The sequence below is a fragment of the Chlamydia felis Fe/C-56 genome, from assembly GCF_000009945.1.
Taxonomy (GTDB): domain Bacteria; phylum Chlamydiota; class Chlamydiia; order Chlamydiales; family Chlamydiaceae; genus Chlamydia; species Chlamydia felis.
Window position 1 is genome coordinate 1 of the sequence record NC_007899.1, and the last position, 230,686, is coordinate 230,686.

The following is a 230,686-nucleotide window of genomic DNA, read 5'->3' on the forward strand; positions in this document are numbered from 1 at the left end:
GGGTGTGGAAAGTGTTCAAAACTCATTTTACAGAGGAAAAATAGAGTGGTTAATCTGTTTAAAACTTTGTTAAAACATTGTTCGGTTTGTAAATAAATCAAGATTTTGCATGTTTGTGAACACAAGATCAACCATTTTTCAACAGGATTTTTCAGCAAAAACGTTTTTGTTTTTTCTAATTCATATGGCAGTCTTTTTAATTTTTGAGGTTTTTCATGTTGAGCAGAGATGAAGAGTTTTCTTCAGAACAAAAGAAGAGTTTGTCTCATTTCGTTACCAACCTAGAAACAAACATTTTTGCTTTGAAGAATCTCCCAGAAGTTGTGAAAGGGGCCTTATTTTCCAAATACTCTAGGTCTACGTTAGGTTTACGGTCCTTGCTTTTAAAAGAGTTCTTGAAAGGCGAAGGAGGAGACTTCTTAGACGATTCCGTTGTGGATTTCGAAGCTGGGATACATAAGGCTGCTGATTTTTACAGAAGAGTGCTGGATGGTTTTGGAGATGATTCTATAGGAGAGTTGGGTGGAGCCCACCTTGCTATGGAAAGCGTTTCCATGCTCGCAGCAAAAATATTGGAAGACGCTCGTATTGGCGGATCTCCTTTAGAAAAATCTTCTAGGTACGTTTATTTTGATCAAAAGGTAAAAGGGGAGTATTTATACTACCGCGATCCTATTTTAATGACCTCGGCCTTTAAAGACGTGTTTTTGGGCACATGTGATTTCCTATTCGATACGTATACTGACTTGATTCCTAAAGTGCGTTCGTATTTTGAAAAGATTTACCCAAAGGATGCGGAGGTTTCACAATCTGCTTATGCCATTTCTTTAAGAGCGAAAGTTCTCGATTGCTTACGAGGTCTTCTTCCTGCAGCAACGCTTACGAATTTAGGATTTTTTGGTAATGGAAGGTTTTGGCAAACATTGTTACACAAACTTCAAGGCCATAATCTTACAGAGATCAGACATATCGGAGAGAACTCTTTAACCGAGCTCATGAAAATCATTCCTTCTTTTGTCAGTCGCGCAGAATCCCATCATCACCATCATCAAGCTATGTTAAACTATAGGCAGACTCTTAGAGAGCAATTAACAAGTTTAGCAGAGAAATTTAGTAAAAGCTCCTCGCCTTCTAAACAAACGGGGGCACGTTTGGTTTACGGGGATCCCGAGGGTATTTATAAAGTTGCTGCAGGATTTCTTTTTCCATACTCGGAGCATACCTATGAAGAGCTTATCAATATCTGTCGCTCTATGCCTCGAGAAGATCTTATTCGTGTTTTAGAAGCAGGATCTTCATCCAGAGAAAACCGTCGTCATAAATCACCAAGAGGATTGGAGTGTTTAGAATTCGGATTTGATATTACAGCCGATTTCGGAGCTTATAGAGATCTTCAAAGACATAGAATACTGACTCAGGAGCGCCAGTTGCTCACCACAAATCTTGGATACCATATTCCTGAGCAATTATTAGATACACCTATGGAAAAAGATTTTCGAGAAGCTATGGAAAAAGCTGAGGAGGCTTATAACCAAATCTCCTTAGAATTTCCTGAAGAAGCTCAATATGTCGTTCCTTTAGCCTACAATATACGCTGGTTTTTCCATATCAACGGAAGAGCCTTACAATGGCTTTGTGAACTACGATCTCAAGTTCAGGGACACGAAAATTACAGAAAAATAGCGATAGACATGGCTAAAGAGGTAATTAGATTCGACCCTGTGTATGAAATATTTTTTAAATTTGTAGATTATTCCGAATGTGATTTGGGTAGACTCAAACAAGAATCCCGAAAAAGATCTGCCTAGGTATTTTTTAAATATAATCTTTGCGTTTACAGGAACCTTAGAGGTTGGTATTTTATTGCTTTCCAAGACGAAGGTCATAAAATGAAAAACCTCATCGATAACAACTTAGTCAGATTTAAAAATATTTCCAAAACTAAGCAAGGGATTTTTGTGAACTTCAAGGTTAAGGGAGAGAAAGGAGGAGCTTCTTTCACAGCATCTATAGCAGTCGATATAGAATCCGCAGACGTATCTTCAGGGGACTCTTTAGAAACTATTATAGAAAGATGTGCTCAAATAGGAGTTGCTGAATTTAAGAAATGTGAATTTCAATTCGAAGGAATAACCTGTTTGTAAGAGTTTATTTTTCCTGGGTGTAGCGCAGCCTGGTAGCGCACTTGCATGGGGTGCAAGGGGGCGGAGGTTCAAATCCTCTCACCCAGATTTTGTGTGTTTCTTTATTTTTTAATAATTTCGAATGCTCATATATTCTATAAGCATTTCTAATTCTGAAGAATCTTTCAAGCCGTGGTGTTTAAGATAGTTTAATAAGCTAATGCTCTTATCTATCGACGAATTCAATAACTCTGTGGCTGCATCTAAACCAAACAATAGAGCATAGTTCAAACCGACATCTTGATCATCTTGATGTATATCTAAAATGTCATCTTTCATTTGAAAAAGAAGACCAAAGGTTTTAGAAAATTCCAGAATTTGCGGAACACATAGAGGATCACCACCTCCAAATAACCATCCAGAAGCGCAGGCTATTTCAAAAAGAGCACCGGTTTTTTTATTGATGATAGATTGGACATATTCAGGACCTTCATTTTTAAAGAACATGTCCTCATACTGCCCCCCTAAAACACCATTAACTCCAAAGTTTTTATCCGTGATTTCTGAAATTGTATCGTAGGCAAAATCTACTTCTCGGGGATCTACACCCTGAGATTTGAGTTTTTTAGCATTTGAACGAATGCGAGAATAAGCCGCAGGAATTAATGCGTAAGACGCTAGTAATGCGGAAGCTTCATCAAAGGCTTTGTGTACCGTGGGGCGCCCTCGACGCTCGTCGTCATCGTCCATACAGGGAAGATCATCAGCGATTAACGTAGACGTATGTATGAACTCTATAGCTAAAGCAGAGTCTAAAACATCTCTATTCATGCCAAGACCCTTAGAAAACATACAAACTAACATGGGGCGAATGCGTTTACCACCGCTTGTTAAAGCATATTCTACAGGGGCGCGTATAGACACTCCCTTAGAGCCAAAATCTTCTAAAGAGTGTTTTATGGCCTCGTCTATCATCGCTCGGTAAGTTTCGAATATATCCATAACAGTACTAACTTTTCCTTATAATCTAGATTACTTTTCCGGGATGAATTGTTGTAAGAGCAGGAATACTGCGCCCAGGATTAATCACCGTGTTGCATCCTACAGAAGCTTTTTTACCAAGAAAAGCTCCTACTTTTCTTAATTGGGTATCTACCTTACCTTCTTCGCTATTTACAGTGATATTTTTCCCGTCAAGACGAAAATTTGCACAACGAACACCAGCGCCGAGATTAACTTCAGAGCTTAAAACGGAGTTTCCAACATAAGCAAAATGACCTGCTTTAGCATGATGACCAAAATAGGAATTTTTTACTTCACTACAATGCCCTATAACACATCCGGTGCCGGTAATGACGCCACCTCGTAGATAAGCTCCGTGACGTATTTCAGTTTGAGGGCCTATAATGCAGGGCCCAACAATATAAGCTCCAGATTCAACGTAAGCCCCTTCGGATATTTCTATGCTTTCTATATTTTTTAAAAAAGCTCCGGATTCTACGGTACCATGAATCCCCGAGAATGTATGAGAGGATAATTTTTTATCTATTAATGCTAAAATATCCCAAGTATAATACGCTTCTGTAATAAGTTCTGGAAAGGGGAAGTCTTCGGGGGAAAATAAAACAGATGCGAATATCATGACATGCCATAGCTTTTTGAGGTATTGTCTAGTTATGGCAATTTAGTGACAAGGAGTAATCAAAAGCGGTTGTTTAAGATTGGGTAGATGAGGGTTCATTATCCGAGGATTGCATTAGATTATCATTTTCTGAAAATAAATAGCCCACACCACGAATTGTAGAAATTTTAGACCCGTAAGGCCCAAGTTTTTTTCTTAAAGAAGCAATATGAACATCTACATTTCTTGCTATAATTTCCTTGGTATTTCCTTTTATTTCCTCAAGCAAGTGTTTTCTCAAACACAGCATACCGCGATTCATGAGAAGTTTTTTTAATATCCCAGCTTCCGAAGGAGTTAAGTGAACGGTCCCTTGAGGGGAATCTATAGAAAGATTTAAAAGATGGAATGTTCGATCACCAAAAGAGATGGATTCGGGAATCGCATGTTCGAAATGATGATGACGTAAAAAGGCACGAATAACAGCATCAATAACTTTAACTGTTATAGGACGAAGCAAATAACCACTCGCTCCATTATTCAGAACTTTTACAATAGCCTCTTCTTCAAATGCATCAAATAATACAACTAAATCCGTTTCAAATGGAATTTTATTAGAAAACGTAACTTCGGGGAGAAGCAAGTATTCGCAGAAAATTAAATCTGCTTCAGACTCATCTGTGAGAGCTGAAGAAATAACGATTTTATATTCTACAGTCTGAGCAAACTCTTTTAGTTGCAAAGATATATTACTGTCTTCTGTAACAAATAATATAATTTTATCCGTAAGCATGAGCTAACAAGGTGAGCTATGTTATTTGCACAAGTAATATAAAATCTTTTATTTTTCAAAGGTCCTTTACAATTTTTTAATTTTTTTCTGGTCAAAAATAATTTTACCTAAAGACAACTCAACACATATAATTTAACTTTAACAAGTTAAAAAACAATTAAAAACAAGCGGTTTTTAACAAAGCCGGTAGGGGCTCCGAATGGTTCGCTATATAGTGTTTTGCCTATTTTTTCTCTCATGTTTCGCTGCGGGAGGAGGCCTGTATTTTATATGTTCCTTGCACAACTCTTCTGGAACATTGTCAGAAAGCTCAAAAGTAGCTGTTTTATGGGGAGATGAACAAAAAGAATTCGTAGAGTCTTTTCTAAACCGTTTTCTTCCAAATCAACAGCGCCAAGGTCTTCTTTGTTTCCAAGGTTTCGTTTTGCAAAAGCAGAAGAATGTGAGTCAGTCTGAGAAAGTTTTTTCTAAAATTTATGATGAAATAGAGAATGCTCAGACCTCTTTAAAAGAAGAGTTGATCGGCGGACGCATTCTTAATGCCTTTTTCTTAGATAATATAGAACAAATGGAGTTTTTACTCGGTTCTTTGCGTCAGCAAAATGCAAAATCTTTCTATCTTCCTTTGTTTGAGTTTCTTTTGAACTATAAGCAAAAACATTTTGATAAGGCTTTACAAGATTTATCGGTGTGGAAAAATCAGATAAAAGTCTCAGAAACCTCTTTGTTGGATTTAAACATTCAACAACTGTGTTCTGACTTTTTGTTAGATAATATAGAAGCACACAGTTTGATAGAATTAGGAGAGTTTTCTGAAGGAAGAGCTATTCTCAATCATATTATTGAACGGTTATTAAAAAGAGAGAGTAACTGGGACTCTGAAGCTTATGATTCCGCTGTTTTAATGCTCAGCAGAAGCTACTTTTTAGAGCTCAAACAGTCTCATTCCTGTAAGATTTATCCCGATTATTACGAGATGATTCTTTTCTATAAGAAGAAAGTTCATGCTGTAGATCAAAAACCCTATGAAAAACTCATTCCTCAAGATGAATTGTTTTCAATGCTCATGGAACACGTTTTCATTGTTCCTGAAGAGCGTATAGATCCCTTAATGCAGATCATTAAAAATTGGGGACGTTTTTATGAATCTCCTAACTACGACTTAGTGGTTCGACCTTTAATAAATAAGTTTTTCTCAGCTCCTAACCAGGTAGCGAATCTCTGTAATTTCATAGCACGTTCTGAAATAGAGCCTCTGAAAAAAAGATTAATCGATGCTTTTGGGGATATTTTATCTGAGAATGTGCAGAAGGTACAAACCGCTAGGGCGAAACAAACTCTTTCTCTGTTAAGCATTTTGGATTCAAGTTTAAGTATGAGCGAGAAATTGATTATTAGTCCTGCCTCTCTTCAGGATATGATTTCTCTTGATGATATCGACAACACTAACTTGAAAAAGTATCTTAATCTCTGGGGGTCGATACAATCGTATGATGTAGATAGACAACAGCTTGTGCATTATATGATGAATGGGGTTAAGCACTTATGGGAGCAAGGGTCTTGTGATGATAAAGCTTTGAACTTGCTTCGTCTCATTTTACAATTTACCGACTATGACATAGAGTGTGAAAACATTGTTTGCTTATTTATTAAGCAAGTATACAAGCAGGTGTTGTCAGGACATTCTATGGATCGTTTATTGAAATTAGAAGATTTCATCACTGATGTGGGGCTGACCCCGATAACAGTGCGCGAAGAAGAAATTGCCAACTTTTTAGCAGACGCTGAATTTTTATATGCTCAGGGGGAGTACCATAAATGTTATTCGTATAGTTTGTGGCTTACAAAAATAGCCCCGTCGTATTTAACCTATCGTTTATTAGGCTTATGTCTTTTAGAAAATAAATGTTACAAAGAAGCTTGGGATTATTTGCATTCTCTACCTCAAAATAAGCGTGTGTATGATTCTAAAGTTCAGAAGGCTCTAGTTTTGTGCCAAAAACATCTACCCAAAGATCTCATGGCAGGTTATAAAAGAGAGTAAAATGCATAGAATAGCTATGTCTTATTAAACCTTGATGTTTTCTCACCTTCTTGAAGATGTTGTCCGACAACAAATTGTTCTGCCTCTAGACCTAGCTTTCGCCAGGAAGCATATCTCTTCCGAATCAAAAAAAGCCTTTGCGTTTTTGGCTCTTTCTTCTGCTCTTTGGCGCTGCGGGTATCCCTTTCTTACTATAGAAAAAGATCGCTTGTTTCCCTCGGTATCAGGCATTTCTGAAAATCTTTTTTACGAGTGTTTTCAGGATCTTCCCGAGGATGTTTTCTCGTCTTTATTTGTTATAGAGAACAATAAAATTTTCTTACGATCTTTGTATTTAGTTCGTGAAAAGCTTTTTAAAAAGCTATCATTATTGTCCCAAGCTTCTTCTCGATACAATATCCCCGCAACAAATCTCCCGAATCTATCTTCTGAGCAAAATGTCGTTTTTCAAAAGGCTTTGAATAGCTGTTTTTCTTTAATCTGTGGCGGTCCTGGAACAGGAAAGACTTTTTTAGCGACACAGATGATTCTCGCGCTAATTAAGCAAAATCCTAAAATTCGTATTGCTATAGTTTCTCCAACAGGAAAAGCAACATCTCATATTCGTCACATACTTTCTAAATACAATGTGTCAGAGGAGAACGTCACGATCCAAACTATACATAGGTTTTTGCAAGAGTATGTCTATCGTCAATGCAGTTCAGTAGATCTATTACTAGTTGATGAAGGCTCGATGGTGACGTTTAATTTGTTGCATAGTTTGGTAAATACGCTGTCAGGAGAGAATAGGAATGGGAAAATTATCGCTGATAATTTAATTATTTTAGGAGACGAAAATCAGCTGCCTCCTATAGGTGTTGGTGCTGGAAACCCTCTTCAAGATTTAATATTGCGTTTTCCTGAAAGAGCTTTGCATCTTAGGGTATCTCACCGAGCTAAAACCGATTGTGTGCAAAAATTTTCCAAGGCTATATTGGAAAAACAAACAATTCCCTTTACACCGTTACCCCCTTTGTATTCAGCAGTATCTATGATTAAAGAGGAATTTATAAAAACTCCTTCATCTCAAACACGATTATGTGTTTTAACCCCTATGCGTCACGGTCTTTGGGGGTATCTACATCTCAACAATCTTATTTTTAATGAAATACAAAAAACTCATTCTGATCTACCAATTCCTATCATGATCACAGAACGTTATGAAGCTTGGGATCTATTTAATGGGGATACGGGATTCTTCAGCCCAAAAACACAAAGGCTGTATTTTCCTCACAATCGTTCTATAGATGCTAAGGAGTTTTCCTATTATACCTACAACTATGCCATGTCGGTGCATAAGAGTCAGGGGAGTGAATATGATGATGTAATTGTTATCATCCCTAAAGGATGTGAAATTTTCGACGTATCGATTCTCTACACAGCGATTACGCGCGCCAAACATAACGTGTCTGTATGGGCAGATGGAGAGACTTTGAATAGGATCATAAAAAAACCCCACAAGTATACTTATGGGGTAAAATAAACAGCTTCTTTTTGCAAGATTTCTTAGCCGATGAAACCTTGAACAAAATTGAGTACTGAAGATATCAACCAGAAAATACCGATGACAAGCAAGGCGTGAGGTCCAAGTAAGGCTGGAGCAAAAGAGAAGAGTAAGCCAAGGATATCACTGACTAAATCAATCGCATTACAGACTAGGGAGAGAATTTTCTCTCTAAGTGTTTGACGTCGCTCTTCTATGGCTTCGCAGGAAGTCTCGCCCTCATTATTTCCTGAACGTACGTTATCTATGATAGAAAGAACATCATCGGCAGCACCGCAAGCAGAACTAATTGCTGATAAGCTGGTAGAAACACCGCCCAAACCTTTTGCGTGTTTCCCGAGGTTCATAAGATTTAGATTTCCTCCAGCAAAGCAAACGCAGCTTGTTGCTTTTGATGCAAGACGAGTAACTTTACTTGCAATAGAAAGGGGAGATTTTAGAATTCGACATGGAACCAGTACGGTTTCTCCGTTTTCATTTTTTACGGATTTAACGCCAATTTTGAAATTACCAGATGCAGAATCGACTTCATAAAACATGGCACCTGTTGCACATAAAGAGACCAAGGCTAATGTATCCAAGCAACTGTTTATTCCTGAAGCAGTTCCGCAAGCAGACTCTAAAGAGGAAAGTTTTTGAAGAGTGCTTGAATTTTCTGGCCCTACAGACAACTTGGCAAGCATAACAGAAGAACCGACAGTACCGATCATGTCTCTTAACAAGCCCATGCTAGAATGAAAACCTTTAGCTTCTTTCCGAATTTTGTTACCGCACACCTGAAACATGCGACTAGAAAAGATCGTAGACGATAGAGGAGAAGTTCTAACAAGGGTAGAAGCGGTCATTACTTACCTACTTATGATTATGATTAAATTTTTATACTTTTGCGTTAGCTCTTAATGTTGCGCGAGCTTTAATTCGAGCTGCTTTGTTGCTTTTAAAAACACCCCTTTTCACAGCTTTGTCAGCAACGCTATAAACTAACTGTAAACCAGAAGAGATGCTTGTTTGATCGCCAGCTTTTAAAGCCGCTTCAAACTTTTTCATCATAGTTTTTGCTTTTGACTTAAAACTTTGATTGATCAAATTGCGTTTTTGCGCGGTTAAAATACGCTTTTCTGCAGAAGGTCGCTTTTTAGGACCACCTTTCTTAGTTGTTTTCTTGGGTGCCATTATTACTCCAAAAATAAGGCTTTTTCAGGGCAAAAGAGTAAATTTATCTTAACATTCAGGCTTGTGCTTGAAGGTTATAATATACTGTCTTGCAGTAGGGTCAGGATTGTAAAAGAACGGAAAATAAAAAGGAATAAAAACAGGGAAAAATGACCGGTATTTTATGGAAGAGATAAATAAACTTTTATGCGAACATAAAAAAAATAGAATTAATCGAGTGGTTTTTTCTAAAAAGAGTTTGATGGGCAAAGCGGGCTTTTGCGAGTTAATGACACAAGGATTTGAATTTTTATGTCGTTTGTGAAAAAATTTTTTCACCCAATTTCTCGGTGCTACAACTATTTTTTTCCTGTAGCGGTGTTTCTCCTTCCCCTTGTTTTCCTACCTTTTTTCTCCCCTTCTCAGAAAAAATATGGCTATTTCATTTTTTCAATAATTTCTTCTGTTGGATGGTTTTTTTCTATTGGTCTCAGAGAGAAGCAGTTGAAGATGGCCGCAGGTCATTTGTTGCAGGCTAAAATCCGTAAAATTGTTGAGAAGGATGAGGGGTTAAGAAAAATTTGTGAGTCGGTTGAGGAGCGTCAAAATGAAAGTCGACAGTTAAGGTCTCAGAATCAAAAACTGCTCAATCAATTGCTTCAGGTTCGTAGCGTTTTTATGAAAAGCAAATCTGATACCCAGCGCTTAGAGGGTTTGGTTGCTCATTTAAGGGAGGAGAATCAGTGTCTACAATTACAATTAGATGCGCTAACTCAAGAATGCCGAGAAAAGGAAGAGCAAAGTCAGCAGTTGAATCGAGAGCTTGCCGAAGCTTTAGCTTATCAGCAGGTGCTTAATGAAGAGTACCAGGCAACTTTTACAGAACAACATAACATGCTGGACATGCGACAAGTTTATATCGGAAAACTCGAGTCAAAAGTGCAAGACTTGATGTGTGAGATTCGTAATTTATTGCAGCTTGAATCGAGTATGGTAGAAAGTTTGCCTAGACAGGCTACAACAAACTCTCAAGAATTGCCGAAACAACTTCTTTCGGAATTAAAGAAAATAGCTTTTAAAGTGGAAAACGCGGAAGCGGCTTCTTCTTTGACAACCTCCCGTTATATAAGATCAGAATCTTCTGTGCACAACTACTCGTTAGAGTGTCGTCAGTTATTTGACAATCTGAGAGAAGAAAACCTTGGAATGCTCTTTGTTTATTCCTCCCAATCACAGAGGGCGGTTTTTGCAAACTCTTTATTTAAAACTTGGACTGGGTATGGGGTGGAAGATTTTTTACATGCTGACGGGGATCTTGTTGTGTCTGGATTGTCTCAATGGGAAACGGATCTTCGTTTGCATGATCGACAAGAGCGATCGGGGAAAATAATAATCAAAACAAAAACCCATGGTCAAATTCCTTTTTACTACTGCTTAACTGTTTTAAATAAAGGTCCTCTGCATAATCATGTGCTTGGCGTTCTTTACCCGGCGCGCGTAGATGCTCTTCGTGGATAGGCCTATCATCTACAATGCATATTAAAAATCCCTAGATTTCCTATCTTTCTTTGGCTAAACTGTTACCCAAAGGCTAGGGCCCTATTATTTTGTTGCAACCCAATAATTACATGCTCATGAATACACAAAATGGCCAGGCTACGGAAGCGGCTCATGAAGAAGAAGCTCAGAAAAAGTTAGAGGAACTTGTTTCTCTAGCTAAGGATCAAGGCTTTATCACTTACGAGGAGATCAACGAGATCCTTCCAATGTCATTCGACACACCTGAACAAATTGATCAGGTGCTGATTTTTCTTGCGGGAATGGATATCCAAGTCTTGAATCAGGCTGATGTTGAACGACAAAAAGAAAGAAAAAAAGAGGCCAAAGAGTTAGAGGGGTTAGCCAGGCGCACAGAGGGAACACCAGACGATCCTGTGCGCATGTACCTAAAAGAAATGGGAACAGTTCCTCTTTTAACTAGAGAGGAAGAAGTTGAGATTTCTAAGAGAATAGAGAAGGCCCAAGTTCAGATCGAACGTATTATTTTACGTTTTCGTTATTCCTCGAAAGAGGCGATTTCTATCGCGCAGTATCTGATTAATGGTAAAGAGCGTTTTGATAAAATTATTTCAGAAAAAGAAGTTGAAGACAAAGCGCATTTCATAAAATTGCTCCCTAAATTGATAACTTTGCTTAAAGAAGAGGACGCGTATTTAGAGTCTCTGCTTTTAGCTTTAAAGCAAAATAATTTGTCTAAACAAGAGGCTGCAAAGTTAAGCGATGATTTAGAAAAGTGTCGTATCCGTACGCAAGCATATCTGCGTTGTCTCCATTGTCGTCACAATGTTACCGAAGATTTTGGTGAGGTTGTCTTTAAGGCATACGATTCTTTCCTACAATTAGAGCAGCAAATTAATGATTTGAAGGTTCGGGCGGAAAGGAATAAGTTTGCTGCGGCAAAATTAGATGCGGCTAAGCGTAGATTATACAAGAGAGAGGTTGCTGCGGGAAGAACTCTAGAGGAGTTCAAAAAAGACGTGCGTATGTTGCAACGGTGGATGGACAAGAGCCAAGAGGCCAAAAAAGAAATGGTTGAGTCCAACCTCCGTTTAGTGATTTCTATAGCTAAAAAATATACCAACCGAGGGTTGTCTTTCTTAGATTTGATTCAGGAGGGCAATATGGGTTTGATGAAGGCTGTAGAAAAATTTGAATATCGCAGAGGATATAAATTTTCTACCTATGCCACCTGGTGGATCCGGCAAGCGGTTACTCGGGCCATTGCGGATCAGGCACGAACTATTCGTATTCCAGTACACATGATTGAAACCATAAACAAGGTTCTTCGTGGTGCAAAAAAATTAATGATGGAAACAGGTAAAGAGCCTACTCCAGAAGAGTTGGCGGAGGAATTAGGTTTAACTCCTGATCGGGTGCGGGAAATTTATAAAATTGCCCAACATCCAATCTCTTTACAGGCAGAAGTTGGTGAAGGAGGAGAAAGCTCCTTCGGAGACTTCCTAGAAGATACCGGAGTGGAGTCTCCAGCAGAGGCCACCGGCTATTCTATGCTGAAAGATAAGATGAAAGAGGTTTTAAAAACCCTTACAGATCGTGAGCGCTTTGTTTTGATTCATCGTTTTGGTCTTTTAGATGGAAAGCCTAAAACTCTTGAGGAGGTTGGTTCAGCGTTTAACGTGACTCGAGAGCGTATTCGTCAGATTGAAGCTAAGGCTTTAAGGAAGATGCGACATCCGATTCGTTCCAAACAGCTGCGAGCCTTCCTTGATCTTTTGGAAGAGGAAAAAACGGGCTCTGGTAAAGCAAAAAATATCAGAGGCAAGTAACTAAACTTATTTTATAACTTTTAGGTGTTACCGCAGAACAGTATCAGTTAATTATACAAGATTTTCGTGTGTGGGTGCGTCTTGGAAGCACTCCAGAAGAGCGTTGTTTAAAGCAGCCTGTTTTAGTTTCTATAGTTCTTTCTTTTATAGAAGAGCCCTCAGTTTGTGTTTCTGATGATCTTAGTGACGCATGCTGCTATGTTGAGATAACTTCTTTAATAGAAGAAATTGCTTCCAGTCAACCTTGTGCTTTAGTGGAGCATTTGTCTAAGCTTTTAATGGATGCTTTAGAAACAAGGTTACAGGACAAGGTGTCTAAAATAGATTTAGAGGTGCGTAAAGAGCGTCCTCTTGTTCCAAACTTGTTAAAGCCCATTTGCTTTAGGATAAGTAGGAAAATCTCGCCATGACAACACTCCACTCTGTTTGTTTGTCCCTGGGATCTAATCTGGGGAATCGCTTTGAAAATTTTCGCAAGGCATATTCTTTATTAAAAGAATTAAATATAGAAGATTTGCAAAGTTCTGTGATTTTGGAGACAAAGGCCTTATTGTTGCCGGGTTCTCCGAAAGAATGGGATTTACCTTTTTTTAATTCTGTACTTATTGGGAAAACAACACTCTCCCCTCAAGAGTTATTGTTGGGGATAAAACAAATAGAGCGCAGGCTTGGTAGAGATCTTGATGCCCCGGTTTGGTCTCCTCGAGTGTTGGATATTGACATTCTCTTATATGGGGATGAAATTTGCCAACAGGACCATATAACTATTCCTCACAAGAGAATTTTAGAAAGGCCTTTTCTACTTTCTCTTTTAGCGTCGCTTTGCCCTACTAGAAAACTTTATCAACCGGGTTCTGAGTGCCATTTAAAAACTTTTGGAGAAATCTCTCATCTTATTCCATGTCCCCAAGAGATGATTCTCAACAGTTTTTCTCCAAGCACTTTATTGATGGGGATAGTTAATGTTACTGATAACTCTATTTCAGATGGGGGACTGTATCTTGATCCAGAGAAAGCGGTTGCTCATGCTGAACAATTATTAGCTAAAGGTGCCTCTGTTATAGATTTCGGAGCTCAAGCGACCAATCCTAAGGTAAAACATCTTCTGGATGTAGATCAAGAATGGAAACGACTAGAGCCTGTCTTAAATCTTCTTGCTGACAAATGGTCAGGACGTAATCAGTATCCTGATATTTCATTAGATACATTTTATCCTGAAATTATTCGGAGAGCTTTAGAAGTTTATCCTATTCGATGGATTAATGACGTCTCGGGTGGTTCGAAGGAGATGGCAAAGATCGCTAGAGATGCGAATTTACGACTGGTTATCAATCATTCTTGTTCTCTTCCGCCGTGTCCAAATAAGACCCTGGAGCTTTCTACTTGTGCTGCTGAGCAATTGTTTAGTTGGGGAGAAAAACAGATAGAAGCCTTTACGGCTTTAGGATTAAACCTGGATCAAATTATTTTTGATCCAGGCATAGGCTTTGGGACAAGTCCAATACAAGCATTGCATGTATTACACAGGATGAAAAAGTTTCGTGGGCTTGGTTGTGCTACGCTAGTAGGACACTCAAGGAAATCTTGTTTCTCGCTTTTAGGCAAGCATGATGCTAAAGATCGTGACTGGGAAACGGTTAGCCTATCGGTTTTGTTGCAACAGCAAGGGGTGAATTTCTTGCGAGTTCATGATGTTGAAGCCAACCAAAGGGTGTTATCTGCCGCAGCATGGCCTGGAGTTTATGTGTAAAATACTTGGTATTGTAGCTTGTAGTCCTAGTGGGGTGATTGGAAACCAAGGAAAGTTGCCTTGGAGCTATTCTAAGGACATTGAATTTTTCGCAAAAACGATAGAAAACAAGCCCTTAGTTATGGGGAGAAAAACCTGGGAGGGTCTTCCTGAAAAATATACGAAGGGCCGTCAGATTTTCGTGTTTTCTAGAAGTTTTTATGACAATGCCGAGGGAGTTATTTGGGTGTCTTCGTTAGAGGAGTTTTTTAGTTTAGAACTTCCACCCTCCGTCTTTCTCATAGGTGGTGGGGACTTGTTTTCTTTGTTTTTAGAAAATCAACTTCTGACAGGTTGTTTTGTAACTCACATTCATCGATGTTATGATGGTGATGCTTTCTTTCCCCTGTCTTTATTGGTGGGGTGGAACAAGACTATTTTAGATGAACAAGAGGATTTGACGTTTTGTTATTATGAAAGTCTCGCCGATAGTCACACGTAGAGTTCATGTTTGTGATAATCTTTATGAAATTTTAGAAGAAGCTCTTCCTCCTTTAGCCGAGAATTCTATCATTGCTTTATCTTCTAAGGTTTTAAGTCTTTGTGAAGGGGCTGTTGTTGATGTCAGAACCGTAACAAAGGAAGAGCTGATTAAGCAAGAATCTGATGCGTATATTTATTCAGAGCTTCATGATTTATATTTAACCAAGAAGCAGGGTGTTTTGATACCCTCTGCGGGGATTGACGAGTCCAATGCTGACGGTCATTATGTGTTGTATCCCCGGGATTTATTAGCTTCTACAAATGCTTTAGGAGCCTGGTTAAAGGACGTATATCACTTAAAGAATCTTGGAGTCATTATTGTAGATAGTCATACAACACCTATGCGTCGCGGTGTTTTGGGATTAGGACTATGTTGGTATGGATTTTCTCCTCTATATAGTTATGTGGGCAAACCAGACTGTTTCGGCCGGCCCTTACGTATGACGCAAATTAATCTTTTAGATGCTCTATCAGTCTCTGCTGTTCTTTGCATGGGCGAGGGAGGGGAACATACTCCTTTAGCACTTATAGAAGAGGCGCCTAAAATAACTTTTCATTCTTCACCAACACTGCAATCGGATTTATCGTTGTTAGGTATAGATGAAGCTGAAGATTTATACGGTCCTATATTGAGTTCTATAGCATGGGAGTCTACACAGTTTTAACTTTTTGGAGGCGTTAATGAAACCCGATTTAGATTTGTTAGATAAAAACATCCAAGAAAAACACATGTTAAACCATCCTTTCTATATGAAATGGTCTAGGGGGGAATTAACGAAAGAACAGTTACAGACCTATGCTAAGGATTACTATCTCCATATCAAAGCTTTTCCTCGTTATCTTTCATCTCTTCATAGTCGCTGTGACAATTTAGAAGCTCGTAAATTGCTTCTTGATAATCTTATGGATGAAGAAACAGGTCACCCTAATCATATAGATCTTTGGAAAAACTTTGCGTATGCTTTAGGTGTTACTGAAGAAGAACTAGAAAATCATATTCCTAGTGCAGCAGCTCAGAAGAAGGTTGATACATTTTTACGTTGGTGTACTGGAGATTCTTTGTCTGCGGGTATTTCTGCTTTATACACCTATGAAAGCCAAATCCCTGCAGTTGCGGAGACAAAAATTTCTGGATTAAAACAATATTTCGGTTTTACTGCTCCCGAGGATTATGAGTATTTCACAGTACATCAAGATGTAGACGTGAGACATTCTCGTGAGGAAAGAGAACTAATACAGGCGTTGCAGAATAACGATGGTAATAAGGTTTTACAAGCTTCTAAAGAAGTATGTGATGCTTTATATGACTTTTTAGATTCTTTCTTAGATGAAGAGAATTCTTGTTCAGAGACTGTTACTTCGTGTTGCTGTAAGTGTCGTCATTGATTTGGATTTTTCTCCTTCTCTTTGTACAACTAAGAGAAGGAGAATCTAGAAATTTAATTAAACCACAGGTTGTATGGATTGCTCTTCTTTTTTCTCCTCTACAACTGTTGCTTTGGGTACAGAAGTTACGTCTAAGATACGCTTTTCTAACTCGTCAAATAATTTCTTGTTTTTCTTAAGTTCTTCTCGAACGGCTTCTCTTCCTTGTCCTAACTTACGATCTTGGTAGTTGAACCAAGAACCCTTTTTCTCTACGATATTGTGCTCTACAGCAAGATCTAGGATACATCCTGCAGAAGAAATACCCTCGTTAAATAAAATATCAAATTCTGCTGTTCTGAATGGGGGTGCTAATTTATTTTTAGCAACTTTGACTTTGATGCGGTTGCCAAGATCAAAACTTTCATTACCTTTGATGGCTCCTATACGACGGATATCAATACGTATTGATGAGTAGAATTTTAAGGCTCGTCCACCTGTTGTTGTTTCAGGATTACCGAAGCTGACGCCTATCTTTTCACGAATTTGGTTAATGAATATCGCGCAGGTTTGGCTACGTGCTAATGTTGCTGTAAGCTTGCGCAAAGCCTGAGACATCATACGTGCTTGTAGGCCTACATGCACATCACCGATATCGCCTTCGAGTTCACTTTTAGGAACCAAAGCAGCTACGGAGTCAATAACGATAACATCAACAGCTCCCGATCTTGCCAATAGCTCAGCAATGCTTAGAGCATCTTCCCCACAATCAGGCTGAGAGATCATAAGATCATTGATATTCGCACCTATAAGAGAAGCATAGCCTGGATCTAAAGCATGTTCCGCATCGATATAAGCAGCAACGCCTCCCATCTTTTGAGCATTGGCAACGATGTGGGTAGCTAATGTAGTTTTTCCTGAAGATTCAGGACCAAAGATCTCAACGATACGTCCTTTTGGAACACCCCCAATACCTAAAGCTAAATCTAAAGATAAGGCTCCTGTTTTTATAGTTGAGATTTCATGAGTGGCCGAGTGTTTCCCTAGACTCATGATAGATCCAGAGCCAAATTGTTTTTCGATATAGGCAATAGCTGCCTCTAGTGCTTTTTTACGATCAGGTACATTCATTTATAGGTGCTCCTTTTTTCCACACTTTCTATGCAATAGTCCTTGTGTTGGGGACTTTGAGAGAAGAATGGGTAAGCTTCTTCTCGTAATTAGCTAAGAGATGTCAGAGTGGTGATTTTTGATGATAGATGTATGCTTGGCTTTTCTTTTGATTTTTATGGATAACCCAATTTTTTACACCAGTCAAGATAGAAAGCAGTTGTAAATGTAGCATTTTCTGTTTTTATAAAGTTCGTCGTAATACGGATAAAAGATACTTAGTTATTCACCTTGACAGGGGAATGCCATCATACACACAGATTGTGTTATTGACAATTCACTGATTTAATAGTGGAAGTGAGAAGCTATTAGTAATGAAGAATTAAGTATCTGCAAAGGTGTTTGAGAACACATTCTTTAAGGGTAAGGGCATGTTAGGCTAAAAATACTTGGGATAGGGGAATGTCATGAGGTTCTCTAGGAAGAACCCGGATTTTTTGTTCTTTAAATCCCACACCTATGGTGATGGGGTGCGGATTTTTTTCTAACCAACGATCATAACAACCTCCTCCATAACCAAGACGATAGAGATCATCATCAAAGGCTAAAGCAGGAATAAGAACATGGGTAATTTCTTTTGAGGAGATGGGCTTTAGGTTGAACTCAGAAAGATATAGGGGGTGTGTGATCTTGAACAGGACTTCTAAAGAAGGCACTTGGATAGGAGTCAGTTCGTGATTATTGACTTGCGGTAGGGCTAAAGAGAACTTTTGGACAAGAATTTGGTTGGCTAAATCTATGTTAATTTCTGACCGAAAGGGGATGAAGGAAAGTACGAAACTTTCCTGTGGAAAATCAGAAACAAAAGAAGCAACTGCTTGAGCGGCCTGCGATAGCCGGGGTTCTTGTATGGATTGCCGTAGAGAAGAAAAGAGCTTACGTTGCTTCTTTTTTTCGGCAATTATAGTCATATCCATATCTAATTAATCAGGGGTTTACCGTCTTGATAAGGGATCTTTTTGGTAATTGTTCCCGAAGATGTGAAGAATACAGCTGTTCCACAACCTTTGTCTATCTTAGAGTAAGGATGTCGCTCTCCTGGACGGAAATACTCTCCTTTTATAAGTAGCTCATTGTCGTATTCTTCGGTAGCCATGATCTGCCCCTCAGGATAATACAAAGTTAGCAGTCCTGATTTTTTATTGTTTATTAGTTCCTTACAACTTTCCAAAGAACCGTTTGGATACCAAGTTTTTACTGGCCCCTGTAAAATGCCGTGGTTCCAAGTTAAAAGAAGCTTAGATTTTCCTGTGTCAGGGTAAAAAAATAGTTCCTCACCATGTTTTACTCCGTCAACTAGGGCATATGTTTGAAGAATTTGTTCTCCAAGACTATCAAACACAGTAACTTTTCCACGGGCTTCTCCACGCACGAATATTCGAGTTTCTACAATAGAGTGTTTCCCATAGATGGCTTGAGTTCCATTGCCATTGATGATTTCAGAGAATACTTGGTGTGTTTGCGGATCTACATAATAGCCTTTTAATAATAATCCTTTATCATACTCCTCTTCAGAAAGCACAATATTAGAACGTTCTTCATAGCGTATGGATATTCCATGTTTTTCACCGTCTAAATACGAGAGCTTTTTCAGTAAAAAGCCTTCTGGTGTGTAGGTTAAGAAATCACCATGAGCTCGTCCTTTATGATAAGAACATTCTTTCCATGTCTGACCGTTGGGGTGGTAGTAGTACGAAGTTCCCTGAAGTAAACCTTTATCATAGTTGATGGCTGCTTCCAATAATCCCTCATCACTATGTGCGAGTGTTGTTCCGTGGAATAGCCATCCGGATTCTGCGGAAGGGTGAAGATCTGCTATTCCTCCTATAACCTCCGCTTGAATTTTAATTTTCCCATTGCTGTGCCATTCTCGATAACGCCCGCAAGCACGATTATTCACACATTCAAGATATTGTTTTAGCTGACCGTTAGGATGGTATGTTGTCAAACAAGAGACATTCTCGCCTCGTGTGTTTTTATACATACGCATAACTTTTTGATAGGGCTGGGGAGACAGGAAATCCACCCTAGCATACTTCTTTAGCTTCTCTTTAGAGCAAACTGTTTCTGACAAGCCATTCCTATCAATGATATTGATTCCTGTTAAAGTCAGCTTCTCATAAGTTCCGGCTGCGTAACCAGGAGTTGTAAAGAAGAAACATAGAAGGAATAAGCTTAAAATTTTTCTTATAACCATCGACTTATAGCCTCAGCATTTATGGACCACACCTGATTATTTAATGGCGTAGTCAGTTTTGTCATTTCCCAATGAGTGAAGAAAGCCAAAGGTGCGCAGGGATTAGTAGCGTCGAGTAAGTAAAAGAGTTCTTCAAGATTATCGTTGTCAGCTTCTATAGGATTTTCCAGATGTAGAGATACGAGATCTTCGGAAACCTGTCCAAAGGACCATACCACCTGGTTGTTGGCTGAAAGAAAAATTTGTTTTCTACAGCTAACCTCTTTACTCTGAGAAATCAGGGAATTTTCTTTGAGAGAAGCTAACAGATCTTGTTCTTTCCCCAATAAACGAATGCTCTTACTTGCCTGAAGGAATTTTTGTGATTGGATGTTTTCGTGTTGTTGTTTGAGGATTTCATTCTTTTTCCTAATTAGATCTGCTTGGTTTTTCATCACTTTTAGGGTAAGAATATGCGAGTGTAGGGCTTCCCAGCGTTTTGTTGTTTGGACGTGTTTGTAAACGATGCCGGCAATAGGAAGACAACTAACCAAACTTAAAGCGATAAGAGAGCAAACTAAAGACCATTTTTTCATGGGAGCTCCTGGGAAACCATAGTAAATTGTAACTCAAAAGTGTGTCCGCTACATGTTTTGCGAACATTAGAAAGAGAGGGATGTAGGGATATTTTTCGGAGAAACTCAGATGCTTCTTCAGGATTTCCTTCACCCCTAACGGTAATATTGGCTTTGTAAGGTAGGGAGGGGTTTTGTTGAGAAGGAAATGAAATCAGGGAATAACGAAAATATGAAAGTTTCACAGATGTCGTGTTCTGCGCTAGAGAGGAGAGAAATAGCATTGTTTCTTTGCTTGTCGGAATTGTAGGTAGATAAGGGTATTCGGGACGCGTGCTCGAAGATATTTCGTTGAGAAGGGCTTCTTCTGTGGCGCGAAGAGATTTAGGCTTTGTGGGGGTTTCTGGACAGACTAGAGCGAAATGTTCCCGCACTCGGTGAGAAAGAGAGGCTAGTTTTACAGTAGAGCCTATACCTACAATTACTGAGGATAGCAAAGCGAGTTTCCCTATGACATATGCCGAGCGTTTAAACCAATGTTTTAGAGATTCTGTGGTATTAAAAATAGGGTTGTAGGGAAACACGAGAGTCCCTTTAGAGGCTCCGTGATATGCCGTAGTAATAGCGTCACCATAGTTCGCCCATTCTTCTTCTTCTAAACCAAAAGTCATTGTTTGGCAGGTAATCAATGGTAGAGAAAGTTTTTGTTCTAAAGATTTTTTTAGCGTTTCGGGAAGTCGCACCGTGTGAATAGCCGTTAGCTCTACGGAAGGGAACACTTCCCTTACGTAATCCAACGTGGATAAAATATGCTCACAGTCTGTCATCGAGGAGTTACAGAACGAACGGGAGACGAAAACCGACCCGTTTAGAACAAAAAGACATGTAGTTTCAGAAGAACCCGTGTAAACTAAGAAATAAACGGGAAGAGCCTTTAAAGGTGTTTGTTGAACCAGGGAAAAGATGTCTGCGGGCTGGCAAGACACTGTATCTGGAAATATACGTACTTTGTGTAGGAGTGTTACTTCGCGTTCTACTGTGGCTTTAGGGGTTATCCATAAAGTTACTGGGGTTTCCCCTTTCTCATTCCTTTTTCCAAGACTAGGAGCGACAACTAAAGAGTTCCATGGGAAGGCTGCATTAGTTTCTAAATCTGTTAAAGCTATTTTTAAAATATTTTTTTTATTTTTTAATGAAGAAAGCGAGCTTCTAATTAAACTATCGGTTCCTCTTAAAGAAAAGGTGATTGGCGTTGTCAAATATTTTTTTGGAGGCTGCCATGTTTGATCTTCGAAGATCTGCTCACAGTGGGAAACTATCCATCCTTTACATGTTTTCTGCAAAATTGCTATTTTAATAGTATTGTTTGCGTCTTGGGTTACCCCAATGTGGTATATGGGTAGTTTAAAATCCATAGTACGGTGTTCTTAAAAAATAAAGGTAACCATTTTAAAGAATAAATGGCTGTTTTTCAAGAAAAACACATATTAATTGTTTATAAAGGGAAAAGAAATGGTATCTTATTTTTTGAAAGCGGCTATTAATGTTTATAGTTTTTTAATTTTGGTGTATATTCTTGCCTCTTGGGTTCCTGAATGCCACAATGCAAAATGGTACCAGTATGTATATAAGTGCGTAGAGCCTTATCTGGCTTTGTTTAGAAAATTTATTCCTCGTATTGGTTTCATCGATATTAGCCCTTTGATTGCTCTACTTTGCTTAGAGGCTGTTCCTTTTATTGTGATACGAACCCTGAGGTTTGTTATTCTTAATATTTTTCAGTCTCCATGGCTTCTTCAATACATATAGGAAATATTTTACTAAAATCCCCTATTGTTTACGCACCCCTAGCGGGTTTTTCAGATTATCCCTATCGGAGAATGTCTTCGCTTTACGGTCTTCCAGCTTTAATGTTTTGTGAGATGGTGAAGATCGAGGGCTTGCACTATTCTCCTTCGCGTACCCTCAAACTTCTAGAATATTCTGAATCCATGCGTCCTATAGGAGGACAGCTTTGTGGTAGCAAACCTGAGATGGCTGGAGAAGCCGCTAAGGTATTAGAAGGATTGGGTTTTGATTTAATAGACTTAAACTGCGGTTGCCCTACAGATAGAATTACTAAAGATGGTAGTGGGTCAGGCCTATTAAAGACTCCAGAGCTTATTGGAAAAGTTTTGGAAAAGATTATCGGGTCTGTATCCATTCCTGTTACTGTAAAAATACGTTCAGGGTGGGACGGAAATAACATTAATGTGGAAGAAACAGTGCGCATTATTAAAGAGGCGGGAGCGAGTGCTGTTTTTGTACATGGAAGGACTCGTGCTCAGGGATATGTTGGTCCTAGTAATCTTGAATACATAGCACGAGCAAAAGCCGCGGCGGGGAAGGATTTTCCTGTATTTGGCAATGGGGATGTGTTTTCTCCAGAAGCCGCTAAGCTAATGTTAGACTCTACGGGATGTGATGGAGTCCTTGTTGCTCGTGGTACTATGGGGGCCCCTTGGATAGCGCGCCAAATTGAAGATTATCTTACGACAGGGACGTATCAGAAAATGCCCTTCTCTACGAGAAAACAAGCTTTTCTCCAGCACTTACATTGGGTAGAGGAGTACTATCAAAGTGAAGCAAAGTTTCTTTGTGAAACAAGAAAACTTTGCGGACATTATCTCATATCCGCTGCTAAAGTAAGATTTCTTCGTTCAGCTTTATCTAAAGCTACGTCTGTGCAAGCAGTTTATCAGCTTATCGAGGCTTATGAAGAATCCGATGATGAGCCTAGGGATCAACCAGACTTAAACAAGTGCTGATTTAGTAGTTTGGGCAGTTGGAACATATCCACGGGTTCTGGGCCAATAACCCCTCGGAATTTATCGTCAGGAATTAACATCTTTTTATTTTCGGGGGACTGGAGATTATGGTCCTTGATATATTTCCAGATTTTCTTAGTCGCTTCCCCCCGTGCTACCGGCTCGTTACCGATCATTTGAGCAAGTTGAGGAGAGGGGATAAGTAGAGATCCTGCTTTAGGAGTTTTGGTTGTTTCCTTAGCACTTTTCTTTTTCTTTGCTGTTGTTTTCGTAGTTTTGCTACTTGCTTTCGTTGTGGATTTTTTCTTACTTGTAGTTTTCTTTTCGTAAGGGGTCTTCTGCGTTCCTGTATACTTTGTTATAACAGCATCGATAGTATTGCCGATCACACTGCAATCGGGATACTCTGAGCAAGAATAGAACGTTTTATTGTAACGGGAGCGCTTTTTAAAGATTTTTCCAGAGCAACCAATTGCTGGGCAAGGAATCGGCTCTTCTGTTTCTACTTCTTCTCCTTTCTTATGGAGGGAAATTGTGCCGCGACATTTAGGATAGTTTAGGCATCCCAAAAATGTACCGAAACGTCCATGGCGGACCTTCATTTCCCCTCCACAAACAGGACAAGGACTATCCCATGGAGTCTCAACAGCATAGTCGTCTTTATTAAAAGCGAGCTCTTCTTCAGAAGTTTTAAAATCGCATTCAGGATATTCTGAGCATCCATAAAAATAGCGATTTTTTGCCCAGATTTTTACAAGTTTTCCTTTATGGCATGCTGAACAATCGATGTCAGTCACAACACGGGGTATAACAGCTTCTTTTTCTGCAGTAGTTACTACGGGAAGAAACTGATCCCAGAACTCTTTAAGAAGCAATTTCCAGGATTTTTTATTGTCAGCTATAAGTTCTAGCTCATCTTCCATAAGAGCTGTAAAACCTATATCCATAATTCGAGGAAAATTTGTCTCAAGGAACTGTGAAATGATTTTTCCTAGTTCTGTAGGGCGTAGGCGCTGGTTTTCCTTAATTGTATACTCACGACTTTGAATTTTATTCATAATCGTTGCGTATGTAGAAGGACGGCCAATACCAGATTTTTCCAGTTCTTTTACTAAAGAGGCCTCTGTAAATCTCGGAAGAGGTTTTGTGAAGGCTTGTTCTGCAGAAACCTTTTCCTTATCTAAAATATCTTGAGCGTGTAGCTGAGGAAGAGAGGGGTTTTCTTCTTCGGCTACATCATCGTCTATTTTTTCTTCGTATACGGCAAGGAAACCTTTAAATTTCAGCAAAGATCCAGAAGCACGTAGGTCTATTTTCACATTTGTGGAAATCGTCATAGCTAACGTATCATAAATCGCAGGATTCATCTGTGAGGCTACGAAACGTTTCCAAATGAGAGAATAGAGCATATGCTGATCGTTAGTCAGTTTTCCCTGGAGTTTATCTGGAGATAAATGAATATCTGTAGGACGAATTGCTTCATGGGCATCCTGAGTCATCTTTTTTGATGTATAAAGATTAGGAGTTTTTGGAAGATACTCTTGTCCAAACGTATCTTGTATATAATCCCTAACATTATTTAATGCCTCAGGGTCTATACGTACGGAATCAGTACGCATGTATGTAATTAATCCTGTTGCATCTTCGTTATCTAATTCAACGCCTTCATATAATGTTTGAGCAACCGACATTGTCTTTGAAGAAGAAAATCTGAAATGGCGGCTCGCCTCCTGTTGCAAAGTCGAGGTAATAAAGGGTGGTGCAGCATTACGTCGTTTTTCTTTAGCTTCTACGCGAGTCACCCTGTAAGAAGCGTCTTCTAAAAGCTCAGCATAATGTTGGGCTTTAGCTTCGGAGTTAATTAACAGAATTTCATCTTCTGTTTTCCCTTTAGGGAGTTCCTTTTCCCATTTCTTCCCATCCGCAGAATATAGATGCGCCCAAAATGTTTTTGAGGTTTTGGGATCTTGGAGAAAAACGCGAATATTCCAGTATTCAGTGGGAACGAAGGCTTCTATGGCTTTTTCGCGATCTACAACAAGCTTTAGCGCAACAGATTGCACACGTCCGGCGGATATTCCCGATCGCTGCTGAAGTTTGCGACTTAGAATAGGGGAGATCTTATATCCCACAATACGGTCCAATAGGCGGCGGGCTTGTTGGGCATTTACTAAAGCCATATCGATTTCTCGAGGATGCTTTAGAGCTTCATTAACAGCGCCTTTGGTAATTGCATTAAAGGAAACCCTTTGAATCTGTGTATTTTTGGGAAGCTGATTCGCAATATGCCAGGCTATAGCTTCTCCTTCTCTATCGGGGTCAGGAGATAGATAGACAACGTCACAACTGGAAGCTAATTTGCAAATTTGATTGATAACTTCTTGTTTGTCAGGAAGAATTTGATAATCTGGTTCGAAATCATGCTCGATATCGATACCGAACGTCTTAGCAGGAAGATCAACAACATGTCCTAGTGATGAAGCAAAAATAAAACCTTTCCCTAAGAGCTTTTGCAAGGTTTTTATTTTAGCGGGAGATTCCACTACGATTAAGGATTTTTTCATTAATATTAAATGGCGAGCTCCGCATTGTATTCGGAGTAAAAACGCCTCTCCTTTTTTATTGTTTTTGTTCCCTATCTAAAAAAACCCTCATGCAAGCATCTATTATTTATTGCAAGCTTTCACTACGAACGTGAATGACAGCTCAATGTAATAGCGGGCAAGCTGGAACTTTTGACAATAATCTCCTTACATGAAGAGTAAATCTTCAAAATAAAGAAGGGTTAAAAATAGGTAGTTTTGTTTTTCTCCTAGAGGAAAATACCGTTTATTATTGAGAATTTTCTCATCTCTATAATTTCTACGATCTGCAGAGTTCATTCTCAACATGCAACGTGTTAAGAGCACAACACCCTAATTTTTTCACAGAGATTTAGCCAGAGGCCCTGGCACATCCTAATGGTTATTCAGTATGAGGTAGATTCTTTTCAAGGGAATAATGTAATACTTAAGGAATGTAGCTCTGCAAGAAAACTTTAATAAGAATCTTTCTTGTTTTTGAATTTTGGAAAGATAAGACACAAATCTTACATCTGATAGAGTTTTTATTAAGAAAATCTCCTGATATTGGATTTGACGCCATTTTTGATTTTAACTGTAGGCAAGCAGTATTTCTAATCTTAGCAACATGGAACTAGAACGTGGAAAAGTTAGAGTCTTTACTTCCTCCAAAATCTTTAGAAAATGACCTGCTTGATTTAAATAAACAAGGGATCATCGCTGGACCCGAAGAACTAAAACCCCCTTTTCTATATCGAGCTCAAGACATTCTGGATAACGCTCCAGATTCTCCTACCGATTTTCCTGCGCGATTGCAGGAGATTTTTGATATCAACCCCACACATTTAGAAGTCATCTATTCTAATGAAGGTATGGATGTTTGGGAGGCGGGATGCACGTGGATATCCAATAATCAAGTAACCATACAATTGCGCAAACCACTGAGAAAAGCAGCGCGTTGGTTTTATATGTATTCTAAGGAAGAGATACTTTCCCACGAAGCCGTTCACGCTGCTCGTATGAAATTCTATGAGCCGATGTTTGAAGAGGTGTTAGCTTATCAGACCTCTCCAAAAGTTTGGAGACGCTTTTTAGGACCGCTATTTCGTTCTCCTGGAGAAAGCTATTGCCTGTTCTTTTTCGTTCTTTCTGGTCTGGGGTTGACCTTATGGTCACCACTAGCGGGTCTTGGTTGCATTCTTGCTACTCCTGCGTATTTCGGAACGAGATTATTGATCGTGCAAAGTTATTTCCGTAGAGCAAAGAAAAAAATTCGTAAAATGCTTGGGGTGCCACCTTTATGGGTGATGCTAAGACTTACGGATGCCGAAATCCGTATGTTTGCTACGCAACCTATTCCTGTTCTTGAAAAATATGCTAGAGAGCAAAAGTTAGAAAGTGTTCGCTGGCAACAAATCTACATTGCCTACTTCACTTAATATTGAAATGTAAAACCGCTTTACATTCGGGAACATGTTTTCCTTTTATGGGCAGGGAGAATCTTTAATTGTGCTCGGTATTTTGCTACTGTACGACGGGCGCATTGGATTCCATGTTTTGAAATGCGTTCGCTAATATCCGAATCTGATAATGGGGTTGTTTCTGATGTTATCCATTGATGAATCCATTGCAGAATTGTTTCTTTAGAATGGGAATCATCACTGGCGGCGCGAGGGAAAAGCAGCTTCATTGGAATAATCCCGATAGGAGCTGCTAACTTTTTATTTTCTATGGCACGAAATATCGTAGATTCATGATACGATAGATCTTCGGAAAGCTGTTTTACAGATAGAGGTTTGGGAGAAGATGTCTTGCCAAGAAGGAAGCCTTCTTGATGCGGGAGGATTTTCTCAATGATAGAAAATAAAGTCTGTTCGCGTTTTCTTAAGTTTTTGATGAGCCATTTAGCAGAAAGAATTTGTTGGGTGAGGTTTTTTTTCTCTTCTCTGGGCAGCTGTTCGTAAATATGAAAGACTTCGCTGTTAAGTTTTATAGGGGGTAGACCTCTGGAGCTAATTTGAATTTCCCAACCCTGTTGTTTTTTAGTGACATAAACATCGGGAAGAGCGGGCTGAGTGCTAGATAAAGATGCGTAGCCTTCTGCAGGACACCAAGGTATAGTCGCTAAGGCATTTTTAAGCGCTTGTTTTAGATCGGCAGGCGTGCAGCGACATTTCTTTGCTATGCGTAGAAAGTTACAGTTAATCAAAAGAGCATAGTGTTCTTTGATAATCTTATAAGCAAGCTGGTGTGACGAACCTTCTAAATGTAATAGCCAATAGTCTTGTAGAGAGGGGGAGGCGATCCCTAAAGGATGAAAATGTTGAATTGTTTGCCAAACTACATGGATAGAATCTAAAGGAACTTCTAGTTGTAAAGACAAGTCTTCAGGAGGAGAAAGAAGCAGTCCTTGATCTGATAAGTTTCCTATAATGTGCTGAGCAATAAGCAAATCTTCAGCATGATCAAACGTTTGCTGTACTTGAGTAAGAAGATGGGAAAATAAGGATTCTGGACGGGAATACGAGGCGTCTACGGAAGATAACGGAGAACATGCCGACCATTCTTCCTCTTCTAGAGATGAAAGGTCAAAAAAAGGATTATGAATGATTTGTTGAAGTACGTAAGAGGAGAGCTCTGTAATTGGTGATTGCAACATTTGCAGTCCCTGCTGCATACGCAGCGAGGGAAGGTAGTTTAAAGAAAGCTTTTGATGTTGCTGAAACATACCTAATGTACTTGAATCAAGTAATCTCTAGGGATTTCCTTAAGAAAACGGCTCGGTTTCATGACACGAACTGTGCCCCAAAGAAAACGAGTTTGCGCTGCAGTTAAATAAAGGAGATCTTGGGCTCTAGTGATTCCTACGTAGCACAGGCGTCGTTCTTCTTCAAGATTTTCATAATTTCCTTTAGAGTTTGCATGCGGGAAGAGATTTTCTTCTAATCCTACAACAAAGGCTATACGAAATTCTAACCCCTTACCATTATGAATCGTCATGAGATTCACGCGATCTGCAATGAGTTCTGTTTCGTCCGTAGAACTTTTTAAAGCCAGGTCATCTAAGAAGCTTTCTAAAGTTCCCTCTGTATTTTGTTGTTCCCATTCGAAAGTTTTTGATGCAAGTTCATCGAGGTTGCTTTTTCGATCTTCGAAAGTATCGGGATCTTCTTTTAGTACTTGAAGGTATCCAGTGATTCTTATTGTAGCGATAACAAACTCATTAAGAGGAAGTGTATAAGCACGTTCAAGTTGTTGGAAAATGCTTAGATAACTCCAAAGACCTTCTTGTTGCTTCTTAGATAGCTTTACAGAATGAGTTTCTAAAGCATTTCTACATGCTTCTAAAATAGGTAAATTATTTGTAAGGGCATAGTCAATCAAAGAAGAAATTGCCGAAGGACCTAAACCTCGCTTGGGGAGATTTACTGTTCTATCGAAGGCAACGACATCACATTTGGCTGTAAACATTCTTAGAAATGCTAGGATATCTTGAATTTCCTTACGTTTGTAAAACGAGAGTCCCCCGAGGATCTCATAAGGAATGCGTCTGCGTAACAAGGCGTCTTCAAAAGTTCGAGATTGGAAGTTTGTTCTATAAAAGATACAAAAGTCTCTTAAAGGGATGTTAGATCTTTTATGAAGACGGTAAATTTCACTTGCGACAAACTCAGCTTCGTCTTTATCCGTTTTTCCTAAGAATACTCGAATTTTTTCTCCAGGGCCTTTCACACTGCGTAGATTTTTCTTTAATCTCGATGCGTTATTTTGAATTAAGGCATTAGCAGCATTAAGAATGTTCCCATAGCTACGATAGTTTTCTTCTAGACGTAGGACACGAGCTTGGGGATAATCTTGTTCAAAGTTTAAAATGTTATGGATATTCGCCCCTCGCCAAGAATAAATAGATTGGTCGGGATCTCCTACTGCAAATATATTTTGATGCTTTCCTGCTATTGTCTGAGCCATCATATACTGTGCATGGTTGGTATCTTGATACTCATCAATAAGAAGGGCTTTCCATAATTCGCTATATTCCTTTTTGACTTCAGGGAAATCTTTAAATAGCTTTACTGTGAGGAATAAAAGATCGTCAAAATCTAAGGCATTAGTTTCTTTTAAGCGTTGTTGGTATTCTTTATAAATAGAAACCACAGGGTCAACATACTCCTCGGGATCTAAGTCTTCAGGGTAGAGCAAGCGGTTTTTTGCTTGAGATATATGATATTGTATGGAACTACTTAGAGTTTTTTTTAGATTAAATTTTTGTAAACATTGCTTGAGAAGTTTATCAGTATCGCTTTGATCATAAATAATGAAATTATTTTCCCTATTTAAAGCTTGTATAGAGCGTCGTAGAATAAACACGCCCAAGCTGTGGAAGGTGCACACCATGGGAATGTCCGCACCAGAAACTTGAGGGCATTGATGTAAAATACGTTCTTTAAGTTCTTTAGCGGCCTTGTTTGTAAAGGTGACAGCAAGAATTTCTCGAGGGGCAATGCCTTCTTTAATTAAATGAAGAATGCGACATGTGACCACGCGAGTTTTCCCAGCTCCAGCTCCTGCTAGAACGAGAACAGGACTTAGAGGAGCGGTAACTGCAGCAATTTGTGCTTCGTTTAATTCTAAAGTAAGCATAGTGGTATCCTAATTTATAGCTTCCGACTGAAAAAAATCAGGATCCCCGAAGCTAAAATAATCTAAGAAGGTTAATATACTTCTATTTTCAAACAATAAAAGTGGGTGGTTTATGCAAAACGCCTTTACTATAGACCAGCTTCCTTTGTCTTGGCAAGAGCAGCTTGAAAATGAATGGTCTCAGCCTTACATGCATAAGCTTAGGGAATTTTTACAAACCGAGTATTCTCGGACAACAGTTTATCCCGCAAAAGACAATATCTTTACTGCATTAAAAAGCACACCTTTTGATGCTGTGCGTGTTGTTGTTCTCGGTCAGGATCCCTATCCTGGAGAAGGACAAGCTCACGGACTAAGCTTTAGCGTGCCTCATGGTGTACGCTTACCCCCATCTCTAATGAATATTTTTCGTGAATTGCAAACAGATTTAGGAATAAAAAATACGACGGGATGTTTGCAGCCTTGGGCAGATCAAGGTGTCTTATTATTAAATACTGTATTGACTGTACGTGCGGGAGCTCCTTTTTCTCATGCTGGTCAAGGATGGGAGCGGTTTACCGATGCTATTGTTACCAAACTTATAGAAAATCGATCACACGTGATTTTTGTCTTATGGGGGAATGCTGCAAGAAAAAAATGTGACTTACTGTTCCGTTCTACTCATAAACATGCCATTTTAGCAGCTGCTCATCCTTCTCCTTTAGCAGCGCACCGCGGCTTTTTTGGTTGTTCTCACTTTTCAAAAATTAACTACCTGCTTAAAAAGCTGGAAAGGCCCATGATTAATTGGAAGCTCCCATGAGTGAAAGTATTCAAACTGTTTCTTTTAATAAAACTCACCGACTTACAGCGAAATCTACAGTGAGTTTAGAAATGCCCGTAGCAACGCAGAAGCTTCAAGGTAAAGAAGGCATGCCTGCTGCGGCAAGTTTAGAAGCAGATTTTTTAAGAGCAGAAGCCATACTCGCGGAAATGCGTGAAATTCGCGGCTGCTTAGAACATTCGTTAGAAACTCTAGTTCCTAGAGACTAGATGTTTTTCCAACAGGTCTTGTAAATAAGGAGTGAGCTTTTGCAAAGCCTTTGCTCTATGCGAGACCTGGTTTTTTACATCTTCAGAGAGTTCTGCAAAAGTTTGCTTGTAATCATATTTTAAAAATAGTGAATCGTAGCCAAACCCAGAGGATCCTTTTTCGTGATTGCTAATATAGCCTTCGCAAATTCCTCGAGACTTAAAAAATTTGCCTTCTGGAGAAGCAAGAACTACACAACATTCAAAATACGCAGAACGGTCTACAATGCTTTCTAGGGATTGCATCTCTTGCAAAAGTTTTTTTCTGTGGTCTTTATCACAAGCATCTTCGCCAGCAAAAGTGGCTGAAAATTTACCGGGCAGACCATTTAATGCAGGAACCATAAGCATGGTGTCATCAGCGATTACCCAAGAATTTAGTTCTTTTGCTGCATGTAAACCTTTTGCCAGGGCATTGTCTTCAGGGAGACTGCCGATTTCTTTAGGGGCGTAGTAGTCAGGGAAGTCGGCTAACGAGAAAATATCGAAACTTCCTAACTGTTTTAAAAAAGTCTTAGTTTCTCGTATTTTGTACCCGTGGGAGCTAGCAATGACTATCTTCATTAGGTTTCTCCTTAGCAAAAGGGAAAGAGCGAATAACAAAAAATTTTGTCTCGTTTGAAATTACACTAGCAATTTTGTCGAGAGGGGGTTTCTTTCTTGATTATACTACAAAATAATCGAAATAGTCGCACCTACACAACTATTAGCAAGGTTGCATAAAGATATCTTTTTTGCTAGCACTACTTAACCAACATACAAACTATCAGAATGTTATTTTTGATGGGTAGATCAGTGTTATGAGAGTTATACGCTCGTTTTTAATTTTATTATGTTTGTTTCCTTATCTAGGATTCGCTCACGTATCTGTGGGGTTAGATCGTATTTTCAGTGAAGAGTCTTATCTTTCTTGGATTCGTGGTAAAAAGGTCACATTAATTTCTCATAATGCAGCTATTAATCATGAGGGAAAGGATGCCCTCTCTGTTTTTCAAGAACATAACGACGTATGTTTTTTGAATACTCTTTGTACTTTAGAACATGGGTATTATGGTACGGCTCCTGCTGAAACCCCCGGATTTGCTCCCGCCATTCCGGGAGGGCGTGCGGTATCCTTATACGGAGTTAAAGACATTCCTGAGAACGCTGTCCAGGGGAGTGATGTTTTAGTATACGATGTGCAAGATATTGGAGTACGTTCCTATACTTTTGTTGTTTCATTACTACATCTTGTTCGTGCTGCACAAAAGTATAAAAAAACCCTCATCATATTAGATCGTCCTAATCCTATGGGAGGCAAAATCATTGATGGCCCCATGCCGACGTCTCAAACGGATTATGTACCAGAAATTCCTTATTGCTATGGCATGACTCCCGGAGAATTAGCGCTTTTTTATAAAGCAAAATACGCGCCATATGCCCAGGTTTTAGTTGTGCCTATGCGGGGCTGGAAACGCTCCATGACTTTTTCTCAAACAGGATTAAGGTGGGTTCCTACAAGCCCGCAGATTCCCGATGCACAAACTACTTTTTTTTATGCCACAACAGGAATTATAGGAGCTCTATCTATATCCAGTATTGGTATAGGGTATACTCTTCCTTTTAGAGTAATTGGAGCTCCTTGGATGAATGGACATCTTGTTGCAAAAAAGTTAAATGAAGCCCGGTTGCCTGGGATCATCTTCTATCCTTTTTGTTACGAGCCTTTTTTTGGTAAGTATAAAATGGAATTATGTTCGGGTGTTTTACTTATGCTAGAAAAACCAGAGGCGTTTCTTCCAGTGGAAACACAATGTACAATTTTGGGGATTCTAAAAACTCTATATCCTAAACAGGTAGAGAACGCATTCAATGCTTTGGACAAAATTCCTTTGCGAAGAACTTCTATATATCGTTGTCTAGGAGAAGAGAAGTTTCTTCATATTTGCCAAAATGAGCAGTATATTATCTGGCCGTTAAAAAAATTGTGCCTCGATGGAAGAACAAAATTTCAAAATATACGCAAGCCTTTCTTAATATCTGATTATTGCGACGAAGAGTAATTTTTTCTCAAGATTCGACTGTTTGACAGGAATTTTTGATGTTTCTATAAGCGACCTTGTAGGGGCGCCTTATCCCCGGAGTCCGGGAGAGACATTTAAAAACGTGTCTAAAATATTTAAGAATCGATTAGAAGGACTTAGCGCATTAAATCGAGGCGTGAGAGCTTTAGCTAAGGCCGTTACCACAACTTTAGGGCCTCAAGGCTCCCATGTTGTTATCAAAAAAGATCACTCCCCTCCCTATGTTACAAAACATGGTGCTTCAATAGCTAAGGAGATCTCTTTAGCAGATGCTTTTGAAAATACTGGTTTAAAATTTGCCGGTGAAGTTGCTTTACAAACAGACTTGCAGGTAGGAGACGGATCTACCACAGCTGTGATATTGACAGATGCTTTATTCTCTTCGGGGCTCAAAGGTGTTGCTGTTGGATTGGATCCCTTAGAGATAAAACAGGGAATTCATCTTGCCGGAGAAATGTTAGATAAAGAGCTTACTAAGCTTGCGGTTAAAAGGAAGCCAGCTGAAGACTCTTTTCATATAGCCACTACCTCAGCCAACAATGACCCGGCTATTGGCAAAATTATATCCGATGCCATAGCAGCTGTTGGTGTGGAGGGCGTATTCTCTATAAAATTGGGAACGGGAGAAGAAACCACTCTAGAGGCTTCGTCTCATGTAGGGTTTAATTCAGGATACTTATCTCCGTACTTCGTAACGCATCCAGAGACTATGGAAGTCATCTATGAGGATGCTTCTATTTTATTGTGTAATCAGAAACTATCCTGTTTGAATCAATCGTTTATTCATTTTTTAGACCAAACTTTTCAGACGAGTCGAGCTCCTCTAATTATTATTGCTGAGGATTTTGATCCTCAGCTTCTATCTATATTAATAGTGAACAAACTTAGGGCAAATCTTCCCGTATGTGCGATAAAAGCCCCAGGATTCGGTGAACGGCGTAGAGAGATTTTAGAAGACATCGCTATTTTAACAGGAGCCACTCTTGTTGGTGATCTGTTGGGACTTTCCTTAGATGAGAGTAATTTAGATGCTCTTGGGCACGTAGGGAAAATTATCATAGGGCAGGACACAACTGTTTTATCCGAAGGGAAAGGCGATCGGGAAAGCATAGATCGTCGTATCGATTACTTGCGGCAGGCAATTATTCATAGTTCGTCTGAGATGGATACTCAGGACTTGGAAAGGCGCTTGGCGAGGTTTGTCGGAGGAATGGCTCAAATATACATAGGAGCTTCATCAGAAAGAGAATTTAAAGAGAAGAAAGCTCGCTTAGAAGGTGTTTTAAAAGCGACTAGAGCCGCATTTAAAGAAGGTTGTCTCCCAGGGGGAGGCTCTGCTTTAGCTCGCGTAGTGTCTATTGTAAAAATCCCCGATCAACTACCTAAGGGGGTAATGTTTGGCTGTAAGTGCATGCTTCAATCTGCAGAAGCACCTCTTAGAGTTATAGCAACAAATTGTGGAAAAGCTCCTGAAAGTGTGGTAGATACGGTTCTGTCACATGCAGATCCTTGTTTTGGATATAATTGTATTACCGATACTTTTGAAAATTTAATTGCTTCGGGAGTGTGTGACGCGCTCTCAGTGATTAAATTTATTTTGAAACGTTCGATTTCCATTGCTTGCTTATTGTTGACCAGTTCATTTGTTATCGTAGAATCTTCTGAAGGCACGCAAGACTCTCAACACCCAGATTCCCCTCTTTCCGATGATTGTTAACATCAAATAATTTTTGCATGGTGTTAAAAACAGTTTTATCTTTTCATCTTAGAACGATCTTTTTTTCATAAGATAGGGAGAAAAACTTGATCATTTGGTCTGACTTGACTACACTTTTCATCGAAAGAGCTGTGCACCAGTAGCTCAGTGGATAGAGTACCTGGCTACGAACCAGGTGGTCAGAGGTTCAAGTCCTCTCTGGTGCGATGCATAATCATAAAAATAGGGTGGTAATGGGATCGCTTTTCGTTGGGAAAACTGCCCCAGATTTTTCTGCACAAGCAGTAGTTGATGGTGAAGTAAAGAATATTTCCTTGAAAGATTATCGTGGTAAATACGTTATTCTTTTCTTTTATCCTAAAGATTTTACATATGTTTGTCCTACCGAGCTTCATGCTTTTCAACATTCTTTAGAAGAATTCGAATCCCGCGGCGCACAAATTTTGGGGTGCTCCGTTGACGATCTTGATACCCACAAGCGTTGGTTAGAAACTGATAAAAAAGCTGGTGGAGTTAAAGGTATTACCTATCCTCTAATTTCTGACACAACTCAGGAGCTTTCTAAACTCTATAGTGTTTTAGACTTACAGTCTGGATTATCATTCCGTGGATCATTTCTGATCGATAAAGATGGGATAATTAGACATATGGTAATAAACGATCTTCCTTTAGGTCGTTCTATAGATGAAGAGCTTCGTGTATTAGACGCGTTAATTTTCTTCGAGAATCATGGATTAGTATGTCCTGCAAATTGGCAGCAAGGACAGAAAGCTATGGCTCCCAATGAAGAAGGTTTGAAAGAGTACTTCGGAACTATCGATTAGAAAGCTTTGTTAAAAGTTAGTAAATCATAGAGATCTTGTTCGAAGAACAGAAGGAAACTTTTGTATTTTCGGCAGAGAGATTTAGAGGCCTCTATAATGTGTTGGTCCCCAACGCCGGGAAGGCCCATCGCAATGATATTTTTTAAAGTCGTTTGAGTATTTAGGAAGTGTAGCCCAAAAAAGTAACTATCTACGCAATAACCCTCTTCCTTTACTCTAAAGTAAAGCACATCGTATTTATACATTAATGCTTGTATGGCCAAAGCTATTCCCGACTTTGATGTTGCGGATCCTCCTCCTAAATGGTCATAAAGATCTGCTGTACTACGACATAAATAAGCAGTATCGTAGCTTCCTTTTTCTGCTTCACCAAATAAAGCAATAGTCTGTTTCATTGAATTATAGATAAATCAAGCTTTATCGCTGATCCTACAAAAGATTTTGTTTATTATCTATAGCGAGAAATAAATATTAGTTACGGAAAATACAGACGATTATTTCTTATGCTCTGGCAAACAAAGCTTTTGATTGGCGTAAATAACATCAGAATTTAGTTTATTAAGTTTTTTTAATTCCGCGACCGGGATTTTATATTTCGTAGCAATTTTCCCTAAGGTTTCTCCAGGTTGTACAACATGGATATGAGAAGGAACCTCATTAGAAAGATCGGTATAAGTTTCTGGAGAAGAGCCGTCAACAAGAGCAAGAAGAGAACGTCGTAAAAGACGAATGTCTTGAGAAAGTGTTTTATGGTGTTGCTGTACTTCTTGAAGTTTGTTTTGCAGCGTAGATTGGATATCTTTTACAGAAGCGGTAAGAACTGAAACTGTTTTTGCTAGGGTTTTGTATTCGATTTCTAATTGTTGGATTTGTTTTGTAAGAGCGTCCGGTTTTGTAGACGACAGTTTTTGTATTTTACTATCCTGCTCATCTATACGATCAGCTAACATCTGGATGTCCGCTTCATGACATAACAATTTTGCAGAAGCGTCTTCTACTTCTGCAAGCACTGCTTGTAGGGACGGAGACTTTCCGGCTTCCGCAGGAAGTACCGCTCCTAGACAAAACCATAATCCGCAATAGAACAAATATTTACAATTAACGTGCATGGACTTTGAATTCTGTACGACGATTTTGTTGCCAGGCAAGCTCATTATGACCTGAGTTTATTGGCTGCTCTTTTCCGTAAGATATCGTAAATAAACGTTCTGGAGAAATTCCTTGTTTAATTAGATGTTGCTTAACAGCATTAGCGCGGCGTGCTCCTAAGGCTAAATTATAAGCAGCAGCTCCGCGTTCGTCAGTATGACCTTCTATATAGAGCGTTGTTTTTGGAGATTTTTGCATCTGACGAACAAGGCTAGATAAAATAGCAAGGTTTTCTTCGCCTTTAATGGTATAACTGTCAGTTGCAAATGTGATATTCCGGAAGGAAACCGATTGGCTACTTGTTTGGTATAACTGCTCTTCTTTAGAATCATAGGAATCAGCAAAATTTTGATTCATCTCTTCATCAGTATAAAGAGGAACAAAAGCAAAGTTTTGTTTTTTTCTTTTGGGACGTTGACAGTCTTGGCAAGTAATATCCCAATCACCGCAAGGATAAGAGCATGAAGGCAGGGCGAAAAGGGCGAGTAAAAAACAACCCAATACGCTTAAATATTTCTTTTTCATAAGATTCTCTTTATTGGTTATTAGGGAATCCTCCCCAGGAAGGGAAACGTTTTTCCCCCAATCCTATAACAATTTTGTTAGTTTTTTGGGTAATCAGACTTAATAAATAAAGCTCTGATTCTCCTGAATTTCCCGCGCTATAAACAAGGTGATGACTATCAATAGCCCATGAAGGCCCTTCCTTATCTATAGGAGTTGTTGTTAGTTGGTAATCTTTTCCTGTGGAAAGGTCGTATAGGCAAATTTGCCGAACACCCTTAATTACAGAGCAAAAGGCTATTTTTTTACCATCCGGAGACCATGAAGGGCAACTGCTATTTCTATATTTTTTGGTTAGTAGACGTGGAGTTTGGATTTCAGGATCTACTTGAATGATGTATAGGCGTGGTCTGCCGTCTTTATTAGAAACAAAAACTAATTTAGAACCATCGGGACTAAAAGAGGGGTTGCCCTGTGTTCCAAAAGATTCATTCAAAACTCTGCGAGGTTTGCCCATAGCTCCTTGGGATGGCGAAAAACCCTGAAGGAATAAATCAGGATTCCCGTAAGCATCCGAGATAAAAGCTAACTGTTTTTTCCTCGGAGAAAAGACCGGCATAAACTGATTCCCTTGTAAATTGAGAACTTTTTTTCCTGAGGTATTCTCTAAAGAACCTAGAAAAATTTTGGGAATGCCAAATTTGTAAGAAACATAGAAGTAGGGGTTATTGCTGCCTATGTTCAGCCAGTTTGGAGTAATGGATAAGGAATTTTCTTGCGTAAGGGCTCGTAAATTCTCCCCGTCATAATCTACCGACCAAAGCTCTCCCTGTTTTAATTCGCCATCATGAGGATTCTTACTTAATGAGAAAACTATTTTTCCAGAACTAATTCCAGGAACTCTGGTAAGGGCGTAGTGGATCTTATCTGCTACCTCATGTATTTTTTGTCGGTTGATAGCGATGTCTTCCGTAAGCACTAAAGAATGAAAAGGTCGAGGGTTGTGAGTGCCTCGGGATAGGGTAAATACAAGTTCAGGATAGTGAGAAGAAATAACAATACTAAACGGTGCGGATATTTCTCCGGATTTAACAAGAAGGGGTTGAAGACGATCTCCGAGAGCTAGATCCTTGACGAAGATACTGCATAATGAGCGTAGGTATTTTGTCTGTTTTGCATCATTAGGACCGATATTCAGCTCTACATGAATAGGTAAAAGGGTGTTTTCCGAGCGTACGGAAACTTCTAAATCTTTAGCATAGAGGGAAACCATTCCAAAAATTAGGAAGGTACTGACAAATAAACGTCGTAACATTCCAATAGCCCCTACTGTGTTAAGACTCATTACTCAGGAGTTTAATATGAAAAACGATATTTTTCGAGATTTTGTATTTGTCCAAGAATTTTTTAAAGGGAATTTCATAGATACGCATGAGAATTAATTGCTTTTCTGCTTCGCTAATTTCAGATAATAAAACGCAATCATGGATAGTCCCTTGAGGAGTTAAGATTAGCTTTACTCTTACTTCCCTGGAAAAAGGCAGCACAATATATTCACGGAGTAATTGGCATAGTTCTTCTTCTTGAGTCATTGCTAAAGATGAGTGTACGGTAAGTTCTCTGCTTTTAGGAAGAGATAGGTCGGCAAGCTGCGCATTGCTATCGTCAAGATGTTGCGAGAGCGTTTTTGTAAGATTTGCAATGGCCTTAAGCTTTGCCTTTCTTTCAAGGGTATTTTTTTGGACCATTTTATCTTCTGTTTGAGGTTTTGGCGCAGGCTTTTCTTTTTCTACCGTCTTAGGAATCGGAATTTTTTTAACGCTATCCAGCTTTTTCTTTTCTATAGGTGTTTTAGAAGTCTGCTTTTGATCGAGTTTTTCAACAGTAGTTTGTTTGGTTAAGATTGTTTGTGCTGGTGTGGGAGGTTTTGGCTGCGTTGTTACATGAGGGGGATCTCTGAAAGTAACGAGTTTTTCTTTGAAAGGAAGTAGTTTGGGTTGTTTTTTTTGCGTTGGAGAGCACACAAGGAGAATGAGACAGGCTCCGTGGAAAATCGTTGCAAAGAGAATATAGGGGAGCGTTTTTTTCATAATTAGCTTTTTAAAGCTATATGGAGTTCGTGAAATCCAGCCGATTCTATAGTTGTTTTTACTTCTTGGTACAATTTAAAAGGTGTCTCCCCATCTTGCAATAACAAAGGCACCCTATTTGGGTGCTGCTGATGTAAAAGAGAGAGTTGTGTTTTTAACTCTCCTAAAGAGAGAGCTCGATCATTGAGAGTGATCGTACGGTCTGCGAAAACTTTGATTATTGTTTGGGGTTCATTGTTTTCCCCAAGAACCTTATGATTTTCTGCCCCAGGGGCTAATGCTATAGAGTCTAGTCTTATTAAAGGCATAGCAATCATAAACGCCATTAAAATAACAAAGACAATATCAATTAATGGAGTGAGATTGACGCTAGGGTCTTCTTCAGTATCTTCAACGATAATACGTTTCATAAATTTGTCTGACGATACTTAACTTCTATGGAATTTAGCAGCAAATATGCTGTCTGCTCGATTTCTAAAATTAATCGAGAAGAATGAGCCTTGAGGTAGTTAAACCCTATCAAAGATGGAATAGCAACAAATAAACCTACAATTGTGGTCCCCAATGCTGTTGCAAGTCCTTCCATCATCGCCGTTCCGCCAGCATGCCCTGTGCTAATATGCGAAAAAGCTACCAAAATACCCCAAACAGTCCCTAAAAGACCTAAAAAAGGCGCTAAACTGATAGTCGTGGCGGGAATAAAGTTATTCTCGTGCATAATTGCGCGGTATTTGGGCATAATCGCTCCCAAGAGAGTCTCTAGAGATTGTATGTCTTCCATAGACAATACCGGGCCGTGGTCTGGAGCTTGTTGACGATTCTTATCGAGAAGTTCTAAAGCTCCCCTCTTAATAGTAAAATAAAGGTCAGCAAAAGGATTTAATTCCGGATGAATTTCCAGAGACAAGGGGGCGTGACGATTTTTTATTAAGAAATCCTTAAGAGACTTGCCTGATTTTAGAAATTTTTTTTGAATGGCAAGCTTTTGATGTAGTACTGTCCAAGTGCATAGGGAAAGGATCAGTAAGCTGAAGAATATCCCCTTGCCGAAAAGATCGGCTTCTCTGTAGGCCTGGATAATGGGATTATGGGAGAGTTGCAGCATAGAGTATAAAATTCTTTACATAGTGGGGGGATCGTACAAAAGACGATCCTATCAAAATTCTGCTATAGAGCCAAGTGGGTTTTGTTAAAGAGATTTACGAAATCGGTTGTAAAAATAAAACTATAAATAATGTATAATTATCTACCTGATTTAGAAATAATTGGAGTTGTTTTGAATAAAATCAAAAAGCATTTTCAAACTATACTAGTGGCTTTTCTATTTTCTTTACCTGCCTTTACTGAGTGTGGTCAGAAATTGCATGCCGCGGAGCCCGTAGTGGAACAGGTTGCACCGGGAGCCACTCTAATTTCTGAGGGGACCCATATTCCCAAGGGTGAGGTGTTTAGAGTGGGGGTTCGGGTATCCGCTCTTAAGGGAAGCCATATTTACTGGAAAAACCCTGGGGAAGAGGGTAGCCCGCTAAGAATTCATTGGAATTTACCCAAGGGATTCGTTGTTGAGGAGGAACACTGGCCTTCTCCAAAGGTTTTCGAAGAAGACGGCACAACATTCTTCGGTTATGACGATAACGCTCTTATTGTTGCCGATATTCGTGCTCCGAAAAACGGAGATGATCGAGAATCTGTTGTATTAAAGGTTCACGTTGAGTGGTTGGCTTGTGGGGAAAGTTGCGTACCCGGAAATGCCGATTTGGAACTAGCTCTTCCGTATCGTGATGGTGCGGCTACTCTATATCCTGAAAAATCTGCAGAGTTTGCTCAAACGCTACAGGCTCAACCTCGTCTGTTGAAAGATGATCGTGCGATTACTTTAGGGCGCAGTCAGGAAGGCGAGATTATTTTAAATATTACTGGCCAGCAAAACCGTGCAGAGAAAGCCTGGTTTATCTCAGAGAAAGCTGACAAAATTTTTGCATATTCAGAAGAAGCTATAAAAGAGGCTTCCGGGACGGCCTGGAAACTGAAAGTAAAAACTCTAGCGGGAGTTCAGAAGAATCAGGAATTACAGGGAGTTCTATTACTTACAGATAGCGCCGGTCACGAGGTTGAATCTTTTGCAGTTCGTGGTCAAATTAATGATTCTGGAGAATCGGCTTCCGATTTGTGGAATTACATAACGATTGTAGCTATGGCGTTCCTCGGGGGACTTCTTCTTAATATTATGCCCTGTGTTCTACCTTTAGTTACTCTAAAGGTGTATGGATTAATAAAATCGGCAGGAGAGCATCGTTCCTCTGTAATTATCAATGGACTGTGCTTTACTTTAGGAGTCGTCGGTTGTTTCTGGGGATTGGCTGGAGTTGCTTTTCTCTTAAAAATGTTAGGACATAACATTGGATGGGGTTTCCAACTTCAAGAACCAATGTTTGTGGCGACATTGATCATCGTATTCTTCCTGTTTGCTTTAAGCTCTTTAGGTTTATTTGAAACAGGCGCAATGTTTGCGAACTTAGGTGCGAAACTACGCCCTACAGGTTCTGGAGATTCTAGGAATAAAGCTGTGGGAGCTGTGTTTAACGGGGTATTGGCTACGTTAGTAACTACTCCATGTACGGGACCGTTTTTGGGTTCTATTTTGGGGCTCGTAATGTCATTGTCGTTTATCAAGCAGTTGACGATATTTACATCCATTGGTTTGGGAATGGCATCGCCATATCTTGTGTTTTCTGTATTTCCTAAGATGCTTTCAGTTCTTCCTAAACCCGGAAGCTGGATGAGCACATTTAAACAGCTTACTGGATTTATGTTATTAGGAACGGTAACTTGGTTAGCGTGGATCTTTGGTTCAGAAACAAGCACTACAGCGCTGATCATCCTTCTTGCGGGATTGTGGCTTGCAGGTATAGGCGCTTGGATTTTAGGGAAATGGGGTTCTCCGGTTTCTCCGAAGAAACAAAGAATGGTTGTTTCAGCGTTGTTTTTCGGATGTATAACAGGTGCCCTGTCTTTAAGTTTTGTTGCCTCCAGGCATTTCTCTGGAGAGGGAGAAACCGTTGTTATTCAAGAAAACAATGCTTGGCAACCGTTTTCCGCAACCAAACTTGCTCAGTTGCGTAAAGAAGGCCATGCGGTGTTTGTGAACTTCACAGCTAAGTGGTGTTTGACATGCCAGATGAATAAACCTGTGTTGTACGCAAGTGCGGTACAGGAGATGTTTAAAGAACACGGGGTAGTGACCCTAGAGGCTGATTGGACCCGCAAGGATCCGGGTATTACTGAGGAGCTGGCACGTTTAGGACGAGCAAGTGTTCCCTCCTATGTCTATTATCCTGCGGATCAGTCTGATCCTATAGTACTTCCTGAGAAGATTACGCAATCAGTTCTTGAGAGCATGGTTTTCTCAAAAAACTAATTTTACATAGATAACTCGTCTTATTTTTGGGGTGTATTTGTATAAATACACCCCTTTTTTGTCCCTTTGTATTAAGAAAAACTTCCCTCGAAGTCGATTCTTTTGAAGATATTTCATGAAGAAATGTATGATCATGGATTTTCTTATCCAAATTTAAAAGGAGAAGATCCATGAATTTAGCAGATGCTCATGTTCATCTTTCGGACGATGCCTTTGTTGAGGATGCTAATGATGTGATTCAACGTGCAAAAAATGCGGGAATTTCTCTCCTTGTGAATGTCACTACAACTATTAACGAGCTAAATAAGTCTTTTGCTTATGCCGAAAGATTCTCAGATTTGCGTTTTTGTCATGTTGCGGGAACGCCTCCGCAAGATGCTCATATAGACATAGAAGAGCATTTTCACTATTTCCAAGGTTTTGCTCAGGCTGGGAAATTATCCGCTATTGGCGAGGTTGGCCTGGATTATTGTTTTGCTGAAGATGATATGGCGAAAGATCGCCAGAAAGAAGTCCTAAAGAGGTATTTATCCTTAGCTCTAGAATATGAGCTCCCCCTTGTTGTGCACTGTAGAGGTGCTTTCGAGGATTTTTTCCATATGATAGATCAATATTATCATCATGACAAGCGTTCTTGCCCCGGCATGTTGCATTGTTTTACAGGATCTTTAGAGGAAGCTCGGGAACTTCTTTCTCGAGGATGGTTCATCTCTATTAGCGGGATCGTTACGTTTAAAAATGCTCAGGATCTACGTTCTGTAGTTTCTCAGATTCCTTTAGAGCATTTGTTGATAGAAACTGATGCTCCTTTTCTTTCTCCTACTCCTTATCGAGGAAAGAAAAATGAACCCGCTTATATTACACATACGATAGAAGCTATTGCTGATATTCATGGTATGGACCCTCATGAACTTGCAGATATAGCCTGTAGCAATGTTGTGCGTTTTTTAGAGGGGCATAAAAAAGGGTAGCCTGTCTTTGATTGTCTAGTAAAAATCACTTCACATAATTCTGATGAAGCTTTTATGGTCTCTAGAAAAAGGGTTTGTGAAATAAAGGCTTACGATGAATGAAAGGGAAACATGTTCTGAACTATCTCAGAAGCCATGGAAGTACTACACTAGCTTTGCTTTACGTTGTGTTCATTCTTTAGCAGGAGTTGCATTTACGTTGTTTCTCTGCGAGCATATATTTACTAATATGCTTGCTTCTTCTTATTTTAAAGAGGGAGGGGGATTTGTTCGTTTGGTGAGCAGGTTTCATCAGATTCCTGGTCTTCAGATCATAGAAATCGTTTTTTTAGCCTTACCTTTTATTTTTCATGCTATCATAGGAATTGCTTATCTCTTCCAGTCAAAATGTAACTCGGGAGTTTTTGATGGCAGCAAGCCTTCGTTAAATTATGCGAGAAACATTGCTTATACCTGGCAGAGAAGAACAGCATGGATTTTACTTTTTGGGATTGTTTTTCACGTTGTTCAGTTTCGTTTTCTTCGTTATCCCTTTCATGTAGAGCTGCATGGGCAGACTTATTATGCTGTGGATATCAATGCCGCTCGATATACAGCGATAGTTCGTGGTACTAAGGGATTTTTCACTATAAATTTCTCGGCTCCACAAACAGCAACGATCCGTTTAGATAAAGAGGATTTTGAAGGCGACGCTATTTCTAAAATATCAGAAAACAAAGAATATCTTCTTACATCTAATGTAGGGACTGCTTTTCTTTATATTGTTCGGGATTCTTTAGGATCCCTATGGATGGCGATTTTCTATACTTTATTAGTGATCGCCGCAGCATTTCATGGATTTAATGGTTTCTGGACATTTTGTTCCCGGTGGGGAGTTGTGATCTCTTTACGTTCTCAAGCTCTTTTACGTAATTTGTGTTATTGTGCCATGGTTGTAGTTGCGGCCATGGGCATTAGTGTGATCTGGAATTTGTATAGCGTGGCATAAGAGTATGGAAGCACAGGGTTGTAGGGTTATTGTCGTTGGCGGAGGGTTAGCAGGATTATCAGCAGCCATGAAGTTGGCAGATTATGGTATCGTTGTTGATCTAGTATCGTTGACAAAAGTGAAAAGGTCTCACTCTGTATGTGCGCAGGGGGGAATAAATGCCGCTCTTAATCTTAAGCATGAAGAAGAAGATTCTCCCTATATACATGCCTATGACACAATAAAAGGTGGGGATTTCCTAGCAGATCAGCCGCCGGTGTTAGAAATGTGTTTGGCAGCTCCGAGGATTATCCGCATGTTAGATAATTTCGGTTGTCCTTTCAACCGCACCCCAAATGGAAATTTGGATGTGCGTAGGTTTGGAGGAACTCTATACCATCGCACGGTATTTTGCGGGGCTTCTACAGGTCAACAACTTATGTATACCCTAGATGAACAAGTGCGGCGTCGAGAAAGTCAGGAACGTGTTAATAAATTTGAAAATCATGAATTTGTAAGATTAATTACCAATAGTTCAGGAAGAACTTGTGGGATTGTGATGATGAATCTATTCAACAATCGTTTAGAAGTTCTTAAAGGGGATGCTGTGATCTTTGCTACAGGTGGTCCCGGAGTGATTTTTAAAATGTCTACGAACTCGACATTTTGCACAGGAGCTGCCAATGGACGATTGTTCCTTCAGGGAATGACCTATGCCAATCCGGAATTCATACAAATTCATCCTACAGCTATACCTGGTATTGATAAACTGCGGCTAATATCCGAGTCTGTGCGTGGAGAGGGAGGACGCGTTTGGGTTCCTGGAGATTCTTCCAAGACAATTACATTTCCTGACGGCTCTCAACGCCCTTGTGGGAAAACAGGAGAACCCTGGTATTTCCTAGAAGAGATGTATCCTGCCTATGGGAATTTAGTCAGTCGTGATGTGGGAGCTCGTGCTATTTTACAGGTGTGTGAAGCTGGATTAGGAATAGATGGACGCATGGAAGTCTTCTTAGATGTCACCCACTTACCGGCTGCCACACGACATAAATTAGAAGTTGTTCTTGATATTTATCGAAAATTTACTGGGGAAGATCCTGACAAGGAACCAATGAGAATTTTCCCCGCTGTGCACTATTCTATGGGCGGGGCTTGGGTAGATTGGCCCGCAGCAGATGATCCCGATCGTGATAGTCGATACCGCCAGATGACAAATATCCCGGGATGTTTCAATTGCGGGGAATCAGATTTCCAATATCACGGAGCAAATCGTTTGGGAGCGAATTCTTTATTATCCTGTCTATATGCTGGATTAGTTGCTGGAGAAGAGGCTGCTCGTTTTATTACAGCTTTTGGCTCCTGTCCAACAACATCTACGGATTTTTCGGATGCTCTTCAACAAGAGAAGGAGGTCAATGCTCTTTTACTTTCTAGAAGTGGAGGAGAAAATATCTTCGCATTGCATGAGGATATTGCCAAAGTTATGGTAAGAAACGTCACTGTAAAACGGAACAACAAAGATCTGAAGTCAACTTTAGAACAATTAAAAGAGTTCAGAGAGAGACTTCAAAAGGTTTCTGTGCATGATTCTTCACAATTTGCTAATAAGACTTTCCATTTTGTACGTCAGATGGGCCCGATGATAGAATTAGCCTTAGCAATTACAAAGGGAGCTTTATTGCGAGATGAGTTTCGTGGTTCTCATTTTAAAGAGGAATTTCCTAAGCGTGATGATGTGCATTGGTTAAAAACAACATTAGCTTCTTATGCTCCTGAGGAGCCTGAAATTACTTATAAGCCTGTAGATACACGTCACGTGCAGCCTTCACTGCGAGATTACACAAAATCTTCGACAGCAAAAATCGAACTTACCAATGTTCCTGAACTTATTCATCTGCCCATATAAATAGAGAGAGGACTATGGATATTCCTGAAACTTTTATATTGAAAATTTACCGAGGAACTCCGGGAAAACAATATTGGGAAAGTTTTGAATTGGCCTTACATCCAGGAGAGAATGTAATCAGTGCTCTTATGGAAATAGAAAAACGTCCAGTAAATACTCTAGGGGAAACAGTAAATCCCGTTGTCTGGGAACAGGGATGTTTGGAAGAGGTCTGCGGTTCTTGCTCATTATTAGTAAACGGAGTGCCTCGTCAGGCATGTACAGCACTTATTGAAGAGTATATTAAAAAGACAGGATCACGTGAGATTATTTTAGCCCCACTAACGAAATTCCCTTTAATTCGAGATCTCATTGTTGATCGATCGATCATGTTCGATAACTTACAAAAGATTCAAGGATGGGTAGCTGCCGATACTGACGGGGAGAACAACGGCGTGAAGGTGTCGCAAGAGGAGCAAGAGCTTATGTATGCCTTGTCTATGTGTATGACGTGCGGGTGCTGCACGGAAGCCTGTCCCCAAATTAATGAGCATAATGATTTTATAGGTCCTGTAGCTATTGCTCAATCGCGTTTGTTTAATACCTATCCTGGGGATAAACAGTCTAAAAAACGCTTACTCACGCTCATGGGCAACAAAGGTATAGAAGGTTGTGGTCAAGCACATAATTGCGAGCGCGTATGTCCTAAAAAACTTCCCTTAACAGAAAGTATTTCTGCAATGGGAAGAGATGTGGCCAAATACTCTTTAAAGTCTTTATTCCGTTCGATTTTCAAAAGAAAGAAAAAAGAGCGAGAGGAAGATTAGAAGAAGCCCTTGGGCATGCGGCTGCGGTATCCTGGAGGAGGTGGCATGCCATAGTCTATAGGGTTGGCGTAGAGAGTCCAGGGTTGAGACACAGATAGCAATTTCTCCATATTTTCTAAGGGATAACCTTGTAGGCCCGCATAATTAAATTGCCAAAGATCGATTTCTTTAGAGCCTGGATGAAGAATGAATCCGAAGTAGCTATATGCCCAATTACTGTCACCAAAAAGTAAAGGTGCAGGATAAGCAAGACGATGATGTCGCATTGCTGTTGCTAGTCTTAGAAAGACATCTTCCTCAAAATATAATCGCTGATAACTTTCCATCATCAAGCCTTTGAAGAGATGACGAATTTCCCCAGAAGATAAAAGGGAGAAATTAGGGATGAATTGTTCTATGAGCTTGCTGAATTTTTCATAGGTAATTCGCGAGGAGATTCCTAAATAAGAGCTTATTTTATCTAGGACCTCAGGAAGTTGTTGATCTGAGGTATAGGGAATATCTTGAACCATCTGATGAGCTAAACGCCGCTGGTATAAAGCCAATAGGCTTTCTGTTTTTGGCAAGGCGTCTTTTAGAAATCTTGAAGCTTTTTCATAGAGTTCTGGAAGTAGTAGGGAATAGTCGGAGCAAAAATCATGAAAATCGTAAGCAAGATTCTGAAGACTATATTTTGCACAGAATCTTTCTATAAATGTGAAGATCCCCTGTTGATCTAGTACCGTATCTTCTAGAAAATCCTGATGGTTTTTTACCCAAACATCTCGTAACCAGGTATAGCTGTACCAATCATTGCTCCACGCTTCGCGGAATAGGGGAGATCCTGCAATTACGGAAAATACATGCGTGGGAGACGAGGCAATTAGGGAGTGGGAGCCATCTTCTAAATAGCTTTTTATTGCTGAAGGAAGGTCTTTCAATGCGTCTGAGAAAAATGCTGCAAGTTCATGGGCATTTTCAGGATGTTTCTCAACATGAGTAAGTTCTTCGGGATTTTCAAAGTAATCTTGCAATAGGGTCTCTACTGTTCCTCCGGAAACATATACCCAGGGCGTGTGGGAAATCTTGTCTAAATTGTTAAGGACGGATGGAGGAACAGGAAGATCGTAGGCCTGAAGAATGCGCGTTATCGCAGCCTCTTGGAAAGAATTCTTATGAATGAAAGAGATAATCCGATGGATAAGAGCAGACACCTCTTTTTCTAATCCCAAAACGCCATGTTTTTCGAGCAGATCTCCTTCGGTTGAAGAAAAAAACTCGGATAAAAAACCAATAAATTCGTTAATCGAATAGATGGAAGACCACGTGTTGGGATGACTTCTTCCGTGGGTAAATAGGATGCGAAACCCCGCAGGAGAGTCGGCATAAAGATGAGAGAATTCTTGGATGAAGGCGTCGTAGGAACTGCGGAAATACTGAGGTATAATTTTTGTATAAAAAGAAAGTAAAAAATTCGGCAGAGAGAAGAGTTTTTTCGCTTTTTCTTGAGCAGCATCCCAATCCTGTAGAGCTTTGTTTAGCTCTTGGCGAAAGCGGATATGGTCCATAACCAGGATCTTATTATCCTGATCATTTAAGGGATTTCTCATGCGGCTTTCGATGTATTCCAGCTGAGCACGTGCTTCTTGATATGTCTGTTCGCATTGTTCTATGAGATTGCGAGATTTGTCGATATATTCTTCTACAAAAGTTTGGATGATGAAGGCTAGGCTATTGGGATCATTAGGGTTCCATCCTAGGGCAATGCGGAGGCGATTTAGTGTAGAAGCATCGTTAGCATCAGCAAGAGAAGCTAGTGTATATTCCCAAGACTTTAGTAGAAGATTTTGCGTATCTCTAATAAAAGCAAATTTCGCTTGTTCATAAGCACTAAGAAAGCTGTAGATTCTTTGCATTTGGGAAAGCTTGTGAGAGTGCTCAATAGAGAAAAAAACTTGTTCCTTACTGTAGAACCCTTCTTGAAATAGGGTGGATCGTACAGAGCTTTCCGTAATTTGATAATGATGTAATAGAGTACTTCGAATTATCTCATTAGCAGTTATAGAGTCGTCTATATGTTGGAGTTTATTAAGGAGATATTCATGGGCAAGGACTTGCTGCACGCGCACTTGGGGATCATCTAAAGTATCTACAACACCTGCAGCAGCGAATGCTCTTTGTAGACCCGGAGATGCAGAAAGTTTTGCAATAGGATCAGGATAGAGGTCTAATATTCTTAAAGGCTTGAATAGCTCCCCAATACACCCCGATAAGTTCATGGGTACGGAGATTTCTCTAGTGCCTATGATTCTTGTAAGTTTCCCAGAAGAAAGAAGATCATCGATATCTTTGATGAACAACTCAGGATATTCTTGATGAATCACAATAGCAAAGGCTGAAGCAAAGCAAGATCCAACGTCTTGACGTAGATAACTAAACATTGCTGCAAGTGCTGCTTGACGCACGTGAATAGGAGTTAAGGTTGTGTCGGGAGGTAGGGCTAGGGTATTGCGGATAAGATCTTGGATGCCTTTATAGGAAGGGACAAAAAGTTTTTTTATTCTCTCTCGAATCTCTGGGACTTGTTTGATCGCTTGAAGCATCTTTAAGAGATGTTCTCTGGATTTAGTTTCGTTATGTCTGTGAGGACCTAGAGGGTAGAGACATTTTGATAAATGTTCGGTAGCTTGTACAACTTTTGCTATATCGATTTCTCCAGTATCCGTTAGGATGTAACGTGCAGCATTTCTTGCTATAGTAAGGTTTTTAGCAGCTAAAGGAGACTGTAGAGATGTGGTTTGGTAAGCTTGAAATAGGGTGTCATTTTCTGAGCAAAAGATCTCTTCTAATTCATTGTGCTTTTGCTTAAGAACTAGCGAATCAAAAACAAAAAAATCTAGACGAGACATAAGAAATGCAGAGAATTTTTTGGGCTTTTTCTATTTCTTATCACGAATTCCAGGTTTCTGTCAGCAAGCGATTCCCCGAAGGAAATCTCAAGAAAAGTTCGTGTTAGGAAATAAGAATGATTATAGCTTATAGGATGAGAAAGATGGAAAACTTGGGGGAATAAAAGGCAACAAATTCTTTCTAGGGACGCGTATTAAAAAGTTTTCCTATTTTTGTAAAAAAAGACGGTAAAAGATAACATGTTTCGGTTTAATTTTTAAACTAATGAGTATTAGGCATGATTATACAGGAACAGCTCACTAAATTCTGTCCGTCGGTAGTGCACTTTGTACAAACCCATCAATTGAAATTATCACAAGTGAATAAATGCTTTTTCTGTGTTGTGCTTGTAGGTATAGTATTGATTTTCATTGGTTTGGCGGCAACCTCGCCAATTTTCGTGACCATCATCTCTGGTGTAACCCTTTTATGTGTTTCTATTTTTGTAGTTTTAGCGTTACTACTGCGGTTGGGACAGGGGTCAACATTGCTTCAAGAACCTGGAAGTGAGAGCATCACTATCGAAAACCTCCATTTAACTGAACGATAGAAAACTTAAAGTCCCATCTATTTGTGTTTGTGTTTCTTTGTTCAGCATTTCTGTAAGAGTTTCTATAAAGTTTTCTGAATTTAAAGGTGCTAAGGGATCTTTAATCAGTTCTTCAATAGGTAACCGCATGAGATAATCCGTAAGTTCATGATTCCCTGTGATGCACACAAGGATATCTCCGGGTTGTATCTTCTGTGTTATAGGGGGTGTAAGGCGCGAGAACGTTTCTTGTCTTTTTAAAAAAGCTACGGGAGGGGTTTCTCCTACGGATAGAAGGGATAGAGAAGTTTCTTCCGAACAGTAACGAATAAACGTCATGGAGACTGTGGCCTCGTCTCCTTCTGTGGTTTTCCTAAAAGTTTCGAAGGTATCTGAGCTGATTTTCTCTAGAGAAGAGGAGAGGTTGGCGTAGGCAAGGAATAAGCTTCGTGCAGATAGAGCATAAAGATAGGACGGGAGCCCTATGTCTCCTGCGAGACCGACAACACCTAGTAAATTTTGTTCGGGATCAGAGACCTCCCATCCATAAAAGTGCCCTGAGAGTTGAATCCCTTGGAGATGTTTTGAGATAAAAGAGACGTTAGGAAATTCTGGGAAGGGAGGACTGAGTAATGTTTGTTGTAAGGAAGCAAGAATAGCAAGTTCTTTTTGTAATTTGACTCCAGAAGCAAGTTCGATTTCAGCTTTTTCTTTTGAGTTCAGAAGTAAGAGTAGTGTGCAGTTAAAGATATTCCCTAATTCATTAATTTCATAACCATAGGGTTGGGGTTCGTAGCGTATGTTATGATTCCCCCTCCATGCAGCCTCCATGCATGTTGTAAGTTCTTGAATCGGCTGATTTAGTCGTTTATTAATTTTCGTGAGAACCCATCCCATTAAGCTAAAAGCTAATGAATAAAAGAAGATCACATTTAAGGGGAGGCGGATAGCCTTGGTAATGAGCCAGGAAAGTGGAATAAGGGATAAAGTATAGGTCCCTTGGATAGGAAGCTTGTTTAAAATGATCCCTAGATAGCGTTTGTTTTTTATTTTTACGCTTATAAGATTTTGTTCTCTGAGAATTTTCGGAGCTACTTCAACGAGATTTGCAGATTTTCTTGGGGTGGTTTTAGGAAGATCTGCGATATCTACAGAGAATACCTCCGAAGAGAATTTAGGATTTGAAGCAAAGAGAACCTCTCCGTATTTATTTAATAGGCAGAGATCTTCGTCTTTTAATTGCAGGGATTTAAATAGGTCTCTTTGTAAAAATTCCATAGGATAAAAACTAACGAGCAACCCCGCGCTTGTGGGGGAGTTCCATACTTCAATATCTTCGGTAATGACTAGATAATATTGAGGAAAGCTTGTTGTTTCCGGGGAGATTGTAATGATACATGCTTTCCCTGAAGACATGCTGAGCTTCTTTTTGATCTCAGGATGATTTTTTAAATAATGAATAAAGGGATCATGGGAATTTTTTGTTTTTATATTTCCATCCCTTAAGGGGATGAGACAAAGCGAAAAGTCCGTGTTGGACAGAGCAACCATTTCGTTGTAAGCCTGAGAATAGAAATCTTCGGCTGATGATGAGTAGGCTTTAAGAGCGAGAGTATTAGCCAAGCGTTTAAGGAAAATTTTATGAATAGTAAGCTTCTTTTCAAATTCTAAGCTAAAATTTGTAGCTCGGGTATGAAGGTTTTCTACAAGGTTGTTTTTTGTTGCTGAGAAAGAAAATAGCGATAGGACAACCAGATTCAAAATCAAAGGAATCGGAATTACCAAAAAAAGGAACAGCAAAATGCGTTTGGTAAAAGTTTGTTTCATGAGTCCGAGATTTTAAGAATCAGCAAAGTAATGTCATCGTATTGATGGCAATTTCCTACGAAAGTTTTCACAGATAACATTAAAGAATGCATAGCATCTTCTGCGCTTTTCCCCACCAAAGTTTTTATAACGTTTTTTAAACGTTCCTCACCAAACATTTCAAAATGTTTGTTGTGAGCTTCTGTGATTCCATCCGAATATAAGACAATCAAAGATCCTGGAGCTGGTTGGAAACTGGCCGTAGGGATATCAGGAATATGGGGAAGAAAACCTAGAGCCATCCCAGGGTGATATAGACAAGAAACCTCACCATTAGGAGATAGATAGCATGCAGGATTGTGGCCGCAGGAATAAAACTCTATAATCCCTGTTTTGTAATTGTAGCTGTAGACACATAGGGTGACAAACATCCCTGAATCGGCAGTATTTTTGTAAAATAGAGATGAGGTTTGTTCGATAGCATCTTTTATAGAAGGGGTTTGTGATAAGAATGTGCGTAGCATGTTCTTAAGAAATAGAGAGTAGCCACAAGCTTGTACGCCTTTACCAGAAGCGTCAGCAACTATTAAAAATAACTTGGCATTGTCTCCCTCACCGACAGTAAAGGCATCGAAGAAATCTCCTCCTACGGTAATAGCTGGAATATAAACTTTCGCTAATTCTGTATGCGGGTAACTTGCAAGCGTGTTGGGAAGAAGCCTTTGTTGGGCTTGCTCTCCAAGGCGTAGAGCATTTTGGGCGCTTTCTTTTATTTCATAATTTTTCTCAGCTAGGCTTTGTTGTTGGTCAAGGCTTTGCGTCATGGCATTAAAAATATGTCCCAACCTGTTCACTTCAAATCCTAGGGAATCATCTACATAAGGATCTCTGATATTTTCTCTTGTTTGTATGATGACTGTAGCAAGTTTGCGGATGGGTAGCGAGAGCCTTTTAGCAACAAGATAGGCAATAAAGCTTCCTAGTACAACACATGAAAAATAAGCAAAATATATGAGCATGCGTTTCCATAGTGTAGAAAAAAGCTCAGCTTTTACTCCGTAGGAAAGAATGCTCAGGTCCATATTAGGAACGTTATCGAGGTAGCACCACACTTCTTGTTTCCCATTTTTAAAAGAGAAAAAGTTTGGCTCTATGGATAAAGGAGATAGATGAATTGCCTTTAGAGACACCTCTTTTGGACAGGTGCTTTCATCTAGAAAAGTGTCGCAAAATTGCATTTCAGTAATATGCGGGTAGATCGCTCGAAGATCTAAGTCTGGATCCGAGGCTTTTAAAATGATCCCATCTTTGGATAAAAGAGCTGTTTTTACCGTGAAGTAAGCCTGGGTATTTACCAGAATATCTTCTAGGAACTTTTCTGCATTATGAGTTGTGTAGAGCATTCCTAAAAGCTTGTGAGTATCAGTATCAAAAATATTTGCTTGCATCACAGAGTATACTTCATGATTTTCTGCAGACTGCTTAAATGTTGCAGAAAATGGGATGTTGTTTGGGATATTTATTTTATTTTGGTAATTTTCCCCAAGATGCTGAGGTTGACTAGAAGCAACAACGATTTTCTCTCCGTTGGGCTGTAGCTTAATTAAAGAGATCTCGTCATATGTTGAGCTAAACATTCTTTGCATTTCATTGCTAAGCTCAACATCAGGGACTGAGGGGATCCCTTCATCAAGGTCTAAGACTTCTGAAAATAACGCTAAAACGTCGGCATTTAAAGGGACTAGTTGCATGAGAGTATCTGCTTTAAATGCGGCATTTTCTTTAAATGCTACGGCAACAGATGATACCGTAGTGCGGTATTGTCTGATATTGAGTAGAGCGATATTAATCCCTAAAGGAATTAATATTGCAGCTACGCATGCTAGCCATAAACGATAGCCTATCGTTTTTGTAAAAGGAATCATCTACATTAAATTCGTAGTTATCGAGGACGTTGTAAATCTCAGCGATCTATCAGATGTCTTCTTTATTGCGTCTTTTCTTCATTATTTAGGTATATAGAAAATTTTGCTTAAGCAGACATCTACTATTTAACATGTGAGTGGAGTTTTTATATCCTGAAGTTGGTGCTAAAACACAAAAACAAGACTGTTAACTGGGAAGCTTTGTATAGGGAAAAAGATAATCGCTTTCTAGGAGTAACTAGAAAGCGATATAAAAGCGACTCTATTCTCCAGAAAATGGATTTGAGTCTTTAAATAGACCTACGGGGCCGAGTTCTTCTTCTATTGCCATAAGTCTGTTGTACTTGGCAATTCGTTCTGAACGCGATAGCGATCCCGTTTTAATTTGTCCAGTATTGAAAGCTACGGCAAGATCTGCAATTGTCGTGTCCTCGGTCTCTCCAGATCTATGGGATAGGATTGTCGTGTACCCTTGATTGTGGGCAAGTTGTATAGCCTCAGAGGTTTCTGTTAATGTTCCGATTTGATTTGGCTTAATTAATACGGCGTTTGCACGACCCTTGCTGATCCCTTCTGCAATTAATTCTGGATTGGTAACAAAGAGGTCATCTCCTACGATTTGGATAGCGTCTCCAAGTTCTGCTGTGAGCAAATCCCAACCGTCAAAATCTTCTTCAGCAAGACCATCTTCTATGGAATCAATAGGATAACGGTCGCAAAGATCTGCAAGTATTTCTACTTGTTCTTGATAGCTCTTACCCTCGTAAGTTTTTGTTTTGGTATCATAGAAAGAAGATGCTGCGCAATCAAGAGCTAGTGAAATTTCTTTCCCCGGTTGGAAACCAGATTTTTCAATAGCTAATACAAGAAGATCTAAAGCTTCAGAGTTGGATTTGAGTTGAGGAGCAAATCCTCCCTCATCTCCCACTCCCGTAGCGAGGTTCTTATCGTTGAGGAGTTTTTTCAGAGTGTGAAAAACATCTGCTCCCATACGTACCGCCTCTTTTATTGATGTTGCTCCGATAGGACGAATCATAAATTCTTGGAATTGTAGTCCATTATTGGCATGCATACCTCCGTTAATGAGGTTCATCATTGGGCAGGGGAGAACGTGAGAGAAACATCCACCTACATAACGGTAAAAAGGCTGGCCTAATGTTGCTGCCGCTGCTTTTGCTGCTGCTAAAGAAATCCCTAAAATCGCATTAGCGCCGAGTTTCTCTTTATTTGGGGTTCCATCGGCTTCTACCATGATAGAATCGATAAGAATTTGATCGAATATGTTGACTCCTTGTACAACAGGGAGGAGAACTTCTTTTACGTTATTTAAAGCCTGTAAGACGCCTTTCCCTTGATATCGAGAAGTATCGTGATCTCGAAGTTCTAAAGCTTCTTTTATTCCTGTAGAGGCTCCCGAAGGTACACAAGCTTCTCCAAAAGTGCCTGCGTCTGTAATTACTTTAACATATAGTGTTGGATATCCTCTGGAATCTAAAATTTCTCTAGCTTGGATATCTGAAATAGCAACTTCTAACATGAGTCTTCAATCTCTTTTGTCAAGGGGTTGGATACTAGCTCCCCAGGATCAGCTTAACACGATAAATAGACTGATCGTATTATCAAATAAGGTTCCTCACAGAGAGAGCTTAAAGGCAATATTAGGTTCTGATTTTACAAAAAGCAAGTAGATTTGAGTAATGTTTATGAGAGATAAAGAAGTTGTTCTTTAGCAGCTTTCATTTTATCTCGATATTTTGCAGCTTCATCAAATCGAAATTCATGAGCTGCTTGCTGCATGAGATTTTCGTATTTTTTTATCAGTTTTTCTAATTCTTTTGTAGATAAGGGCATCTTCAGATTGTCTTGAGTTTCCTGTTTCCTTCCTTGAGGAATAGGGTTAGCAAGAATCGCTTTGATGATAGGTTGCGGAGTGATATTGTGCGCTTTATTATACTCTAGCTGTATTTTTCGACGACGTTCTGTTTCTTTTAAGGTTTGTTCTATAGATTGTGTTTTTTGATCTGCGTAGAAAATCACTTTCCCTTCTACGTTTCTAGCTGCTCTTCCACAAAACTGTATTAAGGAAGATGTGCTACGCAAAAAGCCTTCTTTATCCGCATCAAGAATAGCGACTAAGGACACTTCGGGAAGATCCAATCCTTCGCGAAGTAGGTTTACGCCTATAAGTACATCGATATTTCCTAAACGTAAATCCGTAAGAATTCGCGTGCGTTCTGCAGTTTCTATGCCCGAATGTAAATAAGCGGCTGCAATATCTAATTCTGACAAGAAAGCTGCGATATCCTCAGCGAGTTTTTTAGTGATAGAGATGACTAGAATCTTTTCTTGCGATTTAGATAAGCGTTTGCGGATTTCTTCAAGGAGATCATCTACCTGTCCCGTTGCAGGTCGGATTTCTGGGATAGGATCAGGAATACCTGTAGGCCGAATAATTTGTTCTACAACATGTCCGCGACTTTCGTTTAACTCCATCTCTCCTGGGGTTGCGGATACATAAATTACGTTATGGAAATATTTTCTAGCTTCTTCGTAAGTCAGAGGACGGTTATCATAAGCTGAGGGGAGACGAAAACCGTACTCTACCAATGACTGCTTTCTAGATAGATCTCCACGATACATAGCGCGCATTTGTGGTAGTGTTTGGTGAGACTCATCTATGACTAATAAAAAATCCTCGGGGAAATAATCTAAAAGGCATGCTGGAGGTGATCCTGGAGGCGTTTTTGTAAAGTGTCGGGAATAGTTTTCTATTCCTTTACAAAATCCTGTCTCTTTGATCATTTCGATATCATGAATCGTTCTCTGGAATAGTCTATCTTGTTCTATTGGGCGGTCGTGGAAGAATAACATGCGTTCTTCTAGTTCTTCTCGTATAGAACGGATTGCTTGTTCACGAACAGCTTCTGGTGTGACGTAGTGTGATCCTGGATATATAATGACTGAGGCTACCGATTCCAAAGGCATCATGGTTAGGGGATCGTTGTATTCTATAGAAGTTAGTGTATCGTTAAAAAATGCTAAGCGAATAGCGCGGTCGCTTTCATAAGCGGGGAAAATGTCTATAACACTACCGCGTTCCCGGAATGTCGCGCGTTGCGCTACAGGAGAAGCTTGATAATTCATTTTTACAAGCTGAGAAGTAAGCAATGAACGCGGGTATTCCTTCTCTATTTCTAACTCTAAAGCCATAGAGGCATAGTTGTCTGGAGAACCAATACCGTAAATACAGGATACAGAAGACACGATTAACGTATCTCTACGTTCTAAAATAGATCGCGTGGCAGATAAACGTAATTTATCGATTTCACTATTGATTAAGAGGCTTTTTTCTATGTAGGTATCATTACGAGCAATGTAGGCTTCAGGTTGATAGTAATCGTAGTAAGAGATGAAATACTCAACCGCATTGTTGGGGAAGAACTCTTTGAATTCTTGATACAGCTGAGCCGCTAGAGTTTTATTATGCGCCAATACCAATGTAGGACGATTGATATTGGCCACAACATTCGCAATAGTAAATGTTTTCCCAGATCCTGTGGTGCCCAAAAGCACTTGGAACTGAGCTTGATTACGCACACCCTGAGTAAGCTTAGCGATGGCTGCTGGCTGATCGCCACAAGGAGCAAAATCAGCTCGTAATTCAAAAGTCATAGGCGTATGTGTTTTATGGCAACATGCGAGAACGCCATTTTTGGCTTAGCCTTAAGGTGTCATGTACTTCTGCCATAGTTTCTTTGGCTATAGCGCGCATTTTTTCTGTCCCCAGTTGTAAAGCTTCATGAAGAACTTGAGGTTTTGCTAATAACTCTGCGCGTTTTTCTCTAAAAGGTTTTAAGAAAAGGATAAGCTCCTCAGCGAGGCGCGCCTTTACTTCAATGTCTTTTATACACCCTTGACGGTAACGCGTTTTAAATTCTTCAACTTCTTCTTTATTAGGGTTGAAAATATCGTGGTAGATAAATAGGGGATTTCCTTCAACTTTTCCTGGTGTCGTGGCGTGAATCCGGTTTGGATCGGTATACATTCTTTTGACTTTATCTTGGATTATCTCCGCATCATCAGAAAGGTATATCGCATTATTTGCAGATTTGCTCATTTTTCCTTGGCCATCAATACCTACTAGAGAAGTGAGATCTCCTTGTAGAGTTTCTGGTTCCGGAAAGATCTCCCCGTATAGACGATTGAAATTGCGGGCAATATCACGCGTGAGCTCTACATGAGCTTCATTATCTTTTCCTACAGGAACCAGTTGAGCTTTGGCAAGAAGAATATCCGCACTTTGTAATACGGGATAACCTACTAATCCTAGAGACAAGCCCCCCTCTTCTATAGAGGCATTTTTTGCCATTTCCTTAAGGCTAGGGAGCCCCATAATTCGATTAACCGAAATTAGCATGGAAAACAGCAGATGAAGCTCATAAATTTCGGGGATGGCCGACTGTAAGTAAATGGCAGATTTACTTGGATCTATCCCCACACTCAACCAGTCCGCAAGAACTTCGTAAATGTGATTATCCACGTCAAGAACTTGTTCTTTACGTACCCTGGTTGTAAGAGTGTGAAGATCCGCAACGATGAAAAAACATTCGTAAGCAGGGTTATTCTGTAAATCCAAACGATTTTTAATAGAGCCGACCCAGTGTCCTAAATGTAGTTTCCCCGTTGGTCGGTCGCCGGTAAGCACGCGCTTTTTGTTATTCATAATGTTTTTATTTTACTGACAAGATTTCTCAAGTTCTTCGAAATGATTCTTTAAGGATATTATATCTTCCTGAATTTCTCGGAGATTTTTCTCGCCTATAGGATTTTTTTGTGCTTCCAAAAGTCTTGCTAGTAAGTGACGAATCAAATGGCAAGTGTTTTGAACATCTGTCATTAATAGGAATTCTTGACCGTCTACTCTAGATAAACGATTTAAAAATACGCAGCGCTCTTGTTGAGAGAGCATGTCTGATGTAATGAAATTAATGAACTCACCACGCTCGTGAACATCCTTAGCAACGCGAATAAGCATCATGAATTCAGTAATTAAACTTTTGGATGCTTGTTTTTGTTCAGCGGGAAGATCGTGGATAAGTTTGCCGTTGATGAGCATTTCAAAAAAGAAATTCGCGATTTCTTGTTGGCCATTAGAGCAGTTAAAAACAACATTTTGAAACTCTCGGAATGTGGTGTAGCCAATAGCTGTGGCGAAAATTCTTTTTAAATTTCCTTCAAGAATAAGAAAAACATTGTCTTCTAGTTCTAGTGTTTTTGATTGTGCTGCCATATTTAGACCTTTGTATTTGGAATGAAATTACTTTTAACTTTTTGAAGCTTTTTTATCAATTTTTCAAGGGCAGCATGATCCTCTGGAGATAATTCTGAGCACTTTTTTAGTAATTGCGAGCCTTTAGAAAGAAAGGCAAGTGCTTGTTTTGCTAGGCATGTCTGACGACGATCGGTAGAAATTAAAGGAAATTCTCTTCTGATAATATCTAAGATCTCTCCTTTGCTTTCTCCACGGTAATTACGGATAATAGCTTCTTTTTTTTCTTGAGGCCCTTGTCGAGAAGCTAACGTATAGATCGCCTGTCTTGGCATTTTTTCTGCTTCTATTTTCAAGGGCTCAGGAAGAGTGGAAAATAGCTCGTAATATACGAGGAAATTATAGGGGGTTTGACGGTTGCCGTAGGTAATTAGCAGCCAGGCTGAAAATGCACCCTCACGGTAGGTTTTTAATAGATCCCGCACTTTTTTTATACGTTCACCATGTAAAAGCACGGCTTGGTGGTGGATTTGTTTAATTTGCGCGGATAGGTGACAGAGATTTTTGAAATCTTCCTCAGAAATCTGTTCGTCAAACGTATAGTGTTGTAAAAGCTGACGGAACTTTTCTTCTTCGTTTAGGGATAATTTTACATCGGAAAATCTGCTTAAGAAAGGGGAGAGCTCTCCTTCCATACGCTTTCGTGTTAGCGTTTCCATTTTATCTTGGGTATTTTTCTTGAAACGGTTTTCTAACAACGTTTTTAAATTTCCCATAGGATTACATATCCCTTAGTAAAATTAACAATTCTTTGGTTAGATTAAGGTAATCCTCAGAAGCTCTTGCTGAAGGTGCTGTAGAAAATACGGGTTTCCCGTGAATGGCGGCTTCAGAAATCGTAATGTCTCTACGAATCTTTGTATTTAATAGCCTTCCAGGGAATGTTTTGTGAATCAGATCAGCAAAAGCCGCGTTGTTCTTTCCGCGACAGTTCCAGAAAGAGAGGGCAACCCCTAGAACACTCAGTGGATGGCGAGAAGAGATACCTTGAATAAATGATGAGAGTCTTTCCAGACCTTTAACACTGTAAAATTCAGGAGTGGCGCAAATTAAAGCATATTGTGCAGCAATTAATGCGGACTCTGTAAGCCAGCATAGCGATGGGGGCGTGTCGATAATTACATAATCGTAATTATTTTCTACGGAGGCCAAAATATGTTTTAGCCGTTCATGAGAATAACGATCTGCGGCTAAATTCCCTGAAACTTCGACGCGCTCTAACCAAGTGTCTGCGGGAATTAAGTCTAATCCAGTGTCTTTGATGGGACGAATAACCTCATGAATATTTTTTTCTCCCTGAAGAACAACAGCTAAGCTATCGTAACAATCAGGATCAAGACCCAGGCCCGAAGTAAGATTTGCTTGAGCATCAAAATCAATGAGAAGTACTCGAGCATTATGATATTGTGCTAAAGCCGCTCCTAAATGCAGGGTTGTTGATGTTTTTGCTGTTCCACCTTTGAAGCTATTGACAGCGATGGTTTTCATTGGAGATGTTTGTCCTTGGATCCGGGGTTCTACAATAGTGGAGTTAAACTCAAAGAGTTCTTTTCTTCAAGTATAGTATTTATGAATGTATCTATTGTCATGTTATTTAACACTCGGTTATCTCGGGTGCGTACGGCTAAAGTATTTTCCTCTATTTCTCGGTCTCCCAAGGTAACCATATAGTTTACTTGCATATTTTGCGCGTTGCGGATTTTTTTACTTACGGATTCATTAGAGTCGTCCACAGTAACTACAAAGCCTAATTGCTGCCACGCTGTAGCGAGTTCTTGAGCTCGAGGTTGATGTCGGTCTGCTACAGTGATCAATCGTACATGTTCAGGGCTTAGCCATAGAGGGAATCTACCTTTGAAATGTTCTATAAGAATTCCTAAAAACCTTTCAATAGAACCAAACAAAGCTCGGTGTAACATAATAGGAGTGCTTTTTTCTCCTTGAGCATTGGTATATTCCAATTCGAAGCGTTCGGGTAAGAACATATCTAATTGAATGGTTCCACATTGCCACGTACGCTGGATAGCATCCTTCACATGAATATCAATTTTCGGTCCGTAAAAAGCTCCGTCTCCAGGGTTGATAACGAAAGGAGTATTGGAATTTATAAGAGCTCGCTCTAAGGCTGCTGTGGCTAAATCCCATAGTTCATCGCTTCCGATGGTTGCTTTTTCTGGTCGTGTGGATAGCTCTAGATGATACTCTAGTCCGAATGTGGAATATAGTTCAGAGACTAAATTTAAAATATTTAGGGTTTCCTCTTCTACTTGCTCTGGAGTAAGAAATACGTGGGCATCATCCTGGTGAAACGCGCGTACTCGCATAAGCCCCGAAAGAGCTCCAGAGATTTCATAACGATGCACGTGGCCAATTTCTGCGATTCTTAGAGGAAATTCCTTATAACTATGTAGACGCGTCTTATAATATAACATGCATCCAGGACAGTTCATGGGCTTAATTGCATAGTCTTCTTCGTCTATCTTTAGAGTATACATATTTTCTTTGTAGTTGCTCCAATGACCGGAAACTTCCCAAAGACTACGATTCACAAGCTGAGGCGTGAGGATTTCCTTATAACCTGCAAGTTGGTGCAAACGTTTCCAATATCCTATTAATGCATCCCAAATGATCATGCCGCGAGGATGGAAGAAGGGCATTCCTGCGGAACACTCCTGCTGGGAAAACAAATCGAGTTTTGTTCCTAAAACACGGTGATCGCGCTTTTTAGCTTCTTCTAGTTGATGTAGATGTTCTTTTAGTTCTTTTGTTGTAGGGAAAGATACTCCATAGATTCTTACTAAAGATTCACGAGAAGGATCTCCTCTCCAATATGCTGCTGATGTGCGTAGGAGTTTAAAAGCTTTTACAGGAGCTGTTGAAGGAAGATGAGGACCTCGACAAAGATCCATGAATTCCCCTTGAGAGTAGCAGGTAATATTTTCGTCTTCTGGGAATTCTTGAATGAGCTCTACTTTAAATGGGTTGCTTGCAAATTCTTGTAAAGCTTCCTGTTTATCATTAAATGTTTTTTTAGATATCTCGAATCGCTCTTTAGCTATTTGCTCCACCATGTTTTCAATAGCGGGGAAGTCGTCTTCGCTAATGGAAAGATTGGCAAAATCATAGTAAAATCCTAGATCTATAACGGGACCTATTGTGGGAATAGCTTGGGGCCATAAGCGTAGTACAGCTTGGGCTAGCATATGGGCAGAGGTGTGTAGAAAAATCTCTCGTCCTTCAGGATCTGTGAAGGTGACAAATTTTAAAACGTCTCCTTCGCTTAGGGTTGTGGATAGATCTTTAATTTGATCATTTATGACAACGCCAGCAAAGTAATGAGAATTTTTTATTTTGCTCGCGAAATCAGCAGCAGTAGAGCCTGTTGGTAATTCAAAAGTTTCGTTGTCGCAAATTACGCGGATCATTTTCTTTCCATCGAGAGTTTTTCTAAGTCTGTTATTGTAACGTTTTTCCGGATCAAAGCAAGGGAGTTTTCTTAAAAATGTTTAGGATTCACAGAGAGGGGTAAAGGTTTTTTTAAGATGAGTTGATGGTAAAAGTATATTTGAGTTGGAGCCAAAATTTTATTCTTTTACAATAAGAGCTTTTCTATCCCAAATATCAATTCCTCATGTCTATTTTTTTAGTATTTTTTACTGCATTTATTTGGTCTTCGTCTTTTTCTTTTAGCAAATTAGCTATGGAAGCGTCAGCTCCTCTATTTGTTACAGGGAGCCGTATGTTGATTGCCGGTTTAGTTTTTGCGGGGATAGTGTTGTGGAAAAAAGGGTCTTTGAAATTACCGAAGAATGTATATTTCCCGGTTTTTGTTTTATCCATAGTTGGATACTACCTAACAAATGTTTGTGAATTCCTAGGTCTGCAAAACTTATCTTCTTCAAAAGCCTGCTTTATCTACGGACTTTCGCCATTCATTTCCGCTTTGTTTTCCTATATTCAGCTACGAGAAACAGTAACCCTAAAAAAAATAGGGGGGCTAGGCTTGGGGCTTTTTGGCTACCTCTCTTATCTATTCTTTGGTGGCGGGGAGGTTGAGGCAAAAGCATGGAGTTGGCAATTGGGATTTCCCGAGATCTTACTATTGCTTGCGACTTGTTTTTCTGCTTACGGATGGACATTATTAAGAAAAATAGAAAAAAACTCTTCTTTATCGGTAATGGCGATAAATGCCTATGCTATGCTTATTTCTGGAGTTTTGTCTTTGGGGCATTCTCTAGCTGTTGAAACATGGAATCCCGTTCCCGTAAGTAATAAGGTTTTGTTTATTCAGGCTATTTTCTGCCTCGTATTATTCTCAAATCTTATTAGCTACCACCTCTACGCAAAACTATTGAGAAAATTCTCTTCAACTTTTCTTTCTTTTTGCAATCTAGTTATGCCTTTATTTTCGACATTCTATGGTTGGCTTCTGTTGGGGGAGAGCTTATCGGGATCCTTACTTCTTGCTGTTGTGTTTATGATCATAGGCTGTCGCCTAGTTTATCATGAAGAATTTCGCCAAGGCTACATTGTTTCTTAATGTATAGCAGCTTTACATAAAAAAAGCCCAACACAACTAGTGTTGGGACCTTCTTAGCTTTTAACGGTCTCGAGACAAATTAACTAAAGATTGCCGAGGTTGTTTGTGTTTGCGAATCGGCAATATTTTGTAGGGTTTGTAAAGCAGAGTTGAAACTTTGTTGAGACTGTTCTTGAAGCTGCTGAGCTTGTCCTGCATACTGACTCTGAATGGAGGTCATTTGTTTTAATTCTTCAGCGTGGGCTTCAGCCATACCTGCCTGTCTTTGGTGGTGAGCGATTTCTGCGCCCATAACACCGCCAACAATCCCGTCAATACCCGCAGTAAGGGCGTGAACCATTTGAGACATCTGCATAGATGTGGAAAGGGCTCTACCAGCAAAGGCTGCTGCGCGTCCTCCTTGAGTTTTTACAACATTCATACCTCGAGAAATCTTGTCTTTCCATCCGGGAGTGTTTAACACTTTTCCAAATAGCCCGCTGCTTTTTCCTGCGGATCCTGCAGCTCCTGCAGCAACTTTTGCGGCCCCCGCAGCCATATCATCGGCTAGACCTGCGGCGGCTTTAGCTGCGCCTGTTGCTGCCGAAGAAGCTGCGCCTGTTGCTGTCTTAGTGGCTGTAGTAGCTGCATCTGAAACCATTTTAGAAGCTTGAGAGGTGGCGGAACTAGCTGCAGACCCGGCAGCACCTGCGGTTTCTTTCGCAAAAGCTGCAGATTTTACTCCCCCTAAGCTTTTTGCTGCAGAAAGAAGACCTCCTCCAACGGAAACAGCGAAACCTACAATGTTTACAATACCAGAAATTAAGCTTTGTTTAGCTTGTGTTTCTGTCGCAGCGGCTTGGTGATTGGCCTGGGTTCTAATAGCATTCCCTATTTCTGGCGCCATTGCCACCTGATTTTGAATGGCCTGGTTTTGTTGTTGGAACTGTGAAGACCAGGATTTTGCACTAGCTTGGGCGAGTAAAGTCATAATCAGTCCCAATAAGGCAAGAGTTCCCATGCCTTTTTTAAGCACAACACCGTTAACTTCCTTATGCTCAGGGACGGGAAGTTGGGGAAGTTCATAATTGTTTTGTTGAAGGCCTTTAGGTCCTTTCACAGCTTGAGCTGTAGCAGTGCTCGATGCGCTAGATACCGAAGTAGAGGAAGAGGCTTTTCCAGATTTATCTGTTTTGGAGCTTTTCGATGTTTGAGAGGTTGATTCTTTTTTAGAGGTCCCCTGAGATTGTGTCTCTTGGATCAGATCCTCGAAACTTGCAGCAACTTCTCCCTGAGCACCCGTAGCGTGTCCAGTTTTGCTTTGCCCTTGAGCCTTTGAGGCTGCCTCACTGGCATTTTGCGCAAGCTGAGCAGCTAATGAAGGATCGGTATTATTATTTCCGCTAACTCCTGATGTCATAGCAAAAAACCTCTTAATAAATAATTTTTATACTGCTGATGCTAAGCCCGAGCTGATGGCTTGGAAGGCTTTAGCAATTTGAGCACCTAATTTAGTTGCTTGTTGCTGCATTTCACTTGCACTGTCTGTTTGCTTTGCTGCAATTTTACTTGCTTGTTGCCAAAATAGGGTGAACATCTTCATCATTTCTGATTGAGCTGTTAGGGCCCCCGTTTTTTTCTGAATGTCGGCAAGTTCGGATTGCATGTTAGATAGCTGAATATCGCCTATACCTTTAACTAGGGCGGGCACAGCGACAACAACGCCCATCCCAGCTGTTACCCATTTGCTTCCTAGGGTGTTGATTACTTTAGAAAGTTTTGGGAATGATTTAGCAAGCGCTTTTTGTCCTGTCTGGAAAATTTTAGACAGGTTTTTCGATAAGGTCTTTACAGCAGCTTTAATAGCCTGTTTGATAATTTGTTTGATCCCCTGTTTTAGGGCAGATTTAACAGCTTGCATAATGGCCTGTTTAATAGCCTGGACAATAACTGTTTTGATCGCTTGCATTACGGCCTGTACAGTAACTTGTGTAGCCACAGTTGTTGCTACGGATGTTGCAGCAGCCACACCTGCTGTGGCTCCTGCCGTTGCGGCGGCGGCAGCTGCTGTAGCTCCAGCGGCTGCGGTTCCTATAAGACCTAGGCCGCAGGTAAATAGTGAAGCAACAATAGAGACCACGGTGATGGTTACCGAAACCGCTATCATCACAGTATTCACCGTATTGAGAGTTGAGTTGCTATCTGCTTTCTTCTGAATCTCTTGCAATTTTTGGTATTCTTCGCGCTCAGAGTCGATCTTCAAGCCTTGGGATTCCAAGGACAGACGGTTCATAGTTGAAGCTTGAGCTTGGGTGCTTTGATAATCAGAGAGAGCTGAAGCTGTAGCCTCCCCAAGAGCTGCGATAGCTTTGGCTAGGGCCATGCTAATTTCCATAACTTCCTGTCTGGGCGTTAGAGATGGTTTAGGAAGATCGGGGGTTTCCAAAGCTCGTACAGCAGTGTTTGATTTCCCGTTAACGGCCGCAGAAACTAGTTGTTGGATTTCTTGTAAATGAGAAGAATCTACTGAGGACAAGGAGGAGATGGAGCTCTCCAATGTCTTATTGGTTTCTTCTATTGCAGTTTGTAAATTTGCAGCTTGGAACGTGGCTACGCCGGCAGTCTGAGTGCCAGCAGCAGCTTCTGCGGATTCAGCCTCTTGTCCTGCGGCAATTCCTTGACCTGCCATGATGTTTTCTGAATTTTGTGCTTCAGAAACGGCTCCGGATTTTTCTTTGCCCTGAGTTCCAGCAATGCTAGAATCACTTTGCATTTCAGCATTTTTCCCCTGACGGGTTTGCTGAATTTGCTTAGTTTCATTGCCAGCAAGTTTATCCGGATTAGGTACAGCTTGAGGTGTGGAAGCTAATACCTGAGCCAAAATATTTTTCTGGTTGGTATTGTCTGGACCTGAGGTAGAAAGAGACATGTTCTATTTTACCCTACGTTATCTAATTTTATTGAAAAACTACTGTTTGTCAGAGATGTGCTTGTTTACCGTTTCGGATAGATTCTTCAAACCATGAAGAACGGAAGCCAAATCCTTAGCAAACTTCGCATCTTCCTTAGGATTGGTAAATAATCCCTCGGTTAGGCTCTCGATAGGTAAGGAATCCAAAGTGCCATTTAAAGCAGCCATCATTTGTGCTAATTGTTTTGAATCTTGAATTCCAGAAAACGTTTGAGCTAAAGGTAAATCTTCATAAATAGAGGAAACTAAATTCTCTAAATTTGAAATTGCCTGTTCTTGTTTATCTGTTTCGTTTGTGAATAATACGGGAGCAGTTTCAGCTCGTTTTGCAGAAGGCTTTTTGGAAGCAGTTTTGTGTGTTTTTCTAACTTTTTTGTTCATAATGGAGTTCTCCTAACCCTAAATTAACGTTTCCCGCCGGATTTCTTTTTCCCCGAAGTTTTGGACTTAGTCGTGGTAGCTTTTTTCTTGTTTGGACTTGTTTCTTTGATCATGTCTTTGAGAGAGTCCTTCATAATATTGCAGCGTTCTTTCAAAATTTTGAATTCAGGTTTGTCCGCGCAAATATCGATAGTAATATCTAAGAAATCTCTGGATTCTTCAGCCTGATCGATCTTCATCAAGCTGTCGGCTATGTAATAAGGGGGGATGGGGTTTTGAGGCTCCGCATCAAAAGCTAGGAAGAAGCCAAAGGCCGCTTCATTGTACATTTTGAGCTGATGATAACATGAGCTTAAGCCTAAAATATACTTGTAGCACTGAGGTTTAGAAGCTGTAAGGATTTGGAAAAGACCAATAGCTTCGTTATACTTCCCTTGGGAATAGAAACTGTAGGCAATTGTATAAATCTCTTCTAATAATACGTCAGATAAACCTAGGATTTGCTGAAGGGTTAATCCATTGTTAAGCCCTTGTAAGATATCCATTAAGGCTTTCTTGGTTTCTTCTTCTGTGGGGGTTGGGTATTTCTGTTCTAAATCATTAGCCTTAGCTTTTTTTTGTGCAGCAAGCTCAGCGAGTCGGCTACGTGTTTTTTTATTAAACGAGGCTGATGGCTTTTTAGAATTATTGGAAGTAGGCTTGCTCATTGAATATAATTCCTAAAATTAAAATTATTTAATTCATAATTAAATTTTAAAATTAATTAATTTGAAAAAACAAGTTGTTAATTGGGCGTAATTCCACAATTTACAATTAATTATTTGGTAAGTTGTTCTTTTCCTTGGCTTTACGTATTATAAAAATTACGTGTCTTGACATTAGTGTTTAGGTATTTTACTTTTTGCTCTCGCAAGATCCTTTATTAGAATTTGCTATGCCTTCCAGACCCCTCATTCAACTGCTCGATACAACTACGATTAATCAGATAGCTGCAGGAGAAGTTATTGAGAACTCCATATCTGTTGTTAAGGAGTTGGTAGAGAATGCCTTAGATGCTGGAGCTGATGAGATAGAGGTGGAAACCCTTGGAGGAGGACAGGGCCTTATTGTTGTAAAAGACAATGGTTGTGGAATGAGTGCTGAGGATGTCACCCTGGCTCTTAAGCGTCATGCCACCTCAAAGATTGGGGAATTTTCTGATATTTTCTCATTATCTAGTTTTGGTTTCCGAGGGGAAGCTTTGCCCGCAATAGCTTCGATTTCTAAAATGGAAATCCTTTCCTGTCCCAGAATAGGTGAAGGTTCTAGGACAATCATTCACGGTGGGGAAATCATTGCATCAGAGGCCAAGCCGCGCCAGCTAGGGACAACAATTTCCATAGATTCTTTATTTTACAATGTCCCGGTTCGTCGAGGCTTTCAAAAGAGTCCCCAAGCAGATCGGATAGCTATGAGAAAGCTATTAGAGAATAGGATTTTATCTATAGAGGGGGTAGGCTGGTCGTGGGTAAGTGAACGGCAACAGGAGTTTCATATACTCAAGCACCGGGGATTTGCCGAGCGTGTTGGCTTCGTTATGGGTGAAGGATTCATGCAGGAAGCTTTAAGAGTGGATAGTGGTGAAAGACCCGTTTGTGTTAGAGGATTTCTAGGCTCCCCGGGTTTTCATCGCCCAACACGTTCAGGACAGCGGGTTTTTATTAACGATCGTCCTGTAGATTCGGTATTTATCTCAAAGCAAATACGGGAAGCCTATTCCATGCTATTACCTCCGCAAAGGCATCCCGTTTTCGTTTTAAAACTCTATCTTCCCCCAGAGTGGTGTGATTTCAATGTGCATCCCCAGAAAACGGAAGTGAGAATACTTAAGGAAGAATTCGTTGGGGAATTTCTTTCAGAGTCCATAGGAGAGGTCTTGGCACGCCCTCAAGAATCTTCTGTTTCTGAAAAAACAATATTTTCTTTGCCGGCCCTGCGCTTTTTTGATGAACACCTTGCAGAAAGATCTTCGGTAGAGCCTTTGGAGTCTATTTCATTACCGGAATTATCAATACCGCCCAAGGTGCCCCTTCCTTTTCTTGATAAGGGACAGGATATCCCAACTACGGATGGGCAAATGCAGATTGATTGGGGAGTATCTCAAGAGGTTCGGTTTTTAACTTCTTTAGGGAAAATTGTTCTTGCAGAGGACTCAGAAGGTGTTCATGCTATTTTCACCGAAGCTGCTCGGAAACATTTATTTTATCTCGCATTGACGGAGAATCAACAATACAACTATAAAAGTCAGTCTTTTTTGGTCCCTTTATGTTTAGAGGTTACTCCCCAAGAAGGGATTTTTCTTTCGTCTCATGTCGAGGATTTTAAACAGCTAGGGATAGAACTTTCTCAAATGGGTCCTTGTATATTCGCTATAGACAGTGCTCCGACATTTATAGGTGAAGAAGAACTGAAATCATGGATTCTTTTCTTGGCTGCAGAAAGTCACGCAAAGGTGGATAGAAAAGCTGTGGCTCTTTTGATCAAAGAGACTTTAACGCAGACAGTGTTTTGTAAGACTTTACGGCCTTTCGATATCTCTTGGCTTTCCTTGCTCTGGCAAATAGGTAAACCGGAAAAAGCCTTTGACGGCACTCAAATACGTCGGTTAGTTTTAGACGAGGATTTTATTAAGGAGTAAATTATGTTCCAGGATCGCATTGCAAGAGCGCAAGCAGCTCTAGCAGATTATGGTATAGACGGGTTTATTGTAGAAAGAAGTGAGGATCTTGCGTACTTTCTTAATGATAAAGTGACTACAGGAACGCTTCTCATAGGTAAAGATGAGGTTGTGTTTTTTGTTTATCGTATGGATAAAGATCTCTATGCAGATCTTCAAGGCCCCTCCCTTGTGTTTTGTGATAGAAATATTGCAGAATTTCTTCTTCCTTATCTTAAAACAACCACATATCAAACTATAGGATTTGATAGCCTCCACACTTCGTACCATAGATATCAAGAAAGAGAAAATGCGGTGTGTTCTTGGGTGCCTACTACCCTATTTACAGAGAAGCTGCGTAGTGTAAAATCTGCAGATGAAATAGAGAAAATGCGTCAGGCGGCGATTTTAGGCTCCGAGGGGTATGATCATGTTCTTTCCATACTGCAAGAGGGCATAACAGAACAAGAAGTTGTACGTCTCCTGCGCGTGTTTTGGGCAAAAGCTGGCGCCGAAGGTCCCTCTTTTTCACCCATTATTGCTTTCGGTCATCATTCCGCTTTCCCTCATGCGGTTCCTACAAACAGGGCCCTACGTAAGGGAGATATCGTGCTTATTGATATAGGGGTCCTGTACCACGGCTACTGCTCAGATATGACACGCACGGTGGCTTGGGGGCGTCCAGATTCGCTCCTTGTTGAGAGCTATCCTGCGGTGGTAGAAGCTCAGCGAGCTGCTATGAAGCTTTGTTGTGCAGGGGCTGCATGTCTAGATATTCATGAAGAGGCTGCTCGAGTCCTTAGGGGCTACGATCTCGAACAATATTTTTGTCATGGTGTTGGCCACGGTGTGGGAAGAAATATCCATGAATACCCCCAACTTTCTCCAAAATCTGGTTCAGCCACTCTAGAGACGGGAATGACAGTAACTGTCGAGCCCGGAGTTTATTTCCCCGGAGTCGGAGGCATACGTATCGAGGATACAGTATTGATAGATGGGAATAAAAATTTTAGTTTAACAGATCGTCCGGTGTCTTCAGATTTAGTTTTCTTATAAAAGCACTCTCTCTTTGTTTAATTATTTTTAATGTTAAACATAGTTGCTTTTGTTTGTATAAATTGATTTTTTTTCTCTAATCGGTTATCTTATAACTTTATTTTTGGCTTGTTTCTAGTATGCACCAGCTTTTTTCGATAGGCTACAGTCTGATAAGTATCGCTGCTCTGCTCTGGATGGTGTGTGGAGCTCCAAACCGCTTGGAAAATCTTTATGATGTGTCTTTGAAGTTTGACGGGGCATCTGAGAAACCAAAGATATTCCCCCAAATAGGGGACCTCTCTTCGGGGGTCTGGTCTCTGGATTTTCCAGAGCTGAGGGAAAGATTGCCGGATCTGAGACAGGAAATCGTGTTTTTAGGAAGCAATAAGCGCCCCGATGCCTTGGGGGGGAAGTTTTTTCTAGAGCTGGCCACTTCGAAAGATTCATGCGTTGCTAGTGCTAATGAAAAGATATATTTACAAGTTGCCCCGTCCCCTAATGGGGGAATTTTCACCTTTAGTCCTAAGGGGAAGCCCACGGATTTATGGTTAGAGTGTCGTCCTTTGAGCGTGGATAACCGCATAGAGATAAAGGTGCGTTTGATAGGCGTGAACGGGGAAATAGTTACTTCTCCTAAGGATAGGGAGACTCTATTTTTAAATGCCCCCTCTAAGGGATTAGAGTCCTGGGAAATTGGTGGGGTTCGTGTAGACGCGAGTTTCCCTGTTAAGCAAAAGATTCGTCGCATAGGTGGCGACAAGTTTCTTCTGATGCACGGAGGGGCTGATTATGCGGATAAGGCGGCTAAAGAACGTGTAGACTTTGTTTCTTTATCGAATGAGAACTACAGTCGTTACCTTGCTGTTGGCGATATTTTGCTTTGGGATGGAAACTGTTGGCAGACGTGTGGGGAATTTCGGGGAGAGAGTTCACAGGCGCCCCTTCTAGAAGTTAAGAAAATAGACGAGAAGGTAATGGTGATAGAGCTCTGGAATGTTGGAGGAACTTCTCATCAGTCTATGAGTTTAGTGAAAACCATGAGCTCTCTTATAGAGATTGCGGAGATCGTTAAGGAATTTGAGTTTGTTGGGATGCGCTCCTGGTCCCGCCCCATAGTGCAAGTTGGGGGGCAGAGAATGATTCTTTCCCCCGATGATTGGGTAGTATACACAGGAAAGACATGGGAAAAGATTGCTCGCAAAGAACAATTGGAAGATTACCTGTCGGGGAAAATTCAGGGGCCGTTATTGGTTTTTGATAAAATAGAAAAAGAATCTAGAGAGTTTGTTGTGCGCGCGCATGTTTTTAATGCACAAAGGACTCTAGTAGAGGCTGTGACACTGCCTTTGAAACAGGGTTTTGATTCTGGATCCGCTGCCGCTAAAGAAGAGGCACATCCAGGGAGACCGCTGCTTGCTGGTAGTGAGGGAACCAATAGTGGGGGATCATAAATGCGTTTTTTGCGTCATCCTTTAGTTTATTTCTTTGGGTTGTCAAGTTTAGCGTGTTGCACGCCAGGACAGGCCTTAACTATTTCAGAAAAAGCCGCCTCCTTGGAAAACTCCAAAGAGTTTATAGACAGTTCTCCAGGCCTAGCCTCGTTTAATGCAGATATGAAGGAATATAACCTTCAGCTAAAGAGTTTATATGAAGAGGCCGCAGCTTTGCGTGAGGCGGGATGCGAAGATGAGGCTCGATGGAAGCTGCTTTTAAGTAAGCTAACGGATGTCAAAAAGCAAATCAAACGCATGGAGGATCTTTGGGCTGCAGAGATCCGTGAAAGAGGAGAGAACCCTGATGAGTATGCCCTATGGCACCATCCTGAGACTACAATCTATAATCTGGTTTCAGATTATGGTGAGGACAACGTCATTTATTTGGTGCCCCAAGATATCGGTTCAATAAAAGTTTCCGCATTATCAAAGTTCACGGTTCCCAAAGAGGGGTTTGAAGAATGCTTGTTGCAGTTGCTGTCGCGTCTTGGCATTGGCATGCGACAGGTAAGTCCTTGGATTAAAGAGCTCTATACTACTCATAAAGAAGGTTGCGGTGTTGCAGGCGTTTTTTCTTCTAGGAAGGATTTAGATTTACTTCCACCATCCTCTTATATTGGCTATGTGTTAAATTCGAAAAACATTGATGTACGAGCAGATCAACATATCTTAAGAAAATTCGCGAATCTCGATACCACGCATATCGATTTATTTGGCGGGAAATTATGGGTGTTTGGTTCTGTCGGAGAGATCAGCGAACTTCTGAAAATTTACGACTTTATTCAAGAAGATAGTGTCCGTCAGGAGTATCGTGTCGTCCCTTTAACAAAGATAGAAGCTTCTGAAATGATCTCTATTCTTAAGGCGGCATTTCGAGAAGATGTAACTAAAGAGGGTGATGAGGAGGGACTAGGTCTTAAAGTTGTTCCCCTTCAGAATCAGGGGCGTTCTTTATTTTTAAGTGGCACCGCAGCTTTAGTGCGTCAGGCTGTAGATTTGATTAAAGATCTTGAAGAGGGAATAGAGAATCCCACGGACAAAACTGTCTTCTGGTATAGTGTAAAACACTCAGACCCACAAGAATTGGCAGTTTTGTTGTCGCAAGTGCATGATGTCTTTGCTGGTAAAGATGGAGGGGGGGTGCCCTCTTCTTCTGCGGAATCTATGTTAAGAGATGCGGCCTCTACGATACACATTGACACTTCCTCAGTAGGAGCTACAAAGGAAGGATCTGTAAAATACGGGAATTTCATAGCAGATTCTAAAACAGGAACTTTGATCATGGTTGTGGAAAAAGAAGCCCTGCCTAGGATCAAAATGTTGTTAAAAAAACTCGACGTTCCTAAAAAGATGGTGCGTATAGAGGTTCTTCTATTTGAAAGAAAGCTTTCTAGCCAGCGTCAAGCAGGGTTAAATCTTTTGCGACTCGGAGAAGAAGTCTGTAAGAAAACCTCCTCCGCAGTTTCTTGGACAAGCTCCGGGATTTTAGAATTTTTATTTAAGGGCAGCACAGGATCTTCGTTAGTTCCGAGTTATGATCTTGCCTATCAATTTTTAATGGCTCAGGAAGATGTTCGTATTAATGCAAGTCCTTCTGTTGTTACCATGAACCAAACTCCTGCAAGAATTGCTATTGTAGAGGAGATGTCGATAGCTGTTTCCGCAGATAAGGAAAAGGCTCAGTATAACCGTGCGCAGTACGGTATTATGATCAAAATGCTCCCCGTGATCAATGTGGGGGAGGAAGATGGGAAAAGCTACATTACCCTAGAGACGGATATTACCTTCGATACTACAGGGAAAAATACGAATGAACGTCCTGATGTTACTCGACGTAATATTACTAATAAAGTGCGTATTCCTGATGGAGAAACGGTAATTATTGGAGGGTTGCGCTGTAAGCACGCCTCAGATTCTCAAGATGGGATTCCTTTTCTCGGAGAAATTCCCGGAATTGGGAAGTTATTCGGCATGAATTCTACCTCTGATAGTCAAACGGAGATGTTTGTATTTATCACTCCGAAAATTCTAGATAATCCCGCTGAGAAAAAAGAGCGCCAAGAAGAGGCAATTCTTTCTTCACGACCCGGAGAAAATGCTGAATTCCGTAAAGCACTATGTGCTGGTGAAGAGGCTGCAAAGGCTGCTCATAAAAAATTAGAACTAATTTCCGCTATAGAGCTACCAGCGTCTCAAGTAGAGGGGCTCGAGTATGATGGGCGGTAAGGCTTTACTATCCCAAGAGCTTCTTAATGCTCTGCCCTATAGCTTTCTAAAAAAGCACTGCTTATTGCCGTTAGAAGAGCGAGAAGACAGTGTAACCATGGCTTATGCACGGGCTTCCTCGCTTATAGCCAAAGATGAAGTGCAGTTACTTATAAAGAAGCCTGTGTTTTTTGTTCTCAAAGATGAAGCGGATATCCTACACCGTTTGCAAAAGATCTACTCTAATTTAGAGGGTAAAGCCTCTGATATGCTGTTAAGTATGAAAGATGGGAGTGCTTCTCAGACAAATGAAGAAGAAGATCTTTTAGAAAGCACAGATTCTGTCCCCGTCGTCCGTTTTCTAAATCTTATCTTAAAAGAAGCTATAGAAGAGCGTACTTCGGATATTCATTTCGAACCTTTAGAGGACTCTTTGCGTATACGTTATCGTATAGATGGGGTTCTTCACGATCGCCTTTCACCACCTGCTCATCTGCGCTCTGCGTTAATCACCAGGATTAAAGTTTTAGCAAAGATGGACATTGCGGAACATCGTCTTCCTCAAGACGGGAGAATAAAAATCCAAATAGGTGGTCAGGAAATAGATATGCGTGTAAGCACTGTTCCTGTGATCTACGGAGAACGTGTTGTTCTAAGGATTTTAGATAAGCGTAATGTAATTTTAGATATCTCCGGATTACACATGCCTGAAGATATCGAACAATCATTTAAAGAAGTGGTTTCTGTTCCTGAAGGCATATTATTAGTAACTGGACCAACAGGAAGTGGGAAAACTACAACACTCTATAGTGTTATTCAGCATCTTTCAGGGCCTTTTGCCAATATTATGACAATAGAAGACCCTCCTGAATACAAATTGCCAGGAATTGCCCAGATTGCTGTGAAGCCAAAAATTGGTCTGTCATTTGCTTGTGGTTTAAGGCACCTGCTCCGTCAGGACCCCGATGTTCTTATGGTTGGAGAAATCCGGGATCAAGAAACAGCAGAAATTGCCATACAGGCAGCGTTAACGGGGCACCTCGTTGTTAGTACTCTTCACACTAATGACGCGATTTCTGCGATTCCTCGTCTGTTAGATATGGGGGTAGAGCCTTATCTATTATCAGCAACAATCATTGGTGTTGTTGCTCAAAGATTGGTTAGGAAAATCTGTCGTCACTGTAAAGAGCAATGCGCAGCAAATATTCAAGAAAGAGTATTTTTACAGTCTATAGGTCGCGATCCGGATGCGCCGTTGTTTTTTGGGAAGGGATGTTCGCATTGTTTCCGTTCCGGATATAAGGGGCGTCAGGGGATTTATGAATTCCTGCATCCCGACACGGCTTTGCGTTCGGAGATCGCTATGCATAAACCTTATCATGCATTGCGAGAACATGCCGAGCAGAAGGGTTTTCAGCCACTACTACATCACGGTGTTTCTCTAGCTTTGTCTGGAGAGACAACACTTGCAGAAGTGTTTCGTGTTACGAAACGGTATGACTAGGGAGGGAGGATATGCCACGATATCGTTATACCTACCTCAATGCAAAAGAGCAGCGTAAACAAGACTGGTTAGACGCGATACATCTTCAAGAAGCAAAAGAGAAGCTTGCTCAGCAGGGCGTTCAGCTTTTATCCATTCGCGAGGTAGCACCTCGTCGTGTGCGAGTAAAAAATAATGAGTTAATTGTTTTCTCAAAACAGATGCTTCTTCTTCTCCGCTCAGGGCTTCCTTTATACGAAAGCTTGTCCTCACTTCGCGATCAATATCAAGGACAAGCAATGTCAGGACTACTGACAGCGTTTATGGAAAACCTGCGCTCTGGGGGAGCGTTGTCACAGGCAATGGCGGCCTATCCCGATATTTTCGATAATTTTTATCGCAGCGCTATTCTTGCAGGAGAAAGTGTGGGGAACCTAGAAGGATGTTTGCAAAACATCATTGTGGTCTTAGAAGAACGTGAGCAAATGTCTAAGAAACTTACGGCAGCTCTTAGCTATCCGATAGTTTTATTAGTGTTTTCCCTAGCCGTAGTTCTCTTTTTCCTTACAGGAGTGATTCCCTCTTTGAAGGAAACCTTCGAGAATATGGAGCCCAATACCCTTACCTCTATAGTATTTAGTCTTAGTGATTTTGTCTGTAAGTACAAATATCTGCTTTTTGGAATTTTAGTTTCGGGCATTACGAGTATAGTCATTACACGACGTAAACTGTTTTGGAAGAAATGGTTTGAGAAGATCCTTTTTTCGCTTCCCGGGGCGAGGAATTTCTTCATCAAATTAGGATTTAGTCGGTTTTGCTCCGTCGTTTCTGCAATTCTTCGTGGTGGAGGAACCCTAATAGAAGGACTAGAGTTGGGCTGTGGAGCGGTTCCTTATGACACGCTGCGAGAAGATATGAAGCAAATGATTCACGCGGTTGTTGAAGGAAGTTCTTTAAGTAAGGAACTAGCGAAAAGGCCGTGGGTGCCTAAATTAGCCTTGGGAATGGTTTCTTTAGGAGAAGAATCCGGAGAGCTTTCTGAAGTGCTGGGTCACGTTGCACATATTTATAATGAAGATACCCAAAAAACACTAACCTGGATAACCTCGTGGTGCCAACCGGTTATCCTTGTGTTTCTTGGAGGAATTATAGGGATTATTATGTTGGCAATACTTATCCCACTAACAAGTAATATTCAAATTTTATAGAACACATGGGTCAAAAAATTATGAAAAAACAAAGACGTAAACAATCCATCACACTCATCGAAATGATGGTTGTTATCACATTGATCGGTATTGTTGGTGGAGCCCTAGCTTTTAACATGCGCGGTAGTATTCAGAAGGGGAAAGTCTTCCAGTCAGAGCAAAATTGCGCCAAAGTTTACGACATCTTAATGATGGAGTATGCCTCTGGAGGAGCTTCCCTAAGAGAGATCGTAGACCAGAAAGAGTCCGTTCTTGATGGAGCTGCGTGGTGTAAAGATGGGAAGAAATTATTAAAAGATGCTTGGGGAGAAGATATCGTTGTGAAGGTCAATGATAAAGGTGACGATCTGATTGTATTTTCACAGCGCGCCCTGGGTACAAACAGTAAGCGTGGGTAAGGACTACGATGTTGCTGCGTAAAAAGAAATCTAAGCGGAGTTTTCTGCTTATAGAGGTTTTGATGTCACTATCATTGGTATGTCTAGTGCTGATGCCTTGCCTTCGTTTTTACTGCGGTGTTCGTAGATCTATCGAAGAGGATATTATCAATCTACAGTTGCCCGCTGTGATTGATAACTGTTTTTTTGCGGTTGAAGACAGTATGCGAGAGCAAATGCTCAAAGGGAACTTCCCCACATCAGGAACCGGAGAGCTCTCTTCTGTTGTTTACACGAGTCAGGGAAATGGGATTCGTGTTCCCTATGTATATTCTATAGATATTCGTAAGGGAATGCGTGTGGAAGCTAACATTGTAAAAGCCTGCTTTGCTGATGTTGCCATTGAGATTTTCCCTAATCAAAAATACACAACATCCGTGCAAAGAAGCTTATGCGTAATAATCTAAAATCCCTAAGGAAAAGGCCTTTCCTACTTGTGGAATTGCTAGTGTCTATAACCTTGTTTGCTCTGCTTTTTAGTGTTTTAGGGTTTTGGCAACGATATATGTTTTGCTCTAGCAAGCATAATGAGAGGTCGTACAAGACCTTCCTACAGGAGAACTACGCCTATAAGAAATTGCGAACGGTATTTCGAGCAACCTCTCAAATTGAAGATGTTCCAGGATTCCTATGCTCCATGGTTTTTGATCGTGGAGTTTACCGAGACCCCGAGCTTGCCGGAGAAGTTGCCGGCTCCCTATACTATCATAGGGATCTGGGAAGATTAGAATTACAAATACGCAGTTTGCGAAATCAGAGTAAGGTAGAAACTTTGCTACTGCTAGATAATGTCCATCGAGTGGATGTCGTTCCTCAGAGGGTCGGTGGCTGCCAAAACAGTGAGGATTCGAGGCTCCCCGAGAGAGTAATGATGATAATTCACCGTCATTTTCCTAAGGATGGGGAGCGCGTGCTGACATATCAGTTTGCTTTGGGGAAATAGCTATGCAAACCTATATTTTTACTTTATTATTTTTAGCCTCCCTGGTTTCTATGGTGTCGTTTGACGCTGTAAATGCGAGAAAACGGTGCGTCTGCTCTCGTATTATTGAAAGCCGAGAAAATCTCTTTTCCGCACAACGCTCTGCTTGCGCTGAAGTAGAGTATCAAGAAAAGTCAAAAAAGATCTCCGCTACGGAGAAGATTTCTAGAGATAAGGAAGTGTCTTCTCCGAAAAAAACAGCTAAAGTGGCTACTAAGAAGAAACGAAAGTATCGCCTTCTTAAAGTTCCTTTTTCACGACCACCGAATAACTCGCGGTTTAATCTTCATGCTCTTATGCAAGAGTCCCCCGAGGAATATTCCGATCCCGCATCTTGGCATGCGATATTTATACGTTTGTTAAGGCGTGTTTATGTGGATACCGGATGTGTTCCTCCAGGTTCAGAATACGCTGTTACCGAAGCTTTATTAAGTAAAAGAAGGGAGATCCTAGAAGGAGGGAAAAAGTTTGGCCCCGATGTTATCGAAACTCTTACTTTGCCATCTCGAGAAGCCGAGCTTCTTTATACCATGCTACGTGGGTCTAAGAATACCCAATCCTTATTAAATTTCCTTCACTATGAAGAAAAACCCCAAGGGTTGATTAAGTTAAATCTCATATTTGCTGATCCTTTACTTCTAGAAGCTGTGGTAGATCATCCCTCAGCATATCGAGAGATTGAAGCCCTGCGTGGAGGAATCTGGGAGAGCGTAAAACGACAGGAGCAGTCTATTCAAGAGCACGGGGAAGCCGCAGCCTTGGAGCTATTTAAAACTCGAACTGATTTTCGTATGGAATTGCGAGATAAAACCCAGATTCTCCTCTCGCAATATGACCTGCTCTCCCTACTTAATAAAAAGGTATTTGATTTCACATTGGGGAGCGCTGGAGATTATATTTATCTCATTGATCCAGAAACAGGATCTGTTTCTCGATGTCGTTGTTCTCCAAAGAGTAGTAAATTATAGTTAAAAATTTCTTATTTATCTTTAAATATTTTTTTTGATAATTGTGTATTAGATGCATTTTTAAATAAAAAAAGATTTTTTAAAGGTATGGCCATGGCAGATGAGACACCGAAAGAAAACTCTTCTTCAAAAGAGTCGTCCTCTCAGTTTGAGTCTTTGAAGCGTAAGGTGAAGGGTTTGCACGCCAATCCTAAAGTAGGAAGAATGAAGAGGTTCTTTTCTCATCACGCTCGCGAAGCCATTAGCGGGGCCCTGGTATTAATTGGTATTGTGACCGATTTTGTATCTTGGGCTGGAGGCTTATTTGTCGCTTGCGGTATGGTCCTAGGTTTTTATCCTGAGATTCGTGGGGTTTTGAAAAATCTTCAAAGTTATTATGCAAAGAATGGTCCTGCGAAAAACGCTCTTCTGTGTGCCTTATTATTGTTCTTCTTCTTGAATGTCTTTCCCTTTACGCTATCGTTTTTAGTTTTATGCTTGATCCTTGTTTTGCTAGGCGATAACAAAGACGGTAAACGCGACGATTCTCAAAAGTCTCTATAAGTTTTTTAGGGTTTTAACGAAAAAGGCTGCCATGTTTCAGGCAGCCTTTTTTCTTCTCTGCGAATGATTGTTCTAAGAACGTTAAAGAACTTTGGGGCTAGATCCTAGAAGCATGATCGGGGTTTCCTTGAACCACGCTAGAGTGAAATAGTCTATTTGCTTAACGATGAACCACCAAGCAAGAGTGATGAATAATAGACCCATGAAAGCTTTCAATGCAGAAAGGAGATAGATAACCTGCACTTGTGGAGCCATTCTGTTAATAATTCCTAGGAATAAGTCGGACATGAGCATGGCTACAGCAGCTGGGGCGCTAAGCTGGATAGTCATGACAAGACATAGCTGACACATTTTTATTAAGGCGATCCAAACGGGAGCATCTAGAGACATCATTTCTGCTGGGAGGAATTTATGAATAGGAATGACCTCTAGAGTCTGTAGTAAGATCGTTAAGACAATCCTATGTCCCCCAGACAGCCAGAAAGCTATAGTGACAAAATAATGATAGAAGATCCCGTGAGGGGAAGTTTGCTCAATAGAAATTAACGAGGTCGCGCCTTCTAATCCTTGAATACCTTGCTGGTTAGTAATAAAAGATCCTGCAGATTGCGCAGCATAAAAGGGGAAGGCAAGAATAAATCCTATGAGTGTGCCTATGCAGAGCTCTTTTATAATGAGGAAATAAAAAATATCATCGTCAAGATAATTTGCGATATGGGTACTCATCAACACTTTAGGAAAGATAATCGCTACCCAGGAAAGAGCAATGCCAATTTTAATGGGTGCTGGGAATAGTTTTCCTCCTAGGAAAGGAACAATAGCAAATATGGGAAGCAATCGAGATAACAGAAGCAAGAAGACACTCCATACATAGGCAGGAGGCTTTTGCAAGATATAATCAAGATATGTAGAACCAAAAACAGAAACAAGCTCTGGTAAAGAGATTGCCATAGCTGTTTATTTCCATTTGTAAAAGTTTTGGAAGATCTGAGAGGCAAAACGGAAAATCATATTGCTTAGCCATCCTCCAGAAATTATTAGGGTGCCAAAAATTACAACTAATTTAATAGCAAAGGCAAAAGTTTGCTCTTGGATTTGCGTTGCGGCTTGGAAAATTGCGACCACAATACCAACAATAGAAGCTAGGATAATCGGAGGTGCAGAAATAATCAAAATCAGTAACAGCGACTGATAAGAATACTCAAAGAGCACGGATTTAAAGCTTGCGGCGAGAGCGATCACGGCATATCCCTATTTAAAGCTAATCATGAGACCTTGAAGTAATAACGTCCAACCATCCACCATCACAACAAGTAGCAATTTTAAAGGTAGCGAAATAGATAACGGGGAAAGCATCATCATTTGCATAGCTACTAAAACGTTTGCTGTAACTAAATCGATCACAAAAAATGGTAGATAAATGAGAACGCCAATTTCAAAAGCGTTTTTAATCTGCCCCATAATAAAAGCAGGAACAATAATCACGAAATCCGAAACAGTCAAATGCTCCCGGATCTCAGGAGGAAATGTTTTTTGAGAAATCTTATAGAAACTTTGGATCTGAGATTTTGGCGTATTGCGTATTAAAAATGATCGCAAAGGCTCTTTAGATTTATTCAACGCCACGAAAACAGTTTCTGCTCCTTCTGCTGAGAATAAATCTCTAGGGATAGCATTTCCTTGTATTTCTTTCCTGGCGTCGTTGTACATAGCAACTCCCGTAGGAAACATCACATAAATAGAAAGAATCAACGCTATACCATTGAGGACCTGGCTGGGAGGTGTTTGCTGAACACCTAAGGCGTTCCTTAACAGCACAAGGGTGATGATAATTTTTAAATATGAAGTTAGCAACATCACTAGGAAGGGTGATAATGCTAAGAAAATTAGAATAATTGCCTGAGTTGTTAAATCAGGATAAGTATCCGAAAAGCTTCCTGCAGAAAGGTTCTCTTGGGGGAGAACATCATCAGCAGTTACCCGTTCTCGAAATGATGGTTGAGGATGGGTTTTCTTTATCTCTGGTTGAGGAGGAACTACCGACAATTCTGTAGATTTAGAAACATCACAACGAGAGGGGCAAGAGGAATCGTAAAATCCGTTATCTGCAAGACACCACGGTGCGCTCAAGATAAACATACAAAGGAAAGTACGAAAAATGAAACGCATGATGTCAAATACCTTTATTCTTGCTTGTCCTGAGTATTATTTACAGGCGCTTGTTGCTTAGGTTGAGGTTCATCTACAGGATTTTGTTGTTTTAGTATAGTAGAGAACGCTTTTTCTAAAGCAGCTAATAGCACGTCCAATTGAGCATTTACAATACCAGCTTCTGTTTCTATAACACAACCCCCTTGGGTAACATCAGCTTTAGGGGCGATAATTAATGAATCTGCATACTCGACGATTTTTTTTAGTTCAGGACGGTTTTGCTCCACAATTGGAAGGTCTTTAGGGTTTACGTAAATAATAATCTTTTTATGTTGAGTAAGCTCTTTTAATGCTTTTGCTATGATAGAGACTATCGCTTCAGGATGGATTTCCAACTCTTTACCGAGAATCTTTTTTACGCTAGCAATAGCTAAGGGAACAAGGGCTTCCTTAACTTTATTACGAAGATCATGAGCTTCTTTTGCTAAATAGGCAAGCTGAGAACTCCATTGTTCGCTGCCTTCTTTGAAGCCTTGCTCTTTAGCTTCTTTACGGAGCTCTTCACATTCTTCTTTGGTTTCGTTAGTGTAAGACTCGCTATCTTCTTTTGTTTTTTCTAAGAGTTCTTTAGCGTCAAGCAGAGCAGAAAAAGCCTCAGGAGCAAGGATTTTTTTATTCGGTGCGACTTCATCATGTTTAAAAATTAAACTAAAAAACTTCATCTATTTGACAGCGTAGAAAACCCCGGGATTTTGTTAAGTTTGGGGAGGAAACGCTGCTCCCTCTTGTTGTTGTTTTAATTCCTTATTATTAAAGCTCGACTCATACGCAAGGAGAAAAGACAAAGTCTCTCCATTTGTTTATTCATGCTTTGAGTTTTTGGAGATCTTATTGTACTAAGATCTTAACGCATAATTCTAACTGGCTCTTAAAATAGTCACTATGGGGATGTTCGTAGGATTTTCGTAGAGCTTGTTCAAAAATATATCCCCGACCAATATCCAATCTACGCAGAAAATACCAAAGAAAAGAGGCATCTTCTTTTGCCAATGCTGTAGCAAGGAATTGTAGTCCTTGTTTGTGAATAAAATTACGGAAGTCATTGTCACAATCCCAAGAAGCTAAAAAATCTATGGTTTCGAGATGCTTCATGGGGTGCGATTGGCAGTAAGAGAGAAACAGCTGTTCTGTAGGAGAAAGAATCTTGTGAACACGATCAATAATCACCCTATCAACAATGTTTCTTAGTTCTTTTGCTACAGCAAACAATCCCAAGCAATTAATCAAAGTCATTTTCGTTGTGCCGGAATAGTATAGCATAGCATTGAATGGAGATGGGGGCAGAAATATCTCTTCGGTAATTCCTGGAGGACGAATTTTTTTGCTCAACATATCTAATAAATAGAAAGCTCCGAAATTAGAGCAGCGTTGTTGCGCAACGGGAATCCCTGGAAGTAAGGGTATGAGTTCTTGAACTAAAGAATCCGGAAGCCAGGAGAGTAACTGGCTTTGTATGACCTCTGGAAAATCTTTAATGGCTACACTAATCCACGAAGGATGAATAGTTGCTAACCAGCACATAGTAAAGGATAACGAACTTAGGGGAATATCCTCGTGATGTGTAGGCGAGACTAGAAGACCCTCTGGCAAAAAATCTGCAAGATCATCCTCTTTGGAATACTTCATTAAGATGTTTAACGTTCCAAAAGTATTGGCAGTCACTAGACATCCTCATTCTCTTCGTTTCCTTCCGGTGCCTCTGGTGCATTGTCTTTAGGACCTTCTGTTTCCTCTTGCTTAGGTTGAGCTTGTCCTTCTTTTTTCTCTCCAGCACCTTCTTCAGGTTTCTTAGCTTCTAAGGCAGTTTTAGAATAGGGAGAAGGATCGAAGAAACCTTTAGCTCCACCTAAGGAAAGAATCAATGTATGTGTTTTCCAAATTACCCAAAGTAGTCCGCAAGAGATAACGAATAGGGTAAGTATTAAGAAGTAAAAGATTAAACGGAATTTACCCAATGAAGATTTCGCTAAGATAATTCCCCATACGGAGACGTAGTCGATTTCATCCGATAATCCCCAAGGACCATTAATAGTAATGTCACTATAAGAGGCGCGGTCACTAATAACAGAAACGTTCTCTGTAGAAAGGCCTGGAACAGCGCTAGCAACTAACCGTTTAATTTTAGAAACCATAATGCTGTTAGGGTTATCTAAAACTCCACGATGTTTAATATAGACGGAGGCTGTTAAAGGAAGGTTTTCTTCTGCTTCTGTTGTGAAAGAAATCTGTACGCTAGCGTCTACGATTCCATCCATTTTTCTAATGGTAGAGGCCATCTGCTCAGAAAGACCTTCTTGATAGCGGATCTTTTCTTGCATTTCTGAAGGAACCAGACCTTGCTTAGCGAATAGATCTAAGAGGCTTGTTCCCTTCATGCGAGGAAGACCAGCCTGATTTAAAATTGCTAAAGCTTCGGTAATTTGCGCGGCGGGAACAGCAATGTCCCAGAGTTGCTCGGTAGAGCCTCCGCCTGTAGAAGCTGCCGCTTGGGGTTGCTTTTGCGCTGCGACACCCTTACTAACAAGAAGAACCACAATCTCATTAGCTTCTCTTCCTGGAAGCCCATGAACGATTAGCGATCTACTGTCACAGCTTGTGCAGCAGAATAAGGTCATTACAAAGAATAAGCACCAAGAAATAGAACGACGATACATAACCCACGCATACCTTTTTACTCACCATAACAAAAGGGGGGATTAGTGCCAATCGTGAACATTAAACAATAAATATGTTTTTGATTTCTATCAACATGAGAAGGCAAAAACTCTTTTCTGTAACGTTATAGTTATATAAGTTTAGATCTAAAAAGTTGTTTAGACACAAAACAGCTTTTGAAAAAACATAGCTAAAAATGAAAACTAACGCGGTACTTTTGCTATCTCAGATTGTTTGTCTTGTAGATTGTGAAGAACCATATCAGCATTGAAGCTAGAGCGAACAAAAGGTCCTGCATAAACAAAAAGACCTAAAGATTCTCCAACGGAACGATAGTAATCAAAAGTCTCAGGAGTGACATAGTTTTTTACAGGAATATGTAATCTTGAGGGGCGTAGGTATTGTCCTATTGTGACAATGCGTACTCCGTGGTCTGCAAGATCTTTTAATGTTTGTTTTACCTCGCTTTCTTGCTCTCCGAGTCCGACCATGATCCCAGATTTGATTTTAAGATTGGGGAGATATACAGCTGCCTGCTCTAACATAAATAACGATCTACGATATGTCGCCTTATGGCGCACTACGGGAGTAAGCCGTTCAACAGTTTCTACGTTATGATTATAGATAGTTAATCCTGAATCCAAAAGAACATGCAAAGCATCGACGTTCCCTTGAAAGTCTGAAGCTAGCACTTCTATAGTAGATTCAGGGAGTTCTTGATGTAAGGTGTGAATAATACGTGCTAAATAACTCGCCCCGCCATCTTCTAAATCATCCCGAGCTACCATAGTTAAAACAATGTGCTTAAGCTGAAGAGCTTTTGCAGATTCTGCAATTTTTTGAGGCTCTTCAGGATCGGGAGGTAGAGGGTTTTTGGAAAAGTCAATATTACAGAAACCACAACGTCGTGAGCACGTATCTCCTAACGCTAGATATGTTGCTGTTTTTCTTGACCAGCAGTGTGTGCGGTTAGGGCAGAGAGCTTCTTCGCATACCGTCGCTAAGCCTGTACGTTTTAAAGTTGCATCCGTATGAGTAAAGACTGAGCCTCTTGGTAAAACCTGCCTCAACCATTGGGGAAGACGCTCAGAGAAACGTTTGCCTTGTTGTGGTTTTTGTTTTTCGGCGGGGGCTTCATTCATAGTCTTAGAGGAGGTAGGTGTAGGGGGTGATTTGTTGCTAATAACGCTCCTTCTGCCCAAACCTCAGCAAGAGTTGGATGCGCGTGTATTGTTTCATAGATACAAGGTAGGGTCAGCTCATTGCGTACGGCTAATGTCATTTCTGCAATTAATGATGCGGCATGCGGACCTACAACATAAGCGCCAAGAATCTGTTGGGTTGTTTCGTGACTAATAATCGCTGCGAAACCATCGGCTTCTGCCATAGCAACTGCTTTCCCAATAGCCTTGAAAGGAAACTTCGTGAGTTTTGCAGGAATACCTTGCTGTTGAGCTGCTTCTAAGGAAAGACCTACCGTAGCGACTTCTGGGAAGGTAAAGATGACTGCAGGAACAGCAGAATAGTCCATAACCTCATTATGACCGGCCGCATTTCTTCCCGCAATAATCCCTTGATGAGAGGCCACATGAGCGAGTAACCATTTTCCGGTAATATCTCCAATAGCAAAGATATTAGTAACGTTAGTTCTCATAGTTTCATCTACGGGGATAATACCACGTTCATTGCGAATAACTCCGGCGTTGTCTAAACCAATATCTGTAGTATTGAATTGACGCCCAATAGCAACAAGAGCGTAGTCGTATTCTTCAATTTGTTCATTTACGGAAATTCTCACACGATCACCAAGATCTTCAAGTTGTCCAATAGAAGCTTTGGTAACTATGCGAATTCCTTGATGTGAAAATTTGTCCAACATGGTTTTGGAAATATCAGAATTATTCATAGAAAGAATCTGATCTGCGACTTCTATTATGGTGATTTCCACTCCTAAAGTGTTAAAAAGAGAAGCAAATTCACAACCGATAACCCCGCCGCCGATAATAACGAGTTTTTTGGGAAGCTCAGAAAGATTTAAGATGCCTGTTGAGCATAAAATGCGGGAAGAAAAAGGTGCTCCAGGGAAAGGACGAGATTCTGAGCCTGTGGCTATGATAATCTGTTTTGCTTTGATCACTGTAGTATCTTGGCCTTTAACCCTTACTTCTGTGGATGAAATTAAAGATCCTTGACCATTGAACACTGTGATTTTATTGCTACGTATAAGACCTTCTAATCCTTGACGTATGCCATTGACAACTGTGTTTTTTCTTTGGACCATTGCAGGGTAGTCTACAGAATAACCATCAACATTTATTCCGAATTGTTTGGCATGTTTAATTTGGGAAACAATCCCAGATCCTACTAACAGGGCTTTAGAGGGAATGCAGCCACGATTTAAACATGTGCCTCCGGCTTGTTGTTCTTCGATAAGAGCCGTCTTTAATCCTTGTTGTGCTGAAGTAATCGCTGCAACATAACCGCCAGGTCCAGCACCAATAACAACACAGTCAAAATCTGTACTCATATTTTATTCCTAATTCTCGTAAGTATCGAAATTTAAAAGTCCTTAAGAAGGTCTTGTTTAAGACGCTAGGTCGTAATATTATTTTATGAGGAATTTTTTGCTTATTCTAGATCTAAAGATTAATTTTCAGCATTGATTTTTTCCTAATAGAAATTATAATTTAAGTTATGTACTGTAATTATCCATAGTGTGTACAAATCAACATATAAGGAACGTTCTGTTTCTTTGTATTAAATTCCGAATAGGGAAGGTAGGTTATCATGCCATTTGCTAAGGAAGCAGAGATGCAGCGCACATGTTGGAAGTGTGAGGGTAGCGTATCTATGCATATGCCCCAGTGTCCTTATTGCAGTGCATTTCTTCAAGATCCTCCGGGAGCTTCAGGTGGATTCTCTTCATGTCATATTTCTTTCCCAGAAGGCTCTGCAAAGGGAGAATCGGAGGATCTTTTTGCTGTTTCTTCAGAAGATTGGGAAGCTGTTCTTAGTGATCAAAATACTTTCCAAAAGCCGACGGAACAATCTGAAACTGATTGGAATTGGTTACAACATTGGCCGCTCATCGCCTTATTTTTAGGTGCAGGGTTTTTAGCCTTTGCTTTGATTATTCTTCTATTTGCTACAGACTCTGGATTAACCTTGTCATGGCCTAAAAACCGTGCCTATCTCTACGGGGTTTTAGGCGCTGTATTTGCTTATCGGGGCTATTTGAAGCTTGCGCAATGATATTTTCTCTAGTACTTTCTAATTAAATAAGAGGCTCTTCACTAGCATCTGAGATACTATCTATCGTATCCTCTACGCCATTGCGCTCATCTTTATATGATAGAATGGTAATCAAATCCTCCCTATTCAACATATGGAGAATATTGGAATCTTGAGTAGAGATGACCTTATCTAACAGACGGATTTTCTTTTCAATGAGATAGTGAATGCGTTCTTCTAACGTATCCTCAGTCATGAGCTTATAGATAAATACGGTGTTTTTCTGCCCTATTCTATGAACACGATCCAAAGCTTGATTTTCTTTGGCGGGGTTCCACCAGCGGTCGTACATAATTACGACGTTACCCGCGGTAAGATTAATACCCGTTCCGGCAGCTAATAAAGAACCGACAAATACACGACATTCGGGATCAGTAGTGAAGTATTCTATTTCTTCTTTTCTATTCAGAGATTTCCCTTGAATAGAAGCATATTTTACGCCGATCTCTTCCAGATACAACATGATAATGCGAATCATATGAATATATTGCGAAAAGACAACGACTTTACAGCCCGATGCTAGAGAATCATGAAGAAGTCGTACGAAGGCTTCCCATTTTCCTGACTCATGCTCTCGGTATTTATCAGGATTTTTAAAGAAGATCGCCGGGTGGTTGCAGATTTGTTTTAAGTGATTCAATAGGGCAAATACATGGAGGTAATTGACCGTTTGTTCTTCTGGAGATTCCAATTGTTGAATCTGTGCTTTCTCTCTTTTTAATGTGGAAAGGCAGAGCTTTTTCTGTTCAGGAGATAGCGTACAAGGAATTATCGATTCTACTTTTTCAGGAAGTTCTGGAAGGACGAGTTTTTTCGTTCTTCTTAAGATGAAAGGTCGCGTTAATTTTAGTAGGAGATCTTGAGATGGAATAATCTCATCATCAGCTTCTGCTGCATTCTTTTTCGTAAAGAGCTTCTTAAATAAGGCATCAGAAGGAAGATAGTTGGGGAGAATAATGTCTAAGAGGCCTTTAAATTCAAGAAGGTTATTTTCTATAGGAGTTCCTGTTAATCCCAACTTCATTTGGGAATCTAATCGGCACAGAATCTTATGAATTTGGCTATTTTTATTTTTTGCCATATGAATTTCATCGAACACAGTTACCGAAAATGAAAGTTTGTAAAACTTCGCGTAATTTTGTCTTAGGGTTCCATATGAGGTGATGATCACATCAGCAGGGGGTAGGTGTTCTGGTTTGTTGGGACCGTGGAATGAAAAAATACTTACCGTGGGTAAATGCGTCGCTAATGTGTGTTCCCAATGAGGCAGCACGCTTGTTGGGCAGACAACAAGAAACTTAGGGCGTTCTGTAGGTTCTGCAGATTGAAAGACAATATCCAATAATGCTGTAGCTTGGTGGGTTTTCCCTAATCCCATCTCATCGCAAAGAAGCCCGGATAGACGGTGGTTGTATAAAAACCATAACCATAACAAACCGCTATTTTGGTATGGACGTAGCTTATGATCCGTAGAGAATAGACTTTGCGGAATCGGAGGGAGACACGCAGCTTTAAGTTGAGAAAAGAACGCAAGATCAGATGCACTTGCGTTAATGTTTTTATGCGTAGATAGCGGGGCTAAAGCGTCTAACTTAAAAATATCTGTAACTGTAGCAATTACAGTATTTTCAGGAATCTGACATTTTTGAGCAGAGATAAATTGTTTTAAGAATTGAAATAGGCAATGTTGGAAATTTAAAAATCCAGCTTTTGTAAAGGCGAAAGCTTTTTTATTTTTTAAAGCTTGTAGCACCACTCCCAAAGGTATAGAACCAATATTGGTCTTGAGTTCTAGATGTAAGTGTAAGGGTGATGAAGGATGGGGGCGTGTTATGGATAAGATAACGAGCTCAAAAGTTTCTGGGGTGCGAAGCTGCGAATCTGCGAATACAAGTTTATCGTTTTGGAAATTTTGATGAATGAAATCAGGAACTTGTTCCGGAAGAACCTTCTTAGGGAGAGAACATAATGATTGCAAAGGTGTGGGGAGCAGGTTAAATCCAAGATTTTCTCGGTAAAGGAAAACGCCAAATAACCGACAGTTTTCCTCTTCAAGACCTTGAAACACAGGTTTTAGATATAATCCTGAGCCCTTAGATTCTTTGTGTACTTCAAAGAAGAGATTTTTTAGCGGTGGTGTAGGAGCAAAGAAGTTGGGGATTGTTCTTAAAACTACCTCGTGCTTCATGATAAAGCTAGGAATTTGATCCGCATCTACAATCAAACCGTCTTGAATTTCTAGATTGGCTTTTCTTTGCAAGAAAAATCCTTGCCCGGAGTAATATATCCAGGGGCCGTAGTGAATGTCTATAGCTGCAGGATCTCCAGTGTTATAATGGAATAACAAAACACCCTGTTGTGTAATGTTATATGTTAATTGTCCTTCGGGGACCTGATCGGTAAAGACCTCAAATCCAGGCTCTCGAATTAAAAAGCCTTTGGTATTTAAAAAATCCTCAACTTGATCAACTTTAATAGTAAATGAGATTTGAGGAGAGAGAAGCCCTTCTACAGTAAACAATCCCCTTTCAGGAACATAGCAAAAATCGGGATAGATTAATTCTCCATTCTCTAAATCTCCAGGAGTGTCTAGGTATGCTGAAAAAGATATAGAAGAGTCCCTGAGAAAATGAATAGAATAACGAATCGGGCGTTTTTCAGCATCGTAGTGAAGAAGAGAAAGTATTTGTTTCTTTAGTTCTGCGGGAAGTAAAGAAATTATGTGTAGAGAAACGGAAGTTTCTTCTGCAGGAAGAATAACCTGCTGTGTCCCGGCTATATAGCCAACAGAACCAATTTGAGTTACAGGTTGATTTTTCAGATCCTGTTTTACAGGCTCCATTGTGAAGTATATTTTAGATTCTTCTGGAGCAACACGTACTGCTGTGACAGAAAAATCACCATAATTCCCTGGAAGAGATGTTTGCGAGAAATTAATTTTGGGGAATAGGTCTTCTAAAGTAGAAAAATCTAAAATCTCTCCTTTTAAAGAGATCCCTTCCCACTGCATTGAAAATTGAGTGGGGAATCCTTGGCTATTTTCAATAAGATCTAAGCGAGCTCCATCTTCAGAGAAGAAGAAAAAGCGTTTTGCTATGCGATATAAAGCAGATTGTAGAAAGGTTTTTTCTGTATAGATTGTCGGCTCTGGAGTTTGATGGACGATGGGCAGCCATTCTGTAAAGGATGCCGGAGATAAAGCAGCAATCTCTACTGTTGCGCAAGAGGTCGTTATAGAATAGTGTTTATCGCCATCAGCATGCAGATGGGCTCTTTCCATGAATAACTTATAGAATAGAGCGTACCAGAAAGAACTATTAAATTTGTGATGAAGAGGTAGCCATCCGTGAGCATCGTAGGCTGAGAAAAACGCGGTCATTAAATGAACACAGCAATCCCCATCCGGACAACTACATGAGGCGAAAGTTAGGTTGTCCGCGTCGCTAAATTTTAGCGTACTGACCCAGTTTCCCTCAGGAGAATCTTCATCGGGAAGGCGGATGTTATAACAATCTCCAGAAAAATCTAAAACGATGTCTTGGCGGTTCGCAGCGAGATAATCCATCGCTGTTTGACGAAAGCCAGCTAAAGCGTTTAAAACCATAACGTTATGCTAGTTAGCAAATGCAAGCATTAGCTCAACTCACCAATCGCAAAACGATTGTAAGGGAGAGGGTTAAATAAAACAAAGCTTGGACGTGTCGGAAGTTCCACAACTTATGAGCGATACTTCCGCAAGTCAAAGCGATTAATGCAGGATAACTTAGCTGTAGTAGAGGCAATAGAAGGAGGCTGATATTTTCAAAGTTTAAAATAGAAATTAGGTATGAGGGTATCAGAGTGAAAATTACTGCATTAGAGTACGTCATTCTTTTCGATGAGATGATGCGGGCTAAGAAGTCGGCAACAATCCCAACTAAAGCAATCTCTGTTGTTAAGCAAGCAACAAATACACACATACCGGTCAATAAACTATTTTGTCCAAGAGCAATAGCAGAAATTCTTCCTAGAATTTGTCCTTTACTTGCAGTAGCTAACAAACCGGCGTGCCGAGAGGCACATAGGGCGAATCCTAAATAAATTAACCCAAGAAGTAGCGCAGCTAAAGCAAAAGCTAAACCTAAAGTGCGTTTGTCTTTTTTATTAATTTTTTGAAAGTTTAAAGGCGTTTCATCATTCGCATCTCCATTTTCTATCATTTGTTGTATAGAAATTAATACAATGGAGCAGAAGAAGAACGCTGCAAGAAGGTCCATAGTATTGAAGCCTTCCTTAATTCCTGCCAACCACGCTTGTTGAGGACCCGCAGATTCTATGAAGCTAGGATTTGCGGGAATGGTTAATCCCTTGAAGATTAGCCAAACAAGAGAAACTAACATAATGGGGAAAAATACAGATCCCAACCACTGGATAAGTTTGCTAAGTTTACAAGCAAATAGATAAATTAAAGCACAACAAATCAGGCTGAAAACAGGCAAAGTGGGCAGTAACACTGTTTTTGAATTCGATAGGGATGCTAAAGTCGCATGTGATACAGCAATAGCTCTAGGTATCCCCCCAAAGGGCCCTATCAAACATAAAATTGCTATAATGAAAATCATTCCGGGGACTTTTCCAATAGAGGAAAAAAAGCTCTTATAATTCCCAGAATATAATAGCATACTAAACAGGCCTAATAGGGGAACGCAAACCGCGGTTAACATCATACCGAAGCAGGCAAACCAGGGATGAGAGTGGTAATGATAACCTAGGGCTAAGGGGAATACTATGTTGCCAGCTCCAAAGAACATGGCAAAAATAGACCCTCCAATCGACCAAACAGAGAGCTCTTGTTTAGAGCTAGCCCTATTAGAAGTATTTCTATTCATTATATTAAAAATTGCGATATCGAAGTAGTAAGTAGCTGCCCAGTCTAAAAGATTTCTCCGTTAGAAAGCAAAGTAAATTTCATTCTTGATATATACAGGGAGGGAGGTTTACGAGGAACTGTTTCTATTGGGAAGCGTTCAAGTCTTTATTTCTAAAGAATTTTAATTTATTTTTTACGATGTTTTTGCAGATAGGCGCATATTTTGCATTTATTTACACTGTGGTGAAGAGCTGGGCAATATTTTCTGGCGTAATAGATGAGTTGTAAGTGAAGTTTTGAGGAATTGGCATCTCCAAAAAACAGAACAAGATCTTTTTCGGCCGCCGAAGGACTGCGCTTATTCGAAATTCCCCAACGTTGGGACAGTCTTAAGATATGCGTATCCACAGGGAAGGTCGGCATCTTATAAATAATTCCAAGGAAAACCGAGGCGGTTTTCCTCCCTATCCCGGGAAGTTCGGTTAATAAATCTAAGGAAGCCGGAGGTTCCCCATGATATCTTTCCAAAAGGATCTTTGACAAATTATGTAAATATTCAGACTTCCTTTCTCCAAGACCGCAGGGAGAAATGATGGAATATAATTTCTTTAAAGGAAGTTGCGCTAAAGCCTGGGCATCAGGAGCAATGGCAAACAGTTTCGGTGTTACGGAATTTACAGCTTTATCCGTGGAGTTCCCTGAAAGCAGGACAGCGATAAGCAGCTGAAACGGGGTTTCCCATCCTGTTAAAGAGGGTTTGGGGTCTGGAAAAAGATCGTTTAAGGTCGAAAGAATAAAATTTTTAACATCAGTTTTATTTTCCAATGCAAAACCTACTAAAAATTTCTCCCAATATCGTTTCGTTGATTTCGGATCCAGAAAGGTTCCCTGTGGTTTGTAGTGCTTGTCTGAGTTCTAGAGCTACAAGTTCAGGAGGAAGTTGAGATAGCAGACCTTCTTTAGCTGATAGCAAGTACGTGCGAATTTGCTGGAGTATTGTATGATGGCGGGCAGAAACAAGAAAGACTTTTGAGTTTTTCCCCAACTGTTGTTTCTGTATCCATTTTTGGATAAATTGTTTGAGTTCTAAAATTCCATCCCCGGTTTTTGCTGAGATGGCTAATTGAGGCAAAGATGTGTCGATACGTGGGGGTGATGCAAGATCGGATTTATTCCAAAGAAGGAGAGAGGGTTTTTGAAATAAAATTTCTGGAAGGGGTGGAGGGGGTTGTGTAGCATCCATGACCCAGAGGATGCCCTCCGCTTGTTTCATAGCGGAAATAGCTCGTTCTATACCTTCTTGTTCTACGGGATTATCCGTTTCTCGTTGTCCCGCAGAGTCTATAAGACGGATGCGTTTTCCTTGTAGCGTCCAGCTTTCTTCTAATATGTCTCTTGTTGTTCCCGGAATATCGGTAACAATTGCACGATTTCTATTGGTCAATGCGTTTAGAAGAGAAGATTTCCCCGCATTAGGATGCCCAGCAAGAACTATGCTTGTTCCTTGGGCAAGCCTTTGTCCTTCGTCGAAACTTGAGATTAAATCCTCAATGATAACTAAAGCTTCATTTAATCTTTTTTCAGGGACCTCCATATCGGGTTGCTCTTCTTCTGGGAAATCCGCTAGAACTTCAATAAATGCCAAAGATTCGATAATTAACGAAGAAATTTTCTGTACCCTTTGGGAAAAATGACCCTGAAAGTGATTTTGAGCAATGTGGAAAGCATCCAAGTTATCCGCGGCAATAAGGTTTTGAATCGCTTCTGCTTGGATAAGATCTATTTTCCCATTTAGAAAAGCTCGTTGAGAAAATTCTCCCGGAAGTGCAGGACGGGCTCCCTCAGATACCAAGGCTTCTAGGATTTGAGAACAGGAAAAATATCCCCCATGACATTGTAGCTCGACAACATCTTCTCCAGTAAAGGATCGTGGGGCTCGCATAATTAATAAAAGCACCTGATCTATCTGTCGTCCGTGATGGCTTGCTGTTCCTAGATGGGCTGTATGAGAAGCAAAAGAGGGGACGGGTCCGGAAAATATTTTATCTGTAATTTGAATGGCTTCGGGCCCCGATACACGGACAATCGCGATACTTCCTTCTCCTGGAGGTGTGGCTATGGCAGCGATGGTATCATTTTTAATCATGAAAAACGGATGAAAATAGAACAAACTTGGGAGTTAGGATAGCAGGTTACCCATTAAAGATGTATGTAGGTTTTTTAACGATTTCTATTTAATTAGTTTGGAATATTATTTAATAACTTTTTATAGTCGCCGGTTTAGATCTTACAGATCGAGGACAAGTGAAGAAACTGCAATACATTGACCGCTTAACTAATCAAAGGGTGACGGAAGCCGTCTGTTACGAAAAAACTATGACGTTGCTATATACCTCGAGGTTAGGAAAATGGCTGTCCACTCTATTAGCTAAGACTCCAATTCTGTCGCGTATCTATGGTTGGATTCAAAAACGTTCTTGGACACGTAGAAAAATTCCTGGGTTTGTAAAGAGAAATCATATTTGCGTGCAAGAATTCAAAAAATCTCTTTCCGAGTTTTCCTCTTTCAATGATTTTTTTACCAGAGAGCTGCGTCCCGAGGCCCGGCCTATTGCTCAGGGTGATAATATTTGTGTTGCTCCTGTTGATGGTGCGTATCTTATTTACCCAAATATTGCCGAGTTCGGAGAGTTTGTTGTTAAATCTAAACATTTCTCTCTTTCAAAACTTTTAGGCGATGCCTCGCTCGTTGAAAAGTATGCTTCCGGTAGCGTGGTTTTTGCCCGCCTAGCTCTTTTTGACTATCATCGTTTTCATTTCCCTGTGGATTGCTGGGCAGGACCAACTCGTAACGTCAACGGGTATTTATTTTCTGTGCATCCGATGGCCTTGAAAGATAATTTTAATATTTTTTGTGAAAATAAACGTACCCTAACCGAACTTAAAACCGAGGCATTCGGAGATGTGTTGTACTTGGAGGTCGGGGCATTAAATGTTGGCTCTATTATTCAAACCTACGCACCAGAAAAAAGATATTCTAAGGGGGATGAAAAAGGTTTTTTTGAAATTGGGGGGTCCACGGTTATCATACTATTTCAACCGGGGACGATCAAGTTTGACGCGGACCTGCTAAGGAATTCGCGAATGGGATTAGAAACACGTTGCCTTATGGGGCAATCTTTAGGGCGCTCTTTGGGAGAATAAAATTAAAGACTTTAAAGGTTTTTTTTTGTATTGCAAGGAGAGAGAAAAGTGAATTTTGGCGAATTATGTGGCTAGTCATCCCATGGGCTTTAGTTGCAGGATTGACAACAGCTTTAGTTTTTAAAGTCTATTGTCGCATTTCCAGTTTCCGTCGTTATGCGGCACAGGTAATTCGAGAAGTTCATTTGAGCATGGAACTGAAAGAATGGTCTGTTGCTGAACAGAAGCTCTTGCCCATCCTCAAAAAACGTTGCTACCGCCATCAGTGTTTGTTTGACTACATGCGCATTCTTCGAGGCCTGAATCGTTTTGATGAGGTAGAAAAGCTATTGGCCGAAGCACGAAAGTTAAATTTACGTGGGCCTCAATTTTTGTTAGAGATAGCTTATAAAGCTTATCGTTACGGTGCGTATAAAGAATCTTGCCAAGCCTTTTCTTTGATTCCAAAAGACAGATTTGAAGAACAAGATGCTGCAAAATATGCTTCGGCTTTAGTTCACGTGGGGCATTTGGATGCCGCTTGTAGTATTATAGAACCTTGGATTTCTCCTCTATCACATCAAGAAACCTATATTACTGTCGGAGATATTTATTTCGCATCTAAGCGGTACCAAGATGCTATAGAGTTTTATAATCGTGCTTATGCTTTGGGCCCATGCCCTGTAAAAGTTATCTATAATTTAGCTCATTCTTCTCGTATTTGTAGTAACTATTTAGAAGCCGGAAAGCTATTTCGAAAATTGTTGTCAGAACCCAATTATAGAGAGGAATCTTTATTCAATATTGGTTTGTGTGAACAAAAACAGGGACGATCTAGAAAAGCTTTGCTTATTTATCAAAGTAGTGACTTGTGGTCTCGAGGAGACGCCTTGTTAATGAAGCATGCAGCTTTGGCAGCTATGGACCAAAGCGATCATCATTTAGCGGAATACTGCTGGAATTTAGCTTTTCAATGTAGTGCCTATGCTGAAGATTGGCAATGTGGGGTAAGCTATGGATTTAGTTTATGTTGTTTGAAGAAGTATTCCGATGCTGAGAAGATCTATCTTAAAGTTGTTCAAAAATACCCAGATTGTCCTGCGGCGTGCAAAGCTTTAGCTTGGTTGTCAGGAGTTGGATATGCTTCGATAGTCACAGCAGAAGCTGGCCTAGAGTATGCGAAAAAAGCTCTCCAGTTCAAGCATTCTCCAGAAATTTTAGAATTGTTGAGTGCTTGTGAAGCTCGCTCGGGGAACTTTGATGCTGCTTATGAAATACAGGCGTTTTTATCAGCTCATGATATTTCTTTGGAGCAGAAGAGGCGACGTTCACAAATTATGCGTAATTTACGTAGAAAGTTGCCTTTGAATCCTCAGCATATTGTGGAAGTAGATACTCTGCTTGCCGCTTAAATTCTTTTTTTATTTCCTTGTCTTTATGACAAAAGTTTTTTGTCCCCTATTCGGGAGAAGTAAGCATATAAGAGAGGGAACTTTTGTTCCTTTTATTCACCATAATCGAGTATGGTATTGACAGATGAGTTTTCGTAGGAATTAATAGATTATTTTCCAAGCAATTATATTGAATTAAGCGACGTATGTTAGATTTTCTTAAACGTTTCTTTGGATCTTCTCAAGAGCGTACCTTAAAAAAATTTCAGAAACTTGTGGACAAGGTAAACCTCTATGATGAGATGCTTGCTCCTTTATCCGATGAGGAATTGCGTAATAAAACAGGAGAATTGAAAAAGCGCTATCAGGAAGGTGAATCTCTAGATGATATGCTTCCTGAGGCCTACGCTGTTGTTAAAAATGTCTGTAGGCGTTTAACAGGAACCCCTGTCGAAGTATCGGGTTATCATCAGAACTGGGATATGGTTCCCTACGATGTGCAGGTCCTTGGCGCTATAGCTATGCACAAGGGATTTATTACAGAGATGCAGACTGGGGAAGGAAAAACCCTTACAGCAGTCATGCCTCTGTATTTGAATGCTTTAACAGGCAAGCCTGTTCATTTGGTCACTGTTAACGACTATCTCGCTCAAAGAGACTGTGAGTGGGTCGGTTCTATATTGCGTTGGTTAGGTCTAACTACCGGAGTGTTGATCTCTGGATCTCCTTTAGAAAAACGAAAAGAAATCTATCGTTGCGATGTTGTTTACGGCACCGCATCAGAGTTTGGTTTTGATTATCTCAGAGACAACTCTATAGCAACTTCTGTAGATGAGCAGGTTGGCAGAGGTTTTTATTTTGCTATCATTGATGAAGTGGATTCGATCTTAATTGATGAAGCAAGAACTCCTTTAATTATTTCTGGACCTGGAGAAAAACATAATCCTGTTTATTTTGAGCTTAAAGATAAGGTTGCTGAATTAGTTCAATTGCAAAGGGAGCTTTGTAACCAGCTAGCTCTAGAGGCCAGACGGGGATTAGAACATTTCTTAGATATGGATATCCTGCCTAAGGATAAAAAAGTTATCGAAGGTATCTCTGAATTTTGCCGTAGTTTGTGGTTGGTGAGTAAGGGAATGCCTTTAAATCGTGTTCTGCGAAGAGTGCGCGAACACCCAGATTTACGAGCAATGATTGATAAGTGGGATACTTATTATCACGCTGAGCAAAATAAAGAAGAAAGTATTGAGAAGCTGTCGCAACTTTATATCATTGTTGATGAGCACAATAATGATTTTGAATTGACAGATCGCGGCATGCAACAGTGGGTTGAAAAGGCCGGAGGCTCTGCCGAAGATTTCGTTATGATAGATATGGGACATGAATATGCTCTCATAGATAGTGATGAATCCCTCTCTCCAACAGATAAAATTAATAGAAAAATCGCTGTTTCAGAAGAAGATACTCAAAGAAAAGCTCGTGCTCATGGTTTGCGACAGCTATTAAGAGCACATCTTCTTATGGAACGTGATGTGGATTATATTGTTCGTAATGATCAAATTGTGATTATTGATGAACATACTGGTCGACCACAACCCGGACGTCGTTTCTCTGAAGGCTTACATCAGGCAATAGAATCTAAAGAACATGTGACTATACGCAAAGAATCTCAAACTTTTGCCACCATAACTCTACAGAATTTCTTCCGTCTTTACGAAAAGCTTGCAGGTATGACGGGAACGGCAATTACTGAATCCAAAGAATTTAAAGAAATTTATAATCTATATGTTTTGCAGGTTCCCACGTTTAAAACGTGTTTACGTATAGATCATAACGATGAATTTTATATGACAGAGCGTGAGAAGTATCACGCAATTGTTAATGAAATTGCCCGTATACACAAAGACGGTAATCCTATTCTCATAGGGACGGAGTCTGTTGAGGTTTCTGAGAAGCTTTCTCGTATTTTGAAGCAAAATCGCATAGAGCATACAGTTTTGAATGCGAAAAATCACGCTCAAGAAGCAGAGATTATAGCAGCAGCAGGAAAACTTGGAGCTGTTACTGTAGCTACAAATATGGCTGGTCGTGGTACGGATATTAAGCTGGATGAAGAAGCTGTAGTTGTTGGCGGTCTTCATGTTATCGGTACAAGTCGACATCAGTCACGACGTATTGATAGGCAGTTGCGAGGACGTTGTGCACGTTTAGGAGATCCTGGTGCTGCGAAGTTTTTCCTATCTTTTGAAGACCGTTTGATGCGTCTATTCGCATCCCCGAAATTAAATGCTTTGATTCGGCATTTCCGTCCTCCTGAAGGAGAAGCCATGTCGGATCCTATGTTCAACAAGCTGATAGAAACAGCTCAGAAGCGAGTGGAAGCAAGGAACTATACGATCCGAAAGCATACTCTTGAGTATGACGATGTTATGAATAAGCAAAGACAAACTATTTATGCTTTTCGGAACGAAGTTCTACGCTCCGAAGATATTTTTGCTCTAGCTAAGGAATCAATAAATCACGTTGCGTTAATGATCGCTTCGTTAATTATGAGTCGCGAGCATCCTGCAGGGCATTCTCTTCCTATTTTAGAGGAATGGATGAACTACTCATTCCCTCTACAATTAAATATTGAAGAATTGAGAAGGCTTCCTTCGCTAGATGCAATTGCTGAAAAAGTGGCTGATGAGCTTACAGGAGCTTTCCAGAATAAGTTTTCTTCTATGGTGGAGGAAATCACCGCGGCAGCTGGAAATGATGTGGATGCTAACGGCATTTGTAAGGATATTATACGCTCAGTAATGATTATGCATATTGATGAACAATGGAAAATTCATCTTGTGGATATGGATTTATTGCGTAGTGAAGTTGGCTTGCGTACTGTCGGGCAGAAAGATCCTCTTCTTGAATTTAAGCACGAATCGTTCTTATTATTTGAGAGTCTTATTCGGGATATTCGTATTGCCATTGTAAAGCATTTATTCCGTCTGGAATTAACAATGACTAGAGAGCAACGCCCTCAAAATGTGATTCCCGTTGTTGCAACATCTTTCCAAAATGACGAAAACTTTGGTCCTATGGAATTAACAATTATAAGTGATTCTGACGACGAATAAAAAGTACTTATAGGGCTGGGCTAGCTTCCAGCCTTTCCCTTTTTAATTTATTATTTTAAATAAACGTGGACCACTCAGACCAAGAATGTGAATCGTGGTGACGTATCCAAAATGTTCTGTGATTATCCCCAATCAGAAACTGTACACGATGGTCACGGTTGCGAGTTGCCATGCAAATGATAATGTTATTTAACGATTCAGAACGTTCTGGGAAGTCTTTTGGAGCGTTTTCAAATACTTCTACATTTGTAGTAAGAAGGAAATCAGATTCTAGTAAAGAGTTAAAATCGTAGATTTTGCTTTCTATAGTTTTAGGAGGGATATTAAACCATAATTCCCACTTGCCGTTTAAGCAACTACGTGTATAGGCGTGGTTGTCATCACTAATATAGAATTGGCGTATAACGCCTTTAAGGATGGATTCGCCAAGAACTATAAGGAGATCCCCATTCTCTTTCTCCTCTTCAATATAAACTCCAGTTTCTTGGTATTTATCCAAGGAGAAAGCTTCTTCTGATTGGTAAAGAAGCTCATCAATGGAGTTCTGGTAGTAAGCTTCTGATGCATCATAATGATCGTGGTTCATGGTTAAAGTCTCCAAGAAATAATTAATTTGTTATTATTATTTTTTAATAATAATATTTTGTTTTTTAAACAAATTAATTTGTTCTTTTCGCCTTTTCTTTAATTTCTAAATCAAAAGGTATTCCATATAAATTAAACGATGTTTTTAAAGTGTTTTTTAAATAACATTCGTAATGTTTTGTTAGTAATGATTTTGCATTAATAAATAACAAGAATTGGAAAGGAGTAGCCGTTTTATGAATAGCGTAGTAAATGCGCAATCTTCTTCCGTTAATTACCTGAGGATGGTGTTTTTGTAGTGCTGAGGCTAGGGTTTTATTCACAACGGGAGTAGGAACTTTTCTCGATACTGTTTCATGGAGTTCGTCAATAGATGAGAAAATATGGCGTAAATTACGTTTTTTTGCCGCAGATATGCAAAGAATCCTAGATTGCCCGATGTAAACATCTGTAGAGCGTAAGTCACGAATATAGTGTTCCATACGCACGCCCTTAATCAGATCCCATTTGTTAGCAAGAATAATGTGCGGCTTCTTATGTTTAGAAATCAAAGAAAGGATTCGTTTATCGTAAGAAGACAAGCAATGCGTAGCGTCAATGACTAATAAACAAATATCCGCACGGGCTATAGCTTTTTCTGTTCTTGAAGAGGAAATCCATTCTATAGAGTTTTTTACGCTTTTCATTTTTCTCAGACCAGCCGTGTCTATAAATAGATACGAACGGTCGTTATGAGAATACAAAATATCCACATTGTCGCGAGTTGTTCCGGGGATATTATCGATAATGCAACGCTCTTCATTTAATAGGCCGTTAATAATTGAGGACTTTCCCACATTAGGGCGACCAATAAGCGCAATTTTTAAAGGCTTGTCCGATGCTGGAGGTTTTGAGAAAAGGATTTCTTCTTCTTCGTAATCCGATAGGGATTCTTCAGGAGATAGAATTTCATGCGAAGAAATTTGTGCTTCTTCTTCGATTTCTTCTACAGGTTCTTCTGCAATCTCGGGAATGTTGGCAAGAGTTTTAATCTTTTGTAAAAGCCTATCAATATGTTTATCATGACTTGCTGATACCGTAAGAATTTCAGAAATTCCTATTTTATATAACTCATGAACATGATGTTCATCTTTTAAAGTATCCGCTTTATTGGCGACAAGAATCAAAGGTTTTTTTAAAGGAAGAAGCTGTTTTGCAATGGCCGCGTCCTGTTCTGTAATTCCGCAGCGGATATCAATGACAAGAAGCAAAATGTCTGCCTCACCCGCACCTGCTAGTGCTTGCTTATAGATGTGCTTTTGGAAGTGGTCTTCGGAATCTTTATCTACTCCTCCAGTATCAATTACTTGCACAGGGACACTCCATCCGCGAATCTCTCCATAGAGGCGATCTCGGGTAGTCCCTTCTTGGGAGTTGACAATAGCCAAAGACTGTTTGCACATGCGATTGAAAAGAGAAGATTTCCCGACGTTGGGTCTTCCTAAAATAGCAATTCGTAGCATGGTAAGCTCAATTAATCTCAGTTTTGAATAATTACAAAGAAAATGATAAAAGCTAAAAAATTAAATCTAAAGAAATAAAATCGATCGAGTGTTTAAGGGAAAAGTTTATTTTACGATAAATCTTACTTCCAGAAGCCTTGTTCCTTCAGGAGTGATAAAATTTTTTCTTTGTCAAGGCACTCATTTTCTATAGAAAGTGTTTCAGCTTCCCTTAACAGATCCCCGAGTAATCGTCCCGGAGCAATGCCTCTAGAAATAAGGTCTGGAGCAGAAACTAGAGGGGATGAGGTTTTGATTCTTTCTATAAATTGTTCTAAACGAGTTTCTAATTCTTGAACGCGAGCTATGAAGTGTTGCTGCGTAGAAGGATCTTTTTGAGTCGCTGAAAATAGAGATAGAAATAAACTTGCTGTTGGTGAGGCTAAAAAATGAGCCCAAAACACACGATTATTATTAATGTTTTGAAATTGTGGAAGAGCTTGATACCACAGCTGTACTAGCTTCAAATCTTTATTTGAAACTCGAAGGCGAGTAAAAGCTACGCAAGCAGCTTCTTCGCTAACGCCTTGAAATAGGGGAAGTAGGAAGCAGATTTCGGGGAAATCTAGGGGGTTGAGTTTTTTTGCAAACTCGATATTTACGAGCAGAAGGCTTGGAGGCACATCGCGAAGCTCTGGGAAAATTACCGTAATAATTTTAAGTTTTATCAATAGGTATAGGGCTTCATAAGGACGTTGTTTTAGCATTTTCCTTAGTTCTTGCCAGATTCTTTCTGGAGATACAGAATTTACTAGGGTAGGAGCTTCTCTAACAATAGCACGTTCTGTAGCGGGGTCCAAAGTAAAGCCCAATGAAGAACTAAAACGTATAGCTCTTAGTATACGGAGCTTATCTTCAGAGAAACGCAATTTAGGATGGCCGATAGCACGCACCACACGCTTTTCAATATCTCTTCTTCCTTCAACAAGATCAAAGATCTTTTCTTCGAAGGGATCGTAATACATCCCATTTATTGTAAAATCACGACGCAGAGCGTCTTCTTTCATTGATGAGAATACAACACGTTCGGGGTGACGTCCATCCTCATAATTTTCGTCACTACGGAATGTGGCAACTTCAAATAAACGACTATCTTCTTTAACAACGATAATACCGAAGGCAGCACCTAATGCTAAAGTATCGGGGAAAATAGTAGAGACGATGACAGGAGGAGCGTTAGTAGCAATGTCAATCTCCTCAATAGGTTTCCCCATGAGCATATCACGCACGCAACCACCAACAAAGTATGCTTGATAGCCTGCATTGCGCAACTTCTGGAGAATTTTTTTTGCAGTTTCTAGGGCGATCGTTGTCATTACATCCCTAACTAAAGAAGAAGAGAAATTTAAGCTATAGCTTCTGGAGCTCTTCTAATAATCACCGGAGCTTTATTTTCTAAGATCGTGTCTTCTTGAATCCTTATAGCTTCTACAGTAGGATCGGAAGGAACTTCGAACATCAGATCTCTGAGTAAGTTTTCCAAGATCATTCCTAAAGCTCTAGCGCCAGTTTTTGCTAGCTTAGCTTTTTTCGCTATAGCATATAGGGCCTCTTTTTCGAATATCAACTTCACATTTTCTTCTGAAAATAGCTCGATGTATTGTTTTATAATTGCATTTGTTGGCTCAGTAAGAATCGCAACAAGCTCATCTAAAGACAGTTCTTCGCAGTTCACGATACAATTGAATCGACCTACAAATTCAGGAATCATACCAAAAGCAATGAGATCTTCTGTTTCCACTTTAGTAAGTAGGTGATCGCGATCTTTTTGAGAGAAATCTCCTAGATCGTCAGAAAAGCCAATGGTCGTTTTGCCCAAACGTTTAGCGATAATTTTATCCAAATTAACGAAAGCTCCGCCAACAATGAAAAGAATATTTTCAGTATTTACACGGATATATTCTTGATTAGGATGCTTGCGTCCTCCCTTGGGAGGAACATTAGCTGTTGTGCCTTCTATAATTTTTAATAGGGCCTGTTGAACGCCTTCTCCTGAAACATCGCGAGTAATTGAAACATTTGCTGTAGTTCTGCCAATTTTATCGATTTCATCGATGTAAATAATCCCACGCTCTGCTCTGGCAACGTCATAATCAGCAGCTTGTAATAGCCTTAGAACAATGTTTTCTACATCTTCACCAACGTAGCCAGCTTCTGTAAGAGTTGTGGCATCCGCGATTGTAAATGGAACATCTAAGATTTTTGCTAAGGTTTTAGCAATAAGTGTTTTTCCTGATCCTGTAGGACCTAAGAGTAAAACATTAGATTTTCCATAGCTTACGTGTTTATTGTTTAATAAAGCTCGTATGCGTTTGTAATGATTGTATACTGCAACAGCTATAGTTTTCTTGGCTCTTTCTTGACCTACAACGTACTGGTCGATATGTTTTTTGATCTCTTTCGGAGTAAGAACTTGAAGATCTGGATGCTGAGGTGCAGCTTCTGTGGATGCCCCTGATGTCGGTGTAGATGTAGGTTTTTTATCTAAAATCCCTGAGCATAATTTAATGCAGTAATCACAAATATAAACAGAGGGACCTGCTATAAGTTTTTCTACATCTTTTTCAGAACGCCCACAAAAAGAGCAAATGGTGAGATTTTTTTTGTTCATAACGACTCTCTAGGAGATGGTATCCTTATCTTTCGTGTCTTTTGCTGAAGAGACCACTTTATCAATTAAACCATAAGAGATAGCGTCCTCGGCTCCCATAAAGAAATCTCTTTCGGAATCTTCTATGATTTTTTCTACAGGTTGACCTGTACACTCGGAAAGAATGTTTGCAAGATGCTTTTTCAACGTTAAAATTTCTGCAGCTTGCAGTTGGATGTCTGCGGAAGTTCCTATAATTCCTCCAGAAGGCTGGTGAATCATCATTCGACTATGAGGTAATGCATAACGCTTACCTTTAGTTCCCGCAGAAAGTAACAGAGCCCCCATAGAAGCTGCTTGACCTATGCAATAGGTATTCACATCACAACCTAAGAAACGAATAGTATCATAGATAGCTAATCCTGCTGTGATGTATCCTCCTGGGGAGTTAATGAAAACTTTAATGTCCTTTTGAGGATCTTCTGACATAAGGAAAAGTAATTGGGCTATGACAGTGTTAGCGAGGGGTTCTGTAATTTCTTGGCCAATCATTACAATGCGATCTTTTAAAAGACGCGAGTAAATATCCATGGCACGCTCGCCACGACCTGTATCCTCGACCACATAAGGCACCAATGTCATTTGCATTTCCTCTCAAAATAGTTTCTTTCTCGCATATACATACAAGATGCGCAAAAGCAATTCCAACAATACACATAATCCGTTTTTTATGCTGTTTTGCTAGGAAACAAGCCTACGCATTAAAATGTTGAATTCTATGTTTAAGACTTTCTTGGGTCAAGTGTTTTCCTCTAACCGAATTATGCAGAGGGCGCTGTTGCTAATTCCTTTGCTTTAGATAGAACTCTTTCTATAGCTTTATGGTAAGTTAGGCGGTCGCGAGCTGCCATCACGAGTTCTTGCAAAGCTTCATTAGAGATATCTCGAGGAGGCTGCATACCATAGCGCTCTCTAGAACATACATCCATCATATATTGAAGCTCTTCACGGCTGATCACAAGTTTTTCTTCGGTGAAAATCTTGTTGGCCAAGAAATATAATTTTAAAGTTTTTTTAGCTTCTGCTTCTGCTTCTTGGAGTAGATCTGATTTTTTATCTTCTAGTTCTGCATCTGAACAATATTGAATCAAACGAGCGTTGAGGAGCTTTTCTCTTGTTAGCATAGCTAAACGGTCTTCGAACATAGATGTTGGAAGATCAAAATCGACAATGCTTGCCAAAGCATTTTCTGCCTCAGAAAAACGTTGGTGGTGGTGTTTATCTTTTGCTTGATTTTCTAATTGAACACGTAGCTTTTTCTTTAGATCTTCTAAAGATTCGGCTTGTAGCTGACGAGCTTTTTCGTCATCGAGCTCTGGAGCAACTACTTCAATAACCGCATTTACAGTGAATGTTAAAACATCACCGTTTAAAAATGACTGGATGTCTGGAGATGTAATAATTTCAGTTACGCGATGTCCAGAAGAAATGCCTAAAAACTTTTCTTTGAAAGAATCGGTCATTTCTTCTTCGCAAAGTTTGAAGTATTTGTTTTCAAAGATTGCGATAGGGGTGCCCTCTTCATTTTGTTTAGATACATGAAGAGATAAAGATATGAAATCTCCTTCTTGAGAAGGACGTGTTACGGGAGTTTTTGTTGCAAAGAAATAGGAAATATTTAGCAAACCTTTTTCCATTTCTTCGTTGGTAATGTCCTTTATAGGAGCTTCTTCTGGTAAAGCTAATTTGCCCCAGGAAATATCAGAAATTACGGGAAAAGCTTCGTAAGTAAAATCTACTTGACCGCCTTCATTTAAATCCGCTTTGGCTACTGATGTAGATTTGATGGCTTGTGGAGATAAGGGTCTGCGATCTCCTACAGAGGATAAAGCTTGGTAAGTTGACTGAATTAATAATTGATTTAATTCTCTTGAGACTTGACTAGGATAGCGAGAAATAATGATATCATCAGGAGCTTTACCTTTGCGGAATCCAGGAAGAACCACATCTTTTTTTATCTTTTTTATGGCTTGTTTATGAAGCTTGTCTAAGAGTTGTGGTGTGGTTTTTACTTCTGCGGAAACAACGCACCCAGGCTGTTCTTCTATATTAACAGAAAATTGCTCGTTAGAAAAATTTCGCGACACAAGACTACCTTTTGAAGCTTTTCTGGAAGGAAAAGCGGGTGATGAGGCTTGAACTCACGACCTTCACGTTGGCAACGTGGCGCTCTACCACTGAGCTACACCCGCAAGAAAAGTGATATTCTAGATATTTGATGAGTTTTTATCAATGACTAGTCAATTACAAGAGTACTAGTTAATGCAAAAACAGGGTCTAAAATACAAGAGAAAATGGGTGGTAAAATTTTTCATTGATTTAGCGTGGGTAAACAGGTACAAGTAAGCTGATTCAATCAGAACTCCATAATTTAGAGGAGAAATGCTCAATTTTCGCAAATTACGCAGGGATTTTACAGCTAACATTTTGCAAGATGGCAAGGAACTTTTTGATCAAGGAGCTGTGATTAATGCGAAAATCCTGTCTATGAACGGAGAGTCAGTGTGTATAGGAGCACAGATTCGAGGCTTGTATGACAACGTATATGAATGTGAAATAGAAGTCGATCGATCGAAATCCGATACTATAGATTCTAACTGTGACTGCTCTTATAACTACGATTGCCAGCATATAGTGGCGCTACTATTTTATTTGGAGAAGTACTTTAATGAAATGGTAGTGGCTTATTCCCAAGAGGCTAATCTAGAGACAAATCAAGAGATAAATGAGGAAGTTAAAAAAGAACTTCAGGAAACTTTTGTTGTTGCTGCAAGTAGGGAAGAAGAGAGAAAAGATCGCGAGCATCAAAAAGAGATCTTAAGTGAATATATTCACGCGGCTAATGTATTAAGTGCAAATCCATTTTTCCTCCCTCAGGAGTATTTAGAAAAGAACTCTGCGGAACTTGCCGTTTTATTTGTTTCTTCAAGTGATGAGGTGTTCCGCCCAAATCAGCATGTTGAATTTCAATTGGTTTTACGTCTTCCAGGACGTTCTAAGCCATTTTATATTTCAAATATTAAAACTTTCCTTGAAGGAGTTTTGTATCAAGAGCCGATTATTCTTAATGGACGTCGTTTCTTTTTCACAATGCAATCCTTTAATGCTTCAGATCGCAAGCTTATAGATTTACTCATTCGTTACGTTCGTTATGCTAATCAAGCCCCTGAAGAGAAGTTATTAAAATCAGCTTATTTGACGCCCACATCTCTGGGGGTAATTTTAGCTAAGATGCATGAACATCAAATGGCTGATCGAGGGGGAGGACAATCTGGAGAAAAAGAAAGTTTTTCTGGGATGTTCTGTGGGAATCTTGAAGAACCCTTATACTGGTCGGTTTCTCCGGCTAAGATGAAGTTTGATTTAGATTTCTTTGACACTCCCTACAAAGCAGTGTTAATGACACCTTTAATTCTTGTAGATGATGAAACTCTTCAGCCTGAGCAAGCGATTCTTTTAGAGTCTAATGTCCCTGGGATTATTCATAAAAATGTTTATCATCATTTTGCGCTTCAAATTCGACGTGCGCATTTACGCTCTTTCTCAAGATTGCGAGACATTACTATTCCAGAAGCATTGTTCGGTTCTTTCTTAGAAAATGCTCTTCCTGTGTTTAAGGAGTACGCAGAAGTTTCCAATGTCGAAGTTCTAAATTCCTTTGTCACGCTTCCCTATGTTGAGGATATTCATGGCGAATGTAACATCAGTTATTTAGATGGGGAATTAGAGGCGAAGTTGTATTTCATCTACGATTCTCTAAAGATTCCGGCTGCTGCGTTTTCTTTGAAATATCAAGATGTTCGTGCTTTTATTCGTGAGGATGGAATTTTAGCTAGGAACCTTGTTGAAGAGCGTAAGATTATAGAAGAGGTCTTCTCTGGTTTTATTTATGACGAGCGTGATGGGGCTTTTCATGTAAAAAGTGAGAAGAAGATCGTAGAGTTTATGACAGAGACAATTCCCAATAACCAGCACAGGATTACTTTTAACTGTCCTGAGACTCTTTCGGATCAGTTTATTTATGATGAAACAGTCTTTGATCTTTCCTTTAGAGAGGGGACTGAAATCAATACCTATGAAGCGGAGCTTAAAGTTAATGGGTTATTGAAAGGAATTAGCTTAGACTTGCTATGGGATTGCATAAGTGCCAAAAAACGTTTCTTGGAGTTGCCTAAGAAAGGACGCGTCAAAACCTCTCGAAGAGGTAGGTCTGCGGGTTCTGCAAAGCTTCCGTGTATTTTAGTTTTAGATTTAGAAAAAATCTCTCCAGTCATTCAAATCTTTAATGAAATAGGCTTTAAAGTTTTGGATGATTTTGTAGAAAAGTGTCCTTTATGGAGTTTGACGGGTATTTCTCCCGAGCTTTTCAAAGGGTTGCCGGTGAATTTCACAATGACGGACAAACTGGCTGAAATACAAAAGCAAATTCGTGGAGAGGTTGATTTTGCTTTCCAAGATGTTCCTAAACAGATTCAGGCAACATTGCGTAGTTACCAAACAGAAGGAATTCATTGGTTAGAGCGTCTTAGAAAAATGCACCTTAATGGTATTCTTGCTGATGACATGGGGCTTGGAAAGACTTTACAAGCCATTATTGCAATTACACAAAGCAAATTGGAGAAGGGGAAAGGTTGTTCTTTGATAGTCTGCCCTACGTCTTTGGTGTATAACTGGAAAGAAGAATTTCGTAAGTTCAATCCAGAATTTAAGACTATGATTGTTGATGGGGTGCCTTCGTATAGACGTAGGCAGCTTGCAGATTTATCGGATTATGATGTTGCTATCACATCTTACAACCTATTGCAAAAGGATATCGATATTTATAAGGATTTTGTCTTTGACTACGTAGTTTTAGACGAAGCTCATCATATTAAGAACCGAACGACTCGTAATGCGAAATCTGTAAAAATGATTCGTTCGGGGCACAGGTTAATCTTAACAGGTACTCCAATAGAAAATTCTTTAGAAGAATTATGGAGTTTGTTCGATTTCTTGATGCCAGGTTTATTGAGTAGTTACGATCGATTTGTTGGTAAATACATTCGCACAGGCAATTATATGGGCAATAAGACCGATAATATGATTGCTTTGAAGAAGAAGGTTGCTCCTTTTATTCTTCGTCGTATGAAAGAGGATGTGTTAGAAGATTTGCCTCCTGTTTCAGAAATTCTGTATCATTGTCACCTTACAGAGTCTCAGAGAGAGCTTTACCATTCCTACGCTGCTTCAGCTAAGAAAGAGCTTTCTCGTTTGGTTAAACAAGAAGGGTTTGATCGTATACATATTCATGTTCTTGCAACGCTTACGCGTTTAAAGCAAATTTGTTGTCATCCAGCGATTTTTGCAAAAGATGTTCCTGAGCCGGGTGATTCTGCAAAGTATGACTTGCTTATGGATCTTCTTTCCTCTCTTGTGGAAACAGGACATAAGACAGTTCTCTTTAGTCAGTACACTAAGATGTTAAGCATCATTAAAAAGGACTTAGAGGCTTCTGGGGTTCGCTTTGTTTATTTAGATGGTTCCACCAAGAACAGATTAGAGCTTGTTAACCAGTTTAACGAGGATCCAGGATTATTGGTCTTCTTAATTTCGTTAAAAGCTGGAGGCACTGGTTTGAATCTTGTTGGTGCGGATACAGTGATTCACTACGATATGTGGTGGAACCCTGCTGTAGAAAATCAGGCTACGGATCGGGTGCATCGTATAGGACAGAATCGCTCAGTGTCTTCGTATAAGCTAGTTACGTTAAACACCATCGAGGAAAAAATTCTAACTCTCCAAAATAGGAAAAAGAGCCTTGTAAAGAAAGTGATCAACTCTGATGATGAAGTCGTTTCCAAGTTGACTTGGGAAGAAGTGTTAGAATTGCTACAGATATGATGCTATGAGCCCACATCGAAGCTTATTTAAAATAAAAAATCTTTCCAATCGATTGTACAACAAGACTTTAGGCCGTTTTGATAAAGTTTTCAACTTTTTTTCTGGCAATATTGGTATCGATCTAGGAACCGCGAACACCTTGGTGTATGTTCGTGGTCGGGGTATTGTGCTTAGTGAGCCCTCTGTAGTTGCTGTGGATGCTCAAACACACGCAGTCCTTGCTGTTGGTCATAAAGCTAAGGCTATGTTGGGGAAAACCCCACGTAAGATTATGGCTGTCCGTCCTATGAAAGACGGAGTGATAGCGGATTTCGAGATAGCTGAGGGAATGTTAAAAGCGTTGATCAAGCGTGTCACGCCGTCTCGTAGTATGTTTCGTCCAAGAATTTTAATTGCTGTGCCTTCAGGGATTACTGGAGTGGAAAAGCGCGCTGTTGAAGACTCTGCTTTACATGCTGGAGCTCAAGAAGTGATTTTGATAGAAGAGCCAATGGCTGCGGCGATTGGAGTGGATCTTCCTGTCCATGAGCCTGCAGCGAGTATGATTATTGATATCGGTGGTGGAACTACTGAGATTGCTATTATTTCTCTAGGAGGAATTGTAGAGTCGCGTTCTTTGCGTATTGCTGGTGACGAATTTGATGAGTGTATTATTAATTATATGCGCCGTACTTATAACCTTATGATTGGTCCGCGTACTGCTGAAGAAATTAAAATCACTATCGGTTCAGCATATCCTTTGGGAGATCATGAGCTTGAAATGGAAGTTCGAGGTCGAGATCAGGTAGCAGGTTTGCCCATTACTAAAAGGATTAACTCTGTGGAAATTCGCGAATGTCTTGCTGAGCCTATTCAGCAAATTATCGAATGTGTTCGTTTAACTTTAGAGAAATGTCCTCCAGAACTTTCTGCGGATTTAGTTGAACGAGGCATGGTGTTGGCTGGTGGTGGGGCCTTAATTAAAGGTCTTGATAAGGCATTGAGTAAGAACACGGGGCTTTCTGTGATTACAGCACCGCATCCTTTACTTGCTGTTTGCTTGGGCACGGGCAAAGCATTAGAACATTTAGATCAATTCAAAAAACGCAAGGGGAATACGGTATGACCAGTGCATGGAGTAATGAAATTCAGCATGAAGGCTTAAAACAATGGATCCAAGAAGTCGCTGAGTTGGTAACTCCTGAAGACATCAGAGTTTGTAATGGTTCTGATTCTGAATATGCTGAAGTTTACAGCATTATGCAAAAATCGGGGGTGGCAATTCCTTTAAATTCAGATTTACATCCCAATTGTTTCCTTGTGCGTTCTTCTCCTGAAGATGTTGCTCGTGTCGAGAAGTTTACCTTTATTTGTACTGCAAAAAAAGAAGAGGCAGGCCCTACGAATAACTGGCGAGATCCTCAAGAGATGCGTCAGGAGTTACAAGGTCTTTTCCGTGGTTGTATGCGTGGAAGAACCTTGTATGTAGTTCCTTTTTGTATGGGACCTTTAAATTCTCCTTTTTCCCTTATTGGTGTTGAGCTTACGGATTCTCCTTATGTTGTTTGTTCTATGAAGATCATGACACGTATGGGAGCAGAGGTTTTAAAATCCCTAGGAACATCAGGTACTTTCCATAAGTGTTTGCATAGCGTGGGCGTTCCCTTGTCTCCTGGTGAGAAAGATGTTGCCTGGCCTTGTAATCCCGAGCATATGCGTATAGTCCATTTTCAAGACGATAGTAGTGTGATGTCTTTTGGTAGTGGTTACGGAGGAAATGCTTTACTTGGAAAGAAATGTGTAGCTTTGCGTTTAGCTTCCTATATAGCACGCTCAAAAAATTGGCTTGCTGAGCATATGTTAATTATTGGGGTAACCAATCCTGAAGGACAGAAGAAGTACTTCGCGGCTTCTTTCCCCAGTGCTTGTGGTAAAACCAATTTGGCTATGTTGAAGCCTAAGATCCCTGGATGGAAGATTGAGTGTATTGGGGACGATATTGCTTGGATACGCCCGGGCTCTGATGGTAGGTTGTATGCTGTAAATCCTGAATATGGTTTCTTTGGTGTTGCTCCAGGAACATCAGAGAAGACAAATCCTAATGCATTAGCAACCTGCAGATCTAATTCGATATTTACTAACGTTGCTTTAACTCCGGATGGGGATGTTTGGTGGGAGGGGCTAACGAGTCAACCTCCTGCAGGTCTTATAGATTGGCGTGGCAATCCTTGGCAACCTGGGGGGACGCCGGCTGCACATCCGAATTCTAGGTTTACGACACCCTTGCAGCAATGTCCTGTTTTAGACTCGCAATGGAATAGTTCCGAGGGAGTGCCCTTAGAAGCAATTATTTTTGGTGGTCGCCGTTCTGATACTATTCCCTTGGTTTACGAGGCTTTAAGTTGGCAACACGGAGTTACTATTGGAGCAAGCATGTCGTCGGCAACGACGGCAGCTATTGTTGGCGAACAGGGTAAGTTACGTCATGATCCTTTTGCAATGTTGCCGTTCTGTGGTTACAACATGGCTCTTTATTTTGATCACTGGTTATCTTTTGCTTCTAATGCAAGTTTAAAATTACCAAAGATCTATGGTGTGAACTGGTTCCGCAAGGATAAGGATGGCAATTTCATATGGCCTGGGTTCAGTGAAAACTTACGTGTTTTAGAATGGATTTTCCGAAGAACAAATGGTGAAGAGTCCATTGCTAAGAGAACACCTATTGGCTACTTACCAGAAGAATCTTCCTTGAACTTGGAAGGATTAAATTTATCTTCGCAAGCTCTTCAGGATTTGTTGGCTGTGGATGTTCCTGGCTGGCTTAAGGAAGTTGCCGATGTCCGTGAATACTGTAAGATTTTTGGATCTGATCTTCCTCAAATCATCAGCGATGAATTATTCAGAATAGAAAGAGAATTAAAATAATTAAATAATCAAAGTCACTTGTTATTTATGTTTTAGTTTTGGGGTTAATTATTTTTTATTTTTGAAATATTATTTTTGTTTTAAAATTAGAAAAATAATTAATCTCTTCTGGATAAATTACGGTGACACTACCTCCATCTTTTCTTACTTTTAATCGAAATGTTACGGCGGCATTGCTTGGTGATCAAGTAGATATGACAACGCCGTTTTCCAATGCCGTATTTCTTTTTCAAGAATTGGATCAAAAAGCCAGGGGATTAAAACATGCTCTAGGTTTATTGCAGGAAGCAGAGGCTAAATTACCCACACCACAAATATCTTCGGAGTTATCAAGAGAAATTTCTTTCGATCATTTTCCTGAAGGGAAAATCGCACCCTTTGTTATGCCAGATGTGAAGGATGTGACTGAAATTCTTGGAAATCCAAATCTTGCTGCAGCAAGACTTTTTATAGAAGGGTTGAATAAGAGTTTTGATGACTGTCTCCAGACAGTTGATAATGGTGGGGTTTTTAATCCTACAGCAGCCGAAGAAAAGCTTGTTAAAGAGTACAAAATAAAATTAGATACTTTGAAACAACAATTTACAGCAGGTAGTAACCCTACAGAAGCTCAATACAATGAGATATACGCTCTGCCAAAAGAATTTGTTGCTGCTCTAGAAAAGTTACAAGGTAAAGATGCTCCACCAAAAAGTAAGATCATTCATTTTTGGCAGAACATCATGGTCGTTTATAACGCTATGACTTCTTTATCTTATCCGGTTTCCAAAGAACTTAATGTTCAGCTTGCTGAATGCTCGTTAAATATTGATCAGGCAAACACTATTATTGAATTAATACGTCAATTCTCAAGTTCTCTTAAGGATTTGCTTAATCCCATTTGGAACGTTTCCCCAACAGCTTCCAATTTGGATGGTTCTGGTTATAACGCTATGCAGGGTGGTATGACGCGAACTTACTTAGTGCTCGGTGGGGTGTATCGCATGCTTATGGATAAGTATGCAACTCAATCTCAAGACGCTATGTCTGAGGAAGTTAGAGCCGGAGTGACTACCTTCATAAATGCTTTGCAGGGTTTGAAGGTGAACAACAGCGTTAATTTAGCTAATTTTTTAAGTTTGCAGTATGCGTATTTAACTTGTGTGGGACAGTTCGGAATATTGCCCGACACGGTAGATAACAAATATAAAGAGGTCCTTCAGGCAGAAAAAGCTTTTTGGGACAACAGGGGGAATAATAATTTTAGCATAGCTTCTGGAGCTCTATCAACATTTGTTAATAATCCCTACGGTTCGAGTGACGGTATAAAATTGTTTTCTTCTGAAAAAACTCCTAATCCCACATTTTTTAAGGAATGTGTTGAATTGATGACGAAAAAGCCAACAGAAGTCATGTCTTGTACGGATTATCAGAAAGTCATCGATGGGATGAATAATGGAATCAAGCAAATTCAGGCTCAAATTGATAAATGGACGCAACAGTCTGCGGAGTTAATGACTAAAAAAGCTTCCATGGAGCCTGAGAGTTTGAATTACTTCACTAGCATGACAGAAGGTAAAAAGATCTTTGTAGAGACTTCTCCGATACAAATGGTCTATTCTTCTTTAATGTTAGATAAGTACTTGCCTAATCAGCAGTATGTTTTAGAGACATTAGGGGTGCAGATGACCTTCTCTAATAAAGCTGCTAAATATATGAATCAAATCATCAACTATGTTACGAACTTCCAAACTGCAGATGTGTACTATTCTCTTGGTATATATTTGCGCCAAATGAATCTTCACGCTCTCACTGATGCTCAAGGAAAAGCTCAAGGGGTTTTAGATAAGGAGAAGGTGCGTTGTAGAAGTGATATTGCGCGTTGCGAGAGGGCAAAAGCTGAACTAGCAAAGATTATAGCTGAAATAGAAAGTGATGCGGAATTAACTCCTTCTCAACAGCGAGAGCTTCGTATGACTGTTTCTGGGTATGAATTCCAGTTTAATGCTCTGATACGTAATTTGGGAAATCTTTACGTTTTTCTAGACGAAATGCGATTGAATTCAGTGAATAATCCTGACGATATTGAGGAGGCCTTTCACATTCTAGTTAATGGGACTCAATCTGAGGATTGGCCACGATTCCTATCGGCATTTGAAAGCTTTGTTATTGAAGGTGGTGATAACGGGGTTGTCCCGGGTGGTGAGCAGCAGATTTTACAGAGTTTAGAAGCTACCCAGCAGAATTTTACAACCTTTAACCAGAACCAACAGCTAGCGTTACAATTAGAATCTTCTGCAATTCAGCAAGAGTGGACTATGGTTAGTGCTGCTCTAGCACTGATGAATCAGGTATTTGCGAAGTTAATACGTAGATTTAAATAGGTGAAGTGATGAAAAACTCTCCAATACAAAGATACCAACAGCCTAATCAGATTTTTGAAGGCCCAGTGTTTGCTGAACGTCGTGTATCTCCTGCGGAGGTGGCTGCGGATTATACAAAGATGAATGAGGTTGCTTCTCACCTAAAAATCATGCAAGACCTACTTCGAGAAGCAAGTGACTTAGGATTGAATAGAGAGTTTATTGCATCTTTAAATCAGGATTTTTTAAACACAGGCTTTGAGCTTGCTGTGATACAAACTACGCTTGCGGAAAAGGAAAATAAAGAGATCCGCAAGCAAAATAATAAAGTTTTTCAAGAGCATTTGGATAGAATGTCTCCCCAGGCATTGACAACGGCTCCTGAGATTTCTCCAGGTAAAGATTCCATTGTGAATAAAATGCCTTTTCAATCGGCATTTGCTTATATCCTTTTAGATAAATATATCCCTGAGCAAGAAACAGCTTTGTATGCTTTAGGAAGAGAATTAAATCTTTCAGGATATGCTCAGAATCTCTTTAGCCCTCTTTTAGAAACGATAAAGAGCTTCAATTCTGCTCCAATTACCTATAATTTAGGATCATATATTTCTCAGACTTCGGGAACAGCAAATTTTAAATATGGCTATCAGATAATTCTCGATCGCTATGAGGAAGAACGTTTGCAATTAAGAAATGATATGAGGAGTGCTGAGAATGCTCAAAAGTTGTTAACCCAAATTTCTAAGAATATTCAGGAGAATAACTCTCTTTCTGATGTTCAGAAAAAACAGCTTCAGGACATTGTGACTAGCTATGCCAGTGAGCTCAAGATTATGATGACCCAGATGACAACTCTTCTGTTTAACCTGAATACTCTTGTTTTCATGCCAGGAGATAATGAGTATGAGGCTTCCTATAAGATTATGGGGGCTGATTTTTCAATTGTTACCTTGCAAGACTTAGAACATCAGGTTGTTGACGGGGAGATTGATGTCGCTACAGGAACTGCAAAAGGAGGGTTGCTTAATTTCTTCAACAAGTGTCTCGCTGATGTACAAAATTATGGAGATTTAGCACAAACGCACCAGCTAATGCTAGAGCTTCAAATGCGAGCTTTGCAACAGGAATGGAGTTTAATAGCTGCATCGTTGAAAACAATGCATAATGTCTATCGAACATTAATCAATTCTTATTAGAATTGGAAGCCAGCGGTTACGTTTATAGCACGCTGGCAGCCCCAACGACCTTCAACACTATAGAAGAAATTATCAGCTGCGCAGCTTGTTGCTCCGCAGCAAAAGTTTACTCTATGGAAGTTGGTGATTTTTCGTACTTTAAATTTTAGGTTAGAGAATTGGCTCTCTAGGCGTTGGAAACTATCTGCAGGAGCTGTTCTTGAAGCGCTTCCTATAGCCACAGAAACGTAGGGAAGAATATAATCGTTGATATAGGTGGTAATCCCTATATTTGCAGACCATTCCTTATAGCTGATTTTACCATTAGAATCTTCGAAGTATACTTCGGGATTTGCCTGGCTGTTGACGATGATGTAGTTGACAGGACATGCTGCATGACGGTAGTCCCCACCAATGCCAATGAAGGAAACCCCATCTTTCCATAGGATCTTTTTTAAGCTTAAATCCCAAACAAAACCGTAGTTACTTTGTACTTCTACTAAACCGTCGGTCACTTGTGATTCGGAAGCAAGTGGAGAAGAAGTGAAGTCTCTATAAGCATTAAGAGGAAGACGGTAATATTGCTTTAATCCTCCGATTTTTACGTCAAAGCTAACATCTAACAGGGGGATCGCTGCAGGTGAGGTGTCTTGGATGGCTACAGAGGCAAAAACGCAGCTAGAGCTAACCTGAGAGTCGTTTAAATCAAAGTCAAAGTTTTTTACCGTTGAGGTAATTGTGGGCTTAGGTCCTGTTCCCGAAGTGTTTACAGATGTCACCACAGGAACATCTTTCACTCTGGCACTTTCCGAGAAAATATAATCTCCAGAAAATCCTATTTTTAAGCTTCCTGTAAGTGCTGCAAAAAGGTTGTAGCTATTGCAGATTTCAAAAGCACACATTCCCTTTTGTTCGGGATTGATACCGGGAATTACAGGATACGCAGGATTTCCTGCTGACATAGCATTAAGGGTAGAAGAAGAGAAAATTCCTGACAAAGCAAGGAGAGAGAAGGAGGCTAAACGTAGATGCTTTTTCAGCTTGCTATTCATTTAGTGGATGACCTTATTTACTATGCGTTATAAATTCATCTTTAACAAATGATAAAAAAATGTACAAATGAAAAACTCTACGGGAATGAGACTTCAGTCTAGGAAAACGAGAAAAGTGAAAAAGCCCACCTTTTAAAGATATTCTTCCTTAGTATTTCTTTGTAAAAGAGCGGCGATGCCTTCTTTGATATCGAGATTTTCGTATAGAACACGATAGATTCCCGTAGTTATCGGCATGTCAATTTTATGATGTTTAGCAATTTGATATGCTGAAAGTGCTGTATAGGCCCCCTCAACAACCATGCCAATTTCTGCTTTTGCCTGCTCAAGAGTTAATCCTTGAGCTATCAATTTCCCAAATTTTGTATTTCTACTTAGAGAAGAAAAGCATGTTGTACAAAGATCTCCAAGACCTGCTAAGCCATTCAGAGTGTCGGGACGACAATCCATAATCGTTGCGAATTTGCGTATTTCATGCAGGCCGCGAGTCACTAGTCCCGATTTTGCGTTGTCTCCGAAATGAAAGCCGTCAGAAATTCCACAGGCTATGGCTATGATGTTTTTTAAAGCACCACCAAGAGCGACTCCTTTAAGATCGCTATTGGGATATACACGAAATGTGGGAGTGAGAAAGGCATTGTGTATTTTCTTCAGGGTATCAGGATTATACGCGCTAATTACTACCGAGCATGGGCAGCCCTTAAGAACCTCTCTGGCTATAGAAGGTCCACTAAGATAACCAAGATATTGAGAAGCATTGTTACCGAAAATCTCTACAACAATTTCACTGAGCAGCAATCCTGTATGCTGTTCTATTCCCTTTGAGGTAATAACAAAAGGAACTTTGAGATCGGTAATTGCTTTTAGTTGTTCAGATACGGGACGAATTCCAGCGGAAGATACACCCTCCACAATCATAGATGCTTCATTCACAGCTTCTTCCATATCTGTAGTGAATGATAAATTCGGATGTAAAGGAATATCAGGAGCTTGGGGATGGCGTTTCTCTATTTGTAGTTGCGCAATCAAATCAGGATTGCGAGCCCATCCGACAACGCGATAGCCCTTATTTGCTAACAAGGATGCGAGACAAAATCCCCAGATGCCCATACCTAAGTAGGCAATTTTCTCTTTCATGAGGCCTCAAAAAATGGTTCCTCGAAAAACGCTTTGTTTTCCCAATGTAAGGAAGTAGAGGTTGAAGGATAATAGAAATCAGCTTCTAATTCAAATGTTGTGTTTGGAGAAAGTTTTTTCCCAGTGACTTTATGGAAAATTTGACGTTCTCTAGCGGACAGAGCTTCTCGCACAGTAGCAGGACTATGATTGCCTTCGAGATTTTTTAACGGAGCAAAACATTCCTGGCGTGGATAAACAAGCGTTTGGCAGCGTTCGCTAAAGCAAAATAGATCAAAAATAAATTCTTCGAATTTCCAAGAGTTTTTTTCAGAGGAATATAATCCTAATTGTTTCGCATGTTTATGTGCTTTATAAAGAGGAAGTTCTCTTAGAGCTGCGTGAGCTATGAAGTCCATAGATAAGCAGTAGAGACCAATATTCGCTAAGCAGTATTTCAACGTTCCATCAGGATTAGTGGCAAAACGTTCTTTTTGAGGGATTTCAGAATACTCAATAACCGAGGTTTTTCCAGAATCATTAGATTGAACTAAGATGCCTACGTCTTCAATAGCTGTTTGTCGTAGAGCAGCTTTGATAGTCACCTCGTTATTTTCCATGCTATGGAAACCACAAAGTTCCACATCAAAGGGTAAGGCTAGAGGATTATCGATAGGAATAACACTTACCATTTCAATCCCTGCATCTCGCCACTTTCTCCATAATCCTGAGGTATATAGAAGAGTCGCTAGACAACCATTTCCATTAGGCCCTAAAGATAAAGTATCAGTATCTTCCAAGAAGAGATCTCCTGATAAAGATAATAGGGGCCAAAGAGGCTGGCAAAAAAAGTCCACTTGATTGGGATCAAGATGGAAATAATCGTTGGATTCAAAATAGGAACGTGTCTGACGATTATTTAATGGTGAGGTCATAAAGGCTAAGGGCAAGGGCTGATTTGCTAGCTTACTTGCCGCGCAGACTTTTTCTGCAACAAGCTGAAATAAGGGTTTCTTTTTGATAGGAGATACGGGGAAAAGTCCTTTGGGTCCATCACACTTCAGTCTAGACCCTTGTCCTCCAGCAAGTACAACACAGGCAACCTTCTTTTCTTTTAGAAGATTTGTTCCTACTTGAGTTCTTTCAGGATCTTCTCCTGAGGAAGAAAAAGAAGTTAAAGGATGGAAATTTTTTAGGATAGATCTTGGAGAAGTGATAAGTTGACGTTGTTTATGAAAAAGATCAATGTCTATAGAAGAAAGTTGATGATAGAGCCGTTGTTGTTGTTTTAGAGAAAGGGACGACCACGAATCTAATAAATGCTCCTGATTAATAGACTTGAGTTTTTCTGTTAGTGAAGACTTTTCCACGGCAGACGGGAAGATTACAGAATCGGTCATTACAGTTAGCCTTGCGTTCCTATCTCTTGATGTTAGAATACTTATTATTCTTGATCTTTTCGATGATTTTTCTACGGTTAATTAATTCTAGTAATTTATGCTGATGCTCTTGTAGACGCTTACAGGAGATGCTGTGTTGTTTATAAATAGATACTTGTAATGTTTGCAAGTGTTCTAGAAGCGAATTGTAATGTTCTATATTATTTCGGTATAAAAACCTTTCCTTTCTGATTTTAGAAATCAGCATCATGCGTTCTTTTATATCGGCAAGCTCTTGGGATAGATAATGCTTTTTACTTTTAAATTGTCGTACTTTTAATAAGGAATGATAAATTTCTACCTTTGATAAAATAGACAGGATAGCTAATTTATTATTCAAGTTCTACTAAAGCCTCCAATTCTTTCAATGTGTTTTCCAGCTGACAATAGCTTGACAGTGGTTGAGCGAGGAATTTTTTTATGTTCGGAAGAATTTTTACAGCGTCATCAAGATCTTTGTCATGTCCTGGAGTATAGGCTCCTAAATGGATAATATCTAATGCTTCTTGGTAGGTTTTTAATAATGAGCGGAGTTTTTCAGCGGCTGCATAATGATGAGGAAGAGAAAGCTTTTTCGCGGATCTCGATAGGCTGAGAAGGATATCAATAGGAGGAGAGGCTAAAGCTTTTCCCTGGTTGGTAAGGAAAAAATGTCCGTCTAAGAGTGATTTGAGGTAATCAGTAAAGATATCTGGATGATTGGGGTAGTGTAAAATAGCATATAAAGCGGTTATGGAGCCGCGATCGTTGTTTCCCGCACGTTCTGTAAATTCTGAGACATGATGGAAAACATAAGCTGCGTAATTATGCGCGGCTAACGTTTCTCCTGTTGCTAAGGCAACTTCCTGAAGAGCCGCAATCCATCGTGATAGAGAGTCCATAATGAACAAGACATCATGACCCTGATCGCGGAAATATTCGGCTATTGTCATAGCCGCACGTCCTGACATCACTTTTGTTGGCGCTGTTTCATGTGCAGGCGAGGCAATAATAACTGTGCGGTGTTCTTGTAATCCTGAAGCGTGTTGTTCTATATATTCACGAACTTCTCGTCCTCGTTCCCCAATAAGGGCAATTACGTTAATCGTAGATTTTGATCCGGAGGCTATTGTAGATAGGAGAGAAGATTTCCCGCTTCCGGGTTCTGAAAATACACCAATACGTTGTCCTTTCCCTAAAGTTAAAAAAGCATCAATAACCTTAATCCCTGTGGGGAAAATTTCTTGAATAGGCTGTCGAGACATGGGGAGTGGCGGAGGCGATATCAGGGGTTTGATATGTGTTTTGGGCAGGTTTTCTTTATTATCTAATGGATTTCCGAAACCATCTATTACACGGCCCAAAAGGTGGTCTGAAAGATGTAGGGATGGGGGACGTCTTAGGGGAAGAACCTCAGAACCTAAAGTCACATAGTGCATGGGAGATAGGGACATGAGCAATGTGGTTTGGTTATGAAATCCGATAACTTCAGCAAGTAGATCAGGATATTTTGGTGTGCAAACACGACAAAGTTCTCCGAGGCAGGCGGAAAGTCCTTGAGCTTCTAAAAGAGTTCCTGAAACCTTAGAAAGGAGCCCACAAGAGCGGTAAGGTTGCCAATATTGGATTTGGGATTTTTCGTGATCTAAGTGTATCATGTAGTTAAAACAGAAAGCAAATGATCTAGTTCTTCTCCGATTTCTTGTCTTAGGATTCCTGAGGGAACCTCCATTTTGTAGCTGGATTTTTTGCAAGAGATGTCTGGGAGAAACTCTGCATGTTTAATCATGGGGATTTCATGCGTCGCTATCCAATCATTAAGTTTCTTGTGATCTTCGGGATGAAGGAAGATCTTTACAGGAGATAAAGATCTCAGGGATGTATGTTGTTGTAGAGCAGAAGAAATTAGGAGAGCTAGCTCTTCAGCGTTGTCTAATTTCTTATAAAGGAATTTTTCACAGGTTAAGATAGCAAGCTCTACAAGATCGGGCTTTAGCTGTTGGGGAATTTTTTCTATTTCGGATAGCATGCGAATCGATAATTTCCGAAATATTTGAATTAAAGATAAAAGTTCTTGAAATGCTTTATCATATCCTAAGGTTTCTCCTTCTGAAAAACCTTGAGAAAATCCCTCTTGCCAGTCTTGAGTTTTTTCTGGGGCATCTTCAGTATCTGAAAGCGAACCAGGGGATTGAGACATTGTCACAAGACATACCTAATTCTTAATATTTATAATTTCAGTACTTGGTGTTGTATATCTTCAGGCAAATGTTTGAAGATTTCTTCAGCTTTTTTAGGATCCAAATACGAGAGAATCAACCTGATTTTTTCGGGAGATTCTTTTTGTAGTATCTCTACCAGCTTCGTAATATTTATGCCTTGTTTTATTTTCTTTGATTCTGAAGGAATGCGCTCGTAAGCGTAAAAGGCAAGATAGAAACTCGCAACGGCTATAATTCCTAAACTAGAAAGTAAAATCGTCCCCCCGACAAGAAGTCTATAGGAAAGCCAGTCTTTTTTGCTTGTTTGTGAGAAGGGAAATCTTTCGATAACAATAGAGTGAGTATGACCGTAGATTTTCTTTAGATGCTCTTCAGCATGAACCAAGAAAGCTTCTCTTTTTGCTTTGGAAAACTTTGCTAGGTATTTTTCATTAATAGTTAACTGTATTGTGGGAGTGTTGTTAGCTAGATAGGACAGTATAAAATGTTCCTTAGGGAAAATTTTCCCCAGATAGCCTTCACATGTAGATAGAAATAGAGAATTTTTAGAGATCTCTCCAGGAGAGTAGACGTTACCTAGATTATCCGATAGGGTAATGTGCTCTTTAGTTAACCCTGGAATACTACTAGATAAATAGTCCGTAATAGAATGTAACAGGGATGAGGAAAATGTTTCATTTTTACGAGTTGAAAGAATTACAGATACTTGCGGAATAATATGAGGATCATCTTCTGTAGGCAAAGATAGAGCCACAGTAGCACTCGCTACTGATTGAAACATAGTGAGATCTCTTTCTATCTGTTCTTTTTTTGCTAAGGATTCTAGTAATTTCGGATTTCCCACTTGGCTGAGTTTAAACCAGCCTGTAGTTTTTTTTTCTGAAGGTGGAGAAAAATCTGGGGATTTCGATGTGTTCTTCCCAAAAAAGATAGCACTCCCTAAAGCCGAAGAAATAACCAAAAGGCCTAAAGGAGAGATGCCTAACGAAGCAACTTTCTTTTTTAGGAATTGAAAAAACACGAGAAGCCTCAAAAAAATAATGAAATAATTATCAAACCACTAACATTTCATCATTCTTTATCAAAAGATACGAATTATTGACAATTCACGAACTTTAAAAGTTAATTAGTTTCGTCGGGGTTCTGAGACATAGGAAAATTTAAAGAGGCCTCATTTACTTTAATTTGTAGTTCGGAATAAACGTAGGCTCGTAAGAGTTGGCCTATAGAATTCAATGTAGATCCTATAGCAGAAAAACATCCAGAACAATTTCCTGCATAGGAAATTGTTACAATGTTTTCTTCAAGACTTTCTATAAAAACGCTACCCCCATCAAGAGCTGTGTATGGGGAGACTTTTTCTTCGGCTATTGTTCGTAGAGCGTGGAGCCGTGATTCCAAAGATAAAGCTTCCCAAGCTTCTTGAGTATAAGGATTGGCATCTTCTATCTCTGAAGGCAGGAAGGACTCTTTTAAGGGTAGGGATCCATCCTCAAGAGGAATTTCCATACATTGTTCTGCTGCGGTATCTATAGCATCGATAATGCAATGGTATAAAGCCGCGCTACTTTCTGGTAGAGCGGGTTTATTGGGATGAGAACGTAGTTCGGTATCAATATTATTAACTGTGAGGTTATAGGCTTGGGCGTAGGTTTTACCAATCACCAAATTACATGCTGTTTCTGCAAGGACAAGTAAAAAGGGATGCCCAAAATATTGGAATTTTGCATCGATAATTTTTCCATTTACTTTGTCTATCAGCCAATAAAATATCACATAGTTCCCTGTAAGTCTGTGGCCTTGGCTGCCGATAATCAGACAGGCACCTTTTGTTTCAGCATCTTCTGCTGAAAAGGTCCCCCCACAATAAAATTTATGAAATTTCTTCATAACTTTTGGAGAAACACTTGCCCAAGAGGCTACAGGTTGAAATGGAATTGTCATACGGAGCTCGGGATTGCGGATTGAAGATGCGCGAGGCCAGCTTGGATAACGCGTCCTAAAGATGCCAACTGTTCGTCTTTTATTTTCTCAGTGAAGGAAAAATGTAGAGCGCTGTGACAGAGGAAAGGTGACACACCACAATTTTGTAAAATTTGGGATAGAGGTTGGAAGCGTTCGTAGCCAAGCCCTGGGTAGATTCCTTGTTGATGTAGGAAAAATGCTAAACTTTCTGCGGGAGCGTCACCAATCGTAGCAATCATCACATTGGGAAGCTTGTTTTCTAATTCTGGAAACAGAAACTGCACATCGGGTGAGGCGGCTTGGAGTTCTTTTGCAAGTTTATTCCTTAGATTTATTGAGGCTAAGATTAAAGAAGAAAAGGAGGACAAACGTTCCTGACAGGCTGTTTTCATAGCAGCTACAGAACCCAAACATAAGGTGCCTGGAGAATGTGTCGGTAGCCATAAATTGAAGAACTTACTGAGGGATTTTTTTATAAACATTCCTCCTATATTTCCAATCCCTCCCAAAGCCAGGGAAGAAAACGTAAGGATGTCCGCATCAAGCATAGATGGAGTGAGAGCCGCACGTCCTAGAATATCACAGAGATCTAAGTGCAAGACTACACCACGATCTTTGCATAGAGGTTGTAAATCTTCTATAGGTTCGATAAGTCCTGTCATGCCATTAGCAGCAGATAATGAAAAGAGTAAGGTGCGTGGTGTTAGCGCTTCTGTAAGCTGTTCTTTGGAGAGTCTCCCGGACGAGTTTATCGTTACCCAATCATATGTTGTCCCTAATCCCTGGCGACGGCAAATAGCATCAATAGCGTATTGTTGCTCATGTGCGGAGACTAAAAGGTGGTTTTTCCCCTGGAAAAACGTTAAATTTTCCAATAAAGCAGCGACGATAATAGCCACAGCGTGGGGAAAATGCGGAAGAAAATGAAAAGTATGAGTTTCTTCTGAACATCCGACAAGTTTTCGAGCTGCTTCTTCAGTTTCACTAAGAAGTTTCATCGCCGATGAAGGTGTCAAAGAAAATGGATCAGAGTAGGTTTCTAAGCTCTCTCTTACTGAAACTGAAGGAGGAATCGCTTGTTGGTTGTTTAACCAAATGGTTCTGGACGTCGTTCGAACGTGTGGCCGGTCCATAAATACACTAGGGGTTTTCCTGTAGGTAACTCCAAAGAGAGTACCTCTTCTTCACTTAATTTTTCTATATCCATAATGAGCGAACGTAGGGAATTTCCATGCGCGGAGATGAATACATTTTTTGAATTCTGCAGTAAAGGAAAAATCGTTTCTTGAAAATAGGGAATAGTGCGTTGTCCCGTATCATAGAGGCTTTCTCCTTTGGGAGGGGCTATTTTATAGCTGCGTCTCCATAACTTCACTTGCTCTTCACCAAATTGCTCTGCCGTTTCTTGTTTATTTTTCCCCTGAAGTTCCCCATACATTCTTTCGTTTAGAGCACTAGAACGGTAGAGGGGGATCATGTGTTGTTCTTCCTCACTGTAAATCCTACTCATTTGTTTTTGCTGGGGAGCATCGTGAATAATGTAAGGGACTTTCTTAGAGCTATGGTGTGTCATAGCAAGCAAAGCCGTCATTAAACTTCTCACAAGAGAGGAGGTAAAGATGCAGTCTATAGGAAGGTCTTTAATTACCTGACCTGCGAGAATGGCTTCGTCTATCCCTTTTTGGCTCAGGGGAATATCAACCCATCCTGTAAAAAGATTTTTTTCATTCCAGACCGATTTCCCGTGTCGTAATAAGATAAGAAAAGCCATGACATCCTGAATAATAAGGTTAAGAGTATTAGCATAGAAACAAAAAAACTTTGTCTATAGGAAAGATTTTTCTAGATAATATTTTTTTATAACAAAGAACAGTGGACCTCTATTGGTATTCTTAGGCAAAATATATGTCTCGTATGGAGAATATTATGACAAAGGTTCGTCTCAATAAATTTTTGGCTTCTTCGGGAGTTGCGTCTCGTAGAAAGTGTGATGAAATTATTTTTTCAGGACATGTAACTGTGAACGGTCGCGTAGCTCCGGGTCCTTTCGTTCTTGTGGACGAAGAAACTGATACCGTGAAGGTCGATGGGCGTCGCGTAGGCATGACCAAGAAGGTATACTTCATGGTGCATAAACCTTTGGGGTATTTATGTTCTTCGGAGAGAAAATTCCCAGGGGATAAGTTGGTTATCGATTTATTCTCTCATCTTCCTTATCGGGTATTCACAGTAGGGAGACTAGACAAGGAAACTTCTGGATTAATTTTAGTAACAAATGATGGAGAATTTTCTAATAAGATTATTCACCCTTCTTTCGGAATTACCAAAGAGTATTTGCTTAAGGTGAGCCGTGATGTTACTGCGAAAAATCTTGAAGATCTTATGGGAGGTACGATTATCGATGGTAAAAGAGTCCGCCCTGTTTCTGTTGAGAAAATCCGTCGTGGTACGATTAAAATTATTGTCAACGAAGGGAAAAAGCACGAGATTCGTTTATTTGCTGAAGCTGCAGGATTGCCTATTCTAGAGCTTTCACGCATTCGTATAGGAAGTTTTGTTCTTGGAGGTCTTCGCTACGGGGAATATCGCGAGCTTACCGATGCCGAGATCCTTACCTACATGTAGCCCCTGTTGCTTTTTTATCATTAGTGAGCCATATGTAGCCCTATGGCAGGATTAGTTTTTGTAATCATTTTTAGCGTATTGTTGGGAGCCTGTCTCGGGGCGTATTGTCAACTATATTATCTCGTAAAAAACATTATGTTTTCTTGGGAGGCTCTCCTTTCCCATGCCATTGCCAAACGTAGGGCCCTCCTTTCTCTGTCTATTTTAGGGAAGTTAACTATCCCTCGTTTATCTCAGGAAACAGAGTTTTTATGTCAGCATCATAAGATTTCTTGGAGAATTTTTTTAAAACACAGCTACGATATCCTTTTTGCTTTTCAAGAAATGGAAGAAACTCTTCCTCAGCTTGTTCAGGAGATATTAGAAGCTGTGGGGGAAAATCATGAGCAAGAATCAATTGTGAGATCTTTAGAAGATTTTTGGGCTAGGGATAATCTTTTTGCTTTTGAGACTTCTGCGTATGAGCAAGCTGTTGAGAAATACTTAAAGCAAAGATCAAGCGCATCGTTATGGGTGGCTTCGAGGATGTTTCGTTTTTTAGACCTCCCTATGATTCATTTCTCTCGCTAAGATTTTCGGAAATTTTTGTAAAATCCCTTGCTTTACGTGCTCAATAAGTTTATCGCGAATCTCTTCGAGATCAATGGTATGATTTAAAAGTATAGATAGTGATGTTGCTGGTTGATCTATAGAATTAAGCTCTTCTTTTGTTGTATTACCATTGATTCCGATCCCCAGGATGATTCCTAGATGGCTGTGCATAGGGACGGTTTCACTAAGAACTCCACAAAGCTTTGCTCCATTTACTAACACATCATTTGGCCATTTTATAGTGCCATTAGAGATTCCTAAATCTTGAATTAAAGAGAGAACAGCTTCTGTCCCTAAACGAAATAATTGGCTAACATCAATGTCTAATTCGGTAATAAAAAAGCATAAGGAAAGGGTAAGATCTTTATCAGAAGATATCCAGGTTTTATTAAATTTCCCCTTTCCTTCTGTCTGTTTTCGAGTAGAAACAACAGTAAGAGCTTGAGGATTCCACAGATGTATGAGTTGTTTTGCTGTAGCGTTGGTAGATGGAGTTTCTGCTATTTCGTAGTAAATAACTTTCATTGGAAGTATCCCCACTCTTAATTTATAAAGAGCATTATGAGAAACACTAGATATTTCAGCTATGTCAATTACTGGGTGTTTGTTGTCATTATTGTATTAATGATGATTAGCATAGTTGTAATTTCTTCTATGGACCCATCAACGATACTCGTAACCTCATCAAAGGGCTTGCTGACGAATAAAAGTATCATGCAACTTCGCCATTTTGCTTTGGGATGGACGGTTTTTTTCGTTTGTATGTGGCTCGATTACCATAAGCTAAGAAGTTGGGCGTGGGTTCTTTACATTCTTATGATTTTGAGCCTTGCAGGATTGTTTTTTGTCCCCACAGTGCAAAATGTTCATCGATGGTATAAAATTCCCTTCATTGGTTTAAGTGTTCAGCCGTCTGAATATGCTAAGCTTATTGTCGTGATTATGCTCAGCTACATGTTAGATATACGCAAATCTGAAATCTCTTCAAAGACGACAGCTTTCATAGCCTGTGTTATTGTCGGTATTCCCTTTTTCCTTATTTTTAAAGAACCGGATTTAGGCACAGCTTTAGTTTTATGCCCCGTTGCTTTGGTGATTTTTTATTTGGGGAATATTCACCCCTTGTTTGTGAAAATCTGTGCAACCTTTGCAGGAATTGGTCTTCTTTGCTCCCTATTGATTTTTTCTGGAATGATTTCTCATGAAACAGTAAAGCCTTACGCATTAAAGGTGATCAAGGAATATCAGTATGAAAGATTAAGCCCTTCAAATCATCATCAGCGAGCATCATTAATTTCCATTGGATTAGGAGGAGTTAAGGGACGCGGGTGGAAATCGGGAGAATTTGCTGGAAGAGGCTGGCTTCCCTATGGATATACGGACTCGGTATTTCCAGCTTTAGGAGAGGAATTTGGATTGGTTGGTCTTTTTTTCGCTTTGTGGATGTTTTACTGTTTAATTTGTTTCGGCTGTAGAACGGTGGCTGTTGCCGTTGATGATTTTGGCCGATTATTAGCTGCAGGAATCACAGTACATATCTCTATGCATGTTATAATCAATATTAGCATGATGTGTGGATTGATGCCTATTACCGGAGTGCCCTTGGTTTTGGTTTCCTATGGTGGATCTTCAGTTATTTCCACGATGGCGTCATTAGGAATCTTACAAAGTATCTACAGTCGTAGATTCTCAAAATACTAAGATTATTTCAGTAACCGTAAAGCGTTGAGCCCTACAATAATCGTACTACCCTCATGGAGAATCACTGCCAGCCATAGGGGAATAATCCCTAAAGAAGCAGGCCAGGAAACTAGCAGAATAATGGCCAAGGCTAGTCCTAAATTTTGAGTAACGATTCTTCGTGTTTTCTTTGCTTTTTTGATGATCCAGGGCAGCAGAGAAATTGCATCATGGAGAAGAACAATATCCGCAGCCTCCACAGCAGTTGCGCTTCCAGCTTCCCCCATAGCGACACCAACAGTTGCCTGAGCAAGAGCTGGGGCATCGTTAATTCCATCACCGACCATGACTATGTGGCGTTGATTCGCAAGCTCTCGTACTTTCTCTAATTTATCATCGGGAGATAAATTTGAAAATACTTCGGAAATTCCTAAGAGCTTTGCGGTATTTTCTGCACTGACTTGATGATCTCCTGTGAGCATGCTAATAGAGTAACCTTCATCCTTGAGCTCTTTTATAATTTTTCCAGCATCAGGTCGTGGGGTGTCTTTAAAATAAAATAAGGCGCAATGTCCTTGTAGATATGCAAGCGAACAGATTTCTCCGCGTTGTCGGGCAGTATGCACACGATCTTCTATTTCCTGAACATACTCCCCAGGGATTTTTTGTAAGGCGGTATCTATTTTCCCTACGAAGGCTTCCTGACCTTGAAAAATTCCCCGAACACCTTTCCCTGGAATCACACAGTATTCTTCTGCAGGACGCGAGGAAACATTGTTCTTTATAAGATAAATAACAATAGCTTGAGCTATGGGATGCATTGAAGATTGCTCTAAAGCTAAAATAGAAGGGAAAAAATCTGGATTTTCAGGACCAAAATTATCACAGCCAATACAGGTAAGCTCTCCCGTTGTTAGCGTCCCTGTTTTATCCATAACAATAGAATCACAAGATGCTAAGCGATCTAAAACTACCCCGCCTTTAAGAAGTACACCGTGTTTCGCACAAGCGTTTATAGAACTTAAATAAGCAATAGGAATCGCGATAATTAATGCGCAAGGGGACGCAGAAATAAGGAAAGCTAATGCACGATAAAAGGCACTGTTAGGTCCTAAGAAAGGAATAGAGGTAAACAAAGGAACTAAAATAGCTATAGCTATCGAAATAGCAAAGATCGTTAAAGCATAAGCTGAGGAATACTTATCCAAACGTTGTTGTAAACGTGGTTTGGATTTCTGCGCTTGAATGACCAAATTAATAATATGAGCGATTGTTGAATCCGCTCCTGTTTTTAAAACTTTCAGATCAAAACTTCCTTCAAGGTTATGAGCCCCTGCAGGAATTATAGAACCTACCTGACAAGACTTAGGGATTTTTTCTCCGGTAAGATGCATGAGATTAATAGAGGAAGAACCGTGAATAATTTCTCCGTCTAGAGGAACGATCTCCCCACTCTTTACTCGAATAATATTGCCAACCAGAACTTGATTTATCGGAGTTTTTTCTAGGTTGCCATCTTCGCCAACTACCCATGCTATGGTTGGGGCTAAATGTTTCAATGAGGCTAGCGTGCTCTTTGCCTTTCCCGATACCATTTGTCCAAGGGCTTCGGAAATAGCAAACAAAACAAGAAGTAAAGACCCTTCTAAAGCTCCGCCGATAAAAATGGATCCAAAGGCTGCTGACGTCATCAAAATGTCAATATTCACAGTCTTATTGCGAATATCATCTAAAGATTTTATTAAGGCTGGAGTCCCAGCAAGAAAGAAGGTGAAAATAACAAATAAATTGGAAACATCAACAATGTGCAACCAGTAGAATGCTAAAGCACCCAGATACGTCCCTAAGGAAAGGCACGCGGATTTTAGAGAAAGGTTACGACTCAACAACCGATTTTTCCGAGATAACATCGGGCTATTATCTTCTGTCATTCCTGATTCAAAAAAATCATTTAGGACTTCTGGTGAAAATGGAGTGGAGAAGAGTTGTGAGAACACGATGATACCCGGGGTCTATAAAAATTTTACACAAGTGCAAACAATGCTTATGGAGGTAATAAAAATACCTAAAACCCAAACTACCTCTGTAATTATGTCATTACCCAAAATTTTTGCTTTAGTGGCAGAAAGGATTGTGATGAGGATCCCTGACAATACACCAGCTACTGTATAACTAGAGCAGAGAACTAGGGGTAGGAAGAGAATTAATCCGATAAACCCTCCAAGCATACGCGTTCCGCCTTGTTTTAAAGGGTGAGGGAAATTCTCCAAGGAAATATGGAGCTCTTCTCGGATCATGGTGTCAAGGAGGAGGGTGGAGTCGGAGGCGACATAATCCACCATTTCTTCTAAAAGGGGAGACTTGAATCCTTGATTTTTAAAAATGGCTTTGAGTTCTAAGCGTTCTTGCTCAGGATGCTTTTCTATTTCTTCTTTTTCTTGCAGCATAAAACGGTGCGAGAGCTCCATGTAAGACCAGGCTTTTTTGGCCTTCAAACAGCCTAGATAAAAAATCCATCCTAATCCTAATGAGAATAGCATTTCTGCTTGCGATCCATGAGAAATCGGAAGAAGAAATGCTAGGGTCCTGATGAAAAATAAAAAAATTCCTGAGGATAAGGCATCACTTGAGAGATGATAGAAAAAACCTTTTAGCGTTGTATGAGGTTCGCCGACGCAAACCCCGCGTTGATCTTTAACCGTCTTTAGATGTTCTTCAGGCGTTGCATTTTTGAAATGATCATACTCGGTTTTCATTAGTTGTATCCATGAGGTACGCGATTTATATTGCCTTAGGCTCTTTCATTTTTGCAGTAACTCTACTCTTGAGCCGACAACACTTCTTGATTTCCCAAGTAGGGACGTAAAACTTCAGGAATAATTACAGAGCCGTCTTCTTGCTGATTATTTTCTAAAATTGCAACGAATAATCGTGGTGTTGCTAAACCCGAGCCGTTCAGAGTATGAACAAAGTGCATTTTTCCTTGGCTGTCTTTATAACGAGTTTCTGAACGTCGGGATTGAAAATCCGTACACTGTGAAATAGAAGAAACTTCGTAATAGGATTTCTGCCCAGGTAACCAAACTTCGGCATCTATAGTTTTTGAGGCCGTGAAGGACATGTCCCCTGTAGAGAGTAAAGATAAGCGGTAGGGGAGTTTTAACTCTGTAAGAATTTCCTCAACAATAGAAAGCATTTTTTCATAAGCTTGATCTGCCTGTTCTGGAGTTGTAAACGCAAACATCTCTACTTTGTGAAACTGATGTACTCGAACAAGACCGCGTTCATGAGCTCCTGCGGCCCCCGCTTCTCTACGGAAACATGGTGTGCACGCCGCGTAATATATGGGTAAATCTTTTTCATTAAAAATTTCTTGAGAGTGGAAGCCATTAAGAACCACCTCTGCTGTAGGAATGAGATAAAGCGATTGATCTCCATCTTCTACACGATAATATTGACCATCGAATTTGGGAATTTGACCAGAACCGAAAAGAATTTCACGTTTTACCAGAAGAGGGGGTAACCATAATTGAAATCCATGTGATTGCTGCTTCTGTAATAAGTAGGTGAGCAAGGCCCATTCTAGAAGAACTCCCCGATTTTTATATGCGGGCCACCCAGATCCCGAAGTTTTCCCAGGAAGCTTAAAATCTAAAATTTGTAATTTTTGATTTAATTCTAGATGATGCTTAGGGGGGAAGGAAAAAGTTGATGGGGAGCCAACACTTTTAATTACCCGGTTTCCTGTTTTGTCAGGGCTTATAGGGACGTCTTCATCAGGATAATTAGGAAGACGTACGAGTAAATTTTGTAAGGCAGCGTCCTTTTCTTCAAGTAGAGCTTCTAATCTTGTTAGTTCTTGGGAAATTCGCTCAACTTCACCTATCATATCGGAGGCATCTTCGTTCCGGGCTTTGGTTTGATGGATCTGTCGCGATAGCAGTTTTTTTTGAGATTGCAAAGATTCCGAATCAGTTTTGAGTTGTCGGACCTCCTTGTCCAAATTAAGAATAGGAAGAAGAGAAATACTTGGATCTTTCTTACGAAGACGAGTTTCACATTCTTCAGGTGCCTTGCGTATTAATTTTATATCCAACATCCTCGTATCTCTTTAATTACCTTTTCTTATAACGGCAAAGTATATGGAAGATTTCTCTGAGCAACAACTATTTTTTATGCGGAGAGCTATAGAATTAGGAGAAAATGGAAGACTTTCTGCTCCACCTAACCCCTGGGTTGGTTGTGTAATCGTAAAAAATGGACGGATTATAGGGGAAGGGTATCACAAGAAAAAAGGCCAACCACATGCAGAAGAAGAGGCCGTAAACTCTACAACCGAGTCTATAGAGGGTTGTGATGTGTATGTGACTTTAGAGCCATGCTGTCATTATGGAAGTACGCCGCCATGTGTGAACTTATTAATCAAACATAAAGTCTCTACTGTTTATGTGGCTTTACTAGATCCTGATGGTCGTGTTTCTGGTAAGGGAATTGCTGCATTAAGAAATGCGGGTATACGTGTTTATGTGGGGTTGGGAAAAGAGGAGGCTGAGTCTTCTTTAAAATCTTATATATACCAGAGAACCTATGGGAAACCCTGGATTGTTATTAAAAGTGCTGCAACTTTAGACGGACAGGTTGCGGATAGCGATGGGCAATCTCAATGGATCACTTGTCCGGAAGCACGAGCTGATGTGGGGAAAATTCGTGCAAGTTCTCAAGCTATTGTTATAGGTTCTAAAACTGTTTTGCAAGATGATCCCCTATTAACAGCTAGAAAGCCTTCCGGAGAGCTGTATTCTAATCAACCTTTACGTGTAGTTGTGGATAGTTCTGGAATAGTGCCTCCTCAAGCAAAAGTTTTTCATGTTCCTGGAAAATCTCTCTATGTAACCACAACGCGATCCTCAAGCGAGCATATCAAAAATATAGAAGATCTTGGTGTGGAAGTTTTGGTTACTCAACCCAGAGAATCTAAAGTAGATTTGCATGAATTAGTGGCATATTTATCTAACAAAACAGTGCTACAAGTTCTTGTTGAAGGCGGATCTATTTTACATACTTCTTTTTTGAAAGAACGTTTGGCGAATGCTCTAGTCCTTTACCTAGGTCCAAAAATTTTTGGAGATCAACGAAAACCTCTTTTTGGAGATCTAGGACTACGTTTGCACTCTGCTCAAGAAATTATTCCTAAGTTTTCTGTAGTGCTAGGAAATTCTTTAAAAACCTCTTGGGAAATCCTTGGAGAGAGGAAAGAGGGTAAGAGATTGAAGTGAATAGGTGGTTTCTATTAGCATTCCTAAGAGAGAAGCAATCAGTAATTGGGGGCTCCAGTGTTAACATCTAGTGATGGTGCACGTGCATCGTGTTTTGTCCCAATAGAAAAAGCTATAGCAGATATTTCTGAAGGGAAATTTGTTATTGTTGTCGATGAAGCTTCGAGAGAAGACGAAGGGGATCTGGTCATAGCAGGTGAGAAGATGACCGTCGAAAAGATGACTTTTCTTCTTAAATATACGACGGGGATTATTTGCGCTTCTTTAGAACCTGAAAGAGCAAAAGCCTTAGAATTCCCTCCTATGGTTAAAGATAATTGTTGTCGTTACCACACAGCATTTACTGTATCCGTGGATGCAGCGCAAGGTATAACAACCGGAGTATCTGCAGCAGATCGAACTAAAGTAGTGGAGCTATTGTCAAATCCTAACAGCAGCCCTGAGGATTTTGTCCGTCCGGGGCATTTTTTCCCCCTAGTGGGGACTCCTGGAGGCGTATTAAAACGTGCAGGACATACAGAGGCTGCTTTAGATCTTATGCGTTTGGCAAATATGCAACCTTGTGGGGTTCTTTCTGAGCTTGTTAACGAAGACCACACTATGATGCGCCTTCCTCAAATTATAGAATTTGCTAATCAGCATGGTCTCTCAGTGATCTCTATTTCTGACTTGATAGCCTATCGGAGGTTATCCGAAAGGCTGGTAGTTCCAGTTTCCTCCGCGCGCCTTCCTACAGAATATGGAGATTTTAATATTCATGTTTACGAATCTCTCCTCGACGGTATTCAACATATCGCTTTGGTAAAAGGTGATGTGAGAGGTGAGGAGAATGTTCTTGTTCGTGTGCACTCTGAATGTCTCACAGGAGATGTTATGGGATCCATTCGTTGTGATTGTGGACATCAGTTGCGCTCAGCTATGGAATATATCGGATTAGAAGGTAGGGGAGTCATTGTTTACTTACGTGGACAAGAGGGACGGGGAATCGGATTGGGTCATAAGGTCCGTGCTTATGCTTTACAAGATTGTGGGTACGATACTGTAGACGCGAACTTAGAAATTGGCTTCCCTGTAGATTCTAGGGAGTACGGGATAGGGGCTCAGATTCTAGCTGATCTAGGATTGACAAAGATCAAATTGATTACCCATAATCCCCATAAATATTTTGGTCTTCAGGGATTTGGATTGGAAATTGTAGATCGAATAGCTCTTCCGGTCAATGTCTCTGAGGAAAATGAAAATTACCTACGCACAAAAAAAGAGCGTATGGGGCATTGGATAGACCTCTCTTTCGTTAGGGAAGTAAACACAAGATAATTCAAGGATTATATGAAAATATTGAAAGGGACGGCATCAGCAAGAGGCATGAGAGTTGCTATTGTTGGCGCTTGTTTTAATGGACCTATAGCAGACGCATTGGTCTCAGGAGCGCAACAAACTTTTCTGGATCTAGGCGGTTCAGAAGACATGCTGACTGTGGTGCGTGTTCCAGGATCTTTTGAGATTCCTTGCACGTTAAAAAAGCTTCTCTCCTCAGGAATGGAATATCACGCGATAGTGGCTTGCGGTGTTCTTATTAAAGGAGAAACTTCACATTATGATCTTATTGCGGATCAAGTGGCGGCACGGGTTAGCGAGCTATCAGTAGAGTACGGTCTTCCAATTACTTTTTCTGTTATCACAGCTCCGAGTGTAGATTCTGCGTGGCAACGTGCTGGAATCAAAGGATCACACTTAGGCGTGTCTGGAATGGAAACAGCTTTAGAAATGGCAAATCTTTTCGAAAAGTTGTAGTAGAGTAGCGTTGCACTTTATAGTGTAACGCTCACAGAACCATTTAGATGCACACGCACAGCTATATTTTCTGAGAAAATATCTAATCCGCCGCAAGAACCTGTAGTTTCTGAAAAGTCCAAAACAGTCGCTTGATCAAGCAGCTGCTTTTTCATCATATCCTTGTGTACTCGTAAGCTTTTTACTACTAAAGATAGCGCCGTGGAGTAAATCTGTCGTAAACGGCTTTCTGGGCTTACTGTTGCACTTCCATGATTTGCTTGCAATAAACCGGTAATAAGATTGGGAAGGCCGTGTATATCTAAAGGAACGTGTTCCCCTTGCATAGTGTAAAAACTATTCACCAAGCTTTCTGATTCGTCGATAGGAAGGTTTTTAAAACTCCAAGATAGAGCGCTAGTTTCTTCCGGAGAGAGTTCCATAAGCGTTGCTAAACGCACTAAAGCCATATCACTACGAGAAGACCCCTCAAATCCTAGGCGATTCGCTCTGTAAGTAAAGTAACGGGAAAAAGCTTCTTCTACAGTAGCATGCTGTTGTAGCATGGATAACAGAGGGGCAAAATTATAGTAAAACTCTTGCGAGCAGTTGTTCCTGCCATAAATATCTAGAGCATATAAATATAAATCTAAAACCACTAGGGGGCGTTTCGCTCTCCCCACAGAAAGAAGCTGAGCGCTTGGCATCGTGGTAAGATTGAATAGGGAATCGTAGTCAGCTAAACGGCGTAGCGAAACTAAAACTTCTTTTTGCTCAGGGGATAATCGAGAATATGAAGGACTTAGTTTTGGGAAGGCCTGCAACACGTGCAAAGCTTTTGCGTAAAAGGCATCAGCTCGAGACTCTGTGAAGTAGGGTTTAAAATTTGCAGTAGCCTTCGCTGAATATCCTAAGTGTTTTAAAACAATTGCTGTCTCTAAAATTTTTAGAGTGTTGTCAAAGTGCTTGGGAGAGTTTAAGAAATAAATTAACTGTCTGTGGGCAGTTTGGAATTGTTTAAACGTGATGTTATTTTCTGAAGGCTGTAATTGACAGAGCTGAGCGTAAGATTGACGAGAGCCTTGTATCAATAAGTGTAGGTAAATCAAACTACGTATAGCGACGTCAAAAGCGGGTAATTTTTTATCAAAAAGAGATAAAGAATAAGCTGTTCTGAATGTGGTTGTAATCCCCTCCGTTGTTGAGGAGGGCTCTGTTAACCAGAGTAACTCTGGATACTGACGCAGTTTATGTTCGATCCAAGAATCAGATCCTATTTTTCCTTTGCCAGAAGAGGGGGAGGTTGGGAGCATCGACGAAGTCGGAGCCCCGAAAGAAATGTAAGGCAAACTTAAAAGACAAGCCGCTAGGAGGGCGCAGCTTCGAATAGTAAGGATTTTTAACATAAGATCCCCCGGCGTCTAATTGTTATGTTAATTTCCCTTAACAAAGGGCATAAAATAAATGCTCCATGTTAATAACAAAATGGCCAATAACAAATCAACTCGAGAAACTCAAGAATCATTTCCCTGTGGAGTTTAGAGAAGGGAGGTCTTTATGATGTTAAAAATCTTTATATTAAAAATAAGTTCGCAAATAGGGCTATTTTTTAATGCATTTGTGTTATAATAGTATAACTTTTAATTTTAATTTTTAACAAAAGTAATGAAAAAATATATCTATAAGTATAGTTTTGGCGGTCTGATATTGCTCTTGAGTTTGAGTAGTTGCTGCTCGAACTCTTATGGATCAAAGCAGAGACCAAAAAACTCGAAGGACATAAATAACGAATCTGTTATACTCACGGAAAGCGAAAAAAAGCCTTCCCGTCGTTCGCGAAGATTATTTGCTCGACGTAGTCAATCTAAGAAGGACATACAGAAAGTGCAAGCTAACTTTAAGAAATACGAAGATCAGATATCAGATCAGGACAAAAGAGACATCTCTTTCGTTGTGTCTGCTGCTGCTGAAAAATCTTCTATTTCGTTAGCCATGTCTCAGAGCGAGATTAAGAGCGCTTTAAACCGTATTAGAGAACTTCATCCCCTAGCTTTATTAAAGCTTTTAGCTGAGAATCCTTCGTTAATTGAAGGTATGAAGAAAATGCAAAGCCGCGATTGGATTTGGAATATGTTCATGTCCGAATTAAGCGAAGTTTTTTCTCAAGCTGCCTCTCAGGGTGTATTTACCGAAGAAGATATCGCTGATTTTTCCTCCATCTTAGGATTAGATGCCGGGACCGTTGCCTCCATTGTGCATGGGGAAAGGTGGCCCGAGCTTTTAGATGTTGTGATATCTCAACCTTGTTAAGCTCTCTATAACGAAGCTTCCTTTCCCCTAATCCAGGAAAGGAAGCCACGAGCTAATTTTCCCGTGATCTTCCAAAGAACACTGTTAGCAATAAAGAGAGAGACAAATGTTACATTTTCTAGAACAACTAAATAATTTCTGCATTTCCTTCTGCGTATTCCCCATGATTTTATTTCTTGGTGGGCTATTAACATGGAAATTACGAGGTCTACAATTTACAGGGTTAAAGCTCGGCTTTGATCTCATGTTAAAAAATAAGCAGGAGAGTTCATCTACTGTAGAGGGTAAGGTATCTCGTTATGAAGCCGTGGCCGGTATACTTGCTGGGAACTTTGGTACGGGGAATATTGCGGGGATGGCTATTGCTATCGCTTGCGGGGGCCCGGGAGCTCTGGTCTGGATCTGGTTAGCCGCTCTTTTAGGTGCCGTAGTCCAATACTCCGGATCTTTTTTAGGAATCAAATATCGAAGACTTCGTGGAGAGTCCGGGGAGTTTATCGGGGGGCCCACAGCTTGCCTAGCTTACGGTATGGGAAGTAAATTTCTGGCCGGACTGTTCTGCATATTCACGATTATCACTGCTTTTTCTGCAGGAAATTTCGCGCAAATTAATTGCATAGTTCCTCTGTGCGCGGAAAGCATTTCCTTAAAGTTTATTATAGGACTCTTTCTTGCGTTAACAATTGTTCCCGTACTCATTGGTGGAAATCACCGCATTCTTAGATTTTCAGCTCGTGTAATTCCTTTTATTGCTGGCTTCTACGCTCTCTCTTGTCTTATTATTCTCGCTCAACACAGCTCTATGATCCTTCCGGCATTGAAACTTATCGTCACCTCTGCTTTGGGAATCAAGGCTACGGTTGCCGGTTTGGGAGGCTATACAGTAACTCAGGTGATCTCAACAGGAATGAGCCGAGCTATTATGGCAACAGATTGCGGTAGCGGTATGGTGTCAATTTTACAATCCGATTCTCGAAGTAAGAATCCTGTGATTGATGGGTTGGTTACCCTCTTACCTCCTGTAGTTGTTGTTATGGTATGCTCGATTACTATGCTTGTTCTTATTGTTTCGGGAGCTTATGTTTCAGGACAAGAAGGAACACTTATGGTGTTGCATGCTTTTAGATCAAGTCTGGGCTCCCTCGGAGGATTGGTTGTTATCCTAGCAATGGCTTTATTTGGTTATACAACAGTTTTGACCTGGTTTGCTTGCGCAGAAAAAAGTTTGGAATATATGATCCCAGGGAAACGGGCTAACTCTTTGTTGAAGATTCTTTTCGTTGCCGTTATCCCTCTTGGAGGCATAGTAGACATGCGATGGATCTGGAGCCTTTCCGACACGGGGTTTGCGGGTATGGTGATTCTAAATTCTATAGCTTTGGTAGCTTTGTTTAAGGATGTGTTATCAACAAATCGAGAAGTTGCCTTACTTAAGCTGAAAGAAGATGCTAAATCCAATGTTTTGCAAAATCTAGATATCTAAACGGAGACGAGTTATGCAATTACTTTCACCAGCATTTGATTACGGAAAACCGATCCCTAAAAAATATACATGTCAAGGAATTAATATTTCTCCACCCTTAATATTCAAAGATGTTCCCGCGGAAGCAAAAAGCTTAGCTTTGATCGTTGAAGATCCCGATGTGCCAAAAAATTTACGAGAAGATGGTCTGTGGATTCACTGGGTGGTATATAATCTCTCTCCAGCCATAACCGAGCTTGTAGAAGGCGCGAGTATTTTTGCTGTTCAAGGATTAAATACTTCAGGGAAAGGTTGCTATGAAGGGCCATGCCCACCAGATAGACAACATCGATATTTCTTCTATTGCTATGCTCTAGATACTATCTTGCCGTCAGAAGAAAATGTAACAAGAGATCAGCTTCTCGAAGTGATGGAAGGTCATACAATAGATAATGCAGAGCTAATGGGAACATACGAGAAAGACTAGATTCCTAATCTTCTTCAGGAATAAATTCTTCTCGTTTTTTCCTATGCTTCCAATATAGCGGGCCGTAGTGATAACACAATTCCTCGCCCGCTTCAATTTTTTGAATCGTTCGAATAATCACGTGAAATAATCCATTTTGGAAGACGCCTATAGCCTCTACATTCGGCTTGTCGCTATGATTAATAAAGCGAGTAAAATTTCCCTGAAAGCCACTGTCAATAGTAAAATAACGCCATAGCCATAAAGATAACGGATATCGAAAACAATAATCATTTTCATCCATCCAAATAGCCTGGCGACGACGCAGTATTCCTGTATACTCGCCAATATATGTCCAGGCGGGAATGCTTTCTCTGGCAAAGACCCCATAGCCAATATAAGAATTGATCCAGCATACTGCTACAGGCGGCATAGGGGGAGTGACCAAATCTTGCTTATGAAGTTCTCCAAGCCATTTTGCTAGAGGAGATATAAAACGCTTTTTTTGGGCTTTCTGACATAGCCGACGCACCCTCTCTTCTATCTTCCAATCCGAAAAAGTAAGAAAAGGAAGAAATTTGAAATTGAGTAACTGTTCAGCCCTATCCATCCTGTAGGGGGTGCTCTCCTTCCAGTTCTGATCTAGAGAAATATGTAGAGTCTGCGGAGCACATTCTAATTTCATACGCTTACTAAAGACTTAAAATAGATAGGATCAGATATGTCATGACTTTCTGCAATGATAGGAATAACTGAGGTCAGGTTCTCTATTGCAGAAGATACTGTAGATAAAGCTAATTCAGGGGTGTTGGATTCGCTAGAGAGATGCGCAAGATAGATTTTCTTTATCTTGGGAGTAAGGATTTTTTGTAAGAGTTCTCCACATTCATGATTAGATATATGCCCCAGCTTGCTAAGAACTCGTTTTTTATAAATATCAGGACGAGATGATTGTCGAACAAGCTCAGGATCATGATTTGCTTCTATAAGTAAATAGTCGCAATCGTAAAGTTCATGAGCAATCCATGAGGTTACCCAACCTAAATCAGAACAAAAACCAAGCTTTTCACCGCGATAGTAGAAAATAAAACCTACAGGATCTACGGCATCATGAGGGAGATTAAACGTTTGGATTTTTAGATCGCAGAAAGAAAATATTGTTCCTGTAGAAAAGATCTTAAAAGTTGGATGAACATCTAATAACTGACATATGCTTCGCGCAGTCTCTAAGTTGCAAATAATCGGCGTATTGTATGCCTTTATAAAACTTTTAATCCCAGAAATATGGTCGGAATGCTCATGAGAAACAAAAATGGCGTGAATATCTTCAGGGTGTACGTTCATTGATAGAAGACCCTGAGTTACCTGTTGTTTGCTAATACCCAAATCTATCAGAATTTTACACGAGTCTGTTCCTAAATAGGCGCAGTTCCCTTTCGAACCTGAGGCTAGAGGGAAAAAACCTTTCATAGGCTTATCCTTCTTGCGGAGGCATTTGTATTAAGATTTGACGAGGCTTCGCGCCCTCTGAAGGGCCCACGATTCTAGCTTCTTCAAGCTGATCTATCAAACTAGCAGCCCTAGCATAGCCAATCTTAAGTTTTCTTTGTAAGAAAGTCGTAGAGGCGTTTCCTGTTTGAAGCACTAGAGTCTTTGCCTGATTATACAAAGGATCTCTATCTGAAGAATCCTCGCTAGAAAAATCTTCATAGGTATCAAATGAAGGAATGACATATTTCGTGGGGAAGCGAGAACACAGGTCTTTTATGACTTTGTTAATGTCTTCATCGCAAATATAAGCTCCTTGAGCACGAACAGCTCCAAAAGATGAGGGAGAAACAACTAACATATCTCCATTCCCCATCAAATTTTCAGCCCCAGGTTCATCTATAATGATTTGACTATTCACTTTATTAGCGACTTTAAATGCTATGCGAGAAGGAAAGTTCGCTTTAATTAACCCAGTAATGACATCGCGCGAAGGTCTTTGCGTAGCTAAGATTAAATGAATACCCACTGCTCGTGCCATTTGCGCTAAGCGAATAATCGGCGTTTCTATATCTTGAGAAGAAGAGAGTAAAAGATCGGAAAGCTCGTCAATAATTCCAACAAGGAAAGGCATTTTTTCTGGTATTTCTTTATCAAAAGATGCCTCTATATCAACATTTCTCTTGCGAGAATTAAAAGCTTGAATGTTCCGGAGCCCCAGGAATCTTAGAATTTCGTAACGAAGTTCCATTTCTTTAACAAGCCAGACTAAAGCACTATGAGCGTCTCGTGATTCCGTAATCACCGGAGTTAACATGTGAGGAAGTTGAGAGTAACCAGTAAGTTCTACTTTCTTTGGATCAACGATAACGAGTTTAATATCAGAAGGAAGCGTTGTCATAATAAGAGACATGACAATCGTGTTGATGCACACGGATTTCCCCGAGCCTGTCGTTCCTGCGATAATTAAATGAGGCATTGTGGCCAAATCGGCCCAGAAATTATCTCCATTAGCTTTTTTCCCTAGTAAAAGAGGAACTTGTAACTTGTGACTTTGTTTTTGATAATCTTCCAATAAATCACGGAAGTTTACAGGCTGAGGATAAGGATTGGGAATTTCAATACCTACGGCAGCTTTCCCTGGAATCGGAGCAATAATACGAATGCTTGAAGCCTGTAAATTCAAAGCTATGTCATTTTCTAAAGCTTTAATTTTTTGAACCTTAACACCCGTGTGTGGCTGTACTTCAAACGCTGCAAGTGTGGGGCCGAAACAAATGTTTCCAATATCAGCCTCTATCCCAAAACTTTCTAAGGTTTGTTGTAACAGAACACCTTTTTTCTGTAGTTCTTCACGAAGAGATTCTGGTTTTGCATTGTCGCTCTTACTTAATAGATGATACTGAGGCAACTCAGAATTCCCCTCTCCAAGTGTTGATAAATTCATAAGAGGAGACTGCTCAGGACGCTTTTTGGGAGGAGGTGTAGATAGAGGTAATACAGTAATTTTTGACCCTTTCTTTACCGGGTTTTCTGGTTTCGTAAACGAAGATAAAATACGCTTTTGAGGGTGTGGCGCTAGAAAAAGAGTCGCTCTTTCTGAAGAGTTTTGTTGGGTTATATGCACATCGTCAAACAAATCTCCCTTCTCTATAGGTAAAGAGACGATGGGCGTCGGTAATTTTCTCGAATCATTCCTTGCTATGGGAGCAGAAGGGACTTTAATAGATGGTTTAGGAAGATAGTTCTGCTTGTTAGTTAATCTTTTTAATATGCTTTTGCAGATATGCCAGAAGGCTTGAAATTTGTTTTTGAGGAACCTTTGCAGGATTTTTTTTTTAATTAAGATGATACCGCCGCAAAGATAAAAAACAGAAAAGAACAGTATGAAAGAAAAGATCAGGCCTGTGCCCACAGAACCAATCAAATGCTTTAAACAGAAAGATTGTCCTGAATAAAGAATATAAAAAGGAATTCCTCCTAAATAAGAAACTGGAGGATTTATTCCTAAAATGAATTTAGGAAGACGCGAGTCTAAAATGTGCGGTAATGTTTGTGTTGGAGAAAACATCGATAGCAATATTGAAGAGCATATAGGAAGAGAGGCAAACGCTAATGCTTTACGATGTAAAATTTTTGTGGGAGTTTTCCTTACATTCAAAAAAGATAGCCATAAAAAATATGGGGGAATAAGAAAAGATGCTGCTCCGAAGCAATATAAAAGAAAGGAGCTTAAAGACCACCCTAATAAACCTATCCAGTTTTGTGTGCAGGGCTGAGTATTATGGAAACTCCATAAACTCAAACCAGAAAAACACGCCAAAAACAAATAGATGCTCGCCCTAACCGCATAAGGTATCGAAGGAAACAAAGCAGATTTAGATTTCTGTCGCTCTCTTACCATGAATAGACACAAGGTTTTTAGTAGAGTGAGAATTTATTCTAATAATTCTAATACTTGGTTATAGCAAGAATCGCAAAAGAAACAAAGAAGATAAAGAAGGGCGAACGACGGGGCTTGAACCCGCGACCTTCGGAACCACAATCCGACGCTCTAACCAACTGAGCTACGTTCGCCATCTGTGAAATCTTAAGAGAAAATATTATCTCGATGATAATATTTATCCAAGACAAAAAGCCCGTGATCTTAATAATTCAGTAGATAGCGCTAATCAGGCTTATAGATCTGAGTGTTTCTCAAATATTTTCCACTAAAGATTCTGAATGTTTTTCATTAATTATAGATTACAAGACGGCCCTGTTTTTAAATTCTGTCCATTCACTCGCAGGCTTCAAGTATTCCGTGGAGTCCAAACTGAAGTTCATTAGGAAGGCAGTCTCGGAAAGTTTTAATCCTTATATAGAATAAGAGACACTATTCTGCATTCTTAAAATAGGAGTTTTTAAGGAGTAAAATAAATTTTTTTTTGCCTGGCAAGAGCTTTGGAGCGAATTTTAGGTTTATTGGTAATGGGTAGAAGTTCAAAGGGTTAATATTGGAATTTAAAGCGAAGGCATTGGCATCCAAAAACAGAAAAAAGAAGAATTTTTCAAAAAAATTCAAAAGAGATTTTTCTGGCTCAGAGAGCATTGTGGGGCAGAAAATTAAAAATCGAAAAATCGTGAAATGAAAAAACTGCACCAAAATATGTTGCATAAATAAATGCCGTTTGTATAAGATATTGATTTCTTCTTCGCTACGAAAAGCGAAAAGAGGAAAGAGCTCACACTTCGATGTGGGTGCGCAACGAGAGCTTGGCAAGGCCAATCTTCTCTTCTTAACAACGCAAATGAGATAGAATGCAAGCCAGTAAAAAATGCTTGTTCGGGTTTTTAAAATCCGTTAGTTTTTAAAATTTTATTTTTTCTGAGAATTTGATCTTGGTTCAGATTGAACGCTGGCGGCGTGGATGAGGCATGCAAGTCGAACGGAACAATGACTTCGGTTGTTGTTTAGTGGCGGAAGGGTTAGTAATACATAGATAATCTGCCCTCAACTTGGGAATAACGGTTGGAAACGACCGCTAATACCGAATGTGGTGTGTTTAGGAATCTAAAACACATTAAAGAAGGGGATCTTCGGACCTTTCGGTTGGGGAAGAGTCTATGGGATATCAGCTTGTTGGTGGGGTAATGGCCTACCAAGGCTTTGACGTCTAGGCGGATTGAGAGATTGACCGCCAACACTGGGACTGAGACACTGCCCAGACTTCTACGGAAGGCTGCAGTCGAGAATCTTTCGCAATGGACGAAAGTCTGACGAAGCGACGCCGCGTGTGTGATGAAGGCTCTAGGGTTGTAAAGCACTTTCGCTTGGGAATAAGAGAAGTTGGCTAATATCCAACTGATTTGAGCGTACCAGGTAAAGAAGCACCGGCTAACTCCGTGCCAGCAGCTGCGGTAATACGGAGGGTGCTAGCGTTAATCGGATTCATTGGGCGTAAAGGGCGTGTAGGCGGAAAGGAAAGTTAGATGTCAAATCTTGGGGCTCAACCCCAAATCGGCATCTAATACTATCTTTCTAGAGGGTAGATGGAGAAAAGGGAATTCCACGTGTAGCGGTGAAATGCGTGGATATGTGGAAGAACACCAGTGGCGAAGGCGCTTTTCTAATTTACACCTGACGCTAAGGCGCGAAAGCAAGGGGAGCAAACAGGATTAGATACCCTGGTAGTCCTTGCCGTAAACGATGCATACTTGATGTGGATAGTCTCAACCCTATCCGTGTCGTAGCTAACGCGTTAAGTATGCCGCCTGAGGAGTACACTCGCAAGGGTGAAACTCAAAAGAATTGACGGGGGCCCGCACAAGCAGTGGAGCATGTGGTTTAATTCGATGCAACGCGAAGAACCTTACCTGGGCTTGACATGTATTTGACCGCGGCAGAAATGTCGTTTTCCGCAAGGACAGATACACAGGTGCTGCATGGCTGTCGTCAGCTCGTGCCGTGAGGTGTTGGGTTAAGTCCCGCAACGAGCGCAACCCTTATCGTTAGTTGCCAACACTTTGGGTGGGAACTCTAGCGAGACTGCCTGGGTTAACCAGGAGGAAGGCGAGGATGACGTCAAGTCAGCATGGCCCTTATGCCCAGGGCTACACACGTGCTACAATGGCCAGTACAGAAGGTAGCAATATCGTGAGATGGAGCAAATCCTCAAAGCTGGCCCCAGTTCGGATTGTAGTCTGCAAATCGACTACATGAAGTCGGAATTGCTAGTAATGGCGTGTCAGCTATAACGCCGTGAATACGTTCCCGGGCCTTGTACACACCGCCCGTCACATCATGGGAGTTGGTTTTGCCTTAAGTCGTTGACTCAACCTGCAAAGGAGAGAGGCGCCCAAGGTGAGGCTGATGACTGGGATGAAGTCGTAACAAGGTAGCCCTACCGGAAGGTGGGGCTGGATCACCTCCTTTTAAGGATAAGGATAACCGTTTTAGGACGGTTTGACTAGGTTGGGCAAGCATTTTTGAAAACTTGTATTCTATTTCTTTTGCGTTGTTAAGCGTGGGTTACAAAACATTCAGTTTACGATCAAGTATGTTATGTAAATAATATGGTAACAAGTAAATTCACATATAATAATAGACGTTTAAGAATATATGTCTTTAGGTGAAGTTAACTTGCATGGATCAATAATTTACAGACCAAGTTAGTAAGAGCTATTGGCGGATGCCTTGGCATTGACAGGCGATGAAGGATGCGTTTACCTGCAGTAATCTTCGGCGAGCTGGTATAAAGCTATGACCCGGAGGTCTCCGAATGGGGCAACCCGGTAGATTAATCATCTACCATTATATGCTGAATACATAGGCATATAAAGCGACACCTGCTGAACTGAAACATCTTAGTAAGCAGAGGAAAAGAAATCAAAGAGATTCCCTGAGTAGCGGCGAGCGAAAGGGGATTAGACCAAACCACGTTTTTAATGTGGGGTTGTAGGGTCGATAACATGGGATCTTAAGTTTTAGTTGAATACTTCTGGAAAGTAGAACGACACAGGGTGATAGTCCCGTAAACGAAAAAACAAGAGACTCTATTCGATACCTGAGTAGGGCTAGACACGTGAAACCTAGTCTGAATCTGGGGAGACCACTCTCCAAGTCTAAATACTAGTCAATGACCTATAGTGAACCAGTACTGTGAAGGAAAGGTGAAAAGAACCCTTGTTAAGGGAGTGAAATAGAACCTGAAACCAATAGCTTATAAGCGGTCGAAGACCTATTAGCTTTTTCGAAAGCAATGGTTGACGGCGTGCCTTTTGCATGATGAGCCAGGGAGTTAAGTTAAACGGCGAGGTTAAGGGATTTACATTCCGGAGCCGAAGCGAAAGCGAGTTTTAATAGAGCGTTTAGTCGTTTGATTTAGACACGAAACCAAGTGAGCTATTTATGACCAGGTTGAAGCGTGGGTAAGACCTTGTGGAGGACCGAACCAGTACATGTTGAAAAATGTTTGGATGAGTTGTGAATAGGGGTGAAAGGCCAATCAAACTTGGAGATATCTTGTTCTCTCCGAAATAACTTTAGGGTTAGCCTCGGATATTAAGCTTTTGGGGGTAGAGCACTGAATTCTAGCGGGGGCCTACCGGCTTACCAACGGAAATCAAACTCCGAATACCAAAAGCGAGTCCGGGAGATAGACAGCGGGGGCTAAGCTTCGTTGTCGAGAGGGGAACAGCCCAGACCGCCGATTAAGGTCCCAAATTTTATGCTAAGTGAGTAAGGAAGTGGTGATTCTAAGACAGTTGGAATGTTGGCTTAGAGGCAGCAATCATTTAAAGAGTGCGTAACAGCTCACCAATCGAGAATCATCGCGCCAATAATAATCGGGGCTCAAGCATAAAACCGACATCGCGGGTGTATATTTATATATACGCGGTAGGAGAGCGTAGCATTCAGCAGTGAAGGTATACCGTAAGGAGTGCTGGAGCGGATGCTAGTGAAGATCCATGGCATAAGTAACGATAAAGGAAGTGAAAATCTTCCTCGCCGTAAGCACAAGGTTTCCAGGGTCAAGCTCGTCTTCCCTGGGTTAGTCGGCCCCTAAGTCGAGGCACAAATGCGTAGACGATGGAGCAACAGGTTAAATATTCCTGTACCACCTAAAACTTTAGCAATGGAATGACGGAGTACGTTAAGCACGCGGACGATTGGAAATGTCCGTATCACAATGAGACTGGTTAGTAGGTAAATCCGCTAACATAAGGTTAGGTTGTGGTTAAGGGAAATCTTCGGAGGAACTGATAGTGTAGCGCAATGCTTTCAAGAAATAATTTCTAGCTGTTGATGGTGACCGTACCTAAACCGACACAGGTGTGCGAGATGAATATTCTAAGGCGCGCGAGATAACTTTCGTTAAGGAACTCGGCAAATTATCCCCGTAACTTCGGAAGAAGGGGAGCCTTTTAGGGTGATTACCTTTACGGTATGAGCTCCGGAAGGCCGCAGAGAAATGGCCCAGGCGACTGTTTAACAAAAACACAGCACTATGCAAACCTCTAAGGGGAAGTATATGGTGTGACGCCTGCCCAATGCCAAAAGGTTAAAGGAATATGTCAGCCGCAAGGCAAAGCATTGAACCCAAGCCCTGGTGAATGGCCGCCGTAACTATAACGGTGCTAAGGTAGCGAAATTCCTTGTCGGGTAAGTTCCGACCTGCACGAATGGTGTAACGATCTGGGCACTGTCTCAACGAAAGACTCGGTGAAATTGTAGTAGCAGTGAAGATGCTGTTTACCCGCAAAAGGACGAAAAGACCCCGTGAACCTTTACTGTACTTTGGTATTGATTCTTGATTTGTTATGTGTAGCATAGCCAGGAGACTGTGAACACTCTTCGTTAGGAGAGTGGGAGTCATCGTTGAAATACTGGTCTTAACAAGTTGGGAGTCTAACATAATTCCATGAATCTGGAATATGGACATTGCCAGACGGGCAGTTTTACTGGGGCGGTATCCTCCTAAAAAGTAACGGAGGAGCCCAAAGCTTATTTCATCGTGGTTGGCAATCACGAGTAGAGCGTAAAGGTATAAAATAGGTTGACTGTAAGACCTACAAGTCAAGCAGAGACGAAAGTCGGGCTTAGTGATCCGGCGGTGGAAAGTGGAATCGCCGTCGCTTAACGGATAAAAGGTACTCCGGGGATAACAGGCTGATCGCCACCAAGAGTTCATATCGACGTGGCGGTTTGGCACCTCGATGTCGGCTCATCGCATCCTGGGGCTGGAGAAGGTCCCAAGGGTTTGGCTGTTCGCCAATTAAAGCGGTACGCGAGCTGGGTTCAAAACGTCGTGAGACAGTTTGGTCTCTATCCTTTGTGGGCGCAGGATACTTGAAAGGAGCTGTTCCTAGTACGAGAGGACCGGAATGGACGAACCAATGGTGTGTCGGTTGTTTTGCCAAAAGCATAGCCGAGTAGCTACGTTCGGAAAGGATAAGCATTGAAAGCATCTAAATGCCAAGCCTCCCTTAAGATAAGGTATCCCTATGAGACTCCATATAGACTATGTGGTTGATAGGTTGGGTGTGTACGCACAGTAATGTGTTTAGCTAACCAATACTAATAAGTCCATTGACTTGGTTTTTATCATATGAAAAGCTCAATAGGCTTTTTTGTTGAAATAAATCGATCAATGTAAGTTGATACTAAAGACTCTCTTAAGCGTCTATTAGTATACGTGAATGTTACGTTACAAGAATTTGCTTGGTGATAATGGAAAAAGGGACACACCTGACCCCATTCCGAACTCAGAAGTTAAGCCTTTTATCGCCGATGGTACTATACACAAGAGTATGGGAGAGTAGGTCATTGCCAAGCTTTCAGTTATTTTGACTCGTAAACTGAGTTTTTATAAGGAGAATAGAAATATTCTCCTTTTTTTTTGTCTCTTGCTTTTTGTTGTTTTTTAAATACATCTTTTCACTTAGCAAAAAATTTTAGGTGCAAAGATGTATTTTTTTCTCAAGTTGTTTAAAAGGAAAGGTATTAAAATCTTTTCTTTTTTCCGCATCCTTCATTAATGAGTTCCAACATCAATAATGTTCTAACCCTATTTTGCGGAGATTTTATTGATTGTTGTTCAGATTTCATCGGGTGTTTTTAACTATTTACCCATGAGATAAACATGCAAGAACACCAGTTGATGTTATGCCCTTCCCTATACAAACTCCAAATTCGAATAGACATACAGAATCTGCTTCAGACCCTTTCTTAGAAGAAAATCAAGACATATCTCAAGAGAACTTTTCTGAAGGCTCACAAACTACAACAGACTCTAATCTAGAAGACAGACCGCTAACCTTATCTTTAGCTAGTACCGCTTCAGCATTGGAAACACGTGGGAATGAAGATATTGTGAACATGTTTGTTCTTGGGAGGACTAGTTCTCCGGGTAGAAATACTGTTCCTATTTTTGAAGCTAATTGTGCCAGTCCTTCATTAACTCCTCTTCTAACACCCCTTATAGGGGTCGGATATACGAACGGAAGCCACTCTGGATATTATGGTGCTCAAAATGAAACCATACATCTTAGTCTATTGCTCGGAGGAAGAGAGGTTATAGGTATCTATAATGATGGAGAATGGAGATCTTCTTCTTTTTTTTGCAGAAACTCTCAAGAGGAGATGTCGCATACTTGCGAAGCAATTTTAGAGGTTTGGGAGAGTTTTTTTACTCAACATGCTCCAGGAAGTACTTTTATTCATTATTTTTTTGGAAATGGAGCAGATCCTGTTCAAGAGGCTATTCGTCATACTAGATACGCCAACAATATTGTTTTAGTAGGGATTTGTCCATCGCGATACCCTAACCATCCAAGATCGTTTTTTTATCGTGTGGCTGGAGATTTATTTTCTTGTTTAGATTCCGAAGGGTTTGCTAGATCGGAAGTAACAACATTACCCTATTCTTCGGGAAGCTTAGGGGTGTTCTGGGTTAATTTCTATGATCCTGCTTTTAATAATGCTATTGTAACAACCTTTATGCAAATAGCAGGAATTAATTCTGTTGCTCAAAATATCTCTGAGGATAATGAAATTATCGAATCTCCTTTACTTGAGGCAGATGTAGATAATCAAGAAGAGCATTTTGGTATTATTGGTCATAGCTTACAGGGAGTAACTATAGCTCGCAGCACAAGTCCAAATGTATTTACTAGAATACAAACTTTACTCAATATGCCTGAAACAACCATACAAGTTGAGGAAAATGCGTTACCTCCAGAGGACTTTCTTGACGGGTTTGGAGAAGTCGTTACCAATATTCTTAGAATTTCGGATGCAGTTTCTATTCTTTGGATTTTTCCTATAGTGGATACAACTGTGAACGCTTCTTTATTGGCTGTGAGCATTGTATTTTTTGGCATAGATGGTTTGAGTAGATGCTTCTTAATGCTAACAAATCCCCGATCTAGAAGAGAGAGGTATAGAAATATTCGTATGGTGGCCTTGTGCTATCACACTCTGGCTCCTATTATGAATATCTTTGATTTGGTAAATAATATCCGTATGGCATCACGTTCTACGGCTACACAATGTACAGTGGCTTTATATAGTATAATTACTTTCTTTGGCTGGACTATTCTTGGTAGGGATGTATTGGAATACGTTCTCCCTAGGCATCGAGATGCCTTATACACACGCTATTTGAGGTGGTTTAGAAATACTAGAGAGGAGAATGAACGATCTCAACAAGAAAATAGAGAAGGAAGAATAGTGGTTGGGCGTGCGAACCTTAATAATTATTATCGGGTTATTGGCATTGTAAACACTGCGGTGTTTGGTATTTTCTTGAGCTGTTTAGGAGGAATGGCAACTTTTGCCGGTTTAGAACTTTCAGAGTCATGTCGACATAACGCTACGACTAATGTAACAACTCCGATTATTCCAAGTGGGAATGTGACTTTTTTGGAGGGCTTCACTAATGGTCGAGCTTATGCAATTAGTCAAGTCGTACATATGGTGTTTAGTTTTCTCGCCATGATAATATATATCATGGCGTTAATTCGAATGTTGAGATCTAATCATCGAACATAATCGTGATCTAAAGGCTAGTTTCCGAAATCATCGAGGATTATGGAAGAACGCTCAACACCGTAGTTATCGAGTAATTTTAGAATACTACTGTTATGGAGTGGCGGACCGCATACATAATATAAATAGTCTTCGGGATTACTTAGTTTACTTAGCTGACCAAGCTCAAAAGCTCGGAATAGAAAATTTGTTTTCTCAGGATCATTCTTATCCCAACCTGAGGCAATATCTTCAGCTAAGGGCTCTGATAGCACTAAATGGTAGTGGAAATTAGGAAAATCCTTTTCTAATTTCTCGTATTCCTCTTGATAGATATTTTCTTTTAAAGAGCGCGCTCCATACCACAGGGTGATATCTCTTGTGGAGTGCTTGTCTAATAAGAGATCTAAAATATGACTTCTACCAAATGAAGATCCCGCTCCACCAATTAAGAAAATTAGAGGGCGGTTATTTTCTTTCATAAAAGATTCACCGTAAGGACCAGAAACGGTAATCTTATCTCCAGGCTTTAGTGAAAAAATATAGGAGGAACAGACTCCCCAAGGGATATTTGGGGAGGGAGCATTATTAATAAATGGAGGCGTAGCAATACGGATATTGAATTTAATCACAGGAAGTTCTGCAGGATACGATGCTAGAGAATATGCTTTGTTTGCAGAACCTGACTCTAGAAGACTATTATCTATAATTTGATTAAATAAATTAAAACGCTCCCAATCACTATGATATTCAGGAGCCATAGTTTGCTTCCAATCAGAAGTATTGGTCTTATACGCAGGAACGCTAATTTGTAGATATCCCCCGGGTTTAAAGGGGATGGGATGTTCTGGACTCACAGAAACAACAAGCTCTTTGATAAATGTTGCGACATTATCATTGGAAACGACCGTACCTTCCCAAGAAGAAGCATTGAGATAACGCTCTTCGATTTCCAGATTCATATCGTGCTGAACTTTTGTTTGGCAGGAAAGACGCCAGCCTTGTTCTAGCTGCCTCTTAGAAAAAGTCGCACGATCTGTCTCTAGAGGCTGATCTGCGCCTTTTACTATTTTTACCTTGCACTGTTTGCATGTGGCCTTTCCCCCACATGGAGACGGGATGGGAATACCAGAGTCTAGCAGAGAAGATAGTAGTGAATGACCGCTGTCGACTGTTTTTGTAAGAGAGTCGTCGTTGTTAATTTTTAGCTTGCAAGGATGAATTTTTACTAGGAGTTTTCGGGAAATAAGAATAACCCCAGAAAGTATCAAACCTATAACACAAAATACTAAACTAGCAATGCTGATGAAATATAGGCCTGAAAGCCAAGTCATGATCCTAAAAATCCTCGACTTCGTGAATAGCTTATGGTGTCAAGTTATAACTTGGCTTATAAAAAATCAATGTAGATCTCTCTAATATCGCAGAAAGTAAATGTCTAGATCTTAAAGTTTATGCCTTAGTCCCATCCGGCTTTAAAATCTCAGAAATAGCTGCTTTTAGTATCTCAATTTTTCCAGAGGCAATATTAAGAACTACAGTATGTTCTCGGATTTCGTCAATAGTCCCTAAGATTCCCATAGCAGTAACTTTATCGCCTTTCGCAAGTTCATTTTTGCGTTTTTCCATAGCTTTTCTACGTTTTTGTTCGGGACGCCATAAAATGAAATAGAAGAACAAAATAGCAATGCCTAGCATTACTGCAGGTTGAGCAAAAGTACTTTTTACTTGAGAGCCGTCTTCATCTGCTAGCAGAGTTGATGTGCTCATAAGAAATAAAAAACACGGGAATAAACGAGAGAACATTAAACCACCTTTACTTCGGTTACTTCAGAGAAAGGTTAACACAATAGGAATCGTACGTTCAACGCTTTTCCTAGAGGTCCTCTTTTCTTTCTAACAAAATAATATTTTCTAAGTGCGGAGAATGAGGAAATTGATCTAAAGGTTGTACTTTTTTTATGCGGTAACCCGCAGAAAGTAAACTACAACATTCTTTAAATTGTATTTTTGGATTGCACGAAATATAAATAATTTTTTTTGGGGAAATTCTCAGGAGATATTTAAGAACTTTGTTTTGCATTCCACAACGGGGAGGATCAATAACAACAACATCGGGAGGAGGACAGTCTTGATGTCGTCTACAAAAGTTTTTTACATCTTCTAGATGTACTTCCATGAGATGTTCTTTTTTATTTATTAAGATATTTTCTTTTGCAGACTCTACAGCATCGGGAACAATTTCCACTCCTATGACCTTTTTTACATAAGTAGAGAGCATAATACCTATAGTTCCGGCTCCACAATAGAGATCAAGTAGTGTTTCGCATCCCTGAGGGTCCATAAACTCTTTGGCAATTTCTATAATTTTTGCTCCTTGAAGACTCTGGGGTTGGAAGAAACTCCTAGGTCGTACATGAAATACCCCTGAATTTCCATCCTTAGGTAAAGTTAATGTCTGCTTAATAAATGGTTCCCCATAAAGTAGGTGGGATCGGAAATGGGTTGGGGAATTTATTGCGCTGACCTTTTCTTCCCACACAATAGAGACTATGGGGAGAGCAGAGTGAATAAGCGAATTCATCCACTCTTCAATAATCTCTTTGTCGACAGCATATTCTTCCCTTGCGGACGTAGTTAGAATGACCATGAGCGTCCGTTCAGGACTGCCAATACGTACAGTTAAGGTGCAAAGAGAACCTTTATTGAAAGGCGGGTAATAGGCTGTAAGTTCAGGATGATCTTCCCACCAAGTGCGTGTGAGATTTAGAATATCCATAGCATGTTCATGAATCATGAGACAGTCTGTAATTGGAACACCCTGTTTAGGCTTTGTAGGCGTGATAAATCCAAGACTTTTCTCTCCTTCTTTGGTTTGGAAAAAAGAGAACTCCATTTTATTTCTTCCCCGTAAGAGCGGATCACAAGGAATCACAGGAAGAATATCTGAAGAGGGGAAAATTGGAGAAAAGAGCTCATGTAAGATGTGTTCTTTAGCTTTTAAAGAATCGGCGTAGGCAGACTGGGGTGAGGAACATCCTCCGCAAATGCCTAGATGTTTACAGTTCATTACTGTAGGCATGGAGTACCTGTATAAAAGGCTTCTAATTTAGAATGAAGTTTTACGTGAAACTATTCTATTCGTGCGGAATGTGGTAAGCATTTGATGTTCCGCAGCTAAAAATTACTGCAGAATTTTATCATAAAGAATTGTTTCTTGGGGATAATCTTTTCGAAAGAAAGAGAAAAAAGAGGGCAAGTTATAAAATATAATTACCCTCTAAAAAACCAAGACAAGGAAAAAATTATTTTCTTAGTGAGCGAGATTTAGAGATTTTTTTAGCTTTTGATTTAGCAGAAGTCTTTTTTGCTGGGGCTTTTGCTTTAGGAGCTGCTTTAGCTTTTGGTTTAGCTTTAGCTTTTACCTTAGGCTGAGGTGCTGGTTTTGCTGCCTTTTTAGGAGCTGCACTTTTTTTTGCTTTTGCTGCAGGCTTGCGTTTCATTAAGCCAGACTTTTCAGCTTTAATCGATTCTTTTCTGTATAGCTTAGCTACTTTCTCTAGTTTGATGGAGTCCGTACGTACTCGCTGAGCCGCTGCTTTGTTTCCTCTTTCGGCTTTTTCTAAGTCATGTTGGATACTTTCCAACAGATCTTTCATTTTTTTTGCCGTATCTTTTAGCGCCATGAAAAGCGTCCTCTAGTTGTTGTTTTAAACTATTTTTACTCGTTTTAATTTTTAATTAGTTTGTTTGTTCAAATTCATGCAACAATTTTTTTGGAGAAAAGAAAAATAGAGAATCGTTTTTAGTTTTTAGCTTTTTGTACTTCTTTGTTTGTTAGTGTGTTAGCCAGTGTAAGATCAAAGCTTTTTTCAAAAGAAGAACGTATTTGATTTTCATTAATGAGGTGGTTTTGTTGGAGGGAAATGAGGTTGCGTGGTTATTTAATTGATAACAATTGTTCAAAAAGAACTTTCTTTGTTCGTAATAGTGTCTTCTCTTATACTTTGGGTTTACCTGTAGTTTGTTTTTGTGAACTATTGCGAATTTTCTATAATCCCTGCTAGTACTGCGGTAGAGAGACATCTATCATGAAAGTATGCCGCCGTGCATTAATGCGTGTTTCCCAAGTGGTCTTGATTATGAGTATGTGGGTTGTTTGTGCGGCTCCAACTCAGAAATTGCCTTTCGGTCATTATTGTGCAGATATACACACAGCATTGAATTCGGGAACCGCTTGTGACGAAGCTTTTTCAGCATTTGTTGATCGTATAATTTCAGATAAAACAATATTGTCTCCTAGAGATTGGGAAACTGTCGCGTTATTAACGCGACAGTATGTCCAGGTCAGAATGAAGCAAGAGGATAGATCTGCAAGTAAAGATATCGTAAGAAAGTTGCTATCTGTAGTGACAATTCCTCCTCATATTAGGTCTGAAATACGTCTTTCTTTGCAGAGGTTAAATCCTGACGGAGTTTCTTTAAGAGAGCTAATAACGCAATTTCATAATATTGGCAGGGGAAGAGAAACTCTAGAAGATAATCTCCTGCTCCAACTGTATAGTATGACTCTACACAGTAGTTATGAGGATCGTAAACAAGAGATTCTCATAATGAAGGAAAGAAAAAATTACGATGAAGCTCTAGTGTTGTGCGAGAAGCTTTCTCATAGTGTTGCAGAGGGGAATTGCAGTCCTCATCCTGATGTTAGCGATACGGAAAAGATTTTTTTAAAAAAGATTATCTTGGGTTTAAAAATAGAACAAGCTCGAGAAGCAGGAGCTTCTTGTGAATCTTTATTATTGCCCTATTGTCAGGCTGAAAAAGACTATGCGCAATCTATAGATCAATTAGTATTGAGGATCTCTCAAGGAAAGGTACATCGTGCTCACGAGGTTGATGTGCTTCTTCTTGCCCATGCTTTGTATACGCTTCCATGGAATCAAGAACAAGGCATTCGTGAATTAGAAGTTCTTATAGATCACGGCAACTATTTACAATCGACATTACTTTATTATGGCTACTTCTCATTATTAGAAATCTATCATCAAGAGAAGAATTTTTCTGCCATGCAGAGGTTGCTAGCTGCTGGAGAATCTGTATTTATCCCTGAACATGCGTATTTCCCAGAATATAGTTTTTTCTTGGGATGCTATAGCTATGAGCAACAAGATTTCATAAAATCCCGAGAAATTTTCTTATCAATATTAGATCATGCTTCTAGGTTGGGGGTAACTTTAGCTCGGGTGTATGAGTATTTAGGATGTATTTCTTGTCAGGAAAAAAAATATTGCGAAGCTGAAGGTTTTTTCCTTAGAGCTTATAAAAGTTGGAGTCGTGAGGAGGCTGGTTTGGGCTTATTTCTTTCCTATGCTCTTCAAAAGAAGACTGCCTTATGTGAAGAAATTTCTTCCAAGTCTCATTTCTCATTGTTACATCGTAAAATTTTAAAATCCATAGATGCATTGTTTATAAAAAAAGATCACGGCTCCTTGTCTTATGTTGTTAAGGTTTGCGAATCGTTAGGGAGTAACAATAGAGTCTCTCTAGATCATCTCTATCACTATTTTATCTGTGATATGATTAAGCGCTGTGGGAATCATTCGGATAGCCCTATTTTTTCCTGCATTAATTTACAAATAGACAGAGCAGAACAAGAATATCTACAAAAAGCCATAGAGCAATCTATAGATCCTGAATACTGTAGAGCGTTAACTCTATGGTTGGCTTTTCGTCGTGGAGAGTTATCCAAAGAGGTGCCTTATGACAAGCAAATATCTCCACCTTCATCTTTGGAAGATATCGCCAAATGTTGTTTTGCGTCTCTATACTATAAACAACCTCAAGCTATCCGTTTTCTACCCAGTGTCTTCTCTAAGCAGCGTTCTTCTTTACAATCCATTGTTAGGTTAGTCTGGGCATTAATACGTCCTGCATCTGGTGGAGAAAATCTTAATCTCTATTGTGATAACCTGGATCTTCGCCTGTATGGAGATCGTTTGTATCTTCTTGCCTATGATATCAGTGACTATCTTTCAGGTAATGAAGCCGCATTGCTGCATCTGTCTGGTTTTCAAGAATTATTCCCTCATTCTTCATTATTATCTTTGGTATACTATCTTCAGGGATATGTTGAATCTTCAATGATAAGGAAGGTTGGCTGGTTTATAAAAGCTCTGGATGAATTTTCAGAAGTTACGTTATCAGGAGAAAATGCTAAGGCTTGGACATATGTATACTACACTTTAAAGTTAGATCTTGCTGATGCCTACCTTGCACTTAGAGATACCTCGCGTGCTGTTGAAGTTTTCGAAGAAGTTAAAGGAGATTGGAAAACGGAGAATCACCCGCGGGTGATGCTTATTGAAGAAAGTAACAATCGCATAGCTATGGAGATGCGTTGGGTCTCAGGATTAGCTTGTGCTTATGAACAGCTTAATGAAAAAGATAAGTTAGCTCAGCACCTTCTAGATCATATTGAAACAAGATTACTTGAAATGTCTTCCCGAAGGGAATATTTCGGAGAGATGATAACCACAACGCTTTCTCTTTGCGAGCGTTTTCTGCCTTTAGATAGTGGCGATAGTTTGGTAGGCTGAGGCTACACATCTATTTAATCCTGGACCAGCAAAGTTTTGACCAACGATTTTTAGATTATGCGGAATCGAAGGGAGTATCCGATTTTTCATTTCTAAGAACCCTACGCAATGTTGAGGTAGACCTTCTTCTGGGGAAAATAATGAAAACACATCGGGCTTTTTAGAAATTCCTAGATATTCAGAAATAGCGGCTAAAGAAAAAGCGTAGGCCTCTTCTTCATGCCAACGATTTTCTAATAATAACGATAAGACTGTTTTCCCAGGAAAATGCTCGGGGAAGACTCGGGAGTTATAGACAATACCAAGTAAAGGAGGCTCATCAGACAATAACATCCCATAACCTTTAGGAATGGAAGGATTATCTTTATCCCATCCTAAGGTTGCGCAGGAAAGATTCCAATACAAGGTTTTCTTCGCTAGGTGTTGTATTCCAGGAACATCAATGAGAGAGGGAAGTAGAGATACGGGGCCCGTGTATATGGCTAAGTCCCCAGAGAATGTGTCTTGCATGGTTGATACCACAACCTCAGAAGGGAAACAGTCTATCTTTGTAACAGAGGAGGAAAACTTCCATGTTGCTGGAAGTTTTTTTACTAGAGTATCAATAAGAATCCCCAAGTTTGGACGCAGCGAAGCAAGATAAGGGGCATTTTTAATTTTTTTCTTCGAAGAATCTTTTAGGTAACCACGTAGTATCGATCCTGTTGTAGCTTCATATTGAGAAAGGGTAGGGAAAGCCATATGTGCAGAAAGTACATCGCTACGTCCTGCACGAATGGCCGTAACAATAGGATTTAACACGTTGTGAATAAGATTTGTGGTGCTATGACGCTGTAGAAAATCATACACTGAATTATCTTTCGTATATCGAGAGGCAAAGAGATCTTTGATAATTGCAAAGGGCAAGCCTTCTTTTATTAGAGTCCATGGGGAGACTTTGCGGGTTTTTCCCTTGTAACGTATAAAACGCTTTTTTGCTGTTTTATCACTAGCTATGAGGAAATCGCTCAATCCTAGATCATGAATCAATTTCAGAGTATACTCTCCCTCACCCTGCACTAAAAAACCTTTGGGACCGAGATCTAAGTGAAAATCTTCTTGTAGATCTGTATAGATAAGCCCCCCAGGACGGTGTGCTTTATCTATGATTATAAGTTCGATACTAGGGAACTTTCTATGTAACCACCATGCTGTGGATAATCCTGAAATCCCTGCTCCTATGACAATGGCTTTTTTCATATGGATTTTGAAAACCTAGGACTTGAAGCAACAGTTTTTAGGAAATAAGCATCAAAAGCAGTGGCAATTACACGAACAAATAGCTCTCCTAAAGGGGTTATAGTCAGAAAAGAAGAGCTATTTTGAATCAATCCTGTCGTTGCCATACCGGCTAGTCTCTCTTGACTGTCGGAAAAATACTCATCGAAATGATAACCGAAAAGATGAGAAAACTCTTCTTTGGATACGACAAATGTACACATGAGCTTGTGAATCACCCATTTTCTTATTCTATCATCTTCTGAGAGGACCTTACTTTTAATAGTGGCTAGAGATCCTGAAAGGATTTTCGTATGGTAAGATTCAAGAGTTTTAGCATTTTGTAAATATATCCCACGAATAAAACTCGTTGAAGTCATTCCTAATCCGATAAGATCTTCTTCCGGAGGGAGAGAGTAGCCTTGGAAATTGCGAATAAGAGTTTTATTTTTAAAAGCGATGCTTAAAGGGTCTTCGGGTAGGGAAAAATGATCCAAGCCAATAGCCTGATATCCCGACTTTGTTAACATATGTCGTGCATGAGAATATATCGCGAATTTTTCCTCCATAGAGGGCAGATCACTGTCTTTCATTGCTTTTTGGTGCGGTTTTATCCATGGAACAGAAGCGAAGGAAAACAAGGCTAAACGATCGGGACGCATCTGTAAAATATCTACAATTGTTTGTGAAAATGTTTTCTTTGTTTGCTTAGGAAGTCCGTAAATCAAATCTATGTTTATACTCTCAAAACCTAGCTCTCGAAATTTTTCATAGGCATGTAGAGACTCTTCATAACTTTGACGCCGCCGCACAGCCTCTTGAACAGAAGCTTGGGTATCCTGTACTCCTAGGCTCACGCGATTAAATCCTAATGACTGAATAAACTCAGCTTTTTCACTATCGTTCCTTAAAGAACGAGGATCAAATTCAATGGCGATTTCTTCAACTTCAGAAAGATCAAAACAACGATGGATATGGGAAAATAACTTTTCAAATAGCTTTCTAGATAATCGACTCGGTGTCCCCCCTCCAAAATGAATGCGGGATGTTTTTCGTTTTCCTCCCAAAAGGGTGTTCACAAGCTCCATTTCCTTAATAAGCGTAGAAATATAGTTTTCTACAATATCTTCGCGACGGTTAATAACTACGGAGCATCCACAGTACAGACACATGGTCTGACAGAAGGGAATATGAATATATAGAGATAAGGGACGATCGTCTGCTTGAAGGCGTTCAAAAGCGTGATACGCAGGAGCTGCATTGGACTCTTCCCATTCTAGAGCAGTGGGGTAGCTTGTATATCTCGGTGCCGGTTGGTGAAGACCTTCTAAGAAGTTGAAATTGACGTTAAACATAGTACCGCAGCTTGAACGTTTTCTAATGGAGTTTCAGGAAGAATGCCGTGTCCTGTATTGAAAATGTAATTTGGTTGATGTTTTAAAGAGGAGAGATACTTTTCAAGATAGCTTAGAAAGCGATCTTGAGGAAGTAGGAATAATGCGGGATCGATGTTTCCTTGTAAAGATCCTGGATAGGGGACTGTTGTATAGATCTTATTAAGATTTACGTGGTAATCAGGATGTAGTGTATCAGCTCCAGTAGCATAGAGATCCAAACAATTTTCATCAAAACAACGACAAAATAAACTAACTGGAGCAGAGACGTGTTGTTTTAACTGAGAGATTAGCCGAGCATTCGGAGACGTTACATAATGAGAAAATAATGCAGAGGGTAAACGTAAGCTAGAAGATTCAAATAATTGAATTGCCGAAGCTCCAGCATGTATTTGTTCCTTAAGATAAATAATTGTTCCTTCGATTAATTTGTTAAGCAGGGCGTCAAATTTCTCAGGATGCTGGTAAAGAAAAGCCATGGTTTTGGGAAAATCTTTGGAGGCTCCACCGTCTAAAAGATAACTGGCCATGGTGAAGGGAGAAGCGGCAAAAGCAATTAAAGGAACAGACAAACGCTTTACAAGATTTCTAATAGATTCAAGAAGGTAGGAAAACGTATCTTGAGGATCTTTGGTGAAGCGTAATTCTTCCTGAGGAGAAAAAGATATTTTAGGCCCGGGAGCAAAGTCATAAGGGATATCAAACCCGTCTAATAGTGAAAGAATATCTGCAAATAAAATAGCAGCATCTACTTTTAATAAACTCGGCCCTAAAAGAGTCGCTTCTGTGATAGCTTCTGTATTGTGGAAAAAGGCTTTTAATGTTTGAGACCCCTTGAGTTCTCTATATTGAGGCATATATCTCCCAACCTGCCGTAAAAACCATACGGGAGGGCGTTGGGCTTCTGGTTTTATAATGTCGTAAAATCCCGACATGACGCTTCCTTAACAAGGGGTATTTAGAGGAAAAGCTTTCTCTATAGATTCTAAAACTTCTGATACTAGCAGTTCTGGAGTTGGAGATAAAGAATAGGGTAATGTTTTCTTTATTTGCTCCGTTTTTCCATGATTTTGTTGGATATACAAAGCGTTGCCCGTGCCTTTAATACTAGAAATATTGTGCTTTAGAGCAAACAGACGTAATTGAGCTAAGGCGAATAACCATAATACCTCATCAGGAAGGGGACCAAAGCGATCGCGCATTTCCTCTTTTATAAGATCAAGTTGTTCCGCATCTTCAGCACCTCCTATTTTCTGATAGAATTCTATACGCATAGATGCCAAGTCAATATAAGTATCAGGAATCCGAGACTTGTAAGGGAATTCTATCTTGACATCATCATTGAATAGCGCCGGAGAGGTATTGTTTTTCAAAGCTGCGACAGTTTTTTTCAATAGTTTACAATAGAGATTGAATCCTATGGCACTTATATGCCCCGATTGATCAGTCCCCAAGATATTCCCAGCTCCGCGAATCTCTAAATCATGGAGAGCAATTTTCATTCCCCCGCCGTATTCTTGTTTATTCAACGCTTCTAAACGTTTTGCTGCAGGTACGGATAACCTATCTAAATGGGGAACTAGGAAATAACAGTAGGCTTTTCTATTCCATCTACCTACTCTACCTTTCATCTGATAAAGATCTGCCATGCCGAATTTGTCCGCCTGGTCTACCAAAATAGTGTTGGCATTGGGAATATCAATACCATTTTCTATGAGCGCTGTTGCTACAAGCACATTGATTTCTTGATCTTTAAACTTTTGGAAAATAGAAGCTAATTCATCTGAAGACATCTGCCCATGGGCAACAGCAATACGTGCTTCAGGAACTAACGTGCGTATTGTATTCCCTAATCTGAAAATACTCTCAATACGGTTATGAATAACGTAAGCTTGACCACCACGAAGTAATTCATGACGTAGAGCAGCTGACAGTGTCTCATCGTTATGCTCTAAAATAAATGTAGAGACAGGAAGTCGATCTAACGGTGGCATGGTGATTAAAGAGAGATCCCTAGCCCCGGATAAAGACATGTATAATGTTCTAGGAATGGGCGTTGCTGATACCGTAAGGCAATCTACCATAGGATAGCGCTCTTTGAGGAAGTCTTTAACTTTAACACCAAAACGTTGTTCCTCATCAATAATCAGTAAGCCAGGATTTTTGAATTCTAGGTTTTTGTTTATTAACTTGTGCGTGCCAATTAAAATATCAACATCGCCCTTAGCAGTATCTTCGAAGATTTTTTTCTTTGCTTTTCCTTCAGAAAATCGTGAAAGAACAGCGATTTTGATAGGTAATCCTGCCATGCGCTGAGAGAAAGTCTCGTAATGTTGATTAGCTAGAATGGTCGTAGGAACCATAACGATAACTTGTCGATGACCATCACAAACAGCTTTTACAGCAGCTCGCATAATAACTTCTGTTTTCCCAAATCCCGCATCTCCACAAATTAAACGATCCATGAGCTTATCAGACATCATGTCAGAGTAAATTTGTTCAATAGCTTTTAATTGATCGGGAGTTTCTTCATAGGGAAATCTTTCTGCAAATTTCATTACTTCCTCACCATGGGGAGGATAAATAAAAGAAGGAGCTGTAGAACGCTGAGCTTCGAGCTGAAGCAGCTTTTCAGCGTATAATACGAGAGACTTTTCAGAGAGATCTCGAGATCTTTTCCATTTAGAGCCATTAAGATTATGAAGATCAGGAGTTTTTTCAGAAGTCCCTACGTAACGAGAAATTAGATAAGCTTGATCTGAAGGAACATAAAGTCTTGCTTTGTCAGCATATTCAAGGACTAGGTAATCGGTTTCTATATTTAAATGGTTGGGTTTTTTTTCCATTCCGATAAACTTCCCGATCCCATTGTGAAGATGCACAACAGTCTCCCCAGGAATAGGGACAAAAACTTCCTCAGTAGTTACAGAAAAATAATTTCTCTGTTTTTGTCTTCTCAGTATCTTTGTAGAAGTAAATTCTGAAAGGGAAATAGCTGCAAACCTTTCTTTAACAAGAGCAAAGCTAGAGGAGAGATTCCCAGATTTTTCGTAAATGTGTATGGAGTTTTCCTCTAGAGTTTCTATTAAGGCTCGAGCCTCTTTCAAAGACTTGGATTTCGTATTATAGACCGCAATGTTAAGCGGTTCTTTATTAGGAATATATTCCTGAAGTTTTTGTAGAAAACCCAGAGGGGGGTTTTCATGCTTATCGATAGTTTCATTAGGATAAACAAAGGGGGCAACGAGGCGTGAAGCTTTAACATCACGATGAAAAACTTCGATATTTACTTCATTGTTCTTAACAGTGTGGGCATTAGGGAAGTTCTTTTCTTCAAAGAAAATCGTCGGAGATTGCAATGCGCGTTCACAAAGATATTGAATAGGTAAAAAGCGGTTGGGCAAGGAGGATAATGTTCCTGAAATCTCAGAAAAATCATCTTCTAACCTAGCTAAATTATCAAAGATAAACGCCGGAGGGGTATGGAAGTAATCTAACAGGCAATGCGAAAGAACTTCTTTCCCAGAGTCTTTTGTCGCAGGAGATATTGAAAGTTTAGAAACCTTTCCTGTTGAGAGTTGGTCTGAGGGGTTGAAAGGACGAATGGAGATTATTTTTTCTCCCCAGAACTCTATTCGGAAGGGTTCTTGAGAAGATAGAGGAAAGATGTCAATAATTCCTCCTCGATAAGCAAACTCGCCTTTATCTCTTGCGAGAGTTTCATGGCGATAGCCTAAGTTTTTACATAGATCGATCATCATATCAGGATCTAGCAGATCCCCAACTTGGATATCTAAATGTTGATGAACCGTGTCTTTCGGAGAGCGGGTTTTTTCTAGTAAAGCTTTTAATGTTGTTACGCAAAATACAGGGGATTTCTTCTCACATAATTCATACAGAATCTTGTCACGTTTCCCCACAGCATCGATATTGACCAATTTGGGAGACAAGTCAATTTCTGACGAGGGGAACTCCAGAGGAGGAAATCCTAAAAAGGAAGAGAGATCTTCTAGTAAATCGTCAATACAAGAGCGAGTGGTGATCATTATCACAGATTTTTTTCTCTCGTGGAAAAACTTGGCAGCTAAAAACCCACGAGCTCCGGGACGGATGTTTTCTATGAGTAATGGAGTAGAGGTGTTAATTATTTCAAAAAGACTAGATAGATTTAATTTAACTGGGTCGAAATCCATTGCCATAAAGTATTATTTAATGCGTCCGTTTGGGGAAGACTATCGGCACTACCTTGAGCGAAGATATCTTTTCCTCCCCAACGACCTCCACAGGGTGCGAGTAATATTTTTAAAAGATCTTTAGCTTGTAATCCTTGTTTAATAAGATCGTCTGAAATCCTAGAAAAAATGATGTATTTCCCATTTTTCTGAGTCGTCCATAGAGAAATTAAACGCGATGGTATTTTTTGATGTAAGCAATTAGCGTACTGTTGTAAGCGATGACTCTCTGATTCAGGTAAGTGATGGATCAAAAAGGAAACATCGTTCACTTGTTGACAGTGATCAATAAGCTTGTCTAATAGAGAATGGATAAGTTTCGTCTCTAGTTCAGAGATTTGTTTTGCTTGCTCTTTTTTCTCTTCTAGAATGTTTTGTAATTTATGCAGAATTTGATCTCGAGGAGATTGTAAAATTAGAGCAATTTCATTGAGATCTTCATTATCCTGATGAGCTAAGATTTCAGCTTCCTTTCCTGTTACAGCTTCTATACGACGTATGCCTGTAGCTACAGCGTGCTCTTTAAGAATGCGGAAATATCCGAGATCCCCAGTAAATTCTGCATGAGTTCCTCCACAGAGCTCATGAGAAAATCCCGCAGAAACAACTCGCACGACATCGCTATACTTATCTCCGAAAAATTGCTTTATCTCCTTCGAGTTCACAACATCAGAATATAGTGTGTTACGGGTCTCTACTTGATGATTTTCTCGGATCTTTTCATTAACCAAAAGTTCAATAGAAGCTAGATCTTCGGGAGAAATCGCTTTTGGATGAGTGAAGTCTAAACGAATTTTCGAATCATCAACATAAGAACCTGCTTGGCGAATATGATCCCCAAGAGTCATTTCTAAAGCTTTATGTAAAAGGTGGCAGCCTGTGTGGTTGTTGCTGATTCTTTTTCTGCGTATGCAGTTTACTTGCGTAGTTACTGCTTGGGCTTGGGAAAGTTGTCCTTGGGAAACTTCCCCGTGATGAATAACAATTCCAGCTTTTGGAGATGTTGTATGGCTAACTACAAATGTTCCATCCGAACAGAATATCTCGCCAGAATCTCCAATTTGACCGCCTTTTTCGGCATAGAAAGGAGTGGATTTTAAGATTAAAGCACCCTTTTCTTTTTCTTGAAGAGAAGATACCTGCTTACCCTCACTAACTATTGCTTCAATAAACGTATCGCAAGATAGATCGTTGTAACCAATGAATTCCGAATTTTCCCCTAAAGATAACGAATCATAAATCGCATCTGTAGCATTTTGAGATTTTGCAATATTTTTTCTAGATCGTTCCTTAGCTTCTTTCTCTAATTGATAAAAAGTCTCCAAATCTACAGAGAAATTGTAATCTTTAGCTAATAAAGCAATTTCATCGAGAGGCAGTCCATAAGTGTCTTTTAACTTGAAGGCATCTTCTCCAGAGATAAGAGACGAGGTGGATGATGATTTAAGAACTTGTTGGAGCAAGTTTCCCCCACGATGAAGTGATTTGAAATAATTTTCCTCTTCCGTAGTCATCACTTCTTGAATTTGAGATAGGGATAAGCGTAATTCTGGGTAAGCTTCTCCCATAGAATCAACTAAAGAAGGAACAATTTCTGCTAGGAAGGGTTTAGTAAATCCTAAACGTTTTCCGTAGTTTACAGATCGTCGTAAAATCTTTCGCAAAACATAACCGCGTTCCGTATTCCCAGGAAGCAAACCATCAGCTATAGCAAAAGATAAGGATCGCGTATGGTCTGCAATAACTCTAAAAGCAGCGCCTAAAGCTTCATCTTCGTGATATTTTTTCCCTGATAGCTCTTCTGTTTTTGAGATAAGCAAACGCAAAACATCAGCCTCAAAAACAGTGTTCGTTCCAGAAATAATAGAAACTAAACGTTCTAAACCGGCTCCTGTATCCACATGTTTGCTGGGTAGAGATAATAAGGAACCATCTGCTGTACGATTGAACTCCATAAAGACAAGGTTCCAATATTCTAAAAAGCGTTCGCCATCAGTATCCTCTAAAGGAGAAGTCGCTTTACCAAAGTTTGCTCCGCGATCGAAAAGAAGCTCAGAGCAATATCCGCAAGGACCTGTTTCCGCCATGCTCCAGAAATTGTCTTTGTCTGTTAATCGGAAAATGCGCTCACTAGGAAGATGTTGTTCCCAAAGAGCAAAAGCTTCGTCGTCTTTTTCATGAACTGTTGCATAGATAAGATTGGGATCAAAATTAAAAACTGACAGGGAAACTTCCCAGGCAAAAGCAATCGCTTGTTTTTTAAAATAATCGCCGAAAGAAAAGTTTCCTAACATTTCAAAGAAAGTAAGATGTCGCGATGTATGTCCAACATTATCGAGATCATTATGTTTCCCCCCAGCACGAATACACTTTTGAGAAGTCGTGGCTCGCGAATAACTCACAGTCTCCTTATTTAAAAAAATATCCTTAAATTGATTCATTCCTGCGTTGGTAAAAAGAATGGAAGGATCATTGTGGGGAAAAATAGGGGAGGAAGGAACAATAGCGTGGTGGCGATTAGCGTAAAATTTTAAAAAATTAGATCGAAGAGTGTTACTTAACATAAGGGATGTCTTTGCGACGTCAAAAATATTGAACTTGGCGTAATTATATGGGAGAGATTCATTTTAGTCTCTAATACTATCCTAAGAAAGAATCTTTTTATTCTTACTATAATGCTCTATACAGTTGGGGAGCTCTTGAAGAAATAAACATATAGGCATGGTGAAATCTTATATGCATTGAGTAATCTTGCTTTTTGGTAAAGCATGTCCTATAATTTTGATCTTTGTATTCTTTATGAAGCGCTTTTAGGTCTGGCAAATGGTGAACAGAGAAGTAGATGTAGATATCTTAGAAAAGATCTCAGGAACTCTTAAACAGTTGAGTATAGAGATCATTCAAAAAGCTGGTTCTGGTCATCCTGGATTGCCTTTAGGGTGCGCAGAACTTGCGGCTTATTTGTATAGTTATGTTTTGAAACACAATCCTAAAGATCCTTTGTGGATTGCTAGAGATCGTTTCGTTTTGTCTGCAGGACACGGTTCGGCTTTGCTGTATTCATGTCTGCATCTTGCTGGATACGACGTCTCTTTGGAAGATCTTCAGCAATTTCGTCAGTTACATTCACGTACTCCTGGTCATCCGGAATTTGGAGAGACTGAGGGAGTTGAAGCGACTACAGGCCCTCTAGGTCAGGGGCTGGGCAATGCAGTGGGTATGGCCCTGTCTATGAAGATGCTTGGAGTTCGTTTCAATCGACCAGATCATGAAATTTTTAATAGCAAAGTATACTGTTTGGCTGGTGACGGATGCATGATGGAAGGCGTTAGCCATGAAGTTTGTAGTCTGGCTGGGACTTTAGAATTAGATAATCTTGTAGTTATATATGATTACAATCATATTGTATTAGATGGCTTCCTGGGAGAGGTTTGTTTAGAAGATGTTAAAAAGCGTTTTGAGGCTTATGGCTGGGAAGTGTATGAAATCGATGGGTATGATTTCTCTGCTATTCATGAAACATTTGTAAACATTAAACAACACCAGAAACGTCCGGCATTAATTGTTGCGCATACAATTATAGGCCACGGTTCTCCTAAAGAAGGTAGCCATAAAGCTCATGGTTCTCCCTTAGGGGAAGCCGGAGTAGAACAAACAAAACATTTCTGGCGTCTGCCTGAGGAGAAATTTTTCATTTCTCCTGTAGTAAAGTCTTTCTTCTCCAATAAATTACAAGAAGATCGTAAGATTCAGGAAGAATGGCAAGACGATTTTCGTGTTTGGTCACGTCAGTTTCCTGAATTACATAAAGAATTTCTTTCATTGAAGGCTCCAATATCCTCAGAAACATTAGAGACGATATTTGAGAATATAGAAATGCCGGAGGTTATAGCAGGACGTGCTGCATCTAACAAAATAATTCAAGATTTAGCTAAACATATCCCTTCGCTTGTAGGAGGGTCGGCAGATTTATCTAGTTCCGATGGGACTTGGATATCAGACGCTAAGGATATTAATAGCCACGATTTTTCTGGTAGAAATATTAAATACGGCGTGCGGGAATTTGGTATGGGGACCGTTATGAATGGTCTTGCTTACTCTCAAGTATTCCGACCTTTTGGAGGCACATTCTTGGTGTTTTCTGATTATCTAAGAAATGCCATCCGTTTAGCAGCATTGGCTAAGTTGCCTGTCATTTACCAATTTACGCACGATTCTATTTTTGTTGGTGAGGATGGCCCTACACACCAACCTATTGAGCAAATCATGTCGTTAAGAGCTATTCCAGGTTTACAAGTTATCCGCCCCGGAGATGCTAATGAAGTGAAGGGAGCTTGGCATGCGGCGTTACGTTATCCCGGTCCAACAGCATTGATTCTGTCTCGACAAAATTTACCCACGCTGTCACAAACCAATAGACCGTTTAAAGAAGGTGTGGGACGTGGAGCCTATATTGTTTTAAAGGAAGCTCAAGGGAAGATAGATTATACCTTATTTGCTACAGGATCGGAATTGCACTTAGCTTTGGCTGTTGCGCAAGAGTTGATCTACTTAGATAAAAAAGTGCGTGTAGTTTCCTTCCCGTGCTGGGAATTGTTCGAACAACAAGATTTCGAATATCGAGAAAGTGTTGTCGGCGGTGACTTAGGTTTGCGAGTATCTATAGAAGCGGGGTCTGCTTTGGGGTGGTATAAATATATAGGTTCCAACGGTTTGGCCATTGCTATGGATAGGTTTGGTTACTCGGGAGCTCCCGCTGATGTTGCAGAAGCTTGTGGGTTCACCGCAGATTGCATTTTACAGAGAATACTTTCTCAGTAGTCATTGTCGGAAAAACCGAAATCTTTAGGCATAGCGTCATCGGCTTCGCCAAGCTCCATGTGAGGCAAGCCTTTGTTAGCTTTTATAGGCAGGTTTTTCATCACCGTGTTTAATTTCGAAATGACCTCGATACCCATAGAAACGTGATCTTGCGTATATGTTTTTAAGACTAAGTTTCCGCTTTCTTTGGTCTTGATTCCATCCTTTCTTAAGGGCAGGTCAGAAATGATCATTAAAGCTCCCATGGGAAGGTTTCTTCTATAGCCGACCGCGAATAAAGTGGCGCATTCCATTTCTATGGCTTGAGCCTTATTTTCATAGAGTTTCTTTCGAAATTCTTTATTGAATTCCCAAAAACGGATGTTCGTGGTGTGCGTAATCCCAATATGGTAGATCGACTTTTTCTCTTCTAATATTTCTGTAATAGTTTTTTGGACTACGAAATTGGCTAGAGCAGGGACTTCAGGGGGGAAGTATGCATCAGAAGTTCCTTCCCCTCGAATACTGGCTATAGGGACAAAGTAATCTCCTACCTGATAGTGGGAACGTAACCCTCCACATAAGCCTAGCATTACAGCTGCTTTTACATTAGGGAGGAAAGAACACAAATCTACGGTTAAAGCTGCTCCAGGAGATCCTAGCTTGAAATCTAAAATTGATGTATTCACCTGAGGGGCGTGTGCAGAAGAAAACATTGATCCTTTAGCAATAGGTACCTGATAAGCTTCAGCAAATACGTGTGTGTAATAAGAAAAATTTGTTAAGAGAAGATAGGGGCAGAACTCTTCGATAGTCGATCCAGAATAACGCTCTAGCGTGTCCTGTGCTATTTTCGATTCAAGGATATTCGTGTCTTTTTTCTTGAACATGTTTCTGCCCTCAGGTTCCTCTAGCAGTTGTCGGGATTAAATATTAATTCGTTTTATACGGAACATAAGAAAATTGCACGTGTAAACTAAAATTAATACTTTTTATTGGTGTATGCGGACTCCTATGCAATAAAAGACATTCTTCTGGACAAAGGTCAATGTCCTAGATAACATAAATAGGAGAATTTTAAGGATAAATGGCCCCATGGTTCGTGTAAGCACTAGTGAATTTCGTGTAGGATTAAGAGTAGAAATAGATGGTCAACCCTATTTGATTTTGCAAAATGACTTTGTAAAACCAGGAAAAGGCCAGGCTTTTAATAGGATTAAGATAAAGAATTTCCTAACAGGAAGAGTCATTGAAAAGACTTTTAAGTCTGGAGAGTCTGTGGAAACCGCAGATGTGCGGGAACAACAGATGCGTTTCCTTTATTCAGATCAAGAAGGTGCCACTTTCATGGACGATGAAACCTTCGAACAAGAAGTCATCTTCTGGGACAAAATAGAAAATATCCGTCAGTGGTTATTGGAAGATACTATCTATACATTAGTACTATACAATGGTAATGTCATAGGCGTAGAACCTCCAATTTTTATGGAGCTTACTATTGCTGAAACAGCACCTGGAGTACGTGGAGATACAGCTTCGGGAAGAGTGTTAAAACCCGCAGTAACGAATACTGGAGCAAAAATTATGGTTCCTATCTTCATTGAAGAAGGTGAAGTTGTTAAAGTCGATACACGTACAGGAAGTTACGAATCTCGAGTTTCTAAGTAGTGTTGAGCTATAAGAAGTTCTATTGTGTAAAAAACACGATTCTCTTAGATTTCGAGTATGGAAACAAAAAAAACAAAAGAGCTATCTGCAGAAGCAGAGCTACTTAAAAAATTGCGAGACAGAGCTTTAGTTCTTGAAGAACAAAAGAAACGGAAAGTTTGGGTTGAAAAGCTCGTAGCTATGCCAGAGTCTACTCGCGATATTTCTCATTGCGAAGTTCCTGATACTCCAGAGGTATTTCGCGCTATAGCGGAAAAAATTTGTGAAGAAGGAGTGTAGATTTCCTACACAATTTCTTCCAGTTTTCCTTCTGTCTTTTTCAAAACAATTACCAAGATTCTAGATTAGCTTCTATAGAGATTTCTAGAGGTTCTTTTGTGTTCAAGAGATTTGTGATTTCTGCAGTATAGACATGGTAACCTTGAGGATACAGATCTATAATATGGAAGCGAGCATTAGACGGTAGTGAGACGGAACCGCTGTTTAAAATCATATTCGGTGCGTGATCTTTACAGTTGTAAACAGCAGCCTGATGATTATGTCCATGAAGATATAAACGGACATTAGGATATTTTTTTAAAACGTGTTGTAAAAGCAGATGATTAATTAAATCGTGAGAAGGGTCTTTTGTCGGTAAAAGAGGGTAATGATTGGCGATAATAATATTTTCTTTCGGCGGGAGACTAAGAATAAAGTTTTCCAATACAGAGGTTTGGGACGATTGTATCATGCCATTTGCTGAGAACCATCCGTTCAGGCACGAGCAATCCAACAAGACCAACCACCAATGGTCCATAAGTTTGTTAAAGGAGATTCGTTCATTTTGCAATTGCACATTGGGAAAGTATTGATAGAAAGTTTGCTGATTCAGAGCTTTTTGAGTATAAACGTCATGATTTCCAGGAAGCGCATATACAGAAGCATTTTGTGATAGATTATTCACAAAGTCTTGAGCTAGTAAGAATTCCGCATCCAAGGCTGTAAGAGAAAAATCTCCAGTAATACAAATGCTATCAGCTTGTAATCGTGTCGCTAATTCTGGAAAACGTTCTGCTATGGTTGAAGATTGGAAGGTAACCCCGCCGAATATCTGGCGTAATGCTCCTTTAAATCTTTTATTAAGACAAGTTAACGGATTCCTAGGGAATACGCAAAAATGCACGTCGGAGATATGAATAATACGATGAGCCTCTAAAGATTTATTATACATATCACTAGTTCCTCCAGGAGTATCTTAATTTTACTAACGTGGAGGCAAAAAATACCCCTTTTTACGCTAAGCTACATTTAAGATCTCTGTTTGTACCACAGATTTTGGTTAACAAACTCAGTGCTTTCCCTAATTAAGAAAGGAAATGTCTTTTATAAAACTTTTCTCTGCGAGAACAATAATGGTGTTCTTTAGTATTGAAACAGGAGGGACCGGTTCTCATGCTAAAATACTTTCTGAATAAAGCACTGAAGTCAAACATAGTACTGTGATAGGCTTTTCTTATTAACTGCTTTATTTGTGGGCGGTATAGAACGACAATATTATCCCAGTTGTCTAAAATGTTTGAACCAATCTATTTCGGGTGGCAAAATCTTGGCCGCGTCTTTAGCTTGCAAGATTTCAACACGGTTTATTTATTCACATCGCTAATAATTACTTTTGATGAAAGAATATTTAATCCAGTCTCCAATGCGAGGGAGAAAATATCTTCTACTTTAGATAGAGGATCTAAAATCCCTGAAGCAATAAGGTCTTCTATTTGTCGTGAAATGACGTTCATCCCTAAACTCGGAGTGGATAGAGAGAGTAATTTATCCAGAACCACGCTACTTTCTAATTGTATATTGCTGATTAATTGCTCCAAAGGCGCTCGGCAACACATTTGTAAAATTTTTATAGCTGCCTGTTCTTCTTCAGAAAGTTCTTCTTCGTCGCGTAGATTTAAAGAAGCGTAAAATAGACCCGCGCCTCCTCCTGGAATATAGCCCCGGTCTAAGGCGGATGTTAATGTAGAAAGAGCCAAAGAGTAGAAGAACTTATTTTCTTCGCGAATAGGAACAATGGCTACAGAACTTTGTAATCGGTGTTTTCTTTTTGTTAACGCACTTCTTGCTTCCTGACACGAACTCGTACGAATTTCTTCTTCAATTTGATGAATTTTTAAAGCTAACACGTCAGAAACGCTATTTCCACGAAAGATTACAGTTTCTTCTTCAGAAATTTCTACGGAGGCGCATGAGCCCAAAGAAGTGCGATCAGGCAGTTGTGCCGTCGGGGAGAAGTTCTGAGAGAATACGTTCGTCCCTGTGAATAAAGTAATATCTTCAGTGAAAGTGGGATCAAGAGAAGAGAGACTGCTTAAATCCACAACGACAATTTGCAAGAGATCTTCGAGCTTATTCACAGTAAATGTAGAAAGTGCGTCTTGATCTATACCGTTGCAAAAAATAAGCAGATGTTCTCCATGCTCTTGCAGCTCTTTTAATAAGGGAAGTAAACTCAGGATCGAAGTAATTTTTTTATCGGTAACAAAAATGCGTGGTCGAGAAAGGATAATTGTGCGCTGGGTAGATTGAGAAATGAAATATGGAGAGATGTAACCTCGGGGAATTTTTAATCCCTGAGTGATCTGTATATTCGATATCCCCAGTTGCGATAACGAAATAAATCCCTCAGAACCTACTGCTGAAAATGCTTCGGACATTTCTGTGGCAACAGTAAGATCTGGAAGAGAAGAAAAAATAATTCCTCTGGCTTTATTGCTATCCTTTAAAGGCCAAGAATGCTTTTTCAAAGAGACTAAGAGCTTTTCCCCCATTTTTCTTAAGGCAAAGCACAATTTGTAAAGAGACAATCCTTGATCTAGAAAAGGGTAACTTTCTTTTAGAAGAGTATAAAGTAAAATCACTCCAGTAGTGACGCCATCAAGATATTTTTTATAGATGTTTTTCGCCATAGCTTTGGCAAAATCTACACCAATATTTTCATGAGGATCTGCGAGTGTTATACGAGATAGGGTGAGATACCCTTGATTTTCAAAACAAGATTGCGAAGAGGCTAAGGGTCCGTAATGATCCTTAATAGAGTGAAAGACTTTGTCTATCCCAAGGAAAAGCTTTTTATCCGTATCGTAGAGGGAATTTTCCTTGTCTAACATTGGTAGCCTCCAAGAAGTTTTAAGCAAACCTCACAGTACCAAGTCATTTTTTAGTGTACAATATCTTAGATAAAAAGAAAGGTGGCACCCGGAATCGAACCGGGGATAGAGGCTTTGCAGGCCTCGGCCTTACCGCTTGGCTATGCCACCAAAAAAGCGAAAGGAAACCCTAGTGTAAGCGAAATACGATTTTATAGTCAGTAGGAAATCTTAATAGAGCGTTATAACGCTGCTTGCATTCATGTAGTATATTTATTTATATTAACAAGCAGAATCTTTGAAAGACTCTCTATTTTAATCCCAGAACTTGTAAATGGTATGCTTACTTAGACTGTATGATTCTAAGCGCATGTGTTTTAATCAGAGAAAAAAGGCCGAGGAATGCAATCTATCTTGCTAGAAGATTGGGTGTCGTTAATGTTGTCCGATGTGAAATATCCGAGGTCTGGGAGAAAGATTTCTGGAGTTGCTATTGATAGTCGCCAAGTGCGGCCCGGAGATTTGTTCTTCGCTCTTTCTGGTCAATGTACAGACGGTCATCATTTTCTAAAACAAGCCGCACAAGCCGGAGCCGTGGCTGCAGTGGTCTCTAAAGACTACTGTGGAGATTCTTTTGGTTTGGATCTTGTCGTTGTTCAGGATACTACAGAAGCTTTGAAAGAGGCAGGAGAAAACCAAGGGCATCTATTTCAAGGCACTATTGTTGGCATTACTGGGTCTATAGGAAAGACAACAACAAAGACTTTTGCAAAAACATTCCTTTCTTCAGTGTATAGGGTATATGCTAGCCCGAAAAGCTATAATTCCCAACTTACTGTCCCTCTAAGTTTACTAATGGCAGATGGAGATGAGGATTTTATCATTTTAGAAATGGGAGTTTCTGAACCAGGAAATATGAGGGATTTACTTTCTATAGTAGAGCCCGAGATTTCTGTAATTACTAACATAGCCGATCAACACGCTATAAATTTCCCCGACCAAGGGGTGCGAGGCATCGCTGAAGAAAAGAGTCATATTTTACAAACCAGTCGTATACAGCTTCTCCCTAAAGATTCTCCTTGGTATTCTCACTTCATAAAACAGTCCCCATCTTCCGAAAAGTTTTCTTTTGCTTTTTACAATGAGACCGCTGACTTTTATTATAAAGCTATTCAAAAGGATAGTGTTATCATAAGTACTCCTGAAGGAGATGTAGATTTTGCAGTTTCATTCCCCTATAAGCCTGCCTACAGCAATTTATTAATTTCTTTTTCCTTGGCATGGCTTCTAGACGTGCCTGTAGATAGAATTATTCATTCTTGTAGTGATTTGCAACTCCCTCCCATGCGTTTTGAGCTAAGCATGCGCAATGGTATTCAAGTAATCAATGATGCTTATAATGCCTGCCCCGAAGCTATGATTGCTGCTCTAGATGCCATTCCTAATCCTTCAGAAGGGGGAAAGGTTATACTTATCCTAGGCCACATGGCAGAATTAGGAAATTATTCTGAGGAAGGTCATGCCATTGTCGCCAACAAAGCTTTGTCAAAAGCAAACATAATTTTCTTCATCGGAGAAAAGTGGTTGTCTAGTCAGCATCTGTTAAAAAGTTCTTCTTGTGAGGTGTCTTTCTATCCGTCTGCTCAGAGTGTTGAAGAAATCTTAAAGAGTGTCGTTCAGCAAGGAGATATTGTCTTGCTGAAGGGATCGAGAGCTTTGGCTTTAGAGTCTCTGTTGAGCTGTTTTTAATTTTTAATACTTTACTTATGCATTCTGTGTTTTCTTATCTTAATGAATCTTTGATTCTTTTTCTGGTAACTGTAATGGGATTTGCTTTTCTCGTTGGAATTTTCTTGGGAAAACCCGTGATACACTGGCTGAAGAAACAAAATTACTATGATCAAGTGCAAAAGGAACACTGTGCAAAGCTAGAAACCCTTCATAAAGATAAGAAATATACGCCTACAGCTGGCGGCGTACTCTTTTTTCTCGTTTTACTGATGTCTATTTTCTTTTTACTACCTCTAAGGAAACCTTCCACATGGTTATTTGTATTCTCCATAGTTAGTTGGGGTTCCCTGGGGTGGTATGACGATATAGTGAAAAAGAAAAGAAAGAAAGGGCATGGAATAACCGCAAAGCAGAAATTTATTGTACAGTTGTTACTGTCAGCAGTTACTGTTATAACCGTGTTCTTTATAGATAAAGAGAACTCCTTGTTTTGCACTTTACAAGTTCCTTTTTTCAGAACCATTTTTTTGGGATCTTCTATTTTAGCAAAGCTTTTTTGTTTTTCTTTGGCAATGTTAGCAATTATAGGCACCAGCAATGCTGTCAATCTTACAGACGGTCTTGATGGCTTGGCTACAGGCATTACATGTATGAGTTCGTTCGGTTTGTTAATAGTTGCTATTATGAGTCCTACCAATCCTCTAGCTTATGATGTTTCTATAGTGTTGGCAACATTGGTAGGGATAAGCTTGGCTTTCCTAAGGTATAATTGTTCTCCTGCCCAAGTGTTCATGGGGGATACAGGTTCTTTGCTCATAGGAGGCATATTGGCCAGTTGTGCTGTTATGCTCCGTGCAGAATTGTTTCTGATTTTCTTAGGCGGAGTGTTCGTTGCAGAAGCAGGATCTGTAATCCTGCAAGTTGCTAGTTGCCGATTACGGAAAAAACGCATTTTTCTTTGTTCCCCACTGCATCATCATTATGAGTATAAAGGCATACCAGAAACTCAGGTTGTCGCACGTTTTTGGATGGCAGGATTACTTTGTACAGTTTTAGGAATAGTCGCAGCTTTGTGGAGATAGTTTGTGAATCATCAACGTGTCGTAGTTTTAGGTGCTGGTGTTACAGGAAAATCTGCAGCAGAGTTTCTTCATAAAAAAGGAGATTTTGTTATCGGAATTGATGGATCTTGGGATGCTCTTATCTCCTGTAACTTTTTCCACCAACGTTATCTAGACAAAACTGAAAACTTTCCTGAAGATGTCGATTTGTTCGTGCGTTCTCCGGGGATCAAAACCTCACACCCTCTTGTTATTGAAGCAAAACGTCGAGATATTCCTATTGTTACTGACGTACAGCTGGCTTTTCAATCTCCGGAATTTTATCAATATCCCTCTCTTGGAATCACAGGTTCCACAGGGAAAACAACAACGGTGCTGTTTTTAGTGCATTTACTGCACTCTTTAGGAATATCTGCTTTTGCTATGGGAAATATTGGTTTCCCTATACTTCAAGCAATGTATCAAAAAGGTGTTCGTGTTGTTGAAATCAGTTCGTTTCAATTAACTGAACAAGAACAAAAGATCCCCGTATTGTCTGGAGCTGCAATTTTAAATATTTCTGAGAATCATTTAGATTATCATCAAACTCTACATGCCTATAGTGAGGCAAAAATGAACATTGCCAAATGTTTGCAATGGCCTGATTCTTTATGGTCTGGAGAGGGAGTTTCTTCTGGAAGGTCTTACCTAGAATATACCGAAGAAATAGATTCGGTTTTAGATAAAGGGGGTGCATTAAAACCACTATACTTGCATGATAGGAATAATTATTGCGCAGCCTATGCTTTAGCTAAAGAAGTGACGAGCGTTCCTTTGGAGGCGTTTTTACAGGCAGTTCAAACTTTTGAAAAACCTCCCCATAGGATAGAATATCTGGGAGAAAAAGATGGCGTGCGTTATATCAATGATAGTAAGGCTACCACTATGAGCTCTGTCGAAAAAGCTCTAATGGCTGTAAAAGAAAACGTCATTGTTATTATGGGCGGGAGGAACAAAGAGAGTAATTTTACCTCTTTAATTCCAGTCCTTACTCAAACGGTAAAACATATTGTGGCTATGGGGGAGTGTCGGAAAGAGATTGCCCAAGCTTTATCTAGTAGTCTTCCTTTAACTCAAGCCCGAGATCTACAAGAGGCAGTAAGCATAGCCCAGAGTATAGCACAGCCGGGTGATGTCATTTTATTATCTCCTGGATGTGCAAGTTTTGACCAGTTTCGAAGCTTTGAGGAACGAGGGGATTGCTTTAGGCAATTGGTTGGAGATATGGAGGCGTTAAAGATATGAACCGTAGAGATACGATTATAATCGCAACTTTAGTAAATGTTGTTTTGGTTCTGGTACTCTTTACCACAGCAAAACAGGCAGATAAGAAAAATGCGGATGTATTACTTCCTCCTTTGCCAACGAAGCTTGTTGAGGTTGTTCCCCCCTCAGTAGAAAAAGTACAAGAGAAAGTCGAAAAGGTTGAAAAACCTGTTATAGAATCTGTCCCTCAACGTGTTTCCAAAGAAGAAATGGCAGCGCAATTTTCAGAAAATAAACCCGTAGTTGTTAAGGCGTCTCCTGCCCCTACTATTCCTCAAATAACTGCTCCTGTTCCCGTTGCCAACCCTGCACCTGCTGAACCAAAAGTCCAAGTGGCTAAAGAAACTCCTAAAAAAGAAGGATACGCAACTGTTATCGTGAAAAAGGGAGATTTCTTAGAACGTATTGCTAAGGCAAATCATACGACCGTAGCTGTACTTATGCAGATCAATGACCTATCTTCCACTCAGTTAAAGATAGGGCAAATATTGAGAGTTCCCGTGTCTGATAAGCAAGAAGAAACTAAGAATCCTCAGGTGAAGGTTGCAAAGCCTGAAGATTTCTATACTGTCCAAGAAGGAGATAGCCCTTGGACTATAGCTTTGCGTAATCATATCCGTCTCGAAGATTTGTTGAAAATGAATGATCTTGACGAACAAAAAGCGCGTAAACTAAGACCAGGAGATCAGTTACGTATTCGGTAGTTTTCTCCTAGGCCCAATATGAAGTGGTTTATTGTTTCATGTTTACTAGGGATCTTTTCTCTGGGTCTAGTTATGGTTTTCGATACTTCCTCTGCAGAAATTCTTGATCGCTCGCTTTCCTGCAGTACACATAAGGCTTTAATTCGTCAAGTTACCTACCTGTTGTTGGGACTAGGGCTTTCTTCTTTAGTGTATATGACAGGATGGAGGGATTTCTTAAAAATGAGCCCCGCATTATTGCTCATAGCCGGGTGCGCTCTTATTGCTGTTTTGCTCCCTGGAATAGGCGTATGCAGAAACGGAGCAAAACGTTGGCTAGGTATAGGACAACTCACTTTGCAGCCCTCAGAATTTGTAAAGTATCTGGTTCCTTGCGTAGCTATAGAATATCTCGTATTTCGCCCCCAATATCGTGAAAAGTTTAAACTCTTCCTTAAACTTACCTCTACGTTATTTCTTCCTATCTTATTAATTGCCATAGAACCTGACAATGGGTCTGCAGCTGTAATAGCTTTTTCATTAATCCCTGTATTTATCGTGACAGCTGTGCGTCTGCGTTATTGGTTGCTGCCGCTTCTATGTATTCTTGTTATTGGAGGCGCTCTTGCTTATAGGATGCCTTACGTACGTCATCGATTGAATGTGTATCTCCATCCAGAACTAGACATCAAGGGGCGAGGACATCAGCCATATCAGGCAAAAATTGCTGCCGGATCCGGAGGGTTATTCGGTAAGGGACCTGGAGCGAGTCTGCAAAAGCTTACCTATTTGCCAGAAGCACAAAATGATTATATCGCGGCAATATATGCTGAGGAATTTGGCTTCGCTGGTATGCTACTTTTGATCTTGTTGTATATGTATTTTGTTTATGCAGGATATGTAGTAGCTATTCGTTCCTCTTCTTTGGAAGGAGCTTCATTGGCCATAGCCATTACGGTAATTATTGGAATGCAAGCTTTTATGAATTTAGGAGTTGTGTCTGGATTATTACCCAGTAAGGGGGTGAATCTTCCTTTTTTCAGTCAAGGAGGGTCCTCTTTGATTGCTAATATGTGTGGAGTTACATTGTTGTTAAGGGTTTGTGATGAAGAAAATCAACAAAATCGCTTTGGCTGTCGGGGGATCGGGAGGACACATTGTTCCTGCTCTAGCAACAAGAGAGACATTTTGTAAAGAAGGTATTGATGTTCTTCTTTTGGGCAAAGGACTAGATAACTATCCAAATCTTTGTGAGCAGGATATCCCTTATAGAGAAATTCCCTCGGGATCGCTATCAATTTCCCGACCTATAGCAGCTATTCGTAACACGCGTTCCCTATACATAGGATACAAAAAAGCTAAAAAAGAACTTATTGCTTTTGGTCCCGATGTGGTCATTGGGTTTGGGAGCTATCATTCCCTCCCTGTGTTGATGGCTGCGTTAAAGAAGAAAATTCCTATATTTTTACATGAACAAAATCTTGTTCCTGGCAAGGTAAATAAGCTGTTTTCACGTTTTGCAAAAGGGGTTGGGGTTTCTTTTTCCCCAGTAACTAAGCAATTTTCTTGCCCTGCTCAAGAGGTTTTCCTACCGAAAAGGGTTTGGGCTTCTTCTAATTCTTCCAAAGAACTTTCTTCTTCTTATTCTCCTATAATTTGTGTGGTAGGAGGTTCTCAAGGAGCAAAAACATTGAATGATAACGTCCCCCCAGCTCTTGTAAAGGTAGCTAAGGATTACCCAAATATGTATGTTCACCATATTGCAGGGCCAAAAGGTGAAGTTGCCTCTATACAATATGTCTACAGTCGTGGGGGGGTGTCTTTTTGTGTAAAACATTTTGAACATGATATGCTGAATATTTTGCTTTCTTCGGATCTTGTAATTAGTCGTGCCGGAGCTACGATTTTAGATGAGTTACTATGGGCGCAAACTCCTTCCATACTTATTCCATATCCAGGAGCTTATGGACATCAGGAAGAAAATGCCAAGTTCCTTGTCTATACTATAGGAGGGGGATCAATGATCCTAGAAAAACAACTTTCCAACGAGGTTTTAACTAAAAATATTTTGCTTGCTCTAGATTCTAAAACTATTAAAAATAGGCGAGAAGCCTTGCGAGCTTATTATCAAAACAAATCCTCAAAGTCTTTTTATCAATTTATATGTGAATGTTTATAGGTAATCTATGGATAGGAAAATCCACTATCATTTTATAGGTATCGGTGGAATAGGAATGAGTGCATTAGCTCATATTTTATTAGACCGGGGATATTCCGTATCGGGGAGTGATTTAAATCAAGGTGCTACTGTGGATCAACTGGTTGCCAAAGGAGCAATATTTTTACCAGGGCACAAGGAAAATCATGTTCCTGAAGATTGCACTATTATTTACGGATCAGGAATTTCTACAGATAACGTAGAGTATAAAGAAGCTGTAAGAAAACAACTTCCTATGATGCATCGTGCTGAGCTGCTTGCATTTTTAATGCAAGAGCATACGAGTATTTTAGTTTCAGGAAGTCATGGAAAAACTACGGTAACCTCATTAATTACAGCGATTTTTCAAACAGCGAAAAAAGATCCTTCCTATGCGATTGGAGGGCTGAATTCTCTATCGTTAAATGGTTATTCAGGAAACTCAGAATACTTCATAGCAGAAGCTGATGAAAGCGATGGTTCGTTGAAATACTATCATCCTAAAATTGCCGTGGTGACAAATTTAGATAATGAGCACCTAAGTAATTTTGAAGGGAATAAGGAAAAGCTAGCCTTAACGATCGAAGAATTTGCCCGTAAGGTTGATAATCCAAATTTATGCTTTTACAATGGCGATTGCCAAGAACTGAAGGGAAGGATCTCTGGAAAATCTTATGGATTCTCTCAAGATTGTCACCTGTATATTTACTCCCATCGTCAGGATGGATGGCGCTCCGTGTTTTCCCTATCTTTTTTAGAGAAAGATTACCAAGATATAGATCTTAACCTTATAGGTAAGCACAATGTGGCAAATGCTGCTGTAGCTATGGGCATAGCATTAACTCTAGGGATCGATGAGGAAAGTATTCGAGAAGCGCTTAAGAACTTTCCCGGAGTTCAAAGACGTATGGAGAGAAAGAATACTTCTGAAACATTCTTATTCCTTGAAGACTATGCTCATCATCCTTCGGAGATTTCCTGCACCCTAGGGGGATTGCGGGATGCCGTGGGAGTGCGTCGTGTGATTGCTATATGTCAACCTCATAGATTTTCTCGATTACAACATTGCCTAGAAGATTTTTTTAATGCCTTCCAAGATGCTGATGAGGTAATTCTTACCGATATTTACAGTGCTGGAGAAACCCCTCTTGATTTGCCATCTCCTGAGAAATTAGCAGAAACGATTTCTTTATCCTCTCATGTGCGCTGTAGCTATGTGCCTTATGACAATATTATTGGATATCTAAAACAAATAATCCGTGTTCATGATGTTTGCGTGTCTTTGGGGGCAGGGAATATTTATTCTGTAGGAAATGCTTTAAAGGACTTTGAACCTAAGAAACTTTCTGTTGGTGTAGTTTGTGGAGGCCAGTCTTGTGAGCATAAAGTTTCTTTGTTGTCTGCAAAAAATATCATCCAATATCTTGCTTCTGAGTACTATGATGTGCAGTACTTTGTTATCAATCGTCAAGGACTCTGGTCGAAAGTTACGGCTATTGATGCAGAACATGATTATGATAAGGAAGGTTATCATGTATTATCCTCAGAAATTGCAGAATCTCTAGCAAATGTAGATGTTATTCTTCCTATTTTACATGGCCCCTTCGGTGAAGACGGTACTCTTCAAGGATTCTTAGAAATTATCGATAAACCTTATGGTGGTCCTTCTTTGCTTTTCTCTGCCATAAGTATGGATAAAGTCATGACAAAACGTCTTGCAGCTTCTATAGGCGTACCTGTGGTTCCTTATCAACCGTTAACTTTGCATGCTTGGAAAAGAACTCCAGACTTATGCATGCGTAGGATTTTAGAGACCTTTACTTTTCCTATGTTTGTTAAAGCAGCACATTTAGGATCAAGTATCGGGGTATTCGAAGTTCATAACGAGGAAGAGCTAAAATCCAAGATTTCCGAAGCTTTCCAATGCGATACCGATATCTTTATTGAAGAGAGCCGTTTAGGATCTCGGGAAATTGAAGTGTCTTGTCTTGGAGATGCAAGTAGCAGTTATTATATTTCCGAACCACACGAGCGTTGTGGGGAGAAAAGATTCATTAGCTACGAAGAGAAATACGGATTCAATGGTAAATCTAGTGCGAAAATACAATACGATTTAAACTTCTCCAAAGAAGCTAAAGCAAGAGTGAAAGAACTTACAGAGCGTATATATCGTGTTATCCAGGGAAAAGGTTCTTGTAGAATCGATTTCTTTTTAGATAATGAAGGAGAGTTCTGGCTTTCTGAAATAAATCCTATTCCAGGAATGACCGAGTCTAGCCCATTTTTACATGATTTTGTTCGTGTAGGATGGACCTTTGAACAGATCATGCATCAATTGATTATATCGGGATTACATAAGTTTGATCAAAAGAAGAAAATTCACAGTACTTTTGCTAAGCAACGCTCATTAATCGCGAAGAGCTAAAAACTCCGCAAAGGGGTTTTTAGCTATTGCCAAATTCTGTTTATAAAGATGTGGAAAAGTAAGTGTGTTATTCAGAATGGTGATTGTGGCTGCATTTATGATGAGTTGAAGACACTTCCGAATCCTCCTCATCAGCTGAGCAGCAGTTGCCTCGGCCACAACATTGATGAACCATGCCTGAGTCGTTAGAGTTGTTTGAATCAAGACAAAAATCACTAGAGACTCCCTCGTCTTCACCAACAGATTCTCTGGTGCCCTCGGGTTGAATCAAGTCAATTTGTATTTTCTTTTTTAATCGCGCGCATACTCGTCTAAGAATAGTCCTTAATGCGTGTATTGTGTTTCCTCGTCTACCTATGATTTTCCCAATGTCATCGGGAGCCACACGTATCTCTAACTTTATAGATTCACCTGACTCATCCTGAACAGAACGGATTTCCACAGCTTCAGGATCGGCAACTAAATTCTTTACGATGTATGCTACAAACTCTTCCATAAAATCCAAATTAAATTTGAGATGTGGAAAAAATGAATAAGACGCTTACTAGTCCTTCAAAGTTCCGGAAAAGATTATATCGAATTTAGAAAAAACGTCAAGATTTATTCATTCCTGAGACATTTGTGGACCGGTTTCTAGAGATAACCATTTTAAATACTCCTCACTTCCGTCATCAATTTTCACCAAAATAATTTCTGGAACATCGTAAGAGCATAAAGATTGAATGAGTTCAGAAACTGCAGAGAATTGCTCTAATGTTGTTTTGATCTGCATTTGATATTCTTCGGAAACACAGAGTTTGCATTCCCAAATGTAGGTGGATTTTCCCTTCGGGAATACATGAACGCAGGCCGCAAGCTCTCGAGTCACTAAAGTATGGGAAATAGTCTCAGCTTCTTCTTGAGAAGGTAGCTGAGTAAAAATAATCACGGGAGTCATATTTTACTTAACAATAAGTGGTTTGGAAATCTTAAATCGTAAACATAATTTTGCTGAGAGTCAATCACTGTGCTATTTTGAGCACGGTGATAATTCTTTAGTCCTTCTCGTAATGCCTGGTATTGCAATCTTAGAAAATTCCCAGAAGATAAAGTCACTGCTATCTCCATAGGGTACTTTTCCGTCAGGGACATATCAATAATTGCCGGAGGATCTGATTTAAGTTCCTCAATAATAAGGGTAGCAATATTGATTTTCCATAAAGGTAAAATAGAAGCTTCTAGATCTTGCTTAGAAAAAAAAATTTGGGGAAGTTTTTGGGAAGTGAAAAAGGGCTGGCAGGGAAATTGTTCCCCGGAATAATTAAACAATGTATTGGTTTGGTTCCCTAAATAACCTATCGGGGAGTGCGTGGAATAAAAGATAATGATTCCTTTATTGTCCGGGACCTTTTCTATAGACACCGAAGAGAATATTCCCAAATCTTTTAAAGCTATTTCTGCTTGCTTAATTGTAAATTGATGTAGGAAAGTTGGGCGATCTGCAGATAATCGTAGTGTCTCTGAAAAAATGGCTTCGGGAATTCTGGAGGGAGACGAGGAAACTAAAAAAATATTTTTAATTGGAAGAGCTTTTGTAGTAGGAAGTGAAAAAGTTTCGGGAAACAAAAGCCAATGAATGGTGGGAATAAAAATTAATGTGCTAAGAAAAATGCATAGTAAAGCGTAAGAGATGGAATATCTCGGTCCAGGAGAAAAAAGCGTTTTTATAAAGCTTCTTACCATGGGTGCGCATTGTTTTTTATTTTTATCGTAAATAATATCGCTAATATTTGCGAGGTGCTATTTGGAGTTGCTTTTATGGATTGGTTGACTAAACAGTATAGAGACGTTCTTGTTGTTTCTTTGGAAGGGGCCCTGGATGCTGTTTCTGTTCCCCAAGCAGAAGCTTTTTTAGATAAGAAAGTTCAGGAAGGTAAACATAAAATAGTGCTAAACTTCCAATACGTTACTTATATGAGTAGTGCAGGGATTCGCCTTTTGTTTTCTTTATCTAAGTCATTGCAGGCTTGCCAGGGTCTCCTTTGTGTTTGTTGTGTGTCAGATGCAGTGGCTGAGGTTATTCGTATAGCGGGAGTCGATCAACTTTTGCCTGTATGTCAGTCAGAACAAGAATGTTTTACTAAATTTTAACCATATTGCATATGCGTGCTCCTGAATTTCAAGCTAATGCAATAACATCTACAGGATGTGACGTCTGCTTAGATCCTCAAAAGTCATTTGCGAAACTGTTTAAACGTACTATTATCTTACTCGCAGGGCCTACTGGATCTGGGAAGACCGATGTTTCTTTATGTCTAGCGCCCATGGTTGATGGAGAAATTGTTTCCGTGGATTCCATGCAGGTTTATCGTGGGATGGACATCGGTACTGCTAAGGTTTCTTTGGAAGCCAGACAGAGAATCCCTCACTATCTGATCGATATCTGTCATGTTCAGGAACTCTTTAATGCTGTAGATTTTTATTATCAGGCAACCCAAGCATGCCAAAATATCCTGTCTAGGAATAAGGTTCCTATTCTTGTCGGTGGGTCCGGGTTTTACTTTCACACTTTTCTTTCAGGTCCTCCTGAAGGACCACCCGCAGATCGTGAATTTCGCGATCACCTAGCTCTTTACATTCAGAAGAATGGCTTGTCTCTCCTATACGATAATCTATGTATGAAAGATCCTGAATATGCGCGTACTATTACCAAGAATGATAAGAATAAAATCGTTCGTGCTCTAGAAATTATCCATTTAACAGGGAAAAAGGTCTCAGAGCATAACTGGAGCATGGAAGCAAAAGAACCTAGGGAATACAATTGTCGAGGATGGTTCCTTTCTTCGCCTAGAGATCTTTTGCGCGATAATATTCAATTGCGTTGCCGCAGAATGCTTGAGGATAACTTAATTGACGAAGTGCATAGATTGCTCGAGCAGGGAATTAGAGAGAATCCCTCAGCATCAAAGGCTATAGGCTATAGAGAATGGATTGATTTTATTGATCAAGGATCTCCCAAAGAAGCTTATGAGGACGTGAAGAATAAGTTCATTGCCAATACATTGTATTATATTAAAAAACAAAGAACTTGGTTTAAGCGCTATCCCATGTTTCGAGAACTGCCTACCCTGGGGTTGACAGCAGAAACTATAGCAGAAAAGATCGCTGAAGATTACTTTCTTCATGGATGATGCGCAGGCGTTTCAATGCGCTCATAGAATGTATTTCTCTCTACAGGAATAAATCCTTCAGAAGCAATTATTGCTCGCGCTTCTTCTTCAGAACTTTTTAAAGTCCATCCCGTACATCTGTGCACGCTCTCATCAATAATCGTACCGCCAAAATCGTCAGCTCCATAATGTAGTCCACGAGCTCCAAGCTCCTTGCCTTCTCCAAACCAAGAGGCTGCTATGTGATCGAAATTGTCTAAAAAGATCCGTGCTACTGCAAGGATGCGATAATACATTTCCGGAGGTGCTTGATGGGGAACTTTACGTCCTAAAGCGGTGTTTCCAGACTTATAACTCCAGGGAATAAAGCTATAGAAGCCTGGGACCTCATCCTGTGCATTTCTTAGCGCCTCTAGGTGAAGAAGAATGTCGTGAGCGTTTTCTACATGCCCGAACATCATTGTTGCCGTAGAGCGGAAGCCTAGGCAATGGGCAAGTTTATGGAAAGAAATCCAACCATCAGGGCCTATTTTCTTTGGAGATAGGATTTTGCGTACGCGTTCAGAGAGAATTTCTGCCCCACCCCCGGGAATTGTTCTCTGTCCTGCATCCCAGAGCATGCCGAGAGCCTTTTCATTGCTGATTCCTGATACAGAAGCTGCGTGTGAGATTTCTACTGCGGAAAAGAAGTGCGGATGAATAGAGGGGAATTCTTTAACCGTAATACGTACAAATTCCGCGAGATAATCCATGCCTAGGCTTGGATGTACACCTCCCTGAAGAAGCACTGTTTTAACCCCTAAAGCTATATATCGTTGCATTAAAGAACGAAATTCGTCAAAAGAAAGAAGAAATGCATCAGAAGAGTGAGGCTTCCTGTAAAACGCACAAAAAGTACAATCAATTTTACAAATATTCGTATAGTTGGGATTGGCGTCTAAGACGTAAGTGACTTTATTATCAGGATAACGTTGTTCGCGTAAAATATTCGCGACTTCTTGTAATTTTTCTAAGGGACTTGTCCTAAATAACTCCAACCCTTCGTCAAAGGATATTCTAGTAAATAAGTTCATAAAACGATTGACGATAATGTAGTGCGGGGGCAAACTTTATCTTCTATTCATTATTTCTTTGTCAAGCCCTACACCCTAAGTTGTTATTATGGATACTTCAGACAACAGCTTTCATTCTTCAGAAGCAAAACAAGGTTCTATAGTGGTTTCTAGTGAGGAATTGAAATCCAAAAGCGATGATATTTCTAACGCCGCAATGACTAATGAATCCTTTACCATATTTACTCAAGAGTTATCTGAATTTTCATCTATAGAAGAGCAGGTGGCTTTTAGTTTAGAGAAAATGGAGCAAGCCTTAAGAAACAACCAAGGAGCCAATTTAAAGCTGTTTTGGGCGATACGAAAGCACTGCCTTCCATTATTTCATCAAGTAGAAAACGTTGGTAAGCGGGCTGAATTTTGGCGTCGCTATATTGATTTAACTAAAGAAGGACGACATATTAAATCCTTACAAGATGAAGAAGGAACTTTTGTTGTTGGACAGATTGAGTTGGCAATATCCTGCCTAGAGCAAGATGTCACAAGTTTCTTAGACGGAACTAATCCTCTGACAGTACAAGAAGAACAATCCGTATTTTTAGAAACGCAGACTTTGGAAAAACGCAAGGCTTTTTATAAAGAGTTGCACGCTTCATTAGTCTGGCTGAGTAGCTTTTCCGCAAGAATCATTGATTTGCGTAAAGAATTAATGAACGTAGGCATGCGTATGCGGCTGAAAAGCAAATTTTTCCAGCGTTTATCCTTGCTGGGAAATCAAGTATTCCCCAAAAGAAAAGAGCTTATTGAGAACGTGAGTGAAGCTTTTTCGGAAGATGTTGAGTCTTTCGTTTCTCGCTACTTTTTTTGTGCCGATAAAGAGGCGCTAAAGCGTTCTGTTTTTTTTTTACGGAAGGAAATTAAAAATTTACAGCAAGCTGCTAAATGTTTAGCTGTATCCTCCACCGTATTTTCTGATACCCGTTTGAAACTAAGTAGATGCTGGGATCAACTTAAAGGTTTGGAAAAAGAAATTCGTCAGGAACAAAGTCGATTAAGAGTCACATCTGCGGAAAACTCCAAAGAAGTCCGTGAGCAATTAACAAGTATTGCTCAGGCATTGGAAGAAGGTGGTGATCTTTTTAGAATTCGTAAGGATTTAGATGCTGTTTCAAAACGTATACGCTCTTTAGACCTGGTCCATGATGATGTTGTGGCTTTGAAATCAGAGCTACAAACTCTGTTTGAAAAGCTTCGAGAAAAACAAGAAACTGCAGAACAAAGTTACCAAGAGCAATTAGCTCGAGATAAGCAGATCAGACAGGCAGCTATTAGCGAACTTACAGAAAAGATCCATCTGTTTTCTGAAAGATGCATTTCTGGAGATATTCACCCAGAAGCTCGATCAGAATGGCAAGAACTGAAAGAATCTTTAACCAAAGCAGCGTTTTTATCTGCTTCGGAAAGAATTTCCTTAGATAATCGGTTAAATTTAACTTTGCAGCATATAGCAGCGTATTTTGAAGAGCAGTTATTGTCTTCTCCAGATTCCCGTGAAAAGCTCACAAATATGCGACAGGTTTTGTCTCAGAGGCAGGAGCGTCGTAAGGAATTAAAAGATAAACTAGAGCAGGACAAGAAACTTCTTGGAGCTTCAGGTCTAGATTTCGATCGTGCTATGCAATATAGCGCTCTGGTTGAAGAAGACAAACGCGCCTTAGAGGAATTGGATCAGGGTATCCTTGACTTGAAGCGACAAATTCAGCAGTTAACATGAGACAATCTTGTATATATGCTTTTGATTTAGACGGTACATTGTTGCGTGGAAATAGTAGTATAGGGTTTTATAAATACGCTTTGGAGCGTCGCTTATTCTCTTATAAAACCCTTCCTTCTTGTTGTTTGTTTTTTCTTCGTTTTCGTTTTTTTTTAGACCTGCCTTCATTTTATTCCCGAATAGTTTCCTCCCTACTCTCAAAGGTTTCCTTGGAGGATCTTTCTTCCATGGCCTGGGAGTTTTCACAGATATTAGTAGAAAAAGATTTTTACTCTCCCGCTTTAGAAAAATTTCATGAAGCCCTAGAGGATTCCTCGGGAGAAGTTATGATCTTTTCCTCCTCGCCAGACTTCATTGTCAAGCCTATAGCCGAGAGACTCGGGGCAAATATGTGTTATGCTTCGGGGTTTCAAGAGTTTTCTAGAGGTCAAATGCTTGCAAATCAATGCCTAACTGGGGATAATAAGGCAAAAATACTTAGCCATCTTAAAAAAATAGGTCGGGCAAGAAGTCATACCTTCTCAGACCATATTTTAGACCTGCCTTTTCTTCTCCTGGGTGAGGAGAAAACTGTAGTGCGACCTAAGGGAAAACTTAGAAGAATGGCTAGAAAGTATTATTGGAATATTATTTAACATAAGAAAAAAAGCTCGACCTTATCCTAGATAATCGAGTATTCTTTTGCCAGTTTCTATGGAATTATTTTGCTTTAATTTATTAAAAGTAATTGCCAAAGTTATTGATAACAAAAAAGGCAATAATCCTGTTGTCTTGGATGTTCGCGCCATTTCTCAGCTTACAGACTATTTTATTTTTGCTGAAGGAAATATTGGTGTACATGTAAAAGCCTTGGCAGACACTATCGTACAGGAATTAAAAGAGCATAATATTGCTCCTTTACATGTAGAGGGGTTAAGCCATGGTGACTGGGTAGTTATAGATTACGGATTTATCGTCATTCATCTATTTGTCTCATCCGTTAGAGAACAATATCGACTGGAAGAGCTGTGGAAGGACGGTTCCATTATTACATCTAAGCTTCTAGCTTCTTAACGGGGTAGAATAACTTTATGAATAAAAAACGTGTAGTAGTCACGGGATTGGGAGTAGTTTCCTGCTTAGGCAATGAAGTAGACACCTTTTATGATAATCTGCTCGCTGGTATCAGTGGAGTTCATACAATTACTTCTTTTCCATGCGAAGATTATGCTACCCGTTTCGCTGCTTGGATCCCCGAGTTTAATCCCGAGCCTTATTTAGATAAAAAACAAGCACGCAGAGTTGATCCTTTTATTACCTATGCAGTAGTTGCTGCTAAGAAAGCTATTGCGATGTCTAGATGGGATAAAGACAATCTTCCCGCTGATCCTCTTCGTTGTGGTGTGATCATTGGTTCTGGTATGGGTGGGTTGCAGACTTTAGACGAGGGCATGGAACGCCTTATCCAAGGTAATAAAAAACTCTCTCCTTTCTTTATACCTTACATTATTACTAATATGGCCCCCGCGCTTATTGCTATGGATTTTGGACTGATGGGTCCAAACTATTCTATATCCACAGCTTGCGCGACTTCGAATTATTGTATTGATGCTGCTTACCAACATCTTGTTTCTGGGCGTTCTGACATGATAGTTTGTGGAGGAACTGAGGCCGCAGTGAACCGTGTTGGATTGGCGGGTTTTATTGCTAATCGTGCTTTATCAGAAAGAAACGATGCTCCTCAAGAAGCCTCTCGTCCTTGGGATAGAGATAGAGACGGTTTTGTCATTGGAGAGGGAGCCGGGGTTTTAGTTTTAGAAACGTTAGAGAATGCTTTGAAGCGAGGTGCTCCGATTTATGCAGAGATACTTGGCTCATACACTACTTGTGACGCTTTCCACATCACAGCTCCTAGAGATGATGGAGAGGGAATCACCTCGTGTATTCTTGGGGCTTTAGAAAGTTCTGGAATTCCTAAAGAGCGCGTAAATTATATTAATGCTCATGGTACATCAACTCCTTTAGGAGATATATCGGAAGTTTTAGCAGTGAAAAAAGCTTTCGGTAGTCATGTGAAAAATTTGCGAATGAATTCCACAAAGTCTCTTATAGGTCATTGCCTCGGAGCCGCTGGAGGAGTCGAAGCTGTTGCAACAATTCAAGCAATTCAAACGGGAAAATTACATCCCACGATTAATTTAGAGAACCCGATTGCAGAAATTGATGATTTTGATGTGGTTGCGAATAAGGCTCAGGATTGGGATATTGACGTGGCTATGTCGAATTCTTTTGGTTTTGGTGGACACAATTCAACGATATTATTCTCGAGGTATATACCCTAATTATGATGAAGACTAAGTATGAATACTCTTTTGGTATTATTCCCATAAAGTTTTTTGGTACCCCAGATAAAAGTACACTAAAAGCTTGTTTTATCTGCCACACCCAAGGCAAGCATTGGGGGTTTCCTAAAGGTCATTCTGAGGATAAAGAAGGCCCCCAGGAGGCTGCAGAAAGAGAACTAGTTGAAGAAACTGGTTTAAGTATAGTTAATTTTTTCCCAAAAGTTCTTGTCGAACACTATTCTTTTAACGATAACGAAGTGTTTGTTCGTAAAGAAGTTGCTTACTTTCTAGCAGAAGTCCAAGGGGACGTGCATGCGGATCCAGAAGAAATTTGTGAAGCTCAGTGGTTAAGCTTTCAAGAAGGTATGCGACTTTTGAGTTTCCCTGAACTGAAAGATATTGCGACTGAAGCAGATAAGTTTATCAATAACTATCTCTTTTCTCGCTAAGTAAAAGGATAAAAGGAGAGGGGAACCTCTCCTTTTCTTAAGCCTTTATTGTATAGAAAATTTATTTAGATAGTCTTCATGAGCAAGATGGATTACTTTTTGAGCCTCTTTCTTGCCATAAATTCCTAAAATTTCAATTTTTGCTGGCTTCCCATTGATTAAATGCTCGGGAGTAGCTTTATAAGTCAGAAAATAGTGTTGGATCATGTCTAACACTGTACACGGACAGTCAGAGATGTCTTGAATTTCTGAGAACACCAAATCATCTTCAAGAACAGCAATGATTTTATCATCGGCCTCTCCAGAGTCAATAATGCGCAGTCCTCCAATAGGACGTGCCTGAAGTAAAATATTGCCGTGAGTGATATTTTTTTCCGTCAGAACGCAAATATCTAGAGGATCGCCATCTCCTTGGATATTCTCCTTCAGACTTTGCTCTCCGCTATATTTCCCAGAAAGTTCCCCACAATAAGTTCTAGGTAATAGTCCATACAAACAAGGACAAAAGTTAGAAAATTTTTGAGGGCGATCTACTTTTAGTAAACCCGTAGCTTTGTCTAATTCAAACTTTACAGAATCCTGAGGAGTAATTTCTATGTAACAGCACAAAGATTCATAGTTATCTTGAGTGAGTACAGGACCGTGCCAAGGATGCATGATTGATAAAGATGGTTTTTCAGACATAAGCGACTCTCGTTATAGATTTTTTGATTTTTTGATTTTTCTGAGTGTTTTAGCGTATCATTTGAGGAATTTTAAGAGAAGGGAGAGGGGTGGTTAATTGACTTTTAATTAAATCTATACAATACTCGCGCATTATAATTACAAATCCGCCTAATTTAAGATTATGAAGTATCCCTTAGTGTTCAAAGATGTAAATATCAAAGATTACGAACGCGTAATTGAAGTCACGTGTGAAAGTATTCAATTACATGCGTTGATTGCTATTCATCAAACACTAGTAGGACCCGCATTAGGTGGAGTTCGTGCTTTTGCTTACGCTTCTTTTGACGATGCCCTAACAGATGTTTTACGTTTGTCAAGAGGCATGACCTATAAAGCTATTCTCAGCGATACAGGAACCGGAGGCGGGAAAAGCGTGATTATTCTTCCTAAGGGTATGACACGTCCAACTGAAGATATGCTGCGGGCTTTTGGCCAGGCCGTTGATTCTCTAGGTGGGCAGTATATTGCCGCTGAAGACATGGGAGTTTCTGTTAATGATATTAATACTATTTATCAAGAGACGCAGTGGGTATGCGGTATAGAGAGTGTAAGCGGTGATCCTTCAATTTACACCGCGCACGGTGTCTTTTTATGCATAAAAGAGACTGCGGAGCAATTGTGGGGGGATTCTTCCTTGAAGGGAAGAAAAATAGGTATTCAAGGTCTTGGTTCTGTTGGGAGAAAGTTACTGCTCTCTCTATTTTTCGAAGGTGCCGACCTCTTTGTCTGTGATACCAATCAAGCTATCCTTGATGAAGTTACCAAGTTTTATGGCGTAACTGTTGTTGCTAAAGATGCTTTCCCAACGTTAGAATGCGATATTTTTGTCCCATGTGCCTTTGGTGGGGTGATTAATAAAAGTAATGTCTACAACTTACGCTGTCGTGCCATCGTAGGAGCTGCGAATAACCAGTTAGAAAACGCCTCTTTAGGCGCTGTGCTGCAAGCTCAGGGAATATTATATGCCCCAGACTACTTGGCTAATGCTGGGGGGTTATTGAATGTAGCTCTTGCTGTTGGAAAGACTTATTGTCCAAAAACAGTCTTGCAAAAAGTCAGTAAGCTTCCTGAGATTCTTAGAGAAATTTACGAGAAAAGCGAAACTTCCACTCAGGATACGGTAACCCTCTCCGATAGGATGGTAGAAGAAAAACTTGCAGCTTATATTTAATAAGTTAGTAGGTTTCCTGCAGGAATAATATTCAATTGTTCTTGTAGCGTTTCTAAAGTGATTTTATGAATCTCTTCATTCCCAGATGCTAAAATTATGGGGTGATTTTCTAATAGAAAATCTTCTCTGCGGTAATTTAGCGGGTTCCCCAAAATATCCGACACTATACCCCCAGATTCCTCAACTAAAAAGGCTCCAGGAGCATGATCCCAAGCTTTTGTTTGAGAAATAGCAAAAGGATAGCGGATGAAAAAGTCCACGGAACCTTCAGCAACCATAGCATATTTGTATTGGCTGTCTGCACGATAGGCTTGGGGTTGCCCAGGGAGGCAAAGACTTAATAAGCGTGTAGCGTGGTGTTGTTGATTGCGAGCTGCTAGAGAGGCTTCACAAAACTTACCTGTTAACTTGGCCCCAGGTTTTAGATAGTGCCTGGATGCAATGGCGGAGCCAAATACACAGGTGCCGTGGTTTTTGGCCGCAGAATAAATTTTAAACTTATAAGGATCCGTAGACGGACAAGCCATCACTGCAAGTATAGGTTTGTCTTCGTAAATTAAAGATACCGCAGTAGCAAAAAAACGGTTCTTAATAAACCCAGATGTTCCATCAATAGGATCAACAAGCCAGTATAACGATGAGGTCTCTTGATTTGGAGTTAACGTCTCTAGGAGATCCCGGGGCGTTACCTTAGGATCTAGTTTATGAATAAACTCCAGAATTTTGTTAATTTTGTGACTATCGTCATCAGCATAAAGAACTTCCTCCCCTATAAATGGAATGTGTGGAAAGGTTGTTGAAAGCTTTTTCTGGAGACAATATTGGACGGCGTAGTCTGCAGGAGTAACAAAAGATCCATCGGGTTTTGTCCAGAAAGGGACCAGAGGGAGACGTTGTCGGTAACGGATTAACTCGGCGATTGTTTTCTCAACTATACTTTCTACAACTCTTTGATACTCTAGCAAATGAGACGGCATAGTGATTTTTTTCCTAAGTAATAGTTAAACCATGCTATCAAAAGCCGGGATTATGTTAAACTTACTAGAGGGATTATAAGAGTTTTTGTTATGAGAAAGGATTGCCCATGATAGCTAAGGTATGGCGAACTATTTATGAAGCTACATATGCTTTTTTGGTTGGCTCTGTCCTAAAATTACGCTACAAGATAAAACTAGAAGGGCTAAAGTCGTTAAAGCCCAATCCTAATCAGGGCTGCCTATTTTTATCAAATCATGTTGCTGAAATTGATCCTGTAATTCTTGAGTACTTATTTTGGCCGCGTTTTCACGTGCAGCCTCTTGCTGTGAGCTATTTATTCAAGAATGTCGTGGTGCGATGGTTCTTAAATTCTGTTGGAGCGATACCCGTGCCAACAGTTATCCCCGGAAGAGAGTGTAAAAAGACTATTGAACAAATGGAAGATTTTTACAAACAGACTACTGGGATTTTAAATAATAAGGGCAGTGTGTTGTTGTACCCCTCGGGTAGATTATCAAAGAACGGTAAGGAAGAAATTATTAATCAGTATTCTGCGTATGTTCTGTTGCATAAATCTAAGGAGTGCAACGTCTTTTTAATACGTATTAGCGGATTATGGGGAAGTGCTTTTTCGCGTTATAAAACGCAATCTACACCTAAGTTGAGCAAAGTATTCAAAGAGTCTTTGAAAGCTTTGGTACGCCGGGGAGTGTTTTTTATGCCGAAGCGCTCTGTGAAAGTGACAATACAGCAAATCGATAATGACTTTTTGAAACAATTCCCTACAAAACAGGATTTAAACACTTTTCTTTCTTCCTGGTTTAACGAAGAGAAGGAAAGTTTTCCTATAGAAGTTCCTTATGCCTAATGTAGGGGAGAGATATGCATAAGCGTTGGAATTATTCTAAAAAGCGTCGTCTAGGTTTACGAGACGGGCGGACAGTTTTAGAGAAATTTTTAAAACTCTGTTCGGAAATGACATCAGATGCCTGTTGCTGGGATGAACAGCTGGGGGTTCTATCGTACGAGGATATGCGTAAGGCTATAACAGCCTTATCTTTAAAAGTATCCGAATATCCCGAAAAAAATATTGGGATTATGATGCCTTCCTCTGCAGGTGCCTATATTGCTTATTTCGCAGTATTATTAGCTGGAAAAGTTCCTGTTATGATCAACTGGAGTCAGGGACTTCGTGAAATGGAAGCTTGTATTGAATTATCTCATGTAAAGCATATCCTGACTTCAAAACAACTTGTTGAGCATTTGCGGCAGATCCACGGTGATGGTATAGAGTACCCAGCACTGCTAATCTATATGGAAACTATCCGCAAGCACTTCACCCTTTGGGATAAAATACGTATAGCTTTTTACCTATCTTTACCCTACACATGGGTAATTCGACTATTTAATATTTCGGGACAGAATAAGGAAGATTGTGCCGTTATTTTGTTTACATCGGGGACGGAAAAACTCCCCAAAGGGGTTCCGTTAACCCACGCTAACCTCATAGCAAATCAAGAAGCTTGTTTGAAGTTTTTCAATCCCTTAGAAACGGACATTATGATGTCGTTTCTTCCTCCGTTTCATGCCTATGGGTTTAACTGCTGCGCTCTTTTTCCCATACTCGCTGGTTTGCCAGTAGTTTTCTCTTACAACCCTCTACAGCCTAAAAAAATCGTTGAGCTTATAGACGCAACACACGCGACCTTTTTAGGAGGAACACCCATATTTTTCGATTATATTTTGAAAACAGCTAAAAAACAGGGGTCTTCGCTAAGCTCCTTGCGCTTGGCGGTTATTGGTGGTGATGCTTTTAAAGACTCGTTAAGAAATGGGGTGCAAAAAGATTTTCCACATATTGTTCCTTACCAGGGATACGGGACTACAGAGTGTTCTCCAGTGATTACAATTAATAATGAGAAGAGCCCTAAAATTGAATCCTGCGTTGGTATCCCTATCGATGGTATGGATGTTATGGTAGTCTCTGAAGAGACTTATGTCCCTGTATCTTCAGGCGAAGTCGGAGTGATTCTTATCCGTGGGACATCGCTCTTTTCTGGCTATTTAGGGAATGATCCTACTTGTGGTTTTGTACGGCTTGGAGGAGAACTCTGGTATGTGACGGGAGACTTAGGTTGCTTGGATAACGAGGGGCAGTTATTTTTAAAAGGTAGACTCAGCCGTTTTGTGAAAATCGGTAGCGAAATGATTAGTCTGCAAGCTTTAGAAAGCTTGCTCATTGAAGGTTTTGGACTTCCCGAAGATCCAGGTAGCATTCCATTAGTTGTTTGTGGAATTCCGGGAGAGAGGGTAAAGCTTTGTTTATTTACGACATTTTCTACGGATCTCAATGAAGTAAATGATATCCTAAAAAACTTAAAAACAAGTAGCATAATGAAGATATCCTATCAGCATCAGGTAGAGTCTATACCGATGCTGGGGACAGGAAAGCCTGATTACCGAGCTTTAAACTCCTTAGCTCTTTCTCTGTTTCAGGGGGACTAAAAAGGCACTTGAATAATTAAAGATTCTAGATTGTAAGGAAAAGATCTTTAATGAGCGAATGTCCGATCGATTTTGTAACTAACGATTTTCTTGGTTTTTCTCGTTCTACAATACTAGTTAATGAAGTTGAGAAACGCTATCGTGCTTACTGTGAGCAATTTTCTCATGCACAGCTTGGAGCGAGTGGCTCTCGTGCTATTTTGGGACCTTCCCAAATCCAGCAGGATTTAGAAGAAAAAATTGCCAAGTTCCATAATTCTGAGTCTGCTTTTGTAGTCCATAGCGGCTATATGGCAAATTTAGGCCTCTGCTATCACATCTCGAAAAATACCGATATAGTGTTTTGGGATGAGTCTGTGCATATATCTGTTGCACAAAGTTTGAGAGTGATCTCTGGGGAACATCAAGCATTCCCCCACAATGATCTATGCGCTCTAGAGTCATTATTAATATCTCACAGGGCAGTCTCATCGGGAAGAATCTTCATTTTTGTTTGTTCAGTATACTCTTTTTCGGGAACTTTGGCTCCTCTTGAAGAACTCATAGCTCTTTCAAAAAAATATAACGCCCATCTCATTGTAGATGAAGCTCATGCTATGGGCATTTTAGGAGAAGAAGGACGTGGATTATGTCACAAATGGGGATACGAAAATTTTTATGCTGTGCTTGTGACCTATAGCAAGGCTATGGGAGCTATGGGCGCTGCACTTCTTTCTTCCTTAGAAGTGAAAACAGAATTGATGTTGAGTTCTCCTCCCCTGCGTTATACTACCGCGTTAGCTCCTCATGCACTGATCACCATAGGAGCTTCCTACGATCATCTAGTTCTGGAGGGAGAGCGTGCACGTCAGAAAATATTCAACCTAAAGGCATATTTTCAAAAGCCTTTTGGATTGAGTTCTCAGTGTTGTGGGCAACCCGTCTTTCTCAGAGATTTTAATATGGATCTTCTTACCTCTATGTTAGATGAGGCAAACCTGCGCGTAGGATTAATGACTTTCGCTCACAGGCCTTTCATCCGAGTGAATTTTCATGCGTATAATAATCACGATGAAGTTGATATTTTGGTCGCTATGCTACACAGCTATTTAGAAAAATGTTGTTGTGGGATCGACGTCGATCATGAACTTTACTTTAGGAGAGAGTTTTGCCGATAACAAAGCTTCATGAAGCTTTTTATTTACCGGAAGAACTTGTTTGCTCTTTATTAGGAATTGATACCTAAACACATCTTTAATTTTAAAATGCCCACAGGGAGTAATTTGCATTAGCTGGGTGTGGGCATTTAATTTCTCTTTAAGTTGAGTGTGAATACGATGAGCCTCTTTCCAGGTGGTCTTAGGGCACTTACCCATGAAGATGCAGCGAATTAGGCGGACAAACGGAGGGTAGCTGCATAACTCCCTTCCGGGAATTTCTTGATTATAAAAAGCAGGATAATCCTGTTGCATGGCACAACGGATTGTACTGTGGTCGGGGAGAAAAGATTGAATCAAAACCTCTCCAGGGAGATGGCTTCTTCCAGATCTTCCTGTGACTTGCGTGATAAGCTGAAAGACTTGCTCAGAAGCTCGGAAATCAGGAATATAAAGACCGGAATCACCGTTTAAAATAATTGCTAGGGTAACAGAAGGAAAGTGCATGCCCTTAGCAATCATTTGTGTGCCAATTAATACATCAGCTTTGCCTGTAGCAAATTGTTTTAATAAGGAATCATGGCTTCCTTTAAATTTCGTGGTGTCAGAATCGATACGTATAGTACGCACTTGCGGAAAGATATTGTGAAGTACTTTTTCTATTTTCTCTGTCCCTGACCCACGATACTGAAGAGTCATAGTTCCGTGACATTTCGGACAGGATGTCTGAGGATCTTTAGGAGAGGCATTACAAAGATGGCAAAGAAGAACATTTGCGTATTTATGAAATGTTAATACCATATCGCAATGGGGACATTTCAGCGTATGTTTACACAAAGAACATGAAACGTTGGTATGGTAACCACGACGATTAAAGAAAACAAGCACCTGCTCACCAACAGCTAGGCGTTTTTCAATACCTCGAAGTGCTGCTTGTGAGAATAATGTTTTTGTTTTTGTCTTTTCTCTTTCCAGATTCATATCGACAAGAGAAACCTTAGCAGGAAGGGCAGCGGCAGCACGTGTCGATAATTCTGAAAGAATGTACTTCCCCGATAAAGCATTAGCATAGCTTTCTAAACTGGGCGTAGCACTTCCTAATATCACAGTAGCGTTAGCAAGTTTTCCTCGCATAACAGCAACATCACGGGCATGATAACAGGGATGGCTTTCACTTTGTTTATAGGCAGGGTCATGCTCCTCATCAACAATAATCAATCCTAAATTTTGTACAGGGCAAAATAATGCAGATCTGGGACCTATGATGATATTGATATCGCCTCTAGAAGCCGCTCTCCATGTTTTATTTCTATCACTGTCAGTAAGCTTATGATGGAGAATACCAACTTCTTTTCCAAAATGCGCTTTAAATAAAGTGACTGTTGGTATGGTGAGAGCTATTTCAGGAACTAAAAGGATAGCACTTTTACCCAGCTTTCTAGCTTCATGGATAGCCTGGAAATATACCTCAGTTTTCCCACTTCCTGTTACACCAAAAAGAAGGTGGGTTTGAAAATTCCCTACAGATAAGGAGGCAGAAATCTTATCTACAGCAGATTTTTGTTGAGGGTGTAGAGGATGGGGATCAGGAAGGAAAAAGGTTAGACTATCTTCTTGAATTTCAAGATCTGCTGCATTAATAATTTCAAGAACCCCAAGTTTTTCTAGAGAGTGAATCGGAGATTGGGAAACCTTAGCTTTATCCATGAGCTCTGAGAGACCCGGAGGTGAACTGCAGGACAATAGCGTTTTTAAAGTTATTGCTTGCGAAGGAGATTCTTTTTGAATGGCAAGAATCATTTCCTTAGTTTTTGCTTTGCTTTGTTTGAGTACAACTCGGTAGTGTTGTTTGGGTTGTATGATACTAGAGGATATTCCAGGAAGGACTAAGCGTAACGTCTTTCCTAAAGGAGTGAAATAGTACTGGCTCATCCAAAACATGAGATCTAGAAGATCTTGAGGAAGTACGATGCCAGAGCCGATTACATCTAAAATTGGGAGAACTCTTTTGCATTCTGTTTTTGTTTTAATCCTATGGACTACCCCGTACTTTTTTGCTCCGCGCAAGGAAACGCTAACACCAGTACCTCGAGTAATGTATTCAAGATTTTCAGGGAGTCCGTAGTCTAATACCCTATTGATACTGGAGTTTACTATGACTTCTGCGTATAGGCGAAAGGTAGTTGGTTCAATATTACCCATAGATCTCGTTTCAATTGCGGATCATTTTCATAGTATACTGAAGAATAAATAGGAATCCAAGTGCACCCATCCTTAGTAAAAGATTGATGATAGCGTACATCGGAGATTTTATAACGTATCATCGTTAAAGGTGCTAGACATAAAGAAAAGCCCCTATTCTTATAAAAAATATTTTTATGACCTGTTGTTAAGATAAGCCGTGAAGGAAAGATTTGTTGGGTAAGGATTTTTGACAATCTATTAAAAAATAAAATTTCTTCGTCTTTTTCCTCGTCTACGAAGATTCCACAAGGGATGACCAAAGGAGTTTTGAGGCAATGAGCTTGTAAAGAAGGGTAACGAAATCCAAGGACTTCTTCTCGTGAAAGATTAGGAGAAGGAGGTATGCATTCCCAGGAAGATTTTTTTATACGCTCATGAACAGGAGGTAAAGTTTCATTATCCCGAACGGGTTTTGGTACAGAATTTTCTAACTTTTTGTTTGTGACTGTAGGTTTTGCAGGAACTTTTGTTTGAGCAGGAGGAGGAACTTGTAAGGGAGCTTTTTTAATGTCTTCCTTTAAATGCAGGGGAATAAGTTTTGATAACGGAGGATAATGTTGCTCGAAATAACGATGGAATATTTCTTGTAAAATGGAAGAAACAGAAGGACTCGGATGGGTCATACAAATATAAAAATAGCAAAGATATCTACGGATTCACTATAGATGTAGGGAGTTTATTCCTCCATGTTCTTTGTTCTCCGGACGTGAAAATCCTCTTGCTTTTTACGCCCAACAGGATAATACACCACGGTAATTAAGGAAAAACGCTCCAATATTTTTTTAGAGGATTTGCATGAAACGCTGGTTGCAAGGAAGCTTAATTGCTCTCTGTTTATTACTCACCCTGCCTTGTTGTGCAGCAAAAAAACGTTCTCATTATCAAAAGGACTTCGGCAAGCTCAAGATTCAAGAGGTGAAAGCTTCGGGGGTACTCTGGGAAAGTTATGCTAATGCTGTTGAACAATCTAAGAAAGATAAGAAATATATAGGTTTATTTTTCACAGGTTCTGATTGGTGTATCTGGTGTATTAAGATGCAAGATCAGATTTTAAATACTCCCGAATTTCAACAATATGCTAAAGACAACCTACACATGGTAGAGTTAGATTTTCCACAATCTAATAGTCAGCCTGAGGATGTAAAACAGCAAAACCAAGCTCTAAAATCCAAATACGGTGTAAATGGATTTCCAACATTAGTATTTATCGATGCTAATGGAAATGAGAAAGTCAGAATGGGATTTGAGTACGGTGGTGGAGATAATTATGTGAAGAAAATCCAAGCTGCTTTGCATAAAAAATAGCAAATCTCTTCTTAAAGAACTTTAGAGAGGAGGTCTTCCTCTCTAAAGTTCTCTTTTCTTTTAATTAAGCATTCATCTTTTTTGTTATTTTTGAGAAAATCTCTATTTTACAATGAACTTTTAAGATCCCTTCTTCAGACAGTATTTAAAATTTTTATAGCGGATCACATTATTAAAAATAGAACTGTGTTTGAAGAAGAAGAATTAGTCAAAAGGATTTAAAAAAATGTCTGCAAAAGCTGAGTACCTACAACAAGAAGATTTTCTCCATAGAAGTAATAAGCTCCAGGAAATATCTGACCTAGGTATCAATCCCTATCCTTACGAATTCCCTGGAACGAGTAGTGTTGAGGAAATTAAAAACGAATTTTCTTCTCAGTCTCTTGGAAATAGCGAAGATGCTACGAATAAAAATACCCCCAAGGTGAAAATCTCAGGTCGTATGGTGCTTTTCCGTTCCATGGGGAAAAATGCTTTTGCTCAGATTTTAGATAATGACCAAAAGATTCAGGTAATGTTTAACAGGGATTTTTCCTCAGTTGCAGGTCTCCCTGAAGATGCTGAGATCACACCTATAAAATTTATAGAAAAGAAACTGGATCTCGGTGACATTCTAGGAATCGAAGGGTACCTATTCTTCACACATTCCGGAGAACTCACCATCTTGGTAGAAACTGTCACGTTATTGGGTAAAGCATTAATCTCACTTCCTGATAAACATGCAGGATTGAGTGATAAAGAAACTCGTTATAGAAAACGTTGGTTAGATCTGATTTGTTCTGATGAGGTGCGTCAAACTTTCTTAAAAAGAAGTCGTATTATCAAGTTAATCCGTCAGTATATGGATGCTCAGGATTTCATAGAGGTAGAAACTCCTATATTGCAAAATATCTATGGTGGGGCTGAAGCAACTCCTTTTGTAACTACTTTGAATGCTTTGCATTCTGATATGTTTTTAAGAATTTCACTAGAGATTGCCTTAAAGAAAATCCTGGTTGGAGGGACCCCTCGTGTCTATGAAATTGGTAAGGTGTTTAGGAATGAAGGGATAGACAGAACTCACAATCCTGAATTTACTATGATAGAAGCTTATGCAATGAATATAGACTATCATAGCGTCATGGTGTACGTAGAGAACCTTATTGAATACCTTGTTGGCGAATTAAATAATGGTAGTACGGTACTGACTTATTCACATCTCAAGCAAGGGCCTCAAACTATTGATTTTAAAGCTCCTTGGATTCGTATGACTATGAAAGATAGTATCAAAACATATGGAGGAGTTGATGTGGACCTTCATGGGGATCATGAATTGCGTAATATTTTAAAAGAGCGCTCCTCATTACCCGAAGAATCTTATGCAACAGCGCCTAGGGGTTTATTAATCGCGGCCCTATTTGATGAGTTAGTATGTGATAAGTTAATTGCTCCCCATCATATTACGGATCATCCTTTAGAGACTACACCACTATGTAAGTCTTTGCGCTCTGGAGAAGAGGATTATGTAGAGCGTTTTGAAAGTTTTTGTTTAGGTAAAGAACTCTGCAATGCTTATTCAGAACTGACTGATCCAATGCGTCAGAGAATGCTTTTGGAAAAGCAAATGGAGAAAAAAGCTTTAGATCCAGATAGCGAATATCACCCTATTGATGAGGAGTTTCTAGAAGCCCTATGTCAGGGTATGCCTCCTGCAGGTGGATTCGGAATCGGTATCGATCGTTTGGTTATGATTCTGACAGATTCCGCTTCTATTCGCGATGTTCTATATTTCCCAGTTATGCGTCGTCTAGAATCAGAAAATGACTAAAGTTTTTTTACCTTAGGTCCTGATTTGGAATCCTCGATCAGGTAGCCTAAAGAGGCTACCTGATCTCGAAATGCATCAGCTTGTGCCCAGTTTTTCTCTCTACGAGCTACTTCGCGTTTTTCGACAAGTTGCATAACTTCGTCTGGAATTTCTTGAGTGGCCGAGAACTGGAGTATGCCAAGTACGGTATTAATTTTTTTCAGAAGATCTAAAATATAATTAGCATCAGCTTGAGTAAATTTTGACTTATCGATGAAAGAATTCGTCTGGTGAATAAAATCAAACAGTGCAGCAAGCGCAGCGGCAATGTTTAAATCATTAGCAATAGAATCTGAAAAGGCTTTTAAAAATGTTTTTCCTTGCTGATCTATCTCGTCTGAAATTGTTGTGCTTTCAGGATAGGGATTTTCTAATCGGGAAATGAAATCACGCAAGCGCTTTAATGCCTGACGACAGGCAAGTAATCCTTCTTCAGTGAAGTTTAATTGCATTCTGTAATGGCTCTGTAAGAGCAAATAACGGATTTCTTCTCCAGAAAATCCACGATCTAGTAAATTTCTTAATGTGAAAAAATTCCCTAAACTTTTCGACATTTTTTTCCCGTCAACAAGAAGGTGCTCAGAATGCAGCCAATAACGAGAAAAAGGTTTGTGAGATAGAGATTCTGATTGTGCAATCTCATTTTCATGATGAGGGAAAATGTTATCCACACCGCCCGCATGAATATCAATAGAAGAACCAAGAAGCTCCATAGCCATAATAGAGCATTCTAAATGCCATCCTGGACGCCCTTTTCCAAACGGACTCTCCCAGTAAATATGACCGTCTCTTTGTTCATCATATGCTTTCCATAATACAAAATCAGAAAGATTTTCTTTATCATATTCGTCGGAAGTAACCCTAGAGCAACATTGCAGATCCTGTAGTTTTAACTGAGATAACTTCCCATAGGTGGGGAACTTTTTTATGGAAAAATATACAGAAGAATCCTGGCCTATATAAGCAATGTTTTCATCTAAAAGCTTTTGAATGGCTTTGATCATTTGAGGAATATAATGCGTAGCATGGGGATAAACATCCGCCGGAAGGATGTTTAATTCTGCAATATCTTCAAAAAAAGCTTGTATGAATGGAGCAGTATATTCTTCCAAGGAGATGTTTTTTCTACAAGCACCAGCTAAAGTCTTATCGTCTACGTCTGTAATATTCATAATGTGCTTTACAGAGTATCCAAAGAACAAAAGAGTACGTTTTAATAAATCTTCAAATACATAAGTACGAAAATTTCCGATATGAGCGTAGTCATACACCGTAGGACCACAAGTATATAATTTGACAGGGGCATTTGAAGCAGAAAAAAGCTCTTTCGTTCTTGTTGCCGTATTATATAAATATAGATTTTGCGAGTTTTCGGATGATTGTCTCATGTTTAGACTCTCAAAGGTTTTAGATTTATACCAGCGAGAGCGTAGATTCAGCTTGTATTAAGGTGCTATACTAACGCTTCAATATGAAAGAAGGAATTTTCCGAAACTTTAACACAAGAGTGTTTCCCAATCCATGATTTTTCGAAAGTTCTTAATAGAGGAATGAATAAACTGGGATCATTAAAAGAAGAATTAATCTAAGGACTTTACGCATAAATATTCCTAAGAAATACATGAATATCTAATCCAATAGAAAATAGTGTTTGATTGTAGAAAAAGATCAAAACTTTTAAGTGGTGTTTTTTATTTCGTTTTAATAAAAAAAAGATTATACAACAGGAATGGTTGATAGAATGCCCTGAGAGCATTCTGTGATGCCTAAATAGAGCGAGTTGCGTCCTATTCGCTAGGAGAAGGAGAGGAAGCCCATGTTTCTATTACAGATTATAAAGAAATATTCTTTGAGGCAACTGAAGGTATTGACAGCGTTTCTATTAGGTGCAAGTTCTATTAGTTTGCATGGCGTTGTTCATGAGAATTCTTCTCAGCTTGTTTGGTACGTAGATTATAATGAGGCGGTGAAAAAAAGCCAAAGTTCTGCATTGCCAATGTTGATCTTTTTTTCCGGTTCCGATTGGAACGCTATGTGCATGAAAATTCGTAAAGAGGTCCTTGCTTCTTCAGAATTTTCTAAAAAGGTAAATGGCAACTTCGTATGCTTAGAAGTCGATTTTCCTAAATATTCCTCACAAAGTGAAACCCTACGTTCACAGAACTCATATCTAAAAACTAAATTCAAAATAGACGAATTCCCTTGTCTTCTTTTACTTTCTCATGACGGAAGAGAGATTTATAAAATCAGCTCTTTTGGAAATGAAACTGGGTACAACTTAGGCGAAAGTCTCTGCCATATGGTTGAAAACGATTTCTTAATAGCCAACGCTGATTCCTGCATTCATACGTTGTCTATGGAAGATCTTCAGAAGTACTACAAGATTGCTGAAGAGTTGTCTCACAAAAATTTCATGGCAAAAGCTTTGGAATTAGGTGTAAGCAACGACGATTACTTCTTCTTATCAACAAAATATCGTCTTCTTGTTGAAAGTGGCAGAATGGATTCTGAGGAATGCCAAAGAGTAAAACGTAAGCTACTCAATAAAGATCCTCAAAACGAAAAGCTCACACACTTTACTGTCGCCTTGATTGAGTTTCAAGAACTAGCAAAGAGATCCCAAGAGGGCGTGCGTCAGGATCCTAGTCAAGTAATTGCCCCCCTCGAATCTTATTTGACAGAGTTTGGACAACAAGATCAGGAAAATGTCTGGAGAATTGAGATGATGATAGCTCAATTTTACTTAGATTCTGATCAATGGAAGAATGCTTTGCAACACGCTGAAGTTGCTTTCGAAACAGCTCCTAAAGAGGTGCGGTCTCACATTTCTCATTCTTTGGATTATATTCGACACCAGTCGTAAGCTTGTTCTTGGCGCACTTGCTTTCGACTGCTTCTGGGATTTGTTGAGAAAAATCTTGAAGCAAATCCCTGAATCTAGGCTGCTGCTTGTTTTTAGGCATAACAACAATTTGACAAGCAGGGAGGGAATGACGCTTTTGACGAAAAGCTTCGCGCACCAGTCGCTTAAAATAATTTCTTTTGTGAGCTTTACCAAACTTTTTTGACACAGTTATCCCTAGTTTGCAACACCCTGGATATTTGGATGGAGCAACTTGGAAAATAACCTGACTACCTTGACAGTGGGACCCTGTTCGCGAGATATAAAGAAACTGCTTTCTTTTTAATACACGAGCACGCTTGGGTAAGGTCGATCGATGCACAAAACAAAATATTTTATAGGTCGATTAGATTATGTCTGCCGTGACGACGACGGCGATTTAGTAAATTTCTTCCGCTTTTTGTAGCCATACGAGCACGGAAGCCCACAGAATTTCGACGCTTTCTCTTGCTAGGTTGATAAGTCCGTTTCACAGTACCTTCCCGTTGATTTCTATGTTTCTCTAGCCTACCAAATGATTTCTCTAGAAAAAACTCTCCGTAAGTTTATAAAACTGGGTTAATAAGATCAAGAGAACTGACGATATTCTCTAATTTGAGAATAGAAGTTGAGGTTGGCTTAAGTCTGCTGTTGTCAAAAAGTACCAAAGGGATTAAACTGGCTCCTTTTAGCGATATTCCATAATTTAGAGTGTCTTTCTGATATGCAGAGGGACAGTTAGGGTATAGTTTTCATGAAAGTAAGTTCATCTATCAAAGCAGATCCTTCCAAGGGAGATAAGCTTGTTCGTCGTAAAGGGCGCCTTTATGTTATTAATAAAAAGGATCCCAATCGTAAACAACGTCAAGCGGGTCCTGCACGCAAAAAATAATTTAATAAGTTTTAGGTGAGAACGCATGGCGAAAAAGTCTGCAGTTGCGAGAGAAAATAAGCGCAGAAAGTTAGTAGAGGCGAATTACAAGAAGAGAAGCGAGCTTCGCAAGATTGCAAAAAGCTTAACTGCTAGCGAAGAAGAGAAAGAAAATGCACGTGTAGCATTGAATAAGATGAAAAGAGACACCGCTCCTATTCGTCTACATAACCGATGTTTGTTGACTGGACGTCCTCGTGGTTATTTAAGAAAATTTGCGATTTCTAGAATTTGCTTTAGACAGATGGCTTCTATGGGCGAAATTCCAGGAGTTGTCAAAGCTAGCTGGTAGACTGTTTCTCAAACAGCTCACCTACTCTTGGTAATGCGGCGTTAAAGGTTTTTAAGTGTTTACTTAAGAGTTTTTAGCGCCTCGTTTAGTTCTGGGATGTTTTTCACTCTTTCCCAATTCTCCATTCCCTTTTTCCAAACCCAGATGTCCTCCGGATTTGTATTTTCAGTAGCATGCTTTTCTTTATCTTTGAGAAATAGAAGTAGGTCTTCTAAGAACATAGGACCCACGTTCTGCTTTTCCTTGTTTAGATAAAACCACTTTTCTGTGTCTCTGGGCACTTGATCAACAGGGGGGGGGAACGAAATAACAGAAGAGTCTTCTTCTGACAGAGAGTGAAAAACATTATTTAAAGATTCATCATTGTTAGAAGACGAGTTAGAATCCTCATTCTTTGGTGGAAGATCGGGGAGTATAAGAAGAATAATGATCCCAAAGAATCCAAAGCACATCCCAGCAAGAAACCAACCAATAGGGTTGCGATTTTTTTTAACAGCTAGGTAAGCGGCTAAAAACCCTAACAGAATGTATATCAAAAAAAAGGAAATAGGAAGCATTGAGGGTAGCATATTAACCGCTTGACCGTTAGACTAATCACTAGCGCTTATTATTTCTATAGAGTACATTTCTCGCTAGCGAAATAGGCACATAGGAGGAATATGGATAAGCAAAATTTAAAACTAGATGTGAAAGAGATTGAATTTCCTGAGACTGTATTTAGTCGTGATATAGAGACTCGTGTAATTCAAGTAATTATTTTGCATTGTTTGGCTAAAATCAATGGGGTTTCTCTTTTAGGGGGGAATTTAATTGATACTTTATTCGGTAGAGATATCGAAAGAATGAAGGGAATCTATGTAGAACAGGATTCTAAAAATCATCTAGTGAAAGTTCGTATCGAAGTAAACGTTGATTACGGGGTTTCTATACCAGAAAAAACCGAGGAAATACAGGGATGTATAGTTTCTGAAATATCTGAATATACAGGCCTTCACGTGGCTTCTGTTCACGTGATCATTAAGGGGTTAACTCAACCTAAGGATCGCTCTGAATCAGAGTCAGAAGATGAAATAGAAGAACTGTGTGTTGCAGATTTACCCTCAGCTGAGGATTTTTTAGAAGAGATAAAGGAAGATGTTGAAGAGTAGAGCTCTTTTCATTTTTCAAGATTTATCACTTCAGCTTGCTTAGCCAGCAATTGTTTAATGTCTTTTTTCGTTAGCCCAGGGATAGTCTCGAGCTCTCCCTGGGAAGCCTGCATAACTTGTTTCCAACTTTTAAATTTCTTTAGCAAACGCTTTCTTTTTACCTCCCCAATTCCCGCGATTTTTTCTTGGGGAAGTAGAAGATCCCTACTACGCTTCTTTCGGTGTTTGCTAATGGCAAATCTATGTGCTTCATCGCGAAGTTTCTGGAAAAATTGCAGGAGCTTTGAAGTTGGAGGTAGCTGAATTCCCTGGGGAAAAATATCACAGAATAGTTTTTCGTGTCTCAAAGAGCCGCTATGGTTGCTTGCTTCTTTAGCAATGGAGACAATCTGAATCCCTGTTAGATTAAGTTTTTTTAACGTTTTTTTAGCCTGAGAGTATTGCAAGCGACCTCCGTCTATAACAATCATATCGGGAAGCGGGGAAGAAGTAGAGCTGAATCTACGAGATAATACCTCATGAAAAGCAGCAAGATCATTATGAGCCGAAGATGATATGGCAAATGTGCGGTAGTTTTTAGGGGACAGCGCATTGTTTTCATAGACAATATAAACTCCAACAGCGTGAGATCCTTGTAGATGAGCATTATCGTAACACTCTATACGATAAGGATAATCTTGGGTTTTTAGAATTTTTTTCATCTCTTCATAGGGGAGTACTGAAGATTGTACGGAAGTCTGCGCATGCATCTCGGCATTGTTTTTAGCTAAGTTCAGTAGCTCCTTGCCGTATCCTGTTTTTGGAGAGCGAATTCGTGGCGGGGCCTCTTTATTTAATAAATGCGGAAGATCGGGAATATTTAAAGAAAAAGGAGTAAGGATTTCTTTTGGGATATGAGGTTGGTTTGCATAGTATTGTAAAATAAATGAGGAGAGCAAATCTGAATCTTCTTGGGCATTTTCTGAAAAAGGGAAATGGCGAGCTCCAAGTAATTTCCCAGAACGTATTGTTAATACAGTAATGACTGTTTCTTGATGTTTCCTATATAAACCAATAGCATCAATATTTTGAAAATGGAACTTCTCTACATGCTGCTTTACCATTGCCTGTTGGATAAGTTTTAAAGTGCGGTAGTACATTCCTGCTTGTTCGAATTTTTGTTCTTGAGATGCTTTTTCAATGGACTTCTCTAATTTTTGGATAATTTCCGAGACTTGGCCTTTTAAAAATAACACAGCTTTTTCTAGAGTCTCTGCGTATTCTTCTTGAGAACAGAAATTCACACAGGGGGCTAAGCAACGTTTCATTTCATACAGGATGCACGGACGTTTTCTTGTAGAGAATTCACGATTAGAGCACGTGCGTAATGGGAACCACTGACCAATAACTTCTAAAAGAGTTTGGCAGGCTTCTGCACTCACGTAAGGACCAAAAACTATCTGTTTTTTGGAAGAGGTAACCGCTTTCGTGCGAATAGCATCTATTCTGGGCCAAGGGTGACTTAGAGATATTGCCAGGCAAAAGAAAGTTTTATCATCTTTTAAAAGTACATTGTATTTCGGGTGATATTTTTTGATTAGATTGTTCTCTAAAAGAAGAGCTTCTGTTTCATTAGAAACTAAAATTGTTTCTATATCAGTGGTTTTTTTCATTAAAAAGGGAATTCTTTCTCTAGAATCCCCCTGTTTCTGAAAATACGTTGTAATGCGATTTCTTAGGTTCTTTGCTTTTCCTATATATAACACTTCTCCAGAGCTGTCTTTCATGAGATACACACCAGGAGAAGGAGGGATGATTTTCGGAGAAAAATCCTTTACATGCATGATTAAAACAACGTAAGCTGCTGCACTTTTTCTTGATTTTGTCTAGAAGCTGCTTCTGGGCCCTCTAATTGACGCAAGATCTGTTGTGCTCGCGATACCACACAAAGAGGAAAGCCAGCAAGCTTTGCAACGTGTATTCCAAAACTTCTTTGAGAATGCCCTTTAAGAATCTCATATAAGAATACAGGTTGGCCTCCATTCTCTTTAACTCCGGCGTGGAAGTTTTCTACGTGCGGGCAGTGCTTTTCTAAATCCGTGAGTTCTTTGTAGTGAGTGGCAAATAGAGTTTTGGCCTTTTTGCCCTCAGTAAAGAGGAGGTACTCTACAACAGATTGTGCTATTGCTAAACCATCATAGGTACTCGTTCCTCGACCCACTTCATCAAGAATAACTAAAGATCGGTCTGTAGCGTTATGTAGAATGTTAGCTGTTTCCGCCATTTCCACCATAAATGTCGACATGCCTTTAGATAAATTATCTCCAGCACCTATACGAGTGAAAATTTTATCAATCATGCCAATATGAGCAGATTTTGCAGGGATAAATGAACCCATTTGCGCCATGATGACAAGTAAAGCTATTTGTCGGATATATGTAGATTTCCCCGCCATATTTGGACCGGTGATTAAAATCATCCGCGTCCGCGTGCTATGCATTTTTATATCATTGGGGATAAAAGTTCCTCTATCTAATAGAGTTTGTGCAACAGGATGAATTCCTCCTAATATAGCTAGAGAGTCGCTAGAATCTACGACAGGACGACAATAATTATGTTCTGCGGCAAGATCCGCTAAAGACAGGATATAGTCCACGTCAGCTATCACCTGAGATAAGGAAAGAATCGCTTCACGTTGTTCAAGAATTCGCGAACATAAATCTTTAAATAGTTCGGTCTCCAGCATTTGCAGCTTATCGGAGACATGCAACATGTCATCTTGAAATTCCTGGAGCTTTTCTGTTGTGAAACGTTCGGCATGAAGACGTGATTGTCGACGGATAAATTCTTTAGGTAATAGAGGAGCCAAATCACTACTTACCTCTATATAGTAACCAAGAGCCTGTGAATAACAAACTTTAAGCTTTTTCACTCCGGTTTGTTTGCGAATTGTTTCTTGATAGTCCCATAACCATTCTTTTGAATTTTCACGAGTATAACGTAGACGCTTGAGATCGGGATGATAGTCATCAGAGAAAATATTTCCCTCAGAAATTCTTAAAGGCAATTCTCCTAGAAGAGCTTTGGAAAGTAAGTCTAAAAGAGATGCTAAACCAATCGTGGGTATGAATTTCCCTTGGAAAAATTCAGGCAAAGGCAGGGGAGAAAGGACCTCAAAAACACGAATACTTGCGTGTAATGAATCTCGAAGCATACCCACATCTTTAGGACTTGCTAATGATGTGGTGACTCTTGTCGTTAAACGTTCGAGATCTCGCACTTGAGAAAGGAAAGACCTAAGGTTTTTTCTTAATTCAGAACGGTTCAAAAGAAATTCCACAGCATCCTGACGCAGTAAAATTTCTTTTTGATCATAAAAAGGACTCACTAAAGTATTGCGCAATAGCCTGCCGCCCATAGGGGTACAAGTGCGTTCCATGACATGTAGTAAAGAACTTTTCCCCTGAGGATCGTGAAGTGGAGCCAGAAGTTCGAGGTTTACTTGCGAAGCTGTGTCTACAAGTAGGTATTTTTGATTCCCATGGGTTTTCGGTATGGAAATATGTTCTATAGGTAATAAAAGTTTATCTTGAAGATAGGAGAGCAAGGCTCCAGCAGCATTAATAGCCGGGACCAAACCCTTAAGGCCAAATCCATCTAAAGAAGAAACTTTGAAATGAGCTGATAATTTTTGAGTGGCAAATTGATGCTCGAAAGCCCAATCAGAATAGGTAGAGAGGGTAAGTTTTAAATGCTGTAGGAGTTGTTCTATAACATCAGAATGTTTTTTATAGAATTTATCGCAGCTTAAAATTTCTGTAGGGGCTAAGCGGCAGATTTCATCAATAAGATCTTTTTTATTGTCGTATTCTTGTAATAGAAAGGATCCTGTAGAAAAGTCTAAGCACGAAAATCCAAACAAAGCTCCAACACGGTTAATGGAAACGATGTAGTTGTGGGCTTTTTCAGGAAGTAATGAGGAAGAAAGTAGTGTCCCTGGAGTAATAAATCTTTGTAACTCTCTGGAAAGAGGTTCTGATTTTCCTTTACCATCCTGTACTTCATCAAGCTGTTCGGCAACGGCAACTTTAAACCCTTTACTTACCAAACGATCTATGTACCCATTGATAGTGGATACAGGAATGCCGCTCATGGGGATCCCTTGTCTTTGCGTGAGCGTAAGATCTAGATGTTGAGAGAGCAAAACCGCATCCTCATAGAAAGCCTCGTAAAAATCTCCCATGCGAAAGAGAAGGAGAGACTCTCCGGCTTGCTCCTTACATTGATGCCATTGCTTCATCATAGGTGTAAGTTTTTTTGATGTCATAGTTCTTCTTTGAGAAAAAGTATTACCTGGAGATTAAGCTAGTCGAGCGGAAGACAACGCTTAGAGATGTTGCTATTCCATAAATTCAATAACTGATGGTTAGATTAGCAGACTCTTGTAAAAGACCATAGAGATTTTGCCGAATTTTCCTATGCGTTAGCCTACTAGATTACTATATTTATTCTTCGGGATCAAGACGGGTTTATCTTAGAGATGTGTTGGTCACAGATTCATGCAATGAGCCGTCTTTCTTTTAAAGAGGTGAATGTGGCATAACCAAGGAACAGCCAAGCTTATAAATCTATGTATACAGAAGAAAGTTTAGATAATCTTAGGCACAACATTGATATTGTGGAAGTGCTTTCGGAACATCTTCATTTAAAAAGGAGTGGCGCTACCTATAAAGCGTGTTGCCCCTTCCATGTAGAGAAAACGCCCTCGTTTATTGTTAATCCGACATGTGCGTATTACCATTGTTTTGGTTGTGGAGCTCACGGTGATGCTATTAGTTTTTTGATGAATCATCTTGGGTATTCTTTTAGTGAAGCCGTTCTTACTTTATCAAAAAAATTTCACGTAGATCTTGTCGTCGAAGTTAAGGATACGCAGACCTCATTTCCTATAGGGGCGAAAGATGAGTTACGACAGATTAACCATGAAGCAGAAAACCTATTTCGTTTTTGTTTATACCAGCTTGCAGAGGGTAGGGAAGCCTTGCAGTATTTATATCGTCGGGGTTTTTCTCCAGATACAATAGATCGTTTTCATTTAGGCTACGCACCAGAGCAAACGTTATTTGTTCAGGCTATGCGTGAAAAAAATATTTCAGAAAAACAGCTAGAATCAGCAGGCTTTATCGGAAATAAGTGGTTTTTATTTTCTCGTAGAATCATTTTCCCCGTACACGATTCTCTAGGACATACTATAGGGTTTTCATCAAGAAAGTTTTTAGAGAATACTCGAGGGAGTAAGTATGTGAATACTCCAGAAACAATTATCTTTAAAAAATCTCGTGCTCTTTTCGGATTACATTTATCGCGAAGAAGAATTGCAAAGGAAAAACGTGTGATTCTAGTCGAGGGGCAGGCAGATTGCCTGCAGATGATAGATTCAGGATTTAATTGTACTCTTGCTGCTCAGGGAACTTCGTTTACCGAGGATCACGTAAAAGAATTAAGTAAATTAGGGGTTCTTAAGGCTTATGTCCTGTTTGATGGTGATGACGCTGGAATAAAGGCGGCTATTCGTGTTGGAGATATGTGCCAGACAGTGGGTATTGCTGTTATGGTTTGTCGTCTCCCCCAAGGGGAGGATCCCGATTCCTTCCTGAGACATAAGGGAGCAGGACCTCTTGGTGAACTTCTGGATCAAAGTGAGGATTACCTTACCTTCCTTATCAGTGAAAAAATTCGCGTCTATCCGAATTTTTCTCCGAGAGAAAAGGCTCTGGTAATCGAAGAAACCATTACACAAATTAAAAAATGGGGGAATCCCATTGTTGTGTACGAACATCTTAAGCAATTAGCTTCTTTGATGATGATTCCAGAAAGTATGGTATTTTCTTTAGCAAAATTAGAATCGGGGATCACACCAGCTACAGTCCTGGCAACGAGTAAAGCAAAGTTACCGAAAATTCATCCCGATGTGATTATTGAAACTGATGTTTTACGCTGTATGTTGTTTTGCAAAGCTCATAACACGAGCCTCCCCTACACAGCAAAAAATTATTTTACTCCTAAGGATTTCAAACATCCGGAATGCAGAAAGTTGTTTTCTCGTCTCATCGAATATTATGAAAAACATCAAAGTAATCTTCCTTTTGACGAAGCCTTATCCTTGTTAGAAGACAAGGTCATTATAGAACTGCTTATAAAACGGCGTATGAATACTGATTGTCTGGAGACTGTATTTATACAGTCTTTACAAAAGCTTGCGGATCGTCAATGGAAAGAGCAGCGCCATCCTCTTTCTGCGCAGTCAAAAAATTCTCAGGGGCACCAGCTCTCTATTCTCGAAGACTATGTTCGCTTGCGTAAAGACCGAGTCATTGTTTCCCTCCTAGATCCTCAAGACTCCCAACCCTGTATTATTTAGGGTTTTCCAAAGGGCAATTCGAATTATTAACTTTTTGTAAAGGTTGAAAAATTAATAAGTTTAATATAAAATATTGCCTTGTTAGTTTATTAATTTGTTGGTTTTTTTATGAAATCTTTCAAGTTTCTTTTGCCAATCCTTGCCGGAATTTTATGTTTGAGCTGGGTGATGACAGGGGAGAACCGTACTCGAGGAATTGTTGTTTCGGAGGCTATGGGATTAGCTGCCGCACGTTGTGGCTCTTCTTTTGTTGAACGAGCTTGTGAGATCTCTAAAGCTGCCGGTTTAGGTTTCGGGGCTTCTATTTTACTTCAAGAGTGGCAAAATCAGCAGGCTTTAGAACTAGAAACATTGATATCCAGAAATGGTGTTATCTAGAGATATCACTTAGATGTTTGTAATATTATTTTTACAAACAGGTGATTTTATATCCCCGTTGCTCTATCTTGGGTCGCGCAATGTCGGCGCGGCTAATCATTGATAGAAAGTCGTTGTCTAGTTTACTTTTGTGAATTTCGATAAGCGGGGAATAGATTTTATGCGTTTTTGTTGCTTTATTCTTTTATTACTGACCTCTCTACCTGCTTGGGGCAGAGATCTTATTTTAATAGGTCGGGAAGAGACCACTTCTGATAAATTTTCTCCACCACAGCACACAGAACTTGCTAATGGCCAGAGGGTATACTATTCATATTATGCTGCCTTAATGGATGCTCAGGAGAACAGTAGAGGGTGCATATTCGTCTACTTTAATCCTCGGCATAAACAAGTATGGACAGAAGTTACTCAGAAAGATTTTTGTCTTCCTAGAGATTTAGGCAATGTGTGTAATATTGTGGTAATGCAGCCAGGCCTGATTAGTTCGAAAGATTTTTATCCTAAAATCGATCCTATGGTTTTATACATGGCAGACTTTCAAGATCGTTTCTGGGAACTAGATCTCCAAGGTCCTTGTGTGATTCTTATAACTGTAGATGCTAACGGGCGTGATAAGGTTCATAGAGTTCTGCCTTGTTCAAGTTCTGTTTCTTGATTCAAAACCACGAGTCATTGTGTGCCAGTGATATCAGGCGGTAATTGTTTATGCGCCTGATAATTAATGATATATGATTTTCTCCTGTTTATTTGAATTAGATATTTTATATCTTTAACTATCCAAATTATTTTGATAACTAGAATGCACTGTCCTTAAAACTAGGGCTTTGCTATCCTTCTTCCCACAGTTTCACAACAAACTAGCAAGGGAGGTCCTCATGCACGTCTTGTTATCCATACTTACATTGTTGTTAGCCCTACCAGCCATTGGGAGAGAAACTTCTACATCTTTGAAAGAAGAAGAAAGTGATCAACAAGTCGAAGACATTTCGATGCAACACCCTTCTATATTTTACTCTTATAACGATTGTCTAATGTCGGTAAGACAAGAGGGAAAGAATACCCTCATTGTTCTATACAGCGATGAGAACACCATAGCGTTTCATCCTCTATACGCTATGGCGATAGATATGGAAGAATCCGTTCTAAACAAATACGCTAAATTTGTTGTTTTGAGTCCTACAGGTATTAATTTGTTAATTTATCCTCCGGTTCCAGACCCAATGCTCGCTGAAATAGCCGAATTTCAGAAGCGTTTCCCAGAGGTGGCTCATCTTCAAGGAACCTATCTAATGACGGTTTCCGTTACGGATTCTGAAGATAAAATCATGGATATAATGCCTATTGAGGTACCCTTAGAATCTCCTTTAAAACCTAGCATCTCCGTACGTTAGTAATAAACGCTCTTTTCCTCAGATATCCCGACATCTAAAATTTTAAAATCGGGATATTTTTTTTCTATCCCTCCTGGTATCGTGGTGGGCATTTTAATTTAGGAAAAGTAATTTTATGCGTATCTTACTAGCTTTGCTCTCGTGTTTATTATTGCCAACTCCGCTTGTCCTAGCCTCTGATGAAACGAGTTCTCTTGTAACTGTGGAAAGTTCTGCTTCTCAAGTGTTCCAGAACTATGAAGAAGCCTTAGTATATGCTCAAAAGGAAAGTATTCCCTTAATTATTGTTGTAGTGAGTGACTCTCATCATTGTGTGTTAAGTGAGTTGGTTCGTCGGGGATTTGATCTTGGTGATTTCTTCGGGTTCTCTTTGGAGGGTGTAGCGACTGTGGTTGTTTTACAGCCCGAAGACAGTGAATCAGAAGACAATGTTCATGTTCAAGAGTTTAAGGATAGATTCCCAAGTTCTAATTTCACTGAATTTTCTGGAGTGTTTATGGTAACTGTTTTGGTTGATGGGGATCAGGAAACAGTTGTGGATATCACTAAACTAGATTTTTAAGATCGTGTCCAAATGATAAAATTAAAAAAAGTGGCTATAGAGATAAAATCTAGCGAGCCACTTTTTATGCCTAAAGTGTTCTAGAACTTTAAAGATTCCCAATGATAAGAGGAAAACTTCTCCAGAGCCGTTAGTAGTAGATGAATGCGTAAATTTTGCAGTTCCTCACTCCCACTAGTAACGTGCACGGTATTTAAAAACATATTAATGCTATCTGTAAGATTTCCAAGATTTAAGAGATAGTCCTTCTTATTATTCTTTATGTTTACAGATACAGAAAATTGATCAAGAACTGATTTAAGTTTGGCTTCTTGAGCATCGAGTTGCTCCAGAGCATATTTGCTTGTAGAAAGCTTCAGGGATGCTAAGATTTTCCTCAGACGGTTGTGTGTCGTGGTAATTTTTTCTAAAATATCCTTGTGGCTAGCTTTCATGCCTTGAATTGCCATCGCTGATTTTATGATTTCTACAGGGTTCTTCTCCGAGGTATCAGAAAGCACTGTGGCAATTTCATCCTTGCTAAATCCTAGAGAAGCTAAGAACGTTTTCAGTCTTCCCCAGATGAAAGTGAGGATGTCTCTGACAACAGCTGGTTTATCCCATGAGGTTTCTTGAATCGTAGCTGGGAAATTATCTGCTAAATGATGAAGTAGGCTCTCAAGATCTAAAGATGCTTCGGAGGCATGTAAGAGGGTGAGGATCTCTAGAGATTGACGACGTAAAGCATAGGGATCATGAGATGAAGTAGGCCGAAGATCTAAGATGAAGCAAGAAAGTAAATTATCAAAACGATCTATTAAGCTTAACAGAGTTCCTGTAGAGGAGATGGTTTGACCATCGGTAATATGGCGTAGATGTTCTCCCACAGCTACTGCGGATGCTTTAGATAATCCGGCATTTTTTAGATAATATTCACCCATAATGCCTTGTAGTTCTGCAAATTCATTAACTACCGCAGAGACTAAATCTGCTTTACAAAACTCGATTGCAGTAGAGATGTCTTCTTGAGAAGATAAAGGCAGGAGAGGAAGAATAATCTCTTTATGAGCCTTTAGTCTTTCTACCTTATCATACAGAGAGCCTAGGGCCTCAAAATAAGTCACAGATTTTAGCTTATCTGTAAAGGTACTTAATGATGTTTTTAAATCCTGAGCAAAAAGGAAATCTCCATCAGTAAGTCGAGGAGCTAAAGCTTTTTCATTCCCCTCAATGATAATGTCATTGGGACAATTATCACAAACCAAAATAAACTTGTTGGTGATCTCGCCAGAGGCGTTTTGCGTGGGGAAGTATTTTTGGTGATTTACCATTTCAGCAATGAGTAGCTCTTTAGGTAAAGCACAAAACTTCGGATCAAATTGCGCACAAGTAACAAAAGGATGTTCTGTAAGAAAAATTGTTTCTTCAAGTAAACGAGGATTAGCAATGGGGAAAACATTGTCAGAGCTATGTGATTTCAATCCCTGTTCAATGATTTCTCTACGTTCCTTATGCGAAACTATAACACAAGCATCTCTCAGGGCCTCTACATAACTCTCGCAAGAAGGAATAGTTATTTCTCTCGGATCTAATTGTCGATGGCCCCAAGAAGTGTTCGAAGCAGATGTCTTCCCAAAGGAGAAAGGAAGAATGGATGTTCCATATAAAGAAACTAACCAACGAATAGGACGAGCGTATTCTACACCGCTATCATCATAAACCATCTTTTTAGGGAATTTCATAGATTGAATTAATCTAGGTAATTCATTAGCCAAAATCGTTGCCGTGTCTTGGTGTACTTCAGGATGTAGAAGAAATAGATATTTTACAGAATGTATCTCGCGAATTTCAAACTGAGAGTATTGAAAGAGTTCATTGTAATGACGAATATGCACATTGTGAGACGCAAAAAATTGCTCGCCCTGCGTAGTTACATTTCCAGAATCACTAAATAGAGAGGATAGTATCGGCCCCTTCTTTTCAGTAGCTTTTTGTACTGCTGTAGGCTCTAACTTGTAAATTAACAGAGCAAGTCTTCTTGGAGATCCTAATACTTCTAAACTCTCGTAGCCAATATTATAGTCAGATAAAAGCTTCTTAGCCAAAGATTCTAATTGTTGAATCCCAATAGGGACAAAGGTTGCGGGTAGCTCTTCAGAACCAATTTCTAGTAAGAAATCGGCAGCAGTTTTTAGGTTCGGGAGAAGAGGGGCTTTCTCTGTTTCATCTTTATGTGGCGTCTCTTTCTTATGCAATAGGGGGTAATTTAAAGATGCTCGCCAGGCTACATAACCATCCGCTACGGCACGAGCTAATTGACGAATTCTAGTAATGTAGCGAGTGCGTTCTGAGACAGAAATCACACCTCGAGCATCAAGGATATTGAAAGCATGAGAAGCTTTGATCACAAAGTCATAGGCTGGGACCGGCAAGCCCCGATCAAGGGTAGCTAAAGCTTCTTGTGCAAAGTCTTCGAAATGTTTTAACCACATTTGCGTGTTGGCTGTATCGAAATTGTACTCACTCCAAGCTTTTTCAGATGCTTGCGTAATATCTCCATAAGTCAGTTCATTGTTCCAAAGCACATCAAAAATAGAGTTTTTTTTCTGCAAATACATCGCGATTCGCTCAACGCCATAAGTAATCTCACCGCTAATTGCGTCGAGAGGCTTGCTTCCTATAGCCTGAAAGTAAGTCAACTGGGTAATTTCCATCCCATTTAGCCACACTTCCCAGCCTAAACCCCAAGCTCCAATCGTAGGATTTTCCCAATCATCATGAACAAAACGAATGTCATGCTCTCGAAGATCGAGACCAATAATTTGCAAAGACTCCTTGTATAAAGAAAGAAAATGTTTGGGGACGGGTTTAAGAATTACTTGAAGCTGATGATAGTTTTGAAGACGGTTAGGGTGCATACCATAGCGACCGTCTTGAGGACGCCTAGAGGGCTCTACATACGCTGTTTTATACGGCTCAGGTCCTAAAGCACGCAAAAACGTCGCTGGATTAAATGTCCCTGCTCCTACCTCTAGATCATACCCTTGATGAATCACGCACCCCTGTTCATTCCAGAACTGCAAAATTTTAGCAATCATCGCTTGTAAGGTAAGAGGTTGAGACATAGTAAAACTCCGATCAAAAATGGAATCTAAGAAAGTTTATAGTTATTTAAACGATAACATTTGAAAATAAGGATTTTTCTAGGAATTCAAGACAAAGATACCACTGTAAATAAAAACAAACAATACTAAGAGAAAACTCGGCGTCATTCTACAGAAAATAGTTTTTTTAACATTATAACATTCGGTGCTTGCGCTCTAATTCTTATCTATTTAATTTGTCTTTTAGGCATTAGTTTTGTGCTAAGATTCCTGTTTAAGTAATTTTTTTAATGAGGGATGGGGTGGGACTGCCTAATTATCTAACTTTTTCCCGGCTATTTATAACGCCAATTTTCATGTTACTTTACCTTAAAGGAAAGTGGCTTGGAATTACTCCCGTAGTTCTTCCATATGTTCTACTTGCTCTTTTAGGTCTCTCAGAGCTTACTGATGCTATCGATGGCTACATAGCTAGAAAATTTTCTCAAGTTACAGATTTAGGGAAACTTCTTGATCCCATGGCTGATAGCATTTATCGGATTTCTCTATATCTGACATTCACTCAACCACCAGTAAATTTACCTCTCATTCTGGTTTTCATTTTCCTGGCTAGAGATTCTGTAATTAGTACATTACGTACTGTATGTGCTTTTCGAGGAGTCGTTCTTGCTGCTAGAGCGAGTGGGAAATTGAAAGCTATTCTACAAGGTATAAGCTTTTTATTAATTTTACTTGCAATGATACCACATTCCCTGGGAATGATTTCTGAAGGAGATTTAGAACTTTTTGCTTCTGTAGTGGGGTCTATAGTTGCTATTTATTCTGTATGCTCAGGAGTTGAATACTTTTGGGTGAATAAAAATCATGTATTGCAGAGAGCAAAAATTAAGCCTGGAGATCATAATAGGGAATTATAAATTTCTAGGTAATGCATAGCCATAGTTGACAGCCCCGAAGATCGAAGCATACCTTCTTCTACAAGTTGAAACCACACATCGGGTTCGTGTCTGTAGGTAGTAACTGCCTGAGATAACATACGGAAGAAATCATTAAAGTTGTCTGCATGAGAGAAGGTAAAACCATTAATGCCTGGGGTTACGGTGTCAGCAAGGCCTCCAGTAGCCCTAGCTAAGGGTACGGTTCCATAACGCATTCCAATCAGTTGGGTAAGGCCACAGGGTTCAAAATGCGAAGGAATACACAGCATATCCGCAGCACCATATAGTAATCGGGCTAGAGGTTCGTTATAATCCAAAATGATTCGAACATTTGGGGACATGGTTAAAGATTCCTGTAAATTTGAAAATTTTCTTTGTGTTTCCTCATCATAACATTTCCCCACAAGGATGAAAGCGTACCCATTTTCCATGGCATGAAGAATAGCAGCTTTCATAAACTCAGGACCTTTTTGTTCCACAATCCGAGAAATGATACACAGCAAAGGGGAGTGTTCAGGAGACATCCCTAATTTTTCATACAAGGCTACTTTGTTTTCTTCTTTCTTCGTGAATAAGATTTCGGGAGAATCAAGTAAATTCTTGCCGTAGTTCGCGACTAAAGAGGAATCTGTTTCTGGATTCCATATGTTGTCGTCTATACCGTTCAAAATACCTCTAAAAACATGGCGTCTAGCCATGATAGCGTCATGCATTTCATAGTCAGAGTAGTCGTGAAGAATATCCTGAGCATATGTAGGAGATACTGTTGTAATATAGTCAGAACAATATAAAGCTCCCTTTAGCAATACGCTAACTTGGGGATCTCTAAATAACTGGTAATTGCTCAAGCCAAACTCACTTATCCCAGAGGCTCCTAGTAATTGTGTGCTGCAATAGCCTCGATAACTAAAGTTGTGAATTGTAAAAATTCTTTTGGGATAATGTTGTCTGTTGGGCTCCTTTAACAGGCCTGGCAAAAGTCCCGTATGCCAGTCATGCATATGCACAATATCTACGTGATTTAATTTTTGAATATAGGCAGCAGCAGCAGCAGAAAAAGCACTAAAGCGTAGCGTATCATCCTGAGTGTAGATGGTAGATGTTGAGAAAAGCTCTAACTGTGAATCCAATGTAATCACCGTAAGAATCATTCCCTCATATGAATAAGAAATAGAAGAGGCGTGTTGTCTTCCTAAAAATTCATAGGCGAAAACTTTTTCATCAATTACTTGAGAAGAAACAGTAGGAAATATGCAGGGGTAGAAGGGAAGTAGGACTTCGACGTCGTGGCTCGCAGACAAGGCTTTTGATAAACTATAGACAGCATCTCCTAATCCACCAGCTTTAATAAAAGGAGCGAATTCTACTGCAGCTTGTATGATTTTCATAATCTTCTCTTTTCATTAATTATCTGTGCGTCATAGCAAGCAAAGAATAAAAATCACAAGACGAAAAGGCCCGTTTTTTGACGTTACGTTTTGACGTTATGGTAAAATTCTTAATGACTTTGAAATTTTCCTATTTTCAAAAACTGAAGATTAGATAAAATATGGCCTTATGTTGGGGTGTAGCCAAGCGGTAAGGCAGCGGTTTTTGGTACCGTGCATCGGAGGTTCGAATCCTTTCACCCCAAGGTTTCTGTTATTTCTTTTTTTTATCCTCCCCCTTACTAATTTTTTCGTTGCATAAAGGAAAGCTTCATTTTAGGGAAAAGATTGACTTTTTCCGAGATAGAGCTATAATTTTGCCTCGAAAACTGTTCAGATATATGTTCTAGACATGACAGTCGATGGTCCCCAGAGAAAAACCATTCTAGCTTTAGGAAAGAATGGCTTTAAAGGGTTCTTTTAGCTCAAGATTATGGAGAATAGCACATTATGGAGCTCGTAGTTACAAGTCGCGAGACTGATAAAAAATCTTTGCTTAAAAAAATTCGTCAAACAGGAGGCATTCCTGCTGTTATTTATTCCGGCGGAAAGAGCGTGGCAAATATCGTTGTTGATGCTCACGTATTTAGCAAATTTTTATCTGGCCTAGAAAGCGGTGCGCTATCTTCTACAATTTTTTCTTTATCTTACGAAGGTCGTATAATTAGGGCCCTAGTTAAAGATATTCAATATCAAGTGACCACATATCAAGTGATCCATTTAGATTTTGAAGAACTTATAGAAGATCGTGATGTGAAATTAAATATTCCAATTCGCTGCATTAATGCTGTGGATTGTGTTGGCGTGAAATTAGGTGGATCCCTAAGACAGGTTATCCGTGCTTTGCGCGTTGTATGTAAACCTAAAGATATTGTTCCTTTCTTAGAATTGGATGTTCGCTCATTGGGATTGTCTCAGACAAGAAAATTGTCCGATATTAATATCCCTGCAGGACTTCGTCCTATTACTCCTCTTAAGGAAGTTGTCGTAACAGTATCTAGAAGATAATCTAATTATGACGATGCTGGTTGTTGCCATAGGAAATCCGGGACGTCAATATACATGGACGCGACATAATATAGGGTTTCTATGTGCAGACAGGCTGCTTCAGGAGTTTTCCGGAGTGCATTTTAAAGAAACTCCGAAATTATTTTCCGATATCGCCAAAGTTGAATCTTCCCAAGGGACTGTGATTTTCATTAAACCTAGGACCTACGTCAATCTAAGCGGTAAGGCTGTTTTAGCAGTTAAGGAATATTATAATATTGCAACGGATCGTATTCTAGTTCTCGCTGATGACGTGAATCAACCTTTCGGTAAAGTTCGTCTTCGCCAAAGTGCTGGTGGTGGCGGACACAAAGGGATAAAAAGTATCACACAAAGCTTAGGTTCTAATGATTATTGGCAGTTGCGTTTGGGTGTCGGTCGACCTCAAAGAGAAGATGTAGAATTGTCAGACTTTGTTCTCGGACAATTTACTGAAGAAGAACAGATTGGAATACAATCTTTATTTATCGAGGCCTGGGCGTTATTTTCTCAATGGTGTTCCGGGACTCAAACTGCCTAGGAGATCCCGAAGTAATTTTTATAGACCGGGATATCTTAGGGAAATAAACTACTCTAGCTATGTTTAGGAGTTTTTAATGAAAGAAAAAACAACCCAACTTTATGAAGGAGCGTATGTATTTAGTGTTACTCTGAGTGAGGAAGCTAGACGCAAAGCTTTGGAGAAGGTAACTTCAGGCATCATAAATTATGGTGGCGAAATTCTAAAAATTCATGATCAGGGACGCAAAAAATTAGCGTACACTATTCGTGGAGCTAGAGAGGGTTACTATTATCTTATCTATTTCTCAGTAGTTCCTGGAGTAATAGCTGAATTGTGGAAAGAATATCATCTCAATGAAGATCTTCTTAGATTCTTAACCCTTAAAACTGATGCGGTCAAAGAAGTCTTAGAGTTCGCATCGTTACCAGAATAATTTTTTAAGGAGAAAACATGAATAAGCCTGTTCATAATAATGAACACAGAAGGAAGCGTTTTAATAAGAAGTGTCCTTTTGTTTCCGCAGGTTGGAAAACAATCGATTACAAAGATACGGAAACTTTAAAAAAATTCATTACGGAAAGAGGTAAGATCTTACCCAGAAGAATAACAGGTGTCTCTTCCCGCTTCCAAGGTATTCTTACCCTAGCTATTAAGAGAGCGCGTCATATAGGGTTTCTACCTTTTGTAGGAGAAGATTAATTTAGAGGAAGAGAAACAAAATGAAACAACAACTACTTTTACTAGAGGATGTTGATGGTTTAGGTCGTAGTGGCGATATTGTAACCGCACGTCCTGGTTATGTCCGGAACTATCTTTTGCCTCAGAAGAAAGCTATCATAGCAGGAGCTGGAACTTTGCGCTTACAAGCAAAGCTAAAAGAAGAACGGTTGCTTCGTGCTGCAGAGGATAGAGCAGAGTCTGAAAAATTAGCAGAGCTTCTCAAGGATCTCGTGCTTGAGTTTCAGGTTCGTGTAGATCCCGATAACAATATGTATGGTTCTGTCACAATTAGTGATATTATTGCTGAGGCAGCTAAGAAAAATGTTATTCTTACACGTAAGAATTTCCCAAACGCTCATTATGCGATTAAAAATCTCGGAAAGAAAAGCGTGCCTTTAAAATTAAAAGAAGGTGTTACCGCAACTTTGTTTGTTGAAGTATCTTCCGAAAGCGCATATATTGCCGTTCTTAATCAACAGTCGTCTCAAGAACAGACGGTTGCTGCTGAAGAGTTGGAGTAGACATCCTTGGGTGAGGAGCTTTGCTCCTTGCCTATACAACAATTGGTTTTATGGATCTTTTTTCTCCAGCAAAACTGAATCTTTTTTTAAAGCTTCACGGAAAAACTTCTCATGGTTTTCATGAGATGACCACTCAGTATCAAGTCATTGACTTCGGAGACAATCTTTATTTAGAGAGTAGTAATGAAGACTCTCTTGTATGTAATCTCCCAGAATTAAATACCCCACAGAATCTCATATGGAAAAGTCTTCAGGTTTTCAGAGACTATACACAGATACGTAGTCCTGTAGCTTGGCGGTTACATAAGCGAATCCCTATCGGAGCTGGTGTGGGAGGCGGTAGCAGCAACGCTGCAACAGCCCTTTATGCTTTAAACGAGCATTTTCAAACACAACTACCCAATAGTGTTCTTCAGGAATTAGGAAAAAAAATTGGTATGGACGTGCCTCTGTTTTTTTCTTCAGGGTCCGCTATAGGAG

Annotated in this window: 195 protein-coding genes, 6 tRNA genes and 3 rRNA genes (1 of these 204 cut by a window edge); 102 read left to right on the top strand and 102 right to left on the bottom strand. The window is 39.8% G+C overall.

Annotated elements, in window-relative coordinates; all coding sequences use genetic code 11:
* Positions 1 to 215 precede the first annotated feature (215 nt).
* The 3 genes from CF_RS00005 to CF_RS00015 all read left to right on the top strand — a co-directional run bounded on the left by CF_RS00005 (position 216) and on the right by CF_RS00015 (position 2,231).
* Positions 216 to 1,808 (top strand): FAD-dependent thymidylate synthase, encoded by a 1,593-nt coding sequence (locus CF_RS00005; RefSeq protein ID WP_011457558.1) that lies wholly within the window; start codon positions 216 to 218, stop codon positions 1,806 to 1,808.
* Positions 1,809 to 1,889: 81 nt separating this feature from the next.
* Positions 1,890 to 2,144 (top strand): hypothetical protein, encoded by a 255-nt coding sequence (locus CF_RS00010; protein WP_011457559.1) that lies wholly within the window; start codon positions 1,890 to 1,892, stop codon positions 2,142 to 2,144.
* A gap of 13 nt (positions 2,145 to 2,157) precedes the next feature.
* A tRNA-Pro gene (locus CF_RS00015) sits at positions 2,158 to 2,231 on the top strand.
* A gap of 21 nt (positions 2,232 to 2,252) precedes the next feature.
* On the opposite strand, the gene CF_RS00020 is transcribed toward CF_RS00015, so the two are convergent.
* From CF_RS00020 to CF_RS00030, 3 genes are all read right to left on the bottom strand, one after another.
* Entirely contained in the window at positions 2,253 to 3,125 is an 873-nt protein-coding gene (locus CF_RS00020) for a polyprenyl synthetase family protein (RefSeq protein WP_011457560.1), read from the bottom strand.
* 25 nt (positions 3,126 to 3,150) lie between these two features.
* On the bottom strand, positions 3,151 to 3,765 hold the full coding sequence (locus CF_RS00025) for a UDP-GlcNAc pyrophosphorylase (RefSeq protein ID WP_011457561.1): 615 nt from the start codon (positions 3,763 to 3,765) through the stop codon (positions 3,151 to 3,153).
* 73 nt (positions 3,766 to 3,838) lie between these two features.
* On the bottom strand, positions 3,839 to 4,537 hold the full coding sequence (locus CF_RS00030; RefSeq protein WP_011457562.1) for a response regulator transcription factor: 699 nt from the start codon (positions 4,535 to 4,537) through the stop codon (positions 3,839 to 3,841).
* Positions 4,538 to 4,736: 199 nt separating this feature from the next.
* Here CF_RS00030 and CF_RS00035 point away from each other — a divergent pair, with 199 nt between their 5' ends.
* Both CF_RS00035 and recD read left to right on the top strand, forming a co-directional pair.
* Positions 4,737 to 6,581, top strand: a complete 1,845-nt coding sequence (locus tag CF_RS00035; protein ID WP_011457563.1) for a DUF1347 family protein — start codon at positions 4,737 to 4,739, stop codon at positions 6,579 to 6,581.
* Positions 6,582 to 6,615: 34 nt separating this feature from the next.
* Entirely contained in the window at positions 6,616 to 8,103 is a 1,488-nt protein-coding gene (recD, locus tag CF_RS00040) for an exodeoxyribonuclease V subunit alpha (protein ID WP_011457564.1), read from the top strand.
* A 23-nt stretch (positions 8,104 to 8,126) separates the two neighbouring features.
* Here recD and CF_RS00045 read toward each other — a convergent pair whose 3' ends face one another.
* Positions 8,127 to 8,807 (bottom strand): hypothetical protein, encoded by a 681-nt coding sequence (locus CF_RS00045; RefSeq protein WP_148174342.1) that lies wholly within the window; start codon positions 8,805 to 8,807, stop codon positions 8,127 to 8,129.
* A gap of 193 nt (positions 8,808 to 9,000) precedes the next feature.
* On the bottom strand, positions 9,001 to 9,297 hold the full coding sequence (gene rpsT, locus CF_RS00050) for a 30S ribosomal protein S20 (protein WP_011457566.1): 297 nt from the start codon (positions 9,295 to 9,297) through the stop codon (positions 9,001 to 9,003).
* A gap of 291 nt (positions 9,298 to 9,588) precedes the next feature.
* Here rpsT and CF_RS00055 point away from each other — a divergent pair, with 291 nt between their 5' ends.
* The 7 genes from CF_RS00055 (at position 9,589) to CF_RS00085 (ending at position 16,281) form a co-directional block, all read left to right on the top strand.
* Positions 9,589 to 10,794, top strand: coding sequence for a hypothetical protein (locus CF_RS00055; RefSeq protein WP_011457568.1), 1,206 nt, complete (start codon positions 9,589 to 9,591; stop codon positions 10,792 to 10,794).
* A gap of 110 nt (positions 10,795 to 10,904) precedes the next feature.
* Entirely contained in the window at positions 10,905 to 12,623 is a 1,719-nt protein-coding gene (locus CF_RS00060) for an RNA polymerase sigma factor (RefSeq protein ID WP_041467914.1), read from the top strand.
* Between the two features lie 50 nt (positions 12,624 to 12,673).
* The gene (gene folB / locus CF_RS00065; protein ID WP_041467915.1) at positions 12,674 to 13,033 is read left to right on the top strand and encodes a dihydroneopterin aldolase; all 360 of its coding nucleotides are present in this window, start codon (positions 12,674 to 12,676) and stop codon (positions 13,031 to 13,033) included.
* A complete protein-coding gene (folP, locus tag CF_RS00070) occupies positions 13,030 to 14,373 on the top strand; it encodes a dihydropteroate synthase (protein WP_011457571.1) in 1,344 nt (447 codons plus the stop codon). Before folB ends, folP begins: the two co-directional genes overlap by 4 nt.
* Positions 14,366 to 14,854 carry a dihydrofolate reductase gene (locus CF_RS00075; protein ID WP_011457572.1) on the top strand — a complete coding sequence of 163 codons (489 nt, stop codon included), beginning with the start codon at positions 14,366 to 14,368 and terminating at the stop codon, positions 14,852 to 14,854. Before folP ends, CF_RS00075 begins: the two co-directional genes overlap by 8 nt.
* Entirely contained in the window at positions 14,826 to 15,560 is a 735-nt protein-coding gene (locus CF_RS00080) for a putative folate metabolism gamma-glutamate ligase (protein ID WP_011457573.1), read from the top strand. The genes CF_RS00075 and CF_RS00080 overlap by 29 nt, the downstream gene beginning before the upstream one ends.
* 16 nt (positions 15,561 to 15,576) lie before the next feature.
* A complete protein-coding gene (locus tag CF_RS00085; RefSeq protein ID WP_011457574.1) occupies positions 15,577 to 16,281 on the top strand; it encodes a CADD family putative folate metabolism protein in 705 nt (234 codons plus the stop codon).
* Positions 16,282 to 16,338: 57 nt separating this feature from the next.
* Here the strand turns inward: CF_RS00085 and recA are convergent, their stop codons facing one another.
* The 5 genes from recA to CF_RS00110 form a co-directional block, all read right to left on the bottom strand.
* Complete coding sequence (gene recA / locus CF_RS00090) at positions 16,339 to 17,391, bottom strand: recombinase RecA (protein WP_011457575.1); 1,053 nt, start codon at positions 17,389 to 17,391, stop codon at positions 16,339 to 16,341.
* Between the two features lie 413 nt (positions 17,392 to 17,804).
* Entirely contained in the window at positions 17,805 to 18,347 is a 543-nt protein-coding gene (locus CF_RS00095; RefSeq protein ID WP_011457576.1) for a 5-formyltetrahydrofolate cyclo-ligase, read from the bottom strand.
* 2 nt (positions 18,348 to 18,349) lie between these two features.
* Positions 18,350 to 19,627, bottom strand: a complete 1,278-nt coding sequence (locus tag CF_RS00100; protein WP_011457577.1) for a toxin-antitoxin system YwqK family antitoxin — start codon at positions 19,625 to 19,627, stop codon at positions 18,350 to 18,352.
* On the bottom strand, positions 19,618 to 20,202 hold the full coding sequence (locus CF_RS00105) for a hypothetical protein (RefSeq protein ID WP_011457578.1): 585 nt from the start codon (positions 20,200 to 20,202) through the stop codon (positions 19,618 to 19,620). The genes CF_RS00100 and CF_RS00105 overlap by 10 nt, the downstream gene beginning before the upstream one ends.
* Positions 20,199 to 21,596: a hypothetical protein gene (locus CF_RS00110; protein WP_011457579.1), complete on the bottom strand. Its 1,398-nt coding sequence runs from the start codon at positions 21,594 to 21,596 to the stop codon at positions 20,199 to 20,201. The genes CF_RS00105 and CF_RS00110 overlap by 4 nt, the downstream gene beginning before the upstream one ends.
* Positions 21,597 to 21,693: 97 nt before the next feature.
* On the opposite strand from CF_RS00110, the gene CF_RS00115 reads away from it, so the two are divergent.
* Entirely contained in the window at positions 21,694 to 21,990 is a 297-nt protein-coding gene (locus CF_RS00115) for a YggT family protein (protein ID WP_011457580.1), read from the top strand.
* A complete protein-coding gene (gene dusB / locus CF_RS00120; RefSeq protein WP_011457581.1) occupies positions 21,969 to 22,988 on the top strand; it encodes a tRNA dihydrouridine synthase DusB in 1,020 nt (339 codons plus the stop codon). The genes CF_RS00115 and dusB overlap by 22 nt, the downstream gene beginning before the upstream one ends.
* Here the strand turns inward: dusB and topA are convergent.
* On the bottom strand, positions 22,964 to 25,552 hold the full coding sequence (gene topA / locus CF_RS00125) for a type I DNA topoisomerase (protein WP_011457582.1): 2,589 nt from the start codon (positions 25,550 to 25,552) through the stop codon (positions 22,964 to 22,966). The two genes, dusB and topA, sit on opposite strands and share 25 nt — an antisense overlap.
* A 638-nt stretch (positions 25,553 to 26,190) precedes the next feature.
* Here topA and CF_RS00130 point away from each other — a divergent pair.
* Positions 26,191 to 26,988: a hypothetical protein gene (locus CF_RS00130; protein WP_011457583.1), complete on the top strand. Its 798-nt coding sequence runs from the start codon at positions 26,191 to 26,193 to the stop codon at positions 26,986 to 26,988.
* A 20-nt stretch (positions 26,989 to 27,008) separates the two neighbouring features.
* Here CF_RS00130 and rpoN read toward each other — a convergent pair whose 3' ends face one another.
* Together rpoN and CF_RS00140 are read right to left on the bottom strand one after the other, a co-directional pair.
* Positions 27,009 to 28,277 carry an RNA polymerase factor sigma-54 gene (gene rpoN / locus CF_RS00135; protein ID WP_011457584.1) on the bottom strand — a complete coding sequence of 423 codons (1,269 nt, stop codon included), beginning with the start codon at positions 28,275 to 28,277 and terminating at the stop codon, positions 27,009 to 27,011.
* Positions 28,278 to 28,279: 2 nt separating this feature from the next.
* Positions 28,280 to 30,190 carry an ATP-dependent helicase gene (locus CF_RS00140; protein WP_011457585.1) on the bottom strand — a complete coding sequence of 637 codons (1,911 nt, stop codon included), beginning with the start codon at positions 30,188 to 30,190 and terminating at the stop codon, positions 28,280 to 28,282.
* A 112-nt stretch (positions 30,191 to 30,302) separates the two neighbouring features.
* Between CF_RS00140 and ung the strand changes: the two genes are divergently transcribed.
* Together ung and CF_RS00150 are read left to right on the top strand one after the other, a co-directional pair.
* Positions 30,303 to 30,992, top strand: a complete 690-nt coding sequence (gene ung, locus CF_RS00145; protein WP_011457586.1) for a uracil-DNA glycosylase — start codon at positions 30,303 to 30,305, stop codon at positions 30,990 to 30,992.
* The gene (locus tag CF_RS00150) at positions 30,989 to 31,222 is read left to right on the top strand and encodes a hypothetical protein (RefSeq protein ID WP_011457587.1); all 234 of its coding nucleotides are present in this window, start codon (positions 30,989 to 30,991) and stop codon (positions 31,220 to 31,222) included. Before ung ends, CF_RS00150 begins: the two co-directional genes overlap by 4 nt.
* Here the strand turns inward: CF_RS00150 and rdgB are convergent.
* Positions 31,205 to 31,825: an RdgB/HAM1 family non-canonical purine NTP pyrophosphatase gene (gene rdgB, locus CF_RS00155; protein WP_011457588.1), complete on the bottom strand. Its 621-nt coding sequence runs from the start codon at positions 31,823 to 31,825 to the stop codon at positions 31,205 to 31,207. The two genes, CF_RS00150 and rdgB, sit on opposite strands and share 18 nt — an antisense overlap.
* 236 nt (positions 31,826 to 32,061) lie before the next feature.
* On the opposite strand from rdgB, the gene CF_RS00160 reads away from it, so the two are divergent.
* The 4 genes from CF_RS00160 to CF_RS00175 all read left to right on the top strand — a co-directional run bounded on the left by CF_RS00160 (position 32,062) and on the right by CF_RS00175 (position 35,865).
* The gene (locus tag CF_RS00160) at positions 32,062 to 33,303 is read left to right on the top strand and encodes a DUF1343 domain-containing protein (protein WP_011457589.1); all 1,242 of its coding nucleotides are present in this window, start codon (positions 32,062 to 32,064) and stop codon (positions 33,301 to 33,303) included.
* A gap of 103 nt (positions 33,304 to 33,406) precedes the next feature.
* Positions 33,407 to 35,041: a molecular chaperone GroEL gene (locus tag CF_RS00165; protein WP_011457590.1), complete on the top strand. Its 1,635-nt coding sequence runs from the start codon at positions 33,407 to 33,409 to the stop codon at positions 35,039 to 35,041.
* 133 nt (positions 35,042 to 35,174) lie between these two features.
* Positions 35,175 to 35,247 (top strand) — tRNA-Arg (locus CF_RS00170).
* A 27-nt stretch (positions 35,248 to 35,274) separates the two neighbouring features.
* Positions 35,275 to 35,865 (top strand): peroxiredoxin, encoded by a 591-nt coding sequence (locus CF_RS00175; protein WP_041467919.1) that lies wholly within the window; start codon positions 35,275 to 35,277, stop codon positions 35,863 to 35,865.
* On the opposite strand, the gene CF_RS00180 is transcribed toward CF_RS00175, so the two are convergent.
* From CF_RS00180 to CF_RS00210, 7 genes are all read right to left on the bottom strand, one after another.
* Complete coding sequence (locus tag CF_RS00180; RefSeq protein WP_011457592.1) at positions 35,862 to 36,260, bottom strand: hypothetical protein; 399 nt, start codon at positions 36,258 to 36,260, stop codon at positions 35,862 to 35,864. The two genes, CF_RS00175 and CF_RS00180, sit on opposite strands and share 4 nt — an antisense overlap.
* Before the next feature lie 99 nt (positions 36,261 to 36,359).
* A complete protein-coding gene (locus CF_RS00185; RefSeq protein WP_011457593.1) occupies positions 36,360 to 36,974 on the bottom strand; it encodes a LysM peptidoglycan-binding domain-containing protein in 615 nt (204 codons plus the stop codon).
* A complete protein-coding gene (locus tag CF_RS00190) occupies positions 36,964 to 37,539 on the bottom strand; it encodes an OmpA family protein (protein ID WP_011457594.1) in 576 nt (191 codons plus the stop codon). The genes CF_RS00185 and CF_RS00190 overlap by 11 nt, the downstream gene beginning before the upstream one ends.
* A gap of 10 nt (positions 37,540 to 37,549) precedes the next feature.
* Positions 37,550 to 38,833 carry a Tol-Pal system protein TolB gene (gene tolB, locus CF_RS00195; RefSeq protein WP_041468046.1) on the bottom strand — a complete coding sequence of 428 codons (1,284 nt, stop codon included), beginning with the start codon at positions 38,831 to 38,833 and terminating at the stop codon, positions 37,550 to 37,552.
* A 19-nt stretch (positions 38,834 to 38,852) separates the two neighbouring features.
* Positions 38,853 to 39,608 carry an inclusion-associated protein gene (locus tag CF_RS00200; RefSeq protein WP_011457596.1) on the bottom strand — a complete coding sequence of 252 codons (756 nt, stop codon included), beginning with the start codon at positions 39,606 to 39,608 and terminating at the stop codon, positions 38,853 to 38,855.
* A gap of 2 nt (positions 39,609 to 39,610) precedes the next feature.
* Complete coding sequence (locus CF_RS00205) at positions 39,611 to 40,018, bottom strand: ExbD/TolR family protein (protein WP_011457597.1); 408 nt, start codon at positions 40,016 to 40,018, stop codon at positions 39,611 to 39,613.
* The gene (locus CF_RS00210; protein ID WP_011457598.1) at positions 40,015 to 40,713 is read right to left on the bottom strand and encodes a MotA/TolQ/ExbB proton channel family protein; all 699 of its coding nucleotides are present in this window, start codon (positions 40,711 to 40,713) and stop codon (positions 40,015 to 40,017) included. Before CF_RS00210 ends, CF_RS00205 begins: the two co-directional genes overlap by 4 nt.
* A 171-nt stretch (positions 40,714 to 40,884) precedes the next feature.
* On the opposite strand from CF_RS00210, the gene CF_RS00215 reads away from it, so the two are divergent.
* From CF_RS00215 to sdhB, 5 genes are all read left to right on the top strand, one after another.
* On the top strand, positions 40,885 to 43,026 hold the full coding sequence (locus CF_RS00215; RefSeq protein ID WP_041468048.1) for a protein-disulfide reductase DsbD family protein: 2,142 nt from the start codon (positions 40,885 to 40,887) through the stop codon (positions 43,024 to 43,026).
* A gap of 170 nt (positions 43,027 to 43,196) precedes the next feature.
* Positions 43,197 to 43,997, top strand: coding sequence for a TatD family hydrolase (locus CF_RS00220; RefSeq protein ID WP_011457600.1), 801 nt, complete (start codon positions 43,197 to 43,199; stop codon positions 43,995 to 43,997).
* A 94-nt stretch (positions 43,998 to 44,091) separates the two neighbouring features.
* Positions 44,092 to 44,985 carry a succinate dehydrogenase cytochrome b558 subunit gene (locus CF_RS00225; RefSeq protein WP_011457601.1) on the top strand — a complete coding sequence of 298 codons (894 nt, stop codon included), beginning with the start codon at positions 44,092 to 44,094 and terminating at the stop codon, positions 44,983 to 44,985.
* A 4-nt stretch (positions 44,986 to 44,989) separates the two neighbouring features.
* Entirely contained in the window at positions 44,990 to 46,873 is a 1,884-nt protein-coding gene (gene sdhA / locus CF_RS00230; protein ID WP_011457602.1) for a succinate dehydrogenase flavoprotein subunit, read from the top strand.
* A 14-nt stretch (positions 46,874 to 46,887) separates the two neighbouring features.
* Positions 46,888 to 47,679: a succinate dehydrogenase iron-sulfur subunit gene (gene sdhB / locus CF_RS00235; RefSeq protein WP_011457603.1), complete on the top strand. Its 792-nt coding sequence runs from the start codon at positions 46,888 to 46,890 to the stop codon at positions 47,677 to 47,679.
* Here the strand turns inward: sdhB and CF_RS00240 are convergent.
* On the bottom strand, positions 47,676 to 50,567 hold the full coding sequence (locus CF_RS00240; protein WP_011457604.1) for a hypothetical protein: 2,892 nt from the start codon (positions 50,565 to 50,567) through the stop codon (positions 47,676 to 47,678). The two genes, sdhB and CF_RS00240, sit on opposite strands and share 4 nt — an antisense overlap.
* A 278-nt stretch (positions 50,568 to 50,845) precedes the next feature.
* On the opposite strand from CF_RS00240, the gene CF_RS00245 reads away from it, so the two are divergent.
* A complete protein-coding gene (locus tag CF_RS00245) occupies positions 50,846 to 51,157 on the top strand; it encodes a hypothetical protein (RefSeq protein WP_011457605.1) in 312 nt (103 codons plus the stop codon).
* On the opposite strand, the gene CF_RS00250 is transcribed toward CF_RS00245, so the two are convergent.
* From CF_RS00250 to thrS, 9 genes are all read right to left on the bottom strand, one after another.
* Complete coding sequence (locus CF_RS00250) at positions 51,143 to 52,963, bottom strand: regulator of sigma subunit (protein ID WP_011457606.1); 1,821 nt, start codon at positions 52,961 to 52,963, stop codon at positions 51,143 to 51,145. The two genes, CF_RS00245 and CF_RS00250, sit on opposite strands and share 15 nt — an antisense overlap.
* Positions 52,960 to 54,867, bottom strand: a complete 1,908-nt coding sequence (locus CF_RS00255; RefSeq protein WP_011457607.1) for a PP2C family protein-serine/threonine phosphatase — start codon at positions 54,865 to 54,867, stop codon at positions 52,960 to 52,962. The genes CF_RS00250 and CF_RS00255 overlap by 4 nt, the downstream gene beginning before the upstream one ends.
* A 262-nt stretch (positions 54,868 to 55,129) precedes the next feature.
* Complete coding sequence (gene eno / locus CF_RS00260) at positions 55,130 to 56,404, bottom strand: phosphopyruvate hydratase (RefSeq protein WP_011457608.1); 1,275 nt, start codon at positions 56,402 to 56,404, stop codon at positions 55,130 to 55,132.
* A 164-nt stretch (positions 56,405 to 56,568) separates the two neighbouring features.
* Positions 56,569 to 58,539 carry an excinuclease ABC subunit UvrB gene (gene uvrB / locus CF_RS00265; RefSeq protein ID WP_011457609.1) on the bottom strand — a complete coding sequence of 657 codons (1,971 nt, stop codon included), beginning with the start codon at positions 58,537 to 58,539 and terminating at the stop codon, positions 56,569 to 56,571.
* Positions 58,540 to 58,552: 13 nt separating this feature from the next.
* On the bottom strand, positions 58,553 to 59,590 hold the full coding sequence (gene trpS / locus CF_RS00270) for a tryptophan--tRNA ligase (RefSeq protein WP_011457610.1): 1,038 nt from the start codon (positions 59,588 to 59,590) through the stop codon (positions 58,553 to 58,555).
* 12 nt (positions 59,591 to 59,602) lie between these two features.
* Entirely contained in the window at positions 59,603 to 60,157 is a 555-nt protein-coding gene (locus tag CF_RS00275; protein WP_011457611.1) for a DUF5414 family protein, read from the bottom strand.
* Between the two features lie 2 nt (positions 60,158 to 60,159).
* The gene (locus tag CF_RS00280; RefSeq protein ID WP_011457612.1) at positions 60,160 to 60,912 is read right to left on the bottom strand and encodes a pGP6-D family virulence protein; all 753 of its coding nucleotides are present in this window, start codon (positions 60,910 to 60,912) and stop codon (positions 60,160 to 60,162) included.
* A 4-nt stretch (positions 60,913 to 60,916) separates the two neighbouring features.
* A complete protein-coding gene (locus CF_RS00285) occupies positions 60,917 to 61,684 on the bottom strand; it encodes a ParA family protein (protein ID WP_011457613.1) in 768 nt (255 codons plus the stop codon).
* Positions 61,685 to 61,713: 29 nt separating this feature from the next.
* Positions 61,714 to 63,621 (bottom strand): threonine--tRNA ligase, encoded by a 1,908-nt coding sequence (gene thrS / locus CF_RS00290; protein WP_011457614.1) that lies wholly within the window; start codon positions 63,619 to 63,621, stop codon positions 61,714 to 61,716.
* 206 nt (positions 63,622 to 63,827) lie between these two features.
* On the opposite strand from thrS, the gene CF_RS00295 reads away from it, so the two are divergent.
* On the top strand, positions 63,828 to 64,736 hold the full coding sequence (locus CF_RS00295) for a DMT family transporter (RefSeq protein WP_011457615.1): 909 nt from the start codon (positions 63,828 to 63,830) through the stop codon (positions 64,734 to 64,736).
* Positions 64,737 to 64,815: 79 nt separating this feature from the next.
* On the opposite strand, the gene sctE is transcribed toward CF_RS00295, so the two are convergent.
* The 4 genes from sctE to CF_RS00315 are packed head-to-tail and all read right to left on the bottom strand — an operon-like array spanning position 64,816 to position 68,774.
* Positions 64,816 to 66,135 (bottom strand): type III secretion system translocon subunit SctE, encoded by a 1,320-nt coding sequence (gene sctE, locus CF_RS00300; RefSeq protein ID WP_011457616.1) that lies wholly within the window; start codon positions 66,133 to 66,135, stop codon positions 64,816 to 64,818.
* A 27-nt stretch (positions 66,136 to 66,162) separates the two neighbouring features.
* The gene (locus tag CF_RS00305; protein ID WP_011457617.1) at positions 66,163 to 67,644 is read right to left on the bottom strand and encodes a type III secretion system membrane protein; all 1,482 of its coding nucleotides are present in this window, start codon (positions 67,642 to 67,644) and stop codon (positions 66,163 to 66,165) included.
* A 39-nt stretch (positions 67,645 to 67,683) separates the two neighbouring features.
* Positions 67,684 to 68,067 carry a hypothetical protein gene (locus tag CF_RS00310; RefSeq protein WP_011457618.1) on the bottom strand — a complete coding sequence of 128 codons (384 nt, stop codon included), beginning with the start codon at positions 68,065 to 68,067 and terminating at the stop codon, positions 67,684 to 67,686.
* Positions 68,068 to 68,090: 23 nt separating this feature from the next.
* The gene (locus CF_RS00315; protein ID WP_011457619.1) at positions 68,091 to 68,774 is read right to left on the bottom strand and encodes a SycD/LcrH family type III secretion system chaperone; all 684 of its coding nucleotides are present in this window, start codon (positions 68,772 to 68,774) and stop codon (positions 68,091 to 68,093) included.
* Between the two features lie 227 nt (positions 68,775 to 69,001).
* Here CF_RS00315 and mutL point away from each other — a divergent pair, with 227 nt between their 5' ends.
* The 11 genes from mutL to CF_RS00370 all read left to right on the top strand — a co-directional run bounded on the left by mutL (position 69,002) and on the right by CF_RS00370 (position 81,119).
* Entirely contained in the window at positions 69,002 to 70,744 is a 1,743-nt protein-coding gene (mutL, locus tag CF_RS00320) for a DNA mismatch repair endonuclease MutL (RefSeq protein WP_011457620.1), read from the top strand.
* Between the two features lie 3 nt (positions 70,745 to 70,747).
* Complete coding sequence (locus CF_RS00325) at positions 70,748 to 71,818, top strand: M24 family metallopeptidase (protein WP_011457621.1); 1,071 nt, start codon at positions 70,748 to 70,750, stop codon at positions 71,816 to 71,818.
* Between the two features lie 119 nt (positions 71,819 to 71,937).
* Complete coding sequence (locus tag CF_RS00330) at positions 71,938 to 73,251, top strand: hypothetical protein (protein ID WP_011457622.1); 1,314 nt, start codon at positions 71,938 to 71,940, stop codon at positions 73,249 to 73,251.
* Positions 73,252 to 75,519, top strand: a complete 2,268-nt coding sequence (locus CF_RS00335) for a secretin N-terminal domain-containing protein (protein WP_011457623.1) — start codon at positions 73,252 to 73,254, stop codon at positions 75,517 to 75,519.
* Entirely contained in the window at positions 75,506 to 77,002 is a 1,497-nt protein-coding gene (locus tag CF_RS00340) for a GspE/PulE family protein (protein WP_011457624.1), read from the top strand. The genes CF_RS00335 and CF_RS00340 overlap by 14 nt, the downstream gene beginning before the upstream one ends.
* An 11-nt stretch (positions 77,003 to 77,013) precedes the next feature.
* The gene (locus CF_RS00345) at positions 77,014 to 78,189 is read left to right on the top strand and encodes a type II secretion system F family protein (RefSeq protein ID WP_011457625.1); all 1,176 of its coding nucleotides are present in this window, start codon (positions 77,014 to 77,016) and stop codon (positions 78,187 to 78,189) included.
* A 20-nt stretch (positions 78,190 to 78,209) separates the two neighbouring features.
* Positions 78,210 to 78,587, top strand: a complete 378-nt coding sequence (locus CF_RS00350) for a type II secretion system protein (RefSeq protein WP_041468051.1) — start codon at positions 78,210 to 78,212, stop codon at positions 78,585 to 78,587.
* 8 nt (positions 78,588 to 78,595) lie between these two features.
* Complete coding sequence (locus CF_RS00355; protein ID WP_011457627.1) at positions 78,596 to 79,033, top strand: hypothetical protein; 438 nt, start codon at positions 78,596 to 78,598, stop codon at positions 79,031 to 79,033.
* A gap of 29 nt (positions 79,034 to 79,062) precedes the next feature.
* Entirely contained in the window at positions 79,063 to 79,569 is a 507-nt protein-coding gene (locus CF_RS00360) for a DUF1494 domain-containing protein (protein ID WP_232500674.1), read from the top strand.
* Between the two features lie 2 nt (positions 79,570 to 79,571).
* Positions 79,572 to 80,576: a hypothetical protein gene (locus CF_RS00365; protein WP_011457629.1), complete on the top strand. Its 1,005-nt coding sequence runs from the start codon at positions 79,572 to 79,574 to the stop codon at positions 80,574 to 80,576.
* Between the two features lie 93 nt (positions 80,577 to 80,669).
* Positions 80,670 to 81,119: a hypothetical protein gene (locus tag CF_RS00370; RefSeq protein ID WP_011457630.1), complete on the top strand. Its 450-nt coding sequence runs from the start codon at positions 80,670 to 80,672 to the stop codon at positions 81,117 to 81,119.
* An 81-nt stretch (positions 81,120 to 81,200) separates the two neighbouring features.
* Here CF_RS00370 and CF_RS00375 read toward each other — a convergent pair whose 3' ends face one another.
* The 8 genes from CF_RS00375 to lpdA all read right to left on the bottom strand — a co-directional run bounded on the left by CF_RS00375 (position 81,201) and on the right by lpdA (position 88,512).
* Positions 81,201 to 82,070 carry an EscT/YscT/HrcT family type III secretion system export apparatus protein gene (locus CF_RS00375; protein ID WP_011457631.1) on the bottom strand — a complete coding sequence of 290 codons (870 nt, stop codon included), beginning with the start codon at positions 82,068 to 82,070 and terminating at the stop codon, positions 81,201 to 81,203.
* Positions 82,071 to 82,076: 6 nt separating this feature from the next.
* On the bottom strand, positions 82,077 to 82,361 hold the full coding sequence (sctS, locus tag CF_RS00380; protein ID WP_011457632.1) for a type III secretion system export apparatus subunit SctS: 285 nt from the start codon (positions 82,359 to 82,361) through the stop codon (positions 82,077 to 82,079).
* Positions 82,362 to 82,370: 9 nt separating this feature from the next.
* Positions 82,371 to 83,288: a type III secretion system export apparatus subunit SctR gene (gene sctR, locus CF_RS00385; RefSeq protein WP_011457633.1), complete on the bottom strand. Its 918-nt coding sequence runs from the start codon at positions 83,286 to 83,288 to the stop codon at positions 82,371 to 82,373.
* Positions 83,289 to 83,302: 14 nt separating this feature from the next.
* Positions 83,303 to 83,992, bottom strand: coding sequence for an HrpE/YscL family type III secretion apparatus protein (locus CF_RS00390; protein ID WP_011457634.1), 690 nt, complete (start codon positions 83,990 to 83,992; stop codon positions 83,303 to 83,305).
* Positions 83,993 to 84,158: 166 nt separating this feature from the next.
* Positions 84,159 to 84,992 (bottom strand): hypothetical protein, encoded by an 834-nt coding sequence (locus CF_RS00395; protein WP_011457635.1) that lies wholly within the window; start codon positions 84,990 to 84,992, stop codon positions 84,159 to 84,161.
* Positions 84,992 to 85,984 carry a type III secretion system inner membrane ring lipoprotein SctJ gene (gene sctJ, locus CF_RS00400; protein ID WP_011457636.1) on the bottom strand — a complete coding sequence of 331 codons (993 nt, stop codon included), beginning with the start codon at positions 85,982 to 85,984 and terminating at the stop codon, positions 84,992 to 84,994. The genes CF_RS00395 and sctJ overlap by 1 nt, the downstream gene beginning before the upstream one ends.
* A gap of 204 nt (positions 85,985 to 86,188) precedes the next feature.
* Positions 86,189 to 87,127, bottom strand: coding sequence for a lipoyl synthase (gene lipA / locus CF_RS00405; RefSeq protein ID WP_011457637.1), 939 nt, complete (start codon positions 87,125 to 87,127; stop codon positions 86,189 to 86,191).
* A complete protein-coding gene (gene lpdA, locus CF_RS00410) occupies positions 87,124 to 88,512 on the bottom strand; it encodes a dihydrolipoyl dehydrogenase (RefSeq protein ID WP_011457638.1) in 1,389 nt (462 codons plus the stop codon). The genes lipA and lpdA overlap by 4 nt, the downstream gene beginning before the upstream one ends.
* Before the next feature lie 260 nt (positions 88,513 to 88,772).
* Here lpdA and CF_RS00415 point away from each other — a divergent pair, with 260 nt between their 5' ends.
* Positions 88,773 to 89,237, top strand: a complete 465-nt coding sequence (locus CF_RS00415; protein ID WP_011457639.1) for a phage holin family protein — start codon at positions 88,773 to 88,775, stop codon at positions 89,235 to 89,237.
* 22 nt (positions 89,238 to 89,259) lie between these two features.
* Here CF_RS00415 and CF_RS00420 read toward each other — a convergent pair whose 3' ends face one another.
* The 4 genes from CF_RS00420 to mnmE form a co-directional block, all read right to left on the bottom strand.
* Positions 89,260 to 92,880: a DEAD/DEAH box helicase gene (locus CF_RS00420; RefSeq protein WP_011457640.1), complete on the bottom strand. Its 3,621-nt coding sequence runs from the start codon at positions 92,878 to 92,880 to the stop codon at positions 89,260 to 89,262.
* Positions 92,881 to 92,914: 34 nt separating this feature from the next.
* Positions 92,915 to 94,144, bottom strand: coding sequence for a branched-chain amino acid transport system II carrier protein (gene brnQ / locus CF_RS00425; RefSeq protein WP_011457641.1), 1,230 nt, complete (start codon positions 94,142 to 94,144; stop codon positions 92,915 to 92,917).
* A 167-nt stretch (positions 94,145 to 94,311) separates the two neighbouring features.
* Positions 94,312 to 94,950, bottom strand: a complete 639-nt coding sequence (gene nth / locus CF_RS00430; RefSeq protein ID WP_011457642.1) for an endonuclease III domain-containing protein — start codon at positions 94,948 to 94,950, stop codon at positions 94,312 to 94,314.
* The gene (gene mnmE / locus CF_RS00435; protein ID WP_011457643.1) at positions 94,940 to 96,271 is read right to left on the bottom strand and encodes a tRNA uridine-5-carboxymethylaminomethyl(34) synthesis GTPase MnmE; all 1,332 of its coding nucleotides are present in this window, start codon (positions 96,269 to 96,271) and stop codon (positions 94,940 to 94,942) included. Before mnmE ends, nth begins: the two co-directional genes overlap by 11 nt.
* Positions 96,272 to 96,429: 158 nt before the next feature.
* Here mnmE and CF_RS00440 point away from each other — a divergent pair, with 158 nt between their 5' ends.
* The 3 genes from CF_RS00440 (at position 96,430) to secA (ending at position 101,815) form a co-directional block, all read left to right on the top strand.
* Complete coding sequence (locus CF_RS00440; RefSeq protein WP_011457644.1) at positions 96,430 to 97,329, top strand: phosphatidylserine decarboxylase; 900 nt, start codon at positions 96,430 to 96,432, stop codon at positions 97,327 to 97,329.
* A gap of 65 nt (positions 97,330 to 97,394) precedes the next feature.
* Positions 97,395 to 98,720 (top strand): tetratricopeptide repeat protein, encoded by a 1,326-nt coding sequence (locus CF_RS00445; RefSeq protein ID WP_011457645.1) that lies wholly within the window; start codon positions 97,395 to 97,397, stop codon positions 98,718 to 98,720.
* A 185-nt stretch (positions 98,721 to 98,905) separates the two neighbouring features.
* On the top strand, positions 98,906 to 101,815 hold the full coding sequence (secA, locus tag CF_RS00450) for a preprotein translocase subunit SecA (RefSeq protein WP_011457646.1): 2,910 nt from the start codon (positions 98,906 to 98,908) through the stop codon (positions 101,813 to 101,815).
* 55 nt (positions 101,816 to 101,870) lie between these two features.
* Here the strand turns inward: secA and CF_RS00455 are convergent, their stop codons facing one another.
* The 7 genes from CF_RS00455 to CF_RS00485 form a co-directional block, all read right to left on the bottom strand.
* Positions 101,871 to 102,401 (bottom strand): hypothetical protein, encoded by a 531-nt coding sequence (locus CF_RS00455; RefSeq protein ID WP_011457647.1) that lies wholly within the window; start codon positions 102,399 to 102,401, stop codon positions 101,871 to 101,873.
* Between the two features lie 73 nt (positions 102,402 to 102,474).
* Entirely contained in the window at positions 102,475 to 103,902 is a 1,428-nt protein-coding gene (gene der, locus CF_RS00460) for a ribosome biogenesis GTPase Der (RefSeq protein WP_011457648.1), read from the bottom strand.
* A 122-nt stretch (positions 103,903 to 104,024) separates the two neighbouring features.
* The gene (locus CF_RS00465) at positions 104,025 to 105,257 is read right to left on the bottom strand and encodes a CCA tRNA nucleotidyltransferase (protein ID WP_011457649.1); all 1,233 of its coding nucleotides are present in this window, start codon (positions 105,255 to 105,257) and stop codon (positions 104,025 to 104,027) included.
* Positions 105,258 to 105,286: 29 nt separating this feature from the next.
* Positions 105,287 to 106,552, bottom strand: coding sequence for an ATP-dependent Clp protease ATP-binding subunit ClpX (gene clpX / locus CF_RS00470; RefSeq protein WP_011457650.1), 1,266 nt, complete (start codon positions 106,550 to 106,552; stop codon positions 105,287 to 105,289).
* Between the two features lie 9 nt (positions 106,553 to 106,561).
* The gene (locus tag CF_RS00475; RefSeq protein WP_011457651.1) at positions 106,562 to 107,173 is read right to left on the bottom strand and encodes an ATP-dependent Clp protease proteolytic subunit; all 612 of its coding nucleotides are present in this window, start codon (positions 107,171 to 107,173) and stop codon (positions 106,562 to 106,564) included.
* A gap of 179 nt (positions 107,174 to 107,352) precedes the next feature.
* Entirely contained in the window at positions 107,353 to 108,678 is a 1,326-nt protein-coding gene (gene tig, locus CF_RS00480) for a trigger factor (RefSeq protein ID WP_011457652.1), read from the bottom strand.
* A 33-nt stretch (positions 108,679 to 108,711) separates the two neighbouring features.
* Positions 108,712 to 108,783 (bottom strand) — tRNA-Gly (locus CF_RS00485).
* A 190-nt stretch (positions 108,784 to 108,973) separates the two neighbouring features.
* Between CF_RS00485 and CF_RS00490 the strand changes: the two genes are divergently transcribed.
* The 5 genes from CF_RS00490 to CF_RS00510 all read left to right on the top strand — a co-directional run bounded on the left by CF_RS00490 (position 108,974) and on the right by CF_RS00510 (position 118,913).
* The gene (locus CF_RS00490) at positions 108,974 to 112,471 is read left to right on the top strand and encodes a DEAD/DEAH box helicase (protein WP_011457653.1); all 3,498 of its coding nucleotides are present in this window, start codon (positions 108,974 to 108,976) and stop codon (positions 112,469 to 112,471) included.
* Between the two features lie 4 nt (positions 112,472 to 112,475).
* Positions 112,476 to 113,576: a rod shape-determining protein gene (locus tag CF_RS00495; RefSeq protein WP_011457654.1), complete on the top strand. Its 1,101-nt coding sequence runs from the start codon at positions 112,476 to 112,478 to the stop codon at positions 113,574 to 113,576.
* Positions 113,573 to 115,375: a phosphoenolpyruvate carboxykinase (GTP) gene (locus tag CF_RS00500; protein ID WP_011457655.1), complete on the top strand. Its 1,803-nt coding sequence runs from the start codon at positions 113,573 to 113,575 to the stop codon at positions 115,373 to 115,375. Before CF_RS00495 ends, CF_RS00500 begins: the two co-directional genes overlap by 4 nt.
* A gap of 122 nt (positions 115,376 to 115,497) precedes the next feature.
* Entirely contained in the window at positions 115,498 to 117,738 is a 2,241-nt protein-coding gene (locus CF_RS00505; RefSeq protein ID WP_011457656.1) for a CT620/CT621 family type III secretion system effector, read from the top strand.
* 8 nt (positions 117,739 to 117,746) lie between these two features.
* Positions 117,747 to 118,913 carry a CT620/CT621 family type III secretion system effector gene (locus tag CF_RS00510; protein WP_011457657.1) on the top strand — a complete coding sequence of 389 codons (1,167 nt, stop codon included), beginning with the start codon at positions 117,747 to 117,749 and terminating at the stop codon, positions 118,911 to 118,913.
* On the opposite strand, the gene CF_RS00515 is transcribed toward CF_RS00510, so the two are convergent.
* The 10 genes from CF_RS00515 to CF_RS00560 form a co-directional block, all read right to left on the bottom strand.
* Entirely contained in the window at positions 118,910 to 119,944 is a 1,035-nt protein-coding gene (locus tag CF_RS00515) for a membrane protein (protein WP_011457658.1), read from the bottom strand. The two genes, CF_RS00510 and CF_RS00515, sit on opposite strands and share 4 nt — an antisense overlap.
* A 132-nt stretch (positions 119,945 to 120,076) precedes the next feature.
* Entirely contained in the window at positions 120,077 to 121,081 is a 1,005-nt protein-coding gene (locus tag CF_RS00520; RefSeq protein ID WP_011457659.1) for an NAD(P)H-dependent glycerol-3-phosphate dehydrogenase, read from the bottom strand.
* The gene (locus tag CF_RS00525; RefSeq protein ID WP_011457660.1) at positions 121,078 to 122,460 is read right to left on the bottom strand and encodes a UTP--glucose-1-phosphate uridylyltransferase; all 1,383 of its coding nucleotides are present in this window, start codon (positions 122,458 to 122,460) and stop codon (positions 121,078 to 121,080) included. Before CF_RS00525 ends, CF_RS00520 begins: the two co-directional genes overlap by 4 nt.
* A gap of 19 nt (positions 122,461 to 122,479) precedes the next feature.
* Positions 122,480 to 122,839, bottom strand: a complete 360-nt coding sequence (locus CF_RS00530; RefSeq protein ID WP_011457661.1) for a hypothetical protein — start codon at positions 122,837 to 122,839, stop codon at positions 122,480 to 122,482.
* The gene (locus CF_RS00535; RefSeq protein ID WP_011457662.1) at positions 122,832 to 124,136 is read right to left on the bottom strand and encodes a FliI/YscN family ATPase; all 1,305 of its coding nucleotides are present in this window, start codon (positions 124,134 to 124,136) and stop codon (positions 122,832 to 122,834) included. Before CF_RS00535 ends, CF_RS00530 begins: the two co-directional genes overlap by 8 nt.
* Positions 124,133 to 124,678, bottom strand: a complete 546-nt coding sequence (locus CF_RS00540) for a hypothetical protein (RefSeq protein WP_011457663.1) — start codon at positions 124,676 to 124,678, stop codon at positions 124,133 to 124,135. The genes CF_RS00535 and CF_RS00540 overlap by 4 nt, the downstream gene beginning before the upstream one ends.
* Positions 124,679 to 124,707: 29 nt before the next feature.
* Entirely contained in the window at positions 124,708 to 125,721 is a 1,014-nt protein-coding gene (locus CF_RS00545; protein WP_011457664.1) for a type III secretion system protein, read from the bottom strand.
* Between the two features lie 101 nt (positions 125,722 to 125,822).
* Positions 125,823 to 126,644 carry an iron-sulfur cluster assembly scaffold protein gene (locus tag CF_RS00550; RefSeq protein WP_011457665.1) on the bottom strand — a complete coding sequence of 274 codons (822 nt, stop codon included), beginning with the start codon at positions 126,642 to 126,644 and terminating at the stop codon, positions 125,823 to 125,825.
* Positions 126,641 to 127,798 (bottom strand): aminotransferase class V-fold PLP-dependent enzyme, encoded by a 1,158-nt coding sequence (locus tag CF_RS00555; RefSeq protein ID WP_011457666.1) that lies wholly within the window; start codon positions 127,796 to 127,798, stop codon positions 126,641 to 126,643. Before CF_RS00555 ends, CF_RS00550 begins: the two co-directional genes overlap by 4 nt.
* Positions 127,753 to 128,436 (bottom strand): 2,3-bisphosphoglycerate-dependent phosphoglycerate mutase, encoded by a 684-nt coding sequence (locus tag CF_RS00560; RefSeq protein ID WP_011457667.1) that lies wholly within the window; start codon positions 128,434 to 128,436, stop codon positions 127,753 to 127,755. The genes CF_RS00555 and CF_RS00560 overlap by 46 nt, the downstream gene beginning before the upstream one ends.
* A gap of 155 nt (positions 128,437 to 128,591) precedes the next feature.
* On the opposite strand from CF_RS00560, the gene CF_RS00565 reads away from it, so the two are divergent.
* Complete coding sequence (locus CF_RS00565) at positions 128,592 to 129,290, top strand: pseudouridine synthase (protein ID WP_041467926.1); 699 nt, start codon at positions 128,592 to 128,594, stop codon at positions 129,288 to 129,290.
* A 42-nt stretch (positions 129,291 to 129,332) separates the two neighbouring features.
* Positions 129,333 to 129,860, top strand: coding sequence for a hypothetical protein (locus CF_RS00570; RefSeq protein WP_011457669.1), 528 nt, complete (start codon positions 129,333 to 129,335; stop codon positions 129,858 to 129,860).
* Here CF_RS00570 and CF_RS00575 read toward each other — a convergent pair.
* Positions 129,828 to 130,406, bottom strand: a complete 579-nt coding sequence (locus tag CF_RS00575) for a biotin--[acetyl-CoA-carboxylase] ligase (RefSeq protein ID WP_011457670.1) — start codon at positions 130,404 to 130,406, stop codon at positions 129,828 to 129,830. The genes CF_RS00570 and CF_RS00575 overlap by 33 nt on opposite strands.
* 36 nt (positions 130,407 to 130,442) lie before the next feature.
* Between CF_RS00575 and CF_RS00580 the strand changes: the two genes are divergently transcribed.
* Positions 130,443 to 131,582, top strand: coding sequence for an FtsW/RodA/SpoVE family cell cycle protein (locus tag CF_RS00580; RefSeq protein ID WP_011457671.1), 1,140 nt, complete (start codon positions 130,443 to 130,445; stop codon positions 131,580 to 131,582).
* Positions 131,583 to 131,584: 2 nt separating this feature from the next.
* On the opposite strand, the gene CF_RS00585 is transcribed toward CF_RS00580, so the two are convergent.
* From CF_RS00585 to serS, 3 genes are all read right to left on the bottom strand, one after another.
* Positions 131,585 to 133,558 carry a cation-translocating P-type ATPase gene (locus CF_RS00585; RefSeq protein WP_011457672.1) on the bottom strand — a complete coding sequence of 658 codons (1,974 nt, stop codon included), beginning with the start codon at positions 133,556 to 133,558 and terminating at the stop codon, positions 131,585 to 131,587.
* Between the two features lie 15 nt (positions 133,559 to 133,573).
* Positions 133,574 to 134,317 carry a VIT1/CCC1 transporter family protein gene (locus CF_RS00590; protein ID WP_011457673.1) on the bottom strand — a complete coding sequence of 248 codons (744 nt, stop codon included), beginning with the start codon at positions 134,315 to 134,317 and terminating at the stop codon, positions 133,574 to 133,576.
* Between the two features lie 62 nt (positions 134,318 to 134,379).
* On the bottom strand, positions 134,380 to 135,660 hold the full coding sequence (gene serS, locus CF_RS00595) for a serine--tRNA ligase (RefSeq protein ID WP_011457674.1): 1,281 nt from the start codon (positions 135,658 to 135,660) through the stop codon (positions 134,380 to 134,382).
* Between the two features lie 43 nt (positions 135,661 to 135,703).
* Between serS and ribD the strand changes: the two genes are divergently transcribed.
* From ribD to ribH, 3 genes are read left to right on the top strand one after another with little or no spacing between them, the layout of a single operon-like run.
* Positions 135,704 to 136,837 (top strand): bifunctional diaminohydroxyphosphoribosylaminopyrimidine deaminase/5-amino-6-(5-phosphoribosylamino)uracil reductase RibD, encoded by a 1,134-nt coding sequence (gene ribD / locus CF_RS00600; protein WP_011457675.1) that lies wholly within the window; start codon positions 135,704 to 135,706, stop codon positions 136,835 to 136,837.
* A 57-nt stretch (positions 136,838 to 136,894) separates the two neighbouring features.
* Positions 136,895 to 138,154, top strand: a complete 1,260-nt coding sequence (locus CF_RS00605) for a bifunctional 3,4-dihydroxy-2-butanone-4-phosphate synthase/GTP cyclohydrolase II (protein WP_011457676.1) — start codon at positions 136,895 to 136,897, stop codon at positions 138,152 to 138,154.
* 12 nt (positions 138,155 to 138,166) lie between these two features.
* Complete coding sequence (gene ribH, locus CF_RS00610) at positions 138,167 to 138,631, top strand: 6,7-dimethyl-8-ribityllumazine synthase (RefSeq protein ID WP_011457677.1); 465 nt, start codon at positions 138,167 to 138,169, stop codon at positions 138,629 to 138,631.
* A 17-nt stretch (positions 138,632 to 138,648) separates the two neighbouring features.
* Here the strand turns inward: ribH and CF_RS00615 are convergent, their stop codons facing one another.
* Positions 138,649 to 140,016 (bottom strand): hypothetical protein, encoded by a 1,368-nt coding sequence (locus tag CF_RS00615; protein ID WP_011457678.1) that lies wholly within the window; start codon positions 140,014 to 140,016, stop codon positions 138,649 to 138,651.
* Between the two features lie 259 nt (positions 140,017 to 140,275).
* Here CF_RS00615 and CF_RS00620 point away from each other — a divergent pair, with 259 nt between their 5' ends.
* From CF_RS00620 to CF_RS00630, 3 genes are all read left to right on the top strand, one after another.
* On the top strand, positions 140,276 to 140,920 hold the full coding sequence (locus CF_RS00620) for a hypothetical protein (protein ID WP_011457679.1): 645 nt from the start codon (positions 140,276 to 140,278) through the stop codon (positions 140,918 to 140,920).
* Between the two features lie 106 nt (positions 140,921 to 141,026).
* Complete coding sequence (locus CF_RS00625) at positions 141,027 to 142,403, top strand: alanine/glycine:cation symporter family protein (RefSeq protein WP_011457680.1); 1,377 nt, start codon at positions 141,027 to 141,029, stop codon at positions 142,401 to 142,403.
* A gap of 13 nt (positions 142,404 to 142,416) precedes the next feature.
* The gene (locus CF_RS00630; protein ID WP_011457681.1) at positions 142,417 to 142,869 is read left to right on the top strand and encodes a YbhB/YbcL family Raf kinase inhibitor-like protein; all 453 of its coding nucleotides are present in this window, start codon (positions 142,417 to 142,419) and stop codon (positions 142,867 to 142,869) included.
* 4 nt (positions 142,870 to 142,873) lie between these two features.
* On the opposite strand, the gene CF_RS00635 is transcribed toward CF_RS00630, so the two are convergent.
* The 4 genes from CF_RS00635 to CF_RS00650 all read right to left on the bottom strand — a co-directional run bounded on the left by CF_RS00635 (position 142,874) and on the right by CF_RS00650 (position 146,913).
* A complete protein-coding gene (locus CF_RS00635; RefSeq protein WP_011457682.1) occupies positions 142,874 to 143,533 on the bottom strand; it encodes an SET domain-containing protein in 660 nt (219 codons plus the stop codon).
* Entirely contained in the window at positions 143,530 to 144,318 is a 789-nt protein-coding gene (locus CF_RS00640) for an MBL fold metallo-hydrolase (RefSeq protein WP_011457683.1), read from the bottom strand. Before CF_RS00640 ends, CF_RS00635 begins: the two co-directional genes overlap by 4 nt.
* Before the next feature lie 4 nt (positions 144,319 to 144,322).
* Complete coding sequence (locus tag CF_RS00645; RefSeq protein ID WP_011457684.1) at positions 144,323 to 146,740, bottom strand: FtsK/SpoIIIE family DNA translocase; 2,418 nt, start codon at positions 146,738 to 146,740, stop codon at positions 144,323 to 144,325.
* Positions 146,741 to 146,839: 99 nt separating this feature from the next.
* Positions 146,840 to 146,913: transfer RNA gene (locus CF_RS00650), tRNA-His, on the bottom strand.
* A gap of 786 nt (positions 146,914 to 147,699) precedes the next feature.
* Here CF_RS00650 and CF_RS00660 point away from each other — a divergent pair.
* From CF_RS00660 to CF_RS00675, 4 genes are all read left to right on the top strand, one after another.
* Positions 147,700 to 149,251 (top strand): 16S ribosomal RNA (locus tag CF_RS00660).
* Positions 149,252 to 149,480: 229 nt separating this feature from the next.
* Positions 149,481 to 152,420 (top strand): 23S ribosomal RNA (locus CF_RS00665).
* Between the two features lie 118 nt (positions 152,421 to 152,538).
* Positions 152,539 to 152,653: ribosomal RNA gene (rrf, locus tag CF_RS00670) — 5S ribosomal RNA — on the top strand.
* Together the 16S, 23S and 5S rRNA genes form the textbook arrangement of a ribosomal RNA operon.
* A gap of 330 nt (positions 152,654 to 152,983) precedes the next feature.
* Positions 152,984 to 154,870 (top strand): DUF687 domain-containing protein, encoded by a 1,887-nt coding sequence (locus tag CF_RS00675; RefSeq protein WP_011457686.1) that lies wholly within the window; start codon positions 152,984 to 152,986, stop codon positions 154,868 to 154,870.
* Positions 154,871 to 154,884: 14 nt separating this feature from the next.
* Here the strand turns inward: CF_RS00675 and nqrF are convergent, their stop codons facing one another.
* From nqrF to CF_RS00695, 4 genes are all read right to left on the bottom strand, one after another.
* On the bottom strand, positions 154,885 to 156,180 hold the full coding sequence (gene nqrF, locus CF_RS00680; protein WP_011457687.1) for an NADH:ubiquinone reductase (Na(+)-transporting) subunit F: 1,296 nt from the start codon (positions 156,178 to 156,180) through the stop codon (positions 154,885 to 154,887).
* 118 nt (positions 156,181 to 156,298) lie between these two features.
* Positions 156,299 to 156,652 carry a preprotein translocase subunit YajC gene (gene yajC / locus CF_RS00685; RefSeq protein WP_011457688.1) on the bottom strand — a complete coding sequence of 118 codons (354 nt, stop codon included), beginning with the start codon at positions 156,650 to 156,652 and terminating at the stop codon, positions 156,299 to 156,301.
* Positions 156,653 to 156,722: 70 nt separating this feature from the next.
* Positions 156,723 to 157,928, bottom strand: coding sequence for a 23S rRNA (uracil(1939)-C(5))-methyltransferase RlmD (rlmD, locus tag CF_RS00690; protein WP_011457689.1), 1,206 nt, complete (start codon positions 157,926 to 157,928; stop codon positions 156,723 to 156,725).
* 223 nt (positions 157,929 to 158,151) lie between these two features.
* On the bottom strand, positions 158,152 to 158,532 hold the full coding sequence (locus CF_RS00695) for a histone (protein WP_011457690.1): 381 nt from the start codon (positions 158,530 to 158,532) through the stop codon (positions 158,152 to 158,154).
* 405 nt (positions 158,533 to 158,937) lie between these two features.
* Between CF_RS00695 and CF_RS00700 the strand changes: the two genes are divergently transcribed.
* Positions 158,938 to 161,445, top strand: a complete 2,508-nt coding sequence (locus tag CF_RS00700; RefSeq protein WP_011457692.1) for a hypothetical protein — start codon at positions 158,938 to 158,940, stop codon at positions 161,443 to 161,445.
* Here CF_RS00700 and CF_RS00705 read toward each other — a convergent pair.
* Genes CF_RS00705 through alaS form a run of 5 tightly spaced genes read right to left on the bottom strand, consistent with a single transcriptional unit; the run spans position 161,416 to position 170,892 of the window.
* On the bottom strand, positions 161,416 to 162,684 hold the full coding sequence (locus CF_RS00705) for a protoporphyrinogen oxidase (RefSeq protein WP_011457693.1): 1,269 nt from the start codon (positions 162,682 to 162,684) through the stop codon (positions 161,416 to 161,418). The two genes, CF_RS00700 and CF_RS00705, sit on opposite strands and share 30 nt — an antisense overlap.
* A complete protein-coding gene (hemN, locus tag CF_RS00710) occupies positions 162,681 to 164,057 on the bottom strand; it encodes an oxygen-independent coproporphyrinogen III oxidase (RefSeq protein ID WP_011457694.1) in 1,377 nt (458 codons plus the stop codon). Before hemN ends, CF_RS00705 begins: the two co-directional genes overlap by 4 nt.
* The gene (gene hemE / locus CF_RS00715) at positions 164,030 to 165,031 is read right to left on the bottom strand and encodes a uroporphyrinogen decarboxylase (protein ID WP_011457695.1); all 1,002 of its coding nucleotides are present in this window, start codon (positions 165,029 to 165,031) and stop codon (positions 164,030 to 164,032) included. The genes hemN and hemE overlap by 28 nt, the downstream gene beginning before the upstream one ends.
* 9 nt (positions 165,032 to 165,040) lie before the next feature.
* The gene (gene mfd / locus CF_RS00720) at positions 165,041 to 168,295 is read right to left on the bottom strand and encodes a transcription-repair coupling factor (RefSeq protein ID WP_011457696.1); all 3,255 of its coding nucleotides are present in this window, start codon (positions 168,293 to 168,295) and stop codon (positions 165,041 to 165,043) included.
* Positions 168,265 to 170,892 (bottom strand): alanine--tRNA ligase, encoded by a 2,628-nt coding sequence (alaS, locus tag CF_RS00725; protein WP_011457697.1) that lies wholly within the window; start codon positions 170,890 to 170,892, stop codon positions 168,265 to 168,267. Before alaS ends, mfd begins: the two co-directional genes overlap by 31 nt.
* Positions 170,893 to 171,151: 259 nt before the next feature.
* Between alaS and tkt the strand changes: the two genes are divergently transcribed.
* Positions 171,152 to 173,149: a transketolase gene (gene tkt / locus CF_RS00730; RefSeq protein WP_011457698.1), complete on the top strand. Its 1,998-nt coding sequence runs from the start codon at positions 171,152 to 171,154 to the stop codon at positions 173,147 to 173,149.
* Here the strand turns inward: tkt and CF_RS00735 are convergent.
* Positions 173,143 to 174,018 carry an AMP nucleosidase gene (locus CF_RS00735; protein ID WP_011457699.1) on the bottom strand — a complete coding sequence of 292 codons (876 nt, stop codon included), beginning with the start codon at positions 174,016 to 174,018 and terminating at the stop codon, positions 173,143 to 173,145. The two genes, tkt and CF_RS00735, sit on opposite strands and share 7 nt — an antisense overlap.
* Before the next feature lie 205 nt (positions 174,019 to 174,223).
* On the opposite strand from CF_RS00735, the gene efp reads away from it, so the two are divergent.
* Together efp and CF_RS00745 are read left to right on the top strand one after the other, a co-directional pair.
* Positions 174,224 to 174,796, top strand: a complete 573-nt coding sequence (gene efp / locus CF_RS00740; RefSeq protein ID WP_011457700.1) for an elongation factor P — start codon at positions 174,224 to 174,226, stop codon at positions 174,794 to 174,796.
* Positions 174,797 to 174,853: 57 nt separating this feature from the next.
* A complete protein-coding gene (locus tag CF_RS00745; RefSeq protein WP_011457701.1) occupies positions 174,854 to 175,075 on the top strand; it encodes a hypothetical protein in 222 nt (73 codons plus the stop codon).
* A gap of 49 nt (positions 175,076 to 175,124) precedes the next feature.
* Here the strand turns inward: CF_RS00745 and CF_RS00750 are convergent, their stop codons facing one another.
* From CF_RS00750 to CF_RS00760, 3 genes are all read right to left on the bottom strand, one after another.
* Positions 175,125 to 176,006, bottom strand: coding sequence for a metallophosphoesterase family protein (locus CF_RS00750; protein WP_011457702.1), 882 nt, complete (start codon positions 176,004 to 176,006; stop codon positions 175,125 to 175,127).
* Between the two features lie 412 nt (positions 176,007 to 176,418).
* Positions 176,419 to 177,945 carry a variant chaperonin GroEL3 gene (groEL3, locus tag CF_RS00755; protein WP_011457703.1) on the bottom strand — a complete coding sequence of 509 codons (1,527 nt, stop codon included), beginning with the start codon at positions 177,943 to 177,945 and terminating at the stop codon, positions 176,419 to 176,421.
* A 79-nt stretch (positions 177,946 to 178,024) separates the two neighbouring features.
* Positions 178,025 to 178,095: transfer RNA gene (locus CF_RS00760), tRNA-Cys, on the bottom strand.
* A gap of 231 nt (positions 178,096 to 178,326) precedes the next feature.
* On the opposite strand from CF_RS00760, the gene murF reads away from it, so the two are divergent.
* Genes murF through CF_RS00795 form a run of 7 tightly spaced genes read left to right on the top strand, consistent with a single transcriptional unit; the run spans position 178,327 to position 187,326 of the window.
* Complete coding sequence (gene murF / locus CF_RS00765) at positions 178,327 to 179,673, top strand: UDP-N-acetylmuramoyl-tripeptide--D-alanyl-D-alanine ligase (RefSeq protein ID WP_011457704.1); 1,347 nt, start codon at positions 178,327 to 178,329, stop codon at positions 179,671 to 179,673.
* A gap of 17 nt (positions 179,674 to 179,690) precedes the next feature.
* Positions 179,691 to 180,737, top strand: a complete 1,047-nt coding sequence (mraY, locus tag CF_RS00770) for a phospho-N-acetylmuramoyl-pentapeptide-transferase (RefSeq protein ID WP_011457705.1) — start codon at positions 179,691 to 179,693, stop codon at positions 180,735 to 180,737.
* Positions 180,738 to 180,740: 3 nt separating this feature from the next.
* On the top strand, positions 180,741 to 182,000 hold the full coding sequence (murD, locus tag CF_RS00775; RefSeq protein WP_011457706.1) for a UDP-N-acetylmuramoyl-L-alanine--D-glutamate ligase: 1,260 nt from the start codon (positions 180,741 to 180,743) through the stop codon (positions 181,998 to 182,000).
* Positions 181,997 to 182,725 carry a lytic transglycosylase gene (locus CF_RS00780; RefSeq protein ID WP_011457707.1) on the top strand — a complete coding sequence of 243 codons (729 nt, stop codon included), beginning with the start codon at positions 181,997 to 181,999 and terminating at the stop codon, positions 182,723 to 182,725. The genes murD and CF_RS00780 overlap by 4 nt, the downstream gene beginning before the upstream one ends.
* An 18-nt stretch (positions 182,726 to 182,743) precedes the next feature.
* Positions 182,744 to 183,898 carry a putative lipid II flippase FtsW gene (gene ftsW, locus CF_RS00785; protein WP_011457708.1) on the top strand — a complete coding sequence of 385 codons (1,155 nt, stop codon included), beginning with the start codon at positions 182,744 to 182,746 and terminating at the stop codon, positions 183,896 to 183,898.
* Positions 183,807 to 184,883 (top strand): undecaprenyldiphospho-muramoylpentapeptide beta-N-acetylglucosaminyltransferase, encoded by a 1,077-nt coding sequence (gene murG / locus CF_RS00790; RefSeq protein WP_148174334.1) that lies wholly within the window; start codon positions 183,807 to 183,809, stop codon positions 184,881 to 184,883. Before ftsW ends, murG begins: the two co-directional genes overlap by 92 nt.
* Positions 184,884 to 184,890: 7 nt before the next feature.
* Complete coding sequence (locus CF_RS00795) at positions 184,891 to 187,326, top strand: bifunctional UDP-N-acetylmuramate--L-alanine ligase/D-alanine--D-alanine ligase (RefSeq protein ID WP_011457710.1); 2,436 nt, start codon at positions 184,891 to 184,893, stop codon at positions 187,324 to 187,326.
* Between the two features lie 67 nt (positions 187,327 to 187,393).
* Here CF_RS00795 and CF_RS00800 read toward each other — a convergent pair whose 3' ends face one another.
* The 3 genes from CF_RS00800 to CF_RS00810 form a co-directional block, all read right to left on the bottom strand.
* Complete coding sequence (locus CF_RS00800; protein ID WP_011457711.1) at positions 187,394 to 187,822, bottom strand: KH domain-containing protein; 429 nt, start codon at positions 187,820 to 187,822, stop codon at positions 187,394 to 187,396.
* 108 nt (positions 187,823 to 187,930) lie between these two features.
* Positions 187,931 to 188,263 carry a divalent-cation tolerance protein CutA gene (gene cutA, locus CF_RS00805; RefSeq protein WP_011457712.1) on the bottom strand — a complete coding sequence of 111 codons (333 nt, stop codon included), beginning with the start codon at positions 188,261 to 188,263 and terminating at the stop codon, positions 187,931 to 187,933.
* On the bottom strand, positions 188,260 to 189,048 hold the full coding sequence (locus CF_RS00810) for a hypothetical protein (RefSeq protein ID WP_011457713.1): 789 nt from the start codon (positions 189,046 to 189,048) through the stop codon (positions 188,260 to 188,262). The genes cutA and CF_RS00810 overlap by 4 nt, the downstream gene beginning before the upstream one ends.
* Positions 189,049 to 189,123: 75 nt before the next feature.
* Between CF_RS00810 and CF_RS00815 the strand changes: the two genes are divergently transcribed.
* Both CF_RS00815 and miaA read left to right on the top strand, forming a co-directional pair.
* On the top strand, positions 189,124 to 189,456 hold the full coding sequence (locus tag CF_RS00815; RefSeq protein WP_011457714.1) for an STAS domain-containing protein: 333 nt from the start codon (positions 189,124 to 189,126) through the stop codon (positions 189,454 to 189,456).
* Between the two features lie 11 nt (positions 189,457 to 189,467).
* Entirely contained in the window at positions 189,468 to 190,496 is a 1,029-nt protein-coding gene (miaA, locus tag CF_RS00820; RefSeq protein WP_011457715.1) for a tRNA (adenosine(37)-N6)-dimethylallyltransferase MiaA, read from the top strand.
* Here the strand turns inward: miaA and mqnC are convergent.
* A complete protein-coding gene (gene mqnC / locus CF_RS00825) occupies positions 190,487 to 191,548 on the bottom strand; it encodes a cyclic dehypoxanthinyl futalosine synthase (protein ID WP_011457716.1) in 1,062 nt (353 codons plus the stop codon). The genes miaA and mqnC overlap by 10 nt on opposite strands.
* 88 nt (positions 191,549 to 191,636) lie before the next feature.
* Here mqnC and CF_RS00830 point away from each other — a divergent pair, with 88 nt between their 5' ends.
* The 5 genes from CF_RS00830 to CF_RS00850 are packed head-to-tail and all read left to right on the top strand — an operon-like array spanning position 191,637 to position 196,074.
* Positions 191,637 to 193,301, top strand: coding sequence for a hypothetical protein (locus tag CF_RS00830; RefSeq protein ID WP_011457717.1), 1,665 nt, complete (start codon positions 191,637 to 191,639; stop codon positions 193,299 to 193,301).
* The gene (locus CF_RS00835; protein WP_011457718.1) at positions 193,298 to 193,936 is read left to right on the top strand and encodes an HAD-IB family phosphatase; all 639 of its coding nucleotides are present in this window, start codon (positions 193,298 to 193,300) and stop codon (positions 193,934 to 193,936) included. The genes CF_RS00830 and CF_RS00835 overlap by 4 nt, the downstream gene beginning before the upstream one ends.
* Before the next feature lie 58 nt (positions 193,937 to 193,994).
* The gene (gene rsfS / locus CF_RS00840; RefSeq protein WP_011457719.1) at positions 193,995 to 194,354 is read left to right on the top strand and encodes a ribosome silencing factor; all 360 of its coding nucleotides are present in this window, start codon (positions 193,995 to 193,997) and stop codon (positions 194,352 to 194,354) included.
* A gap of 17 nt (positions 194,355 to 194,371) precedes the next feature.
* Positions 194,372 to 195,622 (top strand): beta-ketoacyl-ACP synthase II, encoded by a 1,251-nt coding sequence (gene fabF / locus CF_RS00845; RefSeq protein ID WP_011457720.1) that lies wholly within the window; start codon positions 194,372 to 194,374, stop codon positions 195,620 to 195,622.
* 2 nt (positions 195,623 to 195,624) lie between these two features.
* On the top strand, positions 195,625 to 196,074 hold the full coding sequence (locus CF_RS00850; RefSeq protein ID WP_011457721.1) for a bis(5'-nucleosyl)-tetraphosphatase: 450 nt from the start codon (positions 195,625 to 195,627) through the stop codon (positions 196,072 to 196,074).
* Between the two features lie 45 nt (positions 196,075 to 196,119).
* Here CF_RS00850 and CF_RS00855 read toward each other — a convergent pair whose 3' ends face one another.
* A complete protein-coding gene (locus CF_RS00855) occupies positions 196,120 to 196,758 on the bottom strand; it encodes an inorganic pyrophosphatase (RefSeq protein ID WP_011457722.1) in 639 nt (212 codons plus the stop codon).
* 163 nt (positions 196,759 to 196,921) lie between these two features.
* On the opposite strand from CF_RS00855, the gene CF_RS00860 reads away from it, so the two are divergent.
* Positions 196,922 to 197,971 (top strand): Leu/Phe/Val dehydrogenase, encoded by a 1,050-nt coding sequence (locus tag CF_RS00860; protein ID WP_011457723.1) that lies wholly within the window; start codon positions 196,922 to 196,924, stop codon positions 197,969 to 197,971.
* On the opposite strand, the gene CF_RS00865 is transcribed toward CF_RS00860, so the two are convergent.
* Positions 197,968 to 198,948 carry an inositol monophosphatase family protein gene (locus tag CF_RS00865; RefSeq protein WP_011457724.1) on the bottom strand — a complete coding sequence of 327 codons (981 nt, stop codon included), beginning with the start codon at positions 198,946 to 198,948 and terminating at the stop codon, positions 197,968 to 197,970. The two genes, CF_RS00860 and CF_RS00865, sit on opposite strands and share 4 nt — an antisense overlap.
* A gap of 107 nt (positions 198,949 to 199,055) precedes the next feature.
* Here CF_RS00865 and CF_RS00870 point away from each other — a divergent pair, with 107 nt between their 5' ends.
* From CF_RS00870 to CF_RS00880, 3 genes are read left to right on the top strand one after another with little or no spacing between them, the layout of a single operon-like run.
* The gene (locus CF_RS00870; RefSeq protein WP_011457725.1) at positions 199,056 to 199,817 is read left to right on the top strand and encodes a lysophospholipid acyltransferase family protein; all 762 of its coding nucleotides are present in this window, start codon (positions 199,056 to 199,058) and stop codon (positions 199,815 to 199,817) included.
* A gap of 14 nt (positions 199,818 to 199,831) precedes the next feature.
* Positions 199,832 to 201,454 (top strand): AMP-binding protein, encoded by a 1,623-nt coding sequence (locus CF_RS00875; RefSeq protein ID WP_011457726.1) that lies wholly within the window; start codon positions 199,832 to 199,834, stop codon positions 201,452 to 201,454.
* A gap of 50 nt (positions 201,455 to 201,504) precedes the next feature.
* The gene (locus CF_RS00880; protein ID WP_011457727.1) at positions 201,505 to 202,611 is read left to right on the top strand and encodes an aminotransferase class I/II-fold pyridoxal phosphate-dependent enzyme; all 1,107 of its coding nucleotides are present in this window, start codon (positions 201,505 to 201,507) and stop codon (positions 202,609 to 202,611) included.
* On the opposite strand, the gene priA is transcribed toward CF_RS00880, so the two are convergent.
* Positions 202,543 to 204,792 carry a primosomal protein N' gene (gene priA / locus CF_RS00885; protein ID WP_011457728.1) on the bottom strand — a complete coding sequence of 750 codons (2,250 nt, stop codon included), beginning with the start codon at positions 204,790 to 204,792 and terminating at the stop codon, positions 202,543 to 202,545. The two genes, CF_RS00880 and priA, sit on opposite strands and share 69 nt — an antisense overlap.
* Complete coding sequence (locus CF_RS00890) at positions 204,744 to 205,457, bottom strand: hypothetical protein (RefSeq protein WP_011457729.1); 714 nt, start codon at positions 205,455 to 205,457, stop codon at positions 204,744 to 204,746. The genes priA and CF_RS00890 overlap by 49 nt, the downstream gene beginning before the upstream one ends.
* Positions 205,458 to 205,629: 172 nt before the next feature.
* Here CF_RS00890 and dsbH point away from each other — a divergent pair, with 172 nt between their 5' ends.
* The gene (gene dsbH / locus CF_RS00895; RefSeq protein ID WP_011457730.1) at positions 205,630 to 206,139 is read left to right on the top strand and encodes a disulfide reductase DsbH; all 510 of its coding nucleotides are present in this window, start codon (positions 205,630 to 205,632) and stop codon (positions 206,137 to 206,139) included.
* A 226-nt stretch (positions 206,140 to 206,365) separates the two neighbouring features.
* The gene (lysS, locus tag CF_RS00900; RefSeq protein WP_011457731.1) at positions 206,366 to 207,946 is read left to right on the top strand and encodes a lysine--tRNA ligase; all 1,581 of its coding nucleotides are present in this window, start codon (positions 206,366 to 206,368) and stop codon (positions 207,944 to 207,946) included.
* Here the strand turns inward: lysS and cysS are convergent.
* Positions 207,943 to 209,373 (bottom strand): cysteine--tRNA ligase, encoded by a 1,431-nt coding sequence (cysS, locus tag CF_RS00905; RefSeq protein WP_011457732.1) that lies wholly within the window; start codon positions 209,371 to 209,373, stop codon positions 207,943 to 207,945. The genes lysS and cysS overlap by 4 nt on opposite strands.
* A gap of 428 nt (positions 209,374 to 209,801) precedes the next feature.
* On the opposite strand from cysS, the gene CF_RS00910 reads away from it, so the two are divergent.
* Entirely contained in the window at positions 209,802 to 210,848 is a 1,047-nt protein-coding gene (locus CF_RS00910) for a thioredoxin family protein (RefSeq protein ID WP_011457734.1), read from the top strand.
* Here the strand turns inward: CF_RS00910 and rnpA are convergent.
* Together rnpA and rpmH are read right to left on the bottom strand one after the other, a co-directional pair.
* Positions 210,790 to 211,209 carry a ribonuclease P protein component gene (gene rnpA / locus CF_RS05170; protein ID WP_011457735.1) on the bottom strand — a complete coding sequence of 140 codons (420 nt, stop codon included), beginning with the start codon at positions 211,207 to 211,209 and terminating at the stop codon, positions 210,790 to 210,792. The genes CF_RS00910 and rnpA overlap by 59 nt on opposite strands.
* 13 nt (positions 211,210 to 211,222) lie before the next feature.
* Complete coding sequence (gene rpmH, locus CF_RS05175) at positions 211,223 to 211,360, bottom strand: 50S ribosomal protein L34 (protein ID WP_011457736.1); 138 nt, start codon at positions 211,358 to 211,360, stop codon at positions 211,223 to 211,225.
* Positions 211,361 to 211,620: 260 nt separating this feature from the next.
* Between rpmH and rpmJ the strand changes: the two genes are divergently transcribed.
* Complete coding sequence (gene rpmJ, locus CF_RS00915) at positions 211,621 to 211,758, top strand: 50S ribosomal protein L36 (protein WP_011006789.1); 138 nt, start codon at positions 211,621 to 211,623, stop codon at positions 211,756 to 211,758.
* Positions 211,759 to 211,783: 25 nt separating this feature from the next.
* Complete coding sequence (rpsN, locus tag CF_RS00920) at positions 211,784 to 212,089, top strand: 30S ribosomal protein S14 (RefSeq protein WP_006344408.1); 306 nt, start codon at positions 211,784 to 211,786, stop codon at positions 212,087 to 212,089.
* A gap of 59 nt (positions 212,090 to 212,148) precedes the next feature.
* On the opposite strand, the gene CF_RS00925 is transcribed toward rpsN, so the two are convergent.
* A complete protein-coding gene (locus CF_RS00925) occupies positions 212,149 to 212,658 on the bottom strand; it encodes a DUF4339 domain-containing protein (RefSeq protein ID WP_011457737.1) in 510 nt (169 codons plus the stop codon).
* A 90-nt stretch (positions 212,659 to 212,748) separates the two neighbouring features.
* On the opposite strand from CF_RS00925, the gene CF_RS00930 reads away from it, so the two are divergent.
* Positions 212,749 to 213,237 (top strand): Asp23/Gls24 family envelope stress response protein, encoded by a 489-nt coding sequence (locus tag CF_RS00930; RefSeq protein WP_011457738.1) that lies wholly within the window; start codon positions 212,749 to 212,751, stop codon positions 213,235 to 213,237.
* 8 nt (positions 213,238 to 213,245) lie between these two features.
* Here CF_RS00930 and uvrC read toward each other — a convergent pair whose 3' ends face one another.
* Together uvrC and mutS are read right to left on the bottom strand one after the other, a co-directional pair.
* Positions 213,246 to 215,060, bottom strand: coding sequence for an excinuclease ABC subunit UvrC (uvrC, locus tag CF_RS00935; RefSeq protein WP_011457739.1), 1,815 nt, complete (start codon positions 215,058 to 215,060; stop codon positions 213,246 to 213,248).
* Positions 215,061 to 215,062: 2 nt separating this feature from the next.
* On the bottom strand, positions 215,063 to 217,543 hold the full coding sequence (mutS, locus tag CF_RS00940; RefSeq protein ID WP_011457740.1) for a DNA mismatch repair protein MutS: 2,481 nt from the start codon (positions 217,541 to 217,543) through the stop codon (positions 215,063 to 215,065).
* A gap of 303 nt (positions 217,544 to 217,846) precedes the next feature.
* Here mutS and dnaG point away from each other — a divergent pair, with 303 nt between their 5' ends.
* The 5 genes from dnaG (at position 217,847) to CF_RS00965 (ending at position 221,968) form a co-directional block, all read left to right on the top strand.
* Entirely contained in the window at positions 217,847 to 219,637 is a 1,791-nt protein-coding gene (gene dnaG, locus CF_RS00945; protein ID WP_011457741.1) for a DNA primase, read from the top strand.
* A gap of 108 nt (positions 219,638 to 219,745) precedes the next feature.
* The gene (locus CF_RS00950; RefSeq protein ID WP_011457742.1) at positions 219,746 to 220,015 is read left to right on the top strand and encodes a hypothetical protein; all 270 of its coding nucleotides are present in this window, start codon (positions 219,746 to 219,748) and stop codon (positions 220,013 to 220,015) included.
* A 160-nt stretch (positions 220,016 to 220,175) separates the two neighbouring features.
* Positions 220,176 to 220,670, top strand: a complete 495-nt coding sequence (locus CF_RS00955; RefSeq protein ID WP_011457743.1) for a hypothetical protein — start codon at positions 220,176 to 220,178, stop codon at positions 220,668 to 220,670.
* A gap of 220 nt (positions 220,671 to 220,890) precedes the next feature.
* On the top strand, positions 220,891 to 221,406 hold the full coding sequence (locus CF_RS00960) for a hypothetical protein (RefSeq protein WP_011457744.1): 516 nt from the start codon (positions 220,891 to 220,893) through the stop codon (positions 221,404 to 221,406).
* A gap of 115 nt (positions 221,407 to 221,521) precedes the next feature.
* Entirely contained in the window at positions 221,522 to 221,968 is a 447-nt protein-coding gene (locus CF_RS00965; protein WP_011457745.1) for a hypothetical protein, read from the top strand.
* A gap of 80 nt (positions 221,969 to 222,048) precedes the next feature.
* Here the strand turns inward: CF_RS00965 and CF_RS00970 are convergent, their stop codons facing one another.
* On the bottom strand, positions 222,049 to 225,072 hold the full coding sequence (locus CF_RS00970; protein ID WP_011457746.1) for a glycine--tRNA ligase: 3,024 nt from the start codon (positions 225,070 to 225,072) through the stop codon (positions 222,049 to 222,051).
* 281 nt (positions 225,073 to 225,353) lie between these two features.
* On the opposite strand from CF_RS00970, the gene pgsA reads away from it, so the two are divergent.
* Positions 225,354 to 225,968 (top strand): CDP-diacylglycerol--glycerol-3-phosphate 3-phosphatidyltransferase, encoded by a 615-nt coding sequence (gene pgsA / locus CF_RS00975; protein WP_041468056.1) that lies wholly within the window; start codon positions 225,354 to 225,356, stop codon positions 225,966 to 225,968.
* On the opposite strand, the gene glgA is transcribed toward pgsA, so the two are convergent.
* Positions 225,950 to 227,377, bottom strand: a complete 1,428-nt coding sequence (glgA, locus tag CF_RS00980) for a glycogen synthase GlgA (RefSeq protein ID WP_011457748.1) — start codon at positions 227,375 to 227,377, stop codon at positions 225,950 to 225,952. The genes pgsA and glgA overlap by 19 nt on opposite strands.
* A 173-nt stretch (positions 227,378 to 227,550) precedes the next feature.
* Here glgA and CF_RS00985 point away from each other — a divergent pair.
* From CF_RS00985 to ispE, 7 genes are all read left to right on the top strand, one after another.
* Positions 227,551 to 227,622, top strand: a tRNA-Gln gene (locus CF_RS00985).
* Positions 227,623 to 227,866: 244 nt separating this feature from the next.
* Positions 227,867 to 228,424, top strand: coding sequence for a 50S ribosomal protein L25/general stress protein Ctc (locus CF_RS00990; protein ID WP_011457749.1), 558 nt, complete (start codon positions 227,867 to 227,869; stop codon positions 228,422 to 228,424).
* Positions 228,425 to 228,431: 7 nt separating this feature from the next.
* Entirely contained in the window at positions 228,432 to 228,983 is a 552-nt protein-coding gene (pth, locus tag CF_RS00995) for an aminoacyl-tRNA hydrolase (RefSeq protein WP_011457750.1), read from the top strand.
* A 76-nt stretch (positions 228,984 to 229,059) separates the two neighbouring features.
* Complete coding sequence (rpsF, locus tag CF_RS01000; protein WP_011457751.1) at positions 229,060 to 229,398, top strand: 30S ribosomal protein S6; 339 nt, start codon at positions 229,060 to 229,062, stop codon at positions 229,396 to 229,398.
* A 17-nt stretch (positions 229,399 to 229,415) separates the two neighbouring features.
* Entirely contained in the window at positions 229,416 to 229,664 is a 249-nt protein-coding gene (rpsR, locus tag CF_RS01005) for a 30S ribosomal protein S18 (RefSeq protein ID WP_006343478.1), read from the top strand.
* Between the two features lie 20 nt (positions 229,665 to 229,684).
* Entirely contained in the window at positions 229,685 to 230,206 is a 522-nt protein-coding gene (rplI, locus tag CF_RS01010; RefSeq protein ID WP_011457752.1) for a 50S ribosomal protein L9, read from the top strand.
* Between the two features lie 50 nt (positions 230,207 to 230,256).
* Positions 230,257 to 230,686: the 5' portion of a 4-(cytidine 5'-diphospho)-2-C-methyl-D-erythritol kinase gene (gene ispE, locus CF_RS01015; RefSeq protein WP_011457753.1), read on the top strand. Its footprint extends 443 nt past the window's final position; the window shows 430 of its 873 coding nt (coding positions 1–430); it begins with the start codon at positions 230,257 to 230,259; its stop codon lies beyond the right edge, outside the window.

Bases quoted from the DNA above. Each gene is read 5' to 3' on its own strand.
- CF_RS00005 (WP_011457558.1), top strand. From the start codon at position 216: ATGTTGAGCAGAGATGAAGAGTTTTCTTCAGAACAAAAGAAGAGTTTG.
- CF_RS00010 (WP_011457559.1), top strand. From the start codon at position 1,890: ATGAAAAACCTCATCGATAACAACTTAGTCAGATTTAAAAATATTTCC.
- CF_RS00020 (WP_011457560.1), bottom strand. From the start codon at position 3,125: ATGGATATATTCGAAACTTACCGAGCGATGATAGACGAGGCCATAAAA.
- CF_RS00025 (WP_011457561.1), bottom strand. From the start codon at position 3,765: ATGATATTCGCATCTGTTTTATTTTCCCCCGAAGACTTCCCCTTTCCA.
- CF_RS00030 (WP_011457562.1), bottom strand. From the start codon at position 4,537: ATGCTTACGGATAAAATTATATTATTTGTTACAGAAGACAGTAATATA.
- CF_RS00035 (WP_011457563.1), top strand. From the start codon at position 4,737: ATGGTTCGCTATATAGTGTTTTGCCTATTTTTTCTCTCATGTTTCGCT.
- recD (WP_011457564.1), top strand. From the start codon at position 6,616: ATGTTTTCTCACCTTCTTGAAGATGTTGTCCGACAACAAATTGTTCTG.
- CF_RS00045 (WP_148174342.1), bottom strand. From the start codon at position 8,807: ATGCTTGCCAAGTTGTCTGTAGGGCCAGAAAATTCAAGCACTCTTCAA.
- rpsT (WP_011457566.1), bottom strand. From the start codon at position 9,297: ATGGCACCCAAGAAAACAACTAAGAAAGGTGGTCCTAAAAAGCGACCT.
- CF_RS00055 (WP_011457568.1), top strand. From the start codon at position 9,589: ATGTCGTTTGTGAAAAAATTTTTTCACCCAATTTCTCGGTGCTACAAC.
- CF_RS00060 (WP_041467914.1), top strand. From the start codon at position 10,905: ATGCTCATGAATACACAAAATGGCCAGGCTACGGAAGCGGCTCATGAA.
- folP (WP_011457571.1), top strand. From the start codon at position 13,030: ATGACAACACTCCACTCTGTTTGTTTGTCCCTGGGATCTAATCTGGGG.
- CF_RS00075 (WP_011457572.1), top strand. From the start codon at position 14,366: ATGTGTAAAATACTTGGTATTGTAGCTTGTAGTCCTAGTGGGGTGATT.
- CF_RS00080 (WP_011457573.1), top strand. From the start codon at position 14,826: ATGAAAGTCTCGCCGATAGTCACACGTAGAGTTCATGTTTGTGATAAT.
- CF_RS00085 (WP_011457574.1), top strand. From the start codon at position 15,577: ATGAAACCCGATTTAGATTTGTTAGATAAAAACATCCAAGAAAAACAC.
- recA (WP_011457575.1), bottom strand. From the start codon at position 17,391: ATGAATGTACCTGATCGTAAAAAAGCACTAGAGGCAGCTATTGCCTAT.
- CF_RS00095 (WP_011457576.1), bottom strand. From the start codon at position 18,347: ATGGATATGACTATAATTGCCGAAAAAAAGAAGCAACGTAAGCTCTTT.
- CF_RS00100 (WP_011457577.1), bottom strand. From the start codon at position 19,627: ATGGTTATAAGAAAAATTTTAAGCTTATTCCTTCTATGTTTCTTCTTT.
- CF_RS00105 (WP_011457578.1), bottom strand. From the start codon at position 20,202: ATGAAAAAATGGTCTTTAGTTTGCTCTCTTATCGCTTTAAGTTTGGTT.
- CF_RS00110 (WP_011457579.1), bottom strand. From the start codon at position 21,596: ATGGATTTTAAACTACCCATATACCACATTGGGGTAACCCAAGACGCA.
- CF_RS00115 (WP_011457580.1), top strand. From the start codon at position 21,694: ATGGTATCTTATTTTTTGAAAGCGGCTATTAATGTTTATAGTTTTTTA.
- dusB (WP_011457581.1), top strand. From the start codon at position 21,969: ATGGCTTCTTCAATACATATAGGAAATATTTTACTAAAATCCCCTATT.
- topA (WP_011457582.1), bottom strand. From the start codon at position 25,552: ATGAAAAAATCCTTAATCGTAGTGGAATCTCCCGCTAAAATAAAAACC.
- rpoN (WP_011457584.1), bottom strand. From the start codon at position 28,277: ATGTTTCAGCAACATCAAAAGCTTTCTTTAAACTACCTTCCCTCGCTG.
- CF_RS00140 (WP_011457585.1), bottom strand. From the start codon at position 30,190: ATGCTTACTTTAGAATTAAACGAAGCACAAATTGCTGCAGTTACCGCT.
- ung (WP_011457586.1), top strand. From the start codon at position 30,303: ATGCAAAACGCCTTTACTATAGACCAGCTTCCTTTGTCTTGGCAAGAG.
- CF_RS00150 (WP_011457587.1), top strand. From the start codon at position 30,989: ATGAGTGAAAGTATTCAAACTGTTTCTTTTAATAAAACTCACCGACTT.
- rdgB (WP_011457588.1), bottom strand. From the start codon at position 31,825: ATGAAGATAGTCATTGCTAGCTCCCACGGGTACAAAATACGAGAAACT.
- CF_RS00160 (WP_011457589.1), top strand. From the start codon at position 32,062: ATGAGAGTTATACGCTCGTTTTTAATTTTATTATGTTTGTTTCCTTAT.
- CF_RS00175 (WP_041467919.1), top strand. From the start codon at position 35,275: ATGGGATCGCTTTTCGTTGGGAAAACTGCCCCAGATTTTTCTGCACAA.
- CF_RS00180 (WP_011457592.1), bottom strand. From the start codon at position 36,260: ATGAAACAGACTATTGCTTTATTTGGTGAAGCAGAAAAAGGAAGCTAC.
- CF_RS00185 (WP_011457593.1), bottom strand. From the start codon at position 36,974: ATGCACGTTAATTGTAAATATTTGTTCTATTGCGGATTATGGTTTTGT.
- CF_RS00190 (WP_011457594.1), bottom strand. From the start codon at position 37,539: ATGAAAAAGAAATATTTAAGCGTATTGGGTTGTTTTTTACTCGCCCTT.
- tolB (WP_041468046.1), bottom strand. From the start codon at position 38,833: ATGTTACGACGTTTATTTGTCAGTACCTTCCTAATTTTTGGAATGGTT.
- CF_RS00200 (WP_011457596.1), bottom strand. From the start codon at position 39,608: ATGAAAAAAACGCTCCCCTATATTCTCTTTGCAACGATTTTCCACGGA.
- CF_RS00205 (WP_011457597.1), bottom strand. From the start codon at position 40,018: ATGAAACGTATTATCGTTGAAGATACTGAAGAAGACCCTAGCGTCAAT.
- CF_RS00210 (WP_011457598.1), bottom strand. From the start codon at position 40,713: ATGCTGCAACTCTCCCATAATCCCATTATCCAGGCCTACAGAGAAGCC.
- CF_RS00220 (WP_011457600.1), top strand. From the start codon at position 43,197: ATGAATTTAGCAGATGCTCATGTTCATCTTTCGGACGATGCCTTTGTT.
- CF_RS00225 (WP_011457601.1), top strand. From the start codon at position 44,092: ATGAATGAAAGGGAAACATGTTCTGAACTATCTCAGAAGCCATGGAAG.
- sdhA (WP_011457602.1), top strand. From the start codon at position 44,990: ATGGAAGCACAGGGTTGTAGGGTTATTGTCGTTGGCGGAGGGTTAGCA.
- sdhB (WP_011457603.1), top strand. From the start codon at position 46,888: ATGGATATTCCTGAAACTTTTATATTGAAAATTTACCGAGGAACTCCG.
- CF_RS00240 (WP_011457604.1), bottom strand. From the start codon at position 50,567: ATGTCTCGTCTAGATTTTTTTGTTTTTGATTCGCTAGTTCTTAAGCAA.
- CF_RS00245 (WP_011457605.1), top strand. From the start codon at position 50,846: ATGATTATACAGGAACAGCTCACTAAATTCTGTCCGTCGGTAGTGCAC.
- CF_RS00250 (WP_011457606.1), bottom strand. From the start codon at position 52,963: ATGAAACAAACTTTTACCAAACGCATTTTGCTGTTCCTTTTTTTGGTA.
- CF_RS00255 (WP_011457607.1), bottom strand. From the start codon at position 54,867: ATGATTCCTTTTACAAAAACGATAGGCTATCGTTTATGGCTAGCATGC.
- eno (WP_011457608.1), bottom strand. From the start codon at position 56,404: ATGTTAGAAGTTGCTATTTCAGATATCCAAGCTAGAGAAATTTTAGAT.
- uvrB (WP_011457609.1), bottom strand. From the start codon at position 58,539: ATGACTTTTGAATTACGAGCTGATTTTGCTCCTTGTGGCGATCAGCCA.
- trpS (WP_011457610.1), bottom strand. From the start codon at position 59,590: ATGAATAACAAAAAGCGCGTGCTTACCGGCGACCGACCAACGGGGAAA.
- CF_RS00275 (WP_011457611.1), bottom strand. From the start codon at position 60,157: ATGGCAGCACAATCAAAAACACTAGAACTAGAAGACAATGTTTTTCTT.
- CF_RS00280 (WP_011457612.1), bottom strand. From the start codon at position 60,912: ATGGGAAATTTAAAAACGTTGTTAGAAAACCGTTTCAAGAAAAATACC.
- CF_RS00285 (WP_011457613.1), bottom strand. From the start codon at position 61,684: ATGAAAACCATCGCTGTCAATAGCTTCAAAGGTGGAACAGCAAAAACA.
- thrS (WP_011457614.1), bottom strand. From the start codon at position 63,621: ATGATCCGCGTAATTTGCGACAACGAAACTTTTGAATTACCAACAGGC.
- CF_RS00295 (WP_011457615.1), top strand. From the start codon at position 63,828: ATGTCTATTTTTTTAGTATTTTTTACTGCATTTATTTGGTCTTCGTCT.
- sctE (WP_011457616.1), bottom strand. From the start codon at position 66,135: ATGACATCAGGAGTTAGCGGAAATAATAATACCGATCCTTCATTAGCT.
- CF_RS00305 (WP_011457617.1), bottom strand. From the start codon at position 67,644: ATGTCTCTTTCTACCTCAGGTCCAGACAATACCAACCAGAAAAATATT.
- CF_RS00310 (WP_011457618.1), bottom strand. From the start codon at position 68,067: ATGAACAAAAAAGTTAGAAAAACACACAAAACTGCTTCCAAAAAGCCT.
- CF_RS00315 (WP_011457619.1), bottom strand. From the start codon at position 68,774: ATGAGCAAGCCTACTTCCAATAATTCTAAAAAGCCATCAGCCTCGTTT.
- mutL (WP_011457620.1), top strand. From the start codon at position 69,002: ATGCCTTCCAGACCCCTCATTCAACTGCTCGATACAACTACGATTAAT.
- CF_RS00325 (WP_011457621.1), top strand. From the start codon at position 70,748: ATGTTCCAGGATCGCATTGCAAGAGCGCAAGCAGCTCTAGCAGATTAT.
- CF_RS00330 (WP_011457622.1), top strand. From the start codon at position 71,938: ATGCACCAGCTTTTTTCGATAGGCTACAGTCTGATAAGTATCGCTGCT.
- CF_RS00335 (WP_011457623.1), top strand. From the start codon at position 73,252: ATGCGTTTTTTGCGTCATCCTTTAGTTTATTTCTTTGGGTTGTCAAGT.
- CF_RS00340 (WP_011457624.1), top strand. From the start codon at position 75,506: ATGATGGGCGGTAAGGCTTTACTATCCCAAGAGCTTCTTAATGCTCTG.
- CF_RS00345 (WP_011457625.1), top strand. From the start codon at position 77,014: ATGCCACGATATCGTTATACCTACCTCAATGCAAAAGAGCAGCGTAAA.
- CF_RS00350 (WP_041468051.1), top strand. From the start codon at position 78,210: ATGAAAAAACAAAGACGTAAACAATCCATCACACTCATCGAAATGATG.
- CF_RS00355 (WP_011457627.1), top strand. From the start codon at position 78,596: ATGTTGCTGCGTAAAAAGAAATCTAAGCGGAGTTTTCTGCTTATAGAG.
- CF_RS00365 (WP_011457629.1), top strand. From the start codon at position 79,572: ATGCAAACCTATATTTTTACTTTATTATTTTTAGCCTCCCTGGTTTCT.
- CF_RS00370 (WP_011457630.1), top strand. From the start codon at position 80,670: ATGGCAGATGAGACACCGAAAGAAAACTCTTCTTCAAAAGAGTCGTCC.
- CF_RS00375 (WP_011457631.1), bottom strand. From the start codon at position 82,070: ATGGCAATCTCTTTACCAGAGCTTGTTTCTGTTTTTGGTTCTACATAT.
- sctR (WP_011457633.1), bottom strand. From the start codon at position 83,288: ATGCGTTTCATTTTTCGTACTTTCCTTTGTATGTTTATCTTGAGCGCA.
- CF_RS00390 (WP_011457634.1), bottom strand. From the start codon at position 83,992: ATGAAGTTTTTTAGTTTAATTTTTAAACATGATGAAGTCGCACCGAAT.
- sctJ (WP_011457636.1), bottom strand. From the start codon at position 85,984: ATGTATCGTCGTTCTATTTCTTGGTGCTTATTCTTTGTAATGACCTTA.
- lipA (WP_011457637.1), bottom strand. From the start codon at position 87,127: ATGAATGAAGCCCCCGCCGAAAAACAAAAACCACAACAAGGCAAACGT.
- lpdA (WP_011457638.1), bottom strand. From the start codon at position 88,512: ATGAGTACAGATTTTGACTGTGTTGTTATTGGTGCTGGACCTGGCGGT.
- CF_RS00415 (WP_011457639.1), top strand. From the start codon at position 88,773: ATGCCATTTGCTAAGGAAGCAGAGATGCAGCGCACATGTTGGAAGTGT.
- CF_RS00420 (WP_011457640.1), bottom strand. From the start codon at position 92,880: ATGGTTTTAAACGCTTTAGCTGGCTTTCGTCAAACAGCGATGGATTAT.
- brnQ (WP_011457641.1), bottom strand. From the start codon at position 94,144: ATGAATAGAAATACTTCTAATAGGGCTAGCTCTAAACAAGAGCTCTCT.
- mnmE (WP_011457643.1), bottom strand. From the start codon at position 96,271: ATGATTAAAAATGATACCATCGCTGCCATAGCCACACCTCCAGGAGAA.
- CF_RS00445 (WP_011457645.1), top strand. From the start codon at position 97,395: ATGTGGCTAGTCATCCCATGGGCTTTAGTTGCAGGATTGACAACAGCT.
- secA (WP_011457646.1), top strand. From the start codon at position 98,906: ATGTTAGATTTTCTTAAACGTTTCTTTGGATCTTCTCAAGAGCGTACC.
- CF_RS00455 (WP_011457647.1), bottom strand. From the start codon at position 102,401: ATGAACCACGATCATTATGATGCATCAGAAGCTTACTACCAGAACTCC.
- der (WP_011457648.1), bottom strand. From the start codon at position 103,902: ATGCTACGAATTGCTATTTTAGGAAGACCCAACGTCGGGAAATCTTCT.
- CF_RS00465 (WP_011457649.1), bottom strand. From the start codon at position 105,257: ATGACAACGATCGCCCTAGAAACTGCAAAAAAAATTCTCCAGAAGTTG.
- clpX (WP_011457650.1), bottom strand. From the start codon at position 106,552: ATGAACAAAAAAAATCTCACCATTTGCTCTTTTTGTGGGCGTTCTGAA.
- CF_RS00475 (WP_011457651.1), bottom strand. From the start codon at position 107,173: ATGACATTGGTGCCTTATGTGGTCGAGGATACAGGTCGTGGCGAGCGT.
- CF_RS00490 (WP_011457653.1), top strand. From the start codon at position 108,974: ATGCTCAATTTTCGCAAATTACGCAGGGATTTTACAGCTAACATTTTG.
- CF_RS00495 (WP_011457654.1), top strand. From the start codon at position 112,476: ATGAGCCCACATCGAAGCTTATTTAAAATAAAAAATCTTTCCAATCGA.
- CF_RS00500 (WP_011457655.1), top strand. From the start codon at position 113,573: ATGACCAGTGCATGGAGTAATGAAATTCAGCATGAAGGCTTAAAACAA.
- CF_RS00510 (WP_011457657.1), top strand. From the start codon at position 117,747: ATGAAAAACTCTCCAATACAAAGATACCAACAGCCTAATCAGATTTTT.
- CF_RS00515 (WP_011457658.1), bottom strand. From the start codon at position 119,944: ATGAATAGCAAGCTGAAAAAGCATCTACGTTTAGCCTCCTTCTCTCTC.
- CF_RS00520 (WP_011457659.1), bottom strand. From the start codon at position 121,081: ATGAAAGAGAAAATTGCCTACTTAGGTATGGGCATCTGGGGATTTTGT.
- CF_RS00525 (WP_011457660.1), bottom strand. From the start codon at position 122,460: ATGACCGATTCTGTAATCTTCCCGTCTGCCGTGGAAAAGTCTTCACTA.
- CF_RS00535 (WP_011457662.1), bottom strand. From the start codon at position 124,136: ATGATACACTTAGATCACGAAAAATCCCAAATCCAATATTGGCAACCT.
- CF_RS00540 (WP_011457663.1), bottom strand. From the start codon at position 124,678: ATGTCTCAATCCCCTGGTTCGCTTTCAGATACTGAAGATGCCCCAGAA.
- CF_RS00550 (WP_011457665.1), bottom strand. From the start codon at position 126,644: ATGACAATTCCATTTCAACCTGTAGCCTCTTGGGCAAGTGTTTCTCCA.
- CF_RS00555 (WP_011457666.1), bottom strand. From the start codon at position 127,798: ATGGACCGGCCACACGTTCGAACGACGTCCAGAACCATTTGGTTAAAC.
- CF_RS00560 (WP_011457667.1), bottom strand. From the start codon at position 128,436: ATGGCTTTTCTTATCTTATTACGACACGGGAAATCGGTCTGGAATGAA.
- CF_RS00565 (WP_041467926.1), top strand. From the start codon at position 128,592: ATGACAAAGGTTCGTCTCAATAAATTTTTGGCTTCTTCGGGAGTTGCG.
- CF_RS00570 (WP_011457669.1), top strand. From the start codon at position 129,333: ATGGCAGGATTAGTTTTTGTAATCATTTTTAGCGTATTGTTGGGAGCC.
- CF_RS00575 (WP_011457670.1), bottom strand. From the start codon at position 130,406: ATGAAAGTTATTTACTACGAAATAGCAGAAACTCCATCTACCAACGCT.
- CF_RS00580 (WP_011457671.1), top strand. From the start codon at position 130,443: ATGAGAAACACTAGATATTTCAGCTATGTCAATTACTGGGTGTTTGTT.
- CF_RS00590 (WP_011457673.1), bottom strand. From the start codon at position 134,317: ATGAAAACCGAGTATGATCATTTCAAAAATGCAACGCCTGAAGAACAT.
- serS (WP_011457674.1), bottom strand. From the start codon at position 135,660: ATGTTGGATATAAAATTAATACGCAAGGCACCTGAAGAATGTGAAACT.
- ribD (WP_011457675.1), top strand. From the start codon at position 135,704: ATGGAAGATTTCTCTGAGCAACAACTATTTTTTATGCGGAGAGCTATA.
- ribH (WP_011457677.1), top strand. From the start codon at position 138,167: ATGAAAATATTGAAAGGGACGGCATCAGCAAGAGGCATGAGAGTTGCT.
- CF_RS00615 (WP_011457678.1), bottom strand. From the start codon at position 140,016: ATGTTAAAAATCCTTACTATTCGAAGCTGCGCCCTCCTAGCGGCTTGT.
- CF_RS00620 (WP_011457679.1), top strand. From the start codon at position 140,276: ATGAAAAAATATATCTATAAGTATAGTTTTGGCGGTCTGATATTGCTC.
- CF_RS00625 (WP_011457680.1), top strand. From the start codon at position 141,027: ATGTTACATTTTCTAGAACAACTAAATAATTTCTGCATTTCCTTCTGC.
- CF_RS00630 (WP_011457681.1), top strand. From the start codon at position 142,417: ATGCAATTACTTTCACCAGCATTTGATTACGGAAAACCGATCCCTAAA.
- CF_RS00635 (WP_011457682.1), bottom strand. From the start codon at position 143,533: ATGAAATTAGAATGTGCTCCGCAGACTCTACATATTTCTCTAGATCAG.
- CF_RS00640 (WP_011457683.1), bottom strand. From the start codon at position 144,318: ATGAAAGGTTTTTTCCCTCTAGCCTCAGGTTCGAAAGGGAACTGCGCC.
- CF_RS00645 (WP_011457684.1), bottom strand. From the start codon at position 146,740: ATGGTAAGAGAGCGACAGAAATCTAAATCTGCTTTGTTTCCTTCGATA.
- CF_RS00675 (WP_011457686.1), top strand. From the start codon at position 152,984: ATGCCCTTCCCTATACAAACTCCAAATTCGAATAGACATACAGAATCT.
- nqrF (WP_011457687.1), bottom strand. From the start codon at position 156,180: ATGACTTGGCTTTCAGGCCTATATTTCATCAGCATTGCTAGTTTAGTA.
- yajC (WP_011457688.1), bottom strand. From the start codon at position 156,652: ATGTTCTCTCGTTTATTCCCGTGTTTTTTATTTCTTATGAGCACATCA.
- rlmD (WP_011457689.1), bottom strand. From the start codon at position 157,928: ATGCCTACAGTAATGAACTGTAAACATCTAGGCATTTGCGGAGGATGT.
- CF_RS00695 (WP_011457690.1), bottom strand. From the start codon at position 158,532: ATGGCGCTAAAAGATACGGCAAAAAAAATGAAAGATCTGTTGGAAAGT.
- CF_RS00700 (WP_011457692.1), top strand. From the start codon at position 158,938: ATGAAAGTATGCCGCCGTGCATTAATGCGTGTTTCCCAAGTGGTCTTG.
- CF_RS00705 (WP_011457693.1), bottom strand. From the start codon at position 162,684: ATGAAAAAAGCCATTGTCATAGGAGCAGGGATTTCAGGATTATCCACA.
- hemN (WP_011457694.1), bottom strand. From the start codon at position 164,057: ATGTTTAACGTCAATTTCAACTTCTTAGAAGGTCTTCACCAACCGGCA.
- hemE (WP_011457695.1), bottom strand. From the start codon at position 165,031: ATGTCGGGATTTTACGACATTATAAAACCAGAAGCCCAACGCCCTCCC.
- mfd (WP_011457696.1), bottom strand. From the start codon at position 168,295: ATGGCAATGGATTTCGACCCAGTTAAATTAAATCTATCTAGTCTTTTT.
- alaS (WP_011457697.1), bottom strand. From the start codon at position 170,892: ATGTTAAGTAACACTCTTCGATCTAATTTTTTAAAATTTTACGCTAAT.
- tkt (WP_011457698.1), top strand. From the start codon at position 171,152: ATGGTGAACAGAGAAGTAGATGTAGATATCTTAGAAAAGATCTCAGGA.
- CF_RS00735 (WP_011457699.1), bottom strand. From the start codon at position 174,018: ATGTTCAAGAAAAAAGACACGAATATCCTTGAATCGAAAATAGCACAG.
- efp (WP_011457700.1), top strand. From the start codon at position 174,224: ATGGTTCGTGTAAGCACTAGTGAATTTCGTGTAGGATTAAGAGTAGAA.
- CF_RS00745 (WP_011457701.1), top strand. From the start codon at position 174,854: ATGGAAACAAAAAAAACAAAAGAGCTATCTGCAGAAGCAGAGCTACTT.
- CF_RS00750 (WP_011457702.1), bottom strand. From the start codon at position 176,006: ATGTATAATAAATCTTTAGAGGCTCATCGTATTATTCATATCTCCGAC.
- groEL3 (WP_011457703.1), bottom strand. From the start codon at position 177,945: ATGTTAGACAAGGAAAATTCCCTCTACGATACGGATAAAAAGCTTTTC.
- murF (WP_011457704.1), top strand. From the start codon at position 178,327: ATGCAATCTATCTTGCTAGAAGATTGGGTGTCGTTAATGTTGTCCGAT.
- mraY (WP_011457705.1), top strand. From the start codon at position 179,691: ATGCATTCTGTGTTTTCTTATCTTAATGAATCTTTGATTCTTTTTCTG.
- CF_RS00780 (WP_011457707.1), top strand. From the start codon at position 181,997: ATGAACCGTAGAGATACGATTATAATCGCAACTTTAGTAAATGTTGTT.
- ftsW (WP_011457708.1), top strand. From the start codon at position 182,744: ATGAAGTGGTTTATTGTTTCATGTTTACTAGGGATCTTTTCTCTGGGT.
- CF_RS00795 (WP_011457710.1), top strand. From the start codon at position 184,891: ATGGATAGGAAAATCCACTATCATTTTATAGGTATCGGTGGAATAGGA.
- CF_RS00800 (WP_011457711.1), bottom strand. From the start codon at position 187,822: ATGGAAGAGTTTGTAGCATACATCGTAAAGAATTTAGTTGCCGATCCT.
- cutA (WP_011457712.1), bottom strand. From the start codon at position 188,263: ATGACTCCCGTGATTATTTTTACTCAGCTACCTTCTCAAGAAGAAGCT.
- CF_RS00810 (WP_011457713.1), bottom strand. From the start codon at position 189,048: ATGGTAAGAAGCTTTATAAAAACGCTTTTTTCTCCTGGACCGAGATAT.
- CF_RS00815 (WP_011457714.1), top strand. From the start codon at position 189,124: ATGGATTGGTTGACTAAACAGTATAGAGACGTTCTTGTTGTTTCTTTG.
- miaA (WP_011457715.1), top strand. From the start codon at position 189,468: ATGCGTGCTCCTGAATTTCAAGCTAATGCAATAACATCTACAGGATGT.
- mqnC (WP_011457716.1), bottom strand. From the start codon at position 191,548: ATGAACTTATTTACTAGAATATCCTTTGACGAAGGGTTGGAGTTATTT.
- CF_RS00830 (WP_011457717.1), top strand. From the start codon at position 191,637: ATGGATACTTCAGACAACAGCTTTCATTCTTCAGAAGCAAAACAAGGT.
- CF_RS00835 (WP_011457718.1), top strand. From the start codon at position 193,298: ATGAGACAATCTTGTATATATGCTTTTGATTTAGACGGTACATTGTTG.
- rsfS (WP_011457719.1), top strand. From the start codon at position 193,995: ATGGAATTATTTTGCTTTAATTTATTAAAAGTAATTGCCAAAGTTATT.
- fabF (WP_011457720.1), top strand. From the start codon at position 194,372: ATGAATAAAAAACGTGTAGTAGTCACGGGATTGGGAGTAGTTTCCTGC.
- CF_RS00850 (WP_011457721.1), top strand. From the start codon at position 195,625: ATGATGAAGACTAAGTATGAATACTCTTTTGGTATTATTCCCATAAAG.
- CF_RS00855 (WP_011457722.1), bottom strand. From the start codon at position 196,758: ATGTCTGAAAAACCATCTTTATCAATCATGCATCCTTGGCACGGTCCT.
- CF_RS00860 (WP_011457723.1), top strand. From the start codon at position 196,922: ATGAAGTATCCCTTAGTGTTCAAAGATGTAAATATCAAAGATTACGAA.
- CF_RS00865 (WP_011457724.1), bottom strand. From the start codon at position 198,948: ATGCCGTCTCATTTGCTAGAGTATCAAAGAGTTGTAGAAAGTATAGTT.
- CF_RS00870 (WP_011457725.1), top strand. From the start codon at position 199,056: ATGATAGCTAAGGTATGGCGAACTATTTATGAAGCTACATATGCTTTT.
- CF_RS00875 (WP_011457726.1), top strand. From the start codon at position 199,832: ATGCATAAGCGTTGGAATTATTCTAAAAAGCGTCGTCTAGGTTTACGA.
- CF_RS00880 (WP_011457727.1), top strand. From the start codon at position 201,505: ATGAGCGAATGTCCGATCGATTTTGTAACTAACGATTTTCTTGGTTTT.
- priA (WP_011457728.1), bottom strand. From the start codon at position 204,792: ATGGGTAATATTGAACCAACTACCTTTCGCCTATACGCAGAAGTCATA.
- CF_RS00890 (WP_011457729.1), bottom strand. From the start codon at position 205,457: ATGACCCATCCGAGTCCTTCTGTTTCTTCCATTTTACAAGAAATATTC.
- dsbH (WP_011457730.1), top strand. From the start codon at position 205,630: ATGAAACGCTGGTTGCAAGGAAGCTTAATTGCTCTCTGTTTATTACTC.
- lysS (WP_011457731.1), top strand. From the start codon at position 206,366: ATGTCTGCAAAAGCTGAGTACCTACAACAAGAAGATTTTCTCCATAGA.
- cysS (WP_011457732.1), bottom strand. From the start codon at position 209,373: ATGAGACAATCATCCGAAAACTCGCAAAATCTATATTTATATAATACG.
- CF_RS00910 (WP_011457734.1), top strand. From the start codon at position 209,802: ATGTTTCTATTACAGATTATAAAGAAATATTCTTTGAGGCAACTGAAG.
- rpmJ (WP_011006789.1), top strand. From the start codon at position 211,621: ATGAAAGTAAGTTCATCTATCAAAGCAGATCCTTCCAAGGGAGATAAG.
- rpsN (WP_006344408.1), top strand. From the start codon at position 211,784: ATGGCGAAAAAGTCTGCAGTTGCGAGAGAAAATAAGCGCAGAAAGTTA.
- CF_RS00925 (WP_011457737.1), bottom strand. From the start codon at position 212,658: ATGCTACCCTCAATGCTTCCTATTTCCTTTTTTTTGATATACATTCTG.
- CF_RS00930 (WP_011457738.1), top strand. From the start codon at position 212,749: ATGGATAAGCAAAATTTAAAACTAGATGTGAAAGAGATTGAATTTCCT.
- uvrC (WP_011457739.1), bottom strand. From the start codon at position 215,060: ATGCATGTAAAGGATTTTTCTCCGAAAATCATCCCTCCTTCTCCTGGT.
- mutS (WP_011457740.1), bottom strand. From the start codon at position 217,543: ATGACATCAAAAAAACTTACACCTATGATGAAGCAATGGCATCAATGT.
- dnaG (WP_011457741.1), top strand. From the start codon at position 217,847: ATGTATACAGAAGAAAGTTTAGATAATCTTAGGCACAACATTGATATT.
- CF_RS00950 (WP_011457742.1), top strand. From the start codon at position 219,746: ATGAAATCTTTCAAGTTTCTTTTGCCAATCCTTGCCGGAATTTTATGT.
- CF_RS00955 (WP_011457743.1), top strand. From the start codon at position 220,176: ATGCGTTTTTGTTGCTTTATTCTTTTATTACTGACCTCTCTACCTGCT.
- CF_RS00960 (WP_011457744.1), top strand. From the start codon at position 220,891: ATGCACGTCTTGTTATCCATACTTACATTGTTGTTAGCCCTACCAGCC.
- CF_RS00965 (WP_011457745.1), top strand. From the start codon at position 221,522: ATGCGTATCTTACTAGCTTTGCTCTCGTGTTTATTATTGCCAACTCCG.
- CF_RS00970 (WP_011457746.1), bottom strand. From the start codon at position 225,072: ATGTCTCAACCTCTTACCTTACAAGCGATGATTGCTAAAATTTTGCAG.
- glgA (WP_011457748.1), bottom strand. From the start codon at position 227,377: ATGAAAATCATACAAGCTGCAGTAGAATTCGCTCCTTTTATTAAAGCT.
- CF_RS00990 (WP_011457749.1), top strand. From the start codon at position 227,867: ATGGAGCTCGTAGTTACAAGTCGCGAGACTGATAAAAAATCTTTGCTT.
- pth (WP_011457750.1), top strand. From the start codon at position 228,432: ATGACGATGCTGGTTGTTGCCATAGGAAATCCGGGACGTCAATATACA.
- rpsF (WP_011457751.1), top strand. From the start codon at position 229,060: ATGAAAGAAAAAACAACCCAACTTTATGAAGGAGCGTATGTATTTAGT.
- rpsR (WP_006343478.1), top strand. From the start codon at position 229,416: ATGAATAAGCCTGTTCATAATAATGAACACAGAAGGAAGCGTTTTAAT.
- rplI (WP_011457752.1), top strand. From the start codon at position 229,685: ATGAAACAACAACTACTTTTACTAGAGGATGTTGATGGTTTAGGTCGT.